Raw genomic sequence first — 227,218 nt, 5'->3', positions numbered from 1 at the left:
CCGCCATGGGCCTTGGCGATGTTGTTGATCAGTTCCTGGATGATGACGGTCTTGCCCACGCCGGCGCCGCCGAACAGGCCGACCTTGCCGCCCTTCAGGTACGGGCACAGCAGGTCGACGACCTTGATGCCCGTGACCAGGATCTCGGTCGCGGCGGCCTGCTCGTCGAAGGACGGGGCCTTGCGATGGATCGGATAGCGCTTGTCGGACTTCACCGGGCCGCGCTCGTCGATCGGCTCGCCGATCACGTTCAGGATGCGGCCCAGCGTGCCGGGGCCGACGGGAACCGTGATCTGGCCGCCGGTCGCCACGACTTCGGTCCCGCGCATCAGGCCGTCGGTCGTGTCCATGGCGATGCAGCGTACTTCATGCTCGCCGATTTCCTGGGCGACTTCCAGCACCACGGTCTGGCCGTTGAAGGTCACGTGCAGTGCATCGAGGATGTGCGGCAGCGTGCCCTCGAACTGCACGTCGACGACGGCGCCGCGCACCTGCGTCACGCGCCCGACGATGTTGCTGTGCTGCGAGGCGCCCTGCGCTGCGACAGGAGCCTCGTTCTGTGTGGTTTCCGACATGGGTCAGCTCCTGCGACGAGGGGACCGGATCAAATTCAGACGGCCTGGGCGCCCGAAATGATCTCGATCAGTTCGTTGGTGATGTTGGTCTGGCGGGTACGGTTGTAGGTCAGGGTCAGCCGGTCGATGGCCTTGCCCGCGTTGCGCGTCGCGTTGTCCATGGCCGTCATGCGCGCGCCCTGTTCGCCCGCGGCGCTTTCCAGCATGGTCGCGTAAAGCTGGACCTGCAGATTGCGCGGCAACAGGCTGGACAGCAACTGCTCCTCGCCCGGTTCGAATTCGTAGCTGGCACGCTCGCCCGAGGCAACCGTGTCGTTCGCCGGCACGGCCAGCGGAATCAGCTGCATCTCGGTCGGCGTCTGCGACATGACGTTGTTGAAGCGGTTATAGACCACCGTGCAGACGTCGAATTCGCCCTTTTCCAGCATAGCGGTCAGCCGTTCGCCCAGTTCGGCCGCCGCCGAGAACGGAACCTCCTTGCCGCCCGACCCGTGGACATGATCCACGATCAGGTCGGAGAATTCCCGCATCAGGAATTCGTACCCCTTGCGGCCGGTGGGCAGCAGGCGAATCGTCTTGCCCTCGGCCTGCAGGCGGCGGATCAGGTCGCGCGTCGTGCGGTTGATGTTGGCGTTGAATGCGCCGGCCAGTCCACGGTCGCTGGTCATTGGGATCAGGAGATGGACCTTGTCCTTCCCCGTCCCGGCCAGAAGCTGCGGCAGGCCGGCTTCATTGCGGACGCTGGCGCCCAGTTCCGCGAGCATCCTGCGCATCGCCGCCGCATAGGGGCGTGCGGCCTCTGCCCGGCCCTGGGCCCGGCGCAGCTTGGCCGCCGCCACCATCTTCATGGCGCTGGTGATCTTCCTCGTCGATTTGACGCTGCCGATCCGCGCGCGAAGGTCCTTGAGGGATGCCATGGGTGCCTGTCCGCCTTCAGCCCGCGAACTGACGGCCGAAGCTCGTCAGGAAGTCGGTCAGGCGCGTTTCATTATCCTTGGTGATCTGCCGCTCAGTGCGGATCGATTCCAGGATTTCCTTGCCGCCGGTGTGCAGTTCGGCCAGCAGCTGGCGCTCGTAGCTGCTCACCTTGTCCACCGGCACCGCGTCAATGAAGCCGCGAGTGCCCGCGAACAGGACGCACACCTGCTCCTCGACCGCGAGGGGCGAGGTTTCGGGCTGCTTCAGCAGTTCGACCAGCCGCGCGCCGCGCGCAAGCTGCTTCTGCGTGGCGGGATCGAGGTCGGACGCGAACTGCGAGAACGCCGCCATTTCGCGGTACTGCGCCAGTTCCAGCTTGATCTTGCCGGCGACCTGCTTCATCGCCTTGATCTGCGCGGCCGAGCCGACGCGCGACACCGAACCGCCGACATTCACCGCCGGGCGGATGCCGCGATAGAACAGGTCGGTTTCCAGGAACACCTGGCCGTCGGTGATCGAGATCACGTTGGTCGGGATATAGGCCGAAACGTCGCCGGCCTGGGTTTCGATGACCGGCAGCGCCGTCAGCGAACCCGCGCCGTATTCATCCGACATCTTCGCCGCGCGTTCCAGCAGGCGGGAATGCAGGTAAAACACATCGCCCGGATAGGCCTCGCGGCCCGGCGGGCGGCGCAGCAGCAGCGACATCTGGCGATAGGCCACGGCCTGCTTGGACAGGTCGTCATACACGATCAGGGCATGCATGCCGTTGTCGCGGAAATATTCGCCCATGGCGCAGGCGGCGTACGGGGCCAGGTACTGCATCGGCGCCGGGTCGGACGCGGTGGCGGCGACGACGATGGAATATTCCATCGCGCCGGTTTCCTCCAGCGTGCGGACCAGCTGGGCCACCGTCGAGCGCTTCTGGCCGATGGCGACATAGATGCAGTACAGCGACTTCTTGTCGTCGCCCAGGGCGTTGACCGACTTCTGCGCGACGATGGTGTCGATCAGGATGGCCGTCTTGCCGGTCTGGCGGTCGCCGATGATCAGTTCGCGCTGGCCGCGTCCGATGGGCACCAGGGCGTCGATCGCCTTGATTCCGGTCTGCATCGGCTCGCCGACCGACTGGCGCGGCATGATGCCGGGCGCCTTGACGTCGGCGCGCTTCATGACGACGTCGCCGACCAGCGGTCCCTTGCCGTCGATCGGGTTGCCCAGGCCGTCGACCACGCGGCCCAGCAGGGCCTTGCCGGTCGGGACCTCGACCACCGCGCCGGTGCGCGAGACGGTGTCGCCTTCGCGCATGTCGGCGTCATCGCCGAAGATCACGACGCCGACATTGTCGTTTTCCAGGTTCAGCGCCATGCCGCGCTGGCCCGATCCCGGGAATTCGACCATTTCGCCGGCCTGCACGTTCTGCAGGCCGTAGACGCGGGCGATGCCGTCGCCGACCGACAGGATCGTGCCCGTCTCGGCAATATCAACCGGCGTGTCGAACGTGGCGATCTGCTGCTTGAGGATATCCGAAATCTCGGCGGGGCGGATTTCCATCACGCGGCTCCCTTCATGGCGTGGTGCAGGCGGGTCAGGCGGGACCGGAGGCTGGTGTCGTACAGGCGCGCGCCGACGCGCACGACCAGGCCGCCCAGCAGCGCCGCATCGACACGCTCCTGAATGTTGACCCTGGAATAGCCGGCCTCGGCGAGGCGGCTTTGAAGCTGGACGCGCTGCAAGTCCGTCAGGGGCTGGGCCGAGACAACTTCAGCCACCTCTTCCCCGCGCTTGGCGGCGGCGATCGCCCGCAGCGCGTCGAGGATGGCCGGCAGCTGGGACAGGCGGCGGTTGCGGGCGATGACGCCCACGAAATGGCGGATGGTTGCGCCGAACCCCTGGGCATCGAGCACCGCCAGCAGCGCGCGGGTGATGTCCTTGATGTCGAGGGTGCGGTCGCTCAGAAGGGCCCGGAAATCGGCGTTGCCGTCGATCAGGCCGCGCAGGGCCTCGGCCTGGGGCAGGACCTCGTTCAGCAGCCACCGGTCGGCGGCCAGTTCATAGAGTGCCGTTGCGTAACGACCCGGAAGGCCATTGGCGACGGAGGCGATCGATATTGTTGTCGTTCCACCCGAAACCACGGTCGGCCTTTCCATCCCAAGATCCTGAACATTATGACGTGCGGCGGCCCCGGAATCGGTCCTGTCCGCCGTTTCATGTCCTGTCCATCGTTGGCGGGGCGTCTAGCATGCCGCCCCGCCCCACGCAACAAGCCTGATGGGACAATGACGCGGTCCCGCGCGCCTGGCAACGCCTTCCGCTCCGCCGTTGGCACCGCCATTGCAGCGGGCGCGCGGGCGCCTGTTCGGCCCGCGGTCCTTCAGGCGGTGATGGACAGCGCGGACGGACGGAAGGCCGTCGTTTCGCGTTCGACCAGCGCCACGCCCAGATCGACGATGCGGGGCACCCCGGGGCGGCCGGCCAGCAGGTCCAGCACCATGCGCCCCGTCCGTTCGCCCATCGCGCGGAAATCGACCGCGACCGTGGTCAGGGCGGGCACCATCTGGCGGCCGACCTCGAACCCGCCGAACCCGATCAGCGATATATCCTGCGGAACGCGCACGCCCCTTCGGTGGCATTCCATCAGCGCGCCGACCCCCACCAGGTCGGACACCGCGAACACCGCCTGCACGTCCGGTTCCCGGTTCAGCAGATGCCCCATGGCCTGCGCGCCATGGGTAAAGGAAATCGGCGGATTGCCCATGCGCAGCACAAGCGCGTCGGACAATCCGGCCTCACGCAGGGCCTCGGCGAAGCCCGCCAGCCGCTCGCCGCCGCGATGATCGCAGGACAGGCCGTCACCCTCCGCCCCCAGGGCACCGATGCGCGTATGGCCCAGCGCGATCAGGTGGTGTGCGGCCATGCGCCCGGCCTCGCGGTTCGAATAGCCGACCATGCGATGGACCGGCCGGCCGGCCAGGCCCGCCATCTGTACGATGGGAATGGTTTCCGACGCCAGCATGCCCCGTAACGCCGGCCCGCGCGGACCGGCCGGCAGGATCAGGGCCTCCGCCCGGCGGCCCAGCATGTCGCGCACGTGGCGCAGCATTGCGTTTTCGTCATAATCGGTATACCCAATCAGCAATTCGTACCCGTCGCGGCGGATGATGTCCGTCAGCCCCCGCGCCGCATCGGCGAAATTGGTGTTGGTCAGGGTCGGCACCACCAGCCCGACGAAACCGCTGCGGCGGGTCGACAGGGCCTCGGCCGCCCGGTCGGGCACATAGCCCAGGTCGGCAATGGCGCGTTCGATGGCCCGCCGCGTGTCCTCGCGGACCAGGTCCGGCGTCCGCAAGGCGCGGGAGACCGTCATGCGCGACACCCCCGCCCGCGCCGAGACATCCATGATGGTGGGCCGGGCGGCACGCGGCCGTGCCTCGGATATCGCGTGTTCCGGCATCCCCTGCCCTGGCCCTTCCTGCCCCGGCACCTCCGGCCCAGCCGTCGGGCCTGTTCCTGTCGTCCGCCTGCCTGTCATGCCCGTTTCACACCCTTCCCGCTCGCCCCGGGCCCGTCGTTCACGGAAACTTATAGTCCCGCGCCGGCCAAAGCGGCGCCGGAAATATGGACAATGCCGCCATGTTCCTGTCCCGTTGGCCGCTTAATCTCAAGAACAGAAACGGGAATCGTCCATCATGCCTTCCAACCCCCTCTTCGACCTGACCGGACGCCTGGCGCTCGTCACCGGCTCCAGCGGCGGAATCGGCCTGGCAATCGCTGCCGGTCTGGCCGACGCGGGGGCTCATGTCATCCTGAACGGGCGTGACGCCGCCCGGCTGGAGGCCGCCGCCACACACCTGCGCGACACGGCGCCTGACGGCGCGACGCGCACGATCCTGGCCCGTGCGTTCGACGTAACCGACCGCGCGGCGGTCGAGGACGGGGTGCGGCGGATCGAGGAGGCCGACGGCCCGATCCGCATCCTGGTCAACAATGCCGGCATTCAGCGCCGCGCGCCGCTGGACACGTTTTCGCCCGAGGACTGGTCGGAGCTGATGCGCACGAACCTGGACAGCGTCTTCTTCGTCGGCACGGCGGTGGCCCGGCACATGATCCCGCGCGGCAAGGGCAAGATCATCAATATCGGCAGCGTGCAGTGCGAACTGGCCCGGCCGGGAATCGCCCCCTACACCGCCAGCAAGGGCGCGGTGAAGAACCTGACCAAGGGCATGTGCGCCGACTGGGCCCGGCACGGGCTGCAGATCAACGCCATCGGCCCCGGCTATTTCGAGACGCCGCTGAACCGCGCGCTGGTCGAAGACCCGGACTTCAATGCCTGGCTGCAGAAGCGCACGCCGGCCGGGCGCTGGGGCCGGGTGGAGGAACTGCAGGGCGCGGCGGTCTTCCTGGCGTCCGACGCGTCGTCCTTCGTCAACGGCCAGACGCTTTATGTCGATGGCGGGGTGCTGTCCGTCCTGTAACCGGACGCCTGCGGCCCGTCATCGAACAGCGCGCGGACCGTCTGCGCGCTGCGCCGGGCGCGCGCGCCCGTCGACACCACGCCCAGGCCGGCGATGCCGCAGGCCAGGACGACGATGGTCCACCAGACCCGATGGCTGGCCGCCGGCAGCAGTGCCATGTACGCGACGACGGCGCCCGCTGATGACAGCGGCGCCGGCTGGACCGGGGCGGACATGACCGATGCCGTCATCGCCCCCGATGCCGCGATCCCCAGCAGGGCGCCGATCTGCCGGCTGGTCGAGGCCAGGGCCGCCGCCAGCCCCGCCTGGTCGCGCGGCATGCCCGAAACCGCCGCATTGGTGATCGGCGCGTTGCACAGGCCGAATCCACAGCCGCACAGGCCGTAGGCGGCCAGCAGCACCGCGGGCGGTGTGGTCGCCGTCAGACCGGTCAGCAATATCGCCCCGCCCCCCAGCCCCAGCGCCGACAGCAGCAGCGGCAACCGCGCGCCGTGCGCCCCCACGATGCGGCCCGACAGCGGCGCGCAGGCCATCACCCCCATGGCGAAAGGCAGCGTGTACAGCCCGGCCCGCAGGGCGGACAGGCCGCGCACGTCCTGCAGGTACAGCGTGTTCAGGAACAGGAAGGAACTGAAGATCGCGAAGGCGCAGATCGCGATCAGGATCGCCCCGGTGAACGGCAGGGCACGGAAGAAGCGCAGATCCAGCAGCGGCTGCGCCCGCCGGCGTTCCACCACGACCAGCGCCACCATCCCCATCGCCGCGAGGGCGAGCGTCGCCTGGATGGCCGGGGCGCCCCAGCCGTAGTTGCGGGCTTCGATCAGTGCCGCGGTCGTCGCCGCCAGGACCAGGGCGATCAGCACCTGCGCCGGCACGTCGATCGGCCGTACCCGCGCCGCCCGCGATTCGGGAATGAAGCGCAGGCTGAGGACCATCGCCACCAGTCCGATCGGCAGGTTGACCCAGAACACGGCCCGCCAGCCGGCCAGCGTGGTCAGCACGCCGCCCGCCAGCGGCCCCAGCGCCAGTGCCAGCCCCGACATGCCGCCCCACATGCCGATCGCCCGCGCCCGGGCCACGGGGGTGACGAAGACATTGGCGATGATCGACAGCGCCACGGGATTCAGCATCGCGCCGCCCAGCCCCTGGAACGCGCGCGCCATCACCAGGGCCCGCGCGCTGGGCGCCAGGCCGCACAGCGCCGACCCCAGGCAGAAGATCGCGATTCCCGTGACGAAGACGCGGCGCCGGCCGATCCGGTCGGCCGTCGACCCCGCCAGGACCAGCAGGGTGGCCACGACCAGCGTGTAGGCGTCCACCACCCATTGCAGGTTCGAAAACCGCCCGCCCAGCGCCGCGCGAATCGACGGCAGCGCGACATTGACGATGGTCACGTCCATCATCACCAGCAGCAGGCTGAGGCAACAGGTGGCCAGCACCAGGCCCGGACGAAGATCGGAACGCAGAGCGGGATGGGGGGACAGGTCGGTCATGCCCCGCGACAATAGGAATCCCGCCGTCGGCCGCCCAGTCACGAACAGTCCAGTCACGAGCAGCCCGGTCACGCGGATGCGATCACGCCGGTCCGGAGCCGGATCGAATCGATTTTCTGGAAAAAAGCAGCGGGGAGATGGAGCGGGCGAAGGGAATCGAACCCTCCTCAGAAGCTTGGAAGGCTACTGCATTACCACTATGCTACGCCCGCCCATGGCGACGTTCATAACGCCGAACCCGGCCGCGCGGCAAGTCCCGCCTGCCGGTGTCGTCATGCCGGTTCGCGGGTTCCGGCCCGTCGCGGCAGGGAATTGCATCGGCCCCCCTTGACTTTGCCGCCCGGTCATACTTTTTTCCGCTGCCTGCGCCGGGTTCGCACGGGTGGCCAAGAAACCAGCTTTCCGCTATTTCTTGGTCGGCGCCGAAGGCGGCATGCAGGGGTGTAGCTCAATTGGCTAGAGCGCCGGTCTCCAAAACCGGAGGTTGCGGGTTCGAGACCCTCCACCCCTGCCAGACCGCCCCGGTCGGATCTGTTCCGTCCGGGCAAAGGTGGCGCCCCGACATGCAGTTGAGGTGATTTTCGGCCCCGTCCGCCCTTTCCGGATGGACGGTGGCGTGGTGTTACAAGAAGGGTGTTTCGTGTCGGTCAGTCCCGCGAAATTTGTGCAAGACGTCCGCGCCGAAGCGGGCAAGGTCACATGGCCCACGCGTCGCGCCACGCTGGTGACGACGGGCGCGGTTCTGGCCATGGCCGCCATGACGTCGGTGTTTTTCTTTGTCGTCGACCAGATCATCGGCCTGGGCGTACGGGAACTCTTTGGGCTTGGAGGCTGAGGGCCGGACCATGGCAAAACGTTGGTACGTCGTTCACGTCTATTCAGGCTTCGAAAAGAAGATCGCCCAGCACATCAAGGAGCAGGCCGCGCAGAAGGGCCTGTCCGACCATTTTGGTGACGTGCTGGTTCCTTCCGAGGAAGTGGTCGAGGTCCGGCGCGGCCAGAAGGTCAGCGCCGAGCGGAAGTTCTTCCCCGGCTACGTCCTGGTCAACATGGAGCTGACCGACGAGGCCTGGCATCTGGTCAAGGATACGCCGAAGGTGACCGGCTTCCTGGGCAGCAAGACCCGTCCCTCGCCGATTTCCGGCGCCGAGGCCGACCGGATCATGAAGCAGGCGCAGGAAGGCGTGGAACGCCCCCGCCCCTCCATCACCTTCGAGATCGGCGAGCAGGTCCGCGTGTCCGATGGGCCGTTCACCTCGTTCAACGGCACGATCGAGGAAGTGGACGAGGACAAGGCGCGCCTCAAGGTCAGCGTCTCGATCTTCGGTCGCTCGACGCCGGTGGACCTGGAATACAGCCAGGTCGAGAAGCTCTGATCCACCGCGAATCGGGATTGGAAACGAAGCAGGGCGCCGCAAGGCGCCCTTTTTCGTGGTGAACGTTCAAAGGGGGCCGGGCAGTGCCCGGCCATGTCGTCAGGCCGGCGGGGGCACGGGCCCCAGCACGCGCAACTGCGCCGCCGCCTGGTCGGCCACCTGACCCAGCAGGGTACTGAGCGCCGCCACCAGGCTGCCCGTATCCGATCCCTGTGGCGACAGGGCGAGCGCCAGCACGCTGGATGCCGCCCCACCCTCTCCCGCACCGCCTGTACCGACCCGATGGACCGCCAGGCTGCCGCCCAGCACCGCCTGACCGGCGGCGTCACGGGCAAAGCGCGTCACCGTCAGTTCGACGGCGGCCTGCGCCGGCGCCGCCACGGCATCGTTCTGGGCGAAGACCGTGCTGCCGGGCAGGCGCTGCTGCAGATCGGCGGTCAGGACATGGGCGATCATGCCAGGCAGCGATTCGCTCCACGCCGCGCCGTCGGCCAGGCGCACGCGGTAATCGCCATCGCTCCGCACGATCCGGTCACGATCCAGCGATACGGCCACGTTGGGGGTCCGGACCTCGATCACCATCGGGGCGCCGCCCTGCGCCGCGCCGGGCCATGGGGCGAGCGCATAGAACGCGGGGTCCGACGAACAGGCGCCCAGCGGCCCGGCGGCCGCCACCGTCAACAGGCCCAGCCCGCCCCGGAGGAGTCCCCGGCGCGAGGCAGCAGGCTTGGGTGCGTGTCCTGGCAGGCTCATCAACTAGCGTCCCGTAATCAGCGCCGAAGGATGGCGATTGAGGAAATCGGTCAGGAAGCGCAGCGACCGCGCCGCCTCGTTCAACTGCACCACCATCTGCTGCAGGTCCCGATGGAAGTCCGTGTCGCCGCCATAGCTGGCCATCAGCACGTTCGCGTTCTTCAGCGTGCCGTCCAACTGCTTGCTCATCTGCGGCAGGCGCTGGAACAGCGGATGCATTCCGCTGCGCGCATCGCCGGCCAGGCCCTGGATGCTGTGCAGCGAATCGCGCAGCGCCACGATCGCCTGGCGCACCTCGGGGCTGTTGATCCGTGCGTCGGAATGCGCCAGCAGGTTGTTCAGGTTCACGCCGACCTGGGTCAGCGGCATCGCGGCGATCTTGTCCGCGACAGTGGACAGCGAATCCATGATGCCGCTGATCCCGCCCGCCTTGTTGGGGATGATCAGGGTCGTGCCCTCGGCCTGCACCATGGCCGGGGTCGCGTTCTTGACGAAATTCAGGCCGATCACCGATTCGCCGGTCAGCAGGCTGGCCGTATCGACCGAGGCCCGCAGCCCGTTATCGACCAGCGCCTGCACGGTGGCGGCCATCGTGTCGTGATGGATCTGGTCGGTCGGCAGAATCCGTTCGGGCTGGATTTCCATGCCCACCCGCACCCGGGCCGTCCCGGCCTTCTGGTCCAGGTCCAGCTTCACGCTGGTCACGGTGCCGACCTGGATGCCGAACATCGTGACCTGCGCCCCGACCGCCAGGCCGGACACCGAATTGGTCAGGTAGGTCGCCAGGGACAGCCGTTCGCGATAGCCGGCATTGTCCGCCGCTTCCTGGCTTTCATAGAGACGGAAGACCGAATTCCGGGGCGCCGAGGGCACCGGCTGGTCGACCCGCTGCGGCGCCAGGCCGAACGCGACGCCGCCCGAGAACAGGGCCTGGATCGATTGCAGCTTGACCTTCAGGCCGCCGGCCCCGAAGCCGACCTGCACGCCCGACACGTTCCAGAAGCGCGTATCGGTCCGCAGGTAGCTGTCATAGGGCGCGCGGATGAAGACCTGGATCAGGATCGGTCCCACGCCGCCCGGCGGCATGGTGTATCCCAGCACCTCGCCCACATCGATATCGCGGAAGAAGACCGGCGCGCCCTGCCCGATCGAGCCCAGGGACGGGCTGATGAGCGTGTAAGTGTTGCCCGGCTGGTCGGACCTCAGGCCCGGCGGGGATTCCAGCCCGTTGAACCGCGTCGTGGCCTTGCCGCCGGGCGTTCCCGGGTCCATCGCGATATAGGCGCCGGTCATCAGCGTCTCCAGCCCCGTGACGCTGGCGCCGTTCAGGCGCGGCCGCACCACCCAGAACCGGGCGTGGTCGGTCAGCATGGGGTCGGACTTGGCGCTCATGCGCACGCGCACCTCGACATGGCGCATGTCGGGGGTCAGCGCCACGTCCTGGACCGTGCCCAGCGGCACCGCCTTGTTCTTGACCTGGGTCTGGCCGCTGGTCAGTCCGTCGGCGGTATCGAAGGTGATGGTGATTTCCGGCCCGCGGCCCATGAAGCCGCGCCAGCCCAGATAGCCGGCGATGCCCAGCGCCACGATGGGCACCAGCCAGACGATCGAAAAGCGGTATTTCCGTGCCGAAGCCTCGGGCGGGGCGGAAGACCGGCCACCGGGACAATCTTGGGGGTCGTCTGTCACGCCTGCCTTGGCTCCATGCTGTCAGGTCCCGCCGCATGCCGCGGACGGGCCGCGCTGACGGCGGCCGGTCCCACGTCGTCGGGGGACGGTCCATTCAATCCGGCGGCATCCCACATGACCCTGGGGTCGAAGCTCCAGGCCGCGAACAGGGTCAGGACGACCACGGCGGCGAAGGACACCATTCCGGCATTCGCGGTGACGTTGGCCAGGGAATTGAACCGGACCACCGCCACCAGGATCGATACCATGAATACGTCAATCATTGACCAGCGGCCGATGATATCGACGATACGAAACAGACGGGTACGCTGGACCAGGGCGAAGGACGTGCCGCGCCAGGTACACCCCACCATCCAGCTCAGGCTGATAATCTTGAGCATCGGCACCACGATGCTGGCGAAGAACACCAGCAGCGACAGCGGGATCATGCCGTCCTGCCACAGTTCGATCGCGCCCTCGATGATGGTATGGCCACCCCCGCCGCCAATCTTGAAGAAGGTCATGACCGGGTAGAGATTGGCCGGGAAATAGAAGGTGATGGCCGAGATCAGGAAGGCCGTCGTCCGCGCCAGTGTTTCGGGCGACCGGCGCCAGACCCGATGGTCGCAGCGCGGGCACACGCCGACGCAGCACAGGTTGCTGACCGGCAGGCTGAGTTCCCCCACCAGCCCGCAGGCCGGACAGGCCACCAGGTGATCGGCGGGCGGCATGGGAATGTCTTCGATGCGGCAATGATCGACCTCGACCCGCCGTCCGTTCTCCATCCGCGTGACGGAATCGACGCGCCGGTGCCGCCAGATCCGTTCGGTATCCAGGGTCGAATCGCTGGCCGCCATGGTCAGCATCAGGGCGGAGATCAGGTAGACGGCCGGTCCGACATCGACATGGGCCAGGTCGGTCAGCTTGGTATAGGCGACGAAGATGCCCAGGACATAGACCTCGATCATCGACCAGGGCCGCAGCTTTTCGTACCAGATCAGCAGGTGCGGCGCCCAGTCGGGCATCTGCCGGCGGCTGGCGGCATACAGGATGGCGAACATCATCCCGATGACCACGGCCGGCGCCGCGATCGTCACCAGCCCGACCAGCACCCCGGCCTCGCCCCATCCCTCGTGCAGCAGTTCCATCGGCCCGGTGACCAGGCTGACCGTGCGCTCGCGCCCATAGACGTTCAGGGTCATCAGCGAGGACAGCAGCGCCGCCAGGTACAGGGCGCAGGAACTGATGCAGAAGGCCAGCGGGGTCTGCAGGGGCGACGTACGCCGCCGCCATTCCAGCGTCTGCCCGCACCGCGCGCACTCGGCCAGTTGCCCGGCCTGCAGGCTTGGCATGCACTGGAAAAGGCCGCACCCACGACATTCGACCAGCCCGCTGATCGTGCGGACATGGCGCAGGTCCGCCGCCCGACGCGGCCAGCGGGCCCGACGGATCATGCGTGAGGTCCGGCCAGAGATCGTCTCGCTCATTGGCAGGCAATATAAATCAAATTCGGGCCAGAGATAGTCATTCAGCATATTGCAGCCATGACGCGGGTCGGATATAGGCCTCCGCAGGCATGCCGACATAGCTCAGGGGTAGAGCAACTGATTCGTAATCAGTAGGTCCTCGGTTCAATTCCGAGTGTCGGCACCATTCTTTCCGACAATTCAATGTGTTATGATGGCATGCCGGTCATCGCCGCCGGGTCGTGCCCCCGGTCTGACGTCCCGGCGGACATCCATGGGACAGCGGTCCCGCGTCCATGACCGGACCCGCGCCCGGTGATCGGGGGCGTGCGGAGGACCTGATGCCTGCCCTGTTCCGATCACTCAGCATTTACAATTACCGGGTCTGGGCCGCCGGCGCGCTGGTGTCCAACGTGGGCACCTGGATGCAGCGGACCGCGCAGGACTGGCTGGTCCTGACCGAACTGACCCACCACAACGCGACGGCGGTCGGGATCGTCATGGCGCTTCAGTTCGGGCCGCTGGCGCTGCTGCTGCCGCTCAGCGGCTATGCGGCCGATCGCCTGGACCGCCGCCGGCTGCTGATCGCGACCCAGGCGGCGATGGGGGTGCTGGCCCTGGTCCTGGGCGGCCTGACCATATGCGGGCTGGTGCGGCTGTGGCAGGTCTATGGCTTCGCCCTGGCGCTGGGCTGCGTCACCGCGTTCGATTCTCCGGCGCGCCAGACCTTCGTCGCCGAACTGGTCGGCGAGGCCGACCTGGCCAATGCCGTGGCGCTGAATTCCACTTCGTTCAACGCCGCGCGGATGATCGGGCCGGCGATGGCCGGGGTGCTGATCGCCCTGGTGGGCTCGGGCTGGGTCTTCCTGATCAATGCCGCGTCGTTCGTCGCCGTACTGGGCGCGCTGGCGGCGCTGCGGGTGGGCGCGCTGCACCGCCGCGACCGGGGGACGGGGAAACCGGGCGGGCTGACCGATGGATTTCGCTATGTCCACGGGCGGCCCGACCTGCGGGCGGTGCTGCTGATGCTGTTCCTGATCGGCACGTTCGGGCTGAATTTCCCCATCTTCATCTCCACCATGTCGGTCAGCGTCTTTCATGGCGGAGCGGGGCAGTACGGCACGCTGTCGTCGGCCATGGCGCTGGGGTCGGTCACCGGCGCGCTGCTGGCCGCGCGACGGGCGAAGCCGCAGGTGACATTGCTGCTGGGGGGCGCCGCGCTGTTCGGCACCGCGTGCGCGCTGGCCGCGATCATGCCCGGCCCCATCCCGTTCGGGCTGGTCCTGATCCTGGTCGGGCTGGCGGCGCAGACCTTCACCACATCGACCAACGCGCTGGTCCAGTTATCGACCGCGCCGCACATGCGCGGGCGCGTGATCGCGATCCAGCTGGCCATCGCCCTGGGCAGCACGCCCATCGGCGCCCCGATCGTCGGCTGGGTGGCCGACCGGTTCGGCCCGCGTTGGGCGCTGGGCGTGGGGGCCGCCGGCGGCCTGGGCGCGGCGCTGGTGGGCGTTGCCTATCTGCTGCGGTACGCCCGGCTGCGTATCCGGAGCGAGAACGGACGGATGCGCGTCCTTATGGACGAAGGGACCGGCTGACGCCCGTCACCCTGCCTGGCCCGCCGCACGCAGGCCGGTGCGATAGGTCCGCGCGCGTACGCGATAGGACAGGCTGGCCCGCTTCATCATCTCGGCATGCTCGGGCGTGATCGTGCCCACGATCCGGCCAGGCTGGCCGCGAATGACCGATCCGTCGGGAAAGTCCTTGCCCTCAGGGATCAGCGTGCCCGCGGCCACCAGGCAGTCCCGCCCGATCCGCGCCCCGTTCATGATGACCGATCCCATGCCGATCAGCGACCCGTCGCCGATCCGGCAGCCATGCAGGACGACCATGTGACCCACCGTCACATCCGTGCCGATCAGCAGCGGGAAACCCGGGTCGGTATGCAGGACGGAATTGTCCTGCACGTTGCTGCCCGGTCCCACGACGATCGCCTCGCCATCGCCGCGCAGCACGGCGCCGAACCAGATGCTGGCGGCGGCCGCCACCGTAACGGCGCCGATCAGAGTCGCGTTCGGCGCCACGTAGCCCGCTTCGGGCGACAGGTCGGGCGCGCGGCCATCGAAATCATACAGCATCCTGTTTTTCATCCCCGCCCAGCGCGGCCAGCGCGATCCGCGCGCTGGTCCCCGTGATGTGATCCTGCATCAGGCGCGACAGCAGCGCCCCGTCGCGCCGTGCCAGCGCATCCATGATCGCGGCATGCTCCGCCACCGCCACCGCCCAGTCGCTGTCGCATTTCTTCAGGATGAAGCGGCAGGAATGAATGCGGGTCAGAACCTGCTGATAGAGTTCCGACAGTGCGGGATTGGCGGCCATGGCGAAAATCGCTTCATGGATGCGCCGGTTCTGGCGCAGGTAGCGATGTTCGTCACGCCGTTCGTAACTGTCGATCATCTGTTCATGCAGGGTACGCAGATGCTGGATGTCGCGCGGCGTCACCCGCGCGCAGGCCAACGTGCCGGCCAGCCCTTCCAACGCGCCCATGATGGGGAAGAGATCGCGGATATCGGATTCCGTGATCTGGGCGACGATGGCGCCGCGGCGCGGCAGCAATTCGACCAGCCCCTCGGCCGCCAGCACCTTCAGCGCCTCGCGTAGCGGCGTGCGGGAAATGCCGAACCGGTCGCACAGGCCGCGTTCGGCGATTTTTTCACCCGGCACCAGCACGCCATCCAGGATCATGCCGCGCAATGCGGTCGTGACCGTATCGTGCAGGTTCAGGCGCGGGATACGGGTCGGCGACGTCATGACGAATATACTCTCGGGGTGGGTAGGCGGCAGGCCCTTGCGGCGGGCCGCATGTTAGCGTCCATGCGCGTTGCGGACAGTGTGAATCGGCAGCGTGGGCGCCCCCGGCCCGTCCGCCCGCGCGCCGGACGGCAGGAAATGGAAGGCCAGCCCGGCCCCGGCCAGCAACAGGACCACCGGGCCATAGAACGGCAGGCTGTAGCTGTGCGACACCTGGATGATCAGGCCGAAGGCGAAGGGCGACAGGATGCCGGCCACGGCCGAGCCGGTATTCATGATGCCGCTGCTGGTGCCGGCATAACGGGGCGCCATGTCCATCGGGATCGCCCAGATCGGCCCGACCGTCAGTTCCAGGAAGAAGAAGGCGGACGCCAGCGCCAGGCCGACGACCGCCAGGTCATGCACGAACAGGGCCGGCATCAGGCAGATCATCGAACCGATCATGCTGGTGATGATGACCTGGCGCCGCGCCTGCGGCAGGTTGCCGTGGCGGCGATACAGATAATCGGTGAACAGGCCGCCGCACGTATCGCCGGCCACGCCCGCGGCGAACACGCCGAACGAGAACAGCGCCGTATGTTCCAGGTCCAGCCCGTACGCCTGCACGAAGAAACTGGGAAGCCACGTGATGTACAGCCACAATGTCCAGTTGTAGCAGAAATAGATCAGGGTCGCCGGCATCATCCCGCGGACCAGTTCGCCCCACGGCAGGTCGCGCAGCCCCGCCCCGCTCCCCTGGTCGATCACCGGCAGGTCGGCCAGGTCGGCCGGGGTGATGGCGGGGTGCTCGGCCGGCCGGTCGCGGAACGCCAGCGCCCAGGCCACGGTCCAGGCCAGACTGACGCAGCCCAGTGCCATGAACGCGCCGCGCCAGCCCAGCCATAGCGCGATCATCACCGTCAGCGGCGGCGTGATGGCGTTCGCCAGCCGCGACGAGGAATGCATCATCCCCTGGGCATAGCCGCGATGGGCCGACGGCACCCAGGCGGTGACGGCGCGCGTGGCGGCGGGAAAGGTCGCGCCCTCGCCGATACCCAGCAGCAGGCGGATCGCCAGCAGCGAGAACAATCCCCCGACCAGGCCGGTGGCGACCGTCGCCACGCCCCAGATGACGCCGCACACGACCAGGGTCCGGCGCGCGCCCAGCCGGTCGGCGACGCAGCCCCCCAGGATCTGGAGCAGCGCATAGGGATAGCCGAAGGCCGACAGGGCCAGCCCCAGCTGGATGTTCGACAGATGCAGGTCCCGCGCCATCATCGGCGCCAGGGTCGAGATATTCACCCGGTCGACATAGGTAATGAAATACATCGCGCAGATCAGCCCGAAGATCCGGCCCGGAACGGTCGTGACGGTACGACGGAGATACGCGACAAGCGTCGCATTCGTGCCCATGGACATGGTCGGCCCCATTCTTGTTCTTTTTCTTGAACCTGCCGTCGCTGGGCAGATCGGCAGCATGACGGTGGCATTGCATCCCCCGGACCGGCCCCCCCCGGCCGGTCACAGAACGGAGTACGGTCGTCGCGCCCCCCTGTGGATGCTTGTGATGCCCCGTCGAATGGTATTATGAATGCAAAATACCAACACCCGTCCACTCACGAAGACGGGAAGGAACAGGGAGATTCCCCACGATGGACAGTATGCTCCAGGCTGACGCCCCGTCCCCCCATGATGACGACACCGCGCAGGCCGCGCCCGGCGCGGGCCGTCCGCTGCCGCTGGCGGGCATCCGTGTCCTGGACGTGACCCAGGTCATGGCCGGACCGGTCTGCACCATGCTGCTGGGCGACCTGGGGGCCGACGTCGTCAAGATCGAACCGCCGGGGACGGGCGACCAGACGCGCAGCGCCATGGGGTTTCGCATGAAGGGCGACGACAGCATGGGATTCCTGAACATGAACAGGAACAAGCGCAGCGTGGCCCTGAACCTGAAGAACGAGTCCGGCCGCGCCGTTTTCCTGGAAATGGTGAAAACCGCCGATATCGTCGTCGAGAATTACCGGCCGGGCGTGATGCGCAAGCTGGGGATCGATTACGAAACCCTGTCGCGGATCAATCCGCGCCTGGTCTATGCCAGCATCTCGGGCTTCGGCCAGACCGGCCCCTGGGCCCAGCGCCCGGGTTTCGACCTGATGGCGCAGGCGATGTCGGGGGTGATGAGCGTGACCGGCCATCCCGGCGGGCCGCCGGTGAAGGCCGGCGTGCCGGTGGCCGATATCGGCTGCGCGCTGTTCGCGACCTATGCGATCCTGGCCGCCTATATCGGGTGCGAGAAGACGGGGCGCGGCCAGTTCATCGATGCGTCGCTGTTCGATTCGGCGCTGGCCTTCTCGATATGGGATATCTCGGAATACTGGGGCAAGGGCACGATCCCCGAACCGCTGGGCACCGCCAACCGCATGAGCGCGCCGTACCAGGCTGTCCGCGCCGCCGACGGATATTTCGTGATGGGGGCGACGAACCAGAAATTATGGGTCCAGCTCTGCACCGAACTGGACCGGAAGGACCTTCTGGACGATCCGCGCTTCGCCACGATTTCCGACCGGCTGGCCCATCGCGTGGCGCTGATCGAGGAACTGGAGAAGAGTTTCGCGACCCGCACCGCCGAAGACTGGGTCGCGACCCTGCTGGCCAGGGGCATTCCGGCCGGCCGCATGAATACCTATCCCGAAGCGTTCGAGAGCGAGCATGGCATGTTCCGCGAGATGCGCATCGACATTCCCCATCCGGTCGAAGGCACGATCCCCAATATCGGCTTTCCCGTGAAGCTGCGCGGCACGCCGCAGGCCGTGCGCCGCCCCCCGCCGCTGCTGGGCCAGCACACGCACGAGGTCCTGGCCGAACGCGGCCTGTCGGATGACGCCATCGCGACCCTGGCGGCCGAGGGGGCCTTCGCGCCGTGACCGGCGCGAGAGACGGGCACGCCGGTCACGGCGCGACAGACGAGCGCGCCGCCGCCGGCCGGGTTCGGCTGGCGATCGACCAGGACGTGGCCCACATCACCTTCGACCGGCCGGCGGCGCGCAATGCGATGACGTGGGCGATGTATGCCGATCTGGCGGACGCGATCGCGCGGATCGGCGATACGCCCTCGGTCCGGATCGCTGTCCTGCGCGGCGCGGGGGGCAAGGCCTTCGTGGCCGGCACCGACATCGCGCAGTTCCACGCCTTCCGCACGGGCGAGGACGGCGTGGCGTACGAACGGAAGATCGATTCCTGCATCACGGCATTGGATCGGATCGGCGTGCCCACCCTGGCGGTCGTCGAGGGCTATGCCGTGGGCGGTGGACTGGCGATCGCCAATGCCTGCGATTTCCGCATCGCGGCGGCGGGGGCCCGGTTCGGGGTGCCCATCGCGCGCACGTTGGGCAACTGCCTGTCGGCGGCGAATGTCGCGCGGCTGGAACGGGGGCTGGGCGTGGCCTGGGTCAAGCGGATGCTGCTGCTGGCCGAAATGCCGACCGCCGAGGACCTGGCGCCGACGGGCTATCTGTGTGCCGTCACCGCGCCCGGGGAACTGGACGGTGCCGTCAGCAGGATCTGCCGCCGGATTTGCGACCATGCCCCCATCACCATCGACGTCACACGGGAAACGGTACGCCGGCTGGAAGGCGGCGCGGCGCCGGATATCTCCGACCTCATCAGCCGCTGCTACGGCAGCGCCGACTTCCATCGCGGGGTCGCGGCGTTCGGAACCGGCACGCCCCCGCGATGGGAGGGGCGCTGAGAAGAATCCTAACGGAAATCCCGGGCGGGAATAACCGGTACCATTCCCGCCCGCAGGTCCGCGCGGCCGATTTCCGACAGCAGGGGGGTCAGGTCTTCCAGGTGCTCGGTGATGACGTGGATGACCTCGCCCTCGCGCTGCAGGCGGCCGTGGCAGGCCAGCAGGCTGGCCGACAGGACGATCCGCCGCTGGGCGGCAATCCGGTCCTTCCACAGGACCAGGTTGGCCATGCCGGTTTCATCCTCGATCGTCATGAACAGCACGCCCTGCGCCGTGCCCGGCCGCTGCCGCATCAGGACCAGTCCGGGCACCACCACCCGCCGCCCGTCACGCAGGGCGCGCAGGTCGGCGCACGCGATCATGCCGCGATCGCGCAGCCCGTCCCGCAGGAACGCCACCGGATGGCGGCGCAGGGTCAGGCCGGTGGCGTGGTAATCCTCGACCACCTCCTGCCCCTCGGTCATCGCCGTCAGCGGGACGGACGGTTCGACGCATTCGGGCAATGGCCGGTTGAGCCCCCGGTCGGCGGCCGCGAACAGCGGCAGCGGAGACTCCGCCAGTCCCTTGATATCCCACAGCGCCGCCCGGCGGTCCCGCCCCAGCGCGTGGAAGGCGTCGGCCTGGGCCAGGCATTCCAGCGCGTCGGGGCCCAGGCCGGACCGGCGCCAGACATCCTCGATCCCGTCATAGGGGGGCATGCGGCTGGCCACCAGGCGGGCCGCATCCGTGTTGGACAGGCCCTTGACCATCCGCAGCCCCAGCCGGACGGCCGTACTTCGCCCTGGTGCGCGTTCCAGCGTGCAGTCCCAGCGCGACGCATTCACGCAGACCGGGTGGACCGTCACGCCGTGATTGCGCGCATCGCGCACGATCTGGGCCGGGCGGTAGAATCCCATTGGCTGGCTGTTCAGCAGGGCGGCGCAGAACACGTCCGGGTAATGGCATTTCATCCAGGACGAGGCATAGGCGATCAGCGCGAAGGACGCCGCGTGGCTTTCGGGAAAGCCGTACGATCCGAATCCTTCAAGCTGGCGAAAGATCCGTTCGGCGAAATCGCGCGGATAATGCCGTGCCATCATGCCGTCGATCAGACGGTCGCGGAAATAGGTGACGGTGCCATGGCCGCGAAACGTGCCCATGGCGCGGCGCAGCGCATCGGCCTCGCCCGGCGTGAAGCCGGCGCAGCGGATGGCGATCTGCATCGCCTGTTCCTGAAAAAGCGGGACGCCCAGCGTCTTGTGCAGGATATCCCTCAGTTCCGGCGACGGATAGTCCACCAGCGACCGGTCGGCGCGCCGTTGCAGGTAGGGATGCACCATGTCGCCCTGGATCGGGCCGGGGCGGACGATCGCGACCTGGATCACCAGATCATAGAATTCCCGGGGCTTCATGCGCGGCAGCATCGCCATCTGCGCGCGGCTTTCGATCTGGAACGTGCCGATCGTGTCGGCGCGGCTGATCATGGCGTAGGTGTCCGCGTCACCTGGCGGGATGCCCGACAGGGTCAGCCGTTTTCCGTAATGGTCTTCCAGCATGTCGAACGCGCGGCGCATGCAGCCCAGCATGCCCAGCCCCAGCACGTCGACCTTCATGAAGCGCAGCGTGTCGATATCGTCCTTGTCCCAGACGATGATCTGCCGGTCGTCCATCGCCGCCGGCTGGATCGGCACCAGGTCGTCCAGCCGGTCGCGGGTCAGCACGAAGCCGCCCGGATGGGTGCCCAACTGCCGGGGAAAGCCGATCAGTTCCCCCGCCAGTTGCAGCGTCAGCAGCAGACGCCGGTTGCGCAGGTTCAACCCCAGTTCCCGCGCCCGTTCATGAAACGCGTCCTCGTCGAACGACAGGGCGCCCAGATGGGTGGACAGCAGGCCCGTGACGTCGGCCGGCAGGCCCAGCACCTTGCCCACGTCGCGCAACGCCCCGCGCGCGCGATAGCGCATGGTGGTGGCGCACAGGGCGGCGCGGTCCCGGCCATAGCGACGATAGATCCACTGAATGACCTCCTCGCGCCGCTCGCTTTCGAAATCGACGTCGATATCGGGCGGTTCCTGGCGTTCGGCCGATACGAAGCGTTCGAACAGCAGGTTCGACGAGGCCGGATCGATCTCCGTGATGCCCAGCACGAAACAGACGGCGGAATTCGCCGCCGACCCCCGCCCCTGGCACAGGATACCCTGCGACCGCGCCTGACGGACGATGGTATGCACCGTCAGGAAATAGGGCGCATAATGCAGGTCGCGGATCAGGCCGAGTTCGTACTCCACCTGCCGCCGCACCGGATCAGGCGCCCCGGCGGGATAGCGGTCGCGCAGGGCGGCGCGGGCCAGCCGTTCCAGGCGGTCCTGCGGGGTCTCGGACGGATCGTCGCTTTCCTCGGGATACTGGTAGCGCAGGTCGGCCGGCGAGAAGGTGCAGCGTGCCGCGATCTCCCGCGTCCGCGCCAGGGCGGCGGGATGTGCTGCATACAGCACCGCCATCTCGGCCGGGGATTTCAGGTGCCGATCGGCATAAGCCTCGCGCCCCTGCCCCAGTTCGTCGATCGTGCAGCCGGTGCGGATGCAGGTCAGGACGTCCTGCAGCATCGCCCGGGCCGGTTCGTGATACAGCACGTCGCCCGTCACCACATCGGCCACGCCGGCCGCTCGCGCCATCTCTGCCAGGCGATGCAGCCGCACGGCATCGCCTGGCCGGCGGCGCAGGGTCAGCGCCAGATAGCCCCGGTCGCCGCACAGCGCGCGCAGCCAGTCCAGGTCCCGCGCCAGGGCCGCGTCCGGATCGTCCGGCAGCAGGATCAGGATCAGCCCGTCGGTCGCCCTGTGCAGATCCGCGCGGCGCAGCCCCGGGGCCGTGCCGTCAGCGGCCTTGCGCTTCGATGCGGTCAGCAGCCGGCACAGGCGCCCCCAGGCAGCACGGTCGGTCGGATAGGCCAGCAAAGGCGGCCCGTCCCGCAGGACCAGCCGGCACCCGACCACCAGCCGCACCCCGTGTTTTTCCGCCGCCTTCCAGGACTGCACGATGCCGGCGACGCCGTCATGATCGACGATCCCCAGCGCCGCATGGCCCAGTGCCCGCGCCCGGGCGAACAGTTCATCCGGGTGGCTGGCGCCGCGCAGGAAGGAATAATTCGTGACGGCCTGCAGTTCGGCATAACTTGGCAAGGATTCTTCTTTTTCTGAAGAAAAATAAGCAAAAAGACTTTTATCTGTTATGAGATTCATGACGATCCCGGCACATAACTATAAAATTAATAAAAGTTTTTTGGTTCTTTTTTTCAAAAAAGAACAACTCTTAAAATAATCCATGCAAAAACCAGCAGGGCACGGCAGTCCGAAACAGCCAGAAGCGGCGGCCGCCATCGTCCTCGACGATCCAGTAGTCGCGCACCGGATCATCCTGGGCACGGTGCCACCATTCCCCCCGAACCCGCTCCGGCCCATCGGTCCGCGCCACGGCATGGGTCCGGCCGCGCCAGGTGAAGGCGCGCGGCGGATGGTCGGGCAGCAGCGCGATCACCCGGACCGGTTCGGGGGCGGCCAACAGGCGGATCGGGCGCGGCCAGGGGACATGCCAGGGGGCGGCAGGGCGACCCGCCGCCGGCATGCGGCGCTGGCCGCGTTCGGGTATGTGGGTCGCCACCGCATCCAGGCGAAAGACCCGCCCGGGGCCCAGCCGGTTGGCCAGCCGGTCGGCCAGGGCCGACAGCGCCTCCTCTCGTTCGGCGTCGCCGGATTCCCCCGTGCCCCTTTGGGCCGGCATCATCCGTTCGGCGGCGGAGACCAGCAGATGCATCGCCTCGACCCCGAATCCAGGGTCCACGTCCCCGATCCGCTCCACCAGCAGCCGGCCGAGATGCGCCGGATCGTGAACCGCCCGCGCCGTGCCGACGCGCACCGCGCAGGCCGTGCCGTCCACCCGTTCGCAGATCAGGTCCAGCCGCCGCGCGCCCATCCCCCGCCCCCGCAAGGTGGCGCAGAGATCGGCCAGCAGCACGTCGATCACGACGCGAAAGGATTCGGGGGTGGAGAGCGGCTCCACGAAGCCGCGCCGGGCCTGCATGGCATCGGGCGCCAGGACCGGGCGGATCGGTTCCGCCACTTGGCCCGATGCCTGGTCCAGCCGCGCCAGCAACCGGGGGCCGAAACGGCGGGCCAGCGGCGCGCGCGGGGCCGCGCGCAGCGCACCGATGCGGCCCAACCCCAGCCGATGCAGCATGTCGGCGGTACGCGGCGCGATCCGCAGGGCCTCGACCGGCAGGGGGTCCAGCGCCGCCTGATGGCCACCCGGCGGCACGACGGCCAGCCGCGCCCTTCCATGCCGGGCCAGCGCGTGCGCCGCCCCCGGCGTATCGGCGATCGCGGCCCGGCCGGACAGGCCGCGCCGCCCCAGGCCGTCCAGCAGCCGGGCCAGCATCGCGGATTCGCCGCCATGCAGATGGGCACAGCCCGTCGCGTCGATCCAGATCCCATCCGCCCCGTCCGGCGCGGTCAGCGGCGCCATCCACAGACACCACCGGACCAGCCCCGCCAGGGCGGCCGCGTCCTGTTCGGGGGCCGCCGGCATGACCAGCAGGCCGGGAACCAGCGCCTGGGCCTGGGCCAGGGGCTGGCCGGGCGTTACGCCCCGGGCGCGTGCCGCCGCGTCGGCCGCCGCGATCACCTGTCGCCGCCCGTCATGCGACCGCGTGACCAGCGGCTGGTCCGGCGGCACCCCGTGTTGCCGCCGCAGCCGTTCGACCGGCAGGAACGGCAGCCAGAGCGAGACGATGCGGCGCATCCCCGACCTCCATGATCCATGATGCGGGGCGGCCGCCCCGATGGCGCAGCAGGTCCACCGACCAGTGCGCGACGCCCACGCCCGGCACCGTGGGATACGCCGCCAGCACGGCGCCCGACGGCAGGGGGCCGATGCGCCAGCGGGTCGCGCAGGCCGTCGGCTGCAGCAGGGCGGGATCGTCCGGCCGGCTGGATCGCCGGATCAGGAATCCCGTCACGCCGGCGGCTTCCGCCGCCAGTTGCAGCCGCCGCGATGCCGTCAGCGACAATGCCCCGTCCAGTTCCGCCACCACCGCGACGACGCCCCGGCTGTGGAGCGCGTCCTCGCACACCGCCAGGCGATCCCCGGCCTCGGCCGCGATGCACAGCAGGCGGCCGGGATCGACACCCGCCCGGACCAGGCCGGGCCCATACAGGTCGAACCCGCCCCCGATCCAGGCCACGGGCCCCGGCGCCAGCCCCAGAATATGCGCCACGAACCGCGCCGGCAGCGCCGCCAAGGCAGTATCGCCGCCACGTCCCGTCACCTCGTGCACCGTGCCGCGCGGCAGGCCGCCCCCCAGATGCCGGTCGACCTGCGGCACCCCCAGGGGCCAGAACGCCGACAGGGATGCACCCTCCCCCCGGCCGTGCTCGATCCGCGCGATCTGCGCACGCAGGCGGGCCAGCAGGTCAGTGCGCTCCGTTCCGGTCATTCTCCCCTCCAAGAGAAGAACATATAGTGAACAAATTGCCCGTGGGAAAGCGGAATTCGCCGCCCGCGCCTACCTGCCGCCGCCGCGCCGGACGAAACGCCGGTAGCCCAGCCGGCCGGCCAGGGTCAGGACCGGCAGGGCCAGGTCCAGCAGCCGGGGCAGCAGCAGGCAGAGATTGGCGAACAGCCCGTCCATGGCCGGCAGGAAGGTTTCCCGCCGGGGATGGCGGCAGATCCGCACGATGCGGCGTGCGACGTGGTCCGGGTCGGCCGGGGCGCTGACGAAATTCAGGACCGATCCTCCCTCGGCCATTTCCCGGCGCAGCATCGGCGTATCCACGGCAGCGGGAAAGACGGACGAGACACGGATTCCCTGTTTCCGGACCTCCCGCGCCAGACACATCGCATAGCCACGCAGGCCGAATTTCGCGGCCGTATAGGCCCCGCAGCCCGCCAGCGGCAGCGCGCCGGCCATGGAATTGACGAAGACGACATGCCCGCCGCGCTGCATCCGCCCCAGCAGGCGCGCCGTCAGGTCGATCGGCCCCGTCAGGTTGACCGCGACCTGCGCGGCCAGTTCGTCCGCGCCCTGCGCGGCGCTGTCCCCGGGATGGATCACCCCGGCGCAATGGACCAGCAGGCTGACCGGCCCATCCTGCGCCAGGATGGCCGAGGATGCCGCCGCGATCGATTCGGCCCGTCCCAGATCGCAGGCCCGCAGCGTAACGGGCATGTCGTCCGCGAACCCCGCGCCGGCCATCGCGCCGGCCATCGCACCCTGGCGCGACAGGACCGTCACCCGGTAACCGGCCCCGGCCAGCAATTCCACCACCCGCCGCCCGATCCCGCCCGTCCCGCCGGTCACGACCGCCAGGGGCCGCCCCCCATCGGCAACGGCGGGCGCGGGAGAAGCCAGGATCTCGGCAGTATCGGTCACTATCTGTCCCCCAGGCGAGTCGGCCCGTCGGTTGGGTCAATCGAGGCGATATGCGGCAGGATGACGGTGCAACGCAAACCGGGCCGGTTGTCCGACAGGGCGATCGTGCCGCCATGCAGCCGCACGATCGCCCGCACCAGGCTGAGGCCCAGCCCGCTGCCGGGCACCGACCGGCTGTCGTCCAGCCGGACGAAACGGTGGAAGACCCGTTCGCGGCTGTCGGGCGGAATGCCGGCCCCGTCATCGGCCACCACCAGCATGATCCGGTCGCCCGACAGCGTGGCCCCGACGGTGATGTGGCTGCCATGCGGCGTGTGGTTGATCGCGTTTTCCACCAGGTTCGACAGCATCTGCATCAGCAGGACCGGATCGCCCATGACGGTCCCGGAAACCGGACCGGAATCGAGGGAGCGGACGGCCAGGGCCTGTCCCCGGTCCTCGGCCACCGGACGAAAAAGGTCCACGACCTCCCTGACCAGACCGCCCACGGCGACGGGCATGACGGTGCCGGTCGAAATCGCGGCCTCGATCTGCGACAGCCGCAGCAGCGACGAGAAGATTTCCAGCGCCGAATCCAGGTCCTCGACCGCGTCCTCGATGGTGGCGCGGAACGCATCGGGCGTGTGGTCGGCGACCGATGCCGCTTCCAGCCGCTGTCGCAGGCGCGAGAGCGGGCGGCGCATGTCGTGCGCGATGTCGTTCGAGACCTGCTGCAGGCTGGCGATCAGCCGTTCGTTGCGCTCCAGCATCGCGTTGAGGGCGTGGGCCAGGTCATCGAATTCGTCATTCGCCCCCTGATGGGGAATCCGCTGCGAGAGATCGCCGTTCATGATCCGCCGCGCGATCGCGCCGATCGTCTCGATCCGGCCCAGGATGATGGCGCTGAGGATCAGGCCGCCCCCCACGCCCAGCACGGCGAACCCCACGAGACTCCAGCCCACGACGATCCGGAATTCATGCCGCAGCCGGCGCAGGGGCGATGCATCGATCCCCACGAAGAAATAACCGCCATCGACCAGGACCAGGCCCTGGCCGTACACCAGGCCGTTCGCCTCGCCGAAGGGCCGCCGATGCGCCCGCGACAGCCAGCGACTGCCGGGCACGGGGCGCAGATTCAGCATGTTGCCCGCCATGACGTGGCCCGAACCATCCTGCAGCAGATAGAAGAAATCCGGTTCATGGCGCACCAGGTCCCGCACGACCGGCAGAAGATGCTCCAGGTCCCGCGTGCCGGCCGCCGACAGGGCTTCCGCCTGTTCCGTCGTGGCGGCACGGCGGATCTGGCCTTCCAGCGAACGCTGGCTCCGCCATCCCGACAGCAGGATCACCAGGATGCCCGACAGCATCAGGAACCCCGCGAACAGGATGACGATCCGGAAGGACAGGCTGGACGTGAGCCGCCGCAAGGTGCGGAACCGGCCCCTGCCGGCCGGGGACATCATCACGATTCCGCGCCCGCCACGCCGCCCATGACGTAGCCGGCGCCACGAATGGTCTGGATCACCTGCCGCCCATCCGGCCCCAGCTTGTCGCGCAGGCGGCTGATACCAACTCCTGTTTGTTAAAACCCATGTGCCCATTGTCGTAGCCCGAGGGACATGATGCGCCAGGGCTGGTCGACGAGCTGGTTCCAGGCGTGGCAGCAGATATCGACGATGTCGTCGTAGGTGCGGAAGATCCGGTTCGACAGCCAGGTATTGCGCATGAACTGCCAGACGTTTTCCACCGGATTGAGTTCGGGCGAGCGTGGCGGGAGCGGCAGGATGGTGATGTTGGCGGGGATATCGAGTTTCGGGCTGGTATGCCACGCTGCCTGATCGACGATGAGGATAGCGTGAGCGCCCGGCGCTACGGCCTGCGAGATCTCGTCGAGATGCCGGTTCATGGCGTGGAGGTTGCACCAGGGCAGGACGAGGGCCGCTCCCTTGCCTAGCGCCGGACAGATCGCTCCGAAGATCCAGGCCGAACGTGTGCGCTGATCGGCAGGCGCGCGTGGACGGGTGCCGCGTCTGGCCCAGCGGCGCGTCAGCTTCGTTTTCTGGCCGACCCTCGCCTCGTCGCCCCACCAGAGTTCGATGGCCTTGCCGGGATGCCGGGCCCGGATCCCGGCCATGACGTCGGGGAAGCTTTTTTAAAAACGTCCTGGGCCTCGGGATCCTGGGCATGGTGCCGGGGGCGTCCCGTCAGAAGGCGGAAGTCGAGGCCCCGGATAACGGCGCTCAGCCGGCTGCGCGAAAGAGAGACGCCGAATTCCTCATAAAGCCATTGCCCCAGATCAGCCTGCCGCCAGCGCACCACCCCATGCACGGCAGCGATCGGGCCGTCCTCGATCCGGCGCATCAGCGCTTCCAACATGGCTGGTGTCAGGCGGGGAACGACACCGCCCCCATGATGATCCCGCACGCCATCCGGGCCCTCGGCGTTGAAACGCACCACCCAGTCCCGCACAATCTGCCGATCCGTCCCAGCCAGTCGTGCCGCGTCTCCGCGTGACGCACCATCGTAGATCGCCGCCAGCGCCAGAAGCCGACGCGCCTGGCCCGCATGCCTCGTTGTCCGCGCCAGAGCACGCAGTCCCGCCGCATCATAATCCTCACGCAACGCTAACGCCCCGCCCATTCGGATGCCTCCCGCCCGGTTCGGCATCCTGTGAATCACAGCTCGTTCCAGAACGATACCGTCAGGCAATCACATATGAGTCAGGGCGGACCGGAGTTGGTATGAGATGGGTTTCGACGAGATTCGTGTGCACCGGAAAATCCACGTTCCAGGCGTGCAGCAGCATCCGCCGCGACAGGATCGTCCCTGGATTGCGCATGAAATATTCCAGGATCCTGACCTCCTGCGGCTGCAGGAACAGCTTTTCCCCATGACGCGTGACCTCGCGCGTCAGCAGGTCCAGCGTGATGCCCGCCGCCCGCAGGACGGTGGCGTCCCGCGCCAGGCCCATCCGGCGCAGCAGGACCGCAACCCGGGCCGCCAGTTCGCGCACCGCGAACGGCTTGACCAGGTAATCGTCCGCCCCGCCCCGCAGGCCGCCGACGCGGCTGTTGACCCCGTCCATCGTGGTCAGGAACAGGACGGGGATGCGAATTCCGACCTCGCGCACGCGCTTCAGAATCGCCATGCCATCCAGGCCCGGCAGCATCCGGTCCAGCACGATGACGTCCCAGTGCCGGCCCAGGGCCGCCGACAGCCCGTCGGTACCGTTGGCGACCCACGTCACGCCGATCCCGTCCCGCGCCAGGCCATCGCGAACATAGGCGGCCGTATGAGGATCGTCTTCGACCAGGAGCAACCGGACAGGGGAAGGAACATGGGTCATGGGGCCCCGCCGAGGATAAAGCCGCCCTCCCCCTCGTAAAGGGCGTCCACGGTAGATTGGGATTTTTTAAGATAGGCCGGATCAGGTGCTTGCGGACGACGATCCTAACCATCGACCCGCTGCGCCCGGACGATGGCGTCCAGGAACATGCGCGCGCAGGAATCCCAACTGAAGCGTGCCGCATGGGCGCGACAGGCCGCGCGGTCGCCCTTCAGCGCGGCCAGGATATTGGTCCGCAGGTCCGGGCCGATCGCCCCAACCGCCGAGACCCCGGGCGGCAGGATGTCGCGCGGGCCCGTCACGTCGAACGCCGCGACCGGCAGGCCGCAGGACAGGGCTTCCAGGATCACCAGCCCGAACGTGTCGGTCAGGCTGGGAAACACGAACACGTCGCTGGCGGCATAGGCCGCCGCCAGGTCGGCACCGTCCAGGTAACCGGTGAACACGACGCCGGGGTAGCGCGCAGCCAGTTCGGCGCGGTCCGGCCCGTCCCCCACCACGATCCTGGTCCCCGGCAGGTCGAGATCGAGGAAGGCCGTCAAATTCTTCTCGACCGCCACCCGCCCGACCGAGAGCAGATAGGGCCCCGGCACGCCGTGGAGCGCCTGCCAGTCATGCCCGGTCGTGCCGGGGCGGAACCGGTCGGCATCGACACCGCGCGTCCAGCATTCCAGGTGCCGGAAGCCGCGATCGTTCAATTCCCCCAGCATGCTGGGGGTCGGCACCAGTGTCAGTGCCGCCGCCGCATGGAACCAGCGCAGGAAGCGGTAGGGCAGACGTGTCGAAAGACCGGTGCGCGCGCGGATATATTCCGGAAAGCGCGTATGGAACGAGGTCGTGAAGCATCGCCCGTTACGGATCGCCCAGCGGCGGGCGGCCAGGCCCAGCGGGCCCTCGGTCACGATATGGATCGCGTCGGGCCGGAATTCCGCGATCAGCCGGGACATCTCCCGCCCGGGCAGGATGCTCAGCCGGATTTCCGGATAGGTCGGGCACGGCACGGTGCGGAACAGGTGTGGACCGACGACCCGAACGATCTGGCCCATCGCCCGCAATTCGTCGCTGAGGCGCGAGATGGTGCGGACCACGCCGTTGACCTGGGGATACCAGGCATCGCTGACGATCAGGATGCGCAAGGCACGCGGAGCCACCGTGACGCGCGGTGCCGTGTCGAGAACCGCAAGCTGCGCCGTCATTCAGGCACCGGCCGGGAACAGGAACGAGGCCAGGCGCGACGGCGCCCCGGTCCGGCGGCGGACATCGGTCATGTCCAGCAATTCCATGCTGCCGTCATGATGTTCCACCAGGGCGCTGCAGCTTTCGACCCAGTCGCCGTCATTCATGTAGAGTATCCCGTCCAGATCCTTGATGACGGCATGATGGATGTGGCCGCAGATCACGCCGTCCACCCCGCGCCGCCGGGCCTCGTCCGCCACGGCGGTCTCGAACCGGTCGATGGCCATCAAGGCGCCCTTCACCTGCCGCTTCAGCCATTGCGACAGCGACCGATAGGGCAGGCCCAGGCGGCGGCGCACCTGGTTGAACCAGCGATTGACGACCAGCGCCACGGTATAGGCCCGGTCGCCCAGCATCGCCAGGAACGGGGCATAGCGGACCACGCTGTCGAATTCATCCCCATGCAGGACGAGGAACCTCTTGCCCGAAGCGGTCACGTGCTCGACCTGCCCGCACAGCCTGATGCCCGCGACTTCCAGCCTGTGAGGCAGCAGGCGGCGGAAAATTTCGTCATGATTGCCCGGGATATAGAAAATCTCGGTCCCCGTGCGGCCCATGCGCAGGATCAGGTTCACGACGTCGTCGTGATGGGCGTTCCAGAACCAGGACCGCTTGAGCTTCCATCCGTCGATGATGTCACCGACCAGATAGAGACGCTGGCATGTCACGTTGCGCAGGAATTCCGCCAGCAGGTCCGCGCGGCAGTCGCGCGTGCCCAGATGAACGTCCGAAAGGAAGACGGCCCGATAGCTGGCGGAGGCGGGTCGGTCGTTCAGAATCACGTTCATCGCGAACAGCACACCCTGATGAGAGACGGGCCCCTTCTAGCCGCATCCCCCCGTTTCTTTTATGTATCTTTCGTGAAATCCCGACGCGGGACATCACCTGCCGCCAATAGCATGCCCACCCGCGGAACACTGAAAAATCGTGTCGGACTTGACAAGAAGATCTGGTACGATTAGAAGTATTTCGACGGTTCCTTCTTGTCAGAAGGATTAAAAGGGAACGAAGTGCGGATTACGGTCCAATGCTTCGGCTGTCCCCGCAACTGTAAGCGGTATGTCTGTGCGTCGCCGGATATCATGGTCCGGACCACTGGGAACACTCATCCCGGGAAGGTTATGCAGGACGTGATGCCGCAAGCCAGGAGACCTGCCGTCTGCATTGGTTGCGACCGGGAACTGTCGGGCGGGGTGTCCTGACGGTGTGGTGTCATCGTCCGTCGCACAGACGGGCGGCCTTATGACAGTACGCTCTCGTGGCAACGATGATGTGACCGCGAGACCTGGACCTGATGAGTGTTTTCCGTAATCTGTTGATCGCTTCGAGCACGTTCGTGGCGATGGGAACCTGCGTGGCGCAGGCTGACGAGCCCGCGAAGCAAGCTGCCCCGGCCAAGCGATCGAAGCCACATGTTGTCCAGGGCGGCGACCAGGCCGGCAAGTCGAAGCCCGCGACCACGTCATCGAACGTCCCGGCCCGGACATCCAGCCCCGCCGTTTCCACGCAGACCGCCGAACTGCCCGAACTGATCAGTGTCAGTGCCGCGCGCCGGCCGACCTCGGTCGACGATATCGGCACCAGCATGACGATCGTGACCGAACAGCAGATCCAGACCCAGCAGCGCCGGGGACTGGCCGATATCCTGGAGCGCCAGCCGGGCCTGAACGTCGTGCAGACGGGTGGCCCCGGGGGGACGACATCCATTTTCATGCGCGGCAACAACGCGAACGAGGTCAAGGTCCGTCTGGACGGCATGGACGTCAATGACGGCAGTTCCGCCCAGGGTATGTTCGACGCCGCCCAGTTCATGACGGACGGCATGGGACGGATCGAGATCCTGCGCGGCCCGCAAAGCGGCCTGTATGGCGCGGATGCCATGGCAGGCGTGATCGATATCACCACGGCGCAGGGGGAAGGCCGCTTCAAGCCCTTCGTCCGGATCGAAGGCGGCGGATACGGCACCTTCAACCAGGTCTTCGGCGCGCGCGGCAGCAAGGGGCGCTTCCATTACAACGTTGAATTTTCCCATTACCGAATGGACGGATTCAACAACATCCCGTCTTATATCGAGCGCGCCTACAACGCCGACTGGCGGCAGCGCCACGAAGGCAATCGCAACGACAACCGCAGCGCCAATATCCGCCTGGGGTATGATGTTGCCCGCAATTTCGACCTGGGCCTGACGACCCGCCTGATACAGGGAAACAACCACAGCTATTCCCTCTATGACCTGCAAAACGAGTATTTCGGATATTCCGGCGTGCGCGAACAAAACAACACGAACGAGGCGATCGTGCGGGGTACGGCGCATCATGTCTCGTTCAACGGGCTGTTCGACCAGGTGATCGGCCTGGGATACATGACCAACCGCAATCGCTGGACGGAGACGGGAACGAGCTATGGCAGCCCGATCAACCCCGATCCCGATTACTACCGTTCCGACCGGTTGAAGATCGACTGGCACGGCACGTTCAATTTCCGGCAGTACGGTCAGTTCATGGTCGGCGCCGAACATTTCCACGAGACATTCAATACCAGCCAGGCCGGCGGCATTTCTGGTCCCGGATATGACACGTCCGCCGGCATGGACACGACCGCCGGATACGGGCAGTACCAGGGAAACTGGAACCACATCCTGTATGGCGCCGCCAATATCCGGTATGATGCGAATTCACGATACGGCAACCATGTGACCTGGCGCGTGGCGCCCGCCATCCATGTTCCGGGCACCGGCACCATCATCAAGGCCAGCGCCGGTTCCGGATTTCATGGACCGTCCCTGTACCAGCTCTTCGCCAACCAGGGCGGGTACGGGTATTCCGAAAAGGGCAATCCGAACCTGAAGGCCGAACAACTGATCGGCTATGACGCCGGGGTCGAGCAGAAGCTGCTGCATGATAGCCTGAATTTCGGCGCGACCTGGTATGACAACCGGGTCCGGAACCTGATCCAGTCGACCCTGTCCATTGATTCCTCCTATAACTACAACTATTCGTACGCCAACGTGGACCGGGCGCGCATGTACGGCGTGGAGGCCTTCCTGAACTGGAAGGCACGCCGCGACCTGCAGTTCAACCTGAGCTACACCTGGACCCATGCGCGCAACGAGACGGACGATACGGAACTGCAGCGCCGTCCCCAGCATAAATTCAACTTCAACACGACATGGACGCCCATCCAGGACCTGACCTTTTCGGGAAACATCCTGTACACCAGCGCCTGGCGCGACCTGCCGGTCATCGGCAGCGAATCATGCAGCGTATGCGCCAAGGGGCATGGCTATTTTACGATCGATATCGCCGCCAATTACAAGATCAACAGATATGTCTCGGTCTATGCGCGCGCGGACAACCTGCTGAACAGGCAATATGAGGACCCGATCGGCTACCTGCAGCCCGGGCGCGCGGGCTATGGCGGCTTTACGCTGAATTACTGACATGAAACGGGCGCTCTGGGGCATGGTGGCGGGTTTGCTGGCATGGACCAGCGCGGGCCAGGGCCGGCCGTTGCCCCGGGTGGCGTCCCTGAACCTCTGCACGGACCAGCTTGTCCTGATGCTGGCCGAACCGGAGCAGATCGTCGGGCTGAGCCCGATTGCGCGGGACTGCTGGAGTTCCGTTCTGTGCGAACAGGCCCGCCATGCCCCCGTCATGCGGCCGACGGCGGAAAATATCGTCTCGGCCCGCCCCGACGTGGTGCTGGGGGGCGTCTATACGGCGGCGGTCGCCATGCAGGCGGCGCGGGAGGAAGGGGCCCGGGTCATTGCCTTTCCCCCCGTCAAGGCGCTGGCGGATATTCCCGCCCAGATCATGACGGTGGCGAATGCGGTCGGGGCGCCGGAGCGCGGGCGGGCGCTTGCCGATGCCTTCGTCGTCCGCCTTGCGTCCCTTTCGGCGGACCGCCGGCCCGATGATCCCACCGCCGCCATTTATGCCGCGAACGGCTTTGTCATGCACGGCGGATCGCTGCCGGACGACGTGCTGGCCCATGCCGGTTTTCGGAACTATGCGACCACCATGGGCCTGGCGCCATCGCCCCGCCTGCCCATGGAAGTGCTGATCGCCCATCCGCCCGACCTGCTGATTCTGGATCGTTCCGGCCAGGGCCATTCGCTGGCGCAGGCCCTGCTGGACCATCCGGCCTTGCAGCAGGCTTTCGCGGGACGTCACCATCTGGACCTGCCCGCGCGCCTGTGGCTGTGTGGCCTGCCACAGACATTGGACAGTATCGCCATGCTGCGTGCCGCGCGCCAGGACCTTGGACCATCGCCGTGACGTCCGCCCGGAAGATCCTCTGGCTCAACGTCCTGCTGGCCGTGGCGGTGGTGGGCCTGTCCTGCGCCTCGCTGATGTGGGGCGAGACGCGGCTGTCCTTCCTCACCGCGCTGAGGGACATGGCGGCGGGCCGGCATACGGCGGGCGCGATCATCGTCGGCCAGTTGCGCCTGCCCCGCACCCTGCTGGCCGTCGTGGTGGGGGGCGTCCTGGGATTGTCCGGCGCCGTGCTGCAGGGCTACCTGCGCAACCCGCTGGCCGATCCGGGCATCCTTGGCGTGTCGGGCGGGGCGGCGCTGGGGGCCGTCATCGTCTTTTATACGGGATTGATGCAGGTCTCCGTGGCCATCCTTCCGCTGGGCGGACTGGCCGGCGCGCTGTGCGCCACCGCGATATTGATGGGGCTGGTCGGGCGCAGCGGCGCGCTGGTCCTGCTGCTGGCCGGTGCGGCGCTCAGCAGCTTTGCCGCCGCCCTGACGGCCCTGACGCTGAATCTGGTGCCCAGCCCCTATGCCTCGTTCGAAATCATGCACTGGGTCATGGGATCGCTGACGGACCGGACGTTCACGCATGTCTGGATCAGCCTGCCGGGCGCGATCTGCGGCACCCTGCTGATGCTGTCGGCCGGACGCGCGCTGGATGCGCTGACGCTGGGCGAGGATGTGGCGGAAAGCCTCGGCTTCCGGCTGTTCGGGCTGCGGGGCGTCCAGACGCGGATCGTGCTGGGATGCGCGCTGGCGGTCGGGTCCTGCGTCGCCGTTTCGGGGGCAATCGGGTTTGTCGGCCTGGTCGTGCCGCATCTCCTGCGGTCCCTGACGGGCTACCAGCCGTCGCGCCTGCTGCTGCCGTCCCTGCTGGGGGGAAGCTGCCTGCTTCTGCTGGCGGATATGGTGGTGCGCCTGGTGACGGTGGGACCGGAACTGCAACTGGGCGTGCTGACGGCGCTGGTCGGCGCGCCGGTTTTCTTCGCCCGGGTCATCATGCTGAAGAGGACGGCGTCATGATCCTGATGCAGGCACAGGATATCTCGTTGACGCGCGGCGGTCGCAAGGTCGTCGATGCGGCATCCCTGACATTGGAGGCCGGGCGCGTCATGGGCCTGATCGGCCCCAACGGCGCGGGAAAAAGTACCGCCCTGCGCATGCTGGCGGGGCTGCTGAAGCCCGATTACGGTCATGTCCGGCTGCAGGATCGCGATATCGGCCGGATCGGGGCGGAGATGCGCGCCCGGCAGGTGGCCTTCATCCCGCAGGACGGGCAGAAACCGCCCCCCATGCCGGTACGGGCGCTGGTGGCCCTGGGGCGCCTGCCGCACGGACAGGCGGGCGAACGGGCGGCCGGCCATCCGGCCGTGGAGGACGCGCTGGCCGCGACCGACATGCTGGAACTGCAGAATCGTCCGGCCAGCCACCTGTCGGGCGGCGAACGGGCGCGGATGAACCTGGCCCGCGCGCTGGCCACCAGCACGCCGGTCATCCTGGCGGACGAACCCATCGCGGCCCTCGATCCCGCCCATGCCCTGTCGATGATGCAGTTGTTTCGCGTTCTGGCGGCCCAGGGCAAGGGGATCGTCGTCGTGTTGCACGACCTGGCCCTGGCGGCCCGGTTCTGTGATGAACTGGTGCTGATGCACCAGGGCCGTGTCGTCCGGCATGGCCTGCCCGAACAGGTCCTGCAGGATACCATCATGGGGTCCGTCTATGGCGTGACGGTCAAGCGGATCGAAAATGCCGTGATCCCGTGGGCATTGTGCCGCTGATGCCCACGGAATCAGGCATCGCGACCGTGACGGCTGCCGCTTCCGTCCTGCTGGTGCGCCACCCCCCGGTCCAGGTCGCGGCCGGCCTGTGCTACGGCCGGCTGGATGTCGGGTTGCTGCCGGGATGGGAAGCGCGGGCCAACGGCCTGGCCGTGCTGGCCCGGGGTGCCGCGATCCGCATGATCCACAGCGCGCCCGCCACGCGATGCCGGCTGGTCGCCGAGCGGCTGGCCCGGGCGACCGGGCAGACGCTGCGGATCGATCCGCGCCTGGCGGAGCTGGATTTCGGCGCCTGGGAGGGCACGCCCTGGGCGGCCCTCGACCGCGCGGCACTGGATGAATGGGCCGCCGACCCCGAAGGCTTCGCGCCGCCCGGCGGCGAAAGCGGCGGCGCGCTGCGCCGCCGGGTCACGGCATTCTGGACCGACCTGCGCGATGCGGGACAGGCCGCCTGCGTCCTGACCCATGGCGGGCCGCTGCGGCTGCTCTACGCGCTGGCGGCCGGGCGAACGCCGCATCTTCTGGCGCCCGCGCCGCCGCAAGGCAGCGCCCGCCTGTTTTCCCTGGACCCGCGCGCGTTCACGCCTTCCGCAGGAACTCGGCCTTAAGCATGTAGCCGCCGGCCTCGACCGCGTGGTCGCCGTCCCGCAGGCGGATATTCTTGATCTTGGTCCCGACTTTCAGCGTCGTGGAGGAACCCTTTACCTTGAGGTCCTTGATCATCACCACCGTGTCGCCATCGGCAAGGACCACGCCGTTGGCATCGCGTATCACCTCTGCGGCGGGGGCAGCGTCGGCGATGTCGACAGGCCATTCATACCCGCAGGTGTCGCAGACATGGTTCGCCCCCTCGACATGCGTCTCGTCCAGGGTGCATTGCGGGCAGGCGGGCGTAGGGATGCTCATGCACGGGACTTACCCCCCCGACGTCCGGCATACAATCCCCCCGCATCTGTCAGGGTTTCCGGCGCGTCGGCACCGGAACATTGCAGAGGGTGACGCCATGCGCCGGTTGGACGAAGAATGGGTCCGTGCGGTTGGCGCGGGCATCCAGATAGGCCGAAAAAGCCGCATCGTCGGTGCGCATCACCTGAAGACGCGGCTGCTGCGCGCGGGGCAGGTCAACGGCAAGCGAGATGCTGCGAATTGCAATATCCTGCGCCTTGTCGGCATAAAATCCCAAGGCCGCCGTCCCGCGCGGCAATGCGCCCAGATGTTCCATGCCCGTCAGGACGCGGCCCACGACGGCCAGATTGCGATCAAGCTGGCGCGGTGCCTCGCCGTTGACCGCATACAGTTCCTGCCCATCGCCGGTATCGGGCGGCATGTCGCGCGCCACACCGATCATGCCATAGCAGTGCGCAAGCCAGACACGGTTCCCGTCCGTCCCCACCGGCCATCCTGCGGCGAACCCGGTGGCCGGTGCATACGGATCGGAAAAACCGAGTGGGCGAATGGCAATTCCCTGGCGGTTGCGATCGTATTCCGCCGGCGGATGCGCGACAAAGTCCACGGGCGGTTTCGCCTTTTCATCGCGGGGGGCCCATTGCACGACGTAATTGTCCTGCACACGGATGACGGCCCCGCCATCCCACGCATGCGCGCGCGCCAGATGCACGATATTGCCGGTATGGACCGGCGCGAACTGCGGCGCGAGTTCGATCACGATTTGCGCGCCATCGCCCAGCGTCATCACCAGAAGCCGGTCCGCCGGCACGTCGGCCCAGGCCGTGCCCGGCGCATGGGCCACGATCTCGGAAGGGCTGGGCGCCGCGATCGCCACATTCGGCAGCAGCAGGGCGAGGATCGGCAGAAGACGGCGCATGACGGCGATCATGCCTGCCGCGACTGGGGCACGGCAAGCCGGAAACCGTCGCAAAGAGACCCCTCCGGTCATCCCCCGGGCATGACCCGGACCAGTATCACGCTGGCGCCGACCAGACCGCACAGGGACAGCGCCACGGTCAGGATCAACGGCTGACCCGCCCGCATGACCGAACGAAGATCGATACTGAGACCCAGGGCCGCCATGGCGAGAATGGTCAGCACCGTGGCGGCGACATTGAGGGGGGCGACGATCCCATGCGGAATCATATCGAAGGATCGGCCGGCCATCATGATCAGGAAGCCGGTAATGTACCAGGGGACCAGCCGTGTTCTTCGCCGGGGCCCGCCGTCGAACCCGGAGGAGAGCCACGACAGAACGACGCAGACGGGACCGAGCATGAGCACCCGCATCAGTTTGACGAGGGTGCCCATATGGACGGCCGCCAGGCCGAAGGGCGAGGAGGCCGCGATCACCTGCGGCACGGCATACACCGTCAGGCCCGCGAGGGCGCCGCGCGCGGCATCGCTGACGTTCAGGACCGGCGCCAGAAGCGGCAGCCCCAGGACAATCACAAGGCCGCCGGCCGCCGTGAATGCGATGGTTGCGCCAACGTCTTCGTCCCGGGCATGGATCACGGGGGCCGCCGCCATGATCGCGGAATTGCCGCAGATGGAATTGCCGCAGGCGACTAGAAGAGTCTGGGAAACCGGCAGCCCCGCTACCCGCCCGACGCAGCAGGTAAAGGCCAGGCTGAACGCCACGATCCCCGCGACACCCGCCAGAAGCCATGGACCGGCGGAAAGCACGGCACCAATGCTGAAGGACGCACCCAAGCAAGCTATGGCGATATTGAGAAGGGTCCTGGAACAGTAACGAATGCCCGGAACCCATAAACGACCCGGCTCGTAAACGGTCCGGATGCACACGCCGACAAGAAGGGCGAGATTCATGGGTTCCAGCCACGCTTTTCCCAACAGGCTTCCCTCGGCCCATGCGAGCAGGGAGGCAAGGCCCGATATCGCGAGGCAGAGCAGGACGCCCGGCATGCGGCACGCCAGAAAACGGCTGGCTCGCCGCCGCCAGGACACGCCGGAATAAAGCATCATGTCACCGCCCTTTCCTTCGCCACGAAGACTAGGAGGCAGCCATCTCATCACTCCAACTCATAATTTTTCTGATTCCGATCGGAAATCATGATTGGTTGTGATATCCGGCGGGCATGACCCTGGAACAACTCCGCCTCTTTATCGCCGTCGCGGAACGGGAACACGTCACCGCCGCCAGCCGCGCCCTGAACGTGACCCAGTCCGCCGTATCGGCCGCCATCGCGACGCTGGAAGAACGGCATGGCGTGAAGCTCTTCCACCGTGTCGGCCGGGGCATTCGCCTGACGGACGCCGGCCGGCTGTTCCTGCCCGAGGCCCGTGCTGTCCTGGCCCGGGCCGTGGCGGCCGAAAACGTGCTGGACGATTTCAGCGGCCTGAAGCGCGGCACATTGCGTGTCGTGGCCAGCCAGACCATCGCCGCGTATTGGCTGCCCCCCATCCTGGTATCGTTTCGCAAGCAATATCCAGGGATTACGATCGACCTGGCGATCAGCAATACCGAAGACGCAGCCGCCAGGGTCAGGGACGGAGAGGTCGAACTGGGCATCGTCGAGGCGATCGTCGACGACCCCGCACTGGCGCAATGGCCGCTGGGGGAAGATCGCCTGACCATCATCCAGGCCGATCCGTGCCTGCCCCGGACGGTCGACCGGGCATGGCTACGGGCCGCCCGCTGGGTGATGCGGGAGCCCGGATCGGGTACGCGCTCGACGCTGGAGCAGCACCTCCGTCACCTCGGGATCGAACCCGAAGACCTGACCATCAGTCTTGTCCTGCCCTCCAACGAAAGCGTGCGGACGGCGATCGAAGCGGGGGCCGGGATCGGGGCCCTGTCCTCGCTGGTCGTGGCCCCGGCGTTACAGGCCGGCACGGTGCACGCCGTGCCGCAGGCGCTGGGCGCGCGGTCGTTCTACGGGTTGCGACATAAGGAGCGCTATCGCAGCCCGGCCGCCGAGGCCCTGCTGAAGCTTATCGGCCAGGAGCCGCCGGGAACGCCGAACCCGGTAGGTTGAGTCACACGGGATCGCACTCCCGCGCATGGTCCTTCGCCCTTACGACGCGCCCGTACGCATGCTGGCCGAACTCGGGCGCATATCGGTCATCCGCCCAGGCCATCCTGCCGGCGATCATCACGTTCCGCACCACACCCTGCGGGCGATTGACGACCTGCCTGCATCCGAACTGCCGACGGTCGATGAAGTGATAGGTGCTTTCCGGATTCCATTTTTGGAGCGCCACGGGATCGACGACGCAGAGATCCGCCTGTGCGCCCACACGCACCCGCCCCGCCTTGATCCCGAAGAATTCCGCCGGAAGCCCGGTCAGCCGATGGACGGCCAGGGAAACCCGCTGCAACCCCTCCCGCTGCGCCATTTTCAGCGTCCGCAGGTTGCCGTCATAGAACGCGATATTGGCCAGGTGCGCGCCGCTGTCGTTGAAACCGGGCAGCGTCTGGTCGTGGAACAGGAGTTTCCTGACCGTCGCTTCATCGCGATTGGCGATGGTCGTTTCCCACCGCAAATCCGTATCCCATTCCCGCAGAAGATGCAGAAGGAAGTCCGCGTCATCCTGGATCGGATCTGGAAATCCCGCGAAGAATGCCGCCTCGGCGTCATTGGCCGCCCCCCGTCGACCCTTGGATGCCTGGGCGGTTCGAAGCCTGCGACAGGGGGCCGCCAAGGTTTCGCCGGCCCAGTGGGGAAGCGGGCATTCGGCCACGACCATGTCTTCCAGCCGCCGGGTCAGGACGACGTCCTCCAGACGGAGCCGCCGCATCAGCCGGGCCAGCGACCAGCCCTTTTTTCCCTTCACCCACATCTTCCGGAACGCTTCGATCCAGGCGGGATCGTTCAGGATACGGGCACGGCCCTGGCGGTCGGCGAGTTCCAGCTCGTTGAGGGCCCTCAATTCCGGAATCTCGTCCGCGATCGGGTTGATGGCGCCGTCACTCCAGATCCGGAAGGACGACGACAGGGCCTGAAAACGGAATACCCCGCCCAGCAGCCTGGAATTCAGGATCGCGGACAGGAGCAGGCAGAGCGACACGGCCGACCGGTTGGTCCGCAGGTCAAGCGCCGCCAGCACGGTCGTCTTGAGCGGCCGGCCGTAAAGACGCCCGCTGGTCAGCAGGAAACTGCGCACGACAGCCGGGATATTGTCCTTGGACGGTGTCGCCTGCCAGACCCGGCCATAGCGGCGCACGACCGACGTAAGCCGGGACAATTCCTTGAACCCGGCATATTGCGTCGGGATCTTTTTCTTCTTGTTCGGCGCGTTGGCAAGGAAATGGAACGGCAGCGCGTCGGTCGAAAATCCCGCATAGCCCTGGGACATTCCCAGGTCCAGCAGCCGCTCCATGCGGGAAAGTTCCTGCCGGGTGGGCCGACGGCCCACGGACTGGTTCAGTCCCATGACTTCGATCCGAAGCATGGAATGCGGGATCAACGGCACCACATTGGGGCCGAGCGGAAGGCTTTCCAGATGATCGAGATAACCCGCCGAATCTGTCCATGTGCAGGTATCCGCAACCCGGCCCAGAACGGTTTTCGGCATGTTCTCGACGCGCGCGAAGCAATCCACGATCGGGTCCTCGCCGTCGCGCCGCTGATGGCCGTATATCACCCCGATGGAGCAGTTGCCCATCACGACCGTCGTGGTACCATGGCGCACCACTTCGGGGAGTTCGGGGGACAGTTCGACCTCCAGGTCGAGATGCGTGTGGATGTCGAGCAGCCCCGGCATCAGCCATAGACCCCGACAGTCAATCTCGGTCGTCCCTTCGTCCGTCGCCAGGCCTGGCCCGATCGCGGTGATCCTGTCACCGGTTACGGCCACGTCGGAAATCAGGGGAGCACCTCCGGATCCATCGAAAAGAATGCCATTACGATAAACGATATCCGCCATATTTGTCTCCGAGAGCGGACGACGGATAAAAAATAACGAGCATATCGCAGATGTGATCGCTGCTCTGTCGCCCTGCCTGCCTGATTATAACAACCCGGGACCAGTCAAGTTCCAGAATCAATGATACCGTCGACGTTTCAATAGGATCGCGCGAAGGATTCCGGCGACCGGATATTACGATTTCCGCGAACTCGATACCTTGGATGCAAACGAAAAGAGAGAGGAACAGGCCGATGCCGCATGTGATCATCAAGCTTCAGCCGGGAAAGTCGGAACATCAGAAGGAAACGATCGCGGAAGCCGTCGCCCAGGCCGTCATGGCCAGCGCGCCCTGTGCGGAGCGCGCGGTTTCGGTCTCCATCGAGGAAATCACGCCGGAGGACTGGGTCGAGGCGGTCTACAAGCCCGATATCCTCGGCGGCCCGGGCACGCTGTACAAGCGCCCCGGGTACGATCCGCTTTGATTTACCGGACGATCCAGGCCCGCCGCGCGGGGTCGCGCCGTTCCCAGCCCCGCCGCTCCAGTTCGGGACTGTCCGACGGGTCCTGCGCGTAGCCGACGCAGAGATAGGCCAGGAACGTCCAGCGCGGATCGGCATCCACGATGCGGGCGATCTGCTGCGGGTCCAGGATCGACACCCACCCCACCCCCAGGCCCGCCGCCGTGGCGGCCAGCCAGAACGTATGGACGGCCATGACGGCGGACCAGACCGTGGTCTGGGGCATCGTCAGCCGGCCCAGGCCCCTGCCCTGCGCCGGGTCGGCGTCGCAGAAGACCGCGACATGGTGCGGGGCGCGATCCAGCCCGGCCAGTTTCAGCGTGGCGTAGCGGGCGGCATCTTCCTCGGTGCGCGCCGCCAGCGCGTCGGCGTTGCAGCGCGCGAATTCCGCCCGGACCGCCGCCCGGCGCGCGGGGGAATCGACCCGCATGAAGCGCCAGGGTTCGCTCAGCCCCACCGAGGGCGCCAGGCAGGCGGTGGCCAGCAGGCCGTCCAGCACGGCAGGGTCCACCGGGTCGGTCCGGAAATGCCGCACGTCGCGCCGCCAGACGAACAGGCGGTCGAGCTGGGCGCGGAAATCGTCGGAAAACGCGGGGCGGGGATCGGGTTCGGTCATCACAGGACCGTTATGTACACCGCCAGGGCCACGATGACGATCCGTTCGATCAGGCAGGCCCGGCGATAGAGGACCAGCGCACGGTCCAGATGGCCGATATCCGCATCCGGCGTGCCGTCGCCCATCCAGGCATCCTGCACCCGCACGCCGCCATAGAGGCGCGGACCGGCCAGGCGCAGCCCCAGCGCGCCGGCCATCGCGGCTTCGGGCCAGCCGGCATTGGGCGAGCGATGGTGCCGCGCGTCGTCCCGAAGGGCCCGCCAGACGGCCCCCCGCCGCGCGCGCGGCGCCGCCAGGAAAATCCACAGCGCCGACAGGCGCGAAGCCGGCAGGTTGATCCCGTCGTCCAGCCGCGCGGCGGCGAAGCCGAAGGCGGCGTGGCGGGGCGTCAGGTGCCCGATCATGCTGTCGGCGGTATTGACGGCCTTGTAGAAGACCGCGCCCGGCAGGCCCAGCAGCGCCGTCCAGAGCAGCGGCGCCACCACGCCGTCCGAGAAATTTTCCGCCAGGCTTTCGATCGCGGCCCGCACGATGCCCGCGCGGTCCAGCCCCGCCGTGTCGCGCCCCACGATGCGTCCCACCGCCGCCCGGCCACCCGCCAGCCCGCCCCCGCGCAACCCCGTGCCCACGTCGGCCACATGGTCGTGCAGCGAGCGCTGGGCGACCAGGGTGCCGGCGGCCACCGCCTGCAGCAGGATCGCAAGGCCGCGCGGCAGCACGCGGTCCATCAGCCATACCGCCCCACAGGCCAGGCCGACCGGCACCGCGACCACGATCGCCAGGGCCGCGAACCCCGCCGCCCGGCAGCCGGGCGACGACCAGCCGGGCCGATTGCCCAGGCGGTCCAGCCGGCCGATCAGCGCGCCGATCCACATCACCGGGTGGCCGATCCATGCGAAGACCGGGGCGGGATAGCCGACGCGCCATTCGATCACCGCCGCCAGCGCGGCCACGCTGAGCGTCGCGGACAAGGAAGCATCCGGCATCGGATCAGCCCGTCGCCATGTCCCACAGCAGCTTGCCGTTCAGCGCCAGGATGACCAGGGCGACCAGCCATGACAGGGCCGCGAACCCGCGCGAGATGGCGAAGGAGCCCATCATCCGCCGATCGGCGACGAACCAGACCAGCGGAATGACGGCGAAGGGCAATTGCATCGACAGCACCACCTGGCTGAACACCAGCAGCCGGTTCGTGCCCGCCGCGCCGTACAGCGCCGTGACCACCACCACCGGCACGATGGCCAGTCCCCGGGTCAGCAGCCGCCGCGCCCAGTGCGGCAGGCGCACATGCAGGAATCCCTCCATCACGATCTGGCCGGCCAGGGTGCCGGTGACGGTCGAATTCATCCCCGCCGCCAGCAGCGCCACGGCGAACAGCGTCGAGGCCACGCCCAGCCCCAGCAGCGGCGAGATCAGGCGATAGGCCTGCCCGATATCGGCCACGTCGCGATGCCCGCTGCCATGGAAGGCGGCACTGGCGACGATCAGGATCGCGGCATTGATGAAAAGCGCCATCATCAGCGCCAGCGTGCTGTCCCAGGTGGCCCAGCGGATCGCGTCGCGGCGCCCGGCCTCGGACCGGTCATAGGCCCGCGTCTGCACGATCGAGGAATGGAGGTACAGGTTATGCGGCATGACCGTCGCCCCGATGATGCCGATGGCGACATACAGCATGGCCGGGTCGGTCAGCAGGGCGGGCGTCGGAACCAGGCCACGCAGGACCGCCGCCACGGGCGGGGCCGCCGCGAGGATCTGGACCAGGAAGCACGCGGCGATGATGACCAGCAGGCCGATCACGAAGGCCTCCAGCACGCGGAATCCGCGGTTCATCAGCATCAGCACCAGGGCGGCGTCCAGGCCGGTGAGGATGGCGCCCGGCAGCAGCGGGAGGCCGAACAGCAATTGCAGCGCGATCGCGGTGCCGATGACCTCCGCCAGGTCGCAGGCGATGATCGCGGCCTCGCACGCCAGCCAGAGCGCGATGGTGACCGGCATCGGGAACCGGTCGCGGCACGCCTGCGCCAGGTCCCGCCCGGTGGCGATCCCCAGCCGGGCCGACAGGGCCTGCAGCAGGATGGCCATCAGGTTCGACAGCATGATGACCGACAGCAGCCGGTATCCGAACGCCGACCCGCCCGCCAGGTCCGTGGCCCAGTTGCCCGGGTCCATATAGCCGACCGATACCATGTATCCCGGCCCGGCGAAGGCCATCAGCCGCCGCCAGCCGGTGGCGCCGGGCGGAACGTGGACCGAGGCATGGGCTTCGGCCAGGCTGGCGAATGGATCGGGCATCGGGCGGCACACCAAGGGGGAGGAAGCCCGTCCAGCGTAGGGGCGGAGGATGAGAATATGCAATAAGCTATATGATGTGGCGCAGGCCATTTGGTATATGCTCACGTCGGTTTGCATGCCCGCCCGTCGCCCCGGACCGGAATTGAGGCCGGTGCGGTTGCGGTATAGATGTCCTGCTGAAGCAGGTCCGGCGCCTGCGGGCGCGATGACGAGCAGATGGGGAGTTCCGGCAGGTGAAGAACGCACGCGCGGCGCGCAGGCCGGTCGCGCCCATGCCTGATCCCGACATCCAGTCCGAAGGCTTCCGCCAGGCGCGCGAGGCACGGCGCACGGCGCTGGTCGAGGATTATGTCGAACTGATCGACGACCTGCTGGCCGAGGGGCGTGAGACGAGGCAGGTCGATATCGCCTGCCGGCTGGGGGTGTCGCAGCCGACCGTCGCCAAGATGCTGCGCCGGCTGACCGGCGACGGGCTGGTGACGCGCCGTCCCTATCGCGGCATCTTCCTGACCGAGTCCGGGCAGAAGATGGCCGAGGACAGCCGCGCCCGCCACCGCGTGGTCGAGGCGTTCCTGCGCGCGCTGGGGATCAGTGCCGACACCGCGCGCATCGATGCCGAGGGCATGGAACATTATGTCGGCGCCGAAACTCTGGCGGCTTTCCAGCGCGCCATCGATGCCGGACTGGCCGGATTCCTGCACCGTACCGCATCACGGGACCCCACGCCGCCAACTGGCACGTTGTAAAATCCGTCGCGCCGGGCTTGAGTAGGGACGACGGGCCAGCCAGGCATGCGTCAAGGAGGATGAAGTGAAGCAGATCCTGTCCGCCAGATTGACGCTGGGGGCCCTTGCCGTGGCCCCCGTTGCCGCGATCTGGGGCGTTCTCGCGGCTGATGCGCCGGCCCGGGCCGCGCCGCCGTCCACCACCGTTCCGGGCGCGATTCCCGCCATGGCCACGGCGCCCGCGCGCATGACCCCGAACGAGGCGGCCGCGGCAGCCGCCACCGGGCAGATCACGTTCTCGATGAAGGAGATCGATGTCGGCGCGGGTTATGCCTGGGGGACGGGACGCCTGGTCTATGGTGGCCAGACCTATGATTTCACCCTGAAGGGCGGCGGCTTGGTCGGGGTGGGCTTCTCGCACATCGAGGGCCACGGAACCGTGCGCAACCTGACGCGGCTGCGGGATTTCGAGGGCACCTACTGGGCCGTGCAGGGCGAAGCGACGATGGGCCTGGGACGCGGCGGCAAGCTGCTGGAAAACAACAACCTGGTCGATATCGACCTGGCCACCACGACCCGCGGCGCCCGCCTGGCCGCCGAGGCGATGCGCATCACGCTGCATCTCTCGGGCCCCGCCCGGGGCGCCACCCCCGGCTAGGGCAGCCGGGTCCTATTTCTGGGGGTAGGCGAAGGTAAAGGATTCGGCGAACGGGGCCCAGAATCCCGGGGTGCCGGTTTCCTGGTCCACGTGGTGCATGAAGCCGTTCGCCTCCGGCGAGCCGTAGCGGAAGACGACCGTATAGGTGCCGGGGCCGTCCATGCGGACGTTGTCGGCATAATGCGGGCCGTCCTTGGCGGTCATGGCGTGCAGCGTGCCCGTTTGCTTCCAAGGGCTGCCGGCCCGCGTCAGCGTGTAGGTGACGGTCAGGTACGGCACCCAGCCCCCGTCGGGGAAGCCCCAGACATTGTCGGCCGTCGCGTGGATGTCGGTTTCCAGGTGAATGGAATCGGGCCCGGTGGGCATGCCCGCCATCATCGGCGCGACCTCGATCCCCACCAGGTAATTGGCGGCGATTTCCATGTCATGGGCATAGACCGGGCCGCCGATCGGATATTCCCGCGCCAGGGCGGGCGCGGCCACCCCCAGCAACGTGACGGCAAGGGCGGAAGCGGCAAGAAATCTGGCAGTCATCTTTTCCATTCCTGAACGGTCACGCACGGGCAGGCTGGCGGCGCATCCTGTGCCCCGCCACGACCAGTACCAGCAAAGTCACCAGCCATGCCACGATCTGCACGCCGGTCGGACGATCCGAGTAGCCCATCAGCGCCTTGGCGGCACGCCCCGCCATGCTGCCGTCGGACAACAGCCATGACGAATCCCAGATATCGTAGCCCATGGCCGGAATCAGGTCGTCATTCGCCAGCAGGGCGGCGGCCTGGCTGGCCATGCCGGCGGCCAGAATCGACACCAGCCAGCCGGTGACGCTGAACAGGTGCCGCAGCGGAATCACCACCAGCCCCCGATACAGCGCCCAGGACAGGGCGCAGCCGCCGGCCACGCCCAGCAGGCCGCCGGTCAGCATCGGCACCAGGCCCGCCCCGGTGGAAACCGCGATCCCGTACAGGAACAGCACGACCTCCACCCCCTCGCGCAGGACCGCCACGGCCACGACGACCGCCAGCGCCGGCAGCGAGCGCGTGCCGCGGGCCACCGCCGCGCCGACCGCCTGCATGTCGCGCGCCATTTCGCGCCCGTGCCGCGCCATCCACACGATGTGCCAGCCCAGCATCAGCACCGCCAGGCAGAGGATCGACGCCGAGAACACATCCTGCCCGTTGCCGGACAGCGACTGCGACAGCGCCCCGGCGAACGCGGCGACGACGGCCGCCCCCAGCACGCCCGCCCCGATGCCGCCCGCCACCCACAGCCCGCGCCCGGCGATCCCGCGCGTGGCGGCCAGCACGATGCCGACGATCAGCCCGGCTTCCATCACCTCGCGAAAGACGATCAGCAGACTGCCCAGCATGTCAGTGTCCCTCTTGCGCCGTGACGGTACCCACGGCACTGTCCGGGTGGTAGTCGTCGAAGAACTTGTAGGTCCCGGGATGCAGCGGGCCGGCATGAACCGTGATCGTGCCGCCCTGGACGACGATCTTCTCGAACTTCATGTCGTAGCTTTCGAATTCGTCCACCGTGTCGTCCTGGTTGGACAGGGTGATCAGGAATCGCTGGCCGGCGGGAACGTCCAGATGGTCCGGCGTGAAATGATGGTCCTTCAGGACCAGGCGGTACGGGTCCTGCGCCGCCGCCGGCCGGGCCAGGCATACGAACAGGCACAGCGGCAGGATCAGGGACGGCACGGCACGCATGGGCGGATCCATCGGGAAAATATGATCTGCGGCTAACGCGACTGGTTCGCATTGTCAACTCAACATGCTATGCGGAACAGATTCGTCCATTCGGAAGACACCGATGTATCATCCCTTTGCCTTCATGCGCCTGCCCTACTCCGTGCTGACGGCACTCGACAGCCGGATGTACCATTACTGGATGCAGCCGGTGCATTATCTGGTCCGGATCGTCCACATCCTGAGCATGTCCGGCTTCTTCGGCATAGAGATGATCTTCGACTTCGCCCTGTTCCGCCGCAACGGACAGGCCACGCTGGGCGCGGTATCCCGGCTGATCATGCCATGGGTCCACTGGATGTTCGGCGTGGCGATGGTCAGTGGGGTGGCGCTGTTCTTCTACGACCCGGTCCGCATCGGCAGCCGCGGCTACCTGTCGCCCAAATTGCTGCTGATCGCGCTGGCGCTGGGGCTGGTGGCCCTGGTCCATCGCCGGATCTACCAGCCGTCGATGGGGGGGCGGCCGGCCGGGCTGCCGCGCTCGCGGGTCGTGGCGGTGGCGTCCCTGCTGCTGTGGACCGGGGTGATCGTCCTGTCGTGCCTGAACAGCGAGGGCGTGCCCAAGGTCTTCCTGCGGTAAAGCGGCAGGGCCGCGCCCAGCACGCACGGCAGAAGATAGCATCGCCGAAGGGTCATCACGCCCCCGCCCTACGGTCATGACGGTTCCGGATCAAGCGGGCGTGCGCCCGCATGACATCCCCCGCCGCGCATTCGTGTTGGGAATATTTTAGGCCGCTTTCCCTGGACGGACGTGGCGCCCTTGCGGACCATGCGGCCATGGGCAACATGACGGTGCAGTACCCGCGTCCGGCCCCCCGGCGCCGGATGGCCTTCCCGGGGCAGGGAAACCGCACATGTCGGTGACGGGCCTCTTTATCCGCCGGCCGGTGGCGACGACGCTGCTGACGCTGGCCTGCGTCCTGTGCGGCGTCGTCGGCTATCTGACCCTGCCGGTCGCCGACCTGCCGAACATCGATTTTCCGGTGATCCAGGTCCAGGCGCAGGAACCCGGCGGCTCGCCCGAACAGATGGCCAGTTCGGTCGCCGCACCGCTGGAACGCCATCTGGGCGAAATCGCGGGCCTGGAGGAAATGACGTCGCAATCCAGCACAGGCCCGGTCCGGCTGACCCTGCAGTTCGCGCTGTCGCGCGACGTCAACGGCGCGGCCCGCGATGTCGAGGCCGCGATCCAGGCCGCGCGCGCCGACCTGCCGACGACGCTGCGGCAGAACCCGCAATATTCCAAGGCGAACCCGAACGACCCGCCTGCCCTGCTGCTGGCGCTGACATCCGACACCATGCCGCTGCCGCAGGTCTACGACCAGGCGTCGAGCCTGATCCTGCCGCGCCTGTCGCAGGTCCGGGGCGTGGGGCTGGTGCAGCTCAGCGGCAGCGCGCTGCCCGCCGTGCGGGTCGAGATCGATCCGCAGGCGCTGTACAAGTTCGGGATCGGGTTCGAGGACATCCGCGCCGCCCTCGCCTCGGCCAACGCCTATACGCCCAAGGGCTTCATCGACCAGGACGGGCAGCGCCTGACGCTGGAGACCAACGACCAGGCCCGCGACGCCCAGGCCTATCGCGACCTGGTCATCGCCTATCGCAACGGCCGCGCCGTACGCCTGACCGACGTGGCGCAGGTGGTGGACGGGGTCGAGGACGTGCGCAATGCGGGATATTACAACCGCAAGCCGGCCATCGTGGTGCAGGTCTTCATGCAGGCCGGCGGCAATATCGTGCAGGCCCTGGACCAGATCCATGCCGAGATGCCGCAACTGGAGGCCGGCCTGCCGGCGGCGATCCGGATGCAGACCTTCATGGACCGGTCGATGACCATCCGCGCGTCGCTGGCCGACACGCGCATGACGCTGGTCCTGTCGGTGGTGCTGGTGGTGCTGACGGTGCTGCTGTTCCTGGGCACGCTGGGGGTGATCAGCCTGCTGGGCTATTCGCTGGACAACATGTCGCTGATGGCCCTGACGATTTCCACCGGCTTCGTTGTCGATGATGCCATCGTGGTGCTGGAAAACGTCACCCGCCACGTGGAGAAGGGCGATCCCCCCCTTCGAGGCCGCGCTGCGCGGCGCGGGTCGTCGAACCAGGGGAACCTGTTCATCGTCCTGCCCGACAAGTCGAAGCGCGGCCATCCGCCTTCGACCACCATCGGGAATCTCAACCGCCGGTCGCATTTCATGCCGGGGCACGGTTCTCACGCGCTGCTGCGCAGCGCGATCCGCGTCGGCGCGCGGCCCAGCAACGCTGGGTATCAATATACCTTGCAGGGCAACGACACGGCCGCGCTGTACGACTGGACGCAGAAGCTGGTCACCGCCCTGTCCGCGCAGCCGGAACTGGCGGACGTGTCGTCCGACGTGCTGCTGGGCGACCTGGCGCTGGATGTCGCGATCGACCGCGACACGGGGGCCCGCACGCAACTGACGCCGCAATTGATCGCCAACACATTGTATGATGCCTACGGCCAGCGCCCGGCCTCGATCATCTACAATCATTTGCACCAGTATCGCGTGGTGATGGAGGCCGCGCCCCGTTTCTGGCAGGACCCAGCCTCGCTCCGCCAGGTGTGGGTTAGTGTCGCGGGCGGCACGGCGCAGGGGGGCACCCAGGCGAACACCATCCGCGTGCCGCTGGCGACGGCCACCACGGCCACCACGGCCGCGGCGCAGAGTGCCGCGTCCTTCACCAACCAGATCGCCAACACGCTGGCGGGCGACCATTCGGCATCGAACGGTTCGGCGGTCTCGACGGGCGCCGAAACCATGGTCCCGCTGCAGGTGGTCAGCCAGACCACGCCGGGGAACATCGCGCTGGCCGTCAATCATGAGGGACAGGCTGTCGCGGCCACGATTTCGTTCAACCTGCCGACCGGCGTGCCGCTGGGACGGGCCATCCAGGTCGTCGACGCCCAGGTCCGGCGCCTGAAGATGCCCCCGAGCATCCATGGCGCCTTCAGCGGCAATGCCGCGCAACTGCAGAATTCCGCCAGCAGCGAGACCCTGCTGATCATGGCCGCGCTGGCCGCGGTCTACATGGTCCTGGGAATCCTGTACGAAAGCTACCTGCACCCCCTGACCATCCTGTCCACCCTGCCCTCGGCGGGGGTCGGCGCCCTGGTGGCCCTGTGGGTATTCGGGCAGCAATTCTCGCTGATGGCCATCATCGGGGGGCTGGCGGTCTGCCAGGCCCTGACCCTGTTCACGACCCCCATCGTCTACCTGACCCTGGAACAGATGGCCCGCCGCGTGACGGCATGGCGCGGGACCATGCCGCCCGGCCATCCCAATACGGGTCTGTATTGATATCTATTGTGTATGCGATAGAATACCAGGGGACCTATTCGGGGCAGCGTCCAACGGCCCGATCCGAAACGGAGTTGAGACGTGACTGATCATCCCCCGGCCACCGTGTCCCGGCCGGACGCACAGACGAACGACGCCGTTCCCCCCCAGGCGATACGCGCGCGACTCTTTCCCTTCACGGGCCCGGTTCCAGCCGAGCGCGTCATTCGGGGCGTGTGTATCGGTGGTGTGATATCGCTGGTTCTGTGGGCCCTGCTGGTCGGCATCATCATGGTGATCCGACGCCTGTAACAGGTTGTTTTAAACCGTATTCGACGAAATACCGGGCGACGGCACATGTGGATGGCCGGCCCGCGCCGCTGCCCGCCGGGCACGCGATGCGTGCCGGTGATGCGTACCGGTCTGGCACGAATCATGCGTGCCGTGCTTCACGCCCGTCGCGATCCGTGGACGATATTTATATCACCCCTGGTGATCGGCAATTGAGAAATACCACTTATTCTGATGATTTCAATTTATATGCCGGAGATGATATCGTATAATAACGCGTTTGAGAGTCTGGGAATCCGCGATGATGTTAAGTGACACGTTTCAGCCGCTTTATTCCCTGTCCGGGCTGGGCGTGGGCTTTCTGGTCGGCGTCACGGGCGTGGGCGGCGGATCGCTGATGACGCCGCTGCTGATCCTGCTGTTCGGAATCCATCCCCAGACCGCGGTCGGGACCGATCTGCTCTACGCCGCCATTACCAAGGCCGTCGGCACCGGCGTCCATGGCTTTTCGGGCGGGGTGGACTGGAAGGTCGTGCGGCGCCTGTCCAGCGGCAGCATCCCGGCCTCGGCCATCGCGCTGGTGATCCTGCATGTGCTGGGCGCCCCGTCATCGGTCACCACGCAGCTCATTACCCGCAGCCTGGGCGTCGCGCTGCTGCTGACGGCCCCGTGCATCCTGTTCCGCGCCCGGATCCTGCAGCGGCTGGGCGCCTTTTCCGAAGCCCTGACCGACCGGCAGACCCATATCCTGACGGTGCTGGTCGGTGCCGTCCTGGGGTTGCTGGTCTCGCTGTCCTCGGTCGGCGCGGGGGCGATCGGCGTGACGGCGCTGCTGGTGCTCTATCCCCGCCTGTCCACCGCGCAGATCGTGGCGGCGGACATCGCGCATGCGGTGCCGCTGACGCTGGTGGCGGGACTGGGGCACTGGCTGCTGGGATCGGTCAATCCGGCCATGCTGGTGTCGCTGCTGATGGGGTCGATCCCGGGCATCGTCCTGGGCAGCCTGTTCGTCGGCTATATCCGCGAAAGCATCCAGCGCGCCGTCCTGGCCACCATTCTGACCATCGTCGGCGCCCGCCTGATCTGACAAAAAAATCCCTGCTGCTGGCGATCCGACGCGCGTTTCCTGCGCTCCGATGCTCATGGCCCATAAGGCCACTCCGCTTCGGTGCTCGAAAACACACGCCGGGCGCAGCCCTTTGGGCTGCTCTCGCTCAGCATCAGGGCTTTTGAAACAGCTTCTGCTTCTTATGTCGGACAGCCGATGCGGCGCAGGGGTTCGCCGGCCATCAGGTGCGCTTCGATCGCTTCCATCGGTACGCCCTTCGTCTCGGGGACGAAGCGAAGGGTGAACAGGATGAACAGGACGTTCACCACCCCATAGCCGATGAAGGCACGGGGCAGGCCCACGACCGCGACGATGCTGAGGAAGGTGTTGCTGACCACCCAGTCGCCGCACCAACTGGCCAGCGTGGAGGTCGCCACCCCGAATTCCCGCCCCTCCAGCGGCTGGATTTCCGAACATAACGTCCAGACCAGCGGTCCGGCACCCAGCCCGAACCCCGCGACGAAGATCAGCAGGGCCGCGATCAACCCGACCGGCACGCCCGCACCGGGCGGGTCGGTGGCCACGATCGCGGCGGCGGCCAGCATCGCACCCGCCATCAGCGCGCAACTGACGACCAGCAGCGGCCGCCGCCCCCAGCGCGAGACCGCGAACACCGCCAGCAGGCCCACCAGCGCGTTGACCCCGCCGACCAGAACGGTCGCCCAGACGGCCATCGCCGGGTCGGCATGCGCGCCTTCCAGGATTCGGGGCGCGTAGTACATGACCACGTTGATGCCGCCCAGTTGCTGGAACATCTGCAACCCGATTCCCAACGCGACCGAACGGCGGAAATTCGGCTGGCGGCGCAGCAGGGCGAAGCCCCCGACCCTGTCCCGCGTCCGTTCGGCGGCCATGGCCGCCAGTTCCGCATCCACCCGGGCCGGGTCGTCGCGCACGCGCAGCAGCACCCGGCGCGCCGCATCGGCCCGCCCCCGGGCCGCGAGCCAGGCCGGGCTTTCGGGCAGCAGGAAATAGGCGGCGAACAGCAGCGCCGCCGGCAGCAGGGGAAAGGCCACCATCCAGCGCCAGTGCCCGCCCGCCGAACACAGGCCGCCGACCAGGTAGCCGGCCAGGATGCCGATCGACTGCAGCATCGAGAAGATCGAGACCATGCGCCCGCGCATGTCGCCCGTCGCCAGTTCGGCAATGTAGAGGGGCGCGGTAAAGGCGCAGGTCCCCACCGCGACGCCGATCAGCAGCCGCCCGGCGATGATCTGCCCCACGCCGGAGGCGCTGAGGCACAGATACGCCCCTGCCCCCACCAGCAGCATCGCCAGCAGCAGCGTCCGCCGCCGTCCGAAACGATAGGAAACCGCGCCCGCCCCCAGCGACCCGGCGGCGGCACCGATCATCAGCACCGAGACGATCCATTCCTGCACCCGGTAGGACGCATGGAACGCCTGCCCGATATCACCCAGCGCCTCGGCGATCAGGCCGGTATCCAGCCCGACGGGCAGTCCGGCGGCGGCGGCGAGAAGGGTGGCGAGAAACGCGACACCCGCGGGTGCGAGAGGCTGTACTGAAATCGTCGCGACCTGTGACACGCCCTGCCCCTAACCGATTCATCCTCCGGGCAGGCTACCCCGGTACGCGCCGGATGCATACGATCTGCATCAAGGACGGGCTGCATCAAGGATGGGGCCGGCCGGTCATCCCCCCTGTTCGGGCCGGACCTCGCGATCGGAATAGGGATCGCGCTCCAGAGGCGGTTCGTGCGGGTGGGGCGGTCCCGGCGGACCGGCCGGCCGGTGCGGATCGACACCCCGCGGCGGCTGGTCGGGAACCGGCGGCTGCCCGTCATGCGGGGGCGTTTCGTCCGGATCGGGCGTCGGGACGCCGAACGGCATGCGGTTCATAGCACCGGTCCCTCGTCATCATCGTCGGGTTCGTACGGATCGTCGTCCGGCACGTCGCCCGGGATCGGATCGTCCGGATTGAACGGGCCCGGCGTGGGCGTGGGCATCGGGCGCCGGGGACCGAGGCAGGTCCACACGATCTTGGACATCGCAGTCCTCCGCACGGGAGTGGGGAATCAATCGACGGAATGGAATATGGTTCCTCCCGCCCCCGTTCGCATGGACGTGCGGCGATGTCCCGCGCTTTTGTGAACAGCGGACGATTGCCCGGGCGGTGGCGTGTGACTAGCGTCCCTGCACGCAAACATGCCTGAGAGGGCACAAGAGTGACGCGATCAGGATCACTCGGCCATAACGACGATCCGGCGAGCCGCCATCATGCGGATCATGTCCATGACGTGCTGAGGGACGGCTCCGCCTCCGGACGGTCCGCGCTGGCGGCGTCCTGGTCGCGATCCCTGCGCCACCATGGGCTGGACCCCGATCACGGCGCGCCGCCGCATTGCCTGGACGACAGCGCGTTCCGCCAGGTGCGGGACCGCAACGGGCTGATGCTCCAGGCGGCGCAGCCGGTGCTGGACCGCCTGGCGCTGGCCGTGCGGCGCGGAGGATATTGCGTGCTGTTGTGCGATGCGCGGGGCGTCGCGCTGGAACGGCGGTGCGACCCGGCGTATGAAGGCGTTTTCAGCGCCTGGGGACTGGGGCCCGGCGCCGTCTGGGACGAAGCGCACGAGGGCACCAACGGCATCGGCACCAGCCTGGTCGAGGACCGGGTCCTGACCATTCATCGCGACCAGCATTTCTACACCCGCAATGCGGGGCTGAGCTGCACCACGGCGCCGATCCACGACCATCTGGGGCGCCCCGTGGGAGGCATCGACGTGTCGTCCGTCCGCACCGATTGCGACGCGACGATCCTGCCCTTCCTGTCCCTCGTGGTCGAAGACGCGGCCCGCCGGATCGAGACGCGCCTGTTCGGCGCGGCCTTCGCCGGCTGTCGCATCGTGTCGCTGGGCGACGAGGCCCAGGCCCTGCTGGCGCTGGATGAAAACGAAGTCGTCATCGGCACCAACAAGGCCGCCCGCGCCCTGTTCGGCCTGGGCACCGGCCGGCCGGTCACGCTACCCGACCTGCTGTCGGATACCGGGCACGAAACGCCCGATCGCGCCGCCCATGCGGCCTTGCAGCGGGTGCTGAAACGCTGCGGCGGCAATGTCTCGGCGGCGGCGCGCGACCTGGGAATCAGCCGGGCGACGCTGCATCGGCGCCTGAAACGCAATGCCCCCCGCGACCTGTCGCGCCCATGCGACAGGTCGGACGCCGCGACGTCCCCGGCCCGCTGACAAACCCCGTTCCGGACGCCATCCTTCGCACGTTGTCCGCGGCGGCCCCGCCACGGCGACCAAGAAGGAAAACGACCATGGATTCTCTCGAGAGCCCCCCGCTGGAAAGCCGCCGGATCGAGCAGTCGCTACCGTTCAAGGCGCAATATGACAATTTCATCGGCGGCCGGTGGGTCCCGCCGCGCGAGGGGACGTATTTCGACGACCCTTCGCCGGTCGACGGGCGCATCCTGTGCCGGGTCGCCCGGTCCGGGGCGGCGGATGTCGAACAGGCGCTGGACGCGGCCCATGCGGCCCGGGAAGCCTGGGGCGAGACCAGCCCCGCCCAGCGCGCCCTGCTGCTGAACCGGATCGCGGATCGGATCGAGGCCAACCTCGACACCCTGGCGCGCGCCGAAAGCTGGGACAACGGCAAGCCGCTGCGCGAGACGCTGAACGCGGACATTCCGCTGTGCGTCGACCATTTCCGCTATTTCGCCGCCTGCATCCGCGCGCAGGAAGGGGCATTGTCGGAAATCGACCACGACACCGTCGCCTATCATTTCCACGAACCGCTGGGCGTGGTCGGCCAGATCATTCCGTGGAATTTCCCGCTGCTGATGGCAAGCTGGAAACTGGCCCCGGCGCTTGCGGCGGGAAACTGCGTGGTCATGAAACCGGCCGAGCAGACCCCGGCCTCGATCATGGTGCTGGCCGACCTGATCGCGGACATCCTGCCGCCCGGCGTGCTGAACATCGTCAACGGTTTCGGCAGGGAAGCCGGCACGGCGCTGGCCTCCAGCAACCGGATCGCCAAGATCGCCTTCACCGGGTCCACGCCGACCGGCAGGACGATCGCCCACGCGGCGGCCGACAACCTGATCCCCGCGACGCTGGAACTGGGCGGCAAGTCGCCCAACATCTTCTTTTCCGACGTCGCGGCCGAGGACGACGATTTCCTGGACAAGGCGATCGAGGGCTTCGTCCTGTTCGCCTTCAACCAGGGCGAGGTCTGCACCTGCCCGTCACGGGCGCTGATCCATGAATCGGTCTATGACCGGTTCATGGAACGCGCGCTGCGCCGGGTGGCGGCGATCAAACAGGGCAATCCGCTGGACATGGCGACGATGGTCGGCGCGCAGGCCTCGACCGAGCAGGTCAGCAAGATCCTGAACTATATCGACATCGGACGGCAGGAAGGGGCGGAACTGCTGATCGGCGGCGCGCGGGCCGAACTGGGCGGCAGCCTGTCGAACGGGTGCTATATCCAGCCCACCGTGTTCAGGGGCGACAACCGGATGCGGATCTTCCAGGAGGAAATCTTCGGCCCCGTCGTCTCGGTCACCACCTTCCGCGACGACGCCGAGGCCGTGGCGCTGGCCAATGACACGCTGTACGGCCTGGGGGCCGGGGTGTGGACCCGCGACATCACCCGGGCCTATCGCATGGGACGCGCCATCAAGGCCGGGCGCGTCTGGACCAACTGCTATCACGCCTATCCGGCGCACGCGGCCTTCGGCGGATACAAGCAATCCGGAATCGGGCGGGAAAACCACCGCATGATGCTGGACCACTACCAGCAGACCAAGAACCTGCTGGTCAGCTACAAGCCGCAGAAGCTGGGTTTCTTCTGACCACACCCGCTGGCGGCACCGGCATGCCGGTGCCGCCGGGATCAGAAGAACAGGATCGCGCCCGCCGAAACGGTATTGTCGCGGGCCGAATCCGGACCGTGGGCGTCCGCCTGGGTGTGGGCGTATTCGGCCACCAGCGTCAGCCAGTCCGTCAGGGTGTAGTAGCCGGCCCCGACTTCCGATTCATTGCGCCGGACCAGCAGCGACGAATCCTCGCCCGGCGCCTGATAGAGGTTGCTGACACCGTAGCTGCCGACCAGCTTGAAATGCTTGGTGAAGGCATAGGACCCCTGGACGTAATAGCCTTCGGAGTCACGCTTGCGGCCGTTGGCGGCCACGCCGTCGAAGAACAGGCCGGTCGTCCCCAGCCCGCTGCCGCGATAGTAATAGGCCACGCCCTGCGCGCGGCCATAGGTCAGCTTGGCCCCGATTTCGCCGGCTTCCGCCATCGCGCCGCGCCTGGCATCAGTGGGAATGTTGGCCCCGGTCAGGTCCTGCTGGTGCTGGACCAGGAAACCGGCCCAGATCCGGCCGCTGAGGTCGCCGGACTTGAAATCGTACGTGACCTTGCCCTGCACCATCGGCGAACTGTGCTGGATGGACGACGCCGACAGATTGTCGCCCGCATAATTGTATTCGTCCAGCGGCTGGAAGATGCCCACCGACCCCTGGACCCCGTGGATGACGGGCGAGGCATAGGAAATCTGGGGAATCCAGTCCGCATAGACATAGCCCACGCCGATGCGGCCCAGCGAGGTATTGCCCGGGCTGGCATTGCTGCCGACGCTGCCGACGCTGAGCAGCGTCGCGTCGTCCAGGATTGCGTCGGACCCGAACAGCGCCAGGTCGCGGCCGATCTTCACCGTGCCGGCGGACTTCGTGCCGGCCGTGATATAGACCTGACGCAGATCGATGCCCGGCGTCCCCAACCCGACCGGGCTGCCGCCCGAATTGGCGTTGAATGCGCCCGGATTGGCATTGTCGATGCCCGGATACATCCCCAGCACCGCGCCGAGATCGATCCCCGACTGCGTCGTCGTCAGCTTGACGATGAAGCCCGCCGGCAGCAGGCCGTTGCGGACCGAGGACGAATCGAACCCGCTGCCGCCGGTTGAGAGGCCACCAGCCACCGGGCGGCCGCCGGACGGGCTGTTGTAGCTGTAGAAACCGTTGATGAAGCCCGAGAAATTGATATCGACCGGTCCGGCATGGAAGGTCAGCCCCTTGCCGGGAACGTAGTTGGCGATCCTCACGACACTGGGGCTGTCGATCTCGCTTTGCGCCGCCAGCATGGCCTCCTGCGCGGAACGGGCACTGGCGGCGGCGCTGTCCGCCGCCTGGCGGGCCGCTGCGACCATCGGCGCCATCCGGCCGCCGGCATCGCCGGCGTCATCGGCCGTGGCAACGGGCACGGGCCGGTCATGATGCGCGGCGGCCGCGTGCCGGGCCGGGCGGACAGGGGCGGCCGTGCGGTGAAGATGCCTGACCAGCAAGGTCGAATATTCGCCCTGGGTCAGCGCCCCCTTGGCGCGCAGGATATCGAGAAGATCGCTGTAATCGTCAGCCCTGGCGTCGGCGGGGCACAGCACAGTCACGCCGCCGCCGGTCATGACGGCCGCCAGTCCCACAAGCGCCCAATGTCTTGGCGACATCTGACACACTCCATTATTTTCTATTGTTTTGTACCCGTTCGCCTGTGTGCCGTGAACCGGCACCATGCCTTCAACAGGACATATCCCGGTCACGTTCTGGAGTGCTGTGCCTGCGATTTCGACCCGGGAAGAGGGCGCTATATTTCTTGATCGACATGGAATGGCGGTTTACCGGGTCCGACGGACCATCCTGTCCGCTCCTGAACGGGACCGCACCATGCCGGACATCCGCATCGCGCGCATCGCGCTGGCCGATTGCCTGCCCATCCGGCAGGCGGTCCTGTGGCCGGACCTGCCACGGCAGGCCTGCATCGTGCCCGGGGATGCCGACGCCCTGCATTACGGGGCGTTCCTGGCGGGACGGCTGGCGGGGTGCGGGTCGTTCTTCCCCCTCGCCTCCCAAACCGTGCGGCTGCGCAAATGCGCGATCATGCCGGACGTCCAGAGGCGGGGACTCGGCAGCAGGCTGCTGCGCGTCGCGTTCGCGGAGCTGCGGCAGGCGGGCTATGCGACGGTCACGCTGGACGCGCGCCTGACGGCGGTGGACTTCTATCGCCGTTTCGGGCTGGAGCCGCACGGCGCGCCCTTCGTCAGGAGCGGCCTGGAGTATGTCACGGTCGGCGGCGCGCTGCCGGGGGGAATTGACCGGCCGCGATGAATGGCGTTAGCTGCCGCGCATGACCACGATGCCCTTCCTGTCCGGACTGTATTACGCGCCGCATTCATAGCGGCGGGGGATGAATCATGGTTCAACCGCTGCGTCGTCAGCGGTTGAACGGTCTGGACCATTCGTGACGACGCGGCTTTTCGAAAGCCCAGTCATGTCAGACAGATGGTTCCTATCTACCCAACCCGTGACCGGCCTGGTCGGCTTCGGCGCCTTCGGACGGCTGATCGCGGCCCACCTGCGCGCCCATTGCCGCATCCGGGTATACGACCCCGCCCTGCCCCGGGGGACCGACATCCCGATGGCCGGGGTCGAAGCCGGATCGCTGGCCCAGGCCGCGTCCTGCCCGATCGTCATCCTGGCCGTTCCGGTCACGGCGCTGGAGGAAACGGTCCGCGCGATCCGGCCGTACCTGGTCCGTCATGCGTTGGTCGTCGATGTGGGATCGGTCAAGGTCGTGCCGGCGCGGATCATGTGCCAGGAATTGCCCGATCACGTGCGGATCGTCGCCACCCATCCGCTGTTCGGCCCGCAGAGCGCACGGGACGGCATCGCGGGGCATCGCATCGCGGTCTGCCCGCTGCGCGGCACGCGGGCCGGCCGGCTGGTCGCCTTCCTGCGCCGTACGCTGGGGCTGCGCGTCATCCTGACCACGCCGGACGCCCATGACCGCGACGCCGCGACGGCGCAGGGCCTGACGCATCTGCTGGCGCGGGTCCTGGTCGGGATGGAGCCCCTGCCCGCGCGGATCACCACACGCAGTTTCGAGCATCTGCGTGCCGCCGCCGGCATGGTCCGGCACGATGCGCCGGAGGTGTACCACGCCATCGCGCACCTGAACCCCTATTCCAGCGCGGTACGCGACCGGTTCTTCGCGATCGCGCGCCAAGTCGAGGACGAATGCGCCGCCGCCGGCCCGGCCCCGTAGGGCGACGGACCGGCGGTCCGGACCCGTCAGGCCGCGGCGGCGTGGTTCAGCCGCTGTTCGGCCAGTTGGGTCAGGGACTGGTCGGCCTGGCGTTCCTCCTGCAACGTCTCGCCCAGGATCGACGCGCAATCGGCCCGGCCCAGTTCCTTGGCCCAGGCGATCAGGGTGCCGTAGCGGGTGATCTCGTAATGCTCCACGGCCTGGCTCGAGGCGGCGATGGCGGCGTCGAGCACGCCCTTGTCCGCGACTTCGCCCGAAATTTCCTCGGCCTCGTCGATGATCCCGTCGATCGCGGGACATTTGACGGTACTGGGTTCGATGTCCTGCATCCTGAAGACGTTCTCCAGGCGCGTGACGTGGTTGCGGGTCTGTTCCAGGTGCATCTGCAGCCCGTTCTTCAGTTCGGGCGAAGTCGCCTTGTCGATCAGGGCCGGCATGGCCTTCACGATGCGCTTTTCGGCGTACAGCACATCCTTCAGTTGATGGACGAACAGATCCTGCATGGTCTGGATGTCGCGAGTGAAGAGACCCATTGGCGTGTCCTCCAGTTCCGATTCCGACACCATCCGCGCGCGCATGTCCGGCGGACGGAGTCGGGCGTCCTGGCACGGCATGTGCCAGGATCGCGAGGTCGGCCCGGCCCGGGTGATTTTAAAGGTCGTGTTACAAACACGTGATATCGGCGCCCGCCGGAGCCGCTAACATGTCCTGTCGCCAGAGCAAGGAGCATGCGATCATGACCTATACCGATCCGGTCCATTATATCGTCGCGGATGCAAGGACCGCCCGTATCCTGCATCACGACAGCCACGGCATGCACACGGTCGAGACGCTGGAGGCGGGCACGGAGGCCGACGCCGCCGCGCGATTCGCCGCGACGATCGCAAGCCGACTGAACCAGGTCGGCGAAGGGACGGTGCCGGGCCGCTACGTGCTGGCCGCGCCGGCGCACCTTCTGCACGACATCCGCGCCCGGCTGGACAAGGACGCGCTGGACCGGCTGCTGGCGGACGTGCCCAGGGACCTGGCGCACCTGCCCGACCATGCGCTGATCGAACATTTCGACATCCCCGCCACCGGCTGGCCCGCAAAGACCTGACAAGCACGCCCTTTTCCGCGTCAATACTGCCGCCGGGCCATCCTGGCCCGACCACGAGGACCGGCGTTCCCGCCCCGACAGAAACGGGCATGTCGGCCACAATGCCGGCGATGTCGGCGACGACCCGGTCACGCTGATGGTCATCCAGCTGGACGAACCGCCCACCGTCGATCGTCCCTGCCGCTTCAGGTAGACGTCCGATCATACCGCGATCCAGGCTCGCGATACCGGTAATCCGTTCCTGATTTTTTCAGAAAAGAAGAATCCTCAAAGCGCGATCCTGCGACCGATCTGCACCAGCCGCTCGGGGGGCAGTTCGAAACTGTCCACGGCGCGATTCGCGTTGCGATACAGGAAGGCGAAGACCGGTCTCTCCCACCGCCGCAGCAGCGAATAGGTCGCGCTGTTCGCATTGCGCGCCACCTCGTCATGTTCCGCGATAAAGATGGCTTCATCGGGCGAGATCGGTGCCCCATCTTCGGCGGCAAGCTGGAGCGCGGGCAGAAGCGCGGGCGCTTCCATGAAGCCGTAGCGCACGGTGACATGCACCAGCATGTCCTCGAAGATCCGGTGGTCGATGCGCTCACTGATCGGAACGCGCGGCGTCGTGCGGTCGAATATCACGCTGAGTGTCATGACGCGTTCGGGCAGGGCGCCGAATTGGCGTACATGCAGGGCGATATTGGGCGGAATCGGTTTATCGAGGGACGACAGGAAGACGAGGTTGCCCGGGGTGCGGGGAATATTCGCCTTGGCCAACTGGGCGCGAAGGGCATCCGGCGTCACCGCCGCCGTGTTTCCGGCATCATGCAGCGCCTCCTGGCCCCGGCGCCAGATGCTCATGATGCCATAGACGGTGATGCCCGCCAGCAGGGGAAGGTACCCCCCTTGCGTCAGCTTCAGCAGGTTTGCCGAAAGAAACGCCACGTCGACCACCAGGAAGCACGCGACCAGGGTCACGACCGCGACGACCGGCCAGTGCCGCCGGCGTTTGAGGTAAGCGCCGAACAGCAGGGTCGTCAGCAGCATGGTCGCGGACACCGCCATGCCGTACGCGCCGGCCAGCCGGCTTGAACTTCCGAAAAAGGCCGTCAGCGCCACCGTCAGGACCATAATGATCCAGTTCAGCGTCGGAACGTAGATCTGGCCGTATTCCTTCGCGGATGTCTGCAGGATGCGCATGCCGGGAAACCACCCGAGCTGCACGGCCTGCCGGGTAATGGAAAATACCCCGGTGATGACGGCCTGGCTGGCAATGATGGTGGCGCACGTGGCCAGCGCGACGATCGCCCAGATCGCGACCGTGCCGCCCGCTTTCGGCACGATGGCGTAGAACGGATTGGCCGGAAGCGTGTGGGCATCCATAAGCGCCGACGCCTGACCGGCGTAGCACAGCACCAGGGCCGGCAGAACGATGGCGAACCAGGCCAGCCGGACCGATCCGCGCCCGACACTGCCCATGTCGGCGTAAAGCGCTTCCGCCCCCGTCACGGTCAGGAAGACGCCGCCCAGCAGCAGCAGGCTGTGCCGGCCGTTCCGGTGCAGGAAATCGATGGCATAGGCCGGGTCGATCGCGGCAAGGACGCCGGGGTGCCGCAGGCAGGCGATCAGGCCCAGCACCCCGATGGTGACGAACCAGACGAGCATGACCGGCCCGAACAGGTTGCCGATCAGCGAGGTGCCCGCGCGCTGCGCCACGAACAGGGCGACCAGCACCCCCAGCGCACAGGGCAGCACCACATGCCGCAGGGCCGGATCGGCGACCTGCATGCCCTCCATGGCGCTGAGTACCGAAATCGAGGGGGTCAGGATGCTGTCCCCGAACAGCAGCGCGCCCCCGAAGAGGCCGGCGGCGAGCAGTCCCCTTTGCAGCGATGAGGAAAACAGGCGCCGATAGGCGGGAATGCGCCGGGCGTCGTCGGCCTGCCGGGCGCCGGTCACCACGGCGGTGAGCGCCAGGACGCCGCCCTCGCCATTATTGTCGGCCCGCATGACCAGCAGGGCGTATTTGAAGGCGACGACAAGCAGGATCGTCCAGAGGACGAGCGAGAGGACCCCCATGATCTCCGGGGGCGTGATCGTCTGGCCCTCGTCCTGAAGGACGGTCTGCATGGCGTAGAGCGGACTGGTGCCGATGTCGCCGAAGACGATCCCCAGCGCCATCAGGGTGGTGGTCGTCAAACCTTGTTTGTCCTGGCTTTTCCGGTCACCGGGCAATGGGGCATCCTCGTTTCATGTTTCGAAGCGATCAATCTCTTCATTTTATGGCAGGATTTTAGTGCGCCAGGAATGAATGAGGCCTTATCGGGCCATCCACCGTTTATGGCCCCGCTTCCGGACCCCGCTTCTGGACACGGATGGACGTTCCCGGTCATATGCCCCGCATGAGGACCCCCCGCCCAGACACCACGCGGATTTCGAGCATGACACAGGCCGGCCCGGCCGGTTCCGGGCCCGGTGCCGGGATGAAGATCCTGTTCGCGTTCGAAAATCCGCTGCCCAGCACCGAGGCCGACGCCGAAGTCTTCGTCACCACCGCGCGCTACCTGGCGCCGCTGGTCGCGCGGGCATGGCTGCACGTGCCGATGCGCGACCGCGCGGCCTGCGCCGCATTGCAGCAGGCCATGGGGCAGCAGGCCACAGGGCAGCAGGCCACGGGCCGGCAGGCGACGGACCTGTCGGTGATACGGGCGTGGGCGCCGCCGGCGCCGGCCGGGTTGCGGCACCTGGCCTGCGGGCTGACGATCGTCTGGCGCCGCGCGTTCCGTCAGGCGAGTTTCGTCTATACGCGCAACCTGTGGATCGCGTGGGTGTCCATCCTGTTCCGCCAGCGCGTGGTCTTCGACCATTACCGCCCCTGGCCCGACCAGATTCCGCCCCTGCGCCGCTGGCTGCACCGGCTGATGTGCCATGAACGGTTCGTCATCAATATCTGCCATTCCGATTATACGCGGCAGAAATATCTGGACCTGGGCATTCCCGCCGAAAAACTGCACTGCATCCGCAACGGCTTCGAACCCGGGCGGCTGCGCACGCCCATGGCGGCCGACGCCGCCCGGCGGGCGCTGGACATTCCGGCCGATGCCAGGACCGTGGTCTATACCGGCCGCGTCAACCACAAGAAGGGCCTGCCGGTGGTGATCGAGGCCGCCCGCATGCTGCCCGACCTGCTGTTCATCCTGGTCGGTTCTTACGGCGAGGGGCCGATCGAGGACATGGCCCGCGACCTGCCCAACGTGCGCATCGTGCCGTTCCAGCCGCCGGAGGTCCTGAGCCAGTACGTGTTCGCCGCCGACGTGCTGCTGATCCCGCCATCGCTGCAGCCGCTGGCACGCTATGGATCGACCGTGCTGCCGCTGAAGCTGTTCTTCTACATGGCGTCGGGCCGTCCGATCCTGGCCGGCAACACCCCGGATGTGCGCGAGGTCCTGCGCCACGACCAAAATGCCTGGCTCTGCCAGCCGGATTCTCCGCCGGCCCTGGCCGATGCCCTGCGCCGGCTGATGGACGACCCCGCCCTGTCCACGCGCCTGGCCGCGACCGCGCTGGCCGAAAGCCAGGCCCTGACATGGGATGCGCGGGCAAACCGTATCATCGCCGCCATCGCGGAACGCATGACGGCGCCATCCACCCCCGCCGGTGTCTGGGACGGCGCGCAGCGTCGGGCCTGGCGGCGGCAATCCTGGCGGTGGCTGGTGCACCTGCTGCGCACCGGGTCGCCCGTCCTGCCGCCCGACACGATCCAGGGCGACCCCGCCCCGCCCTGAAGCCGGTGGCCGGGCGTGCGCGGCGTTTGACGGTGGGGGTAGCGATGAATATGATGACGGCACGTCCGGGACGGGTCGATGCGCGGCGATCCCCGCACCCTTCGGACCACAAGGGACGTCCTGCCCCCGTGCGCATTTCGTCGGACCGCACGTCCCATGATGGACAGTATCGCGCTTGATCATTCGGAATTATCTGCTTCGTGAAATCGGCAAGCCGCTGGCCGCGATGCTCGGGGTCTGCATGGCGCTGTTCGCCAGCTACAGCGCCGCCGACTTCCTGTCCGAGGCCGTGAACGGGCTGCTGTCCACCAATACGATCCTGGCCCTGGTGACGCTGAAGCTGCTGATCGGCCTGGAAGTCCTGGTGCCGGTGTCGCTGTACCTGTCGATCGTCCTGGCGCTGGGCGCGCTGTACGGCAATTCCGAAATCACGGCGCTGCATGCGCTGCGCGTGACGCCGGGGATGATCCTGCGCCATGTCATGACCCTGGCGGCCGGGGTCGCGATCGTGGTGGGGCTGCTGTCGCTGTTCGTGCGGCCGTGGGCCTATCACCAGTTGCACAACCTGTCCAAATCCGCCCAGTTGAGCCTGGATGTCGATGCGATGCAGGCCGGCACGTTCTACGTGGTGCAGAACGGCGCCCGCGTGATCTTCCTGACGGAACGCGAGGGACCCGGCACGCCGGCACGCGACATCTTCGTCCAGGTCCGCCGCGCGAAGACGACCCAGATCATCCACGCGGAACTGGGCTATCCGATGACGGACGAGGGCAAGCAATCCGACGTCTATGTCCGGCTGAAGAACGCCCATGTCTACGATATCGGGCGCCAGCCGGGGGTCAGCGACAAGGTGCTGACCGTGCGCGAGATCACCCAGGACCCGAACCGCCACAGCACCGAACCGCTGGGATACAGCTCCATCGCCGCGCCCAGCCTGCAATTGGCGGCCTCGCACGCGCCGGCGGACGTGGCGGAATTCCAGTGGCGCCTGTCCACCCCCATCACGACCATGCTGCTGGCCATGCTGGCCGTGCCGCTGGCGCGGGGGCGCCCCCGCCAGAACCGCTATGGCAAGCTGGGCGCCGCCATCCTGATCTTCTTCGTCTACTACCTGCTCTATACCTCGGCGCGGACGTGGGTGCAGCACGGCATGGTGGCCGCGATGCCCGGGATCTGGTGGGCGCCGGCACTGCTGGCGGTGCTGACCGGCTTCATGCTGCGCGACCAGATTCCCGCCCTGTTGGGGCGGCAGGCCCGCGCGGCATGAAACGCTTCGACCGATATATCCAGATGGTCACGCTGCGCGCCTTCCTGCTGGTGGCGCTGGGGCTGACCGCCCTGTTCAGCCTGCTGGAATTCGTCGATCAGCTGGCCTTCGTCGGGCAGGGGCATTACCGGCTGGCCGATGCCGCCGCCTATACCGCCCTGCTGGGGCCGGCGCGGTTCATGCAGGTTACGCCCATCGCCATGCTGCTGGCCTGCCTGCTGGGGCTGGGGGGACTGGCGAAGCATTCCGAACTGACGGCCCTGCAGGGGATCGGCCTGTCCGAGGCCCGGATCATCAGCGCCGTGCTGCGCCTGGTGGTTCCGATCGTCATGGTGCTGTTCCTGCTGGCCCAGTTCGTCGTCCCCGGGACCCGGCAGATGGCGCAGGAGGGCCGCGCCGCGGCACTGGCATCGGCCACCCAGAAGGATGACCAGGACCAGGCGTTCTGGGCCCATGGCGACCAGCAATATCTGAGCGTCCGCCGCTTCCCCAGCGAGACCCAGGCCGACGACATCGATATCTACCGCTTCGCCGCCGACGGCAGCATGACCAGCTATCTGCACGCGGCACGGGCGCAGATCGGCGCCGACGACGTGTGGACGCTGCGGGACGTGACGCGCAAGGACATCGTCGCCGACCAGTTCCATACAAGCCAGCTGGACAGCATGGCCTGGCATGCCTTCCTGTCATCGCGGCAGATCCGGTTCCTGAGCCTGCCGCCGGAAAGCGTGCCGCCCATTGCGCTGTATCGCTATATCCAGGACCTGAAGCGGCATCATCTGCCCGCGATGCGGTACGAACAGGAATTGTGGGCGCGCATCAGCATGCCGTTCGCGATGATCGCGCTGATCGCCTGCGCGGCGCCGTTCGTGTTCGGGCCGCCGCGATCACAGAATGTCGGCTATCGCATGGCGATCGGGGTCGCGATCGCCATCGTGTTTTCCCTGGGGCAGGAAATCACCAGCCGCCTGGGCCTGCTGTTCGATTTGAACCCGGCGCTGACGGCGCTGACGCCGTCGGTGCTGCTGATGATGTCGGCCGCGTATGTATTCATCCATACGCGGGAATAGCCGGCGACCTACGAAACGGTGTCGGCCACGAGCGAAAGCTCGCCACGATAAGCGTCGGACGGGCAGGCCATGCTGTCCAGTTCCGCCAGGATCGCCCGGTCGCACGCGCGCTGCCGCGCCAGAAGCAGCAGCAGGACCAGCGTCAGGCCGATGATTTCAAAATAGAAATAGGCCATGGGCACGCCGAGGAAGACGCACAGGAAGATGCCGATGGTGCGATAGTTGGCCGACAGGATCGACCAGCGGCGCAGCAGGGGGGCGGCGGCCTGACGATAGTGCTGGCGGATCGCATCCACATGGTCGGGGTGGGCCGCCATCATGGCGGACAGGCGCCGGTCCAGCCGGCTGTCGCCCCCGGCGGTCATCGCCTCGATCCGGTTGTACAGGCCGAACAGCAGGTCGCCCGCCCGCTGGCCGGATCGTGCCACCGACCGGGCGAGGGGGGAGCCGCCGCGCCCCCAGCCCCGGAAATAATCCTGCCGCTGCCGTTCATAGGCGGCGGACTGCACCGCGTGACAGAAGCCCGCCAGCAGGATCACGGGCCAGACCCAGCCACCATGGTCGCGGGCCAGGGCCAGCGCCAGGCCGGTATAGACGGCGATGAACGTCACGTAGTCGCAGATGCCGTCCAGGATCTTGCCGGTATGGGACTGCTTGCCCGTCAGGCGCGCCAGTTGTCCGTCCGCGCCGTCCATGACGTGCCAGACGACCATCAGCACGAATCCCGCCACCGCGCAGCGCGGATCATGGTCGCGATGATAGGCGACGCCGGCCATGATACCTGCCAGCATGCCGCCGAGCGACACGGCGTTGGGGGCCACGCCCAGACGGGCGAAACGCTGCGTCAGCCACGCCGAGATCGGGTGGATGACGTGCAGGTTGGTCAGTTCCTCGATTTCCGACGTCCGCCGGACGGGATCTGGGTGGTCCACGATTGCCGGTCCCTGTTCCATCACGCCCTTGCCCTGCGCATGGCCGGGGGTCAGAGCAACCCCTGCGCCATCAGGCGTTCTGCCTTGTCATAGGCGACGGGATCGTCGACATCGATCCACAGGCGTTCACCGATATCGCAGACATGCGCCTTGTGCCAGCGGGCCAGCGTGTTCATCGCGCCCGAGATGCTGTCCTCGCCCTCGGCCTGGCTGCTTTCCAGGGCGTCGAACATGATCGGCGTGCACAGGAAGATGCCGGTGTCGAACGCGTTGAAATCCGCGATCGATTTCCCGATATGCTCGATCCGTCCATCGCGGCACCGCACGCGGGTCACGTCGTCGGGGTCGTTGAGCATGCGCTCGACATCGAAATCGACGCCCAGCGTCACGGTGTCGGGCCGCGCGGGCAGCGACACCATCAGGCGGTTGATGCCGGGGTCCAGCACATGGTCGCACATCGTCAGCAGGAACGGGCCGTCGAGGAACGGCTTCGCGCTGAGCACGGAAATTCCGTTGGCGCGGTCCCACGCCGCATTATGGACGTGGGTGACGCGCACGCCCTCGCATTCCGCCATGCCGTCCAGGGCCTGGCGCAATTCGTCGCCGCGATAGCCGTTGATGACGACGAATTCATCGACCCCGCCGCGGCGGGCGCGGTCGATGACCTCGGCGATCAGGGGGCGCCCCCGGATGGGGACCAGGGGCTTGAGTGGCCCCTTGTCACGAAGACGACTGCCCTGCCCCGCGGCGACGATCAGGCATTTCATCAGGCGATGACGGCTTCCGGCGCATAGGCTTCGATGAAGGCCTCGACCATCTCGTGCGCTTCGTCATCCGTGTACTGGACCGGCGGATGCTTGCAGAAATAGGCGCTGGGGCCGGCCAGCACGCCGCCGATGCCATGATCGAGCGCCAGCTTGCAGCAGCGGACCATGTCGATGGCGACACCGGCCGAATTGGGCGAATCCTGGACCGACAGGCGCAGTTCCAGCTCCATCGGCACGTTGCCGAAGATCTGGCCTTCCATACGGACGAAGCAGACCTTGTTGTCGTTCTGCCACGGCACGTAGTCGCTGGGGCCGACATGGATGTGCTCGTTTTCCATCCGCGTCTTGGCGACGGCCTGGACGGCCTCGGTCTTCGACGTCTTCTTCGAGACCAGGCGTTCCTGGTTCTTCATGTTCAGGAAGTCGGTGTTGCCGCCCGTGTTCAGCTGGTAGGTGCGCAGCAGCTTCACGCCGCGCTTGGCGAACAGGTCGGTCAGCACGCGATGGACGATGGTGGCGCCCAGCTGCGACTTGATGTCGTCACCGATAATCGGCAGGCCGCGCGCGGCAAAGCGTGCGGCGAAGTCCGGGTCACTGGCGATGAAGACGGGAATGTTGTTGATGAAGCCAACCCCGGCCTCCAGCGCGCATTCGGCATAGAAGCGCGCGGCCTGCTCGGAGCCCACCGGCAGGTAGTTCAGCAGGATCTGCGCGCCGCTGCGGCGCAGTTCCTCGACCACTTCGGCCTTCGTCGGCTGGGCGGCGTCGGCCAGCACGAAGGTGCGATGCGGCTCGTACGAAGCCATATGTTCGGACAGGCCGTCCAGCACGGCGCCCATGCTCACGGTCACGCCGCTTTCGGGAATGTCCTGCTCGAACGTCTTCACGCAGTTGGGCAGCGCGAAGATGGCCCGGCTGACATCGGTGCCGACCTTGCGCGCATCGATGTCGAACGCCGCCACGACCTGGATGTCGCTGGGGCGGTAGCCGCCTACGGACTCATGCATCAGACCGACCACTTCCTCGCGGCAGCGCGCGGGAGTGTAGTAATGAATGCCCTGGATCAGGGCGCTGGCACAATTGCCGACCCCCGCGATCGCGATGCGGATACCGCCTTTAGTCTTCATAATCTATCCCGTGTACCATGCAGAAAAGGGCCCGTGCCCGCCACCCGTTGGCCGCCGCACGAGGAGAATGGCAATGTCGTCTGAACAGGTCCGGCGCCGGTGCCACGGCGACAAACGCATCGTCCGGTTTGTCGCGCAGCACTACTCCCAATGACACGTTCCGGGCAAGCCGGGATCATGATCCCCGGCCGGACCGTCGAAACGAAAACGGAGCCTCCTGTAATGCTGGGCGGCAGCATCCGGGAAATGCAGGGCAAGATCAAGGTCCTCCGCCCGCTGCTACATGCCGGAGCCGCCAGCGCGCGCCACATGCCCATGAAACCGTGGTTTTATGTTCCACGGCCGGGCGCGCGTGGGGTTAATTTCGATTCATCTTTCCATGGCGGATGCCATGCGGCCGGCTCGGCGGCGGCCCTCCCGCCATAGAGAAAACACCTTAAAAACTGGCTCTTATAGGAAAGTAAGGCACCGATCCCTACCTGAAAGACCCTGCGGCCGGGTGGGCAGCCTGTCGTGATCGAGTAAAATATAATCAATAAAGAGGCCGCACCCGCCACTCGGCTGCCCGGTGACCCAATTCATTTCGATTCCATGCGTAATAGATGGTAATACATAATGAACGCCCGTCCGGCGGATTTGCCCGATTTCCGGAATCCGCTCCGGGCCGGTCACGGGTTCGCGGGGTCAGCGCGGGCGCAGCAACGCGGTGGCGGCGGCGATATTGCGGGACGTGGCGCGGACATTGGTCGCGGCCTCGGCCAGGGCTTCCTCCAGCGTGCAGGGCCGGTTGACGACACTGAAGACCGCGTCGATCCCGTGCGCGTGCACGGCTGCGGCATCCGCCCCCAGCGCACCGGCAATGCCGATCACCGGTCGTCCGTGCCGGCGGGCGATGCGTGCGACACCGATCGGCGCCTTGCCGTGCACGGTCTGACCGTCGATCCGCCCCTCGCCGGTGATCACCAGGTCGGCATCGGCGACGATCGCGTCCAGGCCCAGCGCGTCCATCACGATATCCACCCCGGGCCGCAGCACGCCCCCCAGGAAGGCCAGCGCCGCCGCCCCCATGCCCCCGGCCGCACCCGCCCCGGGAACCGTGTCGACACGGTTCCCGGTCGCCGCGGCGATGGCCCGGGCATACAGGGCCAGATTGTCGTCCAGGCGCCGGACCATGTCGGGCATCGCCCCCTTCTGCGGACCGAAAATGGCCGAGGCGCCCAGCGGACCGGTCAGCGGATTGTCCACGTCACATGCCACCTCCACCCGGCAACCGGCCAGGCGCGGGTCCAGGCCCGAGAGGTCGATCCGTGCCAGACGGGCCAGCGCCCCGCCCCCGAACGGCAGATCCGCCCCCGCATCGTCGCGCAGCGACACACCCAGGGCCTGCGCCATGCCCGCCCCCCCGTCATTGGTGGCGCTGCCGCCCAGGCCCAGGATGATGTGCCGGCAGCCGCTGTCCAGCGCCGCCAGGATCAGTTCGCCCACCCCGCAGGTCGTGGCGGCCAGCGGGTCGCGCCGGTCGCGCGGCACCAGCATCAGCCCGGCCGCCGCCGCCATTTCCACGATCGCCGTGCGCCCGTCGCCCAGGATGCCGAACGCGGCTTCGACCGGCGTGCCCAGCGGCCCGGTCACGATCCGCGCCTGCATGCGCCCGCCGGTCGCGATCACCAGCGATTCCGCCGTGCCTTCACCCCCGTCGGCGGCCGGCAGCTTCACATAGGTCGCGCGCGGATAGATGTCGCGAAAACCATCCTCGATCGCATCGGCCACCTGCAGGGCCGACAGGCTTTCCTTGAACGAGTCGCAGACGATGACGATCTTCATGGCCGGTTCCCCTCGGCTGTTTCTGGATGGCCCAACATCAGCGCGAGATATCAGCGGTTTACGCGGGCTGGCGACATACGCAGCACCAGTGTCACGCCGAGGATGGCGAGGCCCGCCAGCAGGTACAGCGCGCCGTCAGTGCGGTGGGTCATGTCCTTGACCCAGCCGACCAGATAGGGGCTGACGAATCCCGCCATCTGCCCCATCGAGTTGATGAGGGCGAGACCGCCCGCCGCCGCCGCGGGACTGAGATAACCGCCGCAAAGCGGCCAGAACATCGGCAAGCCGGTCAGCGCGCCGGCCGTGGCGACGGTCAGCGCCGCCAGGGCCACCGGGGTGTCGTCCGGGAAGCGGGCGGCCACCGCCAGCCCGGCCGCCGCCATCAGCAGCGGAATGGCAAGGTGCCAGCGCCGTTCGCGCCGGCGATCGGCCGACCGGCCCATCAGGATCATGAAGATGGTGGCCGCCAGATAGGGAATCGCGCTGAGCCAGCCGATCGCCGCCGGATCGTGGACGCCGCTGGTGCGGATGATGCTGGGCAGCCAGAAATTGATCGCGTACACCCCGGCCTGGGTACAGAAATACAGCAACCCCAGCATCCAGATCGCCGGATTGCGCAGCACGGCGCCGAAACTGTCGGCCAGGCGGGGCGGCTGGTCCAGCCGGTCGCGATCCAGCGCATCCTGCACCGCCGCGCGTTCCGCCGCCGTCAGCCATCGCACCTGGCCGATCGTATCGCTGAGCAGGAACATCATGCCGATCCCGAGCAGCACGGTCGGCAGCCCCTGCAGCAGGAACAGCCACTGCCAGGCGGCGATTCCGCCAGGGGACGCGGCGAAGTGCCCCAGCATCCAGCCCGAGAGCGGGCCGCCGATGACGCCCGAAAGTGGAATCGCGGCCATGAACAGGGTCAGCACCCGCCCGTGCCGTGCCGAGGGAAACCAGCGGGTCAGATACAGGACGAGACCGGGAAAGAAGCCGGACTCCGCGGCCCCGGTGGCCAGGCGCAGCGCATAGAAGCTGGCCGGACCGCGAACGAACATCTGCGCGGCGGACAGGGCGCCCCAGACGATCATGATCAGCGCCAGCCAGCGCCGGGCGCCGACGCGCTGCAGCATCAGGTTGCTGGGTACGCCGCAGGCGATATAGCCCAGGAAGAAGATCCCCGCCGCCAGACCATAGGCGCGTTCGGTCATGTGCAGGGAATCGAGCATGTCGAGCTTGGCGAAGCCGACATTCACCCGGTCGAGATAATTGAATAGGTAACAGGCGAAAATATAGGGCACCAGGCCGAGCGTGACCTTGCGGAAGGTCGCATCCAACCGATGGTCATCCGCCGGCGGCGAGAGGGGGGCGTTTCCGTGCATCGTTCATCCCCGAGGCTTTTGAGACAGCCCCTTGTTCTTTTTTTCCTCCTCCACACGCACCTGCGTCTGGAGGGTTTCGCTGATGCTACGGCCGAATGATCTGGCCGTCTTTGTGCATCTGCACTAAAAATACCCATGACGGAGCCCGAAATTCCGGGTGGATGACGGAGCGCACGAGACCATGCCGAGCGTGGCGATCGATCCGGCCCTGGCACAGGCGATCGTAGACCGGTCGATGACCGTCATTGCCTGCAACATCAACGTGATGGATTCCCACGGCGTCATCATCGCCAGCGGCGATCCGGCACGGCTGGGGCAGGTGCATGACGGCGCGTTGCGGGTCATGGCCCGGCAGGAGGCGGTCGAGATCGAACCCCGGGCCGCGCCGCCGGACGGCGACGCGCGGCCCGGCGTCAACCTGCCGCTGCGGCTGGGCGGAGCGGTCGTCGGCTGCGTCGGGCTGACGGGTGTGCCGGGGACCATCCGCCCCTATGCGGAACTGGTCCGCATGGCGGCGGAGACCATGCTGGAGCAGGCACAGCAGAGCCGCACCCTGTCCCGCGAGACCCGCCTGCGGGAAGAACTGGTCCTGAGCCTGATCCGCGACGAAGCCCCCATCCCCGCGCTGGCGGCGTCGGCGGCGCGGCTGGGCATCGACCTGCGGCCGGCCCGCGTGGCCGCGATCGTCGAGATCCTGCCTCGGACACAGGACGGCATCGCCCTGGTGGGGGACATGCACCGGCTCGGCACCCTGCTGGGCGCGCCGGACCAGGGCAACCTGGTCGCCCCGCTGTCGCTGACCGAAATCGCGGTCCTGACGCCGGCGCTGACCGCCCGCGGGACATGGGACCCGGACCGCCTGCGCGAGCGGGCGCAGCGGCTGCTGGCCCGCGCGCAAACGGCCACGGGCCTGGACCTGCGGCTGGCGCTGGGGCGCCCTGTCGAAGGGCCGGGAGGCATGGCACGCTCCTACCAGGTGGCGCGCGCGACGCTGGCGGCCGGACGGCGGCTGCACCCGGCGCGGCGCGCGCTGTTCTATGAGGACATGCGCCTGCCGGTGCTGCTGGACGACCCGCTGCGGGACTGGCGGACGCAGGAACTGCGCGCCCCGCTGCGCCCCCTGACCGATGCGGCGCGGCATGCCCCGCTGCTGCGCACGCTGCGGACCTGGCTGGACCATGGCATGCAGCAGCGTGCGACCGCCGCCGCCCTGGGCCTGCATCGCAACAGCCTGGATTACCGGCTGCGGCAAATCGAACGGCTCTGCGGCGTCGACCTGACGCGCAGCGCGGATATCGTCGCGCTGTACCTGGCCCTGCACCTGACCCCGGACGCGGTCCCGGACCGGCCCGCGGACCCCGATCCCGCCCCCGTGGTCACGTGAGATCATATTCGGTTACATACGGTTTCTTTCCCTCCCCGCCCCGGGGCCACATCATCGACCGATCTGTTCATCGCTTTACGGACCTGACCATGACCCATTCCCGGACCCTGCTGTGCTGCCTGCTGATCGCCAGCGCCCCCCTTCTGGCGGCATGCGGCGATGACGGCACCGATTCGAACTGCCATGCGGGCAACGGCATGGGCGGCCATCACCGGTTTGGCGGCATGGGCGGCGGCATGGGGGGATTCGGCGGAGGCATGGGCGGCGGTATGGGTGGAGGAATGGGGGGCGGCATGGGCGGCGGCGGCATGGGTCGCGGAATGGGTGGGGGTGGCATGGGCCGAATGGGCGGCGACGAATCCTCCAGCCCATGTTCCAGCAGCAGCCATCAAGGGCAACAGGGTACCCATGGCAGCCACCGCCCGGGCGCCGACGTCAATCCCGGCAACGCGACCATCGGCGACCCGCAGTCCTGATCGCGACGGGAACAGGATTTTTTCGAATACCTGACGGAACGGGGTATGCGTGCCCCGCTTGCCCGCTGCCCCACACCCGGTCCCATATTTCCCATAATTATCGAAATTTCCGTTATCTTTTCGCACCCTGCAGGTCGATCAGCACGCCCCGCGCGTACCCGGCCTCGTCATTCCGTGACGGTCCCCGCCCGGCTGGCCCGGCCCGGCCACCGCAACCCCCCTGCACGGCCAGCGTTGAATGACATGTCGGCCCCCGGCCGGTGGGGCATGATGACGGAGTAGGAAATATGGGCGAGTTTAAAGACAAGATCAAAGGACATGCCGACGCGATGGTCGGCGAGATCAAGCGCAGTGTCGGCAAGGCCACGAAGAATACCGACCTGGAAGCCAAGGGCACCGCGCAGAAAATGAAGGGCGACGCCGAACGGGCCAAGGGCGCGGTCAAGGGTACCATCAACAAGTTCTGACGCTTCACCGCTTCGCCGGATCGTGTTCGGAGCAGCGCGATCAGCCGCACCGGGGCCTATGGGATCGACCCCGGTGCGGCACGACGGTTATCTGGCGGCGCGGTTGTGTATTCGTCGATTGGCATGCGCAGCGATGCGAAGCAAACGCGCGTCGGAGCGCTGCCGGTGCGCATTTCCAGATACGTCCCCTACAATGGGGGGTTATGATTATCCAGCACCTCCTTGAGGCAGATGAATGTTCGTGTGCGGCGTATGCCGGGAAGAGACATGAGATATTCACTGTGCATTGCATTAAATTGATAAATATCTTCCGCTCTTATTTTTAGAAAATAGTCGAATTCTCCGGACACGAGATAACAATCCGTCACCATTCCGATTTTCTTTACGGCGGTTTCGAACGTATCAAGATTGATGTTGTTCAAGCCGTCCAGGCAGACCCCGACGAGGACAAGGGCGCCGCGATTGATCATGGGCTGATTGAGGATCGCGCTGAATTTCAGGATGACCCCGCGGTCCACCAGGCGCTGGACTCGGCGGAAGCATGTCGCCGCACTGATATTCACCGCCTGGGCGAGATCGGAAATGGGCAACCGTCCATCTTCGGCCAGGATCCGGATGATGTTCCTGTCGATAGCGTCCAGGGTCGGGGTGATTGATACCGCCATGCTATCTTTCGGAAGGTGAGGAAAAGCGCAATTTTTCGGTTCCACCTGCAAAGATCGATATAAAATCGATTTTAAAATGAACGCACCTTTCATACCGATTTCGTTATGATCTGTCATCACAATTTTTTGATAATGGATCGGGAATCGATGCGCATCGTCCTCTTGCCCTGCCTCGTCGCGACCTCAATAAGTATGTTGGCGGTTTCCGCATCCTATGCTTGGGCGGACAATAGCCCGTCGCCCCCCAGGACGAACAAACAGGCCAAATCGCGGCCGTTACATGCGCAGGGGACGCGCAAAGCGGGCAGCGCCATCACCAGCCAGGATGAAGCGGTGGCTGTCGTGGGAACACGTGAGACATCGCATGGGATGGAGCAGAGCGTTACCCGTGCGACGATGGACAAGTTCGTGGCGGGGACCAGTCCCCTGCAGATTCTGTCGGCCACGACACCGGGTGTCAATTTTGCCTCGGACGACCCGTTCGGCCTGGATACATGGGCGAACACATTTTATATTCGCGGCTATTCCCAAAGCCAGTTGGGCATCACCCTGGACGGCATCCCGCTGGGCGATGCCCAGTTCATCAATTCCAACGGCCTCGATATCAATCAGGCGATCATCCAGAACAATATCGGTCGCGTCGACATGTCGCAGGGTGGCGGTGCGCTCGATGTCATGTCCGTCACCAACCTGGGTGGCGCGCTGCAATATTATTCACTCGATCCGCGCGACAAGGCTGGTGGAGACATTTCACAGACGTTCGGCAGCAACCAGACCTATCGCACGTACGTCAGCGCCCAGAGCGGCAAGCTCAATCCCAGCGGGACGAAGTTCTATGCGTCGTACGCGCGCACCGATGCCGGGAAATGGAAAGGGGCCGGGGACCAGTTCGAACAGCAGGCGAATTTCAAGATCGTACAGCCGCTCGGGCGTTAGAGCCTGTTTGGAAAGTCATGGATGAGCGTTTCTTCGGGTGAGATTGGCGCCCATGGCGACGAAGATCATGGCCTGTGAGACATCGATGCGACGCTCGTAATCGCGCACGAGGCGTCGCCATCGGGTCATCCATCCGAAGGTTCGCTCCACGACCCAGCGCCGGGGGAGAACCTCAAAGCCTTTCGCTCCGTCCCTGCGACGGATCACCTCGACGACGAAGTCCAGGTAGGCAGCCTTGTCCATCAACTGGAGCCGGTCATAGGCACCGTCCGCGAATAGATGCTTGACCCACGGCCAGCGCTTGCGGATCGCGTCCAGGATCATCTGCGCTCCGGCGCTGTCGGAGATGTCCGCCGGCGTCAGGTTGACCATCAGCAGGCGTCCGTCCGTATCCACGGCGATATGCCGCTTGCGCCCGACAATCTTCTTTCCAGCGTCGTAACCTCTTGTTTTCGCGTGCGGCGCCTTGATGCTCTGGCTGTCGATCACTCCGGCCGAAGGGCTGGCTTCACGGCCCGAGCGCTCCCGGTCAAGCATCAGTTCCACATCATGAATGGTCTGGAACAGGAACCGCCGGGCCAATTCCCTGAACCAACCATAGACCGTACGCCAATGCCCGAAATGGATCGGCAGCATTCGCCAGCCGCAGCCGGATCGAACCAGGTAACGAACCGCGTTGATCACCTCGCGGAATTCGATCTCGCGCGGACGCCCCGTGCGTCCCGGCTCGGGCATCAGTGGCGCGATGCGCGCCCATTCCTCCTCCGTCATATCAGACGGATAACGCTTCGTCTTGCGGGTAATCCTGGCCATGCGGCCTCTCTGCTCTGGCGTCCACATCCAGAGCTTGAATCACACTTCAGCGACTTTCCAAACAGGCTCTTACGGAAAACTGTCCGGATTCTTCAATTATTCCGAATTCGACCAGTATAATTACAGCGATTTGAGCCTGGAAATCATCCAGAAGCTCGGCCGGAACGTGGATTATTTCTATCCGAACTACAAAGCCGCGTATCAGGCTGCCGAGGGGATCTATCCCGCAGGCTATGCCAAGGTCGGGGATGCCATGGACGTCTCCTATTACGATGGTGGCCAGGACCAGCGGAATTATCTTTCCGGCATCACGTCCACGATCGATCTGACGTCCCGCCTGCATCTGAAGACGGTGCTGTACGACCAGCAATCGGCGGGGGACTACGAATGGACCAACCCCTATGTGTCGTCGCCCTCGGGCGCGCCCATGATCCAGCAGGTCGGGCACACGTCGATGACGCGCGTGGGCGGGATTGGCGCGGTGCAGTACCAGATCGCCAATCATTCGCTTGAAACCGGCGTCTGGTACGAAAACAACGGATATAGCTGGGCGCAACGGTACTACAACCAGCCGCTCCTGGGGGAGGGTACGCCCCGAAGCGCCACCGGACCGTACAACGATCCGTTCGCCACCGCATACGCCATGACCTTCAATACCAACAGTTTTCAATATTACCTGGAAGATTCCTACCGTATCTTGAAGACGCTGCGGGTGCACGCGGGCTTCAAATCCATGCTGACGACGACGTCGGGCGGCGCATCCTATAACAATCCCGTCTATACGGGCCAGGACACCCTGCCCAGTGGCAGCCTGACCACCGCCAGCGCCTTCCTGCCGCATGTCAGCATCAACTGGAATTTCCTGCCCCGGAACGAACTGTTTTTCGACTTCGCGGAGAACATGCGCGCATTCACCTATAATACCAACGGTTATAGACACAGACCTGTGTGAGCCCACTTTCTGAGCCCGATGGATCGGATGGTGTCAGGCAGGGCGGCAAGCTTGTTCCAGGCGGAACAGGCGGCGTCGATGATATGATCGATGCCGTCGAAGACGGTGTTGGACAGCCAGTTGGCGCGCAGGAACTGCCAGACATTTTCGACCGGGTTCAGTTCGGGCGCGCGGGACGGCAGGAAGATCAGGCTGATATTGCGGGGCAGCTTCAGCTTGTCGGTGGTATGCCATCCTGCGCGATCGAGCAGCACGACGGCGTGGGCACCGCGGACGACGCAGCGCGAGATTTCCTCGATGTGCAGTTGCATGCTGGCGGTGCCGATGAACGGGAGCGCCAGGCCGGCGGCTTTGCCACGCGCCGGACAGATCGCGCCGAACAGCCAGGCATTCTCGTAGCGCTGATCAGCCGGCTGGCGTGGCCGCGTGCCACGCCGGGCCCATTGTCGGACGATGCCGTTCTTCTGGCCGATCCGGGCCTCGTCCTGGAACCAGATCTCGATCGGCTTGCCCTTGGGCAGATGGCCGGTATGGGCATTCAGGATGCGGGGGAAGTTTTTTTGAATGCCTCCATGACGCCAGCGTCCTGACCCGGGTGACGTGGCCGGGCGCTGACATAGGAAAAACCAAGCCGTTTCAGTAGAGTGGACACATGACGCTCATGATAGACGACGCCGAAGCGCTCTTCGATCACGCGTTGCAGATCGACCCGGCGCCAGCGCACCACGCCATCACGCTGCCGATCCGGCCCCGCCTCGACCAGGGCCTTCAATTCGGCCTGCTGTGCCCCGCTCAGGCGGCAGGCCGGCCCTGCGTGCAGATGATCGCGCAGGCCATCCGGCCCTTCAGCATTGAAGCGGTGAACCCAGTCCCGCAGCGTCTGGCGGTCCATGCCGCCTACGCGGGCCGCATCGGTGCGGCTGGCCCCGTCACGGATCGCCGCCAGGGCCAGAAGCCGGCGCGCAGCGTTCGCCTGCCGGCTGCGCGCCGCAAGTCGCCTCAGATCAGAGGCCGAATAGTCATCCCGTAGCTTCACCGCTCTCGTCATCTGCCAGATCCTCCCAAAATCAAGAGAATCAGAGCCGGCGCCGTTCGTCACTTCACACACGAGTCAGTGGCTACGGCCTTTGGTATAATACATGGCAGAGCGGAAATGCATGGGGGGTCAATGAGATGCCCCAGAACCTGAAGCCCGAGACCACCTTCAATTACGAGGTCGGTTATCGATATAATTCCCGCTTCGTCACGGGCCTCGTCAATCTGTATCATATCGATTACAGGAACCGACTGGCCACCATCACCACCGGTAGCCTGGTGAACGCCCACAATACCTATATCAACGTGGGGAACATGGCGATCTGGGGTGCCGATGCCGGCGTGACGGTGCGCCCACTGCCGGGCCTCGAGATCTTCAACAGCGCCAGCTACAACAAATCCACCTATGGGCAGGATGTATCCAGCGGCGGGGTAAATTATCCCATCAGCGGCAAGCAGGAGGCCGGCTATCCGCAATGGATGTACAAGGCCAACGTCTCGTACAGGTATGGCAACGCGAAGGTCAACTTCAACGTCAACTATATGGGAAAGCGATACATCTCGTACATGAACGACGCCGCCGTGAACGGGTATTGGCTGGCATCGCTGTCGGCGACGTATATCTTCAAAACCATTCCCCATCTCTCTCAGCTTGAATTCAATTTCGGCGTCTACAACCTGTTCAACCAGGAATATATCGGCGGCATCGGCGGGTTCTCACTGTCCGGTGACACGCAGCAACTCTTTGCCGGCGCGCCACGCCAGTTCTTCGGTACGCTGCACGCACGGTTCTAGAACAGGAAGGGGTGCGCGGTGAGGTTCGACCCATCACGCACCCCGCCCGCGTCCCTGTCCAGGCCCGCTTACAAGGGCAGGTCCCGGCGGTCGCAGATCGCCTCCATGGCCATGTAGGATGTGACCGTGTCCAGTTCGACCCGGGCGATCAGGCCGCGATAGATCTCGTCGAAGGCGTTCATGTCCGTCGTGACGATCTTGAGCATGTAATCGTAATCGCCCGCGATCCGGTAGAAATCGATCACGTTCGGCACGGCCGTCACCGCGTCGCGGAACCGGTCCAGCCAGTCCCGCGAATGATGGCGCGTGCGCACCATGACGAAGACGGTCAGCCCCAGCCCCAGCGCCACCGGGTCCAGCCGCACCGTCTGGCGCTGGATCAGTCCGCGTTCGCGCAGGGCATGCAGCCGGCGCCAGCATGCGTTCTGCGACAGGCCCACGATATCGGCCAGTTCGCGTTGCGACAGCGCGGCATCCTGTTGCAGGGCCCGCAGCAGGGCACGATCAAAATGATCCAGATTTTCCACCATAGCCGATCATATGACCCGATTCGGCCCATTTCAATGCAGGAAAAGGGGAAGTTCTTTCCCGCCGCGCCGTCTATTTTCATCGCGAACCCTCTTGAGGCGAACAGTGCGATGCAGGACGACCAGCCCCCTTTTGCGGATTTCATCGCATCCTTGCGAGTGGACGACCTGTCCGGATTGCGCGCCGGGCTGATCGGCGAGGGCGCGCCCGTGCCCGGACCGTTCGGCGTCCATCCGCTGGTCTATGCCGATTATGTGGCATCCGGCCGGGCGTTGCGGCAGGTCGAGGATTTCGTGATGAACCGGGTCCTGCCCTATTACGCCAACAGCCATACCGAGGCATCGTTCTGCGGCCGGCATGTCAGCCGGATGCGGCGGGCGGCGCGCGAGGCGATCGCGCAATCATGCCGTGCGGGGGCGGGATTTTCCACGATCTTTACCGGGTCGGGCGCGACGGCGGGGCTGAATCGCCTGGTTCACCTGCTGGGCGTGGCCGATGCCGCCCGGGCAGGCGAGGCCCCGGTGGTGTTCATCGGCCCGTACGAGCATCATTCCAACATCCTGCCCTGGCGCGAGAGCGGTGCCGAGATCGTCGCCATCGACGAGGCGGAGGGCGGCGGCCCCGACCTGGCGCATCTGGCGGCGGCGCTGCAGGCCGCCGGTCCCGGCCGGTTGAAGGTGGGGGCCTTCTCGGCGGCGTCCAACGTGACGGGCATCGTCACCGACACCGACGCCGTCACGGCGCTGCTGAAGGCGCACGGCGCCCGCGCGGTATGGGATTATGCCGGCGGCGGCCCGTACCTGCCGATCGACATGAAGGGGGGCGACATGAAGGGGGGCACGGCGTGCGAAAAGGATGCCGTCGTGATCTCGCCGCACAAATTCATCGGCGGTCCGGGCGCGTCGGGGGTCATGATCGTGCGCGACGCGGCGGTGACGCACCACCGCCCGGTCTTCACTGGCGGGGGCACGGTGCGGTTCGTCTCGCCCTGGGGTCACGATTACGCCGAAAGCATCGCCAGCCGCGAGGAAGCGGGCACGCCCAATGTGGTGGGCGACATTCGCGCGGGGCTGGCGTTCCTGGTCAAGGCGGCGATCGGACAGGCGCGCATGGATGCGCGCCACGCCGCGCTGTACCGCATGGCCAGGGCGGTATGGGACCGTAATCCCAATATCGCGATTCTGGGCCTGTCCGGGAAGCATCCACGCGCGGCATCCTGCCTGCCGATCTTCTCGTTCCAGGTCCGCGACGCCCGGCGGGGCGGAATGATCCACCAGCAATTGTTCACCCGCATGCTGTCCGACCGCTACGGCATCCAGGCCCGTGGGGGATGCGCCTGCGCCGGACCGTACGCCCACCGGTTGCTGGGCATCGACCGGGACGCCTCGCAGGCGCTGCGCGCCGCGATCCTGGAGGGGGACGAAATCAGCAAGCCCGGCTGGACGCGGCTGAATTTCAGCGTGCTGATGGATGATGAAAAGGCCGGGCGCATCATCGCGGCGGTGGACGAACTGGCCCGCGCGCCCTATCCGACCGCCGACCATTACACGGTCGATCCGGCCACCGCCCGATTCCGCGCGGCATGAAGGCAGGCAGGGCCCGATGCCCTGCCCCCCCCAATCGATTTTTCCAAGGGGTCAGCCCCTGCGGCGGGCCAAGGGCTGAGCCCTGGCCCGCCTTTGGTCAGTCGGCCACCGCGATGTCGATGGCCCCGCCACCGGCACGGAACCGTTCGCTCATCTCCTCCAGGCCGGCCTTGATGTCGGCCGTGGACAGGCCGTCATTCTGGGCACGGGCCGCGTCGCGGATATCCTGGCTGATCTTCATGGAGCAGAATTTCGGCCCGCACATCGAACAGAAATGCGCCGTCTTGTGGGCTTCCTTCGGCAGGGTTTCGTCATGGAAGCAGCGCGCGGTTTCCGGATCGAGGCCGAGATTGAATTGGTCCTCCCACCGGAATTCGAAACGGGCGCGCGACACCGCGTCGTCATGCAGGCGGGCGGCGGGATGGCCCTTGGCCAGGTCCGCGGCATGCGCCGCGAGCTTGTAGGTGATCACCCCGGTCTTGACGTCGTTGCGGTCCGGCAGGCCCAGATGTTCCTTGGGCGTGACGTAGCAGAGCATGGCGGTTCCGAACCAGCCGATCATCGCGGCGCCGATCGCGCTGGTGATGTGGTCGTATCCGGGCGCGATATCGGTGGTCAACGGACCGAGCGTGTAGAACGGCGCCTCGCCGCAATGGGCCAGTTGCTCGTCCATGTTGGCCTTGATCTTGTGCATCGGCACGTGGCCCGGGCCTTCGATGATCACCTGGCAGCCATGGTCCCAGGCAATGCGGGTCAGTTCGCCCAGCGTGCGCAGTTCGGCGAACTGCGCCGCGTCGTTCGCATCGGCGATGGAACCGGGGCGCAGCCCGTCGCCCAGGCTGAACGACACGTCATAGGCGCGCATGATTTCGCAGATTTCGGCGAAATTCTCGTACAGGAAGCTCTCGCGATGGTGCGCCAGGCACCATTTGGCCATGATCGAGCCGCCGCGCGAGACGATGCCGGTCACGCGCTGAGCGGTCAGCGGGATGAAGGGCAGGCGCACGCCGGCATGGATGGTGAAGTAATCCACCCCCTGTTCGGCCTGTTCGATCAGCGTGTCGCGGAACAGTTCCCATGTCAGGTCCTCGGCCACGCCGCCGACCTTCTCCAGCGCCTGGTAGATCGGAACGGTGCCGATGGGCACGGGGCTGTTGCGGACGATCCAGTCGCGGATATTGTGGATATTGCGCCCGGTGGACAGGTCCATCACCGTATCCGCGCCCCAGCGCGTGGCCCAGACCATCTTGTCGACTTCGTCGGCCACATGTCCCAGCACGGCGGAGTTGCCGATGTTGGCGTTGATCTTCACCAGGAAGTTGCGGCCGATGATCATCGGCTCCAGTTCCGGGTGGTTGATGTTGGACGGCAGGACGGCGCGCCCCCGGGCGATTTCGTCGCGGACGAATTCCGGCGTCACGAAATCCGGGATGCTGGCACCGAAATCCTCGCCGTCGCGCAGCGGCTTGTCGGCCTGCGCGCGGCGCAGGTTTTCGCGGATCGCGACATATTCCATTTCCTCGGTCACGATGCCGGCGCGGGCGTATTCCAGCTGCGTCACCGGCCGGCCGGCCCGTCCACGGCGAACCACCCGCCGGCCGTTGTCGAACGCGGGGGCCAGCATCGATCCGGTGGCGCCGCCATTGTCCTCGGGCCGGACAATGCGGGGCTGGGCCACGGTCTCGGTGTCCCCACGGCGGACGATCCACGCGTCACGCACACTGTCCAGCCCGCGCGCGATGTCGATATCGGCCTGCGGGTCGGTATAGGGGCCGGAGGGATCGTACAGCGTCACCGGCGCTTCGTTGGCCGTGGGGTGCAGGTCCACCTGGCGGAACGGCACGCGCAGGTCGGGGTAGAGCGTACCGGGCTGATAGACCTTGTGGCCACCCACACGGGGGCCGACGGTCACGTCACCCGTGGCGGGCGCATGCGCGGGCTGACGCGGAGAGGCAGGCGGGGGGCTCTGGATGTTCATAGCGCGTCCTCGTTGCTTTTGGAGGGGCCGCGCCGGCGCGAAATGTCATCCTGGCGACGCATCGCGGCATCGCGCTCAATTCCCATCCCTTCGCCGGCATGACCCGGATCAGGTTCGACGGGTCAGGGGCTAGCCCCTCTCTCAGCCATTCTGACGCGGCTCCCCGGAGAACGCGACGATCTTAGAGCGGGGGGAACGCGGCGGGTCAAGAGAAACGGCCCACCCCTGGCACCGGCGCGTGTCACATTGTCGCGCACCGTCAGCGGCCCGTCCCGGCTGTCCGCAGGCTGGGGGCGACGGCGTGATGGACGATTTCGACACAATGCCGCAGGTCGCGGGCATCGATCTGCCCCGGTGCCGAGGGATGGTCCAGCATGCCGAAGGTCGCGGCCGAGCCGAAGATTTCACCCGCCAGGCGCGAGACGACGCCGCTTCCGCCCATCGCCATGGTGATCAGCGGCCGGTCGGCCCAGCGTGTGCGCATTTCATACGTGGCGGCCAGCAGGCTGAGCACGTCCCCCGCGTCATGCGGCATGACCGCGAGCTTCAGGACATCCACGTCGCACTCCTGCATCCTGCGCATGCGCTCCACCAGGCGATGGGACGGACCGGTACCGGCGAAGTCATGGGACGACAGGATGACGCGCACGCCCGCGGCCCGCGCCGCCGCGACGATGCGCCGCACGACGTCCCGGCCGCGATTGAATTCGACGTCGATCAGGTCCGGCAGCAGGTCGGCCTCCAGCACGTGGTCGTAGAAGGCGACATAGGCCTCGTCATCGATCGGGGTCGCGCCGCCCTCCGCCCCGGTGCGAAAGGTCACGATCAGCCCGCGACGGTCCAGGATCGCCCGCAGGTCGCGGCACAGGGCGGTGACGCGCGCGCCGTGACCGTCATGCCCCGGGCGCGCGTCATGCCAGTGATCGGCCCGGGCCTCGACCAGGTCCACCGCGTCGTGGCCGGCCAGGCGGCGGGCGGCGGCCCGGACCTCGTCCGCCCCGGCGGCGACGATCGGCACGATCACCGCCGCGCGGCCGACGCCCAGCGTCACGCCCCGCACGGGCACGGCGCGCAGTTTCGGCCCCGGCGCCAAGGGTTCCGGTTCGTCCGGGGCGTGGTCCTTCGCGCTACGCATGGACCGTGCTCCCCGCCAACTGGTCCAGCAGGTGCGTGGTGGCACGGCGGACATGCAGGGCCACGGCCTCGGGCCCCTGTTCGCGGGTCATGCGCTCCATCGGGACCGCGATCGCGACGGGGGTGCCGGGCGGAAGACGGGTCAGGATGCCGGCCAGGTCCAGCGCCCCCTCCCCGGGGGGCAGGCGTTCGGACCCGTTTCCCGCCTGCAGGCCGTCGGACAGATGCACGAACGGCACCAGCCGGCGCGGCAGCGCCGACAGGGCGGCCAGCGTGCCGCCACTGTGCGCGACATGCAGCGTATCGACCAGCACGCCGCCATTGGGCGCCCCCGCCATGACCACCAGGTCCAGCGCCGCCTCCAGCGTGGACACCGCCGCCCCCGGGGCGAATCCCAGCACCACGCCCAGCCCGCGCGGGCGGGCCAGGGCGCACAGGGCGGCGAAGCGGTCGGCCATCCGGCCGCGATCGCGGTCGCAGGGCATGGCGATCACGTAGCGCGCGCCCAGTTCCGCCCCGGCCGCCAGCAGCGGTTCCACGTCCGCGACGTCCAGGTCCGGCGTCAGGCATACGCATTCGATGTCGTGGACCGCGATGCCCGTCTCCGCCGCCGCCCGGCGCGTCGCCTGCAGCATCGCCGGATCGTCCATCAGCGGATAGGCCGTTCCGCCCTCCGTCACGGAGGCCAGGCGCAGGCCCACGCCGCGATAGCCGGTCCGGGACGCGACACGGATCATGTCGGGGGGCGCCAGCGACAGGGTCGTCAGATGCGCCAGAATCAGGTCGTGGGTCATGCAGCCTCCTGCGGTACTCAGAGGACTGCCGGGGGCGGCACCGGGGCAGCCTGCACTGACACCGAACGCCGCCGCCGGGTGCTGGTTGTTTTTTGCTATGGCCGGACGGGACGGATCGCCGCGGCCTGGATGTCGGGCGTGCAGCGCGCGTGGAACGCCGCGAAATTCCGTTCGAACCGCGCCGCGAGGTCCGACGCGGCATGGCGGTAGGCGTCCGGATCGGCCCAGGCCGCCGCCGGGTCCAGCAGCGCGGCGGGGATGCCGGGCACCCGGGCGGGAATGGACAGGCCGAAATGCGGCTCGACCTGGAAGGGGGCGTCGTCCAGCCGCCCGTCCAGCGCCGCGTTGACCAGGGCCCGTGTATGCGCGAGCGAGATCCGGTCCCCCACGCCGTACGGGCCGCCGGTCCAGCCGGTATTGACCAGCCAGCACGTGACCGGCACGCGCGCCAGGCAGGCCGCCAGCCGGTCGCCGTACAGTTCCGGCGGGCGGGGTAGGAACGGCGCGCCGAAGCAGGCGCTGAACGTCGCCTGCGGCTCCTTCCCCAGCCCCTTTTCGGTGCCGGCGATCCGTGCTGTGTAGCCCGACAGGAAATGATAGACCGCCTGCGCCGGCGTCAGCCGCGCGATCGGCGGCAGCACGCCGAACGCGTCGGCCGTCAGCATCACCACATGGCGCGGCAGCCCGCCCTGCCCGTCCGCGCTGGCATTGGCGACGAAATCGATCGGGTAGCAGGCCCGCGTGTTTTCCGTCAGGCTGCCGTCCGCGAAATCCGGCACGCCGTGCGCGTCGGCCACCACGTTTTCCAGCACCGCGCCGAAGTGCCGCGATGCGTCCCAGATTTCCGGTTCGGCCGCCTGCCGCAACCCGATCACCTTGGCGTAGCAGCCCCCTTCGATATTGAAGACGCCCCGGCCCGACCAGCCATGTTCGTCATCGCCGATCAGATGCCGCGACGCATCGGACGACAGCGTGGTCTTGCCGGTGCCCGACAGGCCGAAGAACAGCGCCACGTCACCATCCGGCCCGATATTGGCCGAACAATGCATCGGCATCACGTCCTGGTCCGGCAGCAGCCAGTTCATGGCCGTGAAGATCGATTTCTTGATCTCGCCCGCGTACCCGGTCCCGGCGATCACGATCAGGCGCTGTTCCAGCGACAGGATGACGCCCGTGCTGCTGCGCACCCCGTGCACCGCCGGGTCCAGGTCCAGTTCGGGCGCGTGCAGGATCACGTAATCCGGCTGGAATCCCGGCAGGTCGGCCGCCGGGGGGCGGATGAACATATTGCGCGCGAACAGGGCGTGCCATGCCGAGGTCGTGACCAGCCGGATGCGGATGCGATGGGCCGGGTCGGCGCCGGCATACAGGTCCTGGGTGAACAGTTCCTGCCCTTCCAGGTATCCGCGCGCATGGTCGCAGACGCGCTGGAACGCGGCGACCGGCAGGGGCATGTTGATGTCGCCCCACCAGATGCCGGCGCGCGTCGCCGGTTCGTCGACGATGAATTTGTCCTGCGCCGACCGGCCGGTATGCACCCCCGTCCGTACCATCAGCGCCCCGCCGGCGGACAGGCTGCCCTCGCCCCGGCGGATCGCGCATTCGGTCAGTTCGGGGGCATGGAGGTTGGCATGGACCGGGCCGGCATGACGCAGGCCGGTTCCCGCCAGGACGCTGTCGGAACCCGCAGGCCGGAAACCGTTCTTGTTCTTCATTCTTTCCGCTTCCTGAATATGGCGTGACCCGCAGCATAGCAGCGCCCTGTCCGTCACCCCACGGCTATTGTCGCAAATTCCTTATGTATTCTAACGGTTTCCGACATGCCTATATCGGCCAGTGGCGTCGATTTTCCGTATCGTTTGCATGGCGTTAAGCGCCCGACGGGCCGTGCAAAAGGTTCCACCCGAAACATTCATGACGTCATCACAAAATTGTTCATCACCTGCGATGCGATCCTGACACAGTCCTTTAGCGTTTGATTTTCATCCATATCTTTTATACGATAAGCTAATGAATGAAAAAGAACGGCCGGAAGCCAACCTCATCATCGACGTCATTGCCGGAATCTCGGCTGCCGGCGGGTTATTGTTCGGATACGACACCGGCATTATTTCCGCCGCGTTGTTACAGATCGCGCCGCAGTTCCATCTGGGTATCGGCGGGCAGCAGATCGTCACGTCCGCCATCATCGCGGGGGCGCTGCTGGGGTGCCTGGGGGCGGCGCCGCTGTCCGACCGGGGCGGACGGCGGCGCACGGTGATGCTGGCCGCGACGGTGTTCATCATCGGCACCGCCATGGCCTCGCTGGCCGGCAGCGTGTGGATGCTGACGCTGGCGCGCTTCGTGTTGGGCCTGGCGGTGGGGGCGGCATCGCAGATCGTGCCGCTCTATATCTCGGAACTGGCGCCGGCGCGGCGGCGCGGCCGCCTGGTGGGGATGTTCCAGCTTGCGGTGGTGTCGGGGGTCCTCGTCTCGTTCATCGTGGGCTACCTGCTGCGCCACGACAGTTGGCGGGTCATGTTCGGCCTGGGCGCCATTCCGGCCGTCATCCTGCTGCTGGGCATGGCGTTCCTGCCCAACAGCCCGCGCTGGCTGGCGATGCGCGGCGATTTCGAGGGGGCCCGGGTCGTGCTGCGCCGGGTGCGCGGCAACCATCATGTGGCCGAGCGCGAATTGCAGGATATCATCGACGCCCATGACAGGCAGGCCCCGTGGTCCGAACTGGCCAAGCCATGGGTGCGGCCGGCGCTGGTGGCGTCGATCGGCATCGGCCTGCTGTGCCAGTTGAGCGGCATCAACGCCGTGCTCTATTATGCGCCCACCATCTTCTCGGGCGCGGGGTTCGGCGAGGGATCGGCCCTGCTGACCTCGGTCGCCGTGGGGGTCGCGATGATCGTGGCGACCCTGTTCGGCAGTTGGGCCGTCGAGGCGATCGGCCGGCGCACCCTGATGCTGTGGATGCTGCCCGGGGCCAGCGTGGCGCTGTTCATCCTGGCGAGCCTGTTCCATGCCGGGCAGCCCACCGGGCTGCAGGCCTGGGCGATGGTCGCGTCCCTGCTGGCCTATGCCATCCTGAATGTCGGCAGCCTGTCGGTCACGATCTGGATCGTGGGGGCCGAGATCTATCCGCTGTCGGTCCGGGGCAAGGGCATGAGCCTGGTCGCCGCGTCGCACTGGGGGGCGGACCTGCTGATTTCTCTGACCACCCTGTCGATGGTCCAGGCCTTCGGCGCCGGGGGGACCTTCATGCTGTTCGGGGTGGTCAACGCCCTGGCCTTCCTGTTCGTCCTGCGCTACGTCCCCGAAACACGCGGACGGTCCCTGGAGGAAATCGAGGCCAGCCTGCGCGACGGCACGTTCGTCCGATAGGGTTCCGGGGGCAAACCTTGTCGGCGGGGCCGGCCGCGATTATCCCGGATGCACGCCCCTTCGCCATCATCTGGACTGTCCCGACATGACCGTACCCCGGATCGACCCGTTCCATGCCGTCGGCCTGAGCACGCTTGCGCATCGCATGGCGGCCGAGGGGCGCAGCATCGTGCACATGGAATTCGGCCAGCCCTCGACCGGCGCGCCGAAGGCCGCGATCGCCGAGGCCCATCGCATCCTGGACAGCGACGGCATGGGATATTGGGAGAGCACGCCGCTGAAGGCGCGCATCGCCCGGCATTATCGGGACAGCTACGACGTCAGCGTCGAGCCGGAACAGATCTGGCTGACCTGCGGGGCGTCGCCGGCCTTCGTCCTGGCACTGAATTGCTGCTTCGCGCCCGGCGCGCGGATCGCGCTGGCCCGCCCGGGCTATGTCGCCTATCGCAACACGCTGCGCGCGCTGTATCTGGAACCGGTGGAAATCGCCTGCGGCCCGGCCGAACGGTTCCAGCTCTCGGCCGCCGCCATCGCGGCGCTGGACCCGCCGCCCGACGGCGTGATCCTGGCCAGCCCCGCCAACCCGACCGGCACGATCCTTTCCACCGAGGAAATGCAGGCCATCGTCGCGCTGTGCCGCGCGCGCGGCATCCGGATCATCTCGGACGAGATCTATCACGGGCTGAGCTATATCGGACCGGTGCGCTCGGTCCTGCAGGACGACCCCGACGCGCTGGTGGTCAACAGCTTCTCGAAATATTTCAGCATGGCGGGCTGGCGGCTGGGCTGGCTGGTGGTGCCCCCCGCGCTGGTCGAGGCTGCGCAGACGCGGGTGGGCAACATGTTCCTGACCCCGCCCTCGCTCAGCCAGCATGCCGGGCTGGTCGCCTTCGACTGCCGCGAGGAGCTGGAGGGCCATGTCCGCATGTACCGCCACAATCGCGACCTGATGCTGGAGCATCTGCCCGCGCTGGGGCTGTCGCGGATCGCGCCGCCGGACGGGGCGTTCTATATCTACGCCGATATCGGGCACCTGACCGACGACAGCCTGGCCTTCTGCGCCCGGCTGCTGGCCGAAACCGGGGTGGCGACCGCACCGGGGCTGGATTTCGACCCGATGGAGGGCCACCGTTTCATGCGCTTCAGCTTCGCGGTCTCGACCGACCGGCTGGAGGAGGCATTGCGACGCATGACGCCCTGGTTCGCCCGCGCGCGCGACGCCGCGCGATAGGGCAGACCAGGGGCCGCTGCTACCCCATCAGGGACCTGATCCCGGGCAGGATCGCCACCAGCAGCCCGGCGGGCGGCGGTTTCACGCCGTGGGTCCGCACCACGCCGGCAAACGACTCGACCACCGCCTGGTCGGCTGCGATCCGTGCCACGGCATCGCGGCGCTGCGCGTCGTCCAGGGGGCCGGACAGGGCGGCCAGCCCGATGCGGGCCAGGGCCGCGATGTCCCGCGCCACCGGCAGGCCCTGTTCCAGCGCGCCCACGCCCTGCGCGACCGTGGCGAAGCGATCCCCGCACGCGGCCCACGCGCCGAGTTGCGCCCGCAACGCCTCCGCCACGCCGCGATCCCCGGCGGCGAAGCGCGCGGCCAGCGCGTTGAACCGCATCGCGGCGATGGGGTCGGGGGATGCGATTTCCGCCAGTTCGTCGAACCGCACCTGGCCGCTGCGCCGGACGAAGCTGTTCAGGGCGTAATTGCGCACCGGCATCACGGCACCCATCAGGCAGGCGACCGCCCCGGGATCGGCGGGCGCCAGGCGGGCCTGCATCCGATAGGCGTTCGCCCGCGCCTGCAGGCCGGTCACCTCCAGGCGGCTCGCCACCTCCGTCAGGCGGCGATCCATGCCATCGACATCGCGGATCTCCGGCTGCGACCAGAACCGCTCGGCTATGGCGGCGGCGCGCGGCACACAGGCGCGCATCAGCGTTTCGTCCGTGACCAGTTCGCTCCACAGCGGGGCCTCGCCGCCCAGCACCAGCTTCTGCTGCGCGGCATCCAGCGGCGGCAGGGTGGGGTCGAGCGTGAAGGCGTCCACCAGGGGGCCCATCGTCACGCGCTTGATATCGGCCTGCGCGCGGGTCAGGCCGCTGGCCTGCACGTCCAGCGGATCGACCCGGTAATGCTGCTCCGCCGGGTTCAGCAGGTCGAGATAATAGCCGGCCGAGACCACGACCGGGTGGCCCGCCCGGGTGGCGGTGCCGATGAATTTGGACGACCGCCAGGCCTCGACCACCACGCTTTTGGGAATCGGGGCCGCGCTGACCTCGTCCCAGCCCACCATGATCTTGCCCTGGCGGGCCAGCACGGATTGCACCCGCGCGGTAAAGGCCGCCTGCAGCGACGCGGTGTCCGCGAAGCCGTGGGCCTTCATGAACGCCGTAATCTTCGGATTGCGGGTCCATTGTTCGGCCTGCACCTCATCGCCGCCGGCATGGAAATAGCGATCCGAGAACAGGCGCCCCATTTCGCCGTATAGCTGCGTGACGAAGTGCAGCGTGGCATCCAGCGTCGGGTTCAGCGCCGCGTCGTCGGGGTCCGGCATGGCCGGATCGACCGGCTGGGCCGCCAGCGCGGGATAGGCCAGCAGGATGGCCAGCGCGTGGCCGGGCGTGTCGAATTCCGGCACGATGCGCACGCCGCGATCGGCGGCGTAGGCGACCAGGTCGCGGATCTGGGCCTGGGTATAGAACTGGCCATGCGACCCCTGCCGCTGCAGGCCCGGGAACAGCCGGCTTTCGACCCGAAATCCCTGGGAATCGCCCAGATGCAGGTGCAGCACGTTCAGCTTCACCTGCTCCATCGCGTCGATCTGCCGATGCAGGGTCTCGATGCGCATGAAGTGGCGCGAGACGTCGATCATGATGCCGCGCCAGGGAAAGCGCGGCCGGTCGTCGATATCGGCCTGCATCAGCACCGGGCCCTGCGGCCCCTGCGCCGCCAGTTGCGCCAGGGTGGCGAACCCGTCCAGCACCCCGGCGGGACCGGCGGCGTCCAGCGTGATGCCGTCCGGACGGACGGCCAGGCGGTACTGCTCCTTCTCGCCCAGGGCGAGGAAGGACGGGTCGGCCCCGTAGCGGACCCGCAGCATCGCGGCCCCCGACGCGTGGTCGTCGGCCGGCAGCACCCGGCCGGCCAGCCGGTCCAGGCGTGCCCTCAGCCGATCGGCCGCGCGGCGCAGCAGGGGTGTCGGCGCGTGGTCCCACTGCACGGCCAGGCCGTTGGCCAGGGACAGGGTCTGGCCGGAATAATGCGCCGAGGCGGGCAGCGGCATCACGCCGGTGCCGCCCGCGCGTGCCCCGCCGGCAGCGCCACGGCCAGCACCGCGCCCAGCGCCGCGGCCGCCACGCCGCCCGCCATGCCGCCACCGGCCCCCGGACCGGCAATCGCCGTCCGCCGCCGCATCAGGCCGACATAGGCCAGGATCACCAGATAGGACGGGGCCGCGACCAGCACGAAGGCGGCGTGCGCCCCGCGGGTCTGCGCCAGATGCACGAAGACCTGCGGCAGCACCGCCCCGCCCGAGAACGCCATCACCAGAAGCGCCGCCGCGCGGTCGGCATGCCGGTCCATCATGCGCATGACCACCGGAAACAGCGCCGGCATGATCATGGCGTTGGCAAAGCCGAGCAGCGCCACGCACAGGACCGAGACCAGCCCGCTGCTGACCCACGCCGCCCCGCACAGCACCAGCCCCAGCCCGCAGGACAGACCCATGTACTGCAGTTGCGAGACCAGGCGCGGCACCACGGCCATGCCCGCCAGGTAGCCCGCCATCATCGCCGCCAGGGTCAGGGCGGTGAAATATTTGGTGACGTCCAGCGACAGGCCGAATCCGCGCCCGTACATCCCGATCGCGTCGCCGGCCATGACCTCTACCCCGACATAGAGGAACGTGCTGAACACGCCCAGGCACAGCAGGGGAACGCCGCCCCGCGCCGGCCCCTCCGCATGGCCGGCCGCGTCGGCCGTGTCCTCCCGGCCGATGGCGATGGATGGCAGGCGCGCGCGCAGGATCCATACCGCCAACCCCAGCAGCAGCACCGCCATGGCCAGATAGGGCGCATGCACCGCATGGGTGAAACGGGCGAGGACGGCGTCACGCGCCGCCGCCGACGGCGCGGCGCGGACCTGCGCCGCGATGCCGCCGATATCGCGCATGACCAGCCCGGCGAACACCAGCGGGGCGACAATGCCCGCGCACTTGTTCGCCGTGCCCATGATGGCGATGCGCTGCGCCGCGCGGGCATGCGGGCCCAGCAGGCTGACATAGGGGTTGATCGTCACCTGCAGCAGCGACAGGCCGGCGCCGATGACCCCCAGCCCGGCCAGCGCGCCGGGATACCAGCGCGCGGTCACGCATTCGCCGAACAGCGCCGTCCCGCCCGCCATCACCATCAGCGAGACCGCCATGCCGGCTTTCAGCCCGGTGCGGCGCGCCAGCAGGGTGGCGGGAATGGGAAACACGAAATAGGCCAGGTAGAAACAGGCCGGAACCAGGAACGCCGCGACATCGCTGAGGTTGAAGGCAAGCTGCACGAAGGTGATCAGCGGCCCATTGAGCCAGGTGACGAAGCCGATGCTGAAGAACAGGATCGCCATGATGACGATCGGGCGCCAGCCATGGGCGCCGGCCGGACTGGTCACGGACGGGGTCGTCAAGAGGCTGTTCCTTCCGGCGGCGAAAGATGGGACGTCACGATGACGATAGCACGCCCCGCCGAATGGCCCAGATGCCTTCCGCCATCAGCACCGGTGTAGGTCCGGAAACGCGCGCCGGATCGCCACCAGCGCGCGTTTACGGACCGACGCTGCGGGCGGCGAGCATGACGGCCATGACCATCATCACCGCCGCCACCATGCTGTCCAGCACCCGCCAGGCGGCGGGACGGGCGAAGACCGGCCCCAGCAGCCGCGCGCCGTAGCCCAGCACCACGAACCACAGCGCGCTGGCCGTGGCGGCCCCGGCGACGAACAGCGGCCGCGCCCCGCCGGGCAGGGCCCCGCCGACCGCCCCCATCAGCAGCACCGTATCCAGATAGACATGCGGGTTGAGGTAGGTGAACGCCGCCGCCCGGCCCATCGTCCCGGCCAGCGTATCCGGCCCTTCCGCGCCGCCGGTCACCAGCGCGCCGGGTGCCAGCGCGCGACGCGCCGCGCTGATCCCGTACCAGGACAGGAACACCGCGCCGCCCAGGGACATCCCCCAGGTCAGTTGCCGGACCAGCCCCGGCAGCGTGTGCAGCAGCATGCCGATGCCCGCCACCCCGGCCGAGACCAGCAGCAGGTCGGACAGGGCGCAGAACGCCACCACGGGCGCGACGTGCCGTTGGCGCAGCCCCTGGCGCAGGACGAAGATATTCTGGGCACCGACGGCGACGATCAGGGCGGCGGCCAGGCCGAAGCCGCTGGCAAAGCTGGAAGCGAAAAACATGGCGCTTCCATGCCGGGCGGAGGGAGCACAGACCAGCTTAAGTTTCTATCCCCGATTAAGGAGATCTAAATTAAAAACCGGAGGACCCTTCAAAACACGACGGCCGCCGCGTAGGCTCCCGCCCCTGGGTTCATCACCGGCGGGGGCGACGTCATGCATCGGAACAGGCCGTCCATCCTGCCCCTGTCATTGTGCGCGTCCGGGGAAGAAGGCGACGTCCTGCAGCAGGCGGGACGATTGGAGGAATCGGAACAGGCCTATCTGCGCGACCTGGCGAAACGTCCCGACGATGCGCGCCTGCTGATCAATTACGGCAGCCTGCTCTGCTCGCTGGGCCAGTACCAGAGGGCCCACGACATTCTCATCCATGCGATCCGGCTGGCACCGGACCTGCCCGAAGGGTGGGGAAATCTCGGCTGTGCCCTGATCTACATGCAGCAATATCAGAACGCGGTCGCCGTCCTGCAAAGCGGCCTGGAGCGCAAGCCGGTCCTGCCGGTCGCCTTCAGCAATTTGGGCGTCGCACTGGACAGGCTGGGCCGCCACGACATGGCCCAGATCTTTCACCGCGAAGCGATCCGGCTGCTGCCGGACGATGCGAGGCGCCACAGCAACTATGCCATATCCCTTCTGGCACAGGGGAAATACCCCGAAGGCTTCAGGGAATATGAATGGCGCTGGACCACGCTGGACATGCGCGCGCACCGCCCGGCCACGCCGCAATGGCAGGGCGAGCCGTTCGACGGAAAAACCCTGCTGATCCATACCGAAGGCGGCTTCGGGGACATGATCCAGTTTTCCCGTTTCATCCCGCTCGCCGCCCGCCGGGGCGGCCGGGTCGTGACCGGCGTGCGCAGGGAACTGCTGTCGCTGCTGCGGGATTCATTTCCCGGCCTGACCTTCGTCCCCCACGACGAACCCGCGCCGCGTCACGACCTGCACTGTTCGGTGCTGAGCCTGCCCCATGCGCTGGGTATCGCAATGGCCGACATTCCCGCCGCGTCGGGCTTCCTGCGCGCCGACCCGCGCAAGGTGCGGCACTGGGCGGCACGGCTTGGCGCGGAGGGTCCCGCCCCGGCCGGACCGACCCGCCCGGTGCGGATCGGGCTGGTCTGGGCGGGTGCCCCGCATCGCGGGGTGCGGGAATACGAGCAGATCGACAAACGCCGTTCGACGGACCTTGCGACCTTCGCACCGTTTGCCGCCGTATCGGCCGATTTCGTGTTCTACAGCCTGCAGATCGGGAACCGGGCCGACCAGGCGCGCACGCCGCCGCCCGGCATGGTCCTGATCGACCATACCGGCCTGCTTCATGAGTTCAGCGACACGGCCGCCCTGGTCGCCAACCTGGACCTGGTGATCGCCGTCGATACGTCCACGGTCCATCTCGCCGCCGGATTGGGCAAGCCCGCCTGGATGCTGTCCCGCTTCGACCAGTGCTGGCGCTGGCTGTCCGGCCGGACGGATTCCCCCTGGTACGACAGCCTGCACGTCTTCCGCCAGAGCCAGCCCGGCGACTGGTCCGGGCCGGTGCGGGACATCACCGCCGCGCTGCATGCGCTGGCCGAGGCGCGTCATGCCGCCCCGTCCGCGATCGGGAGGATCTAGCAGGCTGTCGGATTGGGCGCTGCCGTAGTGATGAGTGATGGCGACGACGGCGTTTATGCGGCCGTCAGTCGCGTGATCCTACGGCAATTATATGCGAGGGCGACGAGCGTCCATTCTGTTGCGACGTTGGGGAGGCCACGGAGATGGAAACGGGTGAAGCCCATGGCGCTCTTGATGATACCGAAGACCGGTTCGACGGTCTGCTTGCGTAAGGCGTAAAGGGCTTTTGCCGGGTTCTGTTGCAGCCTGGCCTTCATTTCCAGGCGCCAGGGCTCGGTGATCCGGCGCGGCTCCCTGGGTGGCGGTTCTGGCCGGAAGTCATAAGGGCGCCGATTCACAGGGCGTCCGATGGCGACCAGCGGGTCCACGCCGCTGGCCTGCAACGTTTCGACGGCTTTGCCGCTGGCGAAACCCGTGTCGGCGAGGACGGTTCGTGGCAGGCCGATCCTCTCCTCCATACCCAGGATGGTGGCGGCGAAGCTGGGCGCGTCCGCCGTCGTCGCAACGACGCCATTTTCCAAGATCAACTGGCTGCCCTCGGCACAAACCACGGCCTGGGCATTGTAGGCTTGCCGGTATTCATGCGCGTCGGAGCGGCGCATCAGCTTGCTGTCCGGATCGGTCAGGTTGATCTGCCGGTCTGGTGGCGGTTCATCGTCCGGTTCTTTCGGCGGCCGACCGCGCCGTCCCCGCTTCGCATCAAAAGCTGCCTTCTTGCGCTCATATTCTGGTCGGGCGGTCTTGGCCTGCTCGCGGGCTTCCGCCTCCAGTCGCGCACAGGCTTCATCCAGCTTTGCCTTCAGAGCCTCCCGCCGGGCCAGTTCCTCCGGCAACGCCTGATGATCCACATCGGTTGTATCCGCCGCCTCTGCCCGTTCCATCAGGGTGGAGATATCGGTGGCCAGTTTCTCGCGCAGCTCTTTCGCGCGATCATAACGAATGGAACGGTATTTCGAGGCATTGGCATCGATCTTCGTGCCGTCGATCGACACCGTGCCAAGCCGCACCAGTCCCGTCTCGCGTGCCAGCAGGAGTACATGCATGAACGCTGCCTCGATCGCCGTGCGGTTGCCGCGCCGGAACGTCGCGATCGTGTCATGGTCAGGATGCAGGTTCGCCGCCACAAAGCGCATACCGATATCACGATATGTCGCCCGTTCGATCCGACGCGATGAGAACACGCCGTTCGCATAGGCGTAAATCAGCAGCGCCAGCATCAGGCGCGGATGATACTGCGCCTTGCCGCCAGTCCGCACAGGAACGGAAAATGCCCTCAACGGCACCCGCTCTACCGCCGCCACGATGAAATGCGCCACATCGTCCGACGGCAGCCATGACTTCAGATCCGGCGGCAGAAGATACGGCTGCGATCGATCAAACGGAATGAAGCTGCTCATCCTGAAAGCTTACCGCAGATCGCCAGAGCCAGGTACCCCAACCCGACAGCCTGCTAGATCCATGCTGGACTATGCCGCGCTGTCGGCCGTGGCCTCGGTCGCGCGCGAGGGCAGTTTCGAGCGCGCGGCCAGCGCGCTGGGGGTGACGCCGTCCGCCGTGTCGCAGCGCGTGCGGGCGCTGGAGGACCGGCTGGGCGCGATCCTGATCGTACGGGGCCAGCCCTGCACCCCGACCGCGATCGGCGCGCGCCTGTGCGCGCATGTGGACCGGGTGCGCCTGCTGGAAGGCGAGATGGCATCCGCGCTGCCGGCCCTGGCGGGCCAGGGGGCCGAGGCCGGGCCGCCGACCATCCGCGTCGCGGTCAATGCCGACAGCCTGGCCACCTGGTTCATCCCCGCCGTCGCGTCCTTCGCCGGCCGGGGCGACCGGCTGGTCGACCTGGTCATCGCGGGCGAGGACCATACCGCCGAACGGCTGCGATCGGGCGATGTCCTGGCCGCCGTCACTACCGACCGCACCCCCGTCCAGGGATGCCGGACGGTGCCGCTGGGTGCCCTGCGCTACGCGGCGGCGGCGTCCCCGTCCTTCATGGCGGCGTGGTTCGCGGGCGGCGTGGATGCGGCGGCGCTGGCCCGCGCCCCGGTCCTGCGGTTCGATCGCCGGGACCACCTGCACGAACGATGGGCCCGCGCGGCGCTGGGAACCGCCCCGGACGCGCCGACCCACTGGATTCCCTCGGCCCACGGGTTCGTCGATGCGGCGCTGGCCGGCCTGGGCTGGTGCGTGAACCCGCTTCCGATGGTGGCGGAGCACCTGGCCGCCGGCCGCCTGGTCGGCCTGGCGGCGGGACGATACCTGGACGTGCCGCTCTACTGGCAGCATGCGCGCATCGGCACGCGGCTGCTGGACGCGCTGACCCGCGACGTGGTCGCGGCGGCGGCGCGCGGCCTGCTGGACGGGTAGACGATGCGCCACCATTCGCCCTGGACGCCCCACCTGGCCGAGGGCGCGCAATCACCGGCCGAACGACTGGCCGAGGCGCTTGGCGGCGATATCCTGTCGGGCAGCCTGAAGGTCGATGACCGGCTGCCGGCGCATCGCGACCTGGCCTGGCGGCTGGGAATCGGCGTCGGGTCGGTCACGCGGGCCTATGCCATCCTGGAACGGCGCGGACTGGTCCGGAGCGTCCATGGCCGGGGCACCTTCGTCGCCGCGCGCCCGGACCAGGCCAGCGACCAGATCGACCTGGCGACCAACATGCCGCCGCCCATGTTCAGCGACAGGGCGCTGGCCCGCACGCTCAACCGGCTGGCCCGCACCATCGACCCCAGATTGTTCAACATCTATCCGCCCGTCGCCGGGCATCTGGAACACCGCCGCATCATGGCGCGCTGGCTGGCGGCGCTGGGAACCGAGGCCGAGCCCGAACGGCTGCTGCTGACCAGCGGGGCGCAGCAGGCACTGAACGTGGCCCTGACCGTCGCGCGGCCCCATGTCGGCTATGCCGTGACCGAGGCGCAGACCTATCCCGGCATGCTGGGCGTGATGCGCCAGGCCGGCCTGGAGATCGAATCCGTGGCCATGGACGCCCAGGGCATGCTTCCCGCGTCGCTCGAGGCCGTGCTGACCCGCCGGCGGCACCAGCGCGCCGTCGTCTACCTGACGCCCACCATGCAGAATCCGACATCCGCGACCATGGAGACGGCGCGGCGGCAGGACATCGCGCGCCTCTGCCGGCGGGCGGATGCGCTGGTGATCGAGGACGGCGTGTATGTCCGCGAGCGCGATCCCGCGCGGCCGTCGCTGCTTGACCTGGCGCCGGAGCGGACCTTTCACGTCAGCAGCCTGTCGAAGATCCTCAGTCCGGGACTGCGTATCGGCGTGCTGATTCCCCCGCCCCGCCACGCCGGGGCGTGCCTGCCCGCGCTTCTGGCGTCCTCGCTGATGATCGCCCCCCTGTCCTACGCGATGATGGCGCAATGGATGCAGGACGGCACGGCCGAGAGCGTCCGCACATCCCTGCACGCCGAGGCGATTCGCCGTCAGGACCTGGCGGTTTCCATCCTGGGGGAGTGGATGGCCGCCCCCACCTATCACGCCTTTCATGCCTGGCTGCCGATGCCGGCCGCCCAGGCGGAAGAGATGGTCGGGCGCGCGCGGATGCTGGGCGTTTCCCTGCCCGGCCCGCATACGTTCAGCAGCGGCGATGCGGCCGCACGCACGGCAGGCGGCGGGACGGGCGTCCGGCTTGCCCTGGGAAGCGTCACGTTTCGTACCCTTCCCGAAGCCCTGCGGCGCGTCCGGCAGGCCTGTGACCTGTCACAGGCAAAAGTGTCACGTGACACTATAGCGATATCCTGAAAGTGTCCCCCGCGGTTAGGGTTGCGCCGTTCGCACACACGGTCGGAGACCCGCCATGCCCGATGATCCGCAAGGCCCCGTGACGATCGTCGCGACGTTCCATATCCAGGACGAGCACGCGGAGGAGGTCCTGGCTGCGATCGCCGCCTGCATCAGGGCGTCACGGCAGGAAGCCGCCAATCTGTCCTATACCTGCCGCCGGGACATCCATGATCCGCTGCATCTGGTCTTCGTGGAACAATGGAAAAGCCTTGCCGCGATCGAGGACCATGAAAGGCAGCCCCATTTCCTGGCGATGAAGGCGATGTTCGACCAGGGCAAGGCCGGCCCGCTGAGCGTCACCCTGCTGCAGGACGTGCCGGCCCTGGCCTGAGAATGGGGGAGATCATGATCCCGTCCGTCTATCTTCTGGGAACGGCGGATACCAAGTTCGCGGAACTGGACTATCTGCGATCGGTCCTGACCGGACGGGGCGTCGGCAGCCATATCGTGGATGTCGGCACCCGCGAGGACCCGTGCGCCGCCGACATCACCGCGCGACAGGTGGCGGCCTGCCACCCCGATGGCGCTGCCGCGGTCTTCTGCGGCGAGCGCGGGCGCGCCATCGCGGCGATGTCCGAGGCGCTGCGGCGTTTCCTGCCGGGCCGCGCCGACCTGGCCGGCGTGATCGCGATCGGCGGCTCCGGCGGCACGGCCCTTGTCGCGCCGGCCCTGCAGGACCTGCCGATCGGCCTGCCCAAGATCCTGGTTTCCACCGTCGCATCGGGAAACGTGGCGCCCTATGTGGGCGAATCCGATCTGTCCATGGTCTATTCGGTCGTCGACCTTCAGGGGCTGAACCGTATTTCGCGCACCATCCTGGCCAACGCCGCCAACGCCATGGCGGGCATGGTGCTGCACCCCGCGCCGCATGATGCCGGCACGCGTCCGGCGGTGGGCATCACCATGTTCGGCGTCACCACACCCTGCGTTACGGAGGCGATGCATATCCTGACAGGGGATTTCGAATGTCTTGTCTTCCACGCCACCGGAACCGGCGGGCGGTCGATGGAACGGCTTGTGCGCCAGGGCATGATCGGCGGCGTGCTCGACATCACCACCACCGAGTTCTGCGATTTCGTCGCGGGCGGCATCTTCCCCTGCGAGGCCGGGCGCCTGGATGCCGTCGCCGCGACCGGTGTGCCCTATGTCGGAAGCTGCGGCGGGCTGGACATGGTCAATTTCGGCGCCCGGGAGACGGTGCCGCAGCGGTATCGCGACCGGGTTTTCGTGCAGCATAATCCGTTCATCACGCTGATGCGCACGACGGCCGAGGAATGCGGACAGATGGGACGCCTGATCGGCGCGCGCCTCAACCGCTGCCACGGGCCCGTGCGCTTCTATTATCCGGAAAAGGGATTTTCCCAGCTCGATCGTCCCGGTCAGCCCTTTCACGACCCGGCGGCGAACGCGGCCTTCCGCGACGCGCTGGCGTCCACGCTGGAACAGACCGATCGGCGGCGTTTCATCAGCCTGCCGCTTGCCCTGAACGACCCGGCCTTCGCCCAGGCCATGGTCACGGAATTCCGCACCCTTTTCAAGGAGAGTCACCCCCATGCCCCGCATTGAACGCAGCACCATCCTTGCCCGCCTGCACAGGATGATCGACGACCGCAAGCCGATCATCGGCGGCGGCGCGGGGACCGGCCTGTCCGCCAAGTGCGAGGCGGCCGGCGGCATCGACCTGATCGTCATCTACAATTCCGGCCGTTACCGCATGGCCGGGCGCGGATCGCTGGCCGGCGTCCTGGCCTATGGCAACGCCAACCAGATCGTCATGGACATGGCACGCGAGGTCCTGCCCGTCGTCCCGAACACGCCGGTCCTGGCCGGGGTGAACGGCACCGATCCGTTCGTGGATTTCGACGTGTTCCTGGACGACATAAGCCGCGTCGGGTTTTCGGGCATCCAGAATTTCCCCACGGTCGGCCTGATCGACGGAAACTTCCGCAAGAACCTGGAAGAAACCGGCATGAGCTACAGCCTGGAGGTCGATGTCGTCGCCCGCGCGCGCAGGAAGGACATGCTGACGACGCCCTATGTCTTCGACGTGGCGCAGGCGAAGGACATGGCCGGGGCCGGGGCCGATATCCTGGTGGCCCATATGGGACTGACGACGGGCGGCAGCATCGGGGCCGAGACGGCCTTCACGCTCGAGGATTCCATAAAGCTGATCAACGAGATCACGGACGCCGCGAAAACCGTGCGCGACGACGTGATCGTGCTGTGTCACGGCGGCCCGATCGCGATGCCGGCCGATGCGCAGAAGGTGCTGGACGCCTGCCCGGACTGCCACGGCTTCTACGGTGCATCCAGCATGGAACGCCTGCCCGTCGAAACGGCACTGGTCGAACAGACCCGGACATTCAAGGCCATGACGCGCTAGAAGAGGAGCCAGACATGCCTGTCTCATCTCGCGTTTTCCTCCCTGCCCTGGCGGGGGCCGCCCTGGCCCTGATGGCACCGGGTGCGCGGGCCGCGTCCTATCCGGGTTCGGCCCTGCGGACGGCCTATGCGTCCGGGCGGATCATGAATGCGGTCACGCTTTCCGACACCGGGCGCGTGTTCCTGTCCTTTCCCTATTGGGGCGGCGGCGGCGACGGCCCGACGGTGGCCGAGAAGATGCCGGGCGGGTCCGTGCGTCCGTTCCCCGATACCGCGTGGAACGACTGGACCCATTCCCATGACGCGGCGCACAGCTTCGTGCGCGTCAACGCGCTGCGCATGGGGCCGGACGGGTTGCTGTGGATCGTGGATTCCGGCGAAGCGAATGTCGGGGGGAAGCCCAATCCGCCCGACGGCGCGCCGGCCAAGCTTGTCGCGTTCGACATCGCGACGGGCCGGCCGGTCCATGTGATCACCCTGCGGCAGGGCACGACGCCACACAGCTATGTGGACGATCTGCGGTTCCATGGCGACACGCTGATCCTGACCGATGCCGGGGACCCGGCGCTGATCCTGGTCGACCTGCGTACCGGCCGCCAGCGCCGCGTCCTGTCGCACCAGGCCAGCACGACGGACGAACGCCCGATGCGGGCCGAAGGCCGCGTGATGATGACCGGCAACCGGGAAGCCCGCGTCCACGCGGACCAGCTGGAGGTTTCGCCCGATGGCGGCACCCTGTATTTTCAGCCCAGTTCCGGTCCGATGTCGAAAATCCCTATGGCGGACCTGGAGAATCCCGGCCTGACGGATGCGCAGCTCAATGCCCGCGTCACGCCATTTTATAATACGCCGACGACCGGCGGCACGGCCATCGACGGGGACGGCAACCTGTATGTGTCCGATGTGGACCGGCTGCGCATCCTGAAGATCACGCCGCAGGGCCAGGGGTCGGTTTTCATCGCCGATCCGCGCCTGGTCTGGGCGGACGCGATGTGGATCGACCGCAAGGGGACGCTATGGATACCGGCGGTCCAGCTTGATCGCACCGCCACGTTCCAGCGCGACGGCGTGTCGCGTGTCAGGCTGCCGGTGAGCATCTTCACGCTCGACGCCCACCTGCCCCCCGCCCATGATGACTGACGGAACAAAGGAGAACCCCGTAATGACCCTTGATGTTGCCAGCGCCATTCTCAAACGCCGGGCCACCAAGAATTTCGATGCCGGCCACCGCATGCCCGCCGGCGATCTTGATGCCATTCTCGGCCTCGCCCGCCGGATGCCGACGGCCTTCAACATCCAGAACTGGCGTTTCGTGGCCGTCAGCGATCCGAAACTGCGCCAGGATATCCGCAAGGTCGCGTGGGACCAGCCGCAGGTGACGGATGCGTCGGTCCTGCTGGTCCTGTGCGCCGATATCAAGGCCTGGGAAAAATACCCCGCGCGCTACTGGGAAAATGCGGATTCATCCGTACGCGATTTCATGGTGGGGGCGATCGACCAGTATTATCGCGGACGCGAAGACGTCCAGCGTGACGAGGGCATGCGGTCCTGCGGCATGGCGGCAGGTGCGATCATGCTGCTGGCCGAAAGCATGGGCTACGCCACCTGCCCGATGGACGGTTTCGATTTCGCGGCCGTCGGCAAGCTGATCAAGCTGCCGGCGGACCACGAGATCGTCATGTTCGTGGCCGTGGGAAAGCCCGCGTCCGAGCCCTATCCCACGGGCGGCATCCTGCCGGCCGACGAGATTATTTTCGAAAACACGTTTGGGGCGTAACCGGACGATCCGGTCACGCGGGAGGCGGGGCGGCGCCGATCTCCAGCGCCAGGCGCGCCATCCTGATCGCGCCGTCCCGGCTTCCCGCACCACAGATGAAGCGCGCCGGGTGGGCGAACACGGCATCGGGAACGCCGGAGATGCCGGCCAGCGCCTCCCGCTCCAGGCCGCGCCACGCTTCGGGCAGCGGCACCCGCTGCCCGAAATCACCCCGGACCGGGGGGACGGCCTTCACGTTCCACTGGCCGGTACCGGTCGGGGAGACCACGTAGACGACCGGAAGATCGTGCTCGAAAATCACCTTTTCGGTCGGCATTCCGGTTTCCATGACCAGGATGCGCTTGTCCTCCGCCGTGTCATAGGCCGTCAGCACCCGGTCCGTGGCCTTCAGGCTGGCCCGCGCACGATCGACCACATTGACCAGATGCGACGCCACGGCGACCGCGGCGTTTGCAAAGCCCCTGGCCTCTCGCGCCCTGGCTTCCTCCGGCCCGTACAGTTCGGCGGTATCCCAGGCCGGTCCGCAGGCCGACACGATATCCGCCAGGGACAGCTTTCCCATCTTCGCGACCCCATTGTCGTCCTGGTCGATCGGCAGGATCAGCGACTTGTCGATGGCCTGCCAGATGGCGGCAACGGTGGAATCGTCCAGGGGCGTTTCGAGAATGTTGCGAATCGCCGCGACGCCGTAATCCTTCCACAGCAATCCGGCCGCGCTGTAAGGCGTGCCGTCCTCGCGCAGCGGCTTGTCCTTCATGTGATGGTCGTATCGCCCCTTGGCGGGTGCGTACAGGCCGCCGACATCGAACACGATGTCGGACGCCTGAATGCGCTCGGGCGCGCGCGTGCGCGCGAAGATCAGCCGATCGCCGGGCTGTGCCTCCAGCACGCGGGCGCGCAGGTCCCCCTGCGGCGCAAGCGCGTAGTGGAGGATGACATATCCCAGCGTCTCGTCGGCGTGGAAATTCCCCGAATGGGTCAGCGCCCGAATGGGTGCGGTCCCGTTATCGAGACCAATGGGGGTATGCTCGGACATCATCGGGCCTGCTGACAAACATGGGTTGATTTCTGGTCGGCCCCGTCATGCCGCACGGGCGGCGGCCGGACAATAGGCTTCGCCACAGCAAAACGGGCAGGCACGGCGTGCCTGCCCGTTTCGGAGCGATCAGGATTGGGACGGTTCAGCGTGCGGCGAGGTGGATCGGCGCGGCGGCAGAGGCCTGGGCCGGCGCCGCGACGGCATGGACCACCGCCGGGTCGAAGACCCGCAGGAAGCTGGTCGGGTGGATGCCCATCCACAGCGTGACCAGGGCACAGGGCACCAGCACCGCCAGTTCCGGCCCGGTCAGGTCGCGCAGCATGGCCACCACCCCGTGCCCGGCGGCGCCGAACATGACCCGGCGATACAGCACCAGCATGTAGACCGCGCCCAGGATCATGGTGCTGCCGGCCAGGAAGGCCACCCAGAACGAGACGTGGATCGCGCCGACCATCACCAGCAGTTCGCCGACGAAGGACCCGGTGCCCGGCAGGCCGATATTGGCCATGACGAACAGCATCGCCAGCGTCGCCAGCACCGGCATCTTGTGCGCCACGCCGGAAAACGCGTCGATCGACCGCGTTTCCGCCCGCCACGAGACAGCGGCGACGCAGAAGAACAGCGCGGTGATGATCACGCCGTGGGACAGCATGGTGAAGATCGCGCCGTCGATCCCTTCGGGTGTCAGGGTGAACAGGCCGACCGCGATCACCCCCATGTGCGAGAACGAGGAATAGGCGATCACCCGCTTCATGTCGGTCTGGGCCAGGGCGATGATCGCGGCATAGATCACCGCGATGACGCCCAGCGTCAGGATATAGGGGGCGAACAGCCGAGCCGCCTCGGGGAACATCAGGACGCCGAACCGCAGCAGCCCGTAGGCGCCGGCCTTGGACAGCACGCCCGACAGCAGGGCCGAGGTCGGGGTCGGGGCCTCGGTATAGGCATCGGGCAGCCAGGCATGCAGCGGGAACAGCGGCAGCTTCACCCCGAAGGCCAGGACGAAGCCCAGCAGCAGCCAGCACTGCATGGCGCGCGGGAACGTTGCCTGCATCAGCGTGGGAATATCGGTCGTGCCGGTCATGTTCCACATCGTCAGCAGCGCCAGCAGCATGAACAGCGAGCCGCCGAAGGTGAACAGGAAGAACTGGATCGACGCCCAGACGCGCTTCGGGCCGCCCCATACGCCGATCATCAGGCTGCCCGGAATCAGCGTCGCCTCGTAGAAGACGTAGAACAGCACCAGGTCCAGCGCCGAGAACAGGCCGACCAGCGTGGTTTCCAGCAGCAGCACCGCCAGCATGTAGTCGCGCACCCGGGTCGTCACCAGCTTCCACCCGCCAATGACCGCCAGCGGGGTCAGGAAGGTGGACAGCAGGACGAACAGCAGGCTGATCCCGTCCACGCCCGCATGGTACGAAATGCCGAAGGACGAGGCCCAGCCGACCTGCTGGACGAACTGGAAGCCCGGCAGGGACGGATCGAATTCGCCCCACATCACCACCGACAGGCCGAAGACGATCAGGCTGGTCCACAGCGCCACCCAGCGCGACGCGCCCTCGACAGCCTCGGACGTGCCGCGCATCAGGAGGATGGCAAGCGCACCGCCGAGGGGCAGGTACGTGACGAGGGGGAGCAGGATCGGATGCACGTCGGTCTCATCGTCCGTGAAAGATGGCGGAAGCCTATCCCCGTTCGGACGGCGAGACCAGCCCACACGCCGCTCACGTTCTGCCGAGGACGTACGATTTCCCTTGCATTGGCTGCATGGGACTATTTGCGGCCGAAGAGTTTTTCCAGGTCCGTGCGGCTCAGCTTCAGCCAGGTGGGCCGCCCGTGCGAGCAGGTGCCGGCGCGGGGGGTCCGTTCCATGTCGCGCAGCAGCGCGTCATTTCCGCGCGGGTCAGGCTGCGGCCGGCGCGGACGCTGCCGTGGCAGGCCATGCGGGCGATGACGGCATCCAGCCTGCCGTCCAGGGCGCCGGTGTCGCCCGGGTCGGCCAGGTCGTCCTCGGCCAGTTCGTCGGCCATGTCGCGCAGCAGGCCGGCGGGGTCGTCCGTGCCCAGCAGGGCCGGCAGGGCGCGCACCAGTACCGCGCCGCCGCCGAACGGTTCGAGTTTCCACCCCCAGCGCCGCCAGCGTGCCGGCGAAGGACAGCAGCAGGTCGGCCTGTACCGCGCGGCAGGGTACGACTTCGGCAGCAGCAGGCGCTTGGCGCGCAGGGTGCCGTCCAGATAGCGCGCCCGCAGCCGTTCATGGGTCAGCCGTTCGTGCGCCGCGTGCTGGTCCACCAGCACCAGCGATCCGTCGCCGGACACCGCGACGATATAGGTCCCCATGACCTGCGCCACCGACGCCCCCAGCGGATAATCGGCCGCATCGGCCAGAATGGCAGCGTCCGGGGGCGCGGCGTCCGGGCCGCCGGCCCCTGCCCCGCCCGCCGCACCGGCATCGGGCGGCGGGGCGGCGGGCGGGTCGTCCAGCACCCGCGCGGCCGGGGCGCCCAAATCCAGGCGTGTGCCGGCCAGCGAGTCGCGGCCCGGGGCCGAGAAGATCGCGGGCGCGGGCGCCGCGGCCGGCGCCAGGCCGGCCGATGGCGCGTCGGCGGACGGATACCAGATCCGCGACGCCGTGGCGGGCCGCGATTGCAGCAGGCCGGGCCGCACCCCCGCGACACCGGCCCCGCTGCCCAGCGCACGGCCCAGCGCGCCGATGACCAGCCCACGCACGGCGGCGGGGTCGGCGAAGCGCAGTTCGGTCTTCGCCGGATGGACGTTCACGTCAACCAGGTCGGGCGGGATGGTCAGCGACAGGGCGACCACCGCGTGCCGGCCGTGTTCGATCACATGCCGGTAGGCCACGCGCACCGCCGTGCGCAGCACCGGGTCGACCACCGGCCGGCCGTTGACCAGCAGGATCTGCCCCGACGCCGTGGCCCGGTGTACCGAGGGGCCGCAGGCGAAGCCGTCCAGCACCAGGTCGCCGCGCCGGCCTTCGACCGGCAGCATGCCGTCCGCGCCCTCGGATTCGAGAATTGCGGCGACGCGGGATTCCAGGTCCTGGGCCGGCAGGTCGAACACCACCCGGTCGTCCAGTTGCAGGCGGAACGCCACGTCCGGCACCGACAGGGCCAGGCGGCGCACCGTAATGTCGGCATGGCCGGCCTCGACCCGGGGGCTCTTGAGGAATTTGCGCCGGGCCGGGGTGGCGAAGAACAGGTCCTCGACCGTCACGCGGGTGCCCGGGGGGCCGGCGCAGGGGGCGGGCGCGCCCACCAGCCCGCCTTCCACCGACACGCGCCACGCGCTGTCGGCCCCATGGGGGCGGGACGTGACGGTCAGCCGCGCGGCGGCGCCGATCGATGGCAGGGCCTCGCCCCGGAAGCCCAGCGTTTCGATCCGCACCAGCGTCTCGTCGCGCAATTTGGAGGTGCAATGCCGCTCGACCGCCAGCAGCAGGTCGTCCGGCGTCATGCCGCAGCCATCATCGACGACCTCGATCCGCTCGATGCCGCCGCGCTCCAGCAGGACGGCGATGCGCCGGGCCCCGGAATCGATGGCGTTTTCGACCAGTTCCTTCAGTGCCGCGGCCGGCCGTTCGATGACCTCGCCGGCGGCGATGCGGTTGACGACCTGTTCCGACAGGCGCCGGATGACCGGACGGGCGGGCGGGCTGGACGAGTCGCGCATCATGTCAGGCTAGAGCAGAACGCGACCGCGCCGAAGAACCGATCGCGGGAGAGGGATCAGGACTTGCCCTGGACCGTGGGGGTCGCGCCCTGCGTCGGGCTGTTGCCCAGAGCAGCATTCCGGCGCAGGCGACGGTTTTCGGCCTGGCCGTCCACCACGTTGCCCGCCCCGCCGCCGTTCCAGAACATCAGCTGGTCGATGAAGCCCTGCCCGGCCTTGCCCAGTTCGCCCTTGTCGGATGCGGTGGAGGCGTCGTCGGCCTCGTCCACCAGGGCGGCCTGGCCCGAGCTGGGGGCGCCGTCGGCGCTTTGCAGCGCGACGTTGGGCGACAGGGTTTCCAGCGCCTGCAGCCGCGGGCTTTCGTCCTGCGGGCGCGCGGCGTCGCTGTGCGGGGGCGCCAGTTCCTGGGTCGGCGGCATGGACAGCGGCGCGCGCGTCGTCACCGTATATTCGTCCGGCAGGTCGCGTTCCAGGCCGAAGGCCCGGTTGACGTCCGCCCCCGTGCAGCCGGAAAGGAGGAGTCCGCCCGACAGCAGGAGCGTGAACGGAACGAGACGGGAGAGCATGGGCGCCATGCTTCGCCTCATACCGCTCCTGCACGTTTCGGGCAAGAGTTCGCTCAGGCCCCGGGCGCGCGGGAACGCCGGTCGGTCAGGCTGTCGAACAGCAGGACCGCGACGCCGCAATCGATGGCCGCGTCGGCCAGGTTGAAGACCGGCCAGGACCAGCCATAGGCATGGGCATGGATGAAATCGACGACCGCGCCATAGTGCATCCGGTCGATGACGTTGCCCACCGCGCCGCCCATGATCGCGCCCAGCGCGCCGGCCACCCAGGGGCGGGTGGTGCGCGTCACCCACACCCCCAGCAGCAGCACGATCAGCAGCGAGACGACCGAAAACACCACGCGGCCGATTCCGGCCATGCCGCCCAGCATTCCAAAGGTGATGGCGCGGTTCCAGACCATGGTGAAGTTCAGGCCCGGCAGCAGCGGCACCGAACCCCGGTCCGGCAGGTCGAACCCGTGCAGGATCCAGTATTTGCTGACCTGATCCAGCAGCAGCACCGCGATGAACAGGGCGGCGCCCAAGGTACGGCACAGCCGGACCGGGCGCGGGATGGCGGGCAGGACGGCCTCGCTCATGCGACCGGCCCGCGGTCGGGCCGGGATTCGACGACCTCGACGCAGCGCAGGCACAGTTCGGGGTGGGCCGCATGGGTCCCGACCTCGTCCAGCACCTTCCAGCAGCGGGCGCATTTATGGCCGCCGGCGGCCGAGATGACCGGCGCGCCATGGATGCCCACGCCCCCGCCCGCCTCGTTGTCCGCGCCGTCGGTGCCGGCCAGGTAGATCGACGCGGCGCCCGGTTCCACCGTCACCGAGGCCTGGGACACGATGGCCAGTTCGCACCAGTCGATATCGGCGAAGCGCGCGGCCTCTTCCGCCGACAGGGGCAGGTCCAGCGCGGCCTGGAGGGACGATCCGACGACACCGTCGCGGCGCGCGGCCTCGATTTCCGTCGTCACCACGCGGCGCACCGCGCGCAGCGTGGTCCAGCGGTCGGCCAGGTCGGGGCGGATCCATTCCTCGGGCAGGGTCGGGAAGGCCTGCAGATGCACGCTGTCGGCCTCGCCGAAGCGGGCGGTCCAGGCTTCTTCCGCCGTGAAGACCAGCACCGGGGCCATCCAGGCGCACAGGCAGCGATGCAGATGGTCCAGCACCGTGCGCGCGGCGCGGCGGCGCAGGCTGCCGGCACCGTCGCAATAGATCGCGTCCTTGCGCACGTCGAAATAGAACGCCGACAGGTCGGACGCGCAGAAGCCGTGGATCGCGCCATAAAGCCCGACCCATTCGTGGCTGCGCACCGCGTGGGCGACCTGCCCGCCCAGTTCGGTCAGGCGGTGCAGCACCCACTGTTCCAGTTCGGGCATCTGCTCGTAGGGGACGCGTTCGGCCTCGGTGAAGCCGTCCAGCCCGCCCAGCAGCCAGCGCAGCGTGTTGCGCAGGCGGCGATAGAGTTCGCCCTGCTGCTTCAGGATCTCGCCGCCGATCCGCAGATCGTCGTTGGTGTCGGAATTCATCACCCACAGGCGCAGGATGTCGGCGCCCAGTGAATCGTTGACGTCCTGCGGGGCGACGACATTGCCCAGCGACTTGGACATCTTGCGCCCCTGCTCGTCCAGCACGAAGCCGTTCGTCACCAGGGCGCGATAAGGCGCCACCCCACGCGTGCCGACGCTTTCCAGCAGCGAGGACTGGAACCAGCCGCGATGCTGGTCCGATCCTTCCAGGTACAGGTCCGCCGGGAAAGGCAGCCCGTCGCGGCCCAGCACGAAGGCGTGGGTCGAACCGCTTTCGAACCAGACATCGACGATGTCGAAGACCTGTTCGTAATCGTCCGGGTTGCGGTCCTCGCCCAGGAAGCGGGCGGCGGGGGCGCTGTACCAGACATCCGCGCCCTCGGTGCGGAAGGCGTCCACGATGCGCTGCATCACCGCCGGGTCGCGCAGGACCTCGCCGGTACGCTTTTCCACGAAGACCGCGATCGGCACGCCCCAGGCGCGCTGGCGGCTGATGTTCTCCGCCCGGCCCGCTCCCATCGAGGTCGTCGGTTTTGGGCCTGCGCGGGGTGTAAGGCCTCCACCCTCCAGCGCCAAACAGCGCGAGGGTGCGCAGGTGCCCGTCTCCATCCATTGGTATGAGCCACTCCGGCGTAAAATGATAGATCCCGGGGCGCGCGAGCGCCAGGAATGCGGGTAGGAATGGACCAGCGTGGACCGCGCGACCAGCCCGGCGGGCGCCGTGCCGTCCTGGTTGGCGCGCTCCATCGCGGCCGACAGCGCGGCACAGACCGGGTCGGCGGCCTTGAAGACATGCGTGCCGGCGAACAGCGGCACCCAGTCGGCATAGCGCCCGTCATCCAGCACGATTTCCGGGACCTCGATCCCGTTGGCGACGGTCAGGGCGAAATCGTCCTCGCCATGGGCGGGGGCCATGTGGACCAGGCCGGTGCCGGCATCGGTGGTGACGAAGTCGCCGCCCAGCAGCGGGACCTCGAAATCATAGCCCTCGCCCCGCAGCGGATGGGCGCAGACCGCGTCGGCCAGGGCCTCGCCCGGCAGGGTGTAGAGCACGTAATGCTCGGTGATCCCGGCGGCGGCGCAGAACGGCGCGATCAGGGATTCGGCCACCAGCAGGCGGGCGCCGGGTTCCAGCGGGGCCTCGTCGGTCACGCCGTCGACGCGCAGCACCGCGTAGGTGATCTCCGGCCCGAAGGCGATGGCGCGGTTGCCCGGGATGGTCCAGGGCGTGGTCGTCCAGATGACGGCCGAGACATCCTGCAGCGCGCGGCCCGGGGTCGGATCGTGGATAAAGGGAAAGGCGACATGGATCGTCGTCGATTCATGGTCGCGATATTCGATTTCGGCCTCGGCCAGGGCGGTCTTCTCGACCGGGCTCCACATTACCGGGCGCAGGCCGCGATACAGCAGCCCGTTCAGCAGGAAACGGCCGATTTCCTCGACGATCGTGGCTTCCGAGGAAAAATCCATCGTGGCGTAGCGATGGTCCCATTCCGCCTGGACGCCCAGGCGGCGGAATTCGGCGGCCTGCACGTCCAGCCATTTCTGGGCATAGGCCCGGCATTCGGCGCGGAACTGCAGGACGGGCACGGAATCCTTGTCGCGCCCGGTCTTGCGGTATTCTTCCTCGATCTTCCATTCGATCGGCAGGCCGTGGCAGTCCCAGCCCGGGCGGTAATGCACCGCGAAGCCCGCCATGCGGTGGGCGCGGTTGATCACGTCCTTCAGGATCTTGTTCAGCGCGTGGCCGATATGCAGGTTGCCGTTCGCATAGGGCGGCCCGTCATGCAGCATGAAGGACGGGCGGCCTTCGGCCTGGGCGTGCAGCCGCTCGTCCAGGCCGGTCCGGGCCCAGTGCGCCAGAATCTCCGGCTCCCGCTTCGGCAGGCTGCCCCGCATGGGGAAGCTGGTTTTCGGCAGGAATACCGTGTCCCGATAGAGATCCTGTGGCTTCGACTCGGTCATGACCCTGAATTTCTGACTGCTGACAGCGTGAAGCGGCGAAGCCGCGAAAGCCCAACCTTATGCGGAGGCCGACACCCCCCGGTCAAGCCGCCAGCCCTCGGAGCCTCAGGTCCCGGTACGGGAAAGCGTGTCCAGGTACGCGCGCGCGGTCGCGGCGTCCTCGGCGATCTGGGCCTTCAGGGCGTCCAGCCCGGCGAAGCGCCGTTCCTCGCGCAGCAGGGTGTGCAGCCCGACCGACAGGGTCTGGCCGTACAGGTCGCCGTCGAAATCCAGCAGATGGACCTCCAGCCGGCTTTCCTGCCCGTCATCGATGGTCGGACGGCGGCCGATATTGGCGACGCCGGGCCAGGCGCGGCCGTCGGCCAGGCGCACGGTCACGGCATACACGCCCCGCGCCGGTTCCAGGTGCCGGCCCAGCGGCACGTTGGCGGTGGGGAAGCCCAGCAGGCGCCCCCGCTTGTCGCCATGCTGCACCACGCCGCGGATCGACCACGCGCGGCCCAGTTCCTCGGCCGCGCGTTCGGGATAGCCGTCCTGCAGCAGACGGCGGATGCGGGTCGAGGAATAGGGACCGCTGGCATCGGTCAGAGGCGGAACGGCGGTCAGCCCGATGCCCAGTTCCTCCGCCCGGTCGGCCAGGAAGGTGACGTTGCCGCCGCGCCGGTGGCCGAAGACGAAATCGGCGCCGCAGCCCAGATGGCGCAGGCCCAGCCCCTCGTGCAGCACGTCGGTCACGAAGCGTTCCGCGCTCATGGCGCTGAAGGCGGCGTCGAACGGGATCTGGAACACATGGCGCACGCCCAGGGCGGACAGCGCCGCCAGCCGTTCCTCAGGCAGGGTCAGGCGAAAGGGCGGGTCCTGCGGGCGGAACAGTTCGCGCGGGTGGGGTTCGAACGTCACCACCGCCAGACCCAGGTCGGGCCGGGCCGCATGCAGCAGATGGACCAGATGGGCATGGCCCAGATGCACGCCGTCGAAATTGCCCAGCGCCGCCGCCATGCCCCGCGCCTCGGCCGGGATATGGCGCCAGCCGGTATGCAGGTGCGCCCTCATGCGGCAACCGGCAGGGCGAAGCGGCGTGCCACGTCGTCCAGCGTCGTGGCGACGGGATGGCGGTCGCCAGCCACGGTGCCGTCTTCCGGCCGGACGAGCTGGCAGGTGCGCAGGCCGGCTTCCTCCGCCGCATCCAGTTCGGCCGTGATGTCGGACAGGAACAGCGTGCGCCCGGCGGCCCAGCCGGTTTCAGCCAGGATGGCGCGATAGCTGCCGGCCGCGCGCTTGCCACCGATGCGCAGGTCATAAAAACCACTAAACAGTCCGGCGACGTCGCCGTCGGTGGTGTGGCCGTAGATCAGGCGCTGCGCGGCCTCGGAGCCCGAGGAATAGACCGCGAGCCGCAGCCCCGCTGCCCGCCAGCGCCGCAGTGCCGGCACCACGTCCGGGTAGAGCGTCGCGCGCAGGGCGCCGGTGCGATACCCCTCTTCCCAAGCCAGGCCCTGCAGGGCCTTGAGCGGTCCGATCTTCTCGTCCCGGTCCATCCAGGCGTTCAACTGGTCCAGCGGGGGCACGCCGGGGGCCAGCGCCGCGATATCGGCCACGGCCGCGCGCACCGCCGGATCGTCCGCCCGTTGGGCCAGCAGGCCGGGCATCGCCGCGCGGGCGTAGGGAAACAGCACCTGGTGCACGAAGGCGACGGGAATCGTCGTACCTTCGATATCCAGCAGGACCGAGTCGATAGCGTCCGTGGACGCCGTCACCACCATATCCGCCAGCCCCTCAGCTAACGGGAAAGCGCCGGGCGATGTCGTCGCCCGTATAATCCGCGATCCAGCCGGTCGTGTCGGTGAACACGCGCAGCGCCACCACGTCGGGAGACAGCCCGGCATCGAACCAGTGGGGCGTCCCCCGGGGGACCGAGATCAGGTCGCCGGCCGTGCAGCACACGTCATAGACCCGGCCGTCGACATGCAGCACGAAATTGCCGCTGCCATGGACGAAGAACCGGACCTCGTCCTCGCTATGCGTATGTTCGGAGAGGAACTTGTCGCGCAGGGCCGTCAGGTTGGGGGTGGCGGCGTTGATGCGCACCACGTCGGCGGACCCTGCCCCGGTCTCACCCATCAGCTCGTCCAGATAGGGGCGGTAGGTGTTCAGCACCGCGTCGGGCGTGGCGTCGAGCGGGGGCACCACGGGGCTGTCCCAGCGTTCGAAGCGCGCACCGATGCCGCGCAACGCGTCGGCGATGACGGCCGCGTCGTCGGTCCGCAGGACGATGTCGTCCGGGTCGTCGTCGCGATAGACGGTCAGGTGGCTCATCGTGCGACCTTCCTTCTTTCCAGTTCGCAGGCCAGCAGGAATTCCAGGCCCTCGAGCCGGGCGAGGGCAACGTCCATCGTCCCGCCCCAGACATACACGCCGTGGCCGCGAATGACGTAGCCCGCCGGCATCCGGCCCAGATACGGCGCCACGACGCCGGACAGGCGGGCGATGTCCTGGTCGTTGTCGAAGACGGGCAGGCGCACGGTCGTGTCGTGGGTCTGCTGGCCCTCGAACACCTTCAGCACCTCGTAGCCCGACAGCAGGATGGCATCGCCCTGTTCCATCATCGACAGCACGGTCGAGGCGACGGAATGGCCGTGCAGCACGGCCCCCACATCGGGTGACGCCTCATAGACATGGCAATGCAGCAGGGTTTCGGCGCTGGGCCGGTCGCCGGCGCGCACCGCGCGCCCGTCCGCCGTGACCTCGATCACCCCGTCCGCGGTCAGGTGGCCCTTGTGGCCGCCCGATCGGGTGATGGCGATCCGCCCGTCCGGCAGGCGGCGGCTGATATTGCCGGCCGTGGCCGGCACCCAGCCGAACCGGTCCATCCGCCGGCCGGCCGCGATAATATCCTGCACCGCGCCGGCCCACGGGTCGGTCGAAATCATCGTGTCCATGTCGATCCTGGGTCGATCCGGGGTCGCTGGCCCGTCAGGGCCCGCCCTCACGGCGTGGAGGAGCCGGACGGGCGCCCCGTGCCCGAGAAGCTGGCATCACGCTGCACGGTGCCGGCGGCGGGGCCGGGCGGGGCGATGTGGCCGCCGGAGCCCGTGCTGCCTTCCATGGTTTCGTCATCGGCCATGTTCTTCTTGAACGATTTGACCCCGCGCGCGACGTCGCCCATCAGCGTGCTGATCTTTCCGCCGCCGACAAACAGGACCAGCACGACCGCCAGGACGATCAGCCAGTGCCAGATGCTCAAGCTACCCATAACACATCCTCGATTCCGCGCCGCGACGCGAAGCTGCTTTCACCCGGGGCCGGTGCCGGTCGGCCCGATCCGTCCCCATCACATGGAACCACGGCGTTCGTCATGCAAGCGCCGTTTTCTCGCTTCGCCCCCATCGTCAGGCATCGGGGGACGGGCGTAACGGCAGGTCGCGGGAAATGAAACCATAGGTCGGATAGATTGTCCTGCCCATGCTGTGGACCGGTTGCCACCAGACCCTGACCGCCGACCAGTCGTTGGCGCGGGACACATCGACGATCGGAATATCGTGTTCGATCCGTCCGGGCACCCAGTTCGCCTGGTCGACCAGGATCGCCCGCGTGCCGCGCACCTGCCGGACCACCGAGACATGGCCGTCCGGCAGCCGGCCGGTCGAGCGGAAGACCAGGACCTCGCCGGGTTCGGGCACCCGGGAATGGGCATAATAGCCCGCCGATTGCCGCCACCACCCCGCCGCCGGCCCGCTGAGCCGCAGCCCGGTGACCGACCGCGCATAGGGCGCGCACTGCACCCTGCCGTTCCATCCCGCGCCGCCGCCGCAATCCGCCAGCGGCAGCATGCAGCACAGCGCCAGCCAGCGGGCGCCCCAGGGAAGCCTTGTCGGAAGCCTCGCCGGACGCCCCGTCATGCCGATTTCATCCGGATGACCCGTTCCTCGGCCTCCTCGGGGTCCATGTCCAGGGCCGCTTCGGCCACGGCGCGGCCGAAGCCCGCGCGGGCCATGGCCTCCAGCACCCGGCGGCGGCGGGTGGCCCGGTCGTCCTCCGCCCCCCCGTTCGCTTCCCCCTCCGCCGCATCGGACGGGGGGGCGAACGGGCCGGCGCGGCGGCGCCGCGCGAACACCAGCGCCGCCGCCAGTTCGGTATCCTGCCCCTGCCCGCCGCGCGCGCCCAGGGTTTCGTCCAGGACGGAGCCGAGCGTGTCCTCTTCCACCCCCCTTACGGCCAGATGCGCCTGCACCGCGCGGCGCGACCGGCCCGCGCGGGTCAGCGACCGGGCGCGGGCGCCGGCGAAGGCGGCATCGTCCACCGCGCCCAGATCGGCCATGTCGCGCACCACCTGGTCGATCTGGGCGCGGACGGGGGTGATCTGGGTCTCGATCTCCTCGGGCAGGGTGCCGGCCTGGGCCGCACGGCGGGCCCAGCGTTGCAGGAAGCGATCCAGGACCTGCGCCAGCCCGGCCCGTGTGGTGCCGAAGCGCGCCAGATGCGCCAGCGCCACCGCGCGCAGGGCGGCGCGATCGGGCACCGGCGCATCCGCCCGGCGCCTGCGGGTGGTCATGTCCCGGGCGACACGTTTCGTCATGACAGGATCATGGCACACGCGATCCGAAATCGCGAAGCCCCTGCGCGGTACAGAGCGCGCAAGATCGGCTTGATGTCCCGTTCAAGCGTCTCTCTGCTTCAACGGACAGCCCTGTATCTTCGGGATATCTTCGGGCCGGGTTTCGATTGCAATCTGCTCCTGCAAGGAGAGCAAACGATGACTGAAGAACACGACGCCGCATACCGGGCATTCACCGCGCGGCAGTACGGCATGCGCGCGGCGGATTACGTGTCGAGCACGGTTCATGCCGGCGGCGCGGACCTGGATGAGATCGAACGCGCCGTGGCAGGCAGGGGGCTGGCGCGCGTGCTGGACCTGGGCTGCGGTGGCGGGCATGTCAGCTATCGGGCGGCGCCCCATGTCGGGCAGGTCGTGGCCTGCGACGTGACGCCGGACATGCTGGACGCGGTCGCCCGGACCGCGATCGAACGCGGCCTGGACAATATCGTCACGCAGCGGGCAGCGGCCGAAAGCCTGCCCTTCACCGACGCCGCGTTCGACGCGGTGCTGTGCCGCTTCACCGCCCATCACTGGCGGGACATCGACGCCGGCCTGCGGGAGGCACGCCGGGTGCTGAAACCCGATGGCCTTGCGATTGTCGTGGATGTCACGGCCCCGGCCGACCCGCTGTGCGACAGTTGGCTGCAGACGCTGGAACTGCTGCGCGACGTGTCGCACGCACGCGATTACAGCGTCGCCGAATGGACCGCCGCCTTCGGCCGCGCCGGATTCGCATTGCAGGGCGTAACGCCGCGCCGGCTGCGGATGGAATTCGCAAGCTGGGTCGCCCGGGCCCGGACGCCGACCGAACGAATCGACGCGATCCGGTCCCTTCAGCGCGCGGCACCCGAAATCGTCGCCGCGCGATTCGCACTCGAGGATGACGGCAGCTTCCTGCTGGACACCACCAGCTTCACGGTGACCTGAAGCGTCCGCGCGCCTTACGTGGGCTGGCCGTAGGCGCGCAGGTGCAGCTTTTCGCCGTGGGCGCGGCCGCCCTCGGTCATCGGGTCCAGGACCATCACGTGCTGCCAGGCGCGGTAGGCGGCCTGCCAGTCGCCGCGCTGTTCCTCGACCGTCGAGAGGACCTGCCATGCGACCGCGTCATGGTCGTCATGCTGCAGCGCCACGCCCAGGTCGGTCACCGCGCCGTCCAGGTCGCGCGCCGCAAGCCGGGCCTGGGCGCGGTCCCGCCACAGGATGGCCGCATCCGGCTGAAGCACCAGCGCATCGTCCAGGTCCTCGACCGCATCGACCGGCTTGCCGGCGGCCAGGTGCCCCTGGGCACGGCGCAGCAGCAGGCGGGTGGTGGGCGACAGGGGGCGCAGCCGGGCCTGTTCCAAACCGACTTCCAGCGCGGCGGCCGTACCGCGGGACGTGGCCCGCGCCAGTTCCGCCGTCAGCAGCGCCAGTTCGTCCGCGCTGGAACCATGCCGGGCGGAGAGAGCGGAGGAAGGCGGCGCGGCCGGAGGGGACGGCACGGTGGGTGGAGGGGCCGCCCGCGCGGGTGCCGCGACAGCCAGCCATAGCGCCGCGATCAGGGCACCCATGCGCAAACACCCGCATCCGGGACCGGACAGCCGGACCCGAACGCGGGTGCGCGAATCACACAAGATGAACCGTACGGCCAAGGCCGCCCGGACAATCAGCCCTGGCGGGCCTTCATGCGCGGGTTCTTCTTGTTGATGACATAGACCTTGCCATGACGACGGACCACACGGCAGTCCTTGTCACGAACCTTGGCCGACTTCAGGCTGTTTCTGATCTTCATGACCCGACCCTCACTGGCGGCAGGAAACCGCAAAGACGGGCCGAATACCGGTCCCACGGCACGGAGTCAACCGCACACCCCCGCCCCATGCCTGACTTTCCGCCCATGGATGTGTTTTTTCACACCATGGCGGGGGCGGTAACGGCAGGCGGGCGGATATGCAGGCCAAGCTGGCGGAAGTCGGCCGCGCGGGGCGAGCGCGGGCGCCAGGCCAGCCCGATCGTGCGCCAGGCCTGGCAGCCCGTCACCGGCCGGACGACGAGCGGCAGGTCGCGCAGGATTCCCGATTCCACCGCCAGACGCGGCAGAAGGGCGATTCCCAGCCCCTCCGCCACCATGTCCACCAGGGTATAGAGCGAGGTCACGACGAATTCCTCGTCCCCGTCCGGGGTGCTCCAGCCCCGTTCCTGCCGGCATAGCGACAGCGTCTGTTCGCGCAGGCAGTGGCCGTCTTCCAGCAGCACCATGCGTTCGCCCGCGATCCGTTCGACGGGAATCGAGTCGAGGGCGGCCAGCGCATGGTCGGCCGGCAGCAGCAGCATGAATTCGTCCCGCCACAGGGGCAGGGTTTCCGTGCCTTCGCACGGGCAGGGCATGGCCAGCAGCACCAGGTCCAGCCGGCCCAGCGCCAGCTTGTCCATCACGTTGCCGGTCAGGTCCTCGTTCACCGACAGGCGGATCTGGGGGAATTGCCGGCGCAGGCGCGACACCAGCCCGGGCATGATGAAGGGGCCGATGGTGGGAATGACCCCGATCCGCAGCAGCCCGGTCATGGGCGCGCGCGAGGCATCGGCCACGTCCTGCACCGCCTGCAGCGTCTCCAGGGCGAATCGCGCCCGGGCGGCGACTTCGTCGCCGATGGGGGTGAAGACCACGCGCTTGCCGACGTTGCGGTCCAGCAACTGGACGTCCAACTGCCGCTCCAGGGCCAGGATTCCGGCCGACAGCGTCGATTGCGTGACCGAACAGGCCAGCGCCGCACGGCCGAAATGACGCAGTTCCGCCAGCGTGATCAGGTACCGCAATTGTTGTGCCGAAGGCAGAGGTGTCATCGATTCTTTCGATTGTCCGGATATAAATTATTCATTGGCATGATATAGGCTTCAACGCCATAAAATACAGTCCGAGGCCGGACCGCCTGTTCAGGGCGCCGCGCCAGGGACCACGACACGTCGTCACTATGAGGGAGTAAACCGATGCTGACAGTCGGCAACAAGTTTCCGGAATTCAATCTGACCTCCGTCCCCGGTGGCCCGGAAGGGCTGAAGGGCAATTTCGTCCAGATCTCGGACAAGAGCGATGCCGGCAAGTGGAAGCTCGTCTTCTTCTGGCCGAAGGACTTCACCTTCGTCTGCCCGACCGAGATCGTGGCCTTCGGCAAGATGGCCGGCGAGTTCAAGGACCGCGACACCGTCGTCTATGGCGTGTCCATCGACAGCGAGTTCGTGCACCTGAACTGGCGCCTGCATCATGACGACCTGAAGGGTCTGCAGATTCCGATGCTGGCCGACATCAAGCGCGAGCTGTCCGAGGCCTGCGGCGTGCTGTCGCCGGAAGCCGGCGTGGCCTATCGCGCCACCTTCCTGGTCGACCCCGAGGGCATCATCCGCCATGTCAGCGTCAACGACCTGTCGGTCGGCCGCAACCCGCAGGAAATCCTGCGCATCCTGGACGCGCTGCAGAGCGACGAGCTGTGCCCGTGCAACTGGAAGCAGGGCGACGACTTCCTGAAGGTCTGATCGGTCCCCGGTCATCACGGTCCGGCCCCGGCGGCCGGACCACTCCTTCCCCGCCGGCCGAGGACGCCCCGATGACGCCCCGATGACGCCGGGGGGGAACCGGCCGATGCGGCCCGCATATTTCCCCATTCCCTTCATGGAGCCGACGCGCGGCGCGCCCGCTGGCCGGTCGCGATCCGCTCCGTCCCAGCAGGTATCCACCATGTCGATCGAAACGCTCAAGGAGCGCCTTCCGGACTACGCGAAGGATCTGAAGCTCAACCTCAGTTCGCTGGCCAACGACATCACCCTGTCGCCGCAGCAGCTGGCCGGGACGTTCGTCGCCTCGGCCATCGCGTCACGCAATGCCGACGTCACGCGCGCCATCGTGGCCGAATACGAATCCGTCCTGTCGCCGCAGGCGCTGACTGCCGCCAAGGCCGCCGCCGCGATCATGGGGCTGAATAATATCTATTACCGCTTCGTCCACATGGTCGAGGGCGACTACGCCCACATGCCGGCGCGGCTGCGCATGAACGTCATCGGCCGCCCGGGCGTCGAGAAGCTGGATTTCGAGCTGTGGTCCCTGGCGGTGTCGGCCATCAACGGCTGCGGCATGTGCGTCGAGAGCCACGAAAAAGTGGTGCGCGAGGGCGGCCTGTCGGCCGAACAGGTCCAGACCGCGGTGCGCGTCGCGGCGACGGTCCATGCGGTGGCGGCGACCCTGGACGGGGCCGCTGCGCTGGGCGATCACCCGGCGGCAGGCTGACCCGTGCCCCGGCGGGCGGAACCCGCCTGCCGGGGACGTTCCCAGGGGCCTTTTCCGGGACCTATTTCATCGCACCGTCATTTTTCGTGCGGAATGCGGTTGCCAGAATCGCCAGCCTTTGTTAATTCGCCCTCCACGAACGGATGCGGGGTCCCAGACCCCGAGCCGATGCGGGTGTAGCTCAGTTGGTTAGAGCGCCGGCCTGTCACGCCGGAGGTCGCGGGTTCGAGCCCCGTCACTCGCGCCATCCCTTCCCCTCCCCGATATTTCGGTCCGGTCGCTTCAGTCCCTGCCATAGGTCACGCGATAGATCGCGCCGGCCAGGTCGTCGCTGACCAGCACGCTGCCGTCCGGCAGGGGCTGCACGTCGGCGGGGCGGCCCCACGGGGTTTCATCCTGCTGGAACCCGTCGATCAGCGGCACATAGGACGCGATACCCCCATCCGGGCCGAAGCGCACCGCCATGACGCGATAACCCGCCAGCCGGCTGCGATTCCACGACCCGTGTTCGGCGATCAGCAGGGCGCCGCGCCACGCCGCGGGAAACTGGCTGCCGGTATAGAAGCGCAGGCCCAGGGCCGCGACATGCGCGCCCAGCTTGAGCACCGGCGGCGTGAAGTCGGAACACGGATGGCCCCGCCCGAAGACGGGGTCCGGCACGTCGCCCTGATGACAATAGGGATAGCCGAAGGACTGGCCGGCATGGTCCACCCGGTTCAGCTCGTCGCTGGGCACGTCGTCGCCCATCAGGTCGCGTCCGTTATCGGTGAACCACAGCGTGCCGGCCCCCGGCTGCCCCGGTTGGCCCGGCTGCCACGTGAAGCCCACGCTGTTGCGCAGGCCGTAGGCCACGTCCTCGCGCCCCGTGCCGTCGGGATTCATGCGCATCAGCCGGCCGAACCGGTGCCCGACGTCGCAGATATTGCACGGCGCGCCGATCGGCACATACAGCTTGCTGTCCGGGCCGAAAGCGATGAATTTCCAGCCATGGTCGCCCACCCGCCAGGGCAGGTCCGGCACGGCGACCTGCGGCGCGGGCGGGTGGTCCAGCCGGTCCTCGATCCCGCGCAGGACCACGATGTCGCGCACGTCGGAGATGTACAGGTCGCCATCCCGGAAGGCCACGCCCACCGGCATGGTCAGCCCGCGCGCCACGACCTGCACCCGGCGGCCCCGTCCCGGCCCGTCATCGGTCACGGCATAGACCGCGCCCGCCGTCATCGAGCCCACGAACAGCGTGCCCCGGGCGCCGATCGCCATCTCCCGCGCCGAAGGAACCTGGTCGGTATAGACCGAGACATGGAATCCCGGCGGCAGGCGCAGCCGCGCGACCGGCGGCGCGGCCCGTGTCCCGGCGGCGGCCAGCATCGCCCCGAGAAGGACAAGCATCGACATGGTCCGGCGGAACGGCATGTGCGGCGTATCCTCCTAACGGGAGCGGATGAGCCTCGCCACCAGGGCCTCGGTCCCCGCCTGGACGTCCGCCCAGGTGGTGTGGAAATCCCGCGCCTGTCCGTAATAGGGATCGGCCACCGACTGGCCGACACGCCCTGCCACATGATCCAGCAGCAGCGAAAGCTCCGCGATTCCATCGCTCGGCCGGCGCGCGCGCAGGACCTTCAGGTGGGTGTGGTCCAGGGCGACGATATGGGTGAAGACTCGGAAATCCTCCGCCGTGACCATGCGCGCGCGATAGCCCGCGATATCGATCCCGTTGCGGCGGGCCACCTCCTGCGCGCGGCGATCCGGCGGCTCGCCGGTATGCCAGTCGCCGGTCCCCGCCGAATCGACGACGGCATCCAGCCCGCATCGGGTGGCGGCGGCGCGAAACGCGGCCTCGGCCAGGGGGGAGCGGCAGATATTCCCGGTGCAGACGAACAGGATGGCGGGACGGCGGGACATGGCACGACTCTAGCGGTTCCTTTTTGAAAAAAAGAACCAAAAAACTTTGATCCGGTTACCCTTCCTCGTAATCCAGCCCGATATCCAGCGCGCGCACCGTATGCGTCAGCCAGCCGACCGACAGGATATCGACACCGGTCCGGGCGATATCGGCGGCGGTGTCGGGGGTGATGCCGCCCGATGCATCGGTCAGGGCGCGGCCGTCCACCATCGCCACCGCCTCGCGAAGCTGGGGAAGGGTCATGTTGTCCAGCAGGAACACATCCGCCCCGCCGGCCCCCAGGGCCTGGGCCAACTGGTCCAGCGTATCGACCTCCAGTTCGATGCTGACCAGGTGGCCGGCGCGGGCGCGGGCGGCGGCCAGGGCGCGCGCGACGTCGCCGCCGGCCAGGGCGATATGGTTGTCCTTGATCAGGATCGCGTCATCCAGGCGGAAGCGGTGATTGGCGCCGCCGCCGGCCCGCACCGCATATTTCTGGATCGCGCGCAGGCCCGGCAGGGTCTTGCGCGTGCAGCAGACGCGCGCGCGCGTGCCGGATATGGCCTGCACGATCCCGGCCGTGGCGGTGGCGATGCCGCAGAGATGCGACAGGAAGTTCAGCGCCACCCGTTCGCCCCCCAGGATCGCCGCCGCCGGACCGCTGACGCGCGCGATGCGGTCACCCGGGGCGACAGGGCTGCCGTCCGGCCGGTCCACCGTGAAACGGACCGACGAATCCAGCAGGGTAAAGGCCAGCCGGGCCAGCGACAGGCCCGCCACCACGCCGGGCTGGCGCGCGACCAGGGCGGTGTGCAGCACCTGCCCCGGCGCCGCCAGCGCATCGGTCGTGATATCCCCGCCGCACCCCAGGTCCTCCAGCAATCCGGCACGCACCAGCGGTTCGAGCATGAGATCGGGCAAGGGGGTCATGGCACGAGGATTCCATTGTCAGAAAGAGAGGCCGCGGCAGGCGCGAGCGATGCGAGCGCGGCCAGGCCCTGGCGCATCGTCAGGCGGGTATGCACCGCCTGGGGCGCCGTGTCCGGATAGTCGGACCGGTAATGGCCGCCCCGGCTTTCCCGCCGGCCGAGCGCGGACACGCACAGCAGCGCGCCGACCAGGGCGTGGTCGTCATCCATGACATGCGGGGCCAGCGCGCGGATGGCGCGGGTCAGGCCGTCCGCGTCACGCAGGATGCCGGCGGCGCGGCCGATGCAGGCGCGGATATCCGCCAGGTCGTCGGCCCCGCCGCCGGGGACGGGCGTGTCGTCCGGCAGCCCGTCCGGCACCGGCAGGGATGTGGCGTCCAGGTCGCGGGCGACGAAGCCGCCGCAGACGAAGGCTTCCAGCAGCGAGTTACTGGCCAGCCGGTTGGCCCCATGTAGGCCGGTCGACGCGGCCTCGCCGCACGCCCACAGGCCGGGGACGGTGCTGCGGCCGCGCAGGTCGGTCTCGATCCCGCCCATATGGTAGTGCACCGCCGGACGCACCGGAATCGGCTGCCGGTCGGGGTCGATGCCGTGTTGGACACAGGCCCGCGCGATGGCGGGGAAATGCCGGGCGAAGTGGCCCTGCGTGGCGGCCCGGGCATCCAGCAGGACGCGGTGGCCGGCCGACAGATGCGCCTGGATCGCGCGGGCCACAATGTCGCGCGGCGCCAGTTCGTCGGTGAAACGCGCGCCGCTTTCATCGACCAGGATCGCGCCCGCCCCCCGCACGGCCTCACTGATCAGTACGCGGGGGGCCGCGTCCGACCCGACCGCCAGCGCGGTGGGATGGAACTGCACGAATTCCAGGTCGCGCAGCACCGCGCCCGCGCGGGCGGCGCAGGCCAGGCCGGACCCCAGCCCGCCGGGCGGGCTGGTGGTGGTGGGAAACAGCGCGCCGACGCCACCGGTGGCGATGACGCAGGCCGATGTCGGCAGGATCAGCTCCTGCCCGGCCCGCGCGATCCGCACCCCCGCGACCCGTCCGTCGCGCACGATCACGCGGCGCAGGGCCGCGCCGTCCAGCACCGTGATGCGCGGGGTGGCACGGGTGCGCGCGACCAGGGCGCGCATGATTTCCGCCCCCGTGCCGTCACCATGGGCGTGGGCGATGCGCGGGCGGGAATGGGCCGCTTCCAGGTGCAGGTCCAGCCTGCCGTCAGGGCCGGTATCGAACGCCACGCCCAGGTCGCGCAACGCGGCGATGGCGCCAGGGCCGGCGCGGGTGATGGCGTCCACCACTACGGGGTCGCACAGGCCGACGCCGGCCTCCAGCGTGTCGCGCGCATGCAGGGCGGGCGTGTCGTCCGGGCCGATCGCGGCGGCGATTCCGCCCTGGGCCAGCGCGCTGGCGGCGTCCGTCGCCAGCGGCGCGGGCGACAGCACCACGCAGGGACGGTCCATCAGCAGCGCCGTCGCCAGCCCGGCCAGCCCCGCCCCGGCGATGACCGGCTGGCCGGCCCAGGAACCGGCGTCGGTGAGGCCCGGACCGGTCATGACGCGGCGAGCATCCGTTCCACGGCGCGACGCCCGCCCGCCACCAGATGCGGGGGAATCGTCACCTCGTGCGTCATGGTTTCCAGGGCCCGGCGGATCGCCGGCAGGGTGATGCGCTTCATGTGCGGGCAAAGATTGCACGGGCGCACGAATTCGACGGTGGGATGGGACGCCGCCAGGTTGTCGCTCATGGAACATTCGGTCACCAGCATCACCTTGCGGTGCGTGCCGCGCGCCACGAAATCGGACATCGCCGCCGTGGAGCCGGAAAAATCGGCCTCGGCGACGACCGAAGGCGGGCATTCCGGATGCGCCAGCACCGCGACATCGGGATTGTCGGCGCGCCAGGTGCGGATTTCCTCCGGCGTGAAGCGTTCATGGACCTCGCAATGGCCGGCCCAGGTGATCATCTCGACCCCGGTTTCCCGCTGGATGTTCTGGGCCAGGAATTCGTCGGGGATCATGATGACGCGCGGCACGCCCAGGCTTTCGACGATGCGGCGCGCATTGGCCGAGGTGCAGCAGATATCGCTTTCGGCCTTCACTTCGGCCGAGCTGTTCACGTAGGTGACGACCGGCACGCCCGGATGGGCGCGGCGCAGCGCGCGCACGTCCTCGGCCGTGATCGAATCCGCCAGCGAGCACCCGGCGTGCAGCGACGGGATCAGCACCGTCTTTTCCGGATTCATCAGCTTCGCGGTTTCGGCCATGAAATGCACGCCGGCCATGACGATGACCTCAGCATCCAGCCCCTGGGCGTCACGCGCCAGGGCCAGGCTGTCGCCCCGAATGTCGGCGATGCAATGGAAGATTTCCGGCGTCTGGTAGTTATGGGCCAGGATCACCGCCCCGCGCCGGCGCTTCAGGTCCAGGATGGCCGCGATGTCGTCGGCGAACAGATCCCATTCCATGCGCGGGACGACGCGGGCGACGCGGTCATAAAGCGCGTCGAGCTTGGACGGGGCGACGAGAGTCTCGGACATGTTCGGCTCCTTCGGCCCAATTTATACTCACTGTGAGTATAAATTGGGTACATGAACTCGCCGGTCTTGTTCCGCCAATGCGCGCGCGCCGTCAAGCGAATTGCGTGCCATGCACTACGGCATCACGAAGAAAAATCGGGCATTCCATTAGGTTGGTCAGGAACAAACAAATCGTGACCGAGGGCGGAATCGTTAGAATGGCCGCGTCAGCGGCAGCTTCGACCCGGCAATGCGCCGGGCGCCGATGACCTCGCGCCGGAAACGGAACAGGCGCGCGGGGCGGCCCCGCGTCTCGGGGGCGAAATCGGCGGTCTCCTCGACCAGGTCCTGCTGGGTGATCAGGCGACGGAAATTCTGCTTGTGCATCGACTGTCCGGCGACGGCCTCGACCGTGCGCTGCAGGTGCAACAGGGTGAAGCTGTCGGGCATCAGCTCGAAGATGACCGGCCGATAGCGGATCTTGGCCCGCAGCCGCGCCATGGCGGTGGCCAGGATGCGGCGGTTGCCCCGCGCCATGGGCACGCCGGGCAGCATCGCGGCGCCGGCGCCAGCGCGGCCGGATTCCGGCACCAGGCCCGCTTCCCACAGCAATTCGTAGCGTTGCAGTACCAGTTCGTCGTCCCAGCCCAGGCCGTCCAGCCCGAAGGTCAGGGCGATGCGCTGCCGCCGGACCTCGCGTTGCAGGGGGGGCGCCTGCCGCGCCCAGTCGTTCAGCCGTTCGGCGATGCGCACCACCAGGTCGCGGCCGCTGGGCGCGGTCTGGTCTTCCCAGGGAAAATAGGCGTACCAGTTGCGCCAGCCATGTTCGCCACGATGGATGCGGGTCAGCGCCAGGTAGGAAATCAGGACCGTCCGGTCATCCGGCGCATCGCCGGCCGACGTGCCGTCCGGAGCGTCGGCGAAGGTATAAAGCTGTTCCACATGGCCCAGCGCGTGCCCGGTCTGCCGTTCGACCCACAGCCGCAGGCCCGTCTGCAGGGAACGATGGCCGGCCTCCAGCGGGCCCGAGGGCAGCAGACGGCCGGAATCCAGCGTCAGGACCATGGGCCGGTCCTCGCTGACCGCGATCAGCACCGCGATCAATTCCGAGGGCATGATGCGTTTCCTTGAGCTGCAACCGGGGCGCTGAAACCGGCGCGCGCCGGCCGATTGGCCATATCATCGACCGGCGCATGCGGGAAAGGATCTTCTGGCCACGCGGTCCGGTGTTGCACGTGAAACCATGACGGCCCGCAGGCGCCGGCCACGCGGGCCGATCAGGAAACGCCGGTTTCCGCCGAACCGGCCACCGACGCGGGCGTCCGCACGAACCAGTAGACGAGGCCCAGGGCCAGTACCGACGCGGACAGGGCGAGCATTTCCATGACGTTCACCCCGCTGAGGTCGAGGACGATGAATTTCCGCACGGTCGCCATCATGCCGATCAGCAGGACGGAGCGCATGCGGACCATGCTGTGCGGCTGCACATCCGGCATGACAAGAATGGAATGCTTGAATTCCAGCGCGATCAGCACCGTGAAGAACAGGCCGAATATCGCCTGCAGCATCGCCGGATCGGTCGGCGCCAGTCCGGTCGTAAGGACCATGGCGCCGACGGCGACCACGACATGGAACAATCCGACGGAGGCCACGATGATGATCGACAGGGTCAGGACGAGCATCGCAATTTCTTCGAACAGATCGAATATTTTCGCGATCCTCATGAACCCTGGTATGGTCTTGATCATAAATTTCCTCTCGTCCGATGGGGGTCTGGACGGAAAGATATCTTCCTTTTCTTCGGAAGAAGAAGCAAAAAGACCTGATTCGTCTTGGAACCGGACAGGACTCTAGAATCCAAGCACGGCATCCGCCCCGAACGTGAACATCCCGACATTGCGCAGATCGTTGAAAGGTCTTGTTCCGTTCAGCGACCGGTCGAACCGGATTTCGGGCCGGATCTCGAACAGCTTGACATGATGACCCAGGGCAGGATGCCACGTGACACCCAGCGTCAGCGCGCCATACGTGGTGGGCGGCGCCGATTGCGTGGCCGCGGGCTCTCCCAGCAGGGCCTGCATATAGGCGTTGTTTCCCAGGAAACTGGTGACGAGCAGGCCGGTATTGTCGCGATAGATCTCGCCACGGTAGTTGAAGGTCAGGCCGGGGGTGACCTGATAGCTGAGGAAACTGACGAAGCTGACCGTATCGGCGCGCAGCCCCTCGTCATGCAGGACGTTGAATTCCCCCGTCAGCGACAGGCGATCGTCGATCTTGTAGGTGGCATTCAGATCGTTCCAGAACCGTTGCGCGCTGTTGGCGCGCGGGCCCAGCGCGCGCACCGCGTTTTCGGGCCCGACGCGGCCCAGATAGACGAAGGACAGGTTTCCGCCCAGGAAGCCGTTGCCCGCCACGCCGAAATAGCCGGCCGCCGCGTTGTTGTCGTCGCCCCCGCCAAAGCTGGTCTGGTTGCCGGTATCGACGCCGAACAGCGCATCCAGCCTGTCGGTCGCATGCCACTGGAACATCGCGCCGACATGTTCGAACGGTGTCGAATATTGCGTCGTATAAGCCAGGGTATAGAACGGCCGGGTGGCCGGATCGAGGGATTCCACCCCCATGGGCGATGCCAGGATGCCGGCCTGCATGTCCAGCCCATGCCGCGTCACCCAGGGCAGGTGCAGATCGACATGCGCCTGCGCCGGCATGATCTGGTACCGCCCGGCGATCGTGCGGTCCGATATTCCGGCGATGTTGTAATACCGCGTATCGGCGCCATACATTCCGCGCACGACGAAGCCGACCTGATAATCGCTGGACGCCTGGTCCACCGGGCGGCTGACCGTGATCGTCACCTGGTCCAGTTGCGCCTGGTTGGCATGGTCGCCGAAGAACTCCCCGAAATTATTGCCGTTCGCCGGCCGGGCGGGATTGGCGTTGATCCCGCCTTCGATCTGCCCGTCGACCGTGATCCCGTCGACCCAGCCCGTGCCGCCGGCCGCCCGGGCGACGGAGGGGAGGCAGGGCCCGCACACCAGGGCCGTCACCGCCAGAAGCCCTGCCCCCGTCAGGCCGCCGCGGCGGATGGGACGGGGGCAATTCGATCGAAACATTGTTTACTCGCAAAAGAACGCTTCCTGCCGGGCACCCGGATGCCCCCTACCGGATAGAGACACCGCCCCCCTGCCGCAACACGCCCACCGGATCGTGAAGCCGCGATGGTGGATCGTCCTGCGGAAACCGGTCCCTGTCCCACCCGTTGCGGCCACGGCATCGAAGGGGCGTCGCGTCATGCTGCTGCTGATCTGCGGTCTGGTCGTCTTTCTGGGCATGCATTCGGTGCATATGGTCGCGCCGGCCTGGCGGGCGCGGCAGATCGCCGCGCTGGGCGAAGGGGGCTGGAAGGGCGTGTTCTCGCTGGTCTCGGCCATCGGCCTGGTGCTGATCGTGACGGGATTCGGCGGGGCGCGAATGCAGCCGTACCTGCTGTACAGCCCCCCGGCGTGGCTGCGCCATGCCAACGCGCTGTTCATGCTGGTGGCCTTCGTGCTGGTCGCGGCGGCCTATGTGCCGGGCAATCACCTCAAGGCCCGTCTGGGCCATCCGATGCTGGCGGGGGTCAAGGCCTGGGCGTTCGGCCATCTGCTGGCGACCGGCATGGTGCATGACCTGGTGCTGTTCGGGCCGTTCCTGCTGTGGGCCGCGCTGGATTTCGCGATGTCCCGCCGTCGCGACCGGGCGGCCGGAACACTCTATCCGGCCGGAACGGCGCGGGGCGACGTGGCGGCGGTGGCCATCGGCGCCATCGCCTGGATCGGCATGGCGGCGTGGCTGCACCGCATCCTGATCGGTGTTCCCGCCCTGGGTGCTTGATGAAAGGCGGGAGCGACACCACGATCATTCCCAGCAGGGGGAACCACCATGTCCACCTCCACCATGTTGCCTTCCGTGGACCGGTTCGTCTGGTATGAACTGGTCACCACCGACGCCGACGCCGCCACGGCGTTCTATCGCTCCGTCATCGGATGGAGCGCCAGGGATTCCGGTTTGCCCGGACTGGCACTATACGATGCTCAGTGCCGGTGCAGGCCGGTCGGCGGCCTGCTGGAGGTGGCGCGGGCCGCACGGGACGACGCGGTGCGGACAGGCTGGATCGGCTACGTCGCGGTTGGCGATGTCGATGCCGTCGCGGCACGCGTCACGCAGGCCGGCGGCGCCATCCACCGCGCCCCCCAGGACATTCCGGGCGTGGGCCGGTTTGCCGTCGTCGCCGATCCGCAGGGGGCGATCTTTGCGCTGTTCCAGGCAACGGGCGAAGACCCGATGCCCCCCGTGCAGGAGGGCACGCCGGGCCATGTGGGCTGGCACGAACTGCATGCCATCGACCGCGAGGCCGCCTTCGGCTTCTATGCCGGATTGTTCGGATGGACGAAGGCCGAAACGATGGATATGGGCCCGATGGGGATCTATCAGCTTTTCGCGACCGGCGGACCGCCGGTCGGCGGCATGATGAAGAAGGCCGATTCGGTTCCGGCCCCGTTCTGGCTGTATTATTTCAATACGGAAGAAATCGGGCCCGCCATCGCACGCGTCCACGAGGCCGGCGGCACGCTGATCAACGGCCCGCACCACGTGCCCGGCGAGCGCTGGATCGCCCAGTGCCGGGACCCGCAAGGGGCGATCTTCGCGATGGTGGCCCCCAAACCTTAGAGCGCGTGATGAGGTGATCCCACCTCATCACGATCTGCTTTATCCGCCCCATCCCCCGCCCAGTGCCTTGATCAGCGCCACCGACGCCGTCATCCGGCGCACGCGGATATCGACCTCAGACAGCCGGTCGGACAGTTCGATATTCCGTGCGAGGATGACGTTGTAGTAGCTGGCGAGCCCGCCGGTATTGAGTTCGCCCGCGCGATGCGTCGCGTCCTGCGCCGCGATGACGGCCTGCTGCTGCGTGGCGGATTCCTCGGCCAGACGACGCAGGGAGACGAGGCTGTCCTCGACATCGCGGCAGGCATCGAGGACCGTCTGCCGATAGCGCGCGACCTCCTCGTCATAAACCGCGCGGGCATGCGCGTTCAGGGCGGCGCGCCGGCCGCCGTCGAACACGTTCAGCAGCGCTTCCGGGCCGAAGGACCAGGCCTGGGCCGGCGCTACCAGAAGGTGGTTGGGCATGGCGGCCTGCACGCCCATCATGGCGTTGATGTTGAAAGCGGGAAAATACGCCGCCCGCGCCACGCCGATATCGGCGTTGGCCGCCGCGACGCGCCGTTCCGCCGCCGCGATGTCCGGCCGGCGCTGCAGCAGCGCCACCGGCAGGCCGGGGGCGATCGGGGGCGGGGCGGAATCGAGCGAACGCGCCGCGACGGCGAATGTCGCCGGCGGCTGGCCGGTCAGGATGGCGATAGCATGTTCCAGCATGGCCCGCCGCAACCGGTTGTCGGCGGCCTGGGTCAGCAGCCCGTCGAGCTGCGCGGTGGCGGCGGATACATCGGGCTGCGCCGCGTAGCCGACATCGAACTGCGCCTGGGTCAGGGCCAGCGCATGCCGGTAATTGCCGACCGTCTGGTCCAGGACCGCCTGCATGGCGTCGTAGCCGCGCAGCGTGAAGTAATCGGTCGCGAGTTCGGCATGAAGGCTGAGATCGACCGTGGCGAGGTCCCCGGCGCTGGCCTGCGCCCGTGCCCGGCCGGCCTTCGCGGTATTGCGGACGCGGCCCCAGACGTCGACCTCGTATTGCAGGTCCAGGCCCAGGCTGTAGCTGTTGAAGGTCGACTTGTTGAACACGTTCGCGGTTTCGCGCGACAGGCCCGATCGCGACGCGGAACCGGTGAAATCCAGCGTGGGGTAATAGCCGGCCTGGGCCGTGCGGGCGTCGGCGCGGGCTTCGTCATATTGCGCGACGGCGACCCGCAGGTCCTGGTTCGCGATCGTGACCCGGTCTTCCAGCGCATCGAGAACAGGATCGTGGAAGATCCGCCACCATGGCCCCTTCGGCACATCGTCCCCCGGCACCGCCAGGGCCCATCCGTCCCGTTCCTTGAACGATGCCGGGACCGGCGCCACGGGCGGCGCATAGCGCGGCGCCAGGTCGCAGGCAGCCGGTACCATGGCCGCCAGCAGCATCAGGACACGCCACGCGCGGCTGTGGCATGACATCACGGATGCCGGTCCGGCCTGGCTGCCGCCTGGGCAGGGGCCGGGGATGCGACATGCACGCGCTCGCCATCCGCCAGCGAGGATGGCGGGTTGAGGATGACCCGGTCCCCGGGGGCGATGCCGGTCAGGATTTCGACCGTCGTCCCGAAATCGCGTCCCTGCGTGATCGCGTGCAGGCTGGCCCGTCCGTCCGGCGACAGGGTGGCGACCCGCAGCCCTTCGGCCCGGAACAGCAGGGCGTTGGCGGGAATCCGCACGCCCCGATCCGCGCGGCGCAGCTTGAAATGGACCTCGGTATAGCCGCCGGGCAGCAGCGCGCCCTGGGCGTTGTCGGCGCGAAGCTGCACCAGCAGGGTCCGGGCGTCCGGCTGCAACGCGCCCGCCGTGCGGGTCAGCGTGGCCGGGAAGGCGCGCCCCGGATATTCCGGAAAGCGGAGTTCGACCGGAAGGCCGATCCGGATATCCGGCGCATAGGTCTGCGGAACCTGGACATAGACCCGCAGCCAGCTCGTATCGGTAACGCGGAACAGTTCCGCGCCGCTGCCGCTGCCGGCGGTGATCAGGCTGCCATTGTCGGTCTCGCGCGCCGTGACGATACCGTCGTAGGGTGCCACGACTTTTTCGAACCCCACCAATTGTTCCAGCCGCTGCACGTTGGCCTCGTTCGAGGCCACGGTGGCGGCGCGGGCGGCGGCGTCGCTGGCGGCCTGATCGTTCTGCTGCGCGGAGACCGAACGTGTCGGCAGCAGGGCATGCACCCGCCGGGCCGTCGCCTGCGCCACCATGTTGTTGGCGCGCGCGGTCATCAGGTCGGCGCGCGCCTGGCGAAGCTGCTGGTCGATTTCCGGGGATTCGATCGTCGCCAGCAGATCGCCCGCTTTCACCCGCGTTCCGATATCGGTATACCAGCGCTGGATATATCCGCTGGTCCGCGCATAGATCGGCGTGTCGTACGCGGCGCTGACGCTGCCGGGCAGCACGATCTCCTCGACATCCGGGCCGGCCTGGGCCGGGACCACGGCCACCGTCGCGACGGCGGCGTCATCGGTCGCCCGCGCCAGCCTGCGTCCGGCATGGACCCGCGACCAGATCCCCCAGCCGGCAACGCCGATCGCGACCAGAAGAAGACCGGCCAGCAGCAGCCCGGCGCGGCCACGCCCCGCCTTTGGCCCCTCGGTCACGACGCGGCCCCGTTTTCCGGCGCGGGCGGGCGCGCACCCCGGCCATGGATCATCGAGAACACCGCCGGCACGAACACGAGCGTCGCGGTCGTCGCGAAGCACAATCCGCCGATCACGGCCCGCCCCAGCGGCGCGTTCTGCTCGCCCCCCTCGCCCAGGCCGAGCGCCATCGGGACCATGCCGATCATCATGGCCAGGGCAGTCATCAGGACGGGACGAAACCGCGTATATCCGGCCTCGACCGCGGCGGTGTGCGCGTCCGAGCCCTCGCGGTCCATGTGGTCGCGGGCGAAGCTGACCACCAGGATGCTGTTGGCCGTCGCCACCCCGATGCTCATGATCGCGCCGGTCAGGGCCGGCACGCTGACCGGCGTGCCGGTCACGATGATGAACGCGTCGGTCCAGGACTGGAAATTGACGACGATCAGCAGATAGACCAGCAGCGTCGCGAAACCCAGGCCGGCATACAGCGCGGTGAAGGCCGTATTCATCGTTTCCGCCTGTCCCCGCACCGTGATCCGCGATCCGCGCGGCAGGTCCTTGTGCATGTCGGCGACGATCCGGCGGATATCCGTCGCCACCGCGCCCAGGTCGCGATCCTGGGTCGTGGCGTAGAGATCGACCGTGGGCGCCACGTTGTAATGGGTTTCGACCGACGGCCCCACCCCGCGCAGGACCGTCGCGACGGCGCCGAGGATCTGGTTGCCCGCGCCGCCGGTGCCCCCGATCGGGATGTCGCGCAGGGTGTCGAGGGAATCGAGCTGGGGCTGCGGCGTCTGGGCAACCAGCGGGTAGGATACGCCGTTTTTGGTATCGAGCCAGAATGTCGGGTTGGTCTGGAACGTTCCGGTCAGCGACACCAGCAGGTCGTTGGCCACGTCGCGTTGCGTCAGGCCCAGTTCCGCCGCCCGGCTGCGATCGACGCGGACATCGAATTCGGGATAGTCGTACGCCTGCTGGATATGAGGGTCGGCAATGCCCGGCACGTGGCGGATGCGCGCCAGCAGGCGCTGCGCGTACCGGTTGTTGGCCGTCAGGTCGAAGCCCGCGACCTGAACGTCGATCGGCGCCGGCGCGCCGAAATTCAGGATCTGGGTCACGATATCCGTCGGCAGGAACGCAAACGTGACGCCGGGAAACGCGGCGGCCAGGCTGCCCCGCAGCCGCCGCACATACTCCGCCGTCGGGCGGTGGGTGGCGGACAGGGTGATCAGGATATCGGCATCGGCGGCGGTGGTGGGGGCCGAAGTGCTGTAGGTCAGATTGATGCCGCTGACCGGCAGGCCGATATTGTCCACCACGCTGCCGATCTCGGCGGGGGGAATGACGGTACGGACGGCATCTTCCACCTGGTCGCACAGGCGCGCCGTTTCCTCGACCCGCAATCCGGCGTGGGCGCGGACATGAAGCTTGATCTGTCCGCTGTCGACCGAGGGGAAGAAATTGCTGCCCAGCCACAGGAACAGCAGCAGCGAGACCAGCATGAAGCCGAGAAAAAGAGGAACGAACACCGACCGGCGGGCGATGGTGCCCTCCAGGGTCCGGCGATAGCGGTCCCGCACGCCCTGGAAGCCGCGTTCGAATCCCTGCTGCCACCGCCGCAGCGGATTGCGCGTCGGCGCGTCTTCCGCGTGCGTCTGATGCGGCTTGAGCCAGTATTTGGCCAGGGTCGGCACCAGGGTGCGCGACAGCAGGTAGGACGCGAACATGGCGAAGCAGATGGCCTCGGCCAGGGGCACGAACAGATAGCGCGCGACGCCGCCCAGGAAGAACATCGGCGTGAAGACGATGCAGATGCACAGCGTCGCGACGAAGGCGGGCACGGCGATTTCCTGCGCGCCGGCCAGGATCGCGGGTTCCACCTCCTCGCCGGCTTCCAGGTGGGCGTTGATGTTCTCGATGGCCACGGTGGCGTCGTCGACCAGGATGCCGACCGCCAGCGCCAGGCCGCCCAGGGTCATGATGTTGATCGTCTGCCCCAGGAAGAACAGCGCGATGATCGAACACAGGATCGACAGCGGGATCGAGATCGTGATGATGATCGTGCTGCGCCAGCTTCCCAGGAACAGCAGGATCATCAATCCCGTCAGCGCCGCCGCGATCGCGCCCTCGCGCACCACGCCGCTGATCGCGGCCTTGACGAAGACCGACTGGTCGCCGATCGGCGCGACGCGCAGCGCCGGCGGCGAACTGGCACGGATCAGCGGCAGCCGTCCCTTGATCTGGCTGATGATATCCAGCGTCGAGGCGTCGCCGGTCTTCTGGATCGTCATCAGGGTGGCCCGGCGGCCGTCGACGCGGACGATGTTGGTCTGCGGCGCCGACCCGTCGCGCGCATGGGCGACATCATGCAGATAGATGATGGTGCCGTTGACAATGCGGATCGGCAGGTCGTTCATGTCCTGCGCCAGGACGGGGCTGCCGTTCAGCCGCACGTTGTACTCGAATTCGCCGACCTTCTCGGTCCCGGCGGGGATGATCAGGTTCTGGGCGTTGATGGTCGCGACGATGTCCTGCGCCGAAATATGCCGTTCGCGCATGCGGGACTGGTCGAGGTCGATCTGGATCTGCCGCTGCCGCCCGCCATAGGGAAAGGGAATGGACGCGCCCGCCACGCCCGCAAGCTGCGTCCGGACGAAATTGTTGGCCAGGTCGAACAGTCCCTGTTCGGTAATCGTCTGGCTGGACAGCGCCAACTGGATGATCGGCACGCTGGACGCGTTGTAGGACAGGATGAAGGGCGGCGTGGTGCCGGGCGGCAATTGCCGCAGCCAGGCCTGCGCCACCGCCGTCACCTGGCTCATGGACAGATCGACATTGGCGCCCTCGTGGAAGAACAGCTTCACGACGGCCATGCCGGTGATCGACTGGGATTCGATATGGTCGATATCGTTGACCGCGACCAGCGACGCGCGTTCGAACCCCGCGGTGATCCGGCCGCTCATTTCCTGGGGCGGCAGGCCGTTATAGGTCCAGATGACGCCGATGACGGGAATGCGGATGGCGGGGAAGATATCGGTCGCCATGGTGGCGATCGTCAGCGGCCCGAGAATGGCCAGCAGCAAAGCCAGGACGATGAACGTGTAGGGCCGGCTCAGCGCGATCCTGACGATCCACATCTTGTTGGTCTTCCCGATATCGCCAGGGGCATGTCGGTCCGTGGTTCGAGAGACCATAAGGGTTCGTAGCCGCCGAGAGTTCCGGCGGGCGGGGGTCCTTCACCCGAACGCCAGCCGCGTCCCGTCGCGAAAGATGCGGGCCCGCGCGATATCGAGGGCGACGGGCCCGGGGGCATCCGCCTGCTCCGCGGGTGCCAGGATTTCGACGTCGCGCTGTCCCAGCGCGACATGAAACCGGCGCAGACCGTGCTGGCGGCCCTTCAGCGGGGTGGCGGCGGCGGTCCCCCTGCCCTCGACCAGGCGCACCTCGTGCGGGCGGACCAGGGCCGACGCCGGGCCGTCCGCCGCCGTGGTGGACAGGGGCAGGACGTTCGCATCGTCCGGGTGGAACCACCCCTGCGCGATCCGGCCGGGAAATGCCAGGGCTTCGCCCAGGAACTCCATCACGAAGGGGGTCGCGGGCGCGGCGTCCAGCGTTTCGGCATCCGCGTCCTGCACGATCCGGCCGTCCTGCATCACGACCAGGCGGTCCGCCACGTCCAATGCTTCCTCGTGATCATGGGTGACCAGGATGGTGGTCAGGCCCAACTGGTCGTGCAGGTCGCGCAGCCAGCGCCGGATCTGGCGGCGCACGATGGGGTCGAGCGCGCCGAAGGGTTCGTCCAGCAGCAGCAGGCCCGGCCTGGTCGCCAGCGCCCGCGCCAGGGCCACGCGCTGGCGCTGGCCGCCGGACAACTGGTCCGGATAGGCGCCGCCCAGCGTCGGCAACTGGATCAGGTCCAGCAGTTCCGTCACCCGCGCCGCGATCGACGCACGGTCCGGCCGGTCCCGCCGTGGCAGGACGTCCAGGCCGAAGGCGATGTTGCGCGCCACGGTCATGTGACGGAACAGCGCGTAGTTCTGGAACACGAACCCGATCCGGCGGTCGCGCATGGGCCGCCCCGCCAGCGGCAGGCCATCGACATGCAATGCCCCCTCCTGCCGGCCGCCCAGGCCGGCGATCGCGCGCAGCAGGGTGGTCTTGCCCGCGCCGGACGGGCCGACCAGGGCAATGAAGGCGCCGTCTTCCACTGTCAGCGAGATGTCGTCCAGAAGCTTGCGCGAGGTGCCGGGGGCGTATTGGGTCAATGAGTCGAGCCGCACGCTCATGAAGACGCTTTCTTGAAATCATGCTCGAAGAACGACCGCAGCAGGACGGTCGTCATCGCAATCAGGGCCAGCAGCGCCGCCATGGCGAAGGCGGCGACCGTCTGATAGCCGTTATAGAGCGTCTCGATATGCAGGGGCATGGTTTCGGTCAGGCCGGGAATGTGGCCCGATACGACCGAGACCGCCCCGAATTCGCCGATGCCGCGCGCGGTGGTCAGCAGGATGCCCGACAGCAGGGCCCAGCGCGCGCCCGGGATCGTGACGCGCCACAGCGTCTGCCAGAACCCGGCGCCCAGCAGGAAGGCCGCTTCCTCGGCATCGCGGCCCTGCTGTTCCATCAGCGGCATCAGGGTCCGGGCGACGTAGGGAAAGGTGACGAACAGCGTGGCCAGGATAATGCCCGGCGTGGCGAAGGCGACCTGGATGTTATGCCGGGCCAGCAGCGCGCCCCACCACCCGCCCCGGCCGAACAGCAGCAGCCAGACCAGGCCCGCGATCACCGGCGACACGCTGATCGGCAGTTCGATCAGGACCAGCAGGACCCCACGGCCGGGAAAGCGGTATTTCGTCAGCGCCCATGCCGCCATCACGCCGCCCACGCTGTTGATGGCGGTGGAGGCCAGCGTCACCACCAGCGTCAGACGAATGGCGGCGACGGCGTCCGGGTCCAGCAGGCTCTGCCACGCCGGGGCAAAGCCGGTGGCCAGCGCCTGGGCGACGACCAGCACCAGCGGAAGGACCAGCACCAGCAGGACCACGGCGTACACCGCAGCCGCCAGCAGGACGCCGCCCGTGCGGGAGGACCGGCCGGGCATCAGGCGGCATCCGGGGCGACGAGCCCGCGCGACGCCCGCCGCCGCAGCCGGGACACGCCGGTCTGGCACAGCAGCGCGCTGACCAGCAGGATCAGCGCGATGGCGGTGGCGCCGCTGTAGTCGAATTCCTGCAGGCGTACCACGATCAGCAGCGGCGCGATCTCGCTGCGGAAGGGCTGGTTGCCGGCGATGAAGATGACCGAGCCGTATTCCCCGATGCAGCGGGCGAAGGCCAGGCTGAAGCCGCCGATGACCGGCGGCAGCAGGGGCGGCAGCAGCACGTGCCGGACCGTCTGGAACGGACTGGCGCCCAGCAGCATCGAGGCTTCCTCCATCTCGGGCGGCAGGGCCCGCAGGACGGGCTCGACCGCGCGGACGACGAAGGGCAGGCCGACGAAGACCAGGGCGGTGACGATGCCGGCCGGCGTAAAGGCGATATGGATGCCCGCCCTGGCCAGGGGTGCGCCCAGCCAGCCGTTGGGTCCGTACAGCGTGGCCAGCGTGATGCCCGTCACGGCGGTGGGCAGGGCGAAGGGCAGGTCGATCAGCGCGTCGATCGCCCGCCGCCCGGGCACCCGCCCCCGGACCAGCGCCCATGCCAGAAGCAGTCCCATCGGCACGTCGAGCAACGCGGCCAGCGCCGCGCAGCCGAAGCTGACGCGCAGGGCGGCGTATATGCGCGGATCATGCAGCGCCCGCAGCACGGCCCCCGTGCCGTCCTGCCAGGGACGAAGCACCAGCGCCACCAGGGGCAGCGCCACGATCAGCCCGATCCAGACCAGCGTGAAGCCGATCGAGACCGAAAAACCCGGCAGCGCGTCGCGCCGCCGCAGGCGAAACGCCATGACGGAACCCGTTACCGGCTGTAGATCTGGTCGAACACGCCGCCGTCGGCGAAATGCGTCTTCTGCACGCGGGTCCATCCGCCCAGGCTGGCGACGTCGAAAACCGTGGTCTTCGGGAAGACCGACGCGCTTTCGGCGATGATCGCGGGATCGACGGGCCGGAAATAATGCTTCACCCCGATCCGCTGGCCTTCCGGCGTGAACAGGAACCGCAGATAGGCCTCGGCCACCGCTGCCGTGCCGTGCGCCTGCACGTTGCGGTCCACCACCGCGACGGGCGGTTCGGCCAGGATGGTAAGGGGGGGAACGACGATGTCGAACTTGTCCGGCCCCAGGTCGCGCGAGGCCAGCAGGGCCTCGTCCTCCCACGCGATCAGCACGTCGCCCAGCCCGCGCTGCACGAAGCTGTTGGTCGCCCCGCGCGCGCCGGTATCCAGCACCGGCACATGGCCGAACAGGGCCTTGAGGTACGCCCGTGCCGACGCCTCGGACCCGCCGGGCTGCCGCAGGGCCCAGCCCCAGGCGGCCAGGTAGTTCCAGCGCGCGCCGCCGGAGGTCTTGGGATTGGGGGTGATGACCTGCACGCCGTCGCGGATCAGGTCGGGCCAGTCATGGATGCCCTTGGGGTTCCCCTTGCGCACCAGGAAGACGATGGTGCTGGTATAAGGTGTGGAATTGTGCGGCAGGCGCTGCTGCCAGTCGGCGGCCAGCAGCCCGTTCTGCGCCAGGATGTCGATGTCGTAGGCCAGGCCCAGCGTCACGACGTCGGCGGGCGCGCCCTCCAGCACCGAACGCGCCTGGGCGCCCGAACCGCCATGCGAACTGGTCACCACGACGCGCTCGCCGCCATGCGCGCCCGCCCAGGACGCGGCGAAGGCGCGGCTGACATCGGCATAGAGTTCGCGCGTCGGATCGTAGGACACGTTGAGCAGCCGGGGAGTGGCGGCCCGGGCCGGGCACGGCCCCACCGCGAGGGACGCCGCACCGGCGGCCGCGCCGGCAAGAAACGCCCGGCGCGAGGAAGAGGGGAAAACGTTCGTCATGACTGTCCTTGAAAGCCGTATCCGGGGAACCGGAAGGATCAGAACGAGGCCTGGACCCGGCCCATCACGGCATTGCCGCTGCGGCCCAGGAGGTTGACGCCGCCGGAGACGCCTTTCGACCGGCTGACGATGAAATGATCATAGTCCAGCATAAGTTTCACGTGCCGGGTCGGGTACCAGTTCACCCCCCCTTCCCAGACCGTCTGCTGGTTGCCGTTGATGCCCTTGCCGCCCTGGTCGGGGACATCGCCCAGGTCCGTCACGCTCCAGCGGCCGCTGACTTCCATCGCGCCCCACTGGTCGTGCAGCGGATCGAAATCGTAGATCACCCCGGGCGTGGTGAAGGCGGCGGTCTTGGCGTTATAGGCGCGCCCCTTGCCGAACAGCGTGTAGTTGCCGCGACGTACCACCGTCGAAGCCCAGCGACGGCAGGGGCGCCGCGCCGCGGGCGGCGCGCCGCGCTCGACGCCAATATGGTAATATTCGCTCTTCAGCAGGAAGTTCCGCCACCGGAACCCGACCTGCGGGCCCGCGGCCCAGATCTGGGCGACGTTGGTCAGCGCGCCCGATGTCAGCAGCGATGTCTCGCCCAGCGGCATTTCCACATTGTCGCTGAAGGTATAGTTGCGGCCGGTCGAGCTCTGGTTGACCTTGAAGGCGCTGGTCGCGCCGGCACCGACATGGACGTCGATATCCTTGCTGACATAGGGACGGCCGGCGATGCGCGCCACCGCGCCGGTCTGGCTGTCGGTGATCGTGGTGTCCTTGGAACGGTCGCCGTATTTCTGTCCGGTGAAATAGGCCGCCGCCAGCCAGCGCTTTTCGGCGTGCTCGCCCCCGACGCTGAAGCGGGCGACACCGCCCGCCAGATTGCGGACCAGGTCCACGATCGTGGGACGTTCCATGAATTCGAACGACGAGGCGCGTTCCGCGCTTTCCTCTTCCATGCGCGGCTGGAAATAGCCGACGGTCAGGATCGTATGGCGCAGCCCGGTATAGTTCAGGTTCGCTTCGAACAGGCTGACCGATCCGTCGGCCGTCGCATTGCCGAATTCGGGGGTGACGTTGGCGACCCAGTCCTTGTAGCGCCAGGAGAAATACAGGCGGATGCGGCGTGCATTCTCGGTCAGCGGGTTGAAATTGCCCTTGCCCTCGCCCCGCTTGGGGGCCGTGCCGACGAAGCCGCCGATATCCTCCTGCGCCGTCAGGCCCAGCGAGAAGGCATAGGCCCCGTCATCCGACGCGATGGTCGGCCGCCCCTCCGGAAAGCCGATGGCCATGCCGCCGATATGCATGGTTTCGTCCCTGGCCGTCGCCGCCCTGAAATCCGACCACGAGGACGGAGGACCTTCCGGCGTGATCAGGCGGCTGCCGGCGTCGGACCGCGGCCCGCTGGAGGATCCGAACGTCAGCAGGGTGCGGTCCGGCACGGCCGGGGGCGTGCCGATCACGGGCTCCGGCCCGGTCCAGGGCGGGGGGGCGGCGCGCGCCACCCGGACGCGCCCTGCCGGGGCGCCATGCCTGGCGGCCTTCGCCCCGCTTTCGTCCCGCGCCACGCGCGCCTGCAACTGGCGGATTTCCCCCAGCATCTGCCGCATCTCGCGGCGCATGGCCGCGACCTCGTCGTCCTGCGACGCGGCCATGGCCCATGACGGCACGCCCGCCGACAGGGCCGTGCCGAACATGAGGAGAAACCGAATCCTGGAGTAAGCGCTCATAATTCCCGACGTCTCCGACCCCCGGCGCTTGCCGAAAAATAACCAATCCGCATGGTTGTTTTATGGAGAAATAACCATTGGTCGTGAGTGTTTGCTTTAATTAACAATATGGTCAAGTGAGTTTGGGGCCGGAAATCTCGCACTGTCACGTGGATGACATATTCCACCAACAAGTTGCACAATTGCAACATGTAATTTACTATTCCGTTAAGTAGAATCGGGCCGGATCGACGATCCGACCGACGCCCCGTCCTACAGACCTTCGTCCGCCGCCCGTGGCGCGCGCAACCCGGCGATCAGGACATCGACCAGAATCCGGGCGCTGTCCTGCCAATTGGCCGTGGGCGCGACATTGGCCACGCCGGCCAGCGCGCGCAGCAGGTCGACGGGGTCGAAATCCAGGCGGATTTCCCCACTGGCGACGGCCCGGTCCGCCAGCCGCGTCATGGTCGCGATCATCTGCGGGCCCGACGCGGCATACAGGTCCGACGGGCCGGCGATCAGCGCATTGAGCGCCGAAGCCATCACCTGCTTGGTGGCGATGTAATCGACGAACATCAGCATCCAGGCCCGCAACGCATCGACCGGCGCGTGGGTTTTGTCCAGATTCGCCGCCGCTTCGACCAGACGCCGGGTTTCGTTGCGATAGACCCCCTCGACCAGGGCGTCGCGGGTGGGAAAATGACGGTAGAGGGTACCGATCCCGACGCCGGCCCGGCGCGCAATTTCATCGAGACTGACGGCGGGCCCGATTTCGGCAAACGCCGCCTTCGCCACCTGAAGCAGCCGGTCGCGATTGCGTTGCGCATCCGCACGGGGCTTGCGCGGCTTCGCTGCTATGGAATCCGGCACGTCGCATATTCCCCTCTGAGCGCCCCTTGATAAACGGAGGGACCCTCCGTATTTAAACGGAGGCATTCTCCTTTTATATGCCGCACCGCCTTTCCCTCGGCAATGCAGGCCGGGCGTTTCACAAAGGACAGAATCATGGCTGAATCCTTCAATGCCACGTCGACCACCGACGATGTGCTGGCGGGTGTCGATCTGCGCGGCAAGCGCGTGCTTGTGACCGGCGTGTCCGCCGGACTGGGTGTGGAAACCGCCCGCGCCCTTGCCGCCCATGGCGCGCACGTCGTCGGCGCGGCGCGCGACCTGGCCAAGGCCGAGCGCGCGACGGCGCATGTCCGCGCCGCCGCCGCCCATGGCGGCGGGCTGGACCTGATCGAACTGGACCTGGCCGCGCTGGCCAGCGTGCGCGCCTGCGCCAACGCCCTGCACGCGACCGGCAAGCCCTTCGACCTGGTCGTCGCCAATGCGGGCGTGATGGCCTCCCCCTTCGGCCACACGGCGGATGGGTTCGAAACCCAGTTCGGGACCAACCATCTGGGCCATTTCGTGCTGGTCAACCGGATTGCCGCGCTGATGCGGCCGGGATCGCGGCTGGTCAGCCTGGCGTCCTCGGGCCATCGCTTCGCGGATGTCGACCTCGACGATCCGAATTTCGACCATACGCCGTACGATCCCTTCGTCGCCTACGGCCGGTCCAAGACCGCGAATATCCTGTTCGCGGTGGAATTCGACCGCCGGCACAAGGATCGCGGCGTGCGGGCCACGGCGGTGCATCCCGGCGGAATCCGGACGGAACTCGCCCGCTACATGGACCCCGCGCATCTTCAGGCGATGATCGACGGCATCAACGCCGACCTGGCCGCCGAGGGCAGGCCCCCCTTCGCATGGAAGACGATCCCGCAAGGGGCCGCGACCTCGGTCTGGGCCGGAATCGTCGCCCCGGCCGCAGAGGTCGGCGGGCGGTATTGCGAGAACTGCCACGTGAGCGAGGTCGTGGCGGACCGCAAGATCAGCGTCATGAGCGAGGGCGTGCGCCCCTACGCCCTGGACCCCGAGCATGCCAGGGCGCTGTGGGCGAAGAGCGAGGACATGGTCGGCGAAACGTTCTGACCGCTATCCGTTGGCGGGGATCGTCACGATCGTGCTGGGGCCCTTGCTGGTCTTCGACAGCTCCAGCAGAATCTGCAGCATGGTGAAGGCCAGCTTGCTGTCGAAGTCGTCGTCGGCGATCCAGTAATATTTGTGGTTGTAGCTGGTGCGGGCAAAGACGGCTTCCGGGCAGTCGGGGGTGACGTGAACCACGACGATGGGCCGGGTTTCCCGTCCGATCAGCCGGATCGTGGGGCGGGTGCGGCCCGAGGCCACGTCTTCCTCGGGCACCTCGATCTGATAGGCGATCTGGCCCAGGACGCCGAGTATCGTCCGCGTCAGCAGCCGGATCTGGCCCTTGCGGGGCCGGCCGCCGCCATAGACGACCTGCACGCGCTCGTCATTCTGCGCCATGCCCAGCAGGCGGCGCACGTCATGGACCACGGGCGACAGGGCGGGATCGTCCGTCGAGGCGATCGACAGGAAGACGCGATCGTCCGCCGGGTCCTCCTTGCCCGTGGCGGCCGGGTCGCGTTCAAGCTGGATGCCCAGCAGGCCGGCCAGCTGCAACTGGCGCAGGTCGTAGATCAGGTCGAAGAAGGCGGGCGAACCGCGCCCGACATCGCCGCCGAGCGCGCCCGCATTGCTGATCAGGTTGATCGACTGCACCGCAAGGCGGAACAGCACGTCGATCGGCAGGCCGCCCATGGCCAGCGGCAGCAGGTTGCCGGGCGGCAGCGGGCGCAGGACGCTCTGGGCATACGCGTCGCCGGTAACGGGCTGGAAGGTGAAGGTCGGGCTTTCCTGCAACTGGGCGCCCACGCCGCCATAGGGGCGGCTGGCCAGGGAATAGGTCCCGATCCCGGCCGATATGTTGCGCTGGAGCTGATAGCCCGAGATCAGCTGCGTGGTGTCGAGGAAGCCCGGCGTGTCGGCATAGCGCAGGCGCACCACGTTCAGCAGGGTCTGCTGCTTGCCTGAACTGGTCAGGGCCCGGGAATAGTCGCTCTGGTCGCGATCCAGCCGGGTCGGCCCGATTTCATAGCATCCCGCCAGGCAGAATAATAAGGGCAGCGGAAGGAAGGCACGGAAAAATCTGTTCATTGACCACAGGCGATTGTTCGGGGGCAGGCCCACGCATAGGGCCGCCGCGCGCTCGCGCCAATATGATTTTACCTTATTTTCCGTAATGTCCGCGTCACACAGGCTGGCGGCCTGTGTGACACTCTTGCATCATCGCAATAAATTTTGTTACGCCGCAGGCAACCCGGACAGCCATCGGGTTGCCGCACCAGTTCCGATTCCGTAACTTTATTACGTATCGGAAATTAAACGGAATAGCTTTATGCGGCAAAAAATGTCCTGGACCCTGTGCGCGATTCTGGCTTCGACGGCCCTCGCCAATATCGCCCGGGCCGACGCGCCGCAGGACACGCAGGCACGCAAGGCCGCCTCCGGAACGCCGCAATCCGGCACACCGAAATCCGGCACGGCGAAACCCGGTGCGTCGAAGCCGGGCGCGCGCAAGGCCGCCGCCACCCCGGCGCCGCAGGAGGAATCCGTCGCCGTCACCGCGCGCCGCAACATTCCGCACAATGCCGAAAACCTCGTAACCAGGGCGATGATCGAGCAGCAGGTCGCGGGAACGAACATTCTGAAGTCGCTGACCCAGGTCCCGGGCGTCAGCTTCAGTTCCACGGACGCGCTCGGCCTCGATACCTGGGGCGCCAATGTCTATATGCGCGGCTATTTCATGGATCAGCTCGGCATGTCGCTGGACGGCATTCCACTGAACGACCAGACCTACGGCAACCTCAATGGCGTCAACATCGCCAATACCGCCATTTCCGACGACATCGAACGCACCAACGTCTCGCAGGGCGCGGGGGCGGTGGATATCCCGTCGAACACCAACCTCGGCGGCACGATGCAGTTCTTCACGGGTGACCCGAAGGACAAGTTCGGCGGCAAGGTCAGCCAGGGCTTCGGCTCCTACGCCATGAAGCACACCTATGTCCGCATCGACAGCGGCCAGCTCAATCCGACCGGCACGAAATTCTTCGTCTCCTACGCCCGCAACTATGAAGAAAAATATGATTCGCCCAGCCCGGCCTTCATGCAGCAGGTCGATGCCAAGCTGGTGCAGCCGCTGGGCCCGAACAGCCGCATGTCCGCCTTCTTCAACTGGTCCGATGCCGAGGTCTGGGGCTATGCCGATAAATCGCTCGATATCCTGAACACGCTGGGCTGGCGCACCGAATCCTTCTACCCCAATTATGCCGCCGCCTATGCCGCCGCGAACTGGGTCAATTATTGCGACGGCACCACGCCGTCCTGCGCGACGCCGCCTGGCGTCCGGGGCAAGGCCCAGTTGCCGGCGGGCTGGATCAACACCAACGAGCAGGCGGGGGTCGCCTTCTATGATGCCGGTCAGCATACGGTCAATTATGTCGGCGGCCTGAACTTCGACGTGGCGGTGACCGACCGCCTGCGCTGGACATCGACGATCTATGGCCACAGCGACACCGAATACGACACGTACGGCGATCCCTACCAGCCGTCCGCCACCGGCGCGCCGCTGTCGGAACAGGTGTGGCAGCCCAGGCAGGAACGCTACGGCTTCCAGACGGCGCTGGAGTACCACATCGCCGATCACACGATCCATAGCGGCGTCTGGTTCGAGAACAACAACCAGGCGTACTCGCAGTTCTGGTATAACGAGCCGCTGCTGGGCCAGGGCGCGCCGCTGAAGACCGTGGGCCCCTACACCACCTACGGGCCGGCCTTCATGCAGAATTACGGCTTCCAGTGGAACACCAACACGTTCCAGTATCATTTCATGGATACGTGGCGGCCGCTTCGTACCGTTGCGATCAATTACGGCTTCAAGTCCATGCTCCAGACGACATCGGGCGGGGCGAACTACAACAACGAGGCGTTCAATTACGGGCCGCTGCCGAACGGCAGCATGACGTCGTCGGCGGCGTTCCTGCCGCATGTCAATCTCGACTGGCGCTTCCTGCCCCATAACGAGATCTATTTCGACATGGCCGAGAACATGCGTCCCTACAGCATCGCGGGCACCGGCGGTGCCAGCGGCGTCGCCTCGCCCTGGGCCGTGTCGGTTCCGACGCCCACGGACGGTTCCACCCCGGCGCAGACCTCGCAGCAGGTGTTCCAGCAATTGCAGAAGACCCTGCGGCCGGAAAAGGACTTCACCTATCTGCTGGGCTATCGCTATTCGTCCCGGCTGGCCGTGATCTCGCTGGACGGCTATCGCTCGGACGATTACCACCGCCTGATCTCCGCCTCGGTCGGGGACCTCAACAATCCCACATCGTCGGTCATCGATACGCAGAAGGCCGGCATGTGGGGCGCGGACGCCACGGCGACCATCACGCCCTATCCGGGCCTGTCGATCTATAACAGCTTCAGCTACAACCACTTCACCTACGGCGCGCATGTGAACGCCTGCCCGACCGAGGGCAATTGCGACCTCTACGGCAAGAAGATGGATGCCTATCCGTCCTTCATGTACAAGACGAACGTAAGCTATACGTGGCATCGGTTCACGGTGCATTTCGACGCGAACTACTATTCCAGCCGTCCGTTCTCGGTCATGAACGACACGCATGTGGCGCCCTACTGGCTGGCCAACAGCGGCGCGCGCTACCGGTTCGGCGACTACAGCGTCTTCAAGAACGTCACGCTCGACTTCAACGTCTACAACCTCTTCAATTCCAAATATATCGCGATGATGGGCGAAAACGGCTTCCCCGTGACCGGGGATTACCAGTCGATGGAGCGCGGCGCGGTCCGCGAGTTCTTCGGCAACGTCAACACGGAGTTCTGAGCAGGCACGATACGGAAAGCGGGCCCGGGCCTGTCAGGGGCGCCTTCCCTCGGGAAGGCGCCCTTTTTCGTGCCATCCTGTTGTCATGACGCAACAGCGGGGGAAATCCCGCCCAAACTGCGACGGAGCATATTGAAACGTTATATCATACGGTTTAAGGGAGACGGACGGGGCCGCCTGGCCCCTGCCCGCCGTTTCCTCCTGCTCTGGACCGATTGCCCCCATGCCCCTTCCCCGCAGCACCCGTTTTGCCCTGTTGAGCCTGCTGTCGTCAGGGATGGCATCCGTGACATTGCCGGCCTGGGCCGGAACGCCGGATGCGCCGGCCCCGGCAGGAACCGGGCCGGCCGACGCCCGGCACACCGCACCCGGGCAGACGCAGGCACGGCCGGCCGCAACGACGGTGACCACCCGTGCGGCACCGGGCCAGCCCTCCGCCTCGGCGCCCGAATCGATCACCGTCACCGCACGGCTGGACCGGGCACGGGCCGCATTGCAGCCTTCGACCGGGGCCACGGTCTACAGCTTCAGCCGCAACGCCATCGAGACCGTGCCGGGCGGCGACAACGCGCCGCTGAACAGCGTGCTGCTGCAGGCCCCCGGCGTGGCGCAGGACAGTTACGGCCAGATCCATGTGCGCGGCGACCATAACGAGGTCCAGTTCCGGCTGGACGGCGTGCAATTGCCCGAAGGGCTGACCGTGTTCGGCCAGACGCTGATGACGCGCTTCGCCGATTCCATGACCATGACGACCGGCGCGCTGCCCAGCGAATACGGGTTCCTGCAGGCGGCGGTGATCGACATCACGACCAAGAACGGCACCACCGATCCGGGGGGCGAGGCCTCGATCTATGGCGGCGCGCGGGACTATTTCTTTCCGTCCCTGCAATATGGCGGACATAGCGGAAAATGGGATTATTTCGCCACCGGGGATTTCGTGCATGACCGGGTGGGGATCGAGAACACCACCTCCAGCTTCAACGCGCTGCACGACCTGACGAACCAGTACCATTTCCTGGGGCACCTGCGCTATACCGCCGACGACGATACGCGCATCAGCCTGATTGCCGGGGTATCGAACGCGGAATACCAGCTTCCGAACAATCCCGGTCAGCAGACGCAGTTTCAGCAGCCGTCCTTCGCCGGCAGCGCACTGGCACAGCAACTGGCCGGCAGCGTCGACAGCGCCAGCCTGGACGAACGCCAGCGCGAGATCACGGATTTCGCCATCCTGTCGCTGCAGAAGGAAATCGGACGGTTCAGCCTGCAAAGTTCGGCTTTCCTGCGCTACAGCAGCCTGGATTATTCGCCCGACATGCTGGGGGACCTGGTCTATAACGGCATCGCGCAGCAGGCGTCGCGGTCGGTGTTCTCGTCAGGGACGCAAAGCGACGTGACCTGGCGGGTGGCGCCCCGGCATACCGTGCGCTTCGGCTACCAGGTGTTCGTCGAACGGAACGTGTCGCAGACGGATTCTCTGGTCTTTCCGCAGACCGGCACCGATGCGGCAGGCAATGCCGTGTTCGGCACGACGCCGGAATCGATCCATCAGGGCAGCGGGCTGACGGGGACCATCTGGGGCCTGTATATCCAGGACGAATGGAAGCCGCTGCGCAACCTGACGGTGAATTACGGGCTGCGGATGGACGGGGTGGACGAATACACCCACCAGCAGCAACTGAGCCCGCGACTGAACCTGGTCTGGACACCGTGGCGCGGAACCACGCTGCATGCCGGATATTCGCGCTATTTCACGCCGCCGCCCTTCGAAGTGGTCAGCGGCGCGTCGGTCGCCGCCTTCAACGGCACCAGCGCGCAGGCGGCAAGTCCGCAGAGCAGCACGGTCAAGGCCGAAAGCGACCATTATTTCGATGCCGGCATCACGCAGCGCCTGCTGCCGGGGTGGCAGGTCTCGTTCGATGCCTATTACAAGCTGGCGCACAACCTGATCGACGAGGGCCAGTTCGGCGCGCCGATCATCCTGTCGGGCTTCAATTACCGGCGCGGACAGGTGAACGGCTATGAACTGGCCACGTCATACGATCGCGGGCCGCTGTCGCTGTACGGCAACATGGCGTGGTCGCGGGCGATCGGAAAGGACATCACCAGCGCGCAGTTCAATTTCTCGCCCGACGACCTGGCCTATATCCAGCATCGCTGGATCTACCTGGACCATGACCAGCGCTGGACGGCGTCGGCAGGGGCGTCGTACAGCTTCTTCCACCGCACCGGCCACCCGACCAGGCTGTCCGCCACCATGGTCTATGGCAGCGGCCTGCGCGCCGACGGCGACGTGCCCAACGGGGTCAAGCTGCCGCAATACGTGACGTTCAACCTGTCGCTGGTCCAGTCGTTCCAGGACCTGTTCCACGTGCCGTTCCTGAAACGCACGCAACTGCGGCTGGACGTCATCAACCTGTTCGACCGGACGTACGAACTGCGCGATGGAACCGGAATCGGCGTGGGCGCGCCGCAATACGGGTTGCGCCGCACGATCCTGACCGGGATTTCGCAGCGGTTCTGACCCCCTGTCCCTGCCGGGCAGCGTGGCGCGTCGCCTTGCCAACAGCGCACGCCCCGGCATAGGACTGGGGCATGATCCGGATTTTCATTGACGCGGACGCCTGCCCTGTTCGCGACGAGACCTATCGCGTGGCGCAGCGTCACGGATTACAGACGTTCGTGGTGTCGAACCGGATGATCGCCATCCCATCTTCCCCCCTGATCGAGCGGATCGTGGTGACGCAAGGGATGGATGTGGCCGATGACTGGATCGCCGAACAGGTGAACGCGCACGACATCGTCATATCCGCCGATATTCCGCTGGCGGCGCGCTGCGTGGCGCGCGGCGCCTGCGTGCTGGACCCGCGCGGGCGCATCCTGGACGAGGACGCGATCGGCATGGCGCTGGCCATGCGCAACCTGATGGAGGACCTGCGCGCGACCGGGGCGATCACGCAAGGCGGGCGCGGCTTTACCCGCGCGGATCGCTCGACATTTCTCTCGGCGCTGGACACGGCCGTGGTGCGGGGGCGGAAGCGGGCGGCACAGGCCAGGTAAGGTCTACACGACCCTTACACTTCGAGCCGGGGCAGCACGTCGGCAATCCCGGGCAGCAATGTCGGCACGCCATCGGCGATCAGGTCCCGCGCGGCCTCGATATCCGGGGTGAAGATCCGGTCGCGGTCATAGAACGGCACCCGCGCGCGCAGGGCCGCCGCCGCGCCGGCCAGCGGGCGGGACGTCTGCAGCGGGGCCAGGAAATCGAGCCCCTGCACGGCCGCCAGATATTCGATGGCGACGATGTCGCGGACATTGGCCACGATGTCGCCCACGCGCCGCGCGGCGAAGGTGGCCATGCTGACATGGTCCTCCTGGTTCGCCGAGGTCGGCAGGCTGTCGATGCTGGCCGGATGGGCCAGGGTCTTGTTTTCCGACGCCAGCGCCGCCGCCGTGACCTGCGCGATCATGAACCCGGAATTGACGCCGCTGTCCCGGACCAGGAAGGGGGGCAGGCCGCTCATCTGCGCATCGACCAGCAGCGCCAGGCGCCGTTCCGCGATGGCCCCGACTTCCGACACCGCAATGGCCATCAGGTCGGCGGCGATGGCCACCGGTTCGGCATGGAAGTTGCCGCCCGACAGCATTTCGTCGGTTTCCGCGAAATGGATCGGGTTGTCGGACACGGCGTTCGCTTCGATCAGCAGGACCGAGGCCGCATGGCGCAGGCTGTCCAGGCAGGCCCCCATGACCTGCGGCTGGCAGCGCAGGCAGTACGGGTCCTGGACGCGTTCGTCATCCTCGCGGTGCGAGGCGCGAATGGCCGAGTCCGCCATCAGCGCGCGATAGAGGGCGGCGCATTCGATCTGTCCCTTCTGCCCGCGCAGGGCGTGCAGGCGCGGGTCGAACGGCGCGTCGGTGCCGCGGGCGGCGTCCAGGGTCAGCGCACCCGTCACCAGCGCCGCCTGGAACACGCGTTCGGCGTCGAACAGGGCGACCAGCGCCAGCGCGGTCGAGGCCTGGGTACCGTTCAGCAGGGCCAGCCCTTCCTTGGGCCCCAGTTCCACCGGCGCCAGGCCCACCGCGCGCAGGGCCTGGTCGCCCGGCAGGACGCGCCCGTCCACCCTGGCCTGCCCCGCGCCGATCAGTACCGCCGTCATGTGCGCCAGCGGCGCCAGGTCGCCGGACGCGCCCACCGATCCCTTCTGCGGAATGACGGGCAGCACGCCGCGATTGCCCATCTCCAGCAGCAGGTCCACGATTTCGGGCCGCACGCCGGAATGGCCGCGCGCCAGGCCGTTGGCCTTCAGCAGCAGGATCAGCCGCACCGTGCGGTCGTCCATCGGCGCGCCGATCCCGGCGGCGTGGCTGAGAACCAGGTTGCGTTGCAGGTCGCGCAGGTTGGCGTCGGCGATGCGCGTCCGCGCCAGCTTGCCGAAACCGGTATTGACGCCATAGACCGGCCTGCCGTCGGCCACGATCCGGTCGACCGAGCGCGCGGCCTGCGCCAGGGTGTCACGCACCCCCGCCGCCAGCGTGACTGACGGCGCGGAGAACGCGAGCCGCCGCAGATCCGCGAGGGAGAGCGTACCCGGGGTCAGGATCAGGGAGTCGGTCATCACGGGGGGGCTTGCCTGTACTTGTATAGACATTGGTCGATAGCGACAGCGATCCGCTCTTGTCAAATCCCCTGGCAAGGGATGCAATGGGCCACTGCGCCACGGGCGCCATGCTTTCGCATACTGCAACGCTCGGTTTCGCAACGCGGGCAGGACAGCGGGCGGACGGCGCGAGACAATGCCGCATAGTCAGAAACAGAAACAGGGCGGGACGATGGACCAGGACGTGGCGTATGGGAAACAGGTATCGGCCGGGACGCGGGATCTGCGGACCATCGATTGCAATCCCGATTTCTGGTACCCGGTGGCCTGGTCGCGCGAACTGAAGGTCGGCAAGACCATCGGCACGCGCTATGCCGGCCAGCCGATCGCCCTGGTCCGCCCGGTGGAAGGCGGCGTCTTCGCGCTGGAAGACCGCTGCGCGCACCGCCAGGTGCCGCTGAGCAAGGGCGTGGTCAAGGGCCAGGCGGTCCAGTGCTGCTATCATGGCTGGGCGTACGGCCGGTCCGGCCGCTGCATCGACGTGCCGTATCTGGGCAAGGGCAAGCTGCCGAACGGCGTGCGCACCTATCCCTGCCGCGAGGAAGGCGGGCTGATCTTCATCTTCCCCGGCGACCCCGCGCTGGCGGATTCCGTGCCGTTTCCGAAGTTGGCGCAGGTGGCCAATCCGGCCTTCAAGACGCGGCAGTTCGGTCCGCGCGTGAAATGCCATTACACGTTCATGCATGAGAACCTGATGGACATGAACCATCAGTTCCTGCATCGCCGCCAGATGGGGCAGATCCGCTCGCGGCTGCTGGGCCAGGACCGGGGCGAGGATTTCGTCGAGGCGCGCTACAGCTTCGCCCGCACGGGGACCCACCAGCCGCTGGCCGAGGCGCTGATCTTCGGCCGCCATCGCGACCTGGAGGGCCGCGAACAGCCGGTCGAGGAAGTGGTCACGATCCGGACGGAATATCCGTACCAGACGCTGACCATCGTCGACAAGGACGGCGACATGATCATGTCGCTGTGGGCGGCCTACGTGCCGCAGAGCGCCGACCAGCGCGAAAGCCGGGCCTTCGGCCTGCTGTCCGTGCTGCGGCCCAAGATTCCGTTCCTGATCGACGTGATCTGGCCGGTGCTGGGCGGATTCACCAACCGGATCTTCGAGGAAGACCGCGAGATCGTCGAGATGGAGCAGCAGGCCTGGGACGCCCAGGGCGGCGACTGGAACGTGGAGGTGTTTCCGGTGGTCAACCATCTGCGCGCCCTGCTGGCCCGCTGCGGCGACCAGACGGTGAAATGAGTTCTCCCTGTTCTGCAGAAAACGCGGAACAGGGAAAACCGCCTCATTCGGTCACCAGGACATCCAGCGGCATCCCGCCGGCCAGCGTGGCCAGTTCGCGCACGGCGGCGGTGTCGAAGGTCCGGCCCGGGCGCAGCAGCGAGCGCCACGGGCCGGAAGGGGCGTCGCCCCAGTCCAGCGCCGTGCCGCGCCAGGTACCCGGCGGACAGGACAGGTCGGCCGGACTGGGCGTCAGGCCCAGGGTCAGCCGGGGGACGAGGACCAGCATCGCCCGGTGATCCAGCGTCCGGGCGAAGGCGACCAGATTCCGCCGGCGGCCGCCGGTCACCCGGACGGGCCGATAGGCGCCCTCGATGAACAGGGCGGGGTCGCTGGCCCTGAAACGCAGCACCGCGCCGATCAGGGCCTGTTTCACGCGGCCGTCGCGCCAGAGCGGGGCAAGCGACGCGCAATCCGCCTCGCCCGCCGTCACCGCTGCCAGCGCCCGGGTGCGGGCATCGAAATCGACCGGGCGGCGATTGTCGGGGTCGACCAGGCTGAGATCCCAGAACTCGCACCCCTGATACAGGTCGGGCATGCCGGGGCCGGTCAGGCGCAGGGCCGTCTGGGCCAGCCCGTTCAACGCCCCTGCGGGCGCGATCCGGCCGATGAACCCGTCCAGCATCGGCAGGAAGGCGTTCGACGGATCGGGGGACAGGATGGCGTCGAGGAAGGTACGGCACGCATCCTCATACGCCGTGTCGGGGTCGGTCCAGCTTGTGTGGCGCTTGGCCTCGCGCAGGGCCTTGAGCTGCCAGGCGGCCATGCGGTCGCGGAAATCGGCCGCTTCCTTGCCGTGCGGCGGCGCATCGGTCATCGGCCAGGCGCCGATCAGCGCCTGGTACAGGATCAGTTCGTCCGCCCGGTCGGGCGCGCCGGCCCCCGATATGGAAGCGCGCAGGGGGGCGTTATGGGCGCTCCATCCCGTCGCGATGCGCGCCCATTCCCGCCCGCATTCCGACAGGACGGCCAGGCGGGCGCGGGCATCCTCGCCGCGCTTGTGGTCGTGGGTGGCCGTCGCCAGCATCGCCCGGGGCCAGTCCCGCCGCCGCACGGTGTTGGCGGCGTGGAAGGCGGCGACGGTTCCCGCGAAGTGGCCCGGATGGGTGCCGACATCATTGCGCGAGAGCAGGCGGCCATAGCGATAGAAGGACGTGTCCTCGACCGCCTTGGCGGCCAGGGGGGCGGTCAGGTGTTCGAAACACGTGATCGCCTCGCCCGCCGCCGGCCGGCCGGCGGCGCCGAACTGCCGTTCCAGCCACGCCAGCACCGGCATCTGCGACGGCGCCAGCCCCGCCCGCGCCGCCCGGCAGGAATCGTGCAGGACGCGATTGCCCGTGCCGGCCGGGGGCGGCCCGTCGGCGGCATAGGAACGATAGACGGGAAATTCCGCCAGGATGCGCCGCAGGACCCGCGCCAGCGCGGCGGGCGTGAAATCGCATGCCGCCGGGTCGCGCCGAGCCAGCCCGGCCAGCACATGGACCAGCCGCGCCAGGTCGGCACCCAGCGCGTGGTCCAGGATCATGCCGCGCGCCGCCCGCTGTTCGGCATCGAACGAGGTCGCCCCCCCCGCGCCCCAGACCCACAGGTCGTCCAGCGCGCCCTCGCCCCGCTGGTCGTGCAGCAGCAGGTCCACCTGTTCCAGGAAGTCATAGCCCGTGGTGCCGTCCACGCCCCAGCCGGCGGGCAGGGTTTCGCCGGCGGCCAGGATCTTTTCCACGTAGAGCGCGGGTCCTGGCGGCAGACCGGCCGGCCGCTGGGCCTCCACCGTCGCCAGGGCGTGACGCAGCCGCGCGCAATAGGCACCGGGGCGGGCCAGCCCGTCGATATGATCGACACGCATGCCGTCGATCAGCCCCTGCGCATACAGCGCGATGACCGTGCCATGCACCGCGTCGAACACATCGGGATGTTCGACGCATACGCCCGCCAGGCCGGTGATGTCGAAGAACCGGCGCCAGTTGATGATGTCGCCCGCCGTGCGCCACCACGCCAGTCGATAATGCTGCCGGTCCAGCAGGGCGTGCAGCCGGGCGCGTCCCGCCCCGGTAGCGGGGACGAAGCGCGCCAGCGCGCGGTCGATGGCGGTGGCGCCTTCGGGCGTGCGCGCCCAGTCCGCCAGGACGTGCAGCCAGGCCGCCGCGGCATCGGGCGGGGCGCCGCGCAGCATGTCCAGCACGCCGGCGACCGGGGGCGGCACGTCGTCCGCATCGAACAGGTCGGGGTAGTGGCTGGGACAGATCGGGAAGCAGTGCTCGTAATGCCAGCAGGCGAAGCGCCCGTCCTGCGCGTCATGGCGCAGGACCAGTTCGCCCTTGGCCAGGCAGTCACCGTACGGCGCGGCCAGGAAGGGCACCAGCACGCGGTCGCGCAGCGTCTCGTCCGGCGGGGTCCAGTCGATGTCGAACATGTGCGCGTGCCGGCTGGCGCGGCCCCAGGCCAGCACATCCTCCCACCACGCATTGCCGCTGCCGCCCACCGCCATGTGGTTGGGCACGATGTCCAGGATCAGCCCCATGCCGCGCGCGCGCAGCCGCGCCACCAGGCGGACCAGCGCGTCGTACCCGCCGAGTTCGGGATTCACCCGGCCGAAATCGAGCGTGTCATAGCCATGGGTGGACCCCGGCCGGGCAGCCAGAAGCGGCGAGGCGTAGATATGGCTGATGCCCAGGTCGGCGAAATAATCGACCCGCGCCGCCGCGTCATCCAGGGTGAAACCGGCATGGAACTGCAGGCGGACGGTCGCGCGCGGGCCCAACATGGCAGGATCCGTCGTCATGGGGTGGAGGGTGTACGCCGGGCGTCGCGCAGCAGGGCCAGCCGGCGGGCGGCATCCGGCTGGGCCAGCAGGTCCCGCCCGGCGGGATAGCGGCGCTGCCAGTTGGGGTGGCCCGAGATCGTACCCGGCAGGTTGGGCTGCTCGGGCAGGCCCAGCACGTCTTCCAGCGGCAGGATCGCCAGGGGGGACGCCGTGGCGCCGACGAAGCCCACCGCCGCGTCGGCCACCAGGGCCGCGCCGTCCGGGGTCGGCGGGGGCACCGGCGCGTCGGACGGGGCGCCTTGTGGAGCACGCAGCGCGTCCCACAGGGCGGCACGGTCATGGTCGCGCGCCGCCAGCGCGTCCTCGGCCTTCGTGCCCTTCGGCAATTGCCGCAGGGTCTTGCGCCAGCCGATATCCCTGCCCTGCCACCAGCCGGCCACGGTGGGCAGGTCGTGGGTCGTCGTCATGGCCACGGCGTTGCGCCCCCACTTGTCCGGCGGCAGGAACGCGCCGTCCGGCCCGCGTTCGAACCACAGCACGTTCATGCCCATGATCGCGCGCCGCGCCGCCTGGCCGCGAAACCCCGGCGAGACGGTGCCCAGATCCTCGCCGATCACCACCGAACCGTGCCGGCGCGATTCCAGCGCCACCAGACGCATCAGGTCCTGGCGCGGAAAGGACAGGTACGCGCCATCCGTGGCCGAGGCACCATCCGGGATGATCCACAGCCGCTCCAGGCCCATCACGTGGTCGATCCGCACTCCGCCGCCGCGCTGCGCATCCGCGCCGCGTGCGTCCGCGCCACCCTGGCGCGCCATGGCGGCGCGCAGCGTGTCGATGAAGGCGCGATAACCGTGCGCGTGCAGCCCGGCGGGGGAAAAGGTGGTCAGGCCCCAGTTCTGCCCCAGCGGGCCCAGCGGGTCCGGCGGGGCGCCCACCGAAGCGCCGATCAGGAAATCGTCCTGGTTCGTCCAGCACTGGCTGCCGGCGGGGTCGGTCCCGATCGCCAGGTCGGCGATCAGGCCGATCTTCATCCCGGCCTTGCCCGCGGCCTTGTCCGCGCGGTCCAGGCTGCGCGCCGCCAGCCATTGCAGGAAAAGGTGGAATCCGACCTCGTTCTGGCGTTCGTCGGCGAAGCGGGCGACCTCGGGACTGTCGGGATTGCGGATCGCGGTGGGCCACATGCGCCAGTTGCCGCCGCGCGGCCCACGGCCAAGCTGATGGGCATGCAGCGCCTCGAACACCGCATGGCAGTGCAGCGCGCGCCCCTGGGCGGCGACGAAGGCCATCATTTCCGCCGGCGGCGCGGCACGGATGCAATCGTCATACAGGCCGCGCAGCATCTGCATCCGCAACGCCGCCGCATGGGGCCAGTCGATCAGCGGCGCGTTTTCCAGCGCCAGCAGCGCCGAGGGGGCAATGCGCAGCCGGCGCTGGACCTGCCCGATTTCGTGGGCCCGGAACCAGCAGCGCATGTCCGCCAGCAGCACGTTCAGGAACAGCCGGCTGGACGGCGAATAGGGGCTGTATTGCGTGGGCCGGGCAGCGAACATGGCGTGGACCGGGCTGATCGCCAGCGCATCGGCACCGACCGCGGCCGCCTGCGTCGCCAGGTCGGCCAATGCGCCGAAATGGCCGATCCCGCCGTCATGCGGCGCGTGCAGGCCGTAGATCTGCGCCGCCAGGCCCCATGCCCGCCCGTCCTGCATCGCCTCGGCCACCGTGTGGCAGCAGGACGGCGCGATGGCGAGCACGGCGCGCACGCCCCCGATATCCAGCACATGGTAGCCGACCTGGTGGACAGGCGGCAGCGTCAGGTGGCCGTCCCGCGCGCGGGTGGCGCGGCCGGTGACGATCGTCCCGTCCTCGCACTCCAGGTGGAAGGACGGATGGTCCGCCCGGGACGCCAGCGTCAGGGGCGTCCGGATGCCGGCCTGGCCCACCACCATCGGCGGCAGGCCGGCCCGGATGGCGGGACCGCCCTCCAGCACGCGCAGCAGGCTGCGCAGGCTGTCGACGCCGACGCGGTGCAGCGTGCCGCCGGTATCCCGCCACGATGTCGCCAGCCCCGCCCGGCGCGCCCGGGTACGAAGCGATCGGTCATCCATGGGCGACCTCAAGAAGGCGGACGGTCACGCTGTACGGGTCGAGATCGCGCTGGGGCGGCGCCGGCGTGGCGGGCGAACCATCGGCGGGCGAACCGTCGAACAGCACGGTGCCGGCGACCCAGTCCGGCAGGGGCACCACGCCCTCGCCCAGATTGAGCGCGATCGCCAGCACCGCGCCGTCGCCCATGCGCCAGCGCGCCGCCACGGCGGCGGGGCCGATCGGCTGCGCGCCCAGCCCCCGCGCGCCGCGCAGGCGCGGTACGACATGGTGCCGCCGCAGCCGCAGCAGGGTCGCGAACAGGTCCTGCCAGCCGCGTCCGGCGGGTCCGGCGGCCTCGCGCGCGTTCGGGACCGAGGCGGCGAAGGTTTCGGGCTGGTTGGGATCGGGAATCTGTTCCCGCCGCGCGGGATCGCTGAAATGGGCGAAGGCGGCGAATTCGCGGCGGCGGCCATCGCGCACGATCTGCCCCAGATGGGGCGAATGGCTGGTGAAGAACAGGAACGGCCGGCGCGACCCCCATTCCTCGCCCATGAACAGCAGCGGAATCTGCGGCGACAGCAGCAGCAGGCCATAGGCCGCGCGCAGGGCACGCGGATCGGCCAGGACCGTCAGCCGGTCGCCCAGCGCGCGATTGCCGATCTGGTCGTGATTCTGCAGGAACAGGATGAAGGCGCTGGGCGGCAGGCTGCCCGACGGCATGCCGCGCGGCCGCTTGAGCGTGGGAAACACCTCGCCCTGGAACGCGAAGCCCTGGCCGAGAACCCGTGCCAGATGGGCGGTCGGGTCGTCGGAAAAATTCCTGTAATATCCTTCATCCTCACCGGTCAGCAGAACATGCAGCGCGTTATGGCCGTCATCGTTCCATTGCGCGTCGAAGCCCGACTGCAGCAGGCCGGCATCGTTGTTTTCGTTTTCCAGGATCAGATGGACGTGCCGCCCGGCTTCGGTGCGGGCACGGACCCGCGCCGCCAGCTCGACCAGCCAGTCACGGTCGGCAATGGCGTGCACCGCGTCCAGACGCAGACCGTCGAACCGGTATTCCATCAGCCAGTACAAGGCATTTTCGGTGAAGTAGGTGCGCACCGCCGGCTGGCGGAAATCGATGGCCTCGCCCCAGGGCGTGGGCCGGTCGGACCGGAAGAACGGGGCCGCGTAGGCCGACAGGAAATTACCGTCCGGTCCGAAATGATTATAGACCACATCGAGGAAGACCATCATCCCCAGCCCATGGGCGTGGTCGATCAGCGCCTTCAGGTCCTCCGGCGTGCCGTAGGACGATTCCGGGGCGTAGGGCAGCACGCCGTCATACCCCCAGTTCCGCCCGCCGGGAAATTCCGACAGCGGCATCAACTGGACGGCGGTGATGCCGAGCGCCGCCAGTTGCGACAGCCGGGCGCGCACGCCCTGGAACCCGCCGGCGATGCCGACATGGATTTCGTAGATGACCGTCCGTTCCCACGGCATGCCGCACCAGTCGTTGACCGTCCAGGCATAGGCGCGGGGATCGACTACCATGCTGGGGCCGAACACGTCATCCGGCTGCGCGCGCGAGGCGGGATCGGCCACCGCGAGGTCGGGCCGCACGCGATAGCGGTAGCGCGCGCCCGCGCCGCACGGAGCGACGATTTCAAACGCGCCATCGGGCTGGCGAGTCATGGCGATCGGCGCCGCACCCTCGATTTCCAGGTCGACCGTGTCGCACGATGGCGCCCACAGGCGGAAACGCGTCTGGTGCGGCGTGATCATCGTGGCGCCGAACGTGCAGGCAAAGGCGTGGGTCGTGCGCATGGGCGGGTCCCTTCATCTGTCCGATCGCGGGGTGAAGGCCAGCAGGACGACGCTATGGGCGGGAACCGTCCAGTGCATCGCGGCTTCCGCCCCCCCGCCGGGCTGTCCCGGGCCGGTCGTGGCCGAGGGATTGGCACTGTCCAGCAGCAGGGCCCAGCTGCCCGCGACCGGCGGCAGGGTGCAGTCCGCGTCCTCGCCCCCCGGGTTCATCAGCAGATAGGTGGTGTCGGTGCCGTTCCAGGTATCGGCGCAGGACCGCAGCACGCCCAGGACGCGGCCATGGTCGTCGTTCCAGGCGTCCTGCGTCATCGGCACGCCGTCGGGGCCGTACCAGGCGAGGTCGGTCAGGCCGGGCTGGCTTTCGCGACGGCCATACAGGTAGGTGCGCCAGCGCACCGAGGGATAGGCCCGGCGCAGGGCGGCCAGCCGCGCCACGTACGCGACCAGCGAGCGTCCGGCCTGGCTGTCGGCCAGGGACCAGTCCAGCCAGGCGGTCGCGTTGTCCTGGCAGTAGGCATTGTTGTTGCCGTCCTGCGTCTGGCACGAATTCGTCGCCGGCCAGCAGCATCGGCGTCCCCTGCGACAGGAACAGCGTGGCCAGCATGGCGCCACGCACCCGGTCGCGCACGGCGAGGATGCCGGATCGTCGGTCGGGCCCTCGACCCCCCAGCCGGAGCTGTAATTATCGGAATGGCCGTCCTGTCCGCCTTCGCCGTTCGCCTCGTTATGGCGTTCGGCATAGCTGACGACGTCCGTCAGGGTGAAGCCGTCATGCGACGTCACGAAATTCAGCGAGGCCCAGGGCCGCCGCCCGCGCCGGTCGAAGATATCGCCCGAGCCGCTGAGTCGCGCCGCCATGTCGCCGCGCTGCAGCGAATCACCGCGCCAGAACCGCCGCACCGTGTCGCGGAACCGGTCGTTCCATTCGGCGAAACCCGGCGGATGGTTGCCCAGCTGATAGCCGCCCGGCCCCGGGTCCCAGGGTTCGGCGATCAGTTTCAGCTTCGACAGGACCGGGTCCTGGCGCAGCACGTCGAAGAAGCCGCAGGCCTGGTCGAAGCCATAGCTTTCGCGCCCCAGGGTGGAACACAGGTCGAAGCGGAAGCCGTCGACATGGAAATCGACCGCCCAGTGCCGCAGCGAATCCATGACCATCTGCAAGACCCTGGGATGGGACAGGTTCAGCGTGTTGCCGCAGCCGGTATCGTTGATCAGGTGCCGCTCGTCCTCGGGCACCAGACGGTAATAGACGGCGTTGTCCAGGCCGCGATAGCACAGGGTGGGACCCAGTTCGTTGCCTTCGCACGTATGATTGTAGACGACGTCCAGCACCACTTCGATCCCCGCCGCGTGCAGGCGGCGGATGGCGGTGCGGACCTCGTGCGGCGAGCCTTCGGCCAGGTAGCCGGCATGGGGCGCGAAGAAGGCCAGCGTATTGTAGCCCCAGTAGTTCGTCAGGCCCCTCTCCAGCAGGAACCGGTCCTTGACGAAGGCGTGGACGGGCATCAGTTCCAGCGTGGTGATGCCCAGGCGCAGCAGATGGTCGATCAGTTGCGGGTCGGCCAGGGCGCGGAAGGTACCGCGTTCGACCGGGGTCAGTTCGCTGCGGCGCATCGACAGCCCGCGCAGGTGGGCTTCCATGATCACGGTGCGGTCCCACGGCACGCGCGGCAGCCGGTCGTCGCCCCAGTTGAAGGCGTCGTTGGTCACGACGCTTTTCGGCATGGCGGGGGCACTGTCGCGCCGGTCGATCGACAGGTCGCCGCGCGGCGAGCTGATGCGGTAGCCGAACAGCGAATCCGACCAGCTCAGTTGCCCGTGCAGCGCGCGGGCATAGGGATCGACCAGCAGCTTGTGCGGATTGAAGCGATGACCGCGCAGCGGTTCGTACGGACCATAGGCGCGATAGCCGTACAACAGTCCGGGCCGCGCGTCGGGCAGGTAGCCGTGCCAGACTTCATCGGTGCGTTCGGGCAGTTCGAACCGCGCGATTTCCCGCCGGCCCGAGGGATCGAAGATGCACAGGTCGATCCGCAGCGCGTTGGCGGAGAAGACCGCGAAATTGACGCCCAGCCCGTCCCAGCTCGCACCCAGCGGCGTGTCCGCCCCCGGCATCAGCCGGGTGGGGAAGCGCATCATGCCCAGCCCCCGCCAAAGGATTCGGGCGAGAGGTACAGCACCGCCAGGGGCGGCAGGACCAGCACGCAGGACTGGTCGTAGCCATGCGACGGCTCGGGCAGGGCCTGCGCGCCGCCGCCGTTGCCCATGCCCGAACCCGCGTACTCTCCGGCATCGGTATTCAGCAGTTCGCGCCAGTATCCGCCGCACGGCACGCCGACGCGATATAGCGGGCGGGGTATCGGCGTCATGTTGCACACCACCAGCACCGGGGCGACGCCCGGTGCCATGCGCAGCCAGGCGAAGACGGCGTTGTCGCTGTCGTCGCCGATCACCCAGGCGAAGCCGTCGGGCGTGCAGTCGGCACGATGCAGGGCGGGATAGGCGGCATACAGCCGGTTGACGTCGCGGACCAGGGTCTGCACCCCCTGGACCAGCGGCTGCGCCAGACCGTACCAGGCCAGTTCGCCATCGGCATGCCATTCGTGCGGCTGGGCCAGTTCGCCGCCCATGAACAGCAGCTTCTTGCCCGGATGGGCCCACATGAAGGCGAAATAGGCGCGCAGACCGGCATGCTTGCGCCATTCGTCACCGGGCATGCGCGCGATCAGCGAGCCCTTGCCGTGCACGACCTCGTCATGCGACAGGGGCAGCACGAATCGTTCCGAAAAAGCGTAGTGCAGGCCGAACATGATTTCGGAATGGTGATAGCGCCGCCAGATCGGGTCGCGCGACATGTAGGCCAGCGTGTCGTGCATCCAGCCCATGTTCCATTTGTAGGAAAAGCCCAGCCCGCCATCGACGACCGGCTGGCTGACGCCGGGCCAGGCCGTCGATTCCTCCGCCATCATGACCGCCGAGGGGCAGAGTTCCGCGATCGTGGTGTTCAGGCCGCGAAGGAACGCGATCGCTTCCAGGTTTTCGCGCCCGCCATGGATGTTCGAGATCCATTCCCCCTCGCGCCGGCTGTAGTCGCGATAGAGCATCGAGGCCACGGCATCGACCCGCAGCCCGTCGATATGATAGCGCCGCAGCCACATCAGGGCGCTGCCGATCAGGAAACCGCGGATTTCGTGCCGGCCGAAATTGTAGATCAGCGTGTTCCAGTCGGGATGGAATCCTTCACGCCGATCCTGGTGCTCGTACAGGAAAGACCCATCGAACAGGGCCAGGCCATGCGCGTCGGAGGGAAAATGCGCCGGCACCCAGTCCAGGATCACCCCCAGCCCCGCATTGTGGCAGGCATTCACGAACGAGGCGAACTGCCGGGGCGAGCCGAAGCGCGCCGAGGGCGCGTACAGCCCCAGCGTCTGGTACCCCCAGGACCCGTCGAAGGGATGTTCCATGATGGGCATCAGCTCGATATGGCTGAACCCCATTTCCACCACGTAGGGGATCAGTTCCCGCTCCAGCCGGTCCCAGTGCATGATGCCCTGCGGGTCGCCCTCCGGACGGCGCCATGACGCGGCATGGACTTCGTAGATCGACAGCGGGGCGGTGATGCCTTGCCGGTCCTGGCGGTTTTCCATCCAGGCGGCGTCGGTCCATTCGAACGGCGTGGGATCGGCCACGACCGAGGCCGTGGCGGGCGGCTGTTCCGCCGCCAGCGCCATCGGGTCGGCCTTGGGCGGCAGCAGGCGGCGTTCGGCATCCAGGATTTCATACTTGTAGCGCTCGCCGGGGCCGATGCCGGGAATGAACAGTTCCCAGATCCCGGCGGCATGGCGCAGGCGCATCGGATGGCGGCGGCCGTCCCACACATTGAAGTCGCCGATCACCGAGACGCGGAAGGCATTGGGCGCCCAGACCGCGAAACGCACCCCGGCCACGCCGTCCACGGTCATGGCCTGCGCGCCCATCACGCGATCCAGGTCGCGATGCAGGCCCTGGGTGAACAGATGCAGGTCCAGATCGCCCAGCAGCAGCCCGAAGGAATACGGATCGTCGATCTCCTCCCACCCGTCGGCCCAGCCGATCTTCAGCCGGTAGCGCGCCCCGGCGGGGACGGTGCCGACATACAGGCCCCGGTCGTCGACCAGGCGCATGGGGCGTTCGGCCGGGCCCGAGCGCGGGCGCTGCACCACCAGCCGCACCCCCCGCGCGTCGGGGCAGAAGGCGCGGACGATGTCCACGCGGCCATGCGGGTGCCGCCCCAGGATGGAGAACGGATCGGGACAGGTTCCGGCAAGCAGGTCTTCGGTCCCCGATGGAAGGGTGTAGGTACAGTCGTTCCGGGCAGCATTCATATGACGGGATTCCGGCGGGCAGGCATGGGACGGCACAGGGAGACGGCAGGCGGGAACGACACGGCGTCAGTCAGGCGGGCGGGACGGACAGGACCCGCCGCCCCGCGCCGTCAGTGCGGGCGGGCAAGCAGATCGTTGGCACGGACGCGCGCGCGGCGGGCGATGGGGGCGGGCAGCCGCCCTGCCCGTCCGGGCGCGCCCGTGGGACCCTGCATGCGGGGTCGGTGACCCAGCGTGCGCCGCCGCGGACTGACGAAATCCTGGTCCGGATCGGCCAGCGTGGCGTCATTGCGGCCCAGCACGCGGCGGAACAATTGCGCGTATTCATGCGCCTTGTGCCCCCAGGAGACATCGTACCGCGCACCGTTGCGCTGCAGGCTGGCCCAGTAGGGCGGATGGCGGAACAGCATGGCGCCGCGCCGGATCGCACCCACCAGGGTGTCGGCATCGGTCGGCCCGAACAGCAGGCCGGTCGCGACGTCGCTGGTCATGGCCGCCGTGTTGGCGTCGATGATGGTGTCGGCCAGGCCGCCGACCCGCGCCGCGATGGGGACGCAGCCATAGCGGACCGCGCAGAGCTGCGTCAGGCCGCACGGTTCGAAGCGCGACGGGATCAGCAGGCTGTCGGCCGAGGCCTGGATGCGGTGGCCCAGCGGCTCGCTATACCCGATATGGCACGCCATACGGTCCGGGAAACGGCGCGACAGCCGGGCGAAAGCCTGTTCCATGGCCGCGTCGCCGCTGCCGACGACGACGATCTGCGTCCGGTCGTCAAGGACGCGCGGCACCACCTCGGCCAGGATATCCACCCCCTTCTGCCCCGTCATGCGGCTGACCAGGCCCAGCAGGAACACGTCCGGGTCCTGGCGCAGGCCGAATTCGGCCTGGAAGGCGCGCTTGTTGGGGTGGCGGCCGCGTATGTCGCCCACCTGGTAGGGAAACAGCACGGCGGGATCGGTCGCCGGGTTCCAGTCGGTCGTGTCGATCCCGTTCAGGATTCCGATCAGCCGGTCCGACCGCGTCCGCAGCAGTCCCTCCAGCCCCATGCCCCATTCGGGGCTCTGGATTTCCCGGGCATAGGTCGGCGAGACGGTGGTGATCCAGGTCGCGAAATACAGGCCGGCCTTCAGGAAGCCGATATCGCCATGATATTCCACGCCCTCCATCGCAAACGCATGCGGCGGCAGGCCGAACTGTTCCAGGTCCCTGGCGGGAAAGCGTCCCTGGAAGGCGAGGTTGTGGATGGTATGCACCACCGGCGCGGCGGGCAGGCCGTCATAATGCAGATAGGCCGCCGTCAGCCCCGACTGCCAGTCATGGGCCAGCACCAGGTCCGGACAGAAGGCCGCGACCTGGCCCTGCGCGATCGTGGCCGCCACGCGCGACAAGGTTGCAAACCGCACGCCGTTGTCGGGCCAGTCCACCCCCTCGGGGGCAAGGTATGGATTGCCCTTGCGCCGGAACAGGGTCGGACAGTCGATGACCAGCAGATGATGCCCGGCGGCATGGCCCTCCAGCACCGACACCGTGACCCCCGGCAGGGGCGTGAGTTCCGCCACCCGGACCGGGCCTTCCAGCGCGTCCAGCACCGCAGGGTAGCCGGGCAGCAGCGTCGTCACGGCGATGCCCTCGGCGCGCAGCGCGACAGGCAACGATCCGACCACATCACCAAGCCCCCCCGTCTTGACGAACGGAAACATTTCCGAAGCGACGGAAAGCACCCGGATCAAACCGGGAGGCGCCTGATGGTGACGATCCATTCTTCCTGGCCTTCATGATCGGGGAGAGCAACGGGGCGCGAACCTTTGCCGGATTCAGCCACTGTAGGGCTCTAACGACGCGGACCGGCCGGCGGCACAGGACTCACATGAAAGTGATGGCAACGAAACAACCCCGTTCGTTCCATCAATATTTCGAATTCCCGCCTTTGGCGCCGTGTTGCGCGGCAGCGCCATTGGTTTCCACTTCGGAACAAGAATTCCGCACCGCGCCCGCCCCGATGCGCCAGTGCGGCATGCGGGCTATCGCGCCAGGACGCAGATCGTGCGGCTTATTCCCGCCACGGTCCGGGACCGACGTTCAGATAGCGTTCGACCAGCGCCACGTTGCGCATGTTGGCCTTGAACACCGTATCGAACGCATCCCCGGCCAGCGGCACGGTATCCACCAGGGTTTCCAGCGCCACGTTCACAATCATGCGCATCAGCAGCACCCGCGGCACGCCCATCCGCCACGCCTGCCAGACGATGGACAGCGAAACCATCCCCAGCACCAGGCTGCCCGCAGCGGGGAACAGTCCGACCAGCGAGGCCGCGCCAAGGCGAAAGCGCGTGCCCGGCACGCGCACGGCGGCATCGAGCAGCCACGCCAGACGCCGGATGCGCCGCAGGCGACGCATGACCTCGTCGGTCACGGGCGGAAGGATATCTCCGAGGAAAGGTCCTGCATACATGGCAATGCATATGGTCCGGACGGTGCCCGGTTCAACGGGGCGGCCCCTATGTCAGGCCGAGGGATTTCAATTTGCGATACAGCGTGGCGCGGCTGATTCCCAGGCTGCGCGCCGCCGCGCTGGCATTGCCCAGCGACATTGCCAGGGCGGAGCGGAGGACATGCTCCTCGGCCTTCTGGAAGCTGATCTCGCTGCTGGATTCCAGCTTGGTCAGAAGGTTGGGATGTTTCTGGATCATGTCGTCGGTCCAGCCCGCAAGACTGCGCGCGGCATGGGTCGCACCGGTGATCTGCCCGTCATCATTGATGGAGACCAGCGGCGCCGAACACCCTTCGTCAGGACCGAGGGTCAGCACCCGCTGGCCCACATAGCGTTCCCGGAACAGCCGTTCCTCGATCCGGCGTGCCGATTGCAGCAGCGTTTCCAGCACCAGGGACGCCACGGGGCGTGTCGAATCTCCGCTGAGGGCCGCGAGGTTGATCGCCCCCGCGACGCGCCCCTGTGAATCGAAAATCGGCGCGGCATAGCTGGCCAGGAGCGAGAAGCAGAAACGCCAGTGCTCGCCCTCGCCCAGGAAGATGGGGCAGCCGTCCCGGACGGACGTGCCGATGCCGTTGGTTCCCGCCACGCGCTCGTCCCACATCGCGCCCTCGCGCAACTGCAGCCGCCGGCAGGTGAGCAGGTGCGTTTCATCGACGCTGCGCGCCAGGATCGTGGCATCGGAATCGGCCAGGAGCACCATCAGGTTCAGCCCCTGCACCAGGGTGAACAGCCGGCGCATCTCGGGGACCGCCATCTTCAGCAGGGTCGCGGAACGGCCGCTGATATGGCGGAACTCCGCGCCGGAGAGGATTTCCGCCCGCCATCCCTGGGCCGGGTCAAGCTGATACGATCCCGCGCACCGTTGCCAGGATTTCGCGACCTCGCCGGTGCCGGCCCCCGCGGGGGGACGGCACGACAGATGGGCACCGGAATCCTTGCCGCAAGCCGACCTCATGTCCCATCACCGTTCGCGCGTCGTTTCACCGGCGTTCCGCTTCCCCGCCCCCCTGCCGGCCCGGAGAGGCCTGTCACCCATACAGCATCAATCCTGCCGCCGTGCGCGGGGTCCGTCTTTTGTCATATTTTCTAACGCGCTTACCAGAGATAAACGAACTTGACGTAATAGGCGTTGCTTTCCGGGGTATTGCGGCCCTCGACCGAGTGCTGGTAGCGCGTCGTGAAGGACAGGTGCTGCGAGATGTTGAACATCAGCCCCGGGCCCATGGCCACTTCGCGGCTGTTCGAATCATCGAGGTCCCTGCCGGCGGTGTGGTCGTAGGTCCCCGTCACGTTCTGCCAGTCGAACGCGAAGAACGGTTCGATCAGCTTCGTGGCTTTCCAACTGAAGCGCAGGTTGGTGTAGAAGACGACACCGGGGTCGTAGCTGTGCTGGCCCTTTACATGCCTGGTCGATCCGGTGACCGTCCCGGCGTCGCCGTCGAAGCTGAAATGCTTCCATTCATAATCGAATATGAAGCTTGAGATATTCGACCAGTATTCGGGCGATGTCGCGGTCCTGGTGCCCAGGGGCGTCTGCATGAAGGTCTGGAAGCCGAACGTGCTGTGGGCGTTCGGCTTGAACCAGGCGGCGGGGCCGACGATGGTGGGGCCGAGCCCGCCGGAACTGGTGCCGTTCGCCAGCGTGTAGCTTTCGCCCTGGATCAGTTCGAACGCGAAGCCGACATGCGGGATCGCCTCGAAACTGCGGAAATGGACGTATTTCGTCAGGCCGGACCAGGTATGGCTGCCCCCCTCGGCCCGGCGCTGGCCGAGGCTGTTATAGGTGCTTCCCGCGGCGTTGCCGTCACCGTACTGCACCAGCACGTTGAACGGCTGGAAATCGACGGGCAGGTCGTATTCGTGCGGTCCGATGATGCCAAGGGTGATGTCCGAGGCATGGGCCTTCGTCGTGCCGAGCAACATGATGCCGGCCGTCGCGAGGCGACGCATGGTGCGCGGCCATCCCGACCTTTCTGTCAGATACATAGGGGGGCGCTTTCGTGAAGGAAATGGGCATCCGGCCTGGACCGGATGCCCGCGCAAGGATGGTCTTGCGTTTACTGGACCGTCGCGCCCTGCGTGCCGTCGAGCGTGTAGGCGATGATGTAGTCGCCGCTGCGCGTTCCCAGCCCGCCATGGCCGCCGGCGGCCATCAGGACGTACTGCTTGCCGCCGACCTCGTAGGACATGGGGGTGGCCTGGCCCCCCGCCGGCAGGCGGTCGCGCCAGATGACCTGGCCGGTCGCCAGGTCGAAGGCACGCAGGTAGTCGTCCGCCGTGGCGCCCATGAACACCACGCCGCCCTTGGTCACGATATTGCCGCCGATATTATACATGCCGGTCGGCAGGGGCAGGTTGTTGTGGGTCCGGAACGGGCCCGTATCGCGCGTCGTGCCGACCGGGTGCTGCCAGACGATCTTCTTCGTCACCAGGTCGATCGCGGTCAGCGTGCCCCAGACCGGGCCCTTGCAGGGAATCTGCAGCGGGTTCAGCCACGGGTTGGTATAGGCGATATAGGGCGTGCCGTAATCCGGCGACACGGACAGGGCGTCGCCCTTGGCCGCGGGTTCCTCGCCCTGGCCATTCCATTTCGGCAGGGTCCCCGGGGCTTCCAGCGTCTGGCGCTTTTCCAGCCTGATGCGGAACGGCAGGTAGCTGGCATTGGCCAGCAGGATCTTCCGCTGGGGGTCGATCGTGATGCCCTGCCAGTCGACGACGCCGTAGAACGCCGGATAGACGATGGTCGTCTTGCCCACATGGGGCGGCGTGAACTGGCCTTCATAGGCCGACTGGCGATACTCGATCCGGCAGAGCATCTGGTCCAGCAGCGTCGCGCCCCACATGTCGCTCTCCTTCAGGTTGGCGGGCGTCAGGCTGGGCATGGCGGCGGGGTACGGCTGTGTCGGAGAGACACGGTCGTCCGGCGCGTGGCCGGCCGTGGGAACGGGGCGCTCTTCCACCGGATAGCCCGGAACCGGCTGGCCGGTGCGGCGGTCGAGGACGAAGAATTCGCCGCGCTTCGTGCTCTGCACCAGTGCCGGGACGCTCTCGCCGTTCTGCCCGGGCAGGTCGACCATGGACGGGCCGGAGGGAATGTCCATGTCCCACAGGTCGTGATGCACGGTCTGGTAGGTCCAGCGGCGTTCACCCGTCACGATGTCCAGCGCGATGGTCGCCGACGACGTGGCGTCGTCGAACGGACGGCGCGAACCGCCCCAGTTGTCGGGCGGCGAGTTGCCCGTGGGGATGTAGACCAGCCCCAGGTTGAGGTCGGCCGTATAGACGCCCCAGGCATTCGGGGTGTCGCGCGTCAGCACGTCGTTCGGGCCGGGCGTCCAGGTTTCCGGCGTGTGGCCGGCGTCCCAGGCCCAGGCGATGGCACCGGTGGTGGCGTCAAAGGCGCGGATGGCGCCCGAGGGCTCGAAATTGGCCTGGTTGTCGAAGATCCAGCCGCCGGTGATCAGGCGGTTCTTGGCGACCATCGGGGGCGAGGTGATGAAATGGAAGCCATGCGGCACATGGCCCAGGTAATCGCGCATGGAAATGAAGCCATGATCGCCGAAATCCTCGCACGGCTTGCCCGTTTCGGCATCCAGCGCGACCATGCGCACGTCGGCGACCGGCGAATAGATGCGCGTGCGGCAACTGGTCTGGATGTCATCGGGAATCCGATAATAGCTGACGCCACGGCAGGCCAGATAGACGTTCTTCGCCAGGTCGGCGGTGGCCGGGTGCGGGTCGAACTTCCACTTGACCTTGCCGGTCGCGGCGTCCAGCGCCATCACCCAGCTATGCGGGGTGCACAGGTACAGCGTGTTTCCAACCTTGATCGGCGTCAGTTCCAGGTTGAATTCGTGCCCCTGGTCCGGGCCCGCGACCGTGCCCTCGCCGTCCTGCTGGACGTCGCCCGTGCGCGTCATCCAGGCGCGCTGCAGGTGGCTGATATTGGTCCGGGTGATCTGCCCCAGGGGTGAATAGCGGTCACCGCCGACGGTGCGGCCATAGGCCGTCCAGTCCGCGTCGGCCACGCCGTCCGACGCCGGGTCCGGCTGGCCCTGGGCGGCCATGCGGTCGGCGGGAAGCGTGCCGTCGATGGAATAGGAGGTGAAGCAACTGATCACCAGCGCCAGGCAGGCGACGGCGAGCGCGCCGAGCATGTCGCGCTTGTCGGCCAGCCAGCTTGGGCTGGTGCGCCACACCCACGGCAGCAGCATCCATGCCCCGATGCCGACCAGGGTCATCAGGCGCACTTCCAGCCCCCAGATATTGAACCCGACCTCGAACAGCGACCAGGCCGTCGCGACCAGCAGCAGCCCCGCATAGAGGCGGATAGCCAGTTTCGGGGCCCGGATGGCGCCGGCCGCGATGCCCAGCATGACGGCACCCGCCAGGGCATAGAACCAGGAGCCGCCCAGGAACAGAAGTTCCGCTCCGCCAAAGAATAGAAAGAGCCCGGTCAAGGCCAGCAGGACGGAGGTTATGATCGACCCCGCCCTCGTCAGACTGTCTCGCATGCCGCGTGTTTCTCCACATGTTCCATGGACCGCGCAGCGTGTGAGTCTCGGCACTTCACGGCTTCCTGCGGCCAGCATGCGTGATCAGCATGACCCCCGCGCCGCGCGCCATACGCCATCGAAACGACCTCACAAAGCTGTGTTTCGGGACGAGCCACCTGTCTCGGAAATGAGACAGGTGGCGGCCGATTGGTACCCGGACGAAACGTCTGGACAGCGACGCCGGACCCGCCGCATTAATGAACCGATCGGATCATTAATAATCCAGGAATCGCGATGGCCCGCCCTGTCGACCCGGACCTGCGTCCGCGCCTGCTTGAAAACATCATCACCTATGTCCAGGACCACGGCGTGACGGCGTTCTCGCTGCGCCCGCTGGCGGCGGCCATCGGGACCAGCCATCGGACGATCCTGTATCATTTCGGATCGCGCGAGCAGGTGCTCTGCACCGTCTTCGACACGATGCGCGAGGCCGCCGCCGCCGAAATCACGGCACGGCTGCCGGCGCAGGGGGACCCGCGCCTGATCTTCCGGGCGCTCTGGCGGCACCTCGCCGCGCCGCAGCGGCGCGCGACATTGCGGCTGTTCTACGAAATGTATGCGATCGCGACGCGCGATCCCGAACGGTTCGGCGATTATACGCGGCGCACGGCGCAATTCTGGCTGGATACGATACAGGCACGCTTCCGCAACGCGGGCGAAGCGCCCGAGCGGGCGCGGCTGCTGGCCGGCATGACGGTCGCCATGTTTCGCGGCGCGACGCTGGAACTGGCCGCGACGGACGACGTCGAGCGCCTGACGGGCGTGGTCGATGCGTTTCTCGATCTCCTGCCGCTGGCGGGGGATGCGCCATGACCCGGTCGGGACGCATTGCCGGGATCGACGCGGCGCGGGGCGCGATCATGATGATCATGGCGTCCGACCATGTGAATGCGCTGGTCGTTCGTCGTCATTCGACCGAGTTCTGGGCCGGGTTGTGGACACGGTACGGCACCGGCCCGGCCGACCTGGTCCAGTTGGGATTCCGCGTCCTGTCGGATCTGTGCGCGCCGGGCTTCTTCTTCTGGATGGGCGGCGGGGTGGCCCTGCTGGCCAGCCGCAGGACCGAATGGTCCCGGACGCGGCTGGGCGCGCAGGTCGCGCTGCGCGGCGCGATCCTGATGCTGCTGAGCACGCTTGTGGAGGTTCCGGCCTGGCTGGTCGGCATCCATGGCGACCATACCGGCAAGCATCTCGGCGGCTGGCCCGGGGCGGGACCGGCGATCCACCTGCCGGTCACGGTGCTGACCACGCTGGGATTGTCGATGATGGTGCTGGCGGCAGTGCAGCCGCTGCTGCGATGGCGGGTGGCGACGCTGGGGGTCGCGGCGCTGTGCGTGCTGTCGCCGTCCCTGTTCCTGCCGGACGATGGCATGCAGTCGGTGGGAAGGCTGGCGCGGCTGGGGCTGGTCGCGGGGCAGACGGGCGGCCTGTACGTCGAATATCCGCTGCTGCCCTGGCTGGGCGTGGCGCTGTTCGGGCATGTCTTCGCACAATGCCTGACGCAGTGGCGGGCCGGGACGCTACGCGCGGCGCTGTGGATCGGGATCGGATGCCTCGTCGCGGCGCTGGTGCTGCGCTGGCACGGGACGGCCGGCAATCTGCGCCCGCCGCGCGACGGATCATGGCGGGAATTCTTCAACCTTGTGAAATATCCGCCGTCTCCCGTGTTCATCCTGGCGATGCTGGGGGGAAACCTGTGCCTGTTCCGGGCCCTGTGGCGCCACGCGGACGGATGGTTCGGGCGGCTGTGCGTCGGGTTCGGCCGCGCGCCGCTGGTCTTCTACCTGGCCCACCTGTGGCTGTTCGCCGTGATCGGTTCGGTGTTTTTTCCGATGGGCACGCATTACGCCGTCGGGGTGCTGGTCTGGCTTGCCGGCCTCTGGCCGCTCCACCGGTTATGCACGGGGTTCGCGCGGATGCGGCGAGGCCGGCCGCCTTCGTCCTGGATGCATCTGGTGTGACCCCACGGGCAAGGGAATCGGTGGGTCCCGTGCGCGCATGGCAGGGGCGATGGAACCCATGAAAGGGTCCGGCTGTTCTGGTTGCAGGCCCGCCCCCGCCAGGGCTGCTGATGGCCCCCCATCACAGGAGCGGATTCATGCACGCCCCCGACCCCCTGCTGCTTGCGCGTCTCCAGTTCGGCTTTACCGTATCCTTCCACATCCTCTTCCCGGCCATCACCATCGGGCTGGCCAGCTACCTGGCGGTGCTGGAGGGACTGTGGCTGGCGCGCGGGGCGCCGGTGTTCAAGGACCTGTATCATTTCTGGTCCAAGCTGTTTGCCGTGAATTTCGCCATGGGCGTCGTCTCGGGCCTGGTGATGTCCTACGAATTCGGCACGAACTGGAGCTATTTCTCCACCTTCGCCGGGGGCGTGACCGGGCCGCTTCTGACCTACGAGGTCCTGACCGCCTTCTTCCTGGAAGCCGGATTCCTGGGGGTCATGCTGTTCGGCTGGGACAAGGTCGGACGCGGGCTGCATTTCTTCGCCACGGTGATGGTGGCGCTCGGCACGCTGGTGTCCGCGACATGGATCCTGGCGTCGAACAGCTGGATGCAGACGCCGCAGGGCTACCGGATCGCGGACGGGCGCGTCGTGCCCGTCGACTGGCTGCAGATCATCTTCAACCCGTCCTTTCCCTACCGGCTGGTCCATATGGGCATCGCGGCCTTCCTGGCGACGGCGCTGTTCGTCGGCGCGGTGGCGGCGTGGCACCTGCTGAAGGGGCGCGACACGCCCGCCATCCGCACCATGATGTCGATGGCGATGTGGATGCTGCTGGTCGTCACCCCGATCCAGATCCTGGTCGGCGACCTGCACGGCCGCAACACGCTGGAACACCAGCCGGCCAAGATCGCGGCGATCGAGGGCCACTGGCAGAACGCGCCGGGGGCGGACGTGCCGCTGATCCTGTTCGGGGTGCCGGACATGGCCGCCGAGACCACGCGCTACGCCGTCGAAATCCCGCATGCGGGCAGCCTGATCCTGACCCATAGCTGGAACGGGCAGATTCCGGGCCTGAAGGAATTCCCGGCCGAGGACCGTCCGAATTCCACCATCATCTTCTGGACCTTCCGGGTCATGGTGGGGCTGGGCACGCTGATGCTGCTGCTGGCGCTGGTCGGGCTGGCCCTGCGCGCGCGCGGGCGCCTGTTCGCCAACCGGCCGTTCCTGACGGCCACGGTCGCGATGGGGCCGACCGGGCTGGCCGCGATCCTGGCGGGGTGGATGACGACCGAGATCGGGCGCCAGCCCTGGGTGGTCTATGGCGTGATGCGCACGCGCGACGCGGTGTCGAACCATTCGGCGGCGACGTTGAGCGTCAGCCTGCTGATCTTCGTCGTCCTGTATTGCGGGGTATTCGGTACCGGCATCGGCTACCTGCTGAAGCTGGCGGCCCACGGCCCCGACACGCAAGGCGTATCCCCCGCCGATGGCGACCGGCCCGACAAGCGGCCGGCCCGCCCGCTCTCCGCCGCCCCAGACATGCTGTCCTGAAGGAATACCAGACATGGGTATCGATCTTCCGCTGATCTGGGTCGTCATCATCGGGTTCGGGCTGATGATGTACGTCATCATGGACGGGTTCGACCTGGGGATCGGCATCCTCTCTCCCTTCGTGCCGGACCGGGCCGAGCGCGACCTGATGGTCAATACCGTGGCCCCGGTCTGGGACGGGAACGAGACCTGGCTGGTCCTGGGCGCCGCCGCGATGTACGGGGCCTTCCCGCTGGCCTATTCGCTGCTGCTGAGCGCGCTGTACCTGCCGCTGGTCCTGATGCTGGCGGGGCTGATCTGCCGGGGCGTGGCGTTCGAGTTCCGCTTCAAGGCGGACGAGGCGCACCGGCCGTTCTGGGACTACGTCTTCGCCGGCGGGTCGTACGTCGCGACCTTTTTCCAGGGGGTGTCGCTGGGGGCGTTCATCGACGGGTTCCAGGTCAGCGGACCGTCCTATCTGGGCGGGGCGCTGGACTGGCTGTCGCCGTTCAGCGTGTTCACCGGGCTGGGGTTGGTTGTGGCCTATGCCCTGCTGGGCGCGACCTGGCTGACGATGAAGACGGCGGGGAGCCTGCAGGCGCGGATGATCGTCTGCGCCCGGTGGGTGACGCCGCTGCTGCTGGTGGCGATCGCCATCGTCAGCCTGTGGACGCCGCTGACGCACCCCGCGATCGCCACCCGCTGGTTTTCGCGGCCCAACCTGTATTATTTCGCCCCGGTGCCGGTCCTGATCCTGGGGGCGAGCGCGCTGCTGCTGCACCAGTTGCGCGGCGCACCGCATGCCGCGCCGTTCTTCCTGACGCTGATCATGCTGTTCCTGGGGTATAGCGGGCTGGCGATCAGCCTGTGGCCGAACATCATCCCGCCCGGCATTTCCTTCCGCGCCGTCGCCAGTCCGCCGGAAAGCATGGGCTTCGCCCTGGTCGGCACGCTGTTCATCATCCCGGTCATCCTGACCTATACCGCGTGGGCCTATCACGTGTTTCGCGGCAAGGTCACATCCAGCGAAGGGTACCATTGATGCCGCCCTGGACGCGCCGCCTGGGCTGGATGGCCGTTATCTGGACCGCCAGCGTGCTGGCCCTGGGCGTGTTCGCCATGCTGATGCACCTGCTGATGGCGGCGGCCGGCATGGCGGGATAGGGCACCGGGTCCCCTATCGCCGCTCGCCTATCGCCGCCGCCAGTCGCAGGCCAGGGCCATCAGGGCGCCCAGCAGCATCAGCCCCGTCATCGACGCGGGCCCGCGCGTGCCCAGCCAGCCCACCAGCATCGTGCTGAACGAGCCGATGAAGAACACCACGGTTCCATACAGCGCCGAGGCCGTCGCCGCCCTGGCCCCGTTCGGCAGGACCGACCCCAGGGCCGCGCCCGGCAGCAGGAAGCCCAGGATGGCCATGCACAGGGTGATCCCGCCGACCTGCAGGATCCCGCCCCCGACATGCAGCAGGGCCGCCGCGAACATGCCGCCGCACGCCACCGCCAGCGCCACGGCCGCGCCGCTGAGCACGCGGGGGGCGCCCAGCCGCGGCACCAGCCGCCCGTTGATGTTGGTGCCGACGGCATAGCCCGCCGCGTTCAGGATGAAGATGCCGCCGAACTGCACGGGCGAAAGCCCGTACCCCGCCACGAAAACCCGTGGCGCACCGCCCAGGAATGCGAACAGGGTGAAGGTGGCGCACCCGCCCTCCAGCGCGTGCAGGCGGAACACGCGGTCATGCAGGATCAGGACATAGCCCGTGACCGCTTGTTCCAGCCGAAAGCGCATATGCAGTTCGGTGGTCAGCGTATCGGGCAGCAGCCAGTAGACCATGGCCACGCAGCAGGCGCCGTATGCCGCCGCTATCCAGAAGATACCGCGCCACTGCCAGTCCTCGGCAATCACGCCGCCCAGGGTCGGTGCCAGCATCGGCACGATGCTCATCACCAGCACCATCCGGCCCAGCATCCGCGCCGCGTCGCCGTCGCCCCCCACCACATCGCGGATGACGGCGCGCGGGATCACGAGGCTGGCGGCCGCCCCGAACGCCGCGACGAACCGCCAGAGCGAAAATGCCCACATCGAACCCGCCACCGCGCAGCCGACCGAGGCGATGGTATAAAGCAGGGTGCCGCCCAGCAGCGGCCCGCGCCGCCCGTAATGGTCGGCGATCGCGCCATGGGTGACCTGCCCCACCGACAGGCCGAGGAACCAGGCCGCCAGCGTCATTTCGGCATCGCCATGCGCGCCGCCCAGGGCGTGAGTCATGGCCCCGAAGGCGGGAAGATACATATCGGTCGAAATCGGGCCGACCGCCGTCAGGATGGCAAGGACGGCCGTCATCGCAAAAGGCGAAGTCTTGATCATCATTCCCCGGCCCCGGCCATCTGCGGGCCGGGCCATGGTAGGACGATCATCGCGGATAACACAGGGGCTATCCGCCCATAAATCCCTGTGGGATTTTCATTTTCCGGCGAGGTGCCGCCCCGCGGGCAGGACCGGACCGCCCAAGAAAAAGGGCCGGGCGACCATCCCCCCGCAATGCGGGGGACGATCGTCCCGGCCCGTTTTTCCGGCCGCGTGGTGCGATCAGCGCTTGCTGAACTGGAAGGAACGGCGGGCCTTGGCGCGGCCGTACTTCTTGCGTTCGACAACGCGGGGATCGCGGGTCAGGAAGCCGGCGGCCTTCAGGATGCCGCGCAGCGTGGGCTCGTAATGCGTCAGGGCACGGCTGATGCCGTGACGGACCGCACCGGCCTGGCCCGACAGACCACCACCCGTCACCGTGCAATACACGTCGAACTGGTTGTAGCGGTCAGCCACCAGGAAGGGCTGGGTGATCAGCATGCGCAGGACGGGACGCGCGAAATAGGTCCCGACCGAACGGCCGTTCACGGTGATGTCGCCCTTGCCCGGCTTGATCCAGACGCGGGCCACGGCGTCCTTGCGGCGGCCGGTGGCGTAGGAACGGCCCTGCGCGTCGCGCTTGGGCTCGTAGACCGGAGCTTCCTGTCCAGCGGCGATCTGGCCGGACGCGACCACGTCCTTCAGATCGGCCAGCGTGCCTGTGCGCTCTTGGGTTTCCGACATGATGCTCAGGCCCCGATCTTCTGGGAGTTGACGGTGTTCTTGCGGTTCAGCGCCGCGACGTCCAGCGTCTTGGGCTGCTGGCCGGCATGCGGATGCTCGGCGCCGGCATAGACATACAGGTGCTTCATCTGCGCGCGCTGCAGCGGGCCGCGGGTGATCATCCTCTCGACCGCCTTGGTCACCACGTGGCCGGGGTTCTTGCCCTCCAGCCGCTGGGTGATCGTGCGTTCCTTGATACCGCCCGGATAGCCGGTATGATAATGGAACAGCTTCTGCCCGACCTTGTTGCCGGTCAGGCGCACCTTCTCGGCATTGATCACGACGATGTTGTCGCCGCAATCGACATGCGGGGTGAATTGCGGCTTGTGCTTGCCGCGCAGGCGCTGGGCGACGATGGCGGCGAGACGGCCGAGAACGAGCCCTTCGGCATCGATCAGGATCCAGTCCCGTGTCACCTCCGCGGGCTTCAGCGAAAGGGTGGTCTTCATCTGTCTGTGTTCCGTCTGTAATAGGAGCGGTAACGGGTGGCGCGTTATCATCGTCCCCGGCCCGCCCGTCAAGATCAAATCGGGTTTTTGCGCCGATTTTTCGGGAAACTAGGAGACGGTATCCTGATACCACAGCGTCCGGGGCGGGACGTTGCCGGACGGGACCCGAATGATGTAGCTGTCGCACAGGCCATTGACGGATGACCCGCACGTGAAAAAACTTCTCTCCGCCCTTCTGCTGCTGCTGATCATCGTGATCGTGGGGGGACTGGGCCTGCGGCATTTCGCCCAGAGCCGGATGGAATCGGCCATCGCCGACCTGCGCGCCGCGATCGGCCCGGGGGCCAGCTTCACCTATGCCACCGCCACGCCGCGGGTCCTGGCGCGGGGGGCGCGCCTGACCGCCGTCAGCTATCGCAACGCGTTCCTGACCGTCACCGCGTCCGACGCGCTGGTGGGGGGCGTCACCGGCAACGCGGTCGGCGGCCAACGCATCGGGCGCGTCACCCTGCATGACGTGCAGGTCATGGAACCGGGCGCCACGGCGTCGATCGGGCTGCTGGTGCTGGAAGGGCTGGTGCTGCCCAATACCGGGCCCACCCTGGCCGATCCTGAATCCGCGGCGCCGGCGCCGCCGCGGCTGGATTCCCTGGTGCTGGATTCCGGGCGGCTGGAAGGCCTGCATGTCGCGGTGCCGGGCAGCCAGACCGACCTGACGGTGGCGCGGGCGGCGGTGCGCCAGTACGGCCTGGGCCGGACATCGCATCTCGACCTCGACTCCCTGGCCATGCAAATCAACCTGACACCGGGGCGGCATATCACCATCGGCCACCTGCGCATCGACGGGCCGGATTTTGCCGGGCAGATCGCCAGCCTGCTGCAGTCCGGGCACATGATCCATGAATCCGGCCACCGTCATTTCGACGTCTCGGCCATCCAGATCGACGCGTCGACCCCGCTGATGCGGATCGGGCACCTGGTCGTCGAGCACGAATCCCGCACGGCGCAGGACGATCTGGACACCACGCTGACGGACCTGGAGGCCTGGCCACCCCCGCCGCAGGACCAGTCGCCGCTGCGCCTGATCGGCTATGACCATTTCAGCGGCACGATCCATGCCGTCGCCACCGTCCAGCGGCAGAACGGATTGATGAGCCTGCATCCGCTGGACATCGACGCCCCTGCGATGGGCCGCATGACCGTCCTGGCCGACCTGGACCAGATCCCGGTCGACGATCCCATGAGCCTGGCGGAGACGGCGCGCATCGTGTCGGCCACGATCGACTGGCACGACCGGTCCCTGGCCGGCCATGTGCTGGATGGCCTGGCCCACGCGCGGCAGGTCCCGCCCGATGCCTATCGCCAGCAGGTCATTTCCGCCCTGGCGGCGTCGCCCGATATATCGATGCAGGCGCTGGGGCGGTTCCTGGACGCGCCGGACCGTCCGCTGCGGCTGACGCTGCGGCCGCCGCAACCGCTGAACCTGTTGATGCTGGGCGTGGCCCTGTCGATGGCCGGCGACCCGTCCACCGCCGGCCTGCTGGGCCTGTCCATCAGCACGCCATGACGTCCCGCCCCACGGATGCCGTGCATGTCGTGGGGGCATCCGGGCGGTCGGGGGCGGCGTTGTGCCGCGCCCTGTCGCGGTTGGATATTCCGGTCGTGCCGGTGGTGCGCGACGCGGCGCGCTGGCAGGCCACCGGGCTGGACGGATCATCCCGGGTCGCGGACCTGACCGGCCCGGCCGGTACGTTGCGCGCGGCGCTGGCCGATGCCACGCGGGTGGTCAGCACCGCCCATGCGCGGCATGTGCCGGCCCTGCTGGCGGCCATGCCCCCAGGTGCCACGCTGGTCTGCCTGGGCAGCACGCGCAAATTCACCCGCTGGCCCGACGATCACGGCAACGGGGTGCTGGCGGGCGAGGCCGCGCTGCTGCGGTCAGGCCGCGATGGGGTGATCCTGCATCCCACCATGATCTATGGCGCGCAGGGCGAAAACAACGTCCAGCGCCTGGCGGCGCTGCTGCGCCGCCTGCCGGTCACGCCCTTGCCGGGCGGCGGACGGACGCTGGTACAGCCGGTCCATCAGGACGACGTCACCAGCAGCCTGGTCGCGGCGCTTCGCCGCCCGTGGCACGGCCCCCATGCCCTGGTGATCGCGGGCGCGACGCGGCTGACCTATCGGGATTTCGCGGCGACCGTCGCGCGGCACGCAGGACTGCGCCCGCGCCCGGTGCTGGCGGTGCCGGCGGGGGCAATGATGGCGGCGGCCGCGATCGCACGATGGATTCCCGGCCTGCCGTCGGTCGGGCCGGCCGAAATCCGGCGCCTGCTGGAAGACAAGGCCTTCGATATCGGGGATATGGAACGGGAACTGGGGATCGTGCCGATCCCTCTGGAAGAGGGCCTGTCGCGCCTCTTCCCGAAGTGAATTTCCACCTTGTCGGGAAATCCGCTGGGGCGAACGACGGGGCTCGAACCCGCGACCACCGGTACCACAAACCGGCGCTCTACCAGCTGAGCTACGTCCGCCACAGCGGGCTGTGATTTAGAGAAGCTCGTCCGGCACGTCAATCACCCACAGGGTGAAAAAGAGCCCGGCCTTGCCCGGCGTTCCTACAAATCGCGCACGCCGGCCCGAATCCGGGCCACGGCTTCGGCCAGGATCGGGTCCTTCTTGCAGAAGGCGAATCGCACCAGATGGTCCGGTGCGTTGTCGGTACCATAGAAGGCCGAGACCGGAATCGCCGTGACCCGGCACCGTTCGGTCAGGGCACGGCAGAACGCCACGTCGTCCCCCGCGAAACCGGTCGAGCGGATATCCGCCACGATGAAATAGCTGCCGTCGCACGGCAGCACGTCGAAGCCGGCGGCGCGCAGCCCGTCGGACAACAAGTCGCGCTTGGCCTGCATGTCGGCGGCAAGGGTGGTGAAATAATCCGTATCCTTGTCCAGCCCCACCGCGACCGCGCGCTGCAGGTTCGGCGGCGTGGTGAAGGTCAGAAGCTGGTGCGCCTTGGCGACGGTCGCGGCGATGGCGGCCGGCGCGGTGACATAGCCGACCTTCCATCCGGTCAGCGAGAAGCTCTTGCCCGCGCTGCCGATGCGCACGCAACGCGGGCGCATGCCCGGCAGGGTCATCAGCGGGATATGGCGCGCACCGCCGAATGTCAGGTGCTCGTACACCTCGTCACAGATCGCATAGACCTGGTGGCGCGCCACCAGGTCGGCGATGAAGGCCAGTTCGTCCGGGCCGAAGACCTTGCCCGTCGGGTTCATCGGGGAATTGAGCATGATTGCCTTGGTCCTGGGCCCGAAAGCCGCCGCCAGTTCGGCACGCGGCAGGGACCAGTCCGGCGGTGTCAGGCGCACCGGCCGCGCCACGGCACCCAGCGCGCGGATCACCGGCAGGTAGGTGTCATAGAGCGGTTCCAGCACCACGACCTCATCCCCCGGATCGACCATCGCCATCAGCGAGGCCGCCAGGGCCTCGGTCGCGCCGGAGGTCACGATCACCTCGGTCGCCGGATCGACCGACAGGCCATAGAATCGCGCGTTCGACCGCGCGACCGCCGTCCGCAGTTCCGGGACCCCGGTCAGGGGCGGATACTGGTTGCGGCCGTCGCGCAGGGCCGCCGCCGCGGCTTCGATCAGATCGGCCGGTCCTTCGGTGTCCGGGAAGCCCTGGCCCAGATTGATGGCGTCATGCCGCGCCGCCAGCGCCGACATGACGGTGAAGATCGTCGTCGGCAGGCCGGACAGCATGCTGTTCAGCGATTTCATGAACATCCTTCCTTCGGACCCGTCCTGTGGGCCCTTCCCTGCTGCGATCCGTGCTGCAATCCGCCGGCCATGCGCAGATGTGCGTAAAATGCCGGCCTTTTGCAATCCGATCCGATTGCCCGAAAGCGCAACCCGTGCAACGGTGTCAGGTACGGGCGGCCCGCGGCGCCCACGGGATCGGGCGGGCGGCCCGGGCGTGTGCACATCGCTGCCCCGGGATTTCGGGGCTGCCCGGGGACATGACGACGCGGCATGAAAAAGATCGAGGCCATCATCAAGCCCTTCAAGCTGGACGAGGTGAAGGACGCCCTTCACGAGATCGGCCTGATGGGCATCACGGTGACCGAGGCCAAGGGATTCGGCCGCCAGAAAGGCCACACCGAACTGTATCGCGGCGCCGAATACATCGTCGATTTCCTGCCGAAGGTGAAGCTGGAGATCGTCTGCGCCGACAACTTGGTGGACCGCGCCGTCGAGACGATCATGGCCGCCGCGCGCACCGGGCGCATCGGTGACGGCAAGATCTTCATCCTGCCGGTGGAAGACGTCATCCGCATCCGCACCGGAGAGCACGGCGAGGAGGCCATCTGACCCGCCGCGCCACCATCCCCTTCCCGGCCGACGGAGACCGGTGCCCCCGTGGACACCGGCATGCTTCCGATAGCCGGTGCCGGGGTCCGTATGTCCTATCGACAACGGCGCCCCAGTCTCGTAACCGTTTCACCGCCGTGTCGTTCGGCATCCCAAGTTAAGGCAGGTAATCAGCAATGGCGAAAAAAGCCCCGAGTTCAGCTCCGACCACGACTCCGTCCCCATCGGCGGAGGCTGTTGCCAAGGTATTCAGCCTGATCCAGGAACATTCCGTGGAACTGGTGGACCTGCGCTTCACGGACCCGCGCGGCAAGTGGCACCACACCACGCAGCATATCTCGACGATCGAGCAGGACACGTTCCGCGACGGCTTCATGTTCGACGGATCGTCCATCGTCGGCTGGAAGGCCATCAACGAGAGCGACATGGTGCTGCTGCCCGACCCGACGACGGCGGTCATGGACCCGTTCTCGGCGAAGCCGCAGCTGATCCTGATCTGCGACATCATCGAGCCCTCGACCGGGCAGTTCTACAACCGCGACCCCCGCGCCACCGCCAAGCTGGCCGAGGCCTACCTGAAGTCCACCGGCCTGGGCGACACGGCGTTTTTCGGTCCGGAAGCCGAATTCTTCGTCTTCGACAGCGTCAAGTTCGGCACGGGCCCGAATTTCGGCATCTACCAGCTTGACAGCATCGAGGGGCCCGGCGCCTCGCTGAAGGACTATCCCGAGGGCAACATGGGCCATCGCCCGACGGTGAAGGGCGGCTATTTCCCCGTCCCGCCGGTCGACAGCGAAAACGACCTGCGCGCCGAGATGCTGTCCACGATGGGCGAGATGGGCCTGCCGATCGAAAAGCATCACCACGAGGTCGCGCAGTCGCAGCACGAGTTGGGCACCAAGTTCGCGACGCTGGTGAAGTCCGCCGACTTCATGCAGATCTACAAATACTGCGTGCACAACGTCGCCCATTCCTACGGCAAGTCCGCGACGTTCATGCCGAAGCCGATCTATGGCGACAACGGATCGGGCATGCACGTCCACCAGTCGATCTGGAAGAGCGGCAAGCCGGTCTTCGCCGGCAACGGCTATGCCGACCTGTCGGACCAGGCGCTGTATTACATCGGCGGCATCATCAAGCACGCCAAGGCGCTGAACGCCTTCACCAACCCGTCGACCAATTCCTACAAGCGCCTGATCCCGGGCTTCGAGGCGCCGGTGCTGCTGGCCTATTCGGCGCGCAACCGCTCGGCGTCCTGCCGCATCCCGTATGCGACCAGCCCGAAGGCCAAGCGCGTCGAGGTCCGCTTCCCCGACCCGACCGCCAACCCCTACCTGGCGTTCGCGGCCATGCTGATGGCCGGCCTGGACGGCATCAAGAACAAGATCCATCCGGGCGACGCCATGGACAAGGATCTGTACGACCTGCCGCCCGACGAGCTGAAGCAGATCCCGACCGTCTGCGGATCGCTGCGCGAGGCGCTGGAGGCCCTGACGGCCGATCATGAGTTCCTGCTGGCCGGCGGCGTGTTCACCAAGGACCAGATCGAGAGCTATATCGACATCAAGTGGCAGGAAGTGTTCAAGTTCGAACACACCCCGCACCCGGCCGAGTTCGAGATGTACTACTCCGTCTGATCCCGGCGGGATTGACGAAAAAAGGGGGCGCCGGACCGATTGGGTCCGGCGCCCCTTTTTCGTTCGGCACGCCCTCAGACGCGGGCGTGGAGACGACCCTCACCCGCCAGTTCGCGGCGAGTACGGTCCAGTTCCTCGCTATAGCGGCGCAGGGCGTGCTGTTCGGTCAGCAGTCCCAGCACCATGCGGGATTCCATGCCATCGACCACCACCAGCGCGTCGCTTTCCGCCTGTTCGAAACGGGCGATCGCGTCGCGCAGGTTCATCTGCGGCATCAGCATCACGTCGCGATACTGGGCGAAGCGGGTCAGGTCCTCGGTCGCACGCGCCGTTTCGGCATACAGGTCGGGCACCTGCACCAATCCGACATAGCGGCCCGCGCCGTCGACCAGGACGAAGCGTTGCGCCGCGCCCAGCGGATAGGCATGCCGGGCCTCCTGGACCGTCGTCGTCTGGCACATCGCCTTCACGTCACGGCGCATCATCCGCCCGACCGTCAGCGTGCGAATCCAGCCGACATCGACCGCCGAACGGATGGATTCCCCGCGCAGGTGGAACCGCCAGGTGGCGAAGGAGTAGCCGAAGGTCCGGCGCACGGTCAGGCCGGAAATCACCGACGCCACCAGCACCGCGACGGTCAGCGGCAGGCTGCCCGTCATTTCCAGCGCCAGGAACACCATCGTCATGGGCCCGCCGACCACCGCCACGGCCATGGCGCTCATGCCCACCAGGGCGCAGAGTTCCGCTGAAAGCGGATTGGCCGAGACCAGCGCCAGACCACCACCGAACGCCGCCCCGGTCAGGACGCCCAGATACAGCGATGCGAAGAACAGGCCGCCCCGGAACCCCGACCCGATCGAGACCGACGAGGCCACCGCCTTCAGCGCCAGCAGGACCAGGATCCATCCGGTCGGGTGGCCCTGTTCCAGCGCGACGCGCATCGCCCAGTGGCCCGACGACAGCACCGAGGGCGAAACCAGCGCCATCGTGCCGACGATCGTCCCGCCCACGGCCGGACACATCCAGGCCGGCAGGCCGGAGCGGCGAAACAGGGTTTCGGCCAGGGTCACGCAATACATCAGGGCCACCCCCAGCAGGGCGGCCACGATTCCCAGGGTCGCGATCGGCAGGTAATCGTCCATCCGCAGCCCCGCCGGCAGGTCCACGGTCACGCCGGGGGCCGCGCTGTGCAGCAGGTGCGTCACCCCGATGGCGCAGATCGACGCCGCCGCGACCGGCGCCAGGTTGGCCAGCGAATAGGTGCCGATCACCAGTTCGAAGGCATAGAACGCCCCGGCCAGCGGCGCGTCGAACGCCGCGCCGATGGCGCCGGCGGCACCACATCCGACCAGCAGGCGCAGATCCTCGCGCCGTACCCGGAACATGCGCCCCAGTCGCGAGCCGGTAGCGGCACCGATCTGCGTAAACCCGGCCTCCAGCCCTACCGAGGCGCCGACCGAATTCGACAGGACCGTCTGAAGGGCGACGATGGCGCTGTCCAGCGTGGACATGCGGCCGCCATGCAGCGCGTTCGCCTCGATCGGGTCGACCGGACGGCCGGGGGCATAGCGCGCGATCAGCACACCCAGCAGCCCCAGCACCAGCCCGCCCAGGCTGGGCACCAGGATGGCGCGGAGGGGCGCGATGGACGGCAGGCCCGAAATGCGGCCATCCCCGCCGACGGCGAACAGCACCCGATGCGCCAGCAGCGTGGCATGGGTCATGGCGCTGACCAGCAGGCCGGCCCCGGTGCCCACGCAGGCCGCCAGCACGACCAGCCAGATCTCGTCCGCCCGCACCAGCGCACGCAGGACGCGCGGCACCTGCGAGACCCGGTCGTCCCGCGCAAGCCCCTTCGCCGGCCCCCCTTCCGACAGGGATGCCCCGCGATGACGGAACAGATGAGTCAACAGGCCGAGGGTGGAAGACGACACGACAAGCCACTTTCGCGCGGCGCCCATGCGGCGGCGGGACACCCGTGCCGACTATTTGAAGTCATGCACCGGTCCGATCAACTCAAATTACGCCATAACCGTCGCAGCACCATTCCTGCTGACCATTCCTGTTGCCGGAGAGTCGCCCCGTGTCCGCTCCCTCGCTATCCCCTGGCCTGCCCCACCACATGCGCGCGGTCGTCGTCCGTGATCCCGGACCGCCCGATGCCATGGAACTGGCGGACCTGCCCCTGCCCCGGCCCGGCCCGGGCGAAGTCCTGGTCCGGGTCATGGCCGCCGGCGTGAACCGGCCCGACATCATGCAGCGCCAGGGCCTGTATCCACCGCCGCCCGGCGCCAGCCCGATCCTGGGGCTGGAAATCGCGGGCGAGGTCGTCGCGGGCCGTCCCGACGGGTCCTGGCCCGCGACCGGCACGCGCGTCTGCGCCCTGACCAATGGCGGCGGGTATGCCGAATATTGCGCAGTGCCGGCCGGACAATGCCTGCCCTGGCCCGAAGGGTATGACGCCATTCGCGCCGCCGCCCTGCCGGAGACGTTCTTTACCGCTTGGTCGAACCTGGCCATGACCGCGCACCTGGCCGCCGGCGAGTCCGTGCTGATCCATGGCGGCAGCGGCGGCATCGGCACCGCCGCGATCCAGACCGCCCGGGCGCTGCGGGCGATTCCGTACGTCACGGTGGGGTCGGCCGAAAAGGCCGCGCTGTGCGTGCGGCTGGGCGCCGAGGCCGCGATCGACTACCGCAGCGAGAATTTCGTCGCGCGAATCGGCACCCTGACCGGCGGGCGGGGCGTGGACGTGGTACTGGACGTGATCGGCGGCCCGTATCTGGACCGCAACCTGCGCTGCCTGGCCCCGGACGGGCGCCTGGTCATCATCGCGCTGCAGGGTGGGGCGAAGGCGCAGGATGTGGGCGTGGCCCGCATCATGACCCGCCGCCTGACGGTGACGGGCACGACGCTGCGCCCCCGTGACACGGCATACAAGGCGCAGGTCGCGGACGGGCTGCGCCGGACGATCTGGCCCGGGCTGGCGGACGGGACGATCGCGCCGGTGATTCACGCCACCTTCCCCTTTGCGCGCGTCGCCGAAGCCCATAAGCTCATGGAATCGGGTGCCCATTCGGGCAAGATCGTCCTGAGCCTGGTGCCGGCATAAAAGGGAAGGACCATGCCATCGTGCTGCTGAACGTCATCGCGCGCGGGCCCGAGGACCAGTCGGGGGGCGAGTCCGCGCGGCCGCCCATCGTCCTGCTGCACGGCCTGTTCGGGCGCGCGCGCAACCTGGGCTTCTTCCAGCGGCGGCTGGCCCGGACGCGGCGGACGCTGGCCATCGACCTGCGCAACCACGGCGACAGCCCGCACGGCCCGATGGACTACAACACCATGGCCGACGACCTGCTGGATACGCTGGCCCACCACGCGGCGCTGCCCGCGACCCTGGTGGGCCATTCGATGGGGGGCAAGGTCGCGATGACGCTGGCCCTGACCCGGCCGGGCATGGTCCACAGCCTGCTGGTGGCCGATATTCCGCCGGCCCGTACCGGGCACGGCCAGTTCTCGCTGGGCGAGCAGATGCTGCGGGTGAAGTTCCCGCCCTACCTGAACCTGGCCGAGGCCGACGCCCTGCTGCGCCCCGAAATCCCCAATGCCGACGTGCGGGCGCTGATGCTGCAGAATATCCGGCTGGGCGAGAATCCGGGCTGGATCATCGGGCTGCGCGACATCGTGTCGTCGATGACCAACATCGAAAGCTGGCCCTACATCCCCGAGGGCTATACCTATCCCGGACCGACCCTGTTCCTGGCCGGCGGCAATTCACCCTATATCCGTCGGGAACATTTCGGGGTGATGCGCCGGCTGTTTCCCAATTACTGGCTGGAACGGATCGAAGAGGCCGGCCACTGGCTGCATGTCGAAAACCCGACCCGCTTCGCCGCGCTGCTGGAAGCCTTCACCGAACAATATTGACGCTACGCGGTCATGGGGTTGGCGCGGTCCGGCGGCTTCACCGCATCCGCCGCGCGCCACAGATACCACGCCGCCGCCGACCGATAGGGGCTCCAGTCCGCCGCAATAGCAGCCAGTTGCTTCGGTCGGGGCTGGGCGTCCAGCCCCTTCAGCAATCGCCACCCCTCGCGCACGCCGAAATCGTCCACCGGCATGATGTCCAGCCGGCCCAGCGAGAAGATCAACAGCATTTCGACCGTCCAGCGCCCGATGCCGCGCAGGCTGACCAGGCGGGCGATCAGTTCGGCGTCTGACAGCGATTCCGCCTGGCGGCGCGAGGGCACCAGCCCGTCCAGCCGCGCCTTGGCGACGCCATGCATCGCCACGATCTTGGACCCCGAGAACCCGCAGCCGCGCAGGGCTTCGACCGGCAACGCCAGCAACGCCGCCGGATCGGGGAACACGCCGCCGGCCAGCGCCACCATCCGCCCCAGAATGGCCTGCGCCGCCCGCCCATGAAGCTGCTGATGCGCGATGGCGTCCACCAGCGCCTCGTACGGCTCGCGCGCCGCATGCATGCGCAGGCCGCACGGCCCGATCCGGGCCACCAGGGCCGCCAGATCGGGATCGGCGGCGGACAGGTGGGCACGAATGGCGCGGTCCAGTTCGGGGGACACGGCGGAGATCGGTTCGGAGACCGGAACGACGGATGACATGCCCCATGGCAACAGAGTTCTTGTGGCAACACAATCCTGTCGGTGGCAACATGACAGGGTGGCAACATGACAACGGGATCGCCACAGGGTAGGGTCCCGATCGCAATGGAACGCGCCGCAGGCGACCACGCGGAGAATCCCGGCTTTTCATGACGGTGACACTCAGTCCTTCCTCCCGCCACCGCCAGGCCGAGGAGCCCGTCCTGATCCCGCGCGGCAAGGGAGCAGGGCGTGGCCCGGGGCGTCCGGCCGCCCCCGAGGCGTCCGCGGGCCGCCCTGACGGGCGCGAGGGCCTGCGCCCCGTTCCGGTAGCCCGCCCCCACGACTATCGCCCCCTGCGCCGTGCCGGCGCGCCGATGATTCGCCCCGACACGTTGGAAGAACCGGGCGTCACCACCGTCCTGGGCCTGTCGGCGGCGCTGCACCTGATCCTGCTGGCCATCATCCTGCAGGCGGCGCGGCATCATGCCGGCACCCAGTCGGCGCCCGAAAATCCGTCGGTCGAAATGATGTTCGCCCCCCCCGCGTCCAGCGGGCTGCAGGGGCGCAATTCACCCGACCAGGCCGGCGGGTCCGGGGCGCAGCCCAACAAGCCCACGCCCGATACCCCGCAGCCCGAGCAGCCGCAGACCAGCGATTCGTCGCCGTCGCCGACCGTGCCGTCGCCGCAGACGCCCGCCGCGCCGCCGCTGCCGCGCACGCCGTCGGACCAGACGCTGCCCGACCAGCCATCGACCTCGCCCCCCAATCCGGCGCAGCAGAGTCCCGGCCAGGCTGCCCAGCCCGCGCCGCACCCGACGCCGCATCACACCCGGCCCGCGCGCCCGCGCGCGCCCACCCATGCGCCGTCCCCCTTCGATACGCCGATGGACCTGTCCTTTGCCCCCTCACCCGGTCCGACGCGCCAGCGGCGCGGGCGGGCCGGCGGGTCCGGCAGCCCGATCGACCTGTCGGTCGGCCCGCTGGTCCGCAACGGGCAGCTCAACACCCCCTATTCGACCCAGACCCAGATCCACGGCGTCAGCGAAGATTACGGCGAGGAGATCGATCGCTGGATTCGCAGCCACATGTTCTACCCCGAGGAAGCCGCCCGCGCGGGCGAGGACGGCGAGTCCTCGGTCCATGTGGTGCTGGACCGCAGCGGACGGGTGAAGGCGGTGCGCCTGACCGGCCAGTCGGGGTCGTACTACCTGGATGCCGCCACGACGGGCATGTTCCATGGCGCCGAACTGCCGCCCGTGCCCCCGGACATGGTCGGGGACCATTTCGATATCGACCTGACGATCAACTATATCCTGCTGCGGCGCTGACCCCGCCCCGGCGTGCGAGAAGGGCGGCACATGACCGACGACATGGCGACGATCCGCGACCGGATGGGCACGGATTTCGAGGCCTTCACCGATGCCGGCGAAGCCGTGGAGCGGATCGCCAAGATCTATGACTCCGGCGTGCGGGCACTGCGCGCGGCCTTCGCCGGCCGCAAGGCCGGGGACGGACCGGCGCCGACCTATCCCTATCTGGCCTTCCCGGTCGATCGCTCGCCGCCGCCCGAGGAAATGCGCCCGCCCTTCGACGTGGTGCTGGAGCCGGGATTCTACGGCACCACCCTGACCCGTCCGGAACTGTTCCGCGAGTATTGGCACGAGCAGATCGACATCCTGCTGCGCCATTACCGCCAGCCGGTGCTGGTCGGCCGGTCGCGGCGGCCGATCCCGCTGCCCTATGTGATGGAAGAGGCCGTCACCGCGATCACCGAGGACGATCTGCGCCTGCTGCAGCGCCATTTCGCGCTGCCCGACCTGCATGCGACGGACGACATGATCGCCAATTGCGCGCTGATCCCCCAGCCGGGCGAGCCGCGTCCGCTGGCGCTGTTCACCGCCGAGCGGACCGATTATTCGCTGGCGCGGCTGCATCATTACACCGGCACGTCGCCCCGCCATGTGCAGCGCTTCATTCTGCTGACCAACTACCAGCGCTATGTCGACGCGTTCCGCGACTATGGCCGTGCGCAGGTGGACCAGGGGGGCGAGTACGACCGGTTCGTCGAACCCGGCGACCTGATCCATCGCCGGCATGACGCGGCCACGGCGCCCCAGCATGCCGGCCTGCCGCAGATGCCGGCCTATCATTTGTGCCGCCCGGACGGGGACGGCATCACGCTGGTCAATATCGGCGTGGGGCCGGCGAACGCGAAGACCATTACCGACCACCTGGCAGTGTTGCGGCCGCATTGCTGGCTGATGGTGGGGCATTGCGCCGGGCTGCGCCGGACGCAGCGGCTGGGCGATTATGTGCTGGCCCACGGCTATGTCCGCGACGACCACGTGCTGGACGACGACCTGCCGCCCTGGGTGCCCGTGCCCCCGATCGCGGAGGTGCAGGTCGCCTTGCAGGAGGTCACGGCCCGCGTGACCGGGCTGCGCGATTCGGAACTGAAGACCCGGCTGCGCACCGGCACGGTGATGACGACCGACAACCGGAACTGGGAATTGCGGCTGAATGCCCTGTTCACCCAGATCAACATGTCGCGATCCATCGCGGTGGACATGGAGTCCGCGACCATCGCGGCCAACGGCTTCCGCTTCCGCGTGCCGTACGGAACGTTGCTGTGCGTGTCGGACAAGCCGCTGCATGGCGAACTGAAACTGCGCGGCATGGCGAACGCGTTCTATCGCGAGCGCGTGTCGCAGCACCTGACCGTGGGGATCGAGACGATGCGCCTGCTGCGCGCGCAGGGGGTGGACCGCCTGCATTCCCGCAAGCTACGCGGCTTCGACGAACCGCCCTTCCGCTGACCCTTCCGCCCTTCCATCCCAGGAGCCTCGCGTGACCGCCACCCGCACCGCACCGGAACCTACCGCCCCGCAATCCGCCGGCCGCCCGACAGTCGCGCCCACGATCCGCGTGGTGGCGATGCCGGCCGACGCCAATGCCTCGGGCGATATCTTCGGGGGCTGGCTGATGTCGCAGATGGACCTTGCCGCCGGCACGGCGGCGGCCCTGCGCGCCCGGGGGCGCTGCGTGACGGTTGCGATCGACAAGGTGGTGCTGCACCAGCCCGTGCTGATCGGTGACGAGGTCAGCCTGTACGCCACCATCACCCGGGCCGGACGCACGTCGATGTCGATCCACGTCGAGACCTGGCGCCGCGCCCGGCATTCACACGAGAGCATCAAGGTGACCGAAGGCGTCTTCACCTTCGTCGCGATCGACGACGAACGCCGGCCCCGGCCGCTGCCGCCGGAAGGGGAGTGAGGCGATCGCCTAGAAATCCGGCATCGTCGGGGCCAGGTGCCCGCCCATGCGCAGCGGCGCCATGCGTCGGGCCAGGCCGGTCGCGTCGTCGGTTTCCACCATCATTCCGGCCAGGCTTGCCTCGCCCTCGGCGGGTTGCAGGCGCTCGCCGGGCATGCGGCGCAGGAAGCGGGCGATGGCCGCGTCCTTGCCCATGCCGATCACGCTGTCATAGTCCCCGCACATGCCGGCGTCGGTCTGGTAGGCCGTGCCGCCCGGCAGGATGCGGTGATCGGCCGTGGGCGTGTGGGTGTGGGTGCCCACCACCAGCGAGGCGCGGCCGTCCAGCACATGGCCCATCGCCCATTTCTCGCTCGACGCCTCGGCGTGGATATCCACCACCACCGCATGCACCGTCACGCCCAGCCGGTGCCGGCCCAGAATATCGGTCACGGCGCGGAACGGGTCGTCCAGCGCGTCCATGAACTGGCGGCCCATGACATTGACCACCAGCGCCTTGCGCCCATCGACCAGCCCGACCACGACGCTGCCCTGTCCGGGCGTGCCGGGGGGATAGTTGGCGGGGCGGATGATGCGGGGCTCGGTGCCGATCTGGCCCACCAGGTCCTTGCGGTCCCAGGCATGGTTGCCCAGGGTGATGACATCGGTCCCGGCGGCGAACAGGTTCTGGGCGATGGACAGCGACAGGCCGAAGCCATGGCTGGCGTTCTCGCCATTCACCACCACGAGGTCCAGCCGCAAATCCCGCCGCAGGCCCGGCAGCGCGGCGATGACGGCGTCGCGCCCCGTGCGCCCGACGATATCACCCAGAAACAAGATCCGCACCCGGCCTTCCTTTTCCCGTCGTCCGCCCCGGACGTCAGGCGCCGCAGCGGATGGTTTCGCGTTCGGTCACGATGACCGGCAGGGGGACGTCATGACGCCCCACCGGCACCGCCGGCACTTCCTGTGCCGACAGCCCGTAGCCCGCCGCCGGCACCGAATCCAGTCCGGCCAGCGTGCGGTCGTAATAGCCGCCCCCGTATCCCAGCCGGAAGCCCCGCCTGTCAAAGCCCAGCAGCGGCACGAACACGAAATCGGGGCGCGCGACCGGGCCGTCGGGATGAAGCGTGCCGAACCGGCCCGCCTGCATCGGCACGCCCGGGCGCCACAGGCGAAAGCGCAGGGGATGGCCGCGCGGGGGCGTTTCGGGCAGCAGCACGCCATAGCCGCCGTGATGCAGTTCGGCGCACAGGCCGCGCAGGTCGATTTCACCCGGAAGGGGCCATACGGCGGCAACCGTGGCGCCCGGGCGCAAGCCGGCACGGACGCAATCGGCCATGCGCCGGCACAGCGCGGCAGGCGTGTCCGCCGGCAGCGGGGCGGCGCGAAGGGCGCGCAGCCGCCGGCGCAACGCCGCCTTGGCCTCGGCCAGCGCGGGCGCGTCGGATGCGGAATCGTGTTGGGGAAGAATGTGCGGAGCCACCATGGCCGTTGGTCTTTCAGCCCTCCCGGACCTGCTCACGCAGGTGGGCGCCAGATAACATGACCAGGATCACGCCAGAGCCAGCTCCCTAAGGAAGTGCTTATCGGCCCAGGGGTTGAGTTGCCTGACAAGCCGGGTAGCCCCGCCCCTGCAATCTAGTCCTGTTCCAGCGCCGCCGCAATGTTTTCCGCCCGTTCGACCAGCAGGGCGAGTTGCTCGCGCCGGCGGTCGTTCTCGACGCGGGCCTGCCTGGCTTCGGCCAGTTGACGCGATGTGTCCTCGGGCATCTTCTCGGCCGACAGATCGTGGATTTCGTCAGCCATCAGCAGCGCGGCCAGGGCCAGGATGCGGGCCTCGCCGCTCTGGCCGCCCATGGCGCGGATGCGGTCGATACGGCGCTCGACCTCCTGCGCCATGGCCTGCAGGTGGCGTTCCTGCCCGTCCTTGCAGCCGATGACATAGGAATAGCCGTTGATACGGACCGTCACCTGCGCCATGGGTCAGCGATCCTCGTCATCATGGTCGGCATCGGGACCGATCGCGTCGCGGACGCGGGCGATCAGGATATCGATGTTGGCGGCCAGGGCATGCAGGTCAATAGCGTGGGGATCGGGGGCCTGCGGAGCGGGCGCATACGGAGCGGCCGCCGGCGCGGCCTCGCGCCGACGGTCCAGCGCGAACGCGATTCGGTTCAGCGCCTGTTCCAGCCGGTCGGCGGGCTCCATCGCCCCTGCCCCGCCCGGCTTGTCCGATCCTTCAGCCTGCCCCACGGTCGTGCTTCCCGCCCCCTCGACGATGCTTCTTGAACAGATCGCGCGCGCGGGGTTCAACGTCAAGCGAATGATCCATCCCGCCCCCCCCTTGCGCGTCTTCACCGTCGCGTCGGCAGCGCAGATCCGCGCCGTGCTGGCCGCCCTGCGCGCGGGCGGCGGGGAAGACGCCGCGTCCTGGGCCCTGCTGTCGCCGCCCGATGCCGGATGTTTCATGGGCCCGGCCTGGTGGCGGGCGCTGCTGGCGGAAACCGGGGCCGGGCTGCCCGCCTACCTGGATTGCGGCGCCTCGGCCGGGCGCGCGGTCGAGGCGCTGGGCCTGGGGCTGCGCCATATCGTGCTGCATGCGTCCTGTCCGCAGGGGGATACCGTGCGGCTGCTGGCCGCGTCGCTGGGGGCCACATGCCTGGACCGCCGCCCCGGCACCCCGTGCCCCCCTGTCGCATTCGGCCGTCACGCCGTATGATCGATGTGCGATGAATGACTGCCAGCTCTATCTTGTCACCCCCCCTGCCCTTGATCCGGCCGCGTTCGCGCCCGATCTGGCCCGTGCCCTGGATGCCGGTGCGGTCGCCGCCGTCCAGCTGCGCCTGACGGACGCCACCGACGACGCCGTCCTGCGCGCCGTCGACGTGCTGCGCCCCGTGGCGCAGGAGCGGGATGTCGCCTTCATCCTGAACGGCCGGCCGGACCTGGCCCGCCGCACCGGATGCGACGGCGTGCATATCGACGCCCCGGACCTGCAGGACGGCACGGAGTTGGCCCGTATCCGCGCCATCCTGGGCGAGGACCTGCAACTGGGCGTTTCCTGCCGCGACAGCCGCGACCTGGCCATGCGGGCGGGAGAGGCCGGGGCGGATTACGTGTCCTTCGGCGCGTTCTTTCCCTCGGCATCGGTGGAAACCCCGGTCCTGGCGGACCCCGCGCTGCTGGCCTGGTGGACGACGATGATGGAATTGCCGGTGGTGGCGATCGGCGGCATCACGCCCGCGAACTGCGCGCCGCTGGTGCAGGCGGGGGCGGATTTCCTGGCGGTGATCGGCGCCGTCTGGTCGCATCCCGACGGCCCGGCGGCCGGCGTGCGCGCCATGAATGCCGCCATCGACGCGGCCTGACCCCGAAGGCCTGATCGACGGTCAGCCGGGCCGGGGCGCCGGCGGCAGCAGGGACTGGGTCAGGTAGAGCACGCCGTTGGATTGCGGCAGGCCCTCGATCCACACGCGCGCCACCTGGCCCGCGCCGTTGGACAGGACCAGACGGCCGGTCCCCGGTTCGGCCCCGACCAGGACCGTGCCACCCCCCACCGTCCGCAGCGTGGCCCAGCCGTGCGGTGCCGTAGCAATCATCCGCCGCAGCAGCGGCGCGGGATAGGCCCCCCGCACGACGCTGTAGCCCAGGGCCTGGCGCAGCACGTCCCCCGACGGGGCCGACGGCGCATTGGCGGATTGGGCGAACGCCTCCATCGGGATATTGGGAATGGCGAAGACGGTGAAGGGGCCCGCCTGGTCCAGCAGCGCCATCAGCCCCGCGCGTTCCATGGCCCGGACATAATCGGCCAGTTCGATGCTGCCGCGCAGATTTTCGTCCAGCGGCCGGTCGCGGTAGCTGGGCGCGTCCGGGGCGCCATAGGCCACCTGGCTGTCCGGGCGCCCCTCGTTCCGGGCCGGCGCGTAGGTCCGTTGCACGGACAAGGTCGGGATGGCGTCGGCCACGCTGCCGCCACGCACCAGCAGCGGGTCCTGCCGGGCCGGCGCGGCGCATGCCGCCGGCAGCCCGGCAAGAAGAAGACAGGACCCTACGATGCGCGCCGAGACCATGCTGTTCTCCTCCCGTTTTCGGGCGGCGATCAGCACCCGTCGCCGCGCATCGTCCAGGCGGACACACGCCCGGCAACGATTTCGAACGTCGTCTGGCACGAGTTGGTGTAGTAGGTGCCGCCCCAGCCGCCTCCACCCCAGCCACCGCCGCCCCAGCCGCCACCCCAGCCGCCCCAGCCGCCCCAGCCAGGACCGCCCCAGCCGCCGCCCCAACCCGGGCCGCCGCCCCAACCCCAGCCCCAGCCCGCGCCGCCGGGCGCATAATTGGTCTGGTTGTCGATATAGGCCAGGAAGGTATGGCCCTGGGCCTCGTACGACCGGGTGGGCACCCCGAACGTGCGGATCACGTCCACTTCGCCCCGCCCGACCATCGAGTTGAGCAGTCTCCTCTGCTCGGGAGAGGGGACCTCGCATGCCGTCAGGGCAAGCAGGGCAGCCAGCGGTAGAAGCGAGATGTATTTCATGACACCGATAACCGAACGTGAAGGAAAATAATTACAGCCACGTTAAGATAACACGGCCGACGTTGAGGCGGCCTGTCTGTAAAGGTTACAAATATTTCAACCCATCCACTGGATATCTCCTATCCGTAACGCACCGGCGGCCAGCATGACCAGGCGGTCGAACCCCAGCGCGATCCCGGCGCAGGGCGGCAGGTGGTCCAGCGCGGCCAGCAGGGCTTCGTCCATCGGCCACGCCGTTGCGGGCGCCGCCCCGTACAACGCGGCACGGCGCTCCCGGTCGGCCATGAAACGCCGCCGTTGTTCCACGGGATCGGTCAATTCTTCGAACGCGTTCGCAAGCTCGATCCCGCCGGCATAGAGTTCGAAACGCAGTGCGGTGCGCGGGTCCGCCGGGTCGCGCCGGGCCAGCGCCGCCTGGCTGGCCGGCCAATGGGTCAGGAAGGTCGGCCGGTCGCGGCCGATCGCGGGTTCCACGCGTTCCATCAGCAGGCGGAAGAACAGGTCCTCCCAGTCCTCGCCGTCACGCAGGGCGCACCCCGCCGCCGCCGCCAGCGCCCCGGCGTCGCCTTCGGTCGGCAGCAGGTCCAGCCCGGCATGGCGGGCGAAGGCCTGTTCCATCGTCAGGCGTTCGAACGGCGCGTCGATGCGGATTTCCGCCCCCGCCGCCAGCCCGCCGGGACGATGGACCACCGGCGGCAGGACGGCGCGCAGCAATGCCTCGGTCTCGTCCATCAGGCCGGACAGGGTGGCGCCGGGACGGTACCATTCCAGCATGGTGAATTCCGGGGCATGCAGATGGCTGCCCTCGGCATTGCGCCAGACGCGGGCCAGTTGGAAGACCGGCAGGCCGGTCGCCGCGACGATGCGCTTCATCGCGAATTCCGGACTGGTATGCAGGAACAGCGCCTGCCGCGTGCCGTCATGATGTTCGCGTTCGGTCCTGAAGACGCGCAGATGCACCTCCTCGCCCGGGGTGGGGACGGCGCAGGGGGTTTCGACCTCCAGATAGCCGCGCGCGTCGAAGAAGGCCCGTATTCCGCGCCCGACCAGGGCGCGCCGCCGCAGCAGCGCCAGCCGCCCCGCGATGCGATCGGGGTCGTGATGGGGGCTGTCGGTCATGCGCGACTCCTGTTGCAGGACGAAATCCGGTCGAGTAGAGCCAGCCGATGACACGATCGGTCAACCTTCCCGAGGATACGCCCGCCCCGCCCGGCGCCGCACCGCCCGGCGCCGAGCCGGGCCGGACAGTGCGCGATGTGGCCGGCCTGGTGGCGGCCGGCCTGGTTTCCCCCGGCGCGGTGCCGGCGCTGGAAGAGGTCGCCCGGCAGTACGCCACCGCCATCCCGCCCGCCTTCGCCGGGCTGATCACCCGTCCCGACGATCCGATCGGGTTGCAGGTCGTCCCGGACGCGTCCGAACTGACGATTGCCCCCCATGAACGGATGGACCCGATCGGCGACGACGCGCTGTCGCCCGTGCCGGGCATCGTCCACCGCTATGCCGACCGCGCGCTGCTGAAGCCGCTGCTGGTCTGTCCGCTTTATTGCCGGTTCTGCTTCCGGCGGGAACATGTGGGCCCCGATGGCGGCGTGCTGGACGATGCGGCGCTGGAGCGCGCGCTGGACTGGCTGCGCACCCACCCCGCCATCCGCGAGGTGATCCTGACCGGGGGCGACCCGCTGATGCTGTCGCCCCGCCGCCTGGGCGCGATCGTCCGGGCGCTGGGGGACATGCCCCATGTCACCACCATCCGTATCCACAGCCGCGTGCCGGTGGCCGACCCCGGCCGCATCACCGACGCGCTGGCCGACGCGATGGAAACCGACCGCGCGATGTGGGTGGTGGTGCATGCCAACCATGCCCGCGAATTCACCCCGGCCGCCCGCGCGGCCCTGCGGCGCATCCAGGCGCGGGCCATTCCGGTACTGGGCCAGTCGGTCCTGCTGCGGGGGGTCAATGACAGCGTCGCGGCGCTGGAGGCCCTGTTCCGCGCCATGGTCGAGGCCCGGATGAAGCCGTACTACCTGCATCAGCTGGACGCCGCCCCCGGCACCGCGCGTTTCCATGTGCCGATCGCCGAGGGACGGCGCCTGCTGGCCGGGCTGCGCGGCCGGGTGACGGGCCTGGCATGGCCGACCTATACGCTGGATATTCCGGGCGGATACGGCAAGGTGCCGCTGGGTCCGGATTACCTGGAACCGGAGGGGCCGGCGCCGGACGGGACGGGCCTGTCGGTGCGCGATCCGGCGGGGGGACGACACAAACTGGAGGCTGAATCGGCGGCCAACCTTGCCCTCGGCGCCCGAGAGGGTTAGAAGCCCGCCTTCCATACCCATCAATCGTTCATACCAACACAACCAGACAGGCCCCCCCATGAAACAGCAGGCGAACCTGATCCGTGCCGGACAGGTCATCGAGCACGACGGCCGTCGCTGGACTGTCCTGAAGCAGCAGATCATCACCCCCGGCAAGGGCGGCGCGTTCATCCAGGTGGAAATGCGCGACCTGAAGACCGGCAACAAGACGAACGAGCGCTGGCGCACCGCCGACACCGTCGAGCGTCTGCTGACCGAGGAAAAGGAATATACCTATTCCTACATGGACGGCGACAACATCGTCCTGATGGACCCCGAGACGTTCGAGCAGACGCTGCTGCCGCTGGACCTGCTGGGCGACCAGGCGCCGTTCCTGCAGGACAACATGGTGCTGGTGGTCAACCTGGTCGAAGGCGACCCGGTGGGCGTGACGCTGCCGGCGCAGGTCACGCTGGAGATCATCGAGGCCGACCCCGTGGTGAAGGGCCAGACCGCCAGCTCGTCCTACAAGCCGGCCAAGCTGTCGAACGGCGTAAAGACCATGGTGCCGCCGTTCATCGAGGCCGGCGAGCGCATCGTCGTCCGCACCGAGGACGCCAGCTACGTGGAACGCGCGAAGGGCTGAGGCCCTTATCGCGTTCCAGCCCCCTTCCTCCGCCGAACAGACAGGACCGACCATCGTGGCCATGCGACTCTCTCCCCACATGACGGTGATGCAGAACGCGGCCCAGAAGGCCGCGCGACGCCTGTTGCGCGACTTCAACGAGGTCGAGCAGCTGCAGGTCAGCATCAAGGGGCCGGGCGACTTCGTGTCGCAGGCCGACATGCGCGCCGAGGCGACGATCCGCGAGGAACTGCTGCGCGCCCGCCCGGGCTATGCCTTCCTGATGGAGGAGAGCGGGGCGTCGGGCGGCGACAACTGGACGTGGCGCTGGATCGTGGACCCGCTGGACGGCACCACCAACTTCCTGCACGGCATTCCGCAATGGGCCATTTCGATCGGCCTGCAGCGCCGCCTGCCGGACGGCAGCCTGGAGATGGCGGCGGGCCTGGTCTACAACCCCGCCGCCAACGAGATGTTCTGGGCGGAAAAGGGTGTCGGCGCGTTCCTCAACGAACGGCGCATCCGGGTGTCCGCCCGGCGCGACATGCTGGAAGCGCTGTTTGCTACCGGCATTCCCTTTGCCAAGATCCCCGCGCAACGCCGCCTGCCCTTCGCGCGGACGCTGGGCGCGCTGATGCCGCAGGTCGCGGGCATCCGCCGCTTCGGCGCCGCGGCGCTGGACCTGGCCTGGGTGGCCGCCGGCCGCTACGAAGGGTTCTGGGAACTGGGGCTGAAGCCCTGGGATTGCGCCGCCGGCCTGCTGCTGGTGCGCGAGGCCGGGGGCTATGCCACCGATCCCGACGGGGTGGAACTGAACGACCTGGCCGACACGGTCAATGTCGTGGCCGGCAATCCGCACCTGCATGGGCCATTGCGCGAACTGGTGGCCGAAAGCCTGGTCGCCCGGCCCTGATCGGGGGGCCCGTCACGCTTTCCGCCCTTCGACCGAGGGGCGATCTGCTTTAGGCTTCGCCGATCATGTCCCATCCTCTCTTCCCCCGGTCCCTCGTCCTCCGCCCCCGCGCCGTCCTGACCGTCCTGACCGCCGCGCTGGCGGCGGGGCCGCTGGCGGGTGCCGCGCGGGCGCAGGTCACGACCGACGACAGCGCCCTGTCCACGCTGGCGCCGGCGCCGAAGCACACCGCCCCGGGGGCCACGACGGCGCGGCATCCGCGCCCCGCGGCCAGGACCCAGCCGCAAGCCACAGCCACGGCCCACGCGCCGCAGGCCGCCAGTGCCCGGCCGGCCGCACCTGCCGCCCCGCCGCCCATTCCGGCCGCGCCGCCGCCGCCGCCCATCATCCGCCCGCCCGTGGTCGACGTGCCGCTGCACCCGCCGGCCCCGCCGCCCGAAACCGTCGCGGTCGCGGGCGCCACCGGCACGGTGCAGGGCCTGCCGGCCGGGCTGCGCCTGACCTTTGCCCGGGACAACGCGGACATGAATGCCGCCATGATCGACCGGGTGAAGGGCTTTGCCGCCACCCTGCTGCAGGTCCCGTACGCCCGCGCCGAAATCGACGCCACGGCGTCAGGGCTGCCCGACGACGTCTCGACGCCCCGGCGCGTGTCGCTGTCGCGGGGGCTGGCCATCCGGTCGATCCTGATCCATGCCGGCATCGCCTCGACCCGCATCTATGTCCGCGCCATCGGCCTGCCGCCCGCCGGCACGCCGGACGGCACGAACCCGGATCATGTTGACGTGACCCGGTCCGATATGGTCGCCTCTCCGTCCTCTGCCGCTTCTTCCCCCCCCGCCCCTTCGGAGCCGCGCCCCGCACCGTGACCCAGCCCACGACCTATCTTCTGCGCATCACCCTGTTCCTGGCGGCCGTCGTGCTGGTGGCCGCCCTTCTGTGGCGCACGCTGTTCGCCGCCTTCTTCAACAATCCGGTCCTGGATGGGCTGATCCTGGGAATCCTGGCGTTCGGCATCGCGTGGAATATCCGGATGGTGCTGCGCCTGATTCCCGAGGTCCGCTGGGTGACACGCTGCGCCAGCGCCCGGGCCGGGCTGGCCCCGCCCACCCCGCCCCGGCTGCTGGCGCCGATGGCCTCGATGCTGGCCACGCGCAGCCGCACCGACCGGCTGGTGCTGTCCACCCCGGCGATGCAGTCGATGCTGGACAGCCTGTCCTCGCGCCTGGACGAGGGGCGGGAACTGTCGCGCTACATGACGGGGCTGCTGATTTTCCTGGGCCTGCTGGGCACGTTCTACGGCCTGCTGCTGACCGTGGGGTCGATCGCCGACGTGATTGGCGGCCTGTCGGTCGGTTCGGCCGACCTGAACGTGATGTTCGACCAGCTCAAGACCGGGCTGGCCCAGCCGCTGCACGGCATGGGCACCGCGTTTTCGGGATCGATGTTCGGCCTGGCCGGCGCGCTGGTGCTGGGCTTCCTGGACCTGACGGCCGGGCAGGCGCAGAACCGCTTCTTCAACGACCTGGAAGAATGGCTGGCCGGCCTGACCCGTATCGGTTCCGGCCTGGGCGCCGGAGACGGAAGCGAGGCCGGGGTCCCGGCCTATGTCCAGGCGCTGCTGGAGCAGACGGCCGAAAACCTGGAAAAGCTGCAGACCCTGATCGCGCGCGGCGAGGAAGGGCGCATGCAGCAGCAGGCCCTGCTGGGCAGCCTGAACGAGCGGATCGGCGCGATGACCGAGACGATGCGCGCCAACCACACCCTGATGCAGCGCATGGCCGACGAATCCGGCCACGCCCATCTGCGCGGGATCGAGACGCTGCTGACGCGTATCCTGACGGACATGGAACAGGGCCGCGCCCAGGTGGCGACCGACATTCGCAGCGACCTGCGCCTGCTGGCGCGCACCGTCGCGGCGTCCGCGCCCGCCGGCGCGCGCGGCACGCCCTGATCGCGGGGGGACGCCATGGCACGCCGTCGCCGCCAGACCCATGCCGGGCTGGACGCCTGGCCGGGATATGTGGACGCGCTGTCCACCCTGCTGATGGTCATCATCTTCGTCCTGCTGGTCTTCGTGCTGGGGCAGGCATTCCTGTCCGTGGTGCTGAACAAGCGGCAGCAGGCCATGGACCAGCTTGCGCACCAGGTCGCGCAGTTGAACGACATGCTGTCGCTGGAACGCGGGCAGAACCATTCCCTGCAGCTTTCGGTCGCATCGCTGCGCGCGGCCCACGAGAAGGACGCGGCGATGGAAACGTCGCTGACCGCCCAGGTCGCGCAGACCACGCCCGAACGCGACAACCAGGCGCATCTGGCCCAGGCCAGCCAGCAGCAGGTCACGGATCTGGGTTCGCAACTGGAGCAGTTGCGCCAGCAATTGTCGGCCGCGATGGCGGTGCTGGACATTTCGCAGAACGAGATCCGCGACCGTGACCGCAAGATCGACGATCTGGGGCTGAAGCTGAATGTGGCGCTGGCCGACAAGGTCGAGCAGTTGCAGCGCTATCGGTCGGAGTTCTTCGGCCGGCTGCGCGACATCCTGCAGAACCAGGACGGCGTGCAGGTCGTCGGCGACCGCTTCGTGTTCCAGAGCGAAGTCCTGTTCCCGCCCGGCGGCGCCGAACTGTCGCCCAAGGGCATCGCCGACATCCGCGCCCTGGCCCGGACCTTCCATCAGGTCTCGGCCCAGATCCCGGCCTCGATCCCCTGGATCCTGCGGGTGGACGGCCATGCGGACCGCCAGCCGATCCACAGTGCCTTCGCCAGCAACTGGGAACTGTCGTCGGCCCGCGCGATCACGGTCGTCAAGCTGCTGATCGCCGAGGGCATCAGCCCGCATCACCTGGCCGCCACCGGCTTCGCCGACTTCCAGCCGCTGGACACCCATGAAACCCCCGCCGCCTTCGCCCGCAACCGGCGGATCGAATTCCGCCTGACGGACCGATAGGACAGAGCGGCGGGTGAGCAGCCACGACACGGGACTGACCGCCCGGATTTTCCGCAATACCGGATACCTGCTGGGCGGCAAGGGCATGGCCGGGGTCCTGGGCTTTGCCAACACGGCGCTGGCGGTTCGGGCCCTGGGGCTGCGCGATTATGGTGTGCTGCTGCTGATCCATGCCTGCGCGGGATCGTTTTCGGTGGCCACGCGCTTCCAGTCCTGGCAGCCGCTGCTGCATTTCGGCAGCACCCTGTTCGCCCACGGCGAGGACGAGGGCGAGCGGGACCGGTTCCAGACGCTGCTGCGCCACTGCTTCCTGCTGGACATCGCGGGCGCCGCCGCCGGGTGCGGCCTGGCCCTGGCGGGGGTGGCGTGGTTCGGCCCCGTGCTGGGCTGGCCGGTCGCCGACCAGGGTGCCGCGATGCTCTACATGACCTCGATCCTGGTCATGAACACGTGCTGCGCGCTGGGCGTGCTGCGCCTGACGAACCGGTTCCGGCAGTCGGCCATGGCCGACGTGGCGATGATGCTGACCCGGCTGCTGGGCACCGTGGCGGGGCTGTGCCTGCATTGGAGCCTGCCCGCGTTCCTGGCGGTCTGGTATGCCGGCACGATCATGGCCTTCAGCACCAATTCGCTGGCGGCGTGGCGGGCGATCCGCGATACCCCGAGCTTCACGGGGTTCCGTATCCTGGGCGCGCGCTGGCTGAGCCGGATCGACGGCATCTGGCGGCTGACGCTGTCGACCAGCGGCGACCAGGCCGTGTCGTCACTGACCGCGCGCATGGCGGTGCTGCTGGTGGGTGCCGCGACCGATCCCGCCGCCACCGCGATCTACAGCGTCACCTGGCATGTCTGCGACGCGCTGGCCCAGCCGGCCCAGTTGCTGACTCCCGCCCTGTATCCCGAACTGATCCGCCTGCGCGACCGCAAGGACTGGGCCGGCATGTGGCGCGTCATGCGCCGCATCTTCCTGGCCCTGGGCATCTTTTCCATCGTGGCGCTGCTGGTCGCGGCCAGCGTCGGCCCCTGGGTGTTCCACAGCCTGCTGGCCATCCATCGGCCGGACAACCTGCCGCTGCTGATGCTGCTGACCACGGCGGCGATCCTGGATCTGTGGGACGTGCCGCTGGAACCGGTGCTGTTCTCGCTGGGCTGGGCCCAGCAACTGTTCGCCAGCCGGATTGCCGCCACCGTGCTGTCGCTGCCGATCCTGTATGGGCTGGCGCATCTCTGGGGCGTGGACGGGGCAGGTGTCGCCACCCTGTTTGCCGAGGCGCTGATCCTGTCCACGCGCTGCTTTCCGTTCTTGCGCATGAAAAGGCAAGGGTTCAGCCCTTGACCCGCCAAAGGGCGTAGCCCTTTGGAAACCCGGTTGTTATCCGGGTATTGGGACGGGGTCGCTTCGGTGCTGGGCGCCGCGATAGCGGTCGAACATGCTCATCTGGTGCACGCAACTGAGGGTGCATGTGGGCGCGCAGTTCTTCTTCGTGTCGTATTCGCGCTTCAGGTCATCGGGGCCGTATTCCAGCAGCGGAATGCCGGGATAGCCGCGCTGCTGCGAGCACCAATGCACGACCCCGTCCTCGGTCACGTACAGATACCGCGCGCCGGCCCGGCACTTCCAGTCGTTCGGCTGGCCGTGCATCAGGTTCTTCTGGAACAGGCGGTAATTCAGCGTGTGGACCAGCGACGGGGAAATTTCCGTGACCCGCCGATAGGCCTTCATCTGTTCGTCGCTGAGCGCCTTCAACGCGCCGGAATGGTCGTGCAGCACGCCGACGGAATGCTGCAACCCGTAGCGCGCGGCGGTTTCGGCGATCGTGACCACATCCTGGGTACGCTCGCCCGTCACGCCCAGCACCGAATTCACGTTCACCTTGAAGCGCGCATGTTCGGACAGCAGCGCCAGCCGGCCCTCGACCGAGGACAGGCTCTTCATCGAGATGTCGTCGGGCGTGATGTTGTCGATGCTGACCTGCATGCCCTGCAGCCCGGCGGCATTCAGTCGGTCGATCCAGGCGCGCGAGAGGCGGAAGCCGTTGGTGATGGTGGTGACGATCATGCCGTGGTCGCGCGCGATGCGCACGATCTTGTCCAGGTCGGGATGCAGCAGCGGCTCGCCCCCGGTGAAGGTGATCGAGGCCGTCCCCAGCGTCGCCAGATGATCGACCCGCGCCTTCAGCACCTCCAGCGGCACCGGGGCCGAGAAATCATCGAATTCGTTGCAATAGCCGCATGCAAGGTTGCATTTTCGCGTCACCACAACCTGGGCGAGCAGGGGCGTGTAGCGCGTGCCGATGGCCTTGGCCGCGAAGCGCACGCCCGCGCGCAGGTTCTTGAAGCGATTGGCCAGGGAAATATCGTTCATCGTTACCATGTCGTCCGAGGAACCGGGCGGAACCGGGAAAAGGGGCCGCATCATAGGGAGGAGGCGGCGCCCGCGATAGCCACCTTCGCCGCGTCTTGCCGGGAACGGTTCGCGCGGACCAGGTCGTCGTAATAGCCTTCGAGGATTTCGGTCTGCCGCCGCAGGTCGAATTGCCGGGTGACGAAGGCGCGTGCCTGCCCGCCCATCGTGGCCCGCAGCGCCGGGTCGGCCAGCAATGTTCCGATGGCCGCCGCCAGGGCGTCCACGTCGCGAGGCGGCGTGATCAGGCCGCTTCGCCCCTCGGCAATGCCTTCGGGAATGCCGCCCACGCGGGAGCCGATCACGGGTACGCCGGTCGCCGCGGCTTCCAGCAGGACCATGCCCAGCCCTTCGACCCGGCCGCTGGCGGTCAGGATGCTGGGCAGCACCAGCATCGCCGCCCGCCGCATCCAGTCCATCACGACCGGATGCGGCTGCGCGCCGAGGAACGAGACCCGCGTGCCGATGTCCAGGGCACGGGCCAGAGCTTCCAGCCGCGATCGCAGCGGCCCGTCGCCGATGATGACCAGGCGCGCTGTGCCATGGCGCGGTGCCAGGCGCGCGAAGGCGCGCAGCAGGTATTCGGTCCCCTTGAATTCCACCAGGCGGGCGACATGCAGGATGGTCGGCGTTTCCTCGCCCGGGTCGCGGGGGCGCACCAACGTGCAATCCACGCCGATATAATGCACGCGGGTCCGGTCGGCGGGAAAGCCCAGCGCCAGCGCGCGGTCGCGCAGGAAACCGGAATTGCACAGGAAAAGCTGCCCCTGCCGGGCCAGGGCGCGGCGATGAAGCGGATAGTTCATCCAGGCGGGCGAGGCCAGATAGCGCGCCGTGGACAGGGTGACATCGAATCCATGGAACGTCGTGACCAGCGGCACGCCCAGGCGCCGCGCCAGCGGCAGGGCATAGACCCCGTCCACCCCGAAATGCGCATGCACCAGGGCCGGCGCATGGCCGGCGAGCAGCCGCAGGTAGGGTGCGGAATCGCGCGTCAGCATCTGGGCGGCGATTCGCGGCCACGCCATGTGGCGCCACAGGTCGCGCAACAGCAGGGCCCGTGCGCCGGATGGACCGGCGCCGTAGCGCAGGCGCCCCGTATAGAGCGGTACGTGCCGGCGCAGGGCCTGCGCCTGCTGGGTGATGAAGACCTCGGAAACCCGGAACAGATTCTGACGGAAGAGAACGATCTCGCGCAATACAGCGTCCCTGTGGATGGGGCGGATGATGGCCCGCGCGCACCCTACAGGCTGCGCCGGGCAAAGCGAAGCGGCGGTCCGGGCGGGGCGGCGCGCGCGGATATATTACAATATGTTGCCACAAAGACATTTCATCGTGTGGCCCCACGTGCCATCAGCCAGGGCACCTGCCGTACTGCGTCATCCGAGAGACGATTCCATGGATTTCCGTTTTCCCTTCCCGCCCCGGCCACCAGCGCGGACACCGCGATCCGCCCTGTGATGAGACAGTCGCTGACGCCGGTCCTGACGGCGATGATGCTGCTCGGTGGCATCCTGCTCGCCTACCCCATCCTTGCGATGGGCGCGCATGTCCCGCTGAATCATAACGAAGGGTGGAACGCCTATTTCGCGATGCGGGCGATCCATCCCGCCCTGGGTCCGCTCTATCCCGGCGCGGACAGCATGGTCTTCGACAATTATCCCCCGCTGTCATTCTACGTTGTCGGCGCGCTGGGGTGGATATGCGGCGATGTCCTGCTGGCCGGGCGGCTGGTGGCGATGGCATCCTTCCTGGCCTGCGCGGCCCTGATCGCGCACATCGCGCGGCAGTTGGGCGCGTCGTGGCAGGGCGCGCTGTTCGGGGCGCTGCTGTTCGTGCTGTGCGGGGCATCGTTCTATCCCATCTATATCGGGACGGACGATCCGCAATGGCTGGCCCACGCGCTGATGCTGGCGGCCTGCGCGATTGTCCTGCGCAGCACGCTGCCCGTCACGCGTCCGGGCGGAATCTGCCTCGCCGCAGGGTTGATGGTGGTGGGTGGGCTGATCAAGCACAATATCCTGGCCCTGCCACTGTCGTTGACGATCTGGCTGGCGCTGCGCGACCGGCGCGCCGCCCTGGCCTGGTGTGCCTGCGGCATCGTTGGGATAGCCGCCACCGTGTCGATCCTGGGCGGGCTGGAAGGCGAACAGATGTTTGCCGACATCCTTGGATACAAGCGGCTGTACCTTGCCCGGCGCGCGATCCTGGGACTGACCAACGCGGTCGGCATGGTTGGTATGGTTCCGCCGCTGTGGCTGACCTGGCGGCAACGCGGGTCGATGGGCAGCCCCTATGGCTTCGTCTGCCTGTTCACCATGCTCGCGCTGGGGCTGGGCGTCGTGCAGCGGACCGGCGTCGGGGTAGCATACAATGCGCAGTTCGAGCTTCTGATCGCGCTGTCGCTCGCGACCGGCGTGGCCCTGTCCAGCCCGCTGGTCCGCACGGACCGCCAACGCCGGAGGCTGGCGCTGGTGGCGATGCTGCCCGCTCTGATCGAGTTGCCGGTCACCCTGCCCCACGCCATGCGTGACTTGTCCGCCTTGCAGCATGAACGCGACGCATGGCAGCAAGCTATAGATCGCATCGCCGCCATCCCCGGCCCGGTCGGATGCGAGGCCCCGCTGCTGTGCTACTGGGCGGGCAAGCCCTTCGTCATCGACCTGTTCAACGCCAACCTGGCAATCGCGACGGGTGCGTCCATGACCCCGTTCCGCGACGCGGTCACGCGCGGGGCCTATGCCGCCTTCGTGCTGGATGCCGCGGCACCCGCGTCACGGGCCGCCATGAACGGTCCGACGCCCATTACCGATTTCATCCACCGGACCTATACCATCCGCGACACGCGCTTCGCCCGGATCGTCATCCTGAGCCGGCCTGATGGCACCGGGGCCCCGTTACGATAGAAGGCGGGAAGGCCCTTGCCTCCTGTATCTTTCCCCTGCAAGCCGGACGTCATGACAATACCCGCCTGTGTACATTTCTGCTGGATCGGTCCGACCCTTCCCTGGGCCTATGTCTTCGCCGTCCTTTCGGCCGCCGAGAACAGCGGGATGGCCGATATCGTCCTGCATCACACCGACGCGCTGGCGGAGGGACCGGAGCGGCGGGCGCTGGAACGCGCGCCGAAGGTCCGGCTTTCGCACATCGACCCGGTCCGGTACCTGACGGAGGTGGAACGGGCGGCGGGCCTCGACGCGGGCCGACTGGTCGCGTTCTATGATTCGGTGGCTACGCCGGTGCAGCGGGCGGATATTCTGCGGGTCGCGATCCTGTATCGGGAAGGCGGCGTGTATCTGGACATGGACACGATCACGACGGCATCGTTCCGTCCCTTGCTGGGCGCCCGGCAATTCGTCGGCACCGAGCGCATCGTATGGCCGCATGCCGTGCGCACGTCGCGTTCGCCCGCCGTCCGGGCGCGGCATGTCGGGCTGTCCCTGGCGCGCAAGGCGTTCCGCATCATCCCGCATGGCTGGAAGGGTTTTCGCCATATCGAGCATTTCTATCCGCGCGGCATGAACAATGCCGTGCTGGGTGCGGAGCCGGGCGCTCCGTGGATCGACGCCTGCCTGCATGCCATGCTGGCCCTGTCCACGGAACAGCGGGTGCGGCCCTATGCCCTGGGACCGCATCTGCTGCAGCGGCAGGCCGGACCTGACTGGACCGGCGACCTGACCGTCCACGATCCGGCCGTGTTCTACCCGGTGCCGCCCGAGATTTCAGAGCATCTTTTCCGCTTCAGCCGGCAGGTCCGGGCGCGGGAGGTGCTGCGCCCGCGAACCTGCGTCGTACACTGGTACGCGTCGGTACGGACCAAATCGCGCGTGGCGCAGATCACGCCGCGCTATGTGCGCGACCACCGTCGCCACCAACTCTACAGCGCGCTGGTCTGCGCCTTTGTCACCGCCCTGCCGGACGACGAGGAAAACGGCGCATGATCGGAGGTCCGGACCCGGTCATGCTGTCGCACCCGAGCGCCAGACGATGCGACCGACGATCGTGGCCGGAGCGTTGCCCCCGTTCCACAACTGACGTGCCTGTTCGGCACTGACGACCTGTTCCGAATATCTTTTATTGTCGCTTGTCACGACCAGGTCACCGTCTATCCTCTGCTCCAGACGCTTGACCAGGAGTTGCTCTCCGGCACGGATGACGTAGATCGCGCCCGAAACCAGGCGTTCCCTCGCGCGATCGACGAAGACCAGGTCGCCATTGGAAAGCGTGGGCTCCATGCTGTCTCCACGGACCGTGAGTGCCACGAGCCTGTCACGCGCGGCCCACACCGATTGGGGCAGCAGCGACCGCCCCACGCCGATCACCTCCACAGGAGCCTGATCCGTGGCGACAGACCCCGATCCGGCGGCCAGTTCATCGTCATAGCGTGGAACCACCAGGTACTCGTCGAACTGTGCCGCATCCGGGACTGGGCCCGTTCCGCTATCGGCACCCGTGACAAGCCATTCGAGCGACACCCCGCAGGCCCGTGCGATCCTGAATGCCGTGGACGCCTTCATCTCGCGTCCAGCGAGATAATTGTTCAGCGATCCAAGAGGCACCCCGGACGCGGCGGCGACTTTCAGGTTGCCGCCCCCCATGCGGATGGCCTGCCGTAGCCGTTCCGAACGATCTTCCGTGCCTCCCCTCTCTTCCGGAACGGAATAATCCCTGTCCGGCGGAGATACGTCCCCAGAAATGCCATTCATTTTAAAGGTCTACGGAACTTATCCCCAGAAAACTTCCGCACTGGGTCTAATAACTGCGATTCTACCATTGCGAAACATATCGGATGTGCCATTCTCATGGCATTCCCTCCGTCAAAGACATGCGCGGTCGGACCAACGATAGCGCCCGGTTGCCGCCAGGCGCGTTTGAAGGAGTCCCGCTTATGGCACAGAAGCCCGTGGGGATGCACATCGACGACCTCAAAGCAGAATTACACGAGCCGTTCGACGCATTGGGGGGCGGTTTCCGGACGGCCCGGAGACGCCGCCCCGGCACCGTCGGTCTTGCCCAGAGCCGGATCGGGGAGTGACTGACGCCGAAGCCCCGGACCGTCGATCAGACGGTCCAGGCAAGGTGAAGGCGTTACGGTGCTGCTTCCTGATCGAGCATATTGGCGCGCTGGGCGGGACGGAGCGCGCCGCCTGTCAGGTCATGACGGGACTGGCCGAACGGGGCGGCTTCGAGGCCATCCATCTACTGGAAGTCTTTCCCGTCGGGCCGGCGCCGTTCCCGTTTGATCCCTCGATTCGACGCGCGGCGCTGAGCGCGCGCAAGATCTCGGTCCTCGGCGCATGGCCGCGTCTCGTGCACCGGTTGCGCGCCTATGTCCGCATGCATGCGATCGACGTGCTGATCGTCGTGGAATCCACCCATGCGCTCTATGCGATCCCTGCCCTGGCGGGCACTGGCGTACGGTGCGTGGTGTGGGAGCATTTCAATTTCGGCGTCGATCTCGGACGACGCCCACGGCGCTGGGGACGCCGCGTCGCGGGGCGCTGGGCGGATGACGTGGTGACGCTGACCCAACGCGACATAACCATGTGGCGTATGGGAATCGGGACGGGGATGCGCGCGCATCTCACCGCGATTTCCAATGCGGCGCCGCCTGTGTGGCGCACGGCCTATCCGGTCGAATCGCGCGTGGTCCTCGCGGTCGGCCGTCTTGTGCCGCAAAAGGGATACGACCGGCTGATCGAGGCATGGCGGCTTCTCGCGCGCGATCCCGCGCTGGCGGCCTGGCGGCTGGCCATCGTCGGCGACGGGCCGCTGCGCGGGGTCCTCGAACGCCAGATCGCGGACGCGGAATTGGGAGAGCGCATCGAACTGGCCCCCGCCACCGTGGCGATCGAGACGTATTATGCCAGGGCCGCCCTCTATTGCTGCGCATCGCGGTTCGAAGGATTTCCCATGGTGCTGCTGGAAGCCGCGGCCGCCGGCGTCCCCGCTGTCGCTTTCAACTGCGAGACCGGGCCGTCCGAGATCATCATCGACGGTGAAAGCGGGGTGCTCGTGCCGCAGGGCGATGTCGCCGGACTGGCCGGAGCATTGCGCGCACTGATGACGGACCCCGTTCGGCGCGCACGTCTCTCGGTCGGCGCGCGGAAGCGGGCGGAGGTGTTCGCTCTGCCAATCGTTCTGGCGCGATGGTACGCGCTGCTGGGCGTCGACGCGCCCGCGACGCGAAGCGACGTGGAATGGAGCGTCGGTCAGGACAGGACGCCGCGCGTGCGCTCCGTGATCATGTCGGCCAGCGTGTAGCGGTCCAGCACCGCGGTGAAGGCGCCCAGGGCCTCGCCCAGCACGCCCTTCAGGCGGCAGGCATCGGCCAGGACGCAGGGGCGTGCATCGGGGGCCGACGGGTCGTCGCCCTGCATGCAGCCGACCAGGGCCATGTCCTCTTCGGTGTAGCGGACCACGTCGCCGATGCGGATCGCGTCCGCGGCGCGGGCCAGCCGCAGCCCGCCGCCGCGCCCGCGCACGGTTTCGATGAACCCGCCGCGACCCAGGCGGTGGATGATCTTCATCAGGTGATTTTCCGAAATGCCGTAGGCCTGCGCGATCTCGTGGATCGATACCAGGCGGTCCGTGCGGGTGCCCAGATAGATCAATGTTCTGAGGGCATAGTCGGTATGCAGGGTCAGGCGCATCGCTAAAAGATATCCATAATTGACATCTTTATCCAGCGGCGCAAAAGATGCATCGTTTTTACATCTTTGGAGCGCATGATGGCTTCCCCCCTGGACGACAAGACCCGCGCCATCGTTTCCGCCTGCGTGCCGGCGCTGGAAGCGCATGGACTGGCGATCACGACCGAAATGTACCGGCGCCTGCTGGCCAACCCCGAGATCCGCGACCTGTTCAACCTGTCGCACCAGAAGGATGGCGAGCAGCCCACGGCGCTGGCCCTGGCGGTGCTGGCCTATGCGCGCAACATCGACAATCCGGGCGCGCTGGGCGGCATGGTCGAACGGATTGCCGAAAAGCATGTCGGACTGAATATCCGGGCGGAGCATTACCCGTTCGTGGCCGAGGCCCTGCTGGGTGCGATCGCGCACGTGCTGGGCGACGCCGCCACGCCCGAGATCCTGGACGCATGGGGCAAGGCCTACTGGTTCCTGGCCGACATCCTGATCGGGCGCGAGGCGCAGATCTATGACGCCCATGCGGCGGCGCCGGGCGGCTGGACGGGGTGGCGCCCCTTCACCGTGCGCCGACGCACGCGCGAGAGCGAGACCGTGACGTCGTTCGAACTGGTGCCGGTCGATGGGGCGCCGGTGATGCGCCACCGCCCCGGACAATATCTCAGCTTCCGGCTGGACGTGCCGGGCCTGGGGTCGCAACGGCGCAACTATAGCATTTCGTCGAAACCGGATGACGGGTCCTACCGGATCAGCGTCCGGCGGATTCCGGGCGGCGCGGTGTCCGGCTGGCTGCATGACGACGTGCGCGAGGGCACGGTCCTGCAGGTGTCCGCCCCCGCCGGCGATTTCACGCTGGCCGATCCCCTGCCGCCCGCCATCGTGCTGCTGAGCGCCGGGGTGGGGCTGACGCCCATGATCTCGATGCTGGACGCGCTGGCAGCCCGGGCGGACGCCCCGTCCATCCATTATATCCATGCCACGCGCACACCGGACACCGAGGCATTCGGACGGCACGTCCGGCGGCTGGCGGCGGAGGGGCGGATTCGCGGCGACGTGTTCTACAGCCGCCGGGCGCCGGCGGACGGGGAGGACGCCGGAACCGCGCACCATACCGGGCGTATGACGATGGACTGGCTGCGTGCGAACCTGGCGGCGGATGCCACCTATTACGTCTGCGGCCCCGACGGTTTCATGCGCGATGCCGTTTCCACCCTGAAGGCGGCCGGCGTGCCGGCCGGACGGGTGCGCCATGAATTCTTCGGTTCGGCGCATGACGGGGCATTGGTGATGTGACACGCCCAGCCATACGTGTCCGGCGGATCTATGATCCGCCGGAGCCAGCGGAAGGCGCGCGCGTCCTGGTGGACCGGCTGTGGCCGCGCGGGATGAGCAAGGCGCGGGCGGCCCTGACGCTGTGGCTGAAGGACATCGCGCCATCGACGGAACTGCGCCTATGGTTCGGCCATGACCCGGAACGCTGGACGGAGTTCCAGCGGCGTTATCGCGCGGAACTGAAGGCCAATCCGGCCGCGGTCGAACAGGTGGAGCGGCTGGGCCGGCAGGGCCCGGTGACATTGGTGTACGCCGCCCACGACCCGGATCATAACGAAGCCGTCGTCCTGGCGGATTATCTTCGCCGCCTGGACGAGGACGCGCCGGCCAGCCGGTGACGCCTGGACCCCGGTCCCGCACCACAAGGGCAACGGGACCTTTACCGCTGACGGCAAAGTCATCACTCTCCGGGACCGGATGGTCGCCTGGAAACAGTTTCAGGATTGAAGTTCTGGACCTGACGCCCGATCATGCCGCTCGCACTCTGGGGAGGACAAAAAATCATGTCAATTGATCGCATGAGGGCGCAACTTTCTGAAAAGCCTGGATTTCTCGCTGCATTGGACCAGAGCGGCGGATCGACCCCCGGCGCGCTGCGCCATTACGGCATCCCCGACAGCGCCTATAGCGGCGACGAGGAGATGTTCACGCTGATGCACGAGATGCGCGTGCGCATCATCACGGCCCCGTCCTTTACTGGGGACAAGATCATTGCCGCCATCCTGTTCGAGCGCACGATGGACGGCCTGGTGGAGGGCAAGCCCGTCCCCAGCTATCTGTGGCAGGACCGGGGCGTCGTGCCCTTCCTGAAGATCGACAAGGGGCTGGAGCCCGAGGCGAACGGCGTCAGCCTGATGAAGCCCATTCCGGGCCTGGACGACCTGCTGGCCCGCGCCGTGAAGCTGGGCGTGTACGGCACCAAGGAGCGGTCGGTCGTCAACCTGGCGAATCCCGAAGCCATCGCCGCCATCGCATCGCAGCAGTTCGACATCGCCCGCCAGGTCGCGGCCCACGGCCTGGTGCCGATCCTGGAGCCGGAAGTCCTGATCAAGAGCCCCGACAAGGCCAAGGCGGAAGCGATCCTGCGGGATGAACTGGCCAAGGGGCTGGATGCGCTGCCCGGCGATTATCAGGTCATGCTGAAGCTGACGATCCCGGAAAAACCGGATTTCTATCTGGACCTGATGAAGCACAAGCGGGTGCAGCGCGTCGTGGCGCTGTCCGGCGGCTATCCGCTGGACGAGGCATGCGAACGGCTGTCCGCCAACCATGGCATGATCGCCAGCTTCTCGCGCGCGCTGCTGGGGGACCTGAAGGTTTCGATGACCGATGCCGAGTTCGATGCGACGCTGGCGACGGCGATCGACAAGATCTATCGCGCGTCCACCATCAAGCACTGAAGGCAAGGGCCGGGTCCGGCCACGGTCCCGTGGCGCGGCCGGCCAGTCTTCACGCGTGAATCATGAGAATCCGCGTCATGTCGTCCACGCCGCCCTGCACGTCCGGCGCCAGCAGGATAACGGCGTGGCGTGAGGCGTGGGTCCCTTCGCCATCGTCGACCGCCACGTCGACGATGACGGTCACGGACCGGCTTCCCTCGAGGGCGTTCGGGACGACCGACCCGGCCTGGCGGAGGGCCTGGCGCACCACGGGATCGGCCATCGCGATGTCCGGGTCGTTGGGCTGCGTCACCGACAGATGCGGCTGGACCGCCAGCCACAATGCCGGCGTCATGCCCAGCACCAGCCCCACTTCCGCGACGCTGCGGAACGGATCGCCCGGGGGTGTGTAAGGCAGCCCGGCCGCGAGATAGAGCGCCCGGGTGCGGGGGGTCACGCCCTGGGCGGCGCTGCCGCGCCAGTCCGCGATGTTGGCGGCGATCGTCCCGGCCTGCTGTTTCTGCGCGCCGCAGGCCTGCAACAGCGCGGCCAGCAGCGGACGGGACGGGGAATTGGGATTGACCAGCCCGGCTTCGCTGGTCAGGCGGATGCGCACCGCCATGCCCCCCCCGCGCCGCACATGGTCGCGCCCGTCGGCGGCCCAGTGCCCGGCGGACCGGTCCAGGGCGTGGAACGCGCCTTCCCACACCGCGCCATCCGCCATCGCCTGTATCTGGGTCGCGCGCCGCAGGGCGGCGACGGTACGAAGCTGCTGGCCGGCCGAGGTGACGATGACGGAGGCCAGGAACGACAGCAGGACCAGCGTCCACAGCACGATCAGCAGGGCGAAGCCCCGATCCCGACGACCTTCGCGGGTCACGGTCCCAGCCCGACCTTTTCGCGCAGGCGCTGCTGGGGGTCGGCGCTGCCGGTCATGCGCATGACCCGCAATTCGTCGGGGACGTTCGCCGCGTTGGGATGGGTGTCGCGCAGATCCTCCATCAGGTCGACCGCGTCGCGCTGGTCATGGATGACGTGCGGCGTCATCAGGATCAGCAATTCCGTCCGCTGGCGGTTGTTGTTCTGGTTCCCTGCCAGGACGCCCAGGACCGGGATGTTCTTCAGCCACGGGATGCCGCTGTTGATGCGGCTGGAACTGTCGGTGATCAGGCCGGCCAGCCCCACCGTCTGCCCGTCCTGGACCACGACGCGGGAACTGACCGAACGGTCGTTGAAGGTGGGATTGGACGCCGCGTTGGCCGTGCTGGCGGCGGTCGGGCTGACGGAACTGACCTCCTGCGACACGTCCAGCGTGACCAGCCCGCCCTCGCTGACATGGGGCGTCACCTGCATGATCACGCCGGTCGGCTGATAGGTGAACTGGTTGTAGATCGACGTGCCGATGGTGCTGGATTGCGAGCCGATCTGGACCGGCACCAGTTGCCCGACCTGCAGCCGGGCCGCCCGGTTGTCCTGGACCATCAGTTGCGGCGAGGACAGGACGTGGACGGTGGTGACGTTCTGCAGCGCGTCGATGGCGAAGGGCGCGCCGCCGCCGCTGGCGCCCCCGATGATGAAGCCGGGCAGCGTATGGCTGAAGGCGGCGGTGGCCAGGGTGCCGGTGGTGATCGTCTGGCTGTTGGTGCTGAGCACGCCGTTGATGCCGCCGGATTTGAAGAAGAACTGCGTGCCGTACTGCAGCGCGTCGTTCAGCTGCACCTCGGCGATGACGGCATCGATGCGGACCTGCAGCGGCATGACGTCGATCCGGCGCAGCATCTGTTCGACCGTGTCGCTTTCCTGGTCCGTCCCGTAGACCAGGATCGCGTTATGCTGGGAATTGGAAATGATCCGCATCGCCTGCGGGCGGCCTTCGGCGCTGGCAGTGTTGTCCAGGCCGCCCAGCAGGGGATTGGCGAATGCCGCCGGCCCCCCGCCCGCCTGGCCGGTCGGTGCCTGGCCGGCGGTGGCCTGGACCCCGCCCTGCTGGCTGCCGCCCATCAGGCCCGTGGTGTTCCCCGTGCCCGCGCTGCCGCCCAGCCCGCCGCCGCCCATGGCGTTGGCCATGGTGCCGGTGAAGCCGGACTGGCCCAGTTGCGAGGCCGTGCCGGACGTGGTTTCGGGCGGCGTGGCCGTCACGTCGCCCGGCGTGAAGGCCTGCTGCAATGTATAGGTCACGTCGTTCACGCTGGAATTCTGCACGTAGAACACATGCCACGACCGCATGGTCGCGCGCCGATTGCGTTCGATCAGCGCAAAGAGGCGCCGTGCATCGTCGATCTGCCGCGCGCTGCGCGCGACGACCAGCACGGCATTGACCCGCGCCAGCGGCAGGACCTGCACCAGGTTGCCGCCATGCAGGGCACTTTGCAACGCCGTTGCCATATCCCTGGCATTTCCCGATTCCACCGGCAGGAGGGCATAGGACTGGCTGCTGAGCCAGTCCACGTCGAAGGCATGGATGACATCGACCAGCGTATTGCGCGCGGACGGCTCGCCGCTGACGATCACGGCGTTCGCGCTGTCCACCGGAGTGACGCGGGCGCCGCCCTGCAGGAACGGTTGCAGTGCCTTGGCCAGGTTTGCGGCATCGGCGTAGCGCAGCGGCACCATGACGCTGCCGCCCAGCGACGCGTTTTCCGCGATCCCTGCCGCGCTGGACTGGGGATTTGCCGAATCGGCCTGGGCCGGCACGATGCGGTACAGCCCGTCGGCCTGGATCAGGACGGCGTGCACCTGGGCCAGGATGATCTGCAGGGCGGGCAGAAGCTGCCCGGCGGTCAGGGGCTGGGACGTATGCAGCGTCACGCGCCCGTGCACCGCCGGGTCGATCGCGTAATTCACGTGCAGGATGTCCGTCATGATCTGCGAGACGGCGTCACGGACATCGGTATCGGCGAAATTCAGCGCGATGTCGCCCCCGCCCTGGTACGGGCGGCCCTGGCCCCGGATCAGCGGCAGCGCGCCGCGGCCGTAGCTGTATTGCGCCGGCCCGACCTGGTCCGTGCCCTCGATCCGGCCACCCATCAGGTCGGGCGCCGTGCCGCCCAGCGGCAGGGGACCGCCCAGCGGCGAGACATGCGGCGGCTTGTCGGGGCTGCATCCCGCGATCGAAAAACACAAGGCGATGCCGGTCCAGGCGGTCTGCGCACGGCGGGAGGTCATGCCGCGACGGGAAGTCGTGTCACTGTTCATTGCGTGTTGCCTGGAATCCGTTCTTCTGTCCGGGGAAGGCCGGAACTGTTGTCGATGGAGGATGCGTCGCCCGGTGCCGGTGTATCGGCGCTGCGGTCGCGGTCCGGCCGCAGGGTCTGCTCGCCGTCCGCGCCCCGGACGCGCACGGTGCCTGCGCCGATCGCGACGACCTGCCACGGGCCGACGGTCGTGCCGGCATCGACGACCTGGCCGGGACCGTCTTCCCGCGTCATGAAGATGGCGCGCCTGCGCCCGCCGCTGACGACGATGCCGGCCAGCCGGGGCCGGGGCGCGGACTGGTCCGGCGTGGCGTCGGGACGGCGGGAATGGCTGAACAGCGGGCGGGCCAGGATGACCTGCTGCCACGCGTCGATTCGTGCCGCGTCCGGCGGGGGTGCCGCGCCGGCATGGGGGATGAAAAACGGCCCCACGCACAGCATGAATCCGGCGGACCATGCCAGGACCCGGTCCCGGCCGACCGGCCGGGTCATGGTTGTGTTTCCGGGGATGGAGGAGGAGTCGGCCTGTTTTCGTTCCGGCGGAACGCGTACACGGACATGTCGCATTCCATCATGTTGGCCGCCGCGTCCTCGTTGTCCGATTTATGAATATGCAGCCCGTCGATAACGACCGCCGGCGATGAACGTTCCAGTGTCGCGATCAGCCGGACCAGGTTCCGGTACGACGCCGCGACGACGATATGCAGCCCGATCCGCTGGTAACGGCCGACCATCGCGGCCGGGACGTTTTCGGCGGTGGAGAGGGTGGCCCCGTTCGCGGACGCGGCCTGCTGCAGCAGGTCCTGCAGGTTCGCGCTGGCGATGGCGTCGGTCGCGCCGCCGATCAGCAGCGCGGGCCGGGGCGCCGAGGCCGAGGCGGATTGCCGCAGGGCCGGCAGCGCGGCCGCCAGGCGGTCCATCCGCGTCACGGCCTGGCGTTGCAGGGCCAGGCCCTGGGCCCGCTGGACATAGGCATCCAGCAGCGGCGCCACCACCAGCAGCCACGCCGCCAGCAGGGCGGCCACCAGCAGGCCCAGCGCGGCCAGGTGGCCCGCGCGTCCTTCCGGCAGCGCCCGGACCAGGGCATGCAGCGAGCGGGGCCTGGAGTTCATGATCGGCATGGTCAGCGCCCCACGTCGGCACGGATGGAAAACAGGCTGGCATTCTGCCCTTCGACACGCGTCACGGGGGCGACGAAGACCGGATTGCGGAAGACGGGGTCCTTGCTGAGGGTTTCGATCAGGCCGGTGGCGGTGGCGGACTGGCCGCTGATGATCAACTGTCCCTGGCGCAGGATCAGGTCGGTCAGGACCGTATCGTCGGGCAGGAGCCGCGTCGTGGCCGCCAGGACCTCCATCGGGTCGCCCAGCCGGGCCCGCTGGGCGGCGACGATGTCGTTTCCGGCCGAACTGTCCTCGATCCGACGGCGGAGGGTGGCGGCCTGGTCCGCCGCCGGGCGCAGGGTCGCGATCCGGGCCGCGAGACGATCCTGCTCCACCGATTGCCGCCAGAAGCCCGCCCCGACCACGGCCAGCGGCAGGAGGACGGCGGCGCAGGCGGCCGCAAGCCGGGTCCGGCGCCGCCCCGCCTGGCGGGCGCGACCGGCATCGAGCGGGATGCCGGCCCCCTGCGGGCCGTCGCGCAGCAGGTCCGGTTGCAGGCCGATCCGGTCCAGCAGCCCCAGCACGGGCGCGACCGAGGCCCTGGGCACGATCGTCAGCCGGACCTGCACCTGCTTCAGGTCCGCATCCCGGCGCAGGACGTCGTACGCATAGACGATCCGGTCGGCGGGGAAAGGCGTCAGCCGGTCCATTTCGTACGCCAGCACGCTATCGAGCGCCGCCTCGGCCGCCGCCGGCAGCGTCACGTCGCGCCGCATCATCATGCCGGGCGGCAGCAGCAGCACCGTGGCGCCCGGCCTGTCGCGCGCCCATGTCGCGGCCACGCTTGTCCGGCAGGCCCCGATGGCCGCCTCATCGGCCGCGCCGTCCCGCATCGCGCAGGTGGCGACGGGGTTCTGCCGATCCCCCTTGCGCAGCGAAAGATCCAGCCTCCCGGCCGCCCATTCGACGACCAGGACGGACCGGGCGGATCGCGACAGGCGGTGCCAGCCCGGAATCATCTCCCGGACCTGACGCCACCACCATGCGAACAGGTCGCGCATGATCATGGGGCGCACGCGGGCGATCTGGGGGGCAATGGCACTGTGCTGGCCTGTCCTCTGGGGGGTTGAACCAAATTCTTCACCCGGGCGCGGGTTCCGTCACCGGGGCGGCGACGATATCGGGCCAGCGGCGGCGGTCGCCAGCGGGAAAGACGATACGAATCCGCACCAGTACCGGCAGGCCGTTCCCGTACCAGCCACTGTCCCAGTGCCCGGCGGAATAATAATCACAGCCGATGTCCTGAACACCGGTCAGAAGGACCTCCTGCCGGGGCGGAGGCGTTGTTTCGGTCACGTGGCGATAGGGTACCCAGGCCAGGACCAGCCGGTGGCCGCCATCCACCGACAGGCGGAAATCGGCCCGTTGCCCCAGGTGCTCGGTGCCCCCGGGAACGCCGAGCGCCTGGGGCAACGGGCCGCGCAGCACGAACCCGTGGGCACGCCCGACGAAGACCGGCCCGGTCCGTGCGCCGCCGGCATCCGCATACTGCACCAGCGCGCGCAGGAACCGGTCGACCGCCCCCAGTTCCGCCTGCGCCGCCAGCAGGCCGCGCTGGCGCTCGAACACCAGCGTGGCCGCCTGGAACCCGCGTTCCAGCGCCAGAAGCACCAGGGAAAAGACGACCAGGGCGACCAGGATCTCGACCAGCGTGAAGCCCTGCTGCCCGGAGGACCGTCCGGCGCTCATTCCGCCGCCCCGCCCAGGCGTTGCGTCCGCAGCACGACCGTCCGGCGGCCGCCCTGGGCCGCGATATCGGGCCAGGATTCGCTGACCTCCACCCGGTACAGCACGATGACCCCCTGGCCCCGATGGCCGGACTGTTCGGGCACGATATGGACCTGCCAGTGGAAGAGACTGCCGTCGTCGCCCGCCTGCGTCCCGGGGGCGATGCGCATGCCGTGCCCCACGGCGGCCAGGTGCGACTGCGCCCGCGAGAGGGCTTCCTCGGTCCGGTTGGTGATCCGGGTCGCCTCGATCCCGCCTGCTATTCCCTCGTACACCACGCCCAGCGCCAGCATGACGATGACGAAGGCGACCAGGACCTCGATCAGGGTGAAACCGCGTTCGCGGGCGTGTCTCGGGCTCATGGTCCGTCCACGGTGACCGCGCCGGTCAGCCAGCTGGTGCGCAGCGTGACCTGCCGCCCCCGTTCGACCAGGCCGATGCGCGCGACGGAGGCGCTGCCGTCGGGGTAGAAGACCACCCGCGTCGTACTGCCGCCGGCCAGCGCCACCCCGTTCGGCAGGGCCTGGCGCGTGCCGGGAACCGCCCCGTAATCCCCCCGGGCGGGATCGATCGTGAAGAAGGCGGCCGTGCCGGACGCGATGGCCCGCATGCGCGTCTGGCGCATCGCGGACGCCAGCTGCTGCCCCGCCCCGCGCAGATCGAGCGTGATGGAATGCAGCGGCCCGCGCGTCAGCAGCACCGTCCCGATCAGTCCGAGGATCAGGACGACCACGATCATTTCGATCAGGGTGAAGCCGGAATCCGGGGGGCTATTTCGCAAGGTCGTTCAGGCTCAGCATGGCAAGGAGCAGGGACGACACGATCCCGGCCACCAGCAGCCCCATGATGATGGTGATGGCCGGCACCAGAAGCGCGACCAGGCGCTGGGTGGCGATGCGCACCTGTTCCTCATGGATGTCGGCGGCCCGCAGCGCCATCGGCCCCAGCCGGGCCGTTTCCTCGCCCAGGCGCAGCAGGTGCACGGTGCGGCGGGGGAAGATCGACGCGGCCTCCAGCGCCGCGGACAGGCCGCGCCCGCCCTTGGCGGCCTGGGTGGCCGCGTCGACGGCCCGCGCCACCGCGCGGTTGCCGATGGCGTCGCGCACGATCGACAGCGCCCCCAGGATCGGCACCCCGTTTTCCAGCAGCGTGCCCAGGATGCGGGTGAAGCGCGCCGCCAGGACCTCGCGCAGCAGGCGGCCCGCGACCGGCAGGGCCAGCAGCCCCGTATCCAGGCGCAGCCTGGCGCCGGGATACCGCAGGACGGCGCGCGCCAGCACGGCCAGCGCCAGCAGGACCAGCGGGATCAGCAGGCCGTAGCGGCCCAGCAGTTCGCCGGCCCGGATCATCAGACGGGTCGAGGCCGGCAGTTCCGCGCCGTTCTGCGCGAACAGGGGCGTGAATTGCGGCAGGACCTCGGTCAGCAGCAGGACGATGGACCCGCAGGCCGCGAGCGTCAGGATGCAGGGATAGATCATGGCCGACTGCACGGTGGCGGCCAGCGCGCGTTCCCGTTCCAGCAGCGTCGCCAGCCGGTCCATGGTCGGCGCCAGGTCGCCGCCGGCCTCGGCCGCGCGGACCATGCCGATATAGAGCCGGGGGAAACTTCCCGGATAGCGCGCCATCGCCGCGTGCAGGGTCTGGCCGTCGCGCACCCGGTCCCGAACGCCGCCCAGCACGGCGCGCGCCCGCGCGCCCGGCACGCTTTCGACCAGGAAGCGCAGCGCCCGGTCGATATCCTGCCCGGCGCCCAGCATGACGGCCAGTTCCCGCGTCAGCGCCGCCAGTTCGCCCCGGC

At 67.9% G+C, this 227,218-nt stretch carries 208 protein-coding genes, 5 tRNA genes, 1 other RNA gene, 2 pseudogenes and 2 riboswitches (2 of these 218 running past the window's edge); of the genes and pseudogenes, 87 read left to right on the top strand and 129 right to left on the bottom strand.

The window, feature by feature from the left end:
- The 5 genes from atpD to GDI_RS03295 form a co-directional block, all read right to left on the bottom strand.
- Positions 1-575, bottom strand: partial view of a F0F1 ATP synthase subunit beta gene (gene atpD, locus GDI_RS03315; RefSeq protein ID WP_012223291.1) — the beginning only. 907 nt of this gene lie to the left of the window's left edge; the window shows 575 of its 1,482 coding nt (coding positions 1-575); it begins with the start codon at positions 573-575; its stop codon lies beyond the left edge, outside the window.
- A gap of 35 nt (positions 576-610) precedes the next feature.
- The gene (locus GDI_RS03310) at positions 611-1,492 is read right to left on the bottom strand and encodes a F0F1 ATP synthase subunit gamma (RefSeq protein WP_012223289.1); all 882 of its coding nucleotides are present in this window, start codon (positions 1,490-1,492) and stop codon (positions 611-613) included.
- Between the two features lie 16 nt (positions 1,493-1,508).
- A complete protein-coding gene (gene atpA / locus GDI_RS03305; protein ID WP_041249266.1) occupies positions 1,509-3,047 on the bottom strand; it encodes a F0F1 ATP synthase subunit alpha in 1,539 nt (512 codons plus the stop codon).
- Positions 3,047-3,643 (bottom strand): ATP synthase F1 subunit delta, encoded by a 597-nt coding sequence (gene atpH, locus GDI_RS03300; protein WP_012223285.1) that lies wholly within the window; start codon positions 3,641-3,643, stop codon positions 3,047-3,049. The genes atpA and atpH overlap by 1 nt, the downstream gene beginning before the upstream one ends.
- A gap of 224 nt (positions 3,644-3,867) precedes the next feature.
- Positions 3,868-5,025, bottom strand: coding sequence for a LacI family DNA-binding transcriptional regulator (locus GDI_RS03295; RefSeq protein ID WP_231854206.1), 1,158 nt, complete (start codon positions 5,023-5,025; stop codon positions 3,868-3,870).
- A gap of 157 nt (positions 5,026-5,182) precedes the next feature.
- Here GDI_RS03295 and GDI_RS03290 point away from each other — a divergent pair, with 157 nt between their 5' ends.
- On the top strand, positions 5,183-5,968 hold the full coding sequence (locus GDI_RS03290) for an SDR family oxidoreductase (RefSeq protein WP_012223281.1): 786 nt from the start codon (positions 5,183-5,185) through the stop codon (positions 5,966-5,968).
- On the opposite strand, the gene GDI_RS03285 is transcribed toward GDI_RS03290, so the two are convergent.
- Positions 5,935-7,461, bottom strand: a complete 1,527-nt coding sequence (locus tag GDI_RS03285; protein WP_041249265.1) for an MFS transporter — start codon at positions 7,459-7,461, stop codon at positions 5,935-5,937. The genes GDI_RS03290 and GDI_RS03285 overlap by 34 nt on opposite strands.
- A 138-nt stretch (positions 7,462-7,599) precedes the next feature.
- Positions 7,600-7,673, bottom strand: a tRNA-Gly gene (locus tag GDI_RS03280).
- Positions 7,674-7,898: 225 nt separating this feature from the next.
- On the opposite strand from GDI_RS03280, the gene GDI_RS03275 reads away from it, so the two are divergent.
- From GDI_RS03275 to nusG, 3 genes are all read left to right on the top strand, one after another.
- Positions 7,899-7,975 (top strand) — tRNA-Trp (locus GDI_RS03275).
- A gap of 126 nt (positions 7,976-8,101) precedes the next feature.
- Positions 8,102-8,296, top strand: a complete 195-nt coding sequence (gene secE / locus GDI_RS03270) for a preprotein translocase subunit SecE (RefSeq protein ID WP_041249264.1) — start codon at positions 8,102-8,104, stop codon at positions 8,294-8,296.
- 10 nt (positions 8,297-8,306) lie between these two features.
- A complete protein-coding gene (gene nusG, locus GDI_RS03265) occupies positions 8,307-8,837 on the top strand; it encodes a transcription termination/antitermination protein NusG (protein ID WP_012223275.1) in 531 nt (176 codons plus the stop codon).
- 99 nt (positions 8,838-8,936) lie between these two features.
- On the opposite strand, the gene GDI_RS03260 is transcribed toward nusG, so the two are convergent.
- From GDI_RS03260 to GDI_RS03250, 3 genes are read right to left on the bottom strand one after another with little or no spacing between them, the layout of a single operon-like run.
- Positions 8,937-9,590 carry a PqiC family protein gene (locus tag GDI_RS03260; RefSeq protein WP_012553711.1) on the bottom strand — a complete coding sequence of 218 codons (654 nt, stop codon included), beginning with the start codon at positions 9,588-9,590 and terminating at the stop codon, positions 8,937-8,939.
- 3 nt (positions 9,591-9,593) lie between these two features.
- Positions 9,594-11,279, bottom strand: coding sequence for a PqiB family protein (locus GDI_RS03255; protein WP_012223268.1), 1,686 nt, complete (start codon positions 11,277-11,279; stop codon positions 9,594-9,596).
- Positions 11,276-12,712 carry a paraquat-inducible protein A gene (locus GDI_RS03250; protein ID WP_173363365.1) on the bottom strand — a complete coding sequence of 479 codons (1,437 nt, stop codon included), beginning with the start codon at positions 12,710-12,712 and terminating at the stop codon, positions 11,276-11,278. The genes GDI_RS03255 and GDI_RS03250 overlap by 4 nt, the downstream gene beginning before the upstream one ends.
- A 124-nt stretch (positions 12,713-12,836) precedes the next feature.
- Here GDI_RS03250 and GDI_RS03245 point away from each other — a divergent pair.
- Together GDI_RS03245 and GDI_RS03240 are read left to right on the top strand one after the other, a co-directional pair.
- Positions 12,837-12,911, top strand: a tRNA-Thr gene (locus GDI_RS03245).
- 154 nt (positions 12,912-13,065) lie between these two features.
- Positions 13,066-14,325, top strand: a complete 1,260-nt coding sequence (locus tag GDI_RS03240; protein ID WP_012223266.1) for an MFS transporter — start codon at positions 13,066-13,068, stop codon at positions 14,323-14,325.
- A 6-nt stretch (positions 14,326-14,331) separates the two neighbouring features.
- Here GDI_RS03240 and GDI_RS03235 read toward each other — a convergent pair whose 3' ends face one another.
- Genes GDI_RS03235 through GDI_RS03225 form a run of 3 tightly spaced genes read right to left on the bottom strand, consistent with a single transcriptional unit; the run spans position 14,332 to position 16,948 of the window.
- Positions 14,332-14,865, bottom strand: coding sequence for a gamma carbonic anhydrase family protein (locus GDI_RS03235; RefSeq protein WP_012553712.1), 534 nt, complete (start codon positions 14,863-14,865; stop codon positions 14,332-14,334).
- Positions 14,855-15,538: a GntR family transcriptional regulator gene (locus GDI_RS03230; RefSeq protein ID WP_012223262.1), complete on the bottom strand. Its 684-nt coding sequence runs from the start codon at positions 15,536-15,538 to the stop codon at positions 14,855-14,857. The genes GDI_RS03235 and GDI_RS03230 overlap by 11 nt, the downstream gene beginning before the upstream one ends.
- A 54-nt stretch (positions 15,539-15,592) precedes the next feature.
- On the bottom strand, positions 15,593-16,948 hold the full coding sequence (locus GDI_RS03225; protein ID WP_012553713.1) for an MFS transporter: 1,356 nt from the start codon (positions 16,946-16,948) through the stop codon (positions 15,593-15,595).
- A 221-nt stretch (positions 16,949-17,169) separates the two neighbouring features.
- On the opposite strand from GDI_RS03225, the gene GDI_RS03220 reads away from it, so the two are divergent.
- Together GDI_RS03220 and GDI_RS03215 are read left to right on the top strand one after the other, a co-directional pair.
- On the top strand, positions 17,170-18,441 hold the full coding sequence (locus GDI_RS03220) for a CaiB/BaiF CoA transferase family protein (protein WP_012553714.1): 1,272 nt from the start codon (positions 17,170-17,172) through the stop codon (positions 18,439-18,441).
- Positions 18,438-19,265: an enoyl-CoA hydratase gene (locus tag GDI_RS03215; RefSeq protein ID WP_012223256.1), complete on the top strand. Its 828-nt coding sequence runs from the start codon at positions 18,438-18,440 to the stop codon at positions 19,263-19,265. The genes GDI_RS03220 and GDI_RS03215 overlap by 4 nt, the downstream gene beginning before the upstream one ends.
- A gap of 8 nt (positions 19,266-19,273) precedes the next feature.
- On the opposite strand, the gene GDI_RS03210 is transcribed toward GDI_RS03215, so the two are convergent.
- The 10 genes from GDI_RS03210 to GDI_RS03165 all read right to left on the bottom strand — a co-directional run bounded on the left by GDI_RS03210 (position 19,274) and on the right by GDI_RS03165 (position 31,017).
- On the bottom strand, positions 19,274-22,483 hold the full coding sequence (locus tag GDI_RS03210) for an error-prone DNA polymerase (protein ID WP_012223254.1): 3,210 nt from the start codon (positions 22,481-22,483) through the stop codon (positions 19,274-19,276).
- A 70-nt stretch (positions 22,484-22,553) separates the two neighbouring features.
- Entirely contained in the window at positions 22,554-24,038 is a 1,485-nt protein-coding gene (locus GDI_RS03205; RefSeq protein ID WP_012223252.1) for a DUF6504 family protein, read from the bottom strand.
- Positions 23,935-24,732 (bottom strand): ImuA family protein, encoded by a 798-nt coding sequence (locus tag GDI_RS03200; RefSeq protein ID WP_012553717.1) that lies wholly within the window; start codon positions 24,730-24,732, stop codon positions 23,935-23,937. The genes GDI_RS03205 and GDI_RS03200 overlap by 104 nt, the downstream gene beginning before the upstream one ends.
- A 69-nt stretch (positions 24,733-24,801) precedes the next feature.
- A complete protein-coding gene (locus GDI_RS03195) occupies positions 24,802-25,668 on the bottom strand; it encodes an SDR family NAD(P)-dependent oxidoreductase (RefSeq protein WP_012223248.1) in 867 nt (288 codons plus the stop codon).
- Positions 25,668-27,110, bottom strand: a complete 1,443-nt coding sequence (locus GDI_RS03190; protein WP_012553718.1) for a sensor histidine kinase — start codon at positions 27,108-27,110, stop codon at positions 25,668-25,670. The genes GDI_RS03195 and GDI_RS03190 overlap by 1 nt, the downstream gene beginning before the upstream one ends.
- Positions 27,110-27,214: a helix-turn-helix domain-containing protein gene (locus GDI_RS18845; RefSeq protein ID WP_081482916.1), complete on the bottom strand. Its 105-nt coding sequence runs from the start codon at positions 27,212-27,214 to the stop codon at positions 27,110-27,112. The genes GDI_RS03190 and GDI_RS18845 overlap by 1 nt, the downstream gene beginning before the upstream one ends.
- 15 nt (positions 27,215-27,229) lie before the next feature.
- A protein-coding gene (locus tag GDI_RS18840) for an IS630-like element ISGdi4 family transposase (protein WP_157864088.1) occupies positions 27,230-28,287 on the bottom strand; the annotation gives its coding sequence in 2 pieces (ribosomal slippage) (positions 27,230-27,795 and positions 27,795-28,287; 1,059 coding nt in all).
- Positions 28,288-28,348: 61 nt separating this feature from the next.
- Complete coding sequence (locus GDI_RS03175; protein ID WP_012223240.1) at positions 28,349-28,993, bottom strand: response regulator transcription factor; 645 nt, start codon at positions 28,991-28,993, stop codon at positions 28,349-28,351.
- 104 nt (positions 28,994-29,097) lie between these two features.
- Positions 29,098-30,129, bottom strand: coding sequence for a glycosyltransferase family 4 protein (locus GDI_RS03170; protein ID WP_012223238.1), 1,032 nt, complete (start codon positions 30,127-30,129; stop codon positions 29,098-29,100).
- A gap of 60 nt (positions 30,130-30,189) precedes the next feature.
- Positions 30,190-31,017 carry a UDP-2,3-diacylglucosamine diphosphatase gene (locus GDI_RS03165; RefSeq protein ID WP_012223236.1) on the bottom strand — a complete coding sequence of 276 codons (828 nt, stop codon included), beginning with the start codon at positions 31,015-31,017 and terminating at the stop codon, positions 30,190-30,192.
- Positions 31,018-31,185: 168 nt separating this feature from the next.
- Positions 31,186-31,403, top strand: a riboswitch (cobalamin riboswitch).
- 120 nt (positions 31,404-31,523) lie between these two features.
- Between GDI_RS03165 and GDI_RS03160 the strand changes: the two genes are divergently transcribed.
- Genes GDI_RS03160 through GDI_RS03140 form a run of 5 tightly spaced genes read left to right on the top strand, consistent with a single transcriptional unit; the run spans position 31,524 to position 36,873 of the window.
- Positions 31,524-33,668 carry a TonB-dependent receptor plug domain-containing protein gene (locus GDI_RS03160; RefSeq protein WP_012553720.1) on the top strand — a complete coding sequence of 715 codons (2,145 nt, stop codon included), beginning with the start codon at positions 31,524-31,526 and terminating at the stop codon, positions 33,666-33,668.
- Position 33,669: 1 nt separating this feature from the next.
- Positions 33,670-34,506, top strand: coding sequence for an ABC transporter substrate-binding protein (locus GDI_RS03155; protein ID WP_012223233.1), 837 nt, complete (start codon positions 33,670-33,672; stop codon positions 34,504-34,506).
- Positions 34,503-35,510 carry a FecCD family ABC transporter permease gene (locus tag GDI_RS03150; protein ID WP_012223232.1) on the top strand — a complete coding sequence of 336 codons (1,008 nt, stop codon included), beginning with the start codon at positions 34,503-34,505 and terminating at the stop codon, positions 35,508-35,510. The genes GDI_RS03155 and GDI_RS03150 overlap by 4 nt, the downstream gene beginning before the upstream one ends.
- Positions 35,507-36,265: an ABC transporter ATP-binding protein gene (locus GDI_RS03145; protein ID WP_012223231.1), complete on the top strand. Its 759-nt coding sequence runs from the start codon at positions 35,507-35,509 to the stop codon at positions 36,263-36,265. The genes GDI_RS03150 and GDI_RS03145 overlap by 4 nt, the downstream gene beginning before the upstream one ends.
- The gene (locus GDI_RS03140; protein WP_041249656.1) at positions 36,265-36,873 is read left to right on the top strand and encodes a histidine phosphatase family protein; all 609 of its coding nucleotides are present in this window, start codon (positions 36,265-36,267) and stop codon (positions 36,871-36,873) included. Before GDI_RS03145 ends, GDI_RS03140 begins: the two co-directional genes overlap by 1 nt.
- Here the strand turns inward: GDI_RS03140 and GDI_RS03135 are convergent.
- The 3 genes from GDI_RS03135 to GDI_RS03125 form a co-directional block, all read right to left on the bottom strand.
- Positions 36,845-37,171: a zinc ribbon domain-containing protein YjdM gene (locus GDI_RS03135; RefSeq protein WP_012223229.1), complete on the bottom strand. Its 327-nt coding sequence runs from the start codon at positions 37,169-37,171 to the stop codon at positions 36,845-36,847. The two genes, GDI_RS03140 and GDI_RS03135, sit on opposite strands and share 29 nt — an antisense overlap.
- A 49-nt stretch (positions 37,172-37,220) precedes the next feature.
- Positions 37,221-38,090 carry a peptidylprolyl isomerase gene (locus GDI_RS03130; RefSeq protein WP_231854204.1) on the bottom strand — a complete coding sequence of 290 codons (870 nt, stop codon included), beginning with the start codon at positions 38,088-38,090 and terminating at the stop codon, positions 37,221-37,223.
- A 68-nt stretch (positions 38,091-38,158) separates the two neighbouring features.
- Positions 38,159-39,199, bottom strand: coding sequence for a YeiH family protein (locus GDI_RS03125; protein WP_157870987.1), 1,041 nt, complete (start codon positions 39,197-39,199; stop codon positions 38,159-38,161).
- A 113-nt stretch (positions 39,200-39,312) separates the two neighbouring features.
- On the opposite strand from GDI_RS03125, the gene GDI_RS03120 reads away from it, so the two are divergent.
- Positions 39,313-40,212 (top strand): LysR family transcriptional regulator, encoded by a 900-nt coding sequence (locus GDI_RS03120; protein ID WP_012223226.1) that lies wholly within the window; start codon positions 39,313-39,315, stop codon positions 40,210-40,212.
- Between the two features lies 1 nt (position 40,213).
- On the opposite strand, the gene GDI_RS03115 is transcribed toward GDI_RS03120, so the two are convergent.
- The gene (locus GDI_RS03115; RefSeq protein WP_012223225.1) at positions 40,214-42,103 is read right to left on the bottom strand and encodes an N-acyl-D-amino-acid deacylase family protein; all 1,890 of its coding nucleotides are present in this window, start codon (positions 42,101-42,103) and stop codon (positions 40,214-40,216) included.
- A 233-nt stretch (positions 42,104-42,336) separates the two neighbouring features.
- Here GDI_RS03115 and GDI_RS03110 point away from each other — a divergent pair, with 233 nt between their 5' ends.
- Positions 42,337-42,567, top strand: a complete 231-nt coding sequence (locus tag GDI_RS03110) for a tautomerase family protein (protein WP_012223224.1) — start codon at positions 42,337-42,339, stop codon at positions 42,565-42,567.
- Position 42,568: 1 nt separating this feature from the next.
- Here the strand turns inward: GDI_RS03110 and bluB are convergent, their stop codons facing one another.
- The 3 genes from bluB to GDI_RS03095 are packed head-to-tail and all read right to left on the bottom strand — an operon-like array spanning position 42,569 to position 45,511.
- Entirely contained in the window at positions 42,569-43,219 is a 651-nt protein-coding gene (bluB, locus tag GDI_RS03105; RefSeq protein ID WP_041249262.1) for a 5,6-dimethylbenzimidazole synthase, read from the bottom strand.
- Positions 43,219-44,205: an adenosylcobinamide-phosphate synthase CbiB gene (cbiB, locus tag GDI_RS03100; RefSeq protein WP_012223222.1), complete on the bottom strand. Its 987-nt coding sequence runs from the start codon at positions 44,203-44,205 to the stop codon at positions 43,219-43,221. Before cbiB ends, bluB begins: the two co-directional genes overlap by 1 nt.
- Positions 44,206-44,209: 4 nt before the next feature.
- A complete protein-coding gene (locus GDI_RS03095) occupies positions 44,210-45,511 on the bottom strand; it encodes an Nramp family divalent metal transporter (RefSeq protein ID WP_012223221.1) in 1,302 nt (433 codons plus the stop codon).
- 233 nt (positions 45,512-45,744) lie between these two features.
- Between GDI_RS03095 and mntR the strand changes: the two genes are divergently transcribed.
- Together mntR and GDI_RS03085 are read left to right on the top strand one after the other, a co-directional pair.
- Positions 45,745-46,257, top strand: a complete 513-nt coding sequence (gene mntR, locus GDI_RS03090; protein ID WP_012223220.1) for a manganese-binding transcriptional regulator MntR — start codon at positions 45,745-45,747, stop codon at positions 46,255-46,257.
- Between the two features lie 64 nt (positions 46,258-46,321).
- Positions 46,322-46,894: a hypothetical protein gene (locus GDI_RS03085; RefSeq protein WP_012223219.1), complete on the top strand. Its 573-nt coding sequence runs from the start codon at positions 46,322-46,324 to the stop codon at positions 46,892-46,894.
- Between the two features lie 12 nt (positions 46,895-46,906).
- On the opposite strand, the gene GDI_RS03080 is transcribed toward GDI_RS03085, so the two are convergent.
- From GDI_RS03080 to GDI_RS03070, 3 genes are read right to left on the bottom strand one after another with little or no spacing between them, the layout of a single operon-like run.
- On the bottom strand, positions 46,907-47,428 hold the full coding sequence (locus GDI_RS03080; protein ID WP_012553733.1) for an iron transporter: 522 nt from the start codon (positions 47,426-47,428) through the stop codon (positions 46,907-46,909).
- A gap of 19 nt (positions 47,429-47,447) precedes the next feature.
- Complete coding sequence (locus GDI_RS03075; protein ID WP_012223217.1) at positions 47,448-48,263, bottom strand: FTR1 family iron permease; 816 nt, start codon at positions 48,261-48,263, stop codon at positions 47,448-47,450.
- Position 48,264: 1 nt separating this feature from the next.
- Positions 48,265-48,606: a cupredoxin domain-containing protein gene (locus tag GDI_RS03070; RefSeq protein ID WP_012553735.1), complete on the bottom strand. Its 342-nt coding sequence runs from the start codon at positions 48,604-48,606 to the stop codon at positions 48,265-48,267.
- A gap of 103 nt (positions 48,607-48,709) precedes the next feature.
- Between GDI_RS03070 and GDI_RS03065 the strand changes: the two genes are divergently transcribed.
- The 4 genes from GDI_RS03065 (at position 48,710) to GDI_RS03050 (ending at position 53,316) form a co-directional block, all read left to right on the top strand.
- Positions 48,710-49,225 (top strand): hypothetical protein, encoded by a 516-nt coding sequence (locus tag GDI_RS03065; RefSeq protein WP_012553736.1) that lies wholly within the window; start codon positions 48,710-48,712, stop codon positions 49,223-49,225.
- A 274-nt stretch (positions 49,226-49,499) separates the two neighbouring features.
- Positions 49,500-51,959, top strand: coding sequence for an efflux RND transporter permease subunit (locus tag GDI_RS03060; protein ID WP_012223214.1), 2,460 nt, complete (start codon positions 49,500-49,502; stop codon positions 51,957-51,959).
- Between the two features lie 81 nt (positions 51,960-52,040).
- Positions 52,041-52,250, top strand: coding sequence for a hypothetical protein (locus GDI_RS03055; RefSeq protein ID WP_012223213.1), 210 nt, complete (start codon positions 52,041-52,043; stop codon positions 52,248-52,250).
- A 280-nt stretch (positions 52,251-52,530) separates the two neighbouring features.
- Positions 52,531-53,316 carry a sulfite exporter TauE/SafE family protein gene (locus GDI_RS03050; protein ID WP_012553737.1) on the top strand — a complete coding sequence of 262 codons (786 nt, stop codon included), beginning with the start codon at positions 52,531-52,533 and terminating at the stop codon, positions 53,314-53,316.
- Positions 53,317-53,477: 161 nt separating this feature from the next.
- Here GDI_RS03050 and GDI_RS03045 read toward each other — a convergent pair whose 3' ends face one another.
- From GDI_RS03045 to GDI_RS19610, 3 genes are all read right to left on the bottom strand, one after another.
- Positions 53,478-54,881: a sugar porter family MFS transporter gene (locus GDI_RS03045; protein ID WP_012223210.1), complete on the bottom strand. Its 1,404-nt coding sequence runs from the start codon at positions 54,879-54,881 to the stop codon at positions 53,478-53,480.
- Between the two features lie 105 nt (positions 54,882-54,986).
- Complete coding sequence (locus GDI_RS03040) at positions 54,987-55,193, bottom strand: hypothetical protein (RefSeq protein ID WP_012553739.1); 207 nt, start codon at positions 55,191-55,193, stop codon at positions 54,987-54,989.
- Complete coding sequence (locus GDI_RS19610) at positions 55,190-55,342, bottom strand: hypothetical protein (RefSeq protein WP_012553740.1); 153 nt, start codon at positions 55,340-55,342, stop codon at positions 55,190-55,192. The genes GDI_RS03040 and GDI_RS19610 overlap by 4 nt, the downstream gene beginning before the upstream one ends.
- 177 nt (positions 55,343-55,519) lie before the next feature.
- On the opposite strand from GDI_RS19610, the gene GDI_RS03035 reads away from it, so the two are divergent.
- Both GDI_RS03035 and exaC read left to right on the top strand, forming a co-directional pair.
- Positions 55,520-56,536 carry a helix-turn-helix domain-containing protein gene (locus GDI_RS03035; protein ID WP_012223208.1) on the top strand — a complete coding sequence of 339 codons (1,017 nt, stop codon included), beginning with the start codon at positions 55,520-55,522 and terminating at the stop codon, positions 56,534-56,536.
- 77 nt (positions 56,537-56,613) lie between these two features.
- On the top strand, positions 56,614-58,149 hold the full coding sequence (gene exaC, locus GDI_RS03030) for an acetaldehyde dehydrogenase ExaC (protein ID WP_012223207.1): 1,536 nt from the start codon (positions 56,614-56,616) through the stop codon (positions 58,147-58,149).
- Positions 58,150-58,190: 41 nt separating this feature from the next.
- Here the strand turns inward: exaC and GDI_RS03025 are convergent, their stop codons facing one another.
- Positions 58,191-59,801, bottom strand: coding sequence for a porin family protein (locus tag GDI_RS03025; RefSeq protein ID WP_012223206.1), 1,611 nt, complete (start codon positions 59,799-59,801; stop codon positions 58,191-58,193).
- 217 nt (positions 59,802-60,018) lie between these two features.
- Between GDI_RS03025 and GDI_RS03020 the strand changes: the two genes are divergently transcribed.
- Together GDI_RS03020 and GDI_RS03015 are read left to right on the top strand one after the other, a co-directional pair.
- Entirely contained in the window at positions 60,019-60,459 is a 441-nt protein-coding gene (locus GDI_RS03020) for a GNAT family N-acetyltransferase (protein WP_012553741.1), read from the top strand.
- A 196-nt stretch (positions 60,460-60,655) separates the two neighbouring features.
- The gene (locus tag GDI_RS03015; RefSeq protein WP_231854203.1) at positions 60,656-61,396 is read left to right on the top strand and encodes a prephenate dehydrogenase/arogenate dehydrogenase family protein; all 741 of its coding nucleotides are present in this window, start codon (positions 60,656-60,658) and stop codon (positions 61,394-61,396) included.
- Between the two features lie 26 nt (positions 61,397-61,422).
- Here GDI_RS03015 and GDI_RS03010 read toward each other — a convergent pair whose 3' ends face one another.
- Positions 61,423-61,929, bottom strand: coding sequence for a YciE/YciF ferroxidase family protein (locus GDI_RS03010; protein WP_041249652.1), 507 nt, complete (start codon positions 61,927-61,929; stop codon positions 61,423-61,425).
- A 203-nt stretch (positions 61,930-62,132) separates the two neighbouring features.
- Between GDI_RS03010 and GDI_RS03005 the strand changes: the two genes are divergently transcribed.
- Positions 62,133-62,495: a host attachment protein gene (locus GDI_RS03005; protein ID WP_012553743.1), complete on the top strand. Its 363-nt coding sequence runs from the start codon at positions 62,133-62,135 to the stop codon at positions 62,493-62,495.
- 55 nt (positions 62,496-62,550) lie between these two features.
- Positions 62,551-62,688, top strand: a pseudogene (locus tag GDI_RS20175) (cupin domain-containing protein); the annotation flags it as partial.
- Positions 62,689-62,762: 74 nt separating this feature from the next.
- Here the strand turns inward: GDI_RS20175 and GDI_RS03000 are convergent.
- Entirely contained in the window at positions 62,763-64,676 is a 1,914-nt protein-coding gene (locus tag GDI_RS03000; protein ID WP_144880159.1) for a potassium transporter Kup, read from the bottom strand.
- 242 nt (positions 64,677-64,918) lie between these two features.
- Between GDI_RS03000 and GDI_RS02995 the strand changes: the two genes are divergently transcribed.
- The 3 genes from GDI_RS02995 to lptG all read left to right on the top strand — a co-directional run bounded on the left by GDI_RS02995 (position 64,919) and on the right by lptG (position 68,599).
- A complete protein-coding gene (locus GDI_RS02995) occupies positions 64,919-66,262 on the top strand; it encodes a glycosyltransferase (RefSeq protein WP_157870986.1) in 1,344 nt (447 codons plus the stop codon).
- A 175-nt stretch (positions 66,263-66,437) separates the two neighbouring features.
- Positions 66,438-67,529: an LPS export ABC transporter permease LptF gene (lptF, locus tag GDI_RS02990; protein WP_012223199.1), complete on the top strand. Its 1,092-nt coding sequence runs from the start codon at positions 66,438-66,440 to the stop codon at positions 67,527-67,529.
- Positions 67,526-68,599 (top strand): LPS export ABC transporter permease LptG, encoded by a 1,074-nt coding sequence (lptG, locus tag GDI_RS02985; protein WP_012223198.1) that lies wholly within the window; start codon positions 67,526-67,528, stop codon positions 68,597-68,599. The genes lptF and lptG overlap by 4 nt, the downstream gene beginning before the upstream one ends.
- 8 nt (positions 68,600-68,607) lie before the next feature.
- On the opposite strand, the gene GDI_RS02980 is transcribed toward lptG, so the two are convergent.
- The 5 genes from GDI_RS02980 to GDI_RS02955 form a co-directional block, all read right to left on the bottom strand.
- The gene (locus GDI_RS02980) at positions 68,608-69,531 is read right to left on the bottom strand and encodes a CDP-alcohol phosphatidyltransferase family protein (RefSeq protein WP_231854202.1); all 924 of its coding nucleotides are present in this window, start codon (positions 69,529-69,531) and stop codon (positions 68,608-68,610) included.
- 50 nt (positions 69,532-69,581) lie between these two features.
- The gene (locus tag GDI_RS02975; RefSeq protein WP_012223196.1) at positions 69,582-70,298 is read right to left on the bottom strand and encodes a phosphocholine cytidylyltransferase family protein; all 717 of its coding nucleotides are present in this window, start codon (positions 70,296-70,298) and stop codon (positions 69,582-69,584) included.
- Positions 70,298-71,425 (bottom strand): inositol-3-phosphate synthase, encoded by a 1,128-nt coding sequence (locus GDI_RS02970; protein ID WP_012223195.1) that lies wholly within the window; start codon positions 71,423-71,425, stop codon positions 70,298-70,300. Before GDI_RS02970 ends, GDI_RS02975 begins: the two co-directional genes overlap by 1 nt.
- Before the next feature lie 684 nt (positions 71,426-72,109).
- Complete coding sequence (locus GDI_RS02960; RefSeq protein WP_012223184.1) at positions 72,110-73,249, bottom strand: glycerate kinase; 1,140 nt, start codon at positions 73,247-73,249, stop codon at positions 72,110-72,112.
- 50 nt (positions 73,250-73,299) lie between these two features.
- Positions 73,300-74,616, bottom strand: coding sequence for an MFS transporter (locus GDI_RS02955; protein WP_012223182.1), 1,317 nt, complete (start codon positions 74,614-74,616; stop codon positions 73,300-73,302).
- Positions 74,617-74,773: 157 nt separating this feature from the next.
- Here GDI_RS02955 and GDI_RS02950 point away from each other — a divergent pair, with 157 nt between their 5' ends.
- The 3 genes from GDI_RS02950 to GDI_RS02940 all read left to right on the top strand — a co-directional run bounded on the left by GDI_RS02950 (position 74,774) and on the right by GDI_RS02940 (position 76,943).
- Entirely contained in the window at positions 74,774-76,000 is a 1,227-nt protein-coding gene (locus GDI_RS02950; RefSeq protein ID WP_012223180.1) for a sugar diacid recognition domain-containing protein, read from the top strand.
- Between the two features lie 89 nt (positions 76,001-76,089).
- Positions 76,090-76,476 carry a hypothetical protein gene (locus GDI_RS20135; RefSeq protein ID WP_012553750.1) on the top strand — a complete coding sequence of 129 codons (387 nt, stop codon included), beginning with the start codon at positions 76,090-76,092 and terminating at the stop codon, positions 76,474-76,476.
- Positions 76,477-76,763: 287 nt separating this feature from the next.
- Positions 76,764-76,943 carry a CsbD family protein gene (locus GDI_RS02940; RefSeq protein ID WP_012223176.1) on the top strand — a complete coding sequence of 60 codons (180 nt, stop codon included), beginning with the start codon at positions 76,764-76,766 and terminating at the stop codon, positions 76,941-76,943.
- Positions 76,944-77,131: 188 nt separating this feature from the next.
- Here the strand turns inward: GDI_RS02940 and GDI_RS02935 are convergent, their stop codons facing one another.
- Complete coding sequence (locus tag GDI_RS02935) at positions 77,132-77,725, bottom strand: Lrp/AsnC family transcriptional regulator (protein WP_231854201.1); 594 nt, start codon at positions 77,723-77,725, stop codon at positions 77,132-77,134.
- Between the two features lie 30 nt (positions 77,726-77,755).
- Between GDI_RS02935 and GDI_RS18835 the strand changes: the two genes are divergently transcribed.
- The gene (locus GDI_RS18835; protein ID WP_322786476.1) at positions 77,756-78,544 is read left to right on the top strand and encodes a TonB-dependent receptor plug domain-containing protein; all 789 of its coding nucleotides are present in this window, start codon (positions 77,756-77,758) and stop codon (positions 78,542-78,544) included.
- A gap of 15 nt (positions 78,545-78,559) precedes the next feature.
- On the opposite strand, the gene GDI_RS02925 is transcribed toward GDI_RS18835, so the two are convergent.
- Positions 78,560-79,384 carry an IS5-like element ISGdi2 family transposase gene (locus tag GDI_RS02925; RefSeq protein WP_012553437.1) on the bottom strand — a complete coding sequence of 275 codons (825 nt, stop codon included), beginning with the start codon at positions 79,382-79,384 and terminating at the stop codon, positions 78,560-78,562.
- A 103-nt stretch (positions 79,385-79,487) separates the two neighbouring features.
- On the opposite strand from GDI_RS02925, the gene GDI_RS02920 reads away from it, so the two are divergent.
- Positions 79,488-80,309 (top strand): TonB-dependent receptor, encoded by an 822-nt coding sequence (locus tag GDI_RS02920; RefSeq protein ID WP_050934977.1) that lies wholly within the window; start codon positions 79,488-79,490, stop codon positions 80,307-80,309.
- Here the strand turns inward: GDI_RS02920 and GDI_RS18830 are convergent.
- A protein-coding gene (locus GDI_RS18830; RefSeq protein ID WP_012553677.1) for an IS630-like element ISGdi5 family transposase occupies positions 80,288-81,357 on the bottom strand; the annotation gives its coding sequence in 2 pieces (ribosomal slippage) (positions 80,288-80,871 and positions 80,871-81,357; 1,071 coding nt in all). The two genes, GDI_RS02920 and GDI_RS18830, sit on opposite strands and share 22 nt — an antisense overlap.
- Before the next feature lie 95 nt (positions 81,358-81,452).
- Here GDI_RS18830 and GDI_RS02905 point away from each other — a divergent pair.
- Positions 81,453-82,139, top strand: a pseudogene (locus GDI_RS02905) (TonB-dependent receptor domain-containing protein); the annotation flags it as partial.
- Positions 82,140-82,207: 68 nt separating this feature from the next.
- Here GDI_RS02905 and GDI_RS02900 read toward each other — a convergent pair.
- On the bottom strand, positions 82,208-82,669 hold the full coding sequence (locus GDI_RS02900) for an Lrp/AsnC family transcriptional regulator (protein ID WP_012223167.1): 462 nt from the start codon (positions 82,667-82,669) through the stop codon (positions 82,208-82,210).
- 108 nt (positions 82,670-82,777) lie between these two features.
- On the opposite strand from GDI_RS02900, the gene GDI_RS02895 reads away from it, so the two are divergent.
- A complete protein-coding gene (locus GDI_RS02895; protein ID WP_012223165.1) occupies positions 82,778-84,253 on the top strand; it encodes an aminotransferase class V-fold PLP-dependent enzyme in 1,476 nt (491 codons plus the stop codon).
- 97 nt (positions 84,254-84,350) lie between these two features.
- Here GDI_RS02895 and thiC read toward each other — a convergent pair whose 3' ends face one another.
- From thiC to pckA, 4 genes are all read right to left on the bottom strand, one after another.
- Positions 84,351-86,231 (bottom strand): phosphomethylpyrimidine synthase ThiC, encoded by a 1,881-nt coding sequence (gene thiC, locus GDI_RS02890; protein WP_012223163.1) that lies wholly within the window; start codon positions 86,229-86,231, stop codon positions 84,351-84,353.
- Positions 86,232-86,298: 67 nt separating this feature from the next.
- Positions 86,299-86,407, bottom strand: a riboswitch (TPP riboswitch).
- A gap of 83 nt (positions 86,408-86,490) precedes the next feature.
- Positions 86,491-87,366: a type I 3-dehydroquinate dehydratase gene (gene aroD, locus GDI_RS02885; protein WP_231854200.1), complete on the bottom strand. Its 876-nt coding sequence runs from the start codon at positions 87,364-87,366 to the stop codon at positions 86,491-86,493.
- Entirely contained in the window at positions 87,359-88,159 is an 801-nt protein-coding gene (locus GDI_RS02880; RefSeq protein ID WP_012223159.1) for a sugar phosphate isomerase/epimerase family protein, read from the bottom strand. Before GDI_RS02880 ends, aroD begins: the two co-directional genes overlap by 8 nt.
- 95 nt (positions 88,160-88,254) lie before the next feature.
- The gene (gene pckA / locus GDI_RS02875; RefSeq protein WP_012223157.1) at positions 88,255-89,874 is read right to left on the bottom strand and encodes a phosphoenolpyruvate carboxykinase (ATP); all 1,620 of its coding nucleotides are present in this window, start codon (positions 89,872-89,874) and stop codon (positions 88,255-88,257) included.
- 295 nt (positions 89,875-90,169) lie between these two features.
- On the opposite strand from pckA, the gene GDI_RS02870 reads away from it, so the two are divergent.
- Both GDI_RS02870 and GDI_RS02865 read left to right on the top strand, forming a co-directional pair.
- Positions 90,170-91,528 (top strand): sugar porter family MFS transporter, encoded by a 1,359-nt coding sequence (locus GDI_RS02870; protein ID WP_012223153.1) that lies wholly within the window; start codon positions 90,170-90,172, stop codon positions 91,526-91,528.
- Positions 91,529-91,613: 85 nt separating this feature from the next.
- The gene (locus tag GDI_RS02865; RefSeq protein ID WP_012223151.1) at positions 91,614-92,759 is read left to right on the top strand and encodes a pyridoxal phosphate-dependent aminotransferase; all 1,146 of its coding nucleotides are present in this window, start codon (positions 91,614-91,616) and stop codon (positions 92,757-92,759) included.
- A 19-nt stretch (positions 92,760-92,778) separates the two neighbouring features.
- Here GDI_RS02865 and GDI_RS02860 read toward each other — a convergent pair whose 3' ends face one another.
- From GDI_RS02860 to GDI_RS02850, 3 genes are all read right to left on the bottom strand, one after another.
- Positions 92,779-94,809: a beta-N-acetylhexosaminidase gene (locus GDI_RS02860; protein WP_012223148.1), complete on the bottom strand. Its 2,031-nt coding sequence runs from the start codon at positions 94,807-94,809 to the stop codon at positions 92,779-92,781.
- Positions 94,809-96,197, bottom strand: coding sequence for a glucose/galactose MFS transporter (gene gluP, locus GDI_RS02855; RefSeq protein WP_231854199.1), 1,389 nt, complete (start codon positions 96,195-96,197; stop codon positions 94,809-94,811). Before gluP ends, GDI_RS02860 begins: the two co-directional genes overlap by 1 nt.
- 136 nt (positions 96,198-96,333) lie before the next feature.
- Positions 96,334-96,969, bottom strand: coding sequence for a LysE/ArgO family amino acid transporter (locus GDI_RS02850; RefSeq protein ID WP_012223144.1), 636 nt, complete (start codon positions 96,967-96,969; stop codon positions 96,334-96,336).
- Positions 96,970-97,122: 153 nt separating this feature from the next.
- On the opposite strand from GDI_RS02850, the gene GDI_RS02845 reads away from it, so the two are divergent.
- Complete coding sequence (locus GDI_RS02845; RefSeq protein ID WP_012223142.1) at positions 97,123-98,577, top strand: tetratricopeptide repeat protein; 1,455 nt, start codon at positions 97,123-97,125, stop codon at positions 98,575-98,577.
- A gap of 53 nt (positions 98,578-98,630) precedes the next feature.
- Here GDI_RS02845 and GDI_RS02840 read toward each other — a convergent pair whose 3' ends face one another.
- Positions 98,631-99,974 carry an IS1182-like element ISGdi13 family transposase gene (locus GDI_RS02840; RefSeq protein WP_012223140.1) on the bottom strand — a complete coding sequence of 448 codons (1,344 nt, stop codon included), beginning with the start codon at positions 99,972-99,974 and terminating at the stop codon, positions 98,631-98,633.
- A gap of 61 nt (positions 99,975-100,035) precedes the next feature.
- Between GDI_RS02840 and GDI_RS02835 the strand changes: the two genes are divergently transcribed.
- From GDI_RS02835 to GDI_RS02805, 7 genes are read left to right on the top strand one after another with little or no spacing between them, the layout of a single operon-like run.
- Positions 100,036-100,938 carry a LysR family transcriptional regulator ArgP gene (locus tag GDI_RS02835; RefSeq protein ID WP_012223135.1) on the top strand — a complete coding sequence of 301 codons (903 nt, stop codon included), beginning with the start codon at positions 100,036-100,038 and terminating at the stop codon, positions 100,936-100,938.
- Positions 100,939-100,941: 3 nt separating this feature from the next.
- Positions 100,942-102,336 (top strand): aminotransferase-like domain-containing protein, encoded by a 1,395-nt coding sequence (locus tag GDI_RS02830; protein WP_012223133.1) that lies wholly within the window; start codon positions 100,942-100,944, stop codon positions 102,334-102,336.
- 55 nt (positions 102,337-102,391) lie between these two features.
- A complete protein-coding gene (locus GDI_RS02825; RefSeq protein WP_012223131.1) occupies positions 102,392-102,709 on the top strand; it encodes a putative quinol monooxygenase in 318 nt (105 codons plus the stop codon).
- Between the two features lie 14 nt (positions 102,710-102,723).
- The gene (locus GDI_RS02820; protein ID WP_173363364.1) at positions 102,724-103,944 is read left to right on the top strand and encodes a Tm-1-like ATP-binding domain-containing protein; all 1,221 of its coding nucleotides are present in this window, start codon (positions 102,724-102,726) and stop codon (positions 103,942-103,944) included.
- Positions 103,931-104,761, top strand: a complete 831-nt coding sequence (locus GDI_RS02815; protein WP_012223127.1) for a phosphoenolpyruvate hydrolase family protein — start codon at positions 103,931-103,933, stop codon at positions 104,759-104,761. The genes GDI_RS02820 and GDI_RS02815 overlap by 14 nt, the downstream gene beginning before the upstream one ends.
- A 14-nt stretch (positions 104,762-104,775) precedes the next feature.
- On the top strand, positions 104,776-105,900 hold the full coding sequence (locus GDI_RS02810) for an L-dopachrome tautomerase-related protein (RefSeq protein ID WP_012223125.1): 1,125 nt from the start codon (positions 104,776-104,778) through the stop codon (positions 105,898-105,900).
- Positions 105,901-105,922: 22 nt separating this feature from the next.
- Complete coding sequence (locus tag GDI_RS02805; RefSeq protein ID WP_012553760.1) at positions 105,923-106,537, top strand: nitroreductase family protein; 615 nt, start codon at positions 105,923-105,925, stop codon at positions 106,535-106,537.
- 13 nt (positions 106,538-106,550) lie between these two features.
- On the opposite strand, the gene GDI_RS02800 is transcribed toward GDI_RS02805, so the two are convergent.
- From GDI_RS02800 to GDI_RS02740, 13 genes are all read right to left on the bottom strand, one after another.
- Positions 106,551-107,573: an MYG1 family protein gene (locus GDI_RS02800; RefSeq protein WP_012223121.1), complete on the bottom strand. Its 1,023-nt coding sequence runs from the start codon at positions 107,571-107,573 to the stop codon at positions 106,551-106,553.
- Between the two features lie 145 nt (positions 107,574-107,718).
- Entirely contained in the window at positions 107,719-109,227 is a 1,509-nt protein-coding gene (locus GDI_RS02795) for a complex I subunit 4 family protein (protein WP_041249257.1), read from the bottom strand.
- Positions 109,228-109,393: 166 nt separating this feature from the next.
- Positions 109,394-111,268 carry a DNA mismatch repair endonuclease MutL gene (mutL, locus tag GDI_RS02790; RefSeq protein WP_322786475.1) on the bottom strand — a complete coding sequence of 625 codons (1,875 nt, stop codon included), beginning with the start codon at positions 111,266-111,268 and terminating at the stop codon, positions 109,394-109,396.
- A gap of 53 nt (positions 111,269-111,321) precedes the next feature.
- A complete protein-coding gene (locus GDI_RS02785) occupies positions 111,322-111,840 on the bottom strand; it encodes a DUF3035 domain-containing protein (protein ID WP_012553764.1) in 519 nt (172 codons plus the stop codon).
- Positions 111,841-111,884: 44 nt separating this feature from the next.
- On the bottom strand, positions 111,885-112,409 hold the full coding sequence (lspA, locus tag GDI_RS02780; RefSeq protein ID WP_012223112.1) for a signal peptidase II: 525 nt from the start codon (positions 112,407-112,409) through the stop codon (positions 111,885-111,887).
- On the bottom strand, positions 112,406-115,312 hold the full coding sequence (gene ileS / locus GDI_RS02775) for an isoleucine--tRNA ligase (RefSeq protein WP_012223111.1): 2,907 nt from the start codon (positions 115,310-115,312) through the stop codon (positions 112,406-112,408). The genes lspA and ileS overlap by 4 nt, the downstream gene beginning before the upstream one ends.
- A 105-nt stretch (positions 115,313-115,417) precedes the next feature.
- Positions 115,418-116,365, bottom strand: coding sequence for a bifunctional riboflavin kinase/FAD synthetase (locus tag GDI_RS02770; protein ID WP_012223110.1), 948 nt, complete (start codon positions 116,363-116,365; stop codon positions 115,418-115,420).
- Entirely contained in the window at positions 116,362-117,075 is a 714-nt protein-coding gene (mtnC, locus tag GDI_RS02765) for an acireductone synthase (protein WP_012223109.1), read from the bottom strand. Before mtnC ends, GDI_RS02770 begins: the two co-directional genes overlap by 4 nt.
- Before the next feature lie 13 nt (positions 117,076-117,088).
- Positions 117,089-117,628 carry a 1,2-dihydroxy-3-keto-5-methylthiopentene dioxygenase gene (locus GDI_RS02760; protein ID WP_012223108.1) on the bottom strand — a complete coding sequence of 180 codons (540 nt, stop codon included), beginning with the start codon at positions 117,626-117,628 and terminating at the stop codon, positions 117,089-117,091.
- Complete coding sequence (locus GDI_RS02755) at positions 117,625-118,251, bottom strand: methylthioribulose 1-phosphate dehydratase (RefSeq protein WP_050934974.1); 627 nt, start codon at positions 118,249-118,251, stop codon at positions 117,625-117,627. The genes GDI_RS02760 and GDI_RS02755 overlap by 4 nt, the downstream gene beginning before the upstream one ends.
- Before the next feature lie 47 nt (positions 118,252-118,298).
- Positions 118,299-118,565 carry a twin-arginine translocase TatA/TatE family subunit gene (locus tag GDI_RS02750; protein ID WP_012223106.1) on the bottom strand — a complete coding sequence of 89 codons (267 nt, stop codon included), beginning with the start codon at positions 118,563-118,565 and terminating at the stop codon, positions 118,299-118,301.
- A 136-nt stretch (positions 118,566-118,701) separates the two neighbouring features.
- Positions 118,702-119,211 (bottom strand): CHAP domain-containing protein, encoded by a 510-nt coding sequence (locus tag GDI_RS02745; protein WP_012223105.1) that lies wholly within the window; start codon positions 119,209-119,211, stop codon positions 118,702-118,704.
- Entirely contained in the window at positions 119,208-119,888 is a 681-nt protein-coding gene (locus GDI_RS02740) for a regulatory protein RecX (RefSeq protein ID WP_012223104.1), read from the bottom strand. Before GDI_RS02740 ends, GDI_RS02745 begins: the two co-directional genes overlap by 4 nt.
- 177 nt (positions 119,889-120,065) lie before the next feature.
- On the opposite strand from GDI_RS02740, the gene GDI_RS02735 reads away from it, so the two are divergent.
- Entirely contained in the window at positions 120,066-120,836 is a 771-nt protein-coding gene (locus GDI_RS02735; RefSeq protein WP_012223103.1) for a class I SAM-dependent methyltransferase, read from the top strand.
- A gap of 14 nt (positions 120,837-120,850) precedes the next feature.
- On the opposite strand, the gene GDI_RS02730 is transcribed toward GDI_RS02735, so the two are convergent.
- The 3 genes from GDI_RS02730 to GDI_RS02720 form a co-directional block, all read right to left on the bottom strand.
- Complete coding sequence (locus GDI_RS02730) at positions 120,851-121,459, bottom strand: tetratricopeptide repeat protein (protein ID WP_012553772.1); 609 nt, start codon at positions 121,457-121,459, stop codon at positions 120,851-120,853.
- A 95-nt stretch (positions 121,460-121,554) separates the two neighbouring features.
- On the bottom strand, positions 121,555-121,680 hold the full coding sequence (gene ykgO, locus GDI_RS02725) for a type B 50S ribosomal protein L36 (protein WP_012223099.1): 126 nt from the start codon (positions 121,678-121,680) through the stop codon (positions 121,555-121,557).
- Positions 121,681-121,799: 119 nt separating this feature from the next.
- Positions 121,800-122,732 carry a hydrogen peroxide-inducible genes activator gene (locus tag GDI_RS02720; RefSeq protein WP_012223097.1) on the bottom strand — a complete coding sequence of 311 codons (933 nt, stop codon included), beginning with the start codon at positions 122,730-122,732 and terminating at the stop codon, positions 121,800-121,802.
- Between the two features lie 144 nt (positions 122,733-122,876).
- Between GDI_RS02720 and GDI_RS02715 the strand changes: the two genes are divergently transcribed.
- The 3 genes from GDI_RS02715 to GDI_RS02705 all read left to right on the top strand — a co-directional run bounded on the left by GDI_RS02715 (position 122,877) and on the right by GDI_RS02705 (position 124,414).
- Positions 122,877-123,419 (top strand): peroxiredoxin, encoded by a 543-nt coding sequence (locus tag GDI_RS02715; RefSeq protein WP_012223093.1) that lies wholly within the window; start codon positions 122,877-122,879, stop codon positions 123,417-123,419.
- A 202-nt stretch (positions 123,420-123,621) separates the two neighbouring features.
- Positions 123,622-124,167 carry a carboxymuconolactone decarboxylase family protein gene (locus GDI_RS02710; RefSeq protein WP_012223091.1) on the top strand — a complete coding sequence of 182 codons (546 nt, stop codon included), beginning with the start codon at positions 123,622-123,624 and terminating at the stop codon, positions 124,165-124,167.
- A gap of 170 nt (positions 124,168-124,337) precedes the next feature.
- Positions 124,338-124,414, top strand: a tRNA-Asp gene (locus GDI_RS02705).
- A 35-nt stretch (positions 124,415-124,449) separates the two neighbouring features.
- Here GDI_RS02705 and GDI_RS02700 read toward each other — a convergent pair.
- The 8 genes from GDI_RS02700 to GDI_RS02665 form a co-directional block, all read right to left on the bottom strand.
- Positions 124,450-125,580 carry a PQQ-dependent sugar dehydrogenase gene (locus GDI_RS02700; RefSeq protein WP_012223089.1) on the bottom strand — a complete coding sequence of 377 codons (1,131 nt, stop codon included), beginning with the start codon at positions 125,578-125,580 and terminating at the stop codon, positions 124,450-124,452.
- A gap of 15 nt (positions 125,581-125,595) precedes the next feature.
- Entirely contained in the window at positions 125,596-126,069 is a 474-nt protein-coding gene (locus GDI_RS02695; RefSeq protein ID WP_012223087.1) for a low molecular weight protein-tyrosine-phosphatase, read from the bottom strand.
- Positions 126,070-126,124: 55 nt separating this feature from the next.
- Positions 126,125-126,979 (bottom strand): carboxylating nicotinate-nucleotide diphosphorylase, encoded by an 855-nt coding sequence (gene nadC / locus GDI_RS02690; RefSeq protein ID WP_012223084.1) that lies wholly within the window; start codon positions 126,977-126,979, stop codon positions 126,125-126,127.
- The gene (locus tag GDI_RS02685) at positions 126,976-128,532 is read right to left on the bottom strand and encodes an L-aspartate oxidase (protein WP_012223083.1); all 1,557 of its coding nucleotides are present in this window, start codon (positions 128,530-128,532) and stop codon (positions 126,976-126,978) included. Before GDI_RS02685 ends, nadC begins: the two co-directional genes overlap by 4 nt.
- On the bottom strand, positions 128,529-129,515 hold the full coding sequence (gene nadA, locus GDI_RS02680) for a quinolinate synthase NadA (RefSeq protein ID WP_012223080.1): 987 nt from the start codon (positions 129,513-129,515) through the stop codon (positions 128,529-128,531). Before nadA ends, GDI_RS02685 begins: the two co-directional genes overlap by 4 nt.
- Before the next feature lie 192 nt (positions 129,516-129,707).
- Entirely contained in the window at positions 129,708-130,610 is a 903-nt protein-coding gene (locus tag GDI_RS02675) for an NUDIX hydrolase (RefSeq protein WP_012223079.1), read from the bottom strand.
- Between the two features lie 161 nt (positions 130,611-130,771).
- Positions 130,772-131,242, bottom strand: coding sequence for a phosphate-starvation-inducible PsiE family protein (locus GDI_RS02670; protein WP_012223077.1), 471 nt, complete (start codon positions 131,240-131,242; stop codon positions 130,772-130,774).
- A 102-nt stretch (positions 131,243-131,344) separates the two neighbouring features.
- On the bottom strand, positions 131,345-132,607 hold the full coding sequence (locus GDI_RS02665; RefSeq protein ID WP_012223075.1) for an outer membrane beta-barrel protein: 1,263 nt from the start codon (positions 132,605-132,607) through the stop codon (positions 131,345-131,347).
- Positions 132,608-132,785: 178 nt separating this feature from the next.
- On the opposite strand from GDI_RS02665, the gene GDI_RS02660 reads away from it, so the two are divergent.
- Both GDI_RS02660 and GDI_RS02655 read left to right on the top strand, forming a co-directional pair.
- Positions 132,786-133,367: an NnrU family protein gene (locus GDI_RS02660; RefSeq protein WP_012223073.1), complete on the top strand. Its 582-nt coding sequence runs from the start codon at positions 132,786-132,788 to the stop codon at positions 133,365-133,367.
- 48 nt (positions 133,368-133,415) lie between these two features.
- The gene (locus tag GDI_RS02655; protein ID WP_012223071.1) at positions 133,416-134,204 is read left to right on the top strand and encodes a VOC family protein; all 789 of its coding nucleotides are present in this window, start codon (positions 133,416-133,418) and stop codon (positions 134,202-134,204) included.
- 39 nt (positions 134,205-134,243) lie between these two features.
- Here the strand turns inward: GDI_RS02655 and GDI_RS02650 are convergent, their stop codons facing one another.
- The 9 genes from GDI_RS02650 to GDI_RS02610 all read right to left on the bottom strand — a co-directional run bounded on the left by GDI_RS02650 (position 134,244) and on the right by GDI_RS02610 (position 146,375).
- Complete coding sequence (locus tag GDI_RS02650) at positions 134,244-135,653, bottom strand: efflux transporter outer membrane subunit (RefSeq protein ID WP_012553776.1); 1,410 nt, start codon at positions 135,651-135,653, stop codon at positions 134,244-134,246.
- The gene (locus GDI_RS02645; protein WP_012223067.1) at positions 135,653-136,834 is read right to left on the bottom strand and encodes an efflux RND transporter periplasmic adaptor subunit; all 1,182 of its coding nucleotides are present in this window, start codon (positions 136,832-136,834) and stop codon (positions 135,653-135,655) included. The genes GDI_RS02650 and GDI_RS02645 overlap by 1 nt, the downstream gene beginning before the upstream one ends.
- A complete protein-coding gene (locus GDI_RS02640; protein ID WP_012223065.1) occupies positions 136,831-139,953 on the bottom strand; it encodes an efflux RND transporter permease subunit in 3,123 nt (1,040 codons plus the stop codon). The genes GDI_RS02645 and GDI_RS02640 overlap by 4 nt, the downstream gene beginning before the upstream one ends.
- A 99-nt stretch (positions 139,954-140,052) precedes the next feature.
- Positions 140,053-141,102: a sulfate/molybdate ABC transporter ATP-binding protein gene (locus GDI_RS02635; protein ID WP_012223063.1), complete on the bottom strand. Its 1,050-nt coding sequence runs from the start codon at positions 141,100-141,102 to the stop codon at positions 140,053-140,055.
- Positions 141,099-141,917: a sulfate ABC transporter permease gene (locus GDI_RS02630; protein WP_012223061.1), complete on the bottom strand. Its 819-nt coding sequence runs from the start codon at positions 141,915-141,917 to the stop codon at positions 141,099-141,101. Before GDI_RS02630 ends, GDI_RS02635 begins: the two co-directional genes overlap by 4 nt.
- Positions 141,917-142,762 carry a sulfate ABC transporter permease subunit CysT gene (gene cysT / locus GDI_RS02625; RefSeq protein WP_012223059.1) on the bottom strand — a complete coding sequence of 282 codons (846 nt, stop codon included), beginning with the start codon at positions 142,760-142,762 and terminating at the stop codon, positions 141,917-141,919. The genes GDI_RS02630 and cysT overlap by 1 nt, the downstream gene beginning before the upstream one ends.
- Before the next feature lie 11 nt (positions 142,763-142,773).
- Positions 142,774-143,805 carry a sulfate ABC transporter substrate-binding protein gene (locus GDI_RS02620; protein ID WP_012223049.1) on the bottom strand — a complete coding sequence of 344 codons (1,032 nt, stop codon included), beginning with the start codon at positions 143,803-143,805 and terminating at the stop codon, positions 142,774-142,776.
- Positions 143,806-143,843: 38 nt separating this feature from the next.
- Positions 143,844-145,490 carry an OprO/OprP family phosphate-selective porin gene (locus GDI_RS02615; protein WP_231854197.1) on the bottom strand — a complete coding sequence of 549 codons (1,647 nt, stop codon included), beginning with the start codon at positions 145,488-145,490 and terminating at the stop codon, positions 143,844-143,846.
- 285 nt (positions 145,491-145,775) lie between these two features.
- Complete coding sequence (locus tag GDI_RS02610) at positions 145,776-146,375, bottom strand: TetR/AcrR family transcriptional regulator (protein WP_041249256.1); 600 nt, start codon at positions 146,373-146,375, stop codon at positions 145,776-145,778.
- Positions 146,376-146,510: 135 nt separating this feature from the next.
- Here GDI_RS02610 and GDI_RS02605 point away from each other — a divergent pair, with 135 nt between their 5' ends.
- On the top strand, positions 146,511-147,482 hold the full coding sequence (locus GDI_RS02605; protein ID WP_012223046.1) for an SDR family NAD(P)-dependent oxidoreductase: 972 nt from the start codon (positions 146,511-146,513) through the stop codon (positions 147,480-147,482).
- Between the two features lie 3 nt (positions 147,483-147,485).
- On the opposite strand, the gene GDI_RS02600 is transcribed toward GDI_RS02605, so the two are convergent.
- Positions 147,486-148,565, bottom strand: coding sequence for a hypothetical protein (locus GDI_RS02600; RefSeq protein WP_012223045.1), 1,080 nt, complete (start codon positions 148,563-148,565; stop codon positions 147,486-147,488).
- 241 nt (positions 148,566-148,806) lie between these two features.
- Here GDI_RS02600 and GDI_RS02595 point away from each other — a divergent pair, with 241 nt between their 5' ends.
- From GDI_RS02595 to GDI_RS02585, 3 genes are all read left to right on the top strand, one after another.
- Complete coding sequence (locus GDI_RS02595; protein WP_012223044.1) at positions 148,807-151,314, top strand: TonB-dependent receptor; 2,508 nt, start codon at positions 148,807-148,809, stop codon at positions 151,312-151,314.
- Positions 151,315-151,537: 223 nt separating this feature from the next.
- Positions 151,538-153,838, top strand: coding sequence for a TonB-dependent receptor (locus GDI_RS02590; protein WP_012223043.1), 2,301 nt, complete (start codon positions 151,538-151,540; stop codon positions 153,836-153,838).
- Positions 153,839-153,909: 71 nt separating this feature from the next.
- Positions 153,910-154,374, top strand: a complete 465-nt coding sequence (locus tag GDI_RS02585; protein WP_012223040.1) for a YaiI/YqxD family protein — start codon at positions 153,910-153,912, stop codon at positions 154,372-154,374.
- Positions 154,375-154,388: 14 nt separating this feature from the next.
- On the opposite strand, the gene hutH is transcribed toward GDI_RS02585, so the two are convergent.
- A complete protein-coding gene (hutH, locus tag GDI_RS02580) occupies positions 154,389-155,936 on the bottom strand; it encodes a histidine ammonia-lyase (RefSeq protein WP_012223038.1) in 1,548 nt (515 codons plus the stop codon).
- Between the two features lie 211 nt (positions 155,937-156,147).
- Here hutH and GDI_RS02575 point away from each other — a divergent pair, with 211 nt between their 5' ends.
- Positions 156,148-157,221 carry an aromatic ring-hydroxylating oxygenase subunit alpha gene (locus GDI_RS02575; RefSeq protein ID WP_012553792.1) on the top strand — a complete coding sequence of 358 codons (1,074 nt, stop codon included), beginning with the start codon at positions 156,148-156,150 and terminating at the stop codon, positions 157,219-157,221.
- 43 nt (positions 157,222-157,264) lie between these two features.
- On the opposite strand, the gene treY is transcribed toward GDI_RS02575, so the two are convergent.
- From treY to GDI_RS02525, 10 genes are all read right to left on the bottom strand, one after another.
- Positions 157,265-160,021, bottom strand: a complete 2,757-nt coding sequence (gene treY / locus GDI_RS02570) for a malto-oligosyltrehalose synthase (RefSeq protein ID WP_041249255.1) — start codon at positions 160,019-160,021, stop codon at positions 157,265-157,267.
- Positions 160,022-160,035: 14 nt separating this feature from the next.
- Positions 160,036-162,129, bottom strand: a complete 2,094-nt coding sequence (gene malQ / locus GDI_RS02565) for a 4-alpha-glucanotransferase (protein ID WP_012223031.1) — start codon at positions 162,127-162,129, stop codon at positions 160,036-160,038.
- The gene (treZ, locus tag GDI_RS02560) at positions 162,122-163,918 is read right to left on the bottom strand and encodes a malto-oligosyltrehalose trehalohydrolase (protein ID WP_012223029.1); all 1,797 of its coding nucleotides are present in this window, start codon (positions 163,916-163,918) and stop codon (positions 162,122-162,124) included. The genes malQ and treZ overlap by 8 nt, the downstream gene beginning before the upstream one ends.
- Positions 163,919-163,930: 12 nt before the next feature.
- A complete protein-coding gene (gene glgX / locus GDI_RS02555) occupies positions 163,931-166,057 on the bottom strand; it encodes a glycogen debranching protein GlgX (RefSeq protein WP_012223027.1) in 2,127 nt (708 codons plus the stop codon).
- Complete coding sequence (gene glgB, locus GDI_RS02550) at positions 166,054-168,282, bottom strand: 1,4-alpha-glucan branching protein GlgB (protein WP_012223025.1); 2,229 nt, start codon at positions 168,280-168,282, stop codon at positions 166,054-166,056. The genes glgX and glgB overlap by 4 nt, the downstream gene beginning before the upstream one ends.
- 110 nt (positions 168,283-168,392) lie before the next feature.
- Entirely contained in the window at positions 168,393-170,042 is a 1,650-nt protein-coding gene (gene glgA, locus GDI_RS02545; RefSeq protein WP_012553795.1) for a glycogen synthase GlgA, read from the bottom strand.
- Positions 170,043-170,332: 290 nt separating this feature from the next.
- Positions 170,333-170,695, bottom strand: a complete 363-nt coding sequence (locus GDI_RS02540; RefSeq protein ID WP_390614178.1) for a DUF4112 domain-containing protein — start codon at positions 170,693-170,695, stop codon at positions 170,333-170,335.
- Positions 170,696-170,780: 85 nt separating this feature from the next.
- Positions 170,781-171,731, bottom strand: coding sequence for a helix-turn-helix domain-containing protein (locus tag GDI_RS02535; protein WP_012223018.1), 951 nt, complete (start codon positions 171,729-171,731; stop codon positions 170,781-170,783).
- Positions 171,732-171,871: 140 nt separating this feature from the next.
- Positions 171,872-172,726 carry a transporter gene (locus GDI_RS02530; RefSeq protein ID WP_231854196.1) on the bottom strand — a complete coding sequence of 285 codons (855 nt, stop codon included), beginning with the start codon at positions 172,724-172,726 and terminating at the stop codon, positions 171,872-171,874.
- 107 nt (positions 172,727-172,833) lie between these two features.
- Positions 172,834-175,290, bottom strand: coding sequence for a membrane-bound PQQ-dependent dehydrogenase, glucose/quinate/shikimate family (locus GDI_RS02525; protein WP_012223014.1), 2,457 nt, complete (start codon positions 175,288-175,290; stop codon positions 172,834-172,836).
- Positions 175,291-175,566: 276 nt separating this feature from the next.
- On the opposite strand from GDI_RS02525, the gene GDI_RS02520 reads away from it, so the two are divergent.
- The 5 genes from GDI_RS02520 (at position 175,567) to GDI_RS18825 (ending at position 179,974) form a co-directional block, all read left to right on the top strand.
- Positions 175,567-176,145, top strand: a complete 579-nt coding sequence (locus GDI_RS02520; protein ID WP_041249254.1) for a TetR/AcrR family transcriptional regulator — start codon at positions 175,567-175,569, stop codon at positions 176,143-176,145.
- The gene (locus GDI_RS02515; protein ID WP_012223008.1) at positions 176,142-177,293 is read left to right on the top strand and encodes a heparan-alpha-glucosaminide N-acetyltransferase domain-containing protein; all 1,152 of its coding nucleotides are present in this window, start codon (positions 176,142-176,144) and stop codon (positions 177,291-177,293) included. The genes GDI_RS02520 and GDI_RS02515 overlap by 4 nt, the downstream gene beginning before the upstream one ends.
- A 137-nt stretch (positions 177,294-177,430) precedes the next feature.
- Positions 177,431-178,831, top strand: a complete 1,401-nt coding sequence (locus GDI_RS02510) for a cytochrome ubiquinol oxidase subunit I (RefSeq protein WP_012223007.1) — start codon at positions 177,431-177,433, stop codon at positions 178,829-178,831.
- A gap of 13 nt (positions 178,832-178,844) precedes the next feature.
- Entirely contained in the window at positions 178,845-179,852 is a 1,008-nt protein-coding gene (cydB, locus tag GDI_RS02505; RefSeq protein WP_012223005.1) for a cytochrome d ubiquinol oxidase subunit II, read from the top strand.
- On the top strand, positions 179,852-179,974 hold the full coding sequence (locus tag GDI_RS18825) for a DUF2474 domain-containing protein (protein WP_012223004.1): 123 nt from the start codon (positions 179,852-179,854) through the stop codon (positions 179,972-179,974). Before cydB ends, GDI_RS18825 begins: the two co-directional genes overlap by 1 nt.
- A gap of 27 nt (positions 179,975-180,001) precedes the next feature.
- Here the strand turns inward: GDI_RS18825 and GDI_RS02500 are convergent, their stop codons facing one another.
- The 3 genes from GDI_RS02500 to rplM all read right to left on the bottom strand — a co-directional run bounded on the left by GDI_RS02500 (position 180,002) and on the right by rplM (position 182,388).
- Complete coding sequence (locus GDI_RS02500) at positions 180,002-181,180, bottom strand: multidrug effflux MFS transporter (RefSeq protein WP_012553800.1); 1,179 nt, start codon at positions 181,178-181,180, stop codon at positions 180,002-180,004.
- Positions 181,181-181,399: 219 nt separating this feature from the next.
- The gene (rpsI, locus tag GDI_RS02495; protein WP_012223001.1) at positions 181,400-181,900 is read right to left on the bottom strand and encodes a 30S ribosomal protein S9; all 501 of its coding nucleotides are present in this window, start codon (positions 181,898-181,900) and stop codon (positions 181,400-181,402) included.
- A gap of 5 nt (positions 181,901-181,905) precedes the next feature.
- Positions 181,906-182,388 carry a 50S ribosomal protein L13 gene (gene rplM / locus GDI_RS02490; protein WP_012222999.1) on the bottom strand — a complete coding sequence of 161 codons (483 nt, stop codon included), beginning with the start codon at positions 182,386-182,388 and terminating at the stop codon, positions 181,906-181,908.
- 211 nt (positions 182,389-182,599) lie between these two features.
- Here rplM and GDI_RS02485 point away from each other — a divergent pair, with 211 nt between their 5' ends.
- Positions 182,600-183,955 (top strand): hypothetical protein, encoded by a 1,356-nt coding sequence (locus tag GDI_RS02485; RefSeq protein ID WP_012553801.1) that lies wholly within the window; start codon positions 182,600-182,602, stop codon positions 183,953-183,955.
- The gene (locus tag GDI_RS02480; RefSeq protein WP_012222996.1) at positions 183,952-184,818 is read left to right on the top strand and encodes an SDR family oxidoreductase; all 867 of its coding nucleotides are present in this window, start codon (positions 183,952-183,954) and stop codon (positions 184,816-184,818) included. The genes GDI_RS02485 and GDI_RS02480 overlap by 4 nt, the downstream gene beginning before the upstream one ends.
- A gap of 25 nt (positions 184,819-184,843) precedes the next feature.
- Here GDI_RS02480 and GDI_RS02475 read toward each other — a convergent pair.
- Both GDI_RS02475 and GDI_RS02470 read right to left on the bottom strand, forming a co-directional pair.
- Positions 184,844-184,919, bottom strand: a tRNA-His gene (locus GDI_RS02475).
- 84 nt (positions 184,920-185,003) lie between these two features.
- Positions 185,004-186,170, bottom strand: a complete 1,167-nt coding sequence (locus GDI_RS02470; protein ID WP_012553803.1) for an aminotransferase — start codon at positions 186,168-186,170, stop codon at positions 185,004-185,006.
- A 252-nt stretch (positions 186,171-186,422) separates the two neighbouring features.
- On the opposite strand from GDI_RS02470, the gene GDI_RS02465 reads away from it, so the two are divergent.
- Positions 186,423-186,761: a P-II family nitrogen regulator gene (locus tag GDI_RS02465; protein ID WP_012222993.1), complete on the top strand. Its 339-nt coding sequence runs from the start codon at positions 186,423-186,425 to the stop codon at positions 186,759-186,761.
- Between the two features lie 176 nt (positions 186,762-186,937).
- Positions 186,938-188,398, top strand: coding sequence for a type I glutamate--ammonia ligase (gene glnA, locus GDI_RS02460; protein WP_012222986.1), 1,461 nt, complete (start codon positions 186,938-186,940; stop codon positions 188,396-188,398).
- Between the two features lie 74 nt (positions 188,399-188,472).
- On the opposite strand, the gene GDI_RS02455 is transcribed toward glnA, so the two are convergent.
- Positions 188,473-190,359, bottom strand: coding sequence for a chloride channel protein (locus tag GDI_RS02455; RefSeq protein ID WP_231854195.1), 1,887 nt, complete (start codon positions 190,357-190,359; stop codon positions 188,473-188,475).
- Positions 190,360-190,520: 161 nt separating this feature from the next.
- Here GDI_RS02455 and GDI_RS02450 point away from each other — a divergent pair, with 161 nt between their 5' ends.
- Together GDI_RS02450 and GDI_RS02445 are read left to right on the top strand one after the other, a co-directional pair.
- The gene (locus GDI_RS02450; protein WP_012222981.1) at positions 190,521-191,510 is read left to right on the top strand and encodes an NAD(P)H-quinone oxidoreductase; all 990 of its coding nucleotides are present in this window, start codon (positions 190,521-190,523) and stop codon (positions 191,508-191,510) included.
- Between the two features lie 20 nt (positions 191,511-191,530).
- A complete protein-coding gene (locus GDI_RS02445) occupies positions 191,531-192,322 on the top strand; it encodes an alpha/beta fold hydrolase (protein ID WP_012222978.1) in 792 nt (263 codons plus the stop codon).
- A gap of 2 nt (positions 192,323-192,324) precedes the next feature.
- On the opposite strand, the gene GDI_RS02440 is transcribed toward GDI_RS02445, so the two are convergent.
- On the bottom strand, positions 192,325-193,017 hold the full coding sequence (locus tag GDI_RS02440; protein ID WP_012222976.1) for a DNA-3-methyladenine glycosylase family protein: 693 nt from the start codon (positions 193,015-193,017) through the stop codon (positions 192,325-192,327).
- A 149-nt stretch (positions 193,018-193,166) separates the two neighbouring features.
- Here GDI_RS02440 and GDI_RS02435 point away from each other — a divergent pair, with 149 nt between their 5' ends.
- The 3 genes from GDI_RS02435 to GDI_RS02425 all read left to right on the top strand — a co-directional run bounded on the left by GDI_RS02435 (position 193,167) and on the right by GDI_RS02425 (position 196,275).
- Entirely contained in the window at positions 193,167-194,327 is a 1,161-nt protein-coding gene (locus GDI_RS02435; protein WP_012222974.1) for an energy transducer TonB, read from the top strand.
- A gap of 30 nt (positions 194,328-194,357) precedes the next feature.
- Positions 194,358-195,815 (top strand): AMP nucleosidase, encoded by a 1,458-nt coding sequence (locus GDI_RS02430; RefSeq protein WP_041249253.1) that lies wholly within the window; start codon positions 194,358-194,360, stop codon positions 195,813-195,815.
- Between the two features lie 118 nt (positions 195,816-195,933).
- Positions 195,934-196,275, top strand: a complete 342-nt coding sequence (locus tag GDI_RS02425; RefSeq protein WP_173363394.1) for an acyl-CoA thioesterase — start codon at positions 195,934-195,936, stop codon at positions 196,273-196,275.
- 9 nt (positions 196,276-196,284) lie between these two features.
- On the opposite strand, the gene GDI_RS02420 is transcribed toward GDI_RS02425, so the two are convergent.
- The 5 genes from GDI_RS02420 to GDI_RS02405 all read right to left on the bottom strand — a co-directional run bounded on the left by GDI_RS02420 (position 196,285) and on the right by GDI_RS02405 (position 198,576).
- Complete coding sequence (locus GDI_RS02420) at positions 196,285-197,100, bottom strand: TIGR00282 family metallophosphoesterase (RefSeq protein WP_012222969.1); 816 nt, start codon at positions 197,098-197,100, stop codon at positions 196,285-196,287.
- A 34-nt stretch (positions 197,101-197,134) separates the two neighbouring features.
- The gene (locus GDI_RS02415) at positions 197,135-197,743 is read right to left on the bottom strand and encodes a 5-formyltetrahydrofolate cyclo-ligase (protein ID WP_050934972.1); all 609 of its coding nucleotides are present in this window, start codon (positions 197,741-197,743) and stop codon (positions 197,135-197,137) included.
- Positions 197,730-197,886: non-coding RNA, 6S RNA (gene ssrS, locus GDI_RS18820), on the bottom strand. Before ssrS ends, GDI_RS02415 begins: the two co-directional genes overlap by 14 nt.
- A gap of 9 nt (positions 197,887-197,895) precedes the next feature.
- Positions 197,896-198,237: a cell division protein ZapA gene (locus GDI_RS02410; protein WP_012222967.1), complete on the bottom strand. Its 342-nt coding sequence runs from the start codon at positions 198,235-198,237 to the stop codon at positions 197,896-197,898.
- A 3-nt stretch (positions 198,238-198,240) separates the two neighbouring features.
- On the bottom strand, positions 198,241-198,576 hold the full coding sequence (locus GDI_RS02405; RefSeq protein WP_231854194.1) for a hypothetical protein: 336 nt from the start codon (positions 198,574-198,576) through the stop codon (positions 198,241-198,243).
- A gap of 4 nt (positions 198,577-198,580) precedes the next feature.
- On the opposite strand from GDI_RS02405, the gene GDI_RS02400 reads away from it, so the two are divergent.
- Together GDI_RS02400 and GDI_RS02395 are read left to right on the top strand one after the other, a co-directional pair.
- Positions 198,581-198,976, top strand: coding sequence for a hypothetical protein (locus GDI_RS02400; protein WP_231854193.1), 396 nt, complete (start codon positions 198,581-198,583; stop codon positions 198,974-198,976).
- Between the two features lie 10 nt (positions 198,977-198,986).
- Positions 198,987-199,625, top strand: a complete 639-nt coding sequence (locus tag GDI_RS02395; protein WP_012222963.1) for a thiamine phosphate synthase — start codon at positions 198,987-198,989, stop codon at positions 199,623-199,625.
- A 21-nt stretch (positions 199,626-199,646) separates the two neighbouring features.
- Here the strand turns inward: GDI_RS02395 and GDI_RS02390 are convergent, their stop codons facing one another.
- The 3 genes from GDI_RS02390 to epmA form a co-directional block, all read right to left on the bottom strand.
- On the bottom strand, positions 199,647-200,327 hold the full coding sequence (locus tag GDI_RS02390; RefSeq protein WP_012222961.1) for a fasciclin domain-containing protein: 681 nt from the start codon (positions 200,325-200,327) through the stop codon (positions 199,647-199,649).
- A 29-nt stretch (positions 200,328-200,356) separates the two neighbouring features.
- A complete protein-coding gene (locus GDI_RS02385) occupies positions 200,357-200,791 on the bottom strand; it encodes a hypothetical protein (protein ID WP_012222960.1) in 435 nt (144 codons plus the stop codon).
- A 96-nt stretch (positions 200,792-200,887) separates the two neighbouring features.
- Positions 200,888-201,910 (bottom strand): EF-P lysine aminoacylase EpmA, encoded by a 1,023-nt coding sequence (gene epmA, locus GDI_RS02380; RefSeq protein WP_012222959.1) that lies wholly within the window; start codon positions 201,908-201,910, stop codon positions 200,888-200,890.
- A gap of 47 nt (positions 201,911-201,957) precedes the next feature.
- Here epmA and GDI_RS02375 point away from each other — a divergent pair, with 47 nt between their 5' ends.
- The 7 genes from GDI_RS02375 to GDI_RS02345 all read left to right on the top strand — a co-directional run bounded on the left by GDI_RS02375 (position 201,958) and on the right by GDI_RS02345 (position 208,909).
- Positions 201,958-203,106 carry a lysine-2,3-aminomutase-like protein gene (locus tag GDI_RS02375; protein ID WP_012222958.1) on the top strand — a complete coding sequence of 383 codons (1,149 nt, stop codon included), beginning with the start codon at positions 201,958-201,960 and terminating at the stop codon, positions 203,104-203,106.
- A 58-nt stretch (positions 203,107-203,164) separates the two neighbouring features.
- Positions 203,165-203,731, top strand: coding sequence for an elongation factor P (gene efp, locus GDI_RS02370; RefSeq protein ID WP_012222957.1), 567 nt, complete (start codon positions 203,165-203,167; stop codon positions 203,729-203,731).
- A 61-nt stretch (positions 203,732-203,792) separates the two neighbouring features.
- Positions 203,793-204,623: an inositol monophosphatase family protein gene (locus GDI_RS02365; RefSeq protein ID WP_041249639.1), complete on the top strand. Its 831-nt coding sequence runs from the start codon at positions 203,793-203,795 to the stop codon at positions 204,621-204,623.
- A 65-nt stretch (positions 204,624-204,688) separates the two neighbouring features.
- Positions 204,689-205,492 (top strand): OmpA family protein, encoded by an 804-nt coding sequence (locus tag GDI_RS02360; RefSeq protein WP_012222953.1) that lies wholly within the window; start codon positions 204,689-204,691, stop codon positions 205,490-205,492.
- Complete coding sequence (locus GDI_RS02355) at positions 205,489-206,577, top strand: hypothetical protein (RefSeq protein WP_012222950.1); 1,089 nt, start codon at positions 205,489-205,491, stop codon at positions 206,575-206,577. Before GDI_RS02360 ends, GDI_RS02355 begins: the two co-directional genes overlap by 4 nt.
- Positions 206,578-206,592: 15 nt before the next feature.
- Positions 206,593-207,573, top strand: coding sequence for a peptidoglycan -binding protein (locus GDI_RS02350; RefSeq protein WP_012222945.1), 981 nt, complete (start codon positions 206,593-206,595; stop codon positions 207,571-207,573).
- A gap of 13 nt (positions 207,574-207,586) precedes the next feature.
- On the top strand, positions 207,587-208,909 hold the full coding sequence (locus tag GDI_RS02345; protein WP_012222943.1) for a lipopolysaccharide biosynthesis protein: 1,323 nt from the start codon (positions 207,587-207,589) through the stop codon (positions 208,907-208,909).
- A 36-nt stretch (positions 208,910-208,945) separates the two neighbouring features.
- Here GDI_RS02345 and GDI_RS02340 read toward each other — a convergent pair whose 3' ends face one another.
- Positions 208,946-209,938: a radical SAM protein gene (locus tag GDI_RS02340; RefSeq protein ID WP_012222941.1), complete on the bottom strand. Its 993-nt coding sequence runs from the start codon at positions 209,936-209,938 to the stop codon at positions 208,946-208,948.
- 50 nt (positions 209,939-209,988) lie between these two features.
- Positions 209,989-211,176: a glycosyltransferase gene (locus tag GDI_RS02335; protein ID WP_012222939.1), complete on the bottom strand. Its 1,188-nt coding sequence runs from the start codon at positions 211,174-211,176 to the stop codon at positions 209,989-209,991.
- A 261-nt stretch (positions 211,177-211,437) separates the two neighbouring features.
- Between GDI_RS02335 and GDI_RS02330 the strand changes: the two genes are divergently transcribed.
- Together GDI_RS02330 and GDI_RS02325 are read left to right on the top strand one after the other, a co-directional pair.
- Entirely contained in the window at positions 211,438-212,883 is a 1,446-nt protein-coding gene (locus GDI_RS02330) for a hypothetical protein (protein WP_012222936.1), read from the top strand.
- Between the two features lie 51 nt (positions 212,884-212,934).
- On the top strand, positions 212,935-213,918 hold the full coding sequence (locus GDI_RS02325) for a glycosyltransferase (RefSeq protein ID WP_012553820.1): 984 nt from the start codon (positions 212,935-212,937) through the stop codon (positions 213,916-213,918).
- 18 nt (positions 213,919-213,936) lie between these two features.
- On the opposite strand, the gene GDI_RS02320 is transcribed toward GDI_RS02325, so the two are convergent.
- Positions 213,937-214,575 (bottom strand): XRE family transcriptional regulator, encoded by a 639-nt coding sequence (locus GDI_RS02320; protein WP_012222933.1) that lies wholly within the window; start codon positions 214,573-214,575, stop codon positions 213,937-213,939.
- A 433-nt stretch (positions 214,576-215,008) separates the two neighbouring features.
- Here GDI_RS02320 and GDI_RS02315 point away from each other — a divergent pair, with 433 nt between their 5' ends.
- A complete protein-coding gene (locus tag GDI_RS02315; protein ID WP_012222931.1) occupies positions 215,009-216,241 on the top strand; it encodes a glycosyltransferase family 4 protein in 1,233 nt (410 codons plus the stop codon).
- On the opposite strand, the gene GDI_RS02310 is transcribed toward GDI_RS02315, so the two are convergent.
- Positions 216,190-216,630 carry an Rrf2 family transcriptional regulator gene (locus tag GDI_RS02310; RefSeq protein ID WP_012222930.1) on the bottom strand — a complete coding sequence of 147 codons (441 nt, stop codon included), beginning with the start codon at positions 216,628-216,630 and terminating at the stop codon, positions 216,190-216,192. The genes GDI_RS02315 and GDI_RS02310 overlap by 52 nt on opposite strands.
- A 78-nt stretch (positions 216,631-216,708) precedes the next feature.
- Between GDI_RS02310 and hmpA the strand changes: the two genes are divergently transcribed.
- The 3 genes from hmpA to GDI_RS02295 all read left to right on the top strand — a co-directional run bounded on the left by hmpA (position 216,709) and on the right by GDI_RS02295 (position 219,356).
- Positions 216,709-217,917, top strand: coding sequence for an NO-inducible flavohemoprotein (gene hmpA, locus GDI_RS02305; RefSeq protein ID WP_041249638.1), 1,209 nt, complete (start codon positions 216,709-216,711; stop codon positions 217,915-217,917).
- The gene (locus tag GDI_RS02300) at positions 217,914-218,294 is read left to right on the top strand and encodes a DUF488 domain-containing protein (RefSeq protein WP_012222928.1); all 381 of its coding nucleotides are present in this window, start codon (positions 217,914-217,916) and stop codon (positions 218,292-218,294) included. The genes hmpA and GDI_RS02300 overlap by 4 nt, the downstream gene beginning before the upstream one ends.
- A gap of 165 nt (positions 218,295-218,459) precedes the next feature.
- Positions 218,460-219,356 (top strand): fructose bisphosphate aldolase, encoded by an 897-nt coding sequence (locus GDI_RS02295; protein ID WP_012553826.1) that lies wholly within the window; start codon positions 218,460-218,462, stop codon positions 219,354-219,356.
- Between the two features lie 49 nt (positions 219,357-219,405).
- On the opposite strand, the gene GDI_RS02290 is transcribed toward GDI_RS02295, so the two are convergent.
- The 9 genes from GDI_RS02290 to GDI_RS02250 all read right to left on the bottom strand — a co-directional run.
- Positions 219,406-220,215, bottom strand: coding sequence for a type II secretion system minor pseudopilin (locus GDI_RS02290; protein ID WP_012222926.1), 810 nt, complete (start codon positions 220,213-220,215; stop codon positions 219,406-219,408).
- Positions 220,212-222,530 (bottom strand): type II secretion system secretin GspD, encoded by a 2,319-nt coding sequence (gene gspD, locus GDI_RS02285; protein ID WP_012222925.1) that lies wholly within the window; start codon positions 222,528-222,530, stop codon positions 220,212-220,214. The genes GDI_RS02290 and gspD overlap by 4 nt, the downstream gene beginning before the upstream one ends.
- Complete coding sequence (locus GDI_RS02280) at positions 222,527-223,021, bottom strand: hypothetical protein (RefSeq protein WP_012222924.1); 495 nt, start codon at positions 223,019-223,021, stop codon at positions 222,527-222,529. The genes gspD and GDI_RS02280 overlap by 4 nt, the downstream gene beginning before the upstream one ends.
- Positions 223,018-223,641, bottom strand: coding sequence for a type II secretion system protein GspM (gspM, locus tag GDI_RS02275; RefSeq protein ID WP_231854192.1), 624 nt, complete (start codon positions 223,639-223,641; stop codon positions 223,018-223,020). Before gspM ends, GDI_RS02280 begins: the two co-directional genes overlap by 4 nt.
- Positions 223,642-223,652: 11 nt before the next feature.
- Positions 223,653-224,699, bottom strand: coding sequence for a PilN domain-containing protein (locus GDI_RS02270; protein WP_012222922.1), 1,047 nt, complete (start codon positions 224,697-224,699; stop codon positions 223,653-223,655).
- Between the two features lie 73 nt (positions 224,700-224,772).
- Entirely contained in the window at positions 224,773-225,381 is a 609-nt protein-coding gene (locus tag GDI_RS02265; protein ID WP_012222920.1) for a PulJ/GspJ family protein, read from the bottom strand.
- Positions 225,378-225,782: a type II secretion system protein gene (locus tag GDI_RS02260; RefSeq protein WP_012222918.1), complete on the bottom strand. Its 405-nt coding sequence runs from the start codon at positions 225,780-225,782 to the stop codon at positions 225,378-225,380. Before GDI_RS02260 ends, GDI_RS02265 begins: the two co-directional genes overlap by 4 nt.
- Positions 225,779-226,201, bottom strand: coding sequence for a GspH/FimT family pseudopilin (locus GDI_RS02255; protein ID WP_012222916.1), 423 nt, complete (start codon positions 226,199-226,201; stop codon positions 225,779-225,781). The genes GDI_RS02260 and GDI_RS02255 overlap by 4 nt, the downstream gene beginning before the upstream one ends.
- A protein-coding gene (locus GDI_RS02250; protein ID WP_012222914.1) for a type II secretion system F family protein crosses the window boundary here: on the bottom strand, positions 226,191-227,218 show its 3' portion. Its footprint extends 202 nt past the window's final position; only the last 1,028 of its 1,230 coding nucleotides appear in the window; the start codon falls outside the window, past its right edge; the stop codon is at positions 226,191-226,193. Before GDI_RS02250 ends, GDI_RS02255 begins: the two co-directional genes overlap by 11 nt.

Source organism: Gluconacetobacter diazotrophicus PA1 5, assembly GCF_000067045.1.
GTDB lineage: Bacteria > Pseudomonadota > Alphaproteobacteria > Acetobacterales > Acetobacteraceae > Gluconacetobacter > Gluconacetobacter diazotrophicus.
The sequence above is the reverse complement of the archived record's forward strand: the minus strand, read 5'-3'. Positions and strand labels throughout refer to the sequence as shown.

Excerpts from the sequence above, each read along its gene's own strand:
- GDI_RS02470 (WP_012553803.1), bottom strand. The coding sequence starts at position 186,170 with ATGAAATCGCTGAACAGCATGCTGTCCGGCCTGCCGACGACGATCTTC.
- treZ (WP_012223029.1), bottom strand. The coding sequence starts at position 163,918 with ATGCGCACGACCCACGCCTTTGCCTGCACGTTCGGCGCCACGATGATC.
- GDI_RS03140 (WP_041249656.1), top strand. The coding sequence starts at position 36,265 with ATGCCCACGGAATCAGGCATCGCGACCGTGACGGCTGCCGCTTCCGTC.
- GDI_RS02640 (WP_012223065.1), bottom strand. The coding sequence starts at position 139,953 with ATGTGGATCGTCAGGATCGCGCTGAGCCGGCCCTACACGTTCATCGTC.
- GDI_RS02840 (WP_012223140.1), bottom strand. The coding sequence starts at position 99,974 with ATGAGCAGCTTCATTCCGTTTGATCGATCGCAGCCGTATCTTCTGCCG.
- GDI_RS02860 (WP_012223148.1), bottom strand. The coding sequence starts at position 94,809 with ATGCCGCTGCCCGCCTCGGCGCATTATTCCGGCCAGACCCTGTCCCTG.
- GDI_RS19610 (WP_012553740.1), bottom strand. The coding sequence starts at position 55,342 with ATGTCCAAGATCGTGTGGACCTGCCTCGGTCCCCGGCGCCCGATGCCC.
- GDI_RS02525 (WP_012223014.1), bottom strand. The coding sequence starts at position 175,290 with ATGCGAGACAGTCTGACGAGGGCGGGGTCGATCATAACCTCCGTCCTG.
- pckA (WP_012223157.1), bottom strand. The coding sequence starts at position 89,874 with ATGAAGAACAAGAACGGTTTCCGGCCTGCGGGTTCCGACAGCGTCCTG.
- glnA (WP_012222986.1), top strand. The coding sequence starts at position 186,938 with ATGGCGAAAAAAGCCCCGAGTTCAGCTCCGACCACGACTCCGTCCCCA.
- GDI_RS02710 (WP_012223091.1), top strand. The coding sequence starts at position 123,622 with ATGTCGATCGAAACGCTCAAGGAGCGCCTTCCGGACTACGCGAAGGAT.
- GDI_RS02695 (WP_012223087.1), bottom strand. The coding sequence starts at position 126,069 with ATGTCCCGCCGTCCCGCCATCCTGTTCGTCTGCACCGGGAATATCTGC.
- GDI_RS02340 (WP_012222941.1), bottom strand. The coding sequence starts at position 209,938 with ATGAACGATATTTCCCTGGCCAATCGCTTCAAGAACCTGCGCGCGGGC.
- ileS (WP_012223111.1), bottom strand. The coding sequence starts at position 115,312 with ATGACCGAGTCGAAGCCACAGGATCTCTATCGGGACACGGTATTCCTG.
- GDI_RS02440 (WP_012222976.1), bottom strand. The coding sequence starts at position 193,017 with ATGTCATCCGTCGTTCCGGTCTCCGAACCGATCTCCGCCGTGTCCCCC.
- GDI_RS02720 (WP_012223097.1), bottom strand. The coding sequence starts at position 122,732 with ATGACACCTCTGCCTTCGGCACAACAATTGCGGTACCTGATCACGCTG.
- glgB (WP_012223025.1), bottom strand. The coding sequence starts at position 168,282 with ATGAATGCTGCCCGGAACGACTGTACCTACACCCTTCCATCGGGGACC.
- GDI_RS02585 (WP_012223040.1), top strand. The coding sequence starts at position 153,910 with ATGATCCGGATTTTCATTGACGCGGACGCCTGCCCTGTTCGCGACGAG.
- GDI_RS02350 (WP_012222945.1), top strand. The coding sequence starts at position 206,593 with ATGGCACGCCGTCGCCGCCAGACCCATGCCGGGCTGGACGCCTGGCCG.
- GDI_RS02805 (WP_012553760.1), top strand. The coding sequence starts at position 105,923 with ATGACCCTTGATGTTGCCAGCGCCATTCTCAAACGCCGGGCCACCAAG.
- GDI_RS03010 (WP_041249652.1), bottom strand. The coding sequence starts at position 61,929 with ATGGGTCTCTTCACTCGCGACATCCAGACCATGCAGGATCTGTTCGTC.
- GDI_RS02740 (WP_012223104.1), bottom strand. The coding sequence starts at position 119,888 with ATGACGAAACGTGTCGCCCGGGACATGACCACCCGCAGGCGCCGGGCG.
- GDI_RS03050 (WP_012553737.1), top strand. The coding sequence starts at position 52,531 with ATGATGTTAAGTGACACGTTTCAGCCGCTTTATTCCCTGTCCGGGCTG.
- cbiB (WP_012223222.1), bottom strand. The coding sequence starts at position 44,205 with ATGCCGGATGCTTCCTTGTCCGCGACGCTCAGCGTGGCCGCGCTGGCG.
- GDI_RS02820 (WP_173363364.1), top strand. The coding sequence starts at position 102,724 with ATGATCCCGTCCGTCTATCTTCTGGGAACGGCGGATACCAAGTTCGCG.
- gspM (WP_231854192.1), bottom strand. The coding sequence starts at position 223,641 with ATGAACTCCAGGCCCCGCTCGCTGCATGCCCTGGTCCGGGCGCTGCCG.
- GDI_RS03285 (WP_041249265.1), bottom strand. The coding sequence starts at position 7,461 with ATGACCGACCTGTCCCCCCATCCCGCTCTGCGTTCCGATCTTCGTCCG.
- GDI_RS02270 (WP_012222922.1), bottom strand. The coding sequence starts at position 224,699 with ATGATCATGCGCGACCTGTTCGCATGGTGGTGGCGTCAGGTCCGGGAG.
- GDI_RS03120 (WP_012223226.1), top strand. The coding sequence starts at position 39,313 with ATGACCCTGGAACAACTCCGCCTCTTTATCGCCGTCGCGGAACGGGAA.
- GDI_RS02385 (WP_012222960.1), bottom strand. The coding sequence starts at position 200,791 with ATGAAATACATCTCGCTTCTACCGCTGGCTGCCCTGCTTGCCCTGACG.
- GDI_RS03225 (WP_012553713.1), bottom strand. The coding sequence starts at position 16,948 with ATGGGGCCGACCATGTCCATGGGCACGAATGCGACGCTTGTCGCGTAT.
- GDI_RS02835 (WP_012223135.1), top strand. The coding sequence starts at position 100,036 with ATGCTGGACTATGCCGCGCTGTCGGCCGTGGCCTCGGTCGCGCGCGAG.
- GDI_RS02960 (WP_012223184.1), bottom strand. The coding sequence starts at position 73,249 with ATGAAGATCGTCATCGTCTGCGACTCGTTCAAGGAAAGCCTGTCGGCC.
- GDI_RS02730 (WP_012553772.1), bottom strand. The coding sequence starts at position 121,459 with ATGGGTGCCCTGATCGCGGCGCTATGGCTGGCTGTCGCGGCACCCGCG.
- GDI_RS02815 (WP_012223127.1), top strand. The coding sequence starts at position 103,931 with ATGCCCCGCATTGAACGCAGCACCATCCTTGCCCGCCTGCACAGGATG.
- atpA (WP_041249266.1), bottom strand. The coding sequence starts at position 3,047 with ATGGAAATCCGCCCCGCCGAGATTTCGGATATCCTCAAGCAGCAGATC.
- rpsI (WP_012223001.1), bottom strand. The coding sequence starts at position 181,900 with ATGTCGGAAACCCAAGAGCGCACAGGCACGCTGGCCGATCTGAAGGAC.
- malQ (WP_012223031.1), bottom strand. The coding sequence starts at position 162,129 with ATGGATGACCGATCGCTTCGTACCCGGGCGCGCCGGGCGGGGCTGGCG.
- GDI_RS02850 (WP_012223144.1), bottom strand. The coding sequence starts at position 96,969 with ATGTTTTTCGCTTCCAGCTTTGCCAGCGGCTTCGGCCTGGCCGCCGCC.
- GDI_RS03160 (WP_012553720.1), top strand. The coding sequence starts at position 31,524 with ATGAGTGTTTTCCGTAATCTGTTGATCGCTTCGAGCACGTTCGTGGCG.
- GDI_RS02675 (WP_012223079.1), bottom strand. The coding sequence starts at position 130,610 with ATGCCCTCGGAATTGATCGCGGTGCTGATCGCGGTCAGCGAGGACCGG.
- GDI_RS02450 (WP_012222981.1), top strand. The coding sequence starts at position 190,521 with ATGCGCGCGGTCGTCGTCCGTGATCCCGGACCGCCCGATGCCATGGAA.
- GDI_RS02630 (WP_012223061.1), bottom strand. The coding sequence starts at position 141,917 with ATGCCCGGCCGGTCCTCCCGCACGGGCGGCGTCCTGCTGGCGGCTGCG.
- GDI_RS02390 (WP_012222961.1), bottom strand. The coding sequence starts at position 200,327 with ATGGTCTCGGCGCGCATCGTAGGGTCCTGTCTTCTTCTTGCCGGGCTG.
- GDI_RS18825 (WP_012223004.1), top strand. The coding sequence starts at position 179,852 with ATGCCGCCCTGGACGCGCCGCCTGGGCTGGATGGCCGTTATCTGGACC.
- GDI_RS18835 (WP_322786476.1), top strand. The coding sequence starts at position 77,756 with ATGCGCATCGTCCTCTTGCCCTGCCTCGTCGCGACCTCAATAAGTATG.
- GDI_RS02325 (WP_012553820.1), top strand. The coding sequence starts at position 212,935 with ATGACAATACCCGCCTGTGTACATTTCTGCTGGATCGGTCCGACCCTT.
- GDI_RS02955 (WP_012223182.1), bottom strand. The coding sequence starts at position 74,616 with ATGCACGGAAACGCCCCCCTCTCGCCGCCGGCGGATGACCATCGGTTG.
- GDI_RS02435 (WP_012222974.1), top strand. The coding sequence starts at position 193,167 with ATGACGGTGACACTCAGTCCTTCCTCCCGCCACCGCCAGGCCGAGGAG.
- GDI_RS02845 (WP_012223142.1), top strand. The coding sequence starts at position 97,123 with ATGCATCGGAACAGGCCGTCCATCCTGCCCCTGTCATTGTGCGCGTCC.
- lspA (WP_012223112.1), bottom strand. The coding sequence starts at position 112,409 with ATGAGCGAGGCCGTCCTGCCCGCCATCCCGCGCCCGGTCCGGCTGTGC.
- GDI_RS02575 (WP_012553792.1), top strand. The coding sequence starts at position 156,148 with ATGGACCAGGACGTGGCGTATGGGAAACAGGTATCGGCCGGGACGCGG.
- GDI_RS03190 (WP_012553718.1), bottom strand. The coding sequence starts at position 27,110 with ATGATGTCCCCGGCCGGCAGGGGCCGGTTCCGCACCTTGCGGCGGCTC.
- GDI_RS02670 (WP_012223077.1), bottom strand. The coding sequence starts at position 131,242 with ATGATCAAGACCATACCAGGGTTCATGAGGATCGCGAAAATATTCGAT.
- GDI_RS02280 (WP_012222924.1), bottom strand. The coding sequence starts at position 223,021 with ATGACCCGGCCGGTCGGCCGGGACCGGGTCCTGGCATGGTCCGCCGGA.
- GDI_RS02895 (WP_012223165.1), top strand. The coding sequence starts at position 82,778 with ATGCAGGACGACCAGCCCCCTTTTGCGGATTTCATCGCATCCTTGCGA.
- GDI_RS03095 (WP_012223221.1), bottom strand. The coding sequence starts at position 45,511 with ATGCCCGATCCATTCGCCAGCCTGGCCGAAGCCCATGCCTCGGTCCAC.
- GDI_RS03065 (WP_012553736.1), top strand. The coding sequence starts at position 48,710 with ATGTATCATCCCTTTGCCTTCATGCGCCTGCCCTACTCCGTGCTGACG.
- efp (WP_012222957.1), top strand. The coding sequence starts at position 203,165 with ATGAAACAGCAGGCGAACCTGATCCGTGCCGGACAGGTCATCGAGCAC.
- GDI_RS02700 (WP_012223089.1), bottom strand. The coding sequence starts at position 125,580 with ATGCCGTTCCGCCGGACCATGTCGATGCTTGTCCTTCTCGGGGCGATG.
- GDI_RS02260 (WP_012222918.1), bottom strand. The coding sequence starts at position 225,782 with ATGAGCCCGAGACACGCCCGCGAACGCGGTTTCACCCTGATCGAGGTC.
- epmA (WP_012222959.1), bottom strand. The coding sequence starts at position 201,910 with ATGACCGACAGCCCCCATCACGACCCCGATCGCATCGCGGGGCGGCTG.
- GDI_RS02665 (WP_012223075.1), bottom strand. The coding sequence starts at position 132,607 with ATGTTTCGATCGAATTGCCCCCGTCCCATCCGCCGCGGCGGCCTGACG.
- GDI_RS02825 (WP_012223131.1), top strand. The coding sequence starts at position 102,392 with ATGCCCGATGATCCGCAAGGCCCCGTGACGATCGTCGCGACGTTCCAT.
- GDI_RS03145 (WP_012223231.1), top strand. The coding sequence starts at position 35,507 with ATGATCCTGATGCAGGCACAGGATATCTCGTTGACGCGCGGCGGTCGC.
- cydB (WP_012223005.1), top strand. The coding sequence starts at position 178,845 with ATGGGTATCGATCTTCCGCTGATCTGGGTCGTCATCATCGGGTTCGGG.
- thiC (WP_012223163.1), bottom strand. The coding sequence starts at position 86,231 with ATGAACATCCAGAGCCCCCCGCCTGCCTCTCCGCGTCAGCCCGCGCAT.
- treY (WP_041249255.1), bottom strand. The coding sequence starts at position 160,021 with ATGTTGGGCCCGCGCGCGACCGTCCGCCTGCAGTTCCATGCCGGTTTC.
- GDI_RS02375 (WP_012222958.1), top strand. The coding sequence starts at position 201,958 with ATGACACGATCGGTCAACCTTCCCGAGGATACGCCCGCCCCGCCCGGC.
- GDI_RS03005 (WP_012553743.1), top strand. The coding sequence starts at position 62,133 with ATGACCTATACCGATCCGGTCCATTATATCGTCGCGGATGCAAGGACC.
- GDI_RS02530 (WP_231854196.1), bottom strand. The coding sequence starts at position 172,726 with ATGCGTCGCCTCGCGACGGCCGGCATCATGTTGCTCGGCACGACGAAG.
- GDI_RS02510 (WP_012223007.1), top strand. The coding sequence starts at position 177,431 with ATGCACGCCCCCGACCCCCTGCTGCTTGCGCGTCTCCAGTTCGGCTTT.
- GDI_RS02520 (WP_041249254.1), top strand. The coding sequence starts at position 175,567 with ATGGCCCGCCCTGTCGACCCGGACCTGCGTCCGCGCCTGCTTGAAAAC.
- GDI_RS02810 (WP_012223125.1), top strand. The coding sequence starts at position 104,776 with ATGCCTGTCTCATCTCGCGTTTTCCTCCCTGCCCTGGCGGGGGCCGCC.
- GDI_RS02750 (WP_012223106.1), bottom strand. The coding sequence starts at position 118,565 with ATGGGTAGCTTGAGCATCTGGCACTGGCTGATCGTCCTGGCGGTCGTG.
- GDI_RS02800 (WP_012223121.1), bottom strand. The coding sequence starts at position 107,573 with ATGTCCGAGCATACCCCCATTGGTCTCGATAACGGGACCGCACCCATT.
- GDI_RS03235 (WP_012553712.1), bottom strand. The coding sequence starts at position 14,865 with ATGCTGTATGATTTCGATGGCCGCGCGCCCGACCTGTCGCCCGAAGCG.
- GDI_RS02595 (WP_012223044.1), top strand. The coding sequence starts at position 148,807 with ATGCGGCAAAAAATGTCCTGGACCCTGTGCGCGATTCTGGCTTCGACG.
- GDI_RS02900 (WP_012223167.1), bottom strand. The coding sequence starts at position 82,669 with ATGGTGGAAAATCTGGATCATTTTGATCGTGCCCTGCTGCGGGCCCTG.
- glgA (WP_012553795.1), bottom strand. The coding sequence starts at position 170,042 with ATGGATCGTCACCATCAGGCGCCTCCCGGTTTGATCCGGGTGCTTTCC.
- atpH (WP_012223285.1), bottom strand. The coding sequence starts at position 3,643 with ATGGAAAGGCCGACCGTGGTTTCGGGTGGAACGACAACAATATCGATC.
- GDI_RS03155 (WP_012223233.1), top strand. The coding sequence starts at position 33,670 with ATGAAACGGGCGCTCTGGGGCATGGTGGCGGGTTTGCTGGCATGGACC.
- GDI_RS03135 (WP_012223229.1), bottom strand. The coding sequence starts at position 37,171 with ATGAGCATCCCTACGCCCGCCTGCCCGCAATGCACCCTGGACGAGACG.
- GDI_RS02265 (WP_012222920.1), bottom strand. The coding sequence starts at position 225,381 with ATGAGCGCCGGACGGTCCTCCGGGCAGCAGGGCTTCACGCTGGTCGAG.
- GDI_RS02295 (WP_012553826.1), top strand. The coding sequence starts at position 218,460 with ATGTCAATTGATCGCATGAGGGCGCAACTTTCTGAAAAGCCTGGATTT.
- GDI_RS02880 (WP_012223159.1), bottom strand. The coding sequence starts at position 88,159 with ATGACCCACGACCTGATTCTGGCGCATCTGACGACCCTGTCGCTGGCG.
- GDI_RS03210 (WP_012223254.1), bottom strand. The coding sequence starts at position 22,483 with ATGAATCTCATAACAGATAAAAGTCTTTTTGCTTATTTTTCTTCAGAA.
- GDI_RS02455 (WP_231854195.1), bottom strand. The coding sequence starts at position 190,359 with ATGGGCGCCGCGCGAAAGTGGCTTGTCGTGTCGTCTTCCACCCTCGGC.
- GDI_RS03020 (WP_012553741.1), top strand. The coding sequence starts at position 60,019 with ATGCCGGACATCCGCATCGCGCGCATCGCGCTGGCCGATTGCCTGCCC.
- GDI_RS02935 (WP_231854201.1), bottom strand. The coding sequence starts at position 77,725 with ATGACAGATCATAACGAAATCGGTATGAAAGGTGCGTTCATTTTAAAA.
- GDI_RS03110 (WP_012223224.1), top strand. The coding sequence starts at position 42,337 with ATGCCGCATGTGATCATCAAGCTTCAGCCGGGAAAGTCGGAACATCAG.
- ykgO (WP_012223099.1), bottom strand. The coding sequence starts at position 121,680 with ATGAAGATCAGAAACAGCCTGAAGTCGGCCAAGGTTCGTGACAAGGAC.
- hmpA (WP_041249638.1), top strand. The coding sequence starts at position 216,709 with ATGGCTTCCCCCCTGGACGACAAGACCCGCGCCATCGTTTCCGCCTGC.
- GDI_RS02770 (WP_012223110.1), bottom strand. The coding sequence starts at position 116,365 with ATGAGGGCGCACCTGCATACCGGCTGGCGCCATATCCCGGCCGAGGCG.
- GDI_RS02430 (WP_041249253.1), top strand. The coding sequence starts at position 194,358 with ATGACCGACGACATGGCGACGATCCGCGACCGGATGGGCACGGATTTC.
- GDI_RS03230 (WP_012223262.1), bottom strand. The coding sequence starts at position 15,538 with ATGACGTCGCCGACCCGTATCCCGCGCCTGAACCTGCACGATACGGTC.
- GDI_RS02785 (WP_012553764.1), bottom strand. The coding sequence starts at position 111,840 with ATGGCGCCCATGCTCTCCCGTCTCGTTCCGTTCACGCTCCTGCTGTCG.
- GDI_RS02535 (WP_012223018.1), bottom strand. The coding sequence starts at position 171,731 with ATGAGGTCGGCTTGCGGCAAGGATTCCGGTGCCCATCTGTCGTGCCGT.
- GDI_RS02360 (WP_012222953.1), top strand. The coding sequence starts at position 204,689 with ATGTCCCATCCTCTCTTCCCCCGGTCCCTCGTCCTCCGCCCCCGCGCC.
- rplM (WP_012222999.1), bottom strand. The coding sequence starts at position 182,388 with ATGAAGACCACCCTTTCGCTGAAGCCCGCGGAGGTGACACGGGACTGG.
- lptG (WP_012223198.1), top strand. The coding sequence starts at position 67,526 with ATGAAACGCTTCGACCGATATATCCAGATGGTCACGCTGCGCGCCTTC.
- GDI_RS03115 (WP_012223225.1), bottom strand. The coding sequence starts at position 42,103 with ATGGCGGATATCGTTTATCGTAATGGCATTCTTTTCGATGGATCCGGA.
- GDI_RS02715 (WP_012223093.1), top strand. The coding sequence starts at position 122,877 with ATGCTGACAGTCGGCAACAAGTTTCCGGAATTCAATCTGACCTCCGTC.
- GDI_RS02745 (WP_012223105.1), bottom strand. The coding sequence starts at position 119,211 with ATGACGGGGCGTCCGGCGAGGCTTCCGACAAGGCTTCCCTGGGGCGCC.
- GDI_RS03130 (WP_231854204.1), bottom strand. The coding sequence starts at position 38,090 with ATGCGCCGTCTTCTGCCGATCCTCGCCCTGCTGCTGCCGAATGTGGCG.
- GDI_RS02600 (WP_012223045.1), bottom strand. The coding sequence starts at position 148,565 with ATGAACAGATTTTTCCGTGCCTTCCTTCCGCTGCCCTTATTATTCTGC.
- GDI_RS03075 (WP_012223217.1), bottom strand. The coding sequence starts at position 48,263 with ATGCTGGGCAGTCTGCTGATCGTCTTTCGCGAGGTGATGGAAGCCGGG.
- GDI_RS03060 (WP_012223214.1), top strand. The coding sequence starts at position 49,500 with ATGTCGGTGACGGGCCTCTTTATCCGCCGGCCGGTGGCGACGACGCTG.
- GDI_RS02865 (WP_012223151.1), top strand. The coding sequence starts at position 91,614 with ATGACCGTACCCCGGATCGACCCGTTCCATGCCGTCGGCCTGAGCACG.
- GDI_RS03205 (WP_012223252.1), bottom strand. The coding sequence starts at position 24,038 with ATGCGCCGCATCGTCTCGCTCTGGCTGCCGTTCCTGCCGGTCGAACGG.
- GDI_RS02320 (WP_012222933.1), bottom strand. The coding sequence starts at position 214,575 with ATGGGGGGCGGCAACCTGAAAGTCGCCGCCGCGTCCGGGGTGCCTCTT.
- GDI_RS03290 (WP_012223281.1), top strand. The coding sequence starts at position 5,183 with ATGCCTTCCAACCCCCTCTTCGACCTGACCGGACGCCTGGCGCTCGTC.
- GDI_RS02735 (WP_012223103.1), top strand. The coding sequence starts at position 120,066 with ATGACTGAAGAACACGACGCCGCATACCGGGCATTCACCGCGCGGCAG.
- GDI_RS02395 (WP_012222963.1), top strand. The coding sequence starts at position 198,987 with ATGAATGACTGCCAGCTCTATCTTGTCACCCCCCCTGCCCTTGATCCG.
- GDI_RS02620 (WP_012223049.1), bottom strand. The coding sequence starts at position 143,805 with ATGACGAACGTTTTCCCCTCTTCCTCGCGCCGGGCGTTTCTTGCCGGC.
- GDI_RS03220 (WP_012553714.1), top strand. The coding sequence starts at position 17,170 with ATGGACAGTATGCTCCAGGCTGACGCCCCGTCCCCCCATGATGACGAC.
- GDI_RS02660 (WP_012223073.1), top strand. The coding sequence starts at position 132,786 with ATGCTGCTGCTGATCTGCGGTCTGGTCGTCTTTCTGGGCATGCATTCG.
- GDI_RS02425 (WP_173363394.1), top strand. The coding sequence starts at position 195,934 with ATGCCGGCCGACGCCAATGCCTCGGGCGATATCTTCGGGGGCTGGCTG.
- GDI_RS02870 (WP_012223153.1), top strand. The coding sequence starts at position 90,170 with ATGAATGAAAAAGAACGGCCGGAAGCCAACCTCATCATCGACGTCATT.
- GDI_RS02995 (WP_157870986.1), top strand. The coding sequence starts at position 64,919 with ATGACACAGGCCGGCCCGGCCGGTTCCGGGCCCGGTGCCGGGATGAAG.
- GDI_RS02925 (WP_012553437.1), bottom strand. The coding sequence starts at position 79,384 with ATGTGGACGCCAGAGCAGAGAGGCCGCATGGCCAGGATTACCCGCAAG.
- GDI_RS02465 (WP_012222993.1), top strand. The coding sequence starts at position 186,423 with ATGAAAAAGATCGAGGCCATCATCAAGCCCTTCAAGCTGGACGAGGTG.
- GDI_RS03080 (WP_012553733.1), bottom strand. The coding sequence starts at position 47,428 with ATGACTGCCAGATTTCTTGCCGCTTCCGCCCTTGCCGTCACGTTGCTG.
- nusG (WP_012223275.1), top strand. The coding sequence starts at position 8,307 with ATGGCAAAACGTTGGTACGTCGTTCACGTCTATTCAGGCTTCGAAAAG.
- GDI_RS02365 (WP_041249639.1), top strand. The coding sequence starts at position 203,793 with ATGCGACTCTCTCCCCACATGACGGTGATGCAGAACGCGGCCCAGAAG.
- GDI_RS02650 (WP_012553776.1), bottom strand. The coding sequence starts at position 135,653 with ATGTCATGCCACAGCCGCGCGTGGCGTGTCCTGATGCTGCTGGCGGCC.
- GDI_RS03250 (WP_173363365.1), bottom strand. The coding sequence starts at position 12,712 with ATGATCCGTCGGGCCCGCTGGCCGCGTCGGGCGGCGGACCTGCGCCAT.
- mtnC (WP_012223109.1), bottom strand. The coding sequence starts at position 117,075 with ATGGTGGTGACGGCGTCCACGGACGCTATCGACTCGGTCCTGCTGGAT.
- glgX (WP_012223027.1), bottom strand. The coding sequence starts at position 166,057 with ATGATGCGCTTCCCCACCCGGCTGATGCCGGGGGCGGACACGCCGCTG.
- GDI_RS02410 (WP_012222967.1), bottom strand. The coding sequence starts at position 198,237 with ATGGCGCAGGTGACGGTCCGTATCAACGGCTATTCCTATGTCATCGGC.
- GDI_RS02605 (WP_012223046.1), top strand. The coding sequence starts at position 146,511 with ATGGCTGAATCCTTCAATGCCACGTCGACCACCGACGATGTGCTGGCG.
- GDI_RS03070 (WP_012553735.1), bottom strand. The coding sequence starts at position 48,606 with ATGCGTGCCGTGCCGTCCCTGATCCTGCCGCTGTGCCTGTTCGTATGC.
- GDI_RS02655 (WP_012223071.1), top strand. The coding sequence starts at position 133,416 with ATGTCCACCTCCACCATGTTGCCTTCCGTGGACCGGTTCGTCTGGTAT.
- GDI_RS20135 (WP_012553750.1), top strand. The coding sequence starts at position 76,090 with ATGACCCATTCCCGGACCCTGCTGTGCTGCCTGCTGATCGCCAGCGCC.
- GDI_RS02940 (WP_012223176.1), top strand. The coding sequence starts at position 76,764 with ATGGGCGAGTTTAAAGACAAGATCAAAGGACATGCCGACGCGATGGTC.
- GDI_RS02615 (WP_231854197.1), bottom strand. The coding sequence starts at position 145,490 with ATGTTCGGCACGGCCCTGTCGGCGGGCGTGCCGTCATGGGCCATGGCC.
- GDI_RS03295 (WP_231854206.1), bottom strand. The coding sequence starts at position 5,025 with ATGACAGGCAGGCGGACGACAGGAACAGGCCCGACGGCTGGGCCGGAG.
- GDI_RS03175 (WP_012223240.1), bottom strand. The coding sequence starts at position 28,993 with ATGACCCATGTTCCTTCCCCTGTCCGGTTGCTCCTGGTCGAAGACGAT.
- cysT (WP_012223059.1), bottom strand. The coding sequence starts at position 142,762 with ATGGCGTTTCGCCTGCGGCGGCGCGACGCGCTGCCGGGTTTTTCGGTC.
- bluB (WP_041249262.1), bottom strand. The coding sequence starts at position 43,219 with ATGACCGAACCCGATCCCCGCCCCGCGTTTTCCGACGATTTCCGCGCC.
- GDI_RS02590 (WP_012223043.1), top strand. The coding sequence starts at position 151,538 with ATGCCCCTTCCCCGCAGCACCCGTTTTGCCCTGTTGAGCCTGCTGTCG.
- GDI_RS02500 (WP_012553800.1), bottom strand. The coding sequence starts at position 181,180 with ATGATGATCAAGACTTCGCCTTTTGCGATGACGGCCGTCCTTGCCATC.
- gspD (WP_012222925.1), bottom strand. The coding sequence starts at position 222,530 with ATGAACAGTGACACGACTTCCCGTCGCGGCATGACCTCCCGCCGTGCG.
- GDI_RS02415 (WP_050934972.1), bottom strand. The coding sequence starts at position 197,743 with ATGGTGGCTCCGCACATTCTTCCCCAACACGATTCCGCATCCGACGCG.
- GDI_RS02755 (WP_050934974.1), bottom strand. The coding sequence starts at position 118,251 with ATGGACACGATGATTTCGACCGACCCGTGGGCCGGCGCGGTGCAGGAT.
- GDI_RS02515 (WP_012223008.1), top strand. The coding sequence starts at position 176,142 with ATGACCCGGTCGGGACGCATTGCCGGGATCGACGCGGCGCGGGGCGCG.
- GDI_RS03040 (WP_012553739.1), bottom strand. The coding sequence starts at position 55,193 with ATGAACCGCATGCCGTTCGGCGTCCCGACGCCCGATCCGGACGAAACG.
- nadC (WP_012223084.1), bottom strand. The coding sequence starts at position 126,979 with ATGACCCCCTTGCCCGATCTCATGCTCGAACCGCTGGTGCGTGCCGGA.
- GDI_RS02760 (WP_012223108.1), bottom strand. The coding sequence starts at position 117,628 with ATGAGCCACCTGACCGTCTATCGCGACGACGACCCGGACGACATCGTC.
- exaC (WP_012223207.1), top strand. The coding sequence starts at position 56,614 with ATGGATTCTCTCGAGAGCCCCCCGCTGGAAAGCCGCCGGATCGAGCAG.
- GDI_RS03260 (WP_012553711.1), bottom strand. The coding sequence starts at position 9,590 with ATGAGCCTGCCAGGACACGCACCCAAGCCTGCTGCCTCGCGCCGGGGA.
- GDI_RS02635 (WP_012223063.1), bottom strand. The coding sequence starts at position 141,102 with ATGAGCGTGCGGCTCGACTCATTGACCCAATACGCCCCCGGCACCTCG.
- GDI_RS03240 (WP_012223266.1), top strand. The coding sequence starts at position 13,066 with ATGCCTGCCCTGTTCCGATCACTCAGCATTTACAATTACCGGGTCTGG.
- GDI_RS02480 (WP_012222996.1), top strand. The coding sequence starts at position 183,952 with ATGACGTCCCGCCCCACGGATGCCGTGCATGTCGTGGGGGCATCCGGG.
- GDI_RS02685 (WP_012223083.1), bottom strand. The coding sequence starts at position 128,532 with ATGACCGGTCCGGGCCTCACCGACGCCGGTTCCTGGGCCGGCCAGCCG.
- aroD (WP_231854200.1), bottom strand. The coding sequence starts at position 87,366 with ATGCGTAGCGCGAAGGACCACGCCCCGGACGAACCGGAACCCTTGGCG.
- nadA (WP_012223080.1), bottom strand. The coding sequence starts at position 129,515 with ATGTCCGAGACTCTCGTCGCCCCGTCCAAGCTCGACGCGCTTTATGAC.
- GDI_RS02400 (WP_231854193.1), top strand. The coding sequence starts at position 198,581 with ATGATCCATCCCGCCCCCCCCTTGCGCGTCTTCACCGTCGCGTCGGCA.
- GDI_RS02970 (WP_012223195.1), bottom strand. The coding sequence starts at position 71,425 with ATGAAGACTAAAGGCGGTATCCGCATCGCGATCGCGGGGGTCGGCAAT.
- GDI_RS02330 (WP_012222936.1), top strand. The coding sequence starts at position 211,438 with ATGAGACAGTCGCTGACGCCGGTCCTGACGGCGATGATGCTGCTCGGT.
- mutL (WP_322786475.1), bottom strand. The coding sequence starts at position 111,268 with ATGATGCGCGACTCGTCCAGCCCGCCCGCCCGTCCGGTCATCCGGCGC.
- GDI_RS03125 (WP_157870987.1), bottom strand. The coding sequence starts at position 39,199 with ATGATGCTTTATTCCGGCGTGTCCTGGCGGCGGCGAGCCAGCCGTTTT.
- GDI_RS03310 (WP_012223289.1), bottom strand. The coding sequence starts at position 1,492 with ATGGCATCCCTCAAGGACCTTCGCGCGCGGATCGGCAGCGTCAAATCG.
- GDI_RS02975 (WP_012223196.1), bottom strand. The coding sequence starts at position 70,298 with ATGAAATGCCTGATCGTCGCCGCGGGGCAGGGCAGTCGTCTTCGTGAC.
- GDI_RS03025 (WP_012223206.1), bottom strand. The coding sequence starts at position 59,801 with ATGTCGCCAAGACATTGGGCGCTTGTGGGACTGGCGGCCGTCATGACC.
- GDI_RS03200 (WP_012553717.1), bottom strand. The coding sequence starts at position 24,732 with ATGACCGGAACGGAGCGCACTGACCTGCTGGCCCGCCTGCGTGCGCAG.
- GDI_RS02830 (WP_012223133.1), top strand. The coding sequence starts at position 100,942 with ATGCGCCACCATTCGCCCTGGACGCCCCACCTGGCCGAGGGCGCGCAA.
- GDI_RS03165 (WP_012223236.1), bottom strand. The coding sequence starts at position 31,017 with ATGAACGTGATTCTGAACGACCGACCCGCCTCCGCCAGCTATCGGGCC.
- GDI_RS02310 (WP_012222930.1), bottom strand. The coding sequence starts at position 216,630 with ATGCGCCTGACCCTGCATACCGACTATGCCCTCAGAACATTGATCTAT.